We start from the raw sequence: 230686 nt of genomic DNA on the forward strand, positions 1-230686 counted from the left end.
TGGAGCGCTGCGAGAAGCGCTTTGCGGGCACCGGCGCCGAACTGGTCGTGCTGGGCGAAGCCGAAATGCGCGAGCTGGGCATGGGGGCGCTGCTGGGCGTCTCGCAGGGTTCCGAGCGCGAGCCGCGCCTGCTGGCGATCAAGTGGATGGGCGGCAAGGCGGGCGAAAAGCCCACCGTGTTCGTGGGCAAGGGCGTGACCTTCGACACCGGCGGCATTTCGCTGAAGCCGCCGGCGGGCATGGAAGACATGAAGTGGGACATGGGCGGCGCGGGCGCCGTGGCCGGGACCATGCTGGCACTGGCCGGGCGCAAGGCGAAGGCCAATGTCATCGGCATCTGCGGGCTGGTGGAAAACATGCCCGACGGCAAGGCGCAGCGGCCGGGCGATGTGGTCACCACCATGTCCGGCCAGACCGTGGAAGTCATCAACACCGATGCCGAAGGGCGGCTGGTGCTGTGCGATGCGCTCACCTGGGCGCAGCGGCAGTTCGATCCGGCGGCGATCGTCGATCTCGCCACGCTGACTGGCGCGATGATCATTGCGCTGGGCGATGAGCATGGCGGCCTGTTCTCCAATAACGATCAGCTGGCCGATGCGCTGCTGGCCGCGGGCAAGGGCAGCGGGGACAAGATGTGGCGCTTCCCGCTCTCCCCGGCCTATGACAAGTTGCTGGACAGCCCGATCGCCGACATGAAGAACGTCGGCCCGCGCGGCGCCGGATCGATCACCGCAGCGCAATATATCCAGCGCTTTGTGGAAAACGGCACGCCTTGGGCGCATTGCGACATTGCCGGCATGGTGTGGGCGGACAAGCCCGGCGCCACTTGGGACAAGGGCGCCACCGGCTTCGGCGTGCGCCTGCTCGATCGCTATGTGCGGGACAATCTCGAAGGCTGAGGTGCGAAGGCGGCTTTCATGCAGGTGGATTTTTACCAGCTCGCCGATCAGCCGGTAGAGAACCACCTGCCGCAGCTGGCGCGCAAGGTGCTGGACACCGGCGGCCGGATGGTCGTCGTCTCCGGGGACGAGGGGCAGCTGGGCCGGATCAGCGAGGCCTTGTGGGTGCGCGAGGAAGAAAGCTTCCTCGCCAACGGCCGCGCGGGCGAGGCGCATGAGACGCGCCAGCCGATCCTGCTCTCCGCCCAATGCGCCGCGCCCAATGGCGCCCGCTTCGCCGCACTGGCCGACGGGCAATGGCGCGAGGAGGCCGGTGCGTTCGACCGCGTGTTCCTGATGTTTGGCGATGATGCGCTGCAGGGCGCGCGCGCATGCTGGAAGATGCTGGGCAGCCGCACGGAAGTAGAACGGCGTTTCTGGAAGCTGGACGGGGGCCGCTGGCGCCCCGGCCCCTGACGGTCTGCCCTCTGCGCCGTTGCGGGGCGAGGCTTGCCCACGCCGCCCGGCGGCGCTAGGGGCGCGCGAACTCCAAACAACACCAACCTTACGCGAAGGACACTTCGATGGCGGTCACCCGCACATTCTCGATCATCAAGCCCGATGCCACCCGCCGCAACCTGACCGGCGCCGTCACCAAGATGCTGGAAGATGCCGGCCTGCGCGTCGTCGCGTCCAAGCGCATCCAGATGACCAAGGAACAGGCCGAAGGCTTCTATGCCGTCCACAAGGAACGCCCCTTCTTCGGTGAACTGGTGGAATTCATGACCAGCGGCCCGGTGGTGGTGCAGGTGCTCGAGGGCGAGGATGCGGTGAAGCGCAACCGCGACGTGATGGGCGCCACCAACCCCGAGAACGCCGACGAGGGCACGATCCGCAAGACCTATGCCGAGAGCATCGAGGCGAACAGCGTCCACGGTTCGGACAGCGAAGAAAACGCTGCGATCGAAATCGACTTCTTCTTCAAGCCGGAAGAGATCGTCGGCTGATCGACCGCGCAGAGCGGTTTCAGCAAGGCCCCGCCGGAGCGATCCGGCGGGGCTTTTCTTTTGACGCGGGACAAGGCAGTTTCCCCTGCGGCGGAGCAAGGGTGGGGATATAGACCGCCAAGGAGATCCGCATGCCCCATACCCCGCACGAACTGGCCGACGAATTCCCGCAGGATGCCGATGTCCTGCACCAGCTGAAGACGGGGAGCGCGCACTTTGCCACGCTGTCGGACCGCTATCACACGGTGAACAACGCCATTCACCGGGCGGAGATCGAGGTGGAGCCGGTGTCGGACGATCGGCTTGAAGAGCTGAAGAAGGAACGGCTCGCTTATCTCGACGAGCTGCGCGAGCTGATCGCGGCGCACAGGGCGGAGCAGGGCTGAGGCGCCGCGGCGGCGCTCAGAACTCCTCGGCCGCGTCCATCAGGCCGGTGAGGCGCCTGGGCGCCACTTGCCGCCAGCTGCGCTGCAGCCAGCCGGCCACGTGGTTCCAATCCACCCCCGGCCGGTTGAGGATGATCCCCACCCAGCCGCTGGCGCCATAATAGGCCGGGCGGAAATAGGTGCTGGGGTCGCGCTCCACCAGGGCGGCCAGCTCGTCCGGCCCGTCGGTCTTCACCAGCAGCGCGATATGCTCGCTGCCGTGGTGCTGGTCGTTGAAATAGGCGAAATATTTCCCGCTCTTGCCGCCGGTGCGCCAGCCGGGGGCGCCGTGGCTGTCGCGATCCTCCGCCTCGGGCAGGGCCAGTGCCAGTTCGCGCACCCGCTCCAGCAGCCAGTCGGCGCGATAGGGGCGCGACACATACTCCGCCAGCATCCGCGGATAGAGCTGGTATTCCGCCAGCAGCACGCGGCGGCCGAGCATCTCCGCCGTCTCGCCCGGCACGATGGCCACCGGCACCTGCCCCAGCAGCGGACCGCCATCGAGCTCCGCCGTCACCACATGGACCGAGCAGCCGCCGTGGCTGTCCCCCGCGGCGATGGCCCGAGCGTGGGTATCCAGCCCCTTGTACTTGGGCAGCAAGGAGGGATGCGTGTTGACCATGCGCCCCGCCCAGCCTTCCACGAAACCCGGGGTGAGGATGCGCATATAGCCGCACAGGGCGAGGTAATCCGCGCCCGACGCACGCAGCGCCGCGTCCATGGCCGCTTCGTGATCTTCGCGCTGCAGGCCGCGGTGATCGAGCGCGAAGGTGGCGATCCCTTCGGCGTCGGCGATCTTCAGGCCCGGCGCATCGGGCACATTGCTGGCCACCAGCACGAGTTCATAGGGGCAATCGGCCAGCTTTGCGGCGTAGAGCAGCGAGGACATGGTCGTGCCCGTGCCCGAAAGCAGGGCGGCGACCTTCGCCTTCTCAGGCATTGTGGACCGCTTCCCAGCTTTCGCGCGCGCTCCATGTGCCGGCGGAGCCGCGCACGGTGCAGCCCTTCGCGCCTTCCACGATCTCGCCCACGCGCATCACCTGCTCGCCCGCCGCCTCCAGCTCGGCCGCCACTTCGCGCGCCAGCTCCGGCTGCACGGCCAGCACCATGCCGACGCCGCAATTGAAGGTGCGTGCCATCTCGCCCGGCTCGATATTCCCCTGCGCCTGCAGGAAGGCCATCAGTCGCGGCTGTTCCCAGCTATCCGCGTCGATCACCGCATGGGCGCCCGCAGGCAGCACGCGCGGGATATTCTCCAGCAGGCCGCCGCCGGTGATATGCGCCAGCGCATCCACCTTGCCGGCGCGGATCAGCGGCAGCAGGCTCCGCACATAGATACGCGTCGGCTCGATCAGCGCGTCGATCAGCAGGCGTTCGGAATCGAACAGGGCGGGGCGGTCCAGCTTCCAGCCCTTGTCCGCCGCCAGCCGGCGCACGAGCGAATAGCCGTTGGAATGCACGCCCGAACTGGCCAGGCCCAGCAGCACATGGCCGGGCGCCACCTTCTCCCCGGTCAGCTGCTCGCCGCGCTCCACCGCGCCGACGCAGAAGCCCGCGAGATCGTAGTCGCCCGCCGCATACATGCCCGGCATTTCGGCCGTTTCGCCGCCGATCAGCGCGCAGCCGGCGATCTTGCAGCCTTCGGCAATGCCGGCGATTACTCGCTCCGCAATGCCGTTCTCCAGCTTGCCGGTGGCGAAATAGTCGAGGAAGAACAGCGGCTCCGCACCCTGCACGATGAGATCGTTCACGCACATGGCGACGAGGTCGATCCCTACCGAATCATGCCGGTCCCCCTCGATCGCGAGCTTCAGCTTGGTGCCTACGCCGTCATTCGCGGCCACCAGCAGCGGATCGGCATAGCCGGCCGCCTTCGGATCGAAGAAGCCGCCGAAGCCGCCGATCTCGCCATCGGCCCCGGGGCGGCGGGTGGCCTTCACCAGCGGGCCGATGGCCCTGACCAGCGCATTGCCGGCATCGATGGAAACGCCGGCATCTGCATAGGTGTAGCCGGTTTGCGGGGGATTGTTCGCAGCCATGGGCAGCCGCTTTAGTCTTTCGCGCTTGGATTTCCACTCGCCTTTGGGCAAAAGGCGCCGAATTTCCCCGATGCAGAGCTTCGCCCTTCCTTCCCCTGACACGCCGCGCCGCCTGCAGCTTTCGCTTGCCGCGGGCGGATTGCTGCTGCTGGCGGCGGGTGGTGCGCTGTGGGCGCAGGTGGCGGGGGACCGCGGAATCGCCCCGGTCGCCACCAGCACCGATATCGAAGTGCGCGGCATCCATGTGGATGTGGGCGGCAAGAATCCGGAAGACGCGCGGGAGAATGGCTGGCGCGAAGCGCAGCGCCTGGCGTGGAAGAAGCTGAACGGCCCGGCGATTCCCGATTCCCGCCTGCAATCGCTCGTCTCCGCCATCGTGGTGGAAACTGAACAGATCGGCCCGCGCCGCTATATCGCCGATCTGGCGGTGATCTTCGATCGCAGCCGCACGGGCAGCGTCCTGGGCGAAGGCGGGCGGCGCGCGCGTTCCGCCCCCATGCTCACCCTGCCGGTCACCTTCTCGGGCGGCACGCAGACCATGTACGAGACGCGCACGCCCTGGCAGCGCGCCTGGGCGGAGTTCCAGGCCGGCGGCAGCGCGATCGACTATGTTCGCCCCTCCGGCGCGGGCGGCGAATCGCTGCTGCTGACCTATGGGCAGACGCGGCGCCGCAGCCGCTCGTGGTGGAACGAGATACTCGACCAGTTCGGTGCGGCCGATGTGCTGGTGCCGATCGCGGAATTGCATCGCGAATGGCCCGGCGGGCCCGTGGTCGGCCGCTTCACCGCGCGCCATGGCCCGGATGACGAACTGCTGGGCAGCTTCGAAATGCGCGCCGAAAGCGAGCAGCAATTGCCGCAGATGCTGCAGCAGGCGGTGCGGCGCTTCGACGCACTGTTTGCCCAGGCCCTCGCCGAAGGCAAGCTGCGGCCCGATCCTACGCTGACTCTGGACGAGGTGGAGATCAGCCCCGCCGTGCGCGCGCTGATCGAAGCCTCGCGGCGGGCCGAAGCGGACGAGGCGGCGGCGCGCGCGGCCGCGGCCGAAGCCGCGCTGCCCGTGCAAGTGGTGCCGCCTACGCCCACCGGGGAAGAACCGGCGGCGGTGGCCTCCTTCACCGTGCAGGTCGCGACGCCCGATGCGGGCGCGATGGACGCGGCGCTGGCTTCCGTGCGCGGCGCGGCGGGCGTGCGCAGCGCGGCGATCAGCAGCGTCGCCGTCGGCGGAACTTCCGTGCTCCGCGTCACTTATGCCGGCGATCTCGCCGCGCTGGCCGCCGCGCTGCGGGCGCGCGGCTGGCAGGTCACGCAGGGCAGCAACGCGCTCGCCATCAGTCGCTGACCGGCGCGGGAAAGCGCGCCTGTGCCGCGGCAGATTCCCTTGCCCCTTCTTGCCGGATCGCCCGGACCGCGCAGCATCGTGCTGGGCGCGGCCAATGCCCATGTGGCCGACGCGCTGGCCGATCCGGCGCGCTGGCCCTTCCGCACTGCGGTGCTCACCGGCCCGCCGCGATCGGGCAAGTCGCTGTTCGCCCGCTGGTTCGCGCAGAGCGGGCGGGGCGAGGCGGTGGACGACGCGCCGCAGCTGGACGAAGTGGAGCTGTTCCACCGCTGGAACCGCGCGCAGGAGAGCGGCACCCCGCTGCTGCTGGTGGGCGGGGAGCCCCCGTGGAACATCGCGCTGCCCGATCTTCGGTCGCGGCTGGGGGCGGCGCTGCAACTGGAAATCGGCGCGCCGGACGATGCCATGGCGGCCGACCTCATCCTCTCGCTGGCGGAGCAGCGCGGGCTGCCGCTGGGGGCCGATGCGGCCGATTATCTGGTGCCGCGCGCGGCGCGCAGCTTCGCGGAGCTGGAAAGATTGGTGGCCGCAATCGACCGCTTGTCCCTTGAACGCAAGGCTCCGGCTACCCAATCCATATGGCGCGCCGCGCTGGAGGCGGTGCACGGCCCCGAAGAGCCTCGCTTGCTTTAGGCCGTATTTGGTGGGAAACTGATCGCGCTATGTTCGACCGGCTGATCGCTTATCTGGACTCCGTCCACGCGCGCGACCCGGCGCCCCGGTCGCGTTGGGAAATCCTGCTCTATCCCGGCATCTGGGCCCTGGGCTTCCACCGCGTGGCGCATTGGCTGTTCACGGGGGAGCTGTATTTCCTCGCCCGGGTGGTCAATCACATTGCGCGGTTCCTGACCGCGATCGACATCCATCCCGGCGCGAAGATTGGCCGCAACTTCTTCATCGACCACGGCTTCACCGTGATCGGGGAGACGGCCGAGATCGGCGACAATGTGACGATCTATCAATGCGTCACGCTGGGCGGCACGAATCCGACCAACGGCCAGCCGGGCAAGCGCCATCCCACGCTGGAAGACAATGTCATCATCGGCTCCGGCGCGCAGATCATCGGCCCGATCACCGTTGGCGCGCGGGCGCGGGTGGGGGCCAATGCGGTGGTGACGGATGACGTGCCCGAAGGGGCGACGATGATCGGCCTCAAGGCCCGTTCCACGCTGGTGCCGGCGGAAACCTGGCTGCGCGAATTCATCCCCTATGGCACGCCGTGCGACGAACCCTGCGAGCCTGCGGCCGACCGCGTGGAGACGCTGGAGCGCGAACTGGCCGAACTGCGGCGCGAAGTGGCTGCGCTGCGCGGCGCGTCAACGGCCGAGCCGCTGCGCAAGTCCGGGACCGCTGACTGATGCGGCCAGGTGCCGGCGGGGCGAATATCCTTCCATTCCCGGGTGGGCGCGCGCCACGGCAAGTGGCCTTCCAGCGGGCCGAGTTGATGCGCATCCTCGATCTCTATGGCCGCATGGTGGCGGCGGGCGAATGGCGCGATTATGCGATGGATTTCGGCCGCGATTTCGCCTCCTTCGCGGCGTTCCGCCGCACGGCCGACGTGCCGCAGATGCGGGTGGAGAAGCGGCCCGCGCTGCACGGGCGGCAGGGCATGTGGGCGCTGTTCGGCGAACAGGGGCAGGTGCTGAAGCGCGGCCATGAACTGGCCGGCGTGCTGGCGCCGATCGAGCGCCGCCTGCTCAAGCTGGTGGACGGCTGAAGGGCGTCAGAGGCCGGCGAGTGCCGGCACCAGCTCGTCATAATGGTCGATCAGCGCGTCGCAGTCGAGCGCGTCCACCGGCACGTCGTTATAGCCAAAGCTAAGCGCCACGACCGGCACGCCCGCTGCGCGCGCGGCCCGCGTGTCGTAGGAGGAATCGCCCACCATGGCGAAGCGACCTTCGCCCCCGCACCGGCGGATGGCTTCCTCGATCATGTCGGGCGCGGGCTTGGCCCGGCCGGGGCCGAGCGTGTCGCCACCGATTACGCAGCTGAAGCGGTCGGCAATGCCCAGCGCCTCCACCAGCTTCACCGCGTTCCGCTCCACCTTGTTGGTCACCACCGCCAACCGGCAACCATGCCCGGCCAGCCGGTCCAGCGCGTCCAGACAGCCGGGGAAGGGGCGGGTGTTGTCGGCGATATGCGCCTCGTAATGCTGCAGCAGTTCCTCGTGCAGCTGCTCCAGCTCGATCGTGGGGACGGGATCGCCGGTCAGCTCGATCGCCCGTTCCAGCATCCGCAGTGCGCCGCCGCCGATCAGCTTGCGCACGGCCTCCAGCGGAATGGTGGGGCGGCCGGCGCGTGACAGTGCGTGATTCACCGCCGGGGTGAGATCGAGATTGGAATCCACGAGCGTGCCATCGAGATCGAAGCCAACCATGGCGAAGGGAAAATCAGTCATCGCCGCGGCACTTGGCCCAGGCTTATGGAAACCGCAACAGAATGGTGGCATGGCGCCGGGCATGAGCGATGCCCAGCCAGAGATTGCCGCCATCGTCCTTGCCGCGGGCAAGGGCACCCGGATGAAGAGCACGCGGCACAAGGTGCTGCACCCGATCGCCGGACGGCCGATGATCGAACATCTGCTCGCCAGCCTCGGCGAACTGCAACCGGCGAAGACCGTGGTGGTGGTGGGCGACGGGCGCGAACAGCTGGAAGCGCAGCTGGGCACCCGCGCGCAGATCGCCGTGCAGGAACCGCAGCTGGGCACCGGCCATGCCGTGCAGCAGGCGGAGGCCGCGCTGGCGGGCTTCGTCGGCCCGGTGCTGGTGCTGTATGGCGATGTGCCCTTCGTCAGTGCGGACACTATGCGCGCGCTCGTCGCCCGGCTGGCGGATGACGATGCGCCGGAAGTGGTGGTGCTGGGGTTCGAGCCGGGCGATCCGCTGCACTATGGCCGCGTGATCGCCGAGGACGGGCGCATCCGGCGGATGGTCGAATACAAGGATGCGACCGAGGCAGAACGGGCCTGCACCCTGTGCAATTCGGGCCTGCTCGCGGCGCGCGGGCCGGCGCTGTTTGAACTGCTGGGCAAGGTCGGCAATGCCAATGCCCAGGGTGAGTACTACCTGCCCGACATCGTCAACATCGCCATCGCCGAAGGCCGCGACTGCGCGGTGATCGTGGCGGCGGACGCGGACGAGGTGGCGGGCATCAACTCGCGCGGCGAACTGGCGGCGGCGGAAGCGCGCTGGCAGGCGGCGCGGCGCGCTCGGGCGATGGTGGATGGGGCGACGCTCGTCGCGCCGGAAACCGTCTTCTTCAGCTTCGACACCGTGCTGGGCCGCGACGTGACGGTGGAACCCAATGTGGTGTTCGGCCCCGGCGTGACGGTGGCGGACAATGTGACGATCCACGCCTTCAGCCATCTTGAAGGCGCCGATCTGGCCGAAGGCGTGGAGATCGGCCCCTATGCGCGGCTGCGGCCCGGATCGGTGCTGAAACGCGGCGCCAAGGTGGGCAATTTCGTCGAGATGAAGAAGGCCGTGCTGGGCGAAGGCGCCAAGGCCAACCACCTCACCTATCTAGGCGATGCCGTGGTGGGCGAGGGGGCGAATATCGGCGCCGGAACGATCACCTGCAATTACGACGGCTATTTCAAGCATCTGACCGAAATCGGGCCGCGCGCCTTCATCGGCTCCAACAGCGCGCTGATCGCCCCGGTGAAGATCGGCGCCGATGCCATCGTGGCGGCGGGCAGCGCGGTCAGCCGCGACGTGGCCGATGGCGAATTGCGCATGGTGCGGGCGGAACAGCTGGTGAAGCCGGGCTGGGCGGACCGCTTCCACGATGCGATGAAGAAGAAGAAGGCCGCCGGCAAGGACTGACGGCGGACGGGCGGCGCATCCGCATCATCCATTTGACGATAAAGGCAATTCCATCATGTGCGGCATCATCGGGATCATCGGCACGGCAGAGGTTGCGGACAGGCTGGTGGATGGCCTGAAGCGGATGGAATATCGCGGCTATGACAGCGCCGGGATCTGCACGCTGCATGATGGCAAGCTCGTTCGCCGGCGGGCCGAGGGCAAGCTCGCCCATCTGGTGGCCGAACTCGCCGCCCATCCGGCGCCGGGCACCTCCGGCATCGCCCACACGCGCTGGGCCACGCATGGCGCCCCCACCACCAACAACGCCCATCCCCATGCGACGGGCGAAGTGGCGCTGGTGCACAACGGCATCATCGAGAATTTCCGCCCGCTGCGCGCCGAACTGCAGGGCCGTGGCCGTGTGTTCGAAAGCGAAACCGACACCGAAGTGGTGGCCCATCTCGTGTCCGAGCTGGTGGAAGCGGGCCGGAGCCCGGAGGAGGCCGTGCGCGAAGTGCTGCCGCGGCTGCGCGGCGCCTTCGCGCTTGCCATCGCCTTCCGCCAGCATCCGGAACTGCTGATCGGCGCCCGGCTCGGCTCCCCGCTGGTGGTTGGCTATGGCGAGGGGGAGATGTTCCTAGGCTCCGATGCGCTGGCGCTTGCGCCGCTCACCCAGCGGGTCGCCTATCTCGAAGAGGGTGACTGGGTGGTGATCACGCGCGAGGGCGCGCGAATCTTTGACCGGGACAACCAGCCGGTGGAGCGCCCCATCGTCACCTCGGGCGCATCGGCCGCAGCGATCGAGAAGGGCAATTACCGCCACTACATGCAGAAGGAGATCTTCGAGCAGCCGGTGGTGGTGGCGCAGACGCTGCGCTCCTACGTCCGCCAGCTCGAACGGCGCGTGTCGCTGCCGCAGCTGGATTTCGACCCGTCGGAGATTCGCCGCATCACCATCGTCGCCTGCGGCACCTCCTTCTATGCCGCGATGGTTGCGAAATACTGGTTCGAACAATTCGCCCGCGTGCCGGTGGACATCGATGTGGCGAGCGAGTTCCGCTATCGCGAGCCGGTGCTGGAGCCGGGCGGGCTGTCGCTGTTCATTTCCCAGTCGGGGGAGACGGCGGACACGTTGGCTGCGCTGCGCCATTGCCGCGCGCAGGGGCAGACGATCGCCGTGGTGGTGAACGTGCCGACCAGCAGCATGGCGCGCGAGGCCGACCTGCTGTTGCCGACCCATGCCGGGCCGGAAATCGGCGTCGCCTCCACCAAGGCCTTCACCTGCCAGCTGGCAGTTCTGGCGGCGCTCGCCGCCAAGTTCGCCGTCGCCAAGGGCCGGATGGACCGGGCGGAAGAGAACGCCGTGGTGGATCACCTGCTGCAAGCCCCGGCCGCGATCAATGCCGCGCTCGGGCATGACGAGAGCATCGCCGCCATGGCGCATCTGATCGCGCCGGCGCGGGATGTGCTCTACCTCGGCCGCGGGCCGGATTATGCGCTGGCGCTGGAAGGGGCGCTGAAGCTCAAGGAAATCAGCTATATCCACGCCGAAGGCTATGCCGCGGGCGAAATGAAGCACGGCCCCATCGCGCTGATCGACGAAGCGGTGCCGGTGATCGTGCTCGCCCCCTCCGGCCCGCTGTTCGAAAAGACCGTCTCCAACATGCAGGAAGTGCGTGCGCGCGGCGGCAAGATCGTGCTGATCTCCGACGCCGAGGGTTTGGCCGAAGCGGGCGAGGGCTGCATGGCGACGATCGAGATGCCGAAGGTGCATCCGCTGATTGCGCCGCTGGTTTATGCCGTGCCGGTGCAGCTGCTGGCCTACCACACGGCCTGTGCCAAGGGCACCGATGTGGACCAGCCCCGCAATCTGGCGAAATCGGTGACGGTGGAATAGCCGCTCGGCGGTCTAGACCCTGAGCAAAGGCGCTGTCGCTCGCTGGACGAGGATGGCCAGCACCACGGCTGCGGCTGTTGCGATCCACAGTGCGCCGGCGCCCGATCGCGCGAAGGACAGCGCCCCCAGGATCCCGCCAGTGACGAGTGAAAGCCACAGCAGGAGATAGGGCACCCAGCCGGCGCGCTCCCCGCCGCGCAGCGCAGCCGCCAGGCGGTGCCCCAGCCGCACGAGATTGCCGGTCATATAGGTCAGGCCGATGCTCACATCACCGTCGCGCTGGAAGATCGTGTTGGCGGCGCCCATCGCGAGGCACAACGCCGGCAGCACGGCCCATTCGCCGCCCAGTGTCTCGCCCAACGCCGCCAGTGCCAGCAGCAGGGCGACCAATCCTGCAGCCAGCGCCTTGCGGTTCTTCCGTCCCGCTGTCGCCATTACGCCCAGGACCACACCGCCAACGAACAGCGCCACCAGCCCCGCCGCTGCCAGCGCCACGGGCGCAGCCTCGGCTGCTCCGATCGCGAGCCGGGTGGAATTTCCCGTCATGAAGGACACGAACAGCCCGCCCGATTTCATGAAGCCGATCGCGTCCACGAAGCCCGCCAGCGTGGCAAAGCCGAAGGCGAGCAGGTGGAACTTCCTGTCGTAGCGGATCATGCCACCCGCATAGCACCTCGCGCGGCGCGCTGTCCGCGTTTTTGTGCCGCGGGCGTCAGGCCAGCAGCAATTTGTCCATCGTCACCGGCAGGTCGCGGATGCGCTTGCCGGTGGCGTTGTACACGGCATTGGCGATGGCCGCCGCGGTGCCGACATTGGCGAGCTCGCCGATGCCCTTCACGCCCAGCGGGTTCACCTGCTCGTCCACTTCGGGCACCATGATGATGTCCACCTCGGGCACATCGGCGTTCACCGCCACCAGATATTCGGCGATATTGTCGTTGATGTAGCGGGCCCGCAGCCGGTCCAGCTCGGTCTGTTCCAGCAGCGCCTGGCCCAACCCCCAGATCATCCCGCCCAGATACTGGCTGCGGGCGGTGCGGGGATTGACGATGTGGCCGCCGGCAAAGGCGCCCACCATGCGCGGTACGCGGATTTCGCGCGTCAGGCGGTGGATGCGCACCTCGGCGAACTCGGCGCCGAAGGCGTACATCAGCGGCTTGGGTTCTCCCTCATCGCCGCCTTCGCCGCCGCTCATCTTGCCCTTGTAGAGGGCCTTCACGGCATCGGGGCCGGAACCGGGCGGGGCCCATTCGGCATATTCCTCGATACGGTTGGAGCCGATCCGCGCGAAGGCGTCGGGCAGGTCGCGCGCGGCGGGCATGGCGCCGCCGAAGCGCTGCTTCAGCTTGTCGCACACCAGCTTCACGGCCGATCCCGCGCTCGCCGTGGTCATGGAACCGCCGGCGACGGGGCCGGGGGGATAGGCGGTGTCGCCCATCTTCACAGTGACCATCTTCGGATCGATCCCCAACTCGCGCGCGGCGATCTGCTGCATGACGGTATAGGCGCCGGTGCCCACGTCATGCGCGGCGATCTGCACCTCCAGCCGACCGTTGGAGCCGAGCAGCGCACGGGCCGCGGAAGGCATCATCGCGGTGGGATAGCAGGCGGTGGCGCAGCCATATCCCACCAACCAGTCACCCAGTTGCGTGGTGCCCGGCTCGGCTCGGCGGGCGTTCCAGCCGAAGGCCTTTGCCGCCTCATCATAGCATTTCATCAGCGATCGGCTGGTGTAGGGCGCTCCGTTGACCGGGCTCTTCATCGTGTCGTTGATGCGGCGGAACTCGACCGGGTCCATGCCCAGCGCCACCGCCATTTCGTCCATCGCCGCTTCCAGCGCGTACATATAGGGCGTTTCGGGGGGCGAGCGCATGAAGCCCGGCGTGTTGCGGTCCGCCTTCACCAACTCCACCCGGCTGGCGATGTTGGGGCAGGCATACATCTCCGTGGTGGTAGAGGTGCCGGCGACCGAATAATCATCCTGCCGCGACGTGACTTCCCACCCTTCGTGGCTCAGCGCCGTTAGTTTGCCATCGCGCGTGGCGCCCAGGCGGACACGGTGCTGCGTTTCTGCGCGATAGGTGGCGAGTGTGAAGCCCTGATCGCGCATCACCACATTCTTGATCGGGCGCCCCAGATCGCGGGCAATGCCTGCAATCAGCGCCGTGCGCTGGCTCATGATCCCTTTCGACCCGAAGGCACCCCCCACGAAGGGATCGCGCACCTCCACCAGATCGGGGTCCACCTGCAGCATCTCTGCCGTGCCGTTCTTGAGCTGCCACACGAACTGGCTCGGCTCATGCAGCGTCAGGCGATCGCCGTCCCAGGCAGCGGCCGTGGAGAACAGCTCCATCGGATTGTGGTGCATGGTGGGCGTGGAATAGCGCTGGTCGATCGTCACCGGCGCGGCGGCGAAAGCCCGATCGAAATTGCCGGCCTTCTTCTCGGAGGAGGAGAGGGAGGGCGGATGCGCCTTCCCCACGCCGGGGCTGCCGAAAGTGGCGCTGGGCGCCTGCGCGGCATAGCGCACGGCGATGTGGTGGCCTGCGTCACGCGCGGTGGCCAAATCCTCCGCCACGACGACGGCGATAATCTGGCCGTCGCTGACGATATCCGGCCCGGCCAGCGGCATGTCGGAATCGGAGACATAGCCCCCCTGGGCGAAGTGCTTCTGCGGCTGCCGCTTCGGCGCGTTGCGATAGGTGTAGATCTTCACCACGCCGGCCAGCGCCTCGGCCTCGCTGGTGTCGATGGCTGCGATGCGCCCTTTGGCGACACCGCTGGTGACGAACAGTGCCACCGCCGGGCTGCCGGGAAGGGGCAGGTCGTCCGCATAGAGCGGCTGCCCGGTCACCTTGCCGCGCGCCTCATAGCGGGCGATCGGCTGGCCCATATTGGCCTGTGCCGCCGGAACGGGGGGTGTGGTCTCCGCCATGCTCAGGCCTCCATCGCTTTCGCCTGCATCAGCGCGCGCACGATGGTCGCCTTGCCCAGCGGGATCTTGAATGCGTTGTGTTCGCGCGCCGTGGCATCGGCGAATTCCGCCTCCGCTGCGGCCGTGGCGGCCTCTTCGGTCAGCGGGCGCCCTTTCAGCAGGGCTTCTGCCTTGCGTGCGCGCCACGGCACGGTCGCCACGCCGCCGAGCGCGATGCGCACGTCCGCCGCCGCATCGCCGTCCATCCGCAGGGCCACCGCCGCGCTGGCATTGGCAAAGGCATAGGACGCGCGATCACGCACCTTAACATAGGTGGAGCGCGGCCAGGGCCCGCCCGGAACGGTGAAGCCGGTGATGAGATCGCCCGGGGCCAGAGTGGTTTCGATATGGGGGGTGGCGCCGGGGGCCCGGTGCAGTTCCGCAAAGCGGATGACGCGCGGTCCTTCGGTGCCCAGTATCTCGACATTGGCGTCCAGCGCAATCAGCGCCTGCGCCCAGTCGCCCGGATAGGTGGCGATGCAATCGCCGCTGGTGCCCAGCACCGCGTGCAGCCGGTTGAACCCGTCCATGGCGGCACAGCCGGATCCGGGGTCGCGCTTGTTGCACTGTTCGTAGGTCGTATCGCGGAAGTAGGGGCAGCGCGTGCGTTGCAGCACATTCCCGCCGAGCCGCGCCATGTTGCGCAACTGGGCGGAGGCCGCCTGCCACAGCGTATCGCGCAGCACCGGATAGTCGCGGGCGATCATGCGGTCGTCCGACAGGGCCGACATGGTCACCAGCGCGCCGATGCGCAGCATGTCGCCATCCTTCGCCACCTGCCGCAGCCGCTTGTCCTCCAGCCGGGTGATGTCCACCAGGCGGGCGGGGCGCATGACGTCCAGCTTCATCAGGTCGAGCAGCGTGGTGCCGCCGCCGACATACTGGTTCAGCGATGTGGCGTGCGATGGGGCAAAGCCTTCCGCCAGGCCGACTGCGGCGATGGCGGTGGGCGGCGTTTCGTAATCGAACGGGCGCATCGCCTTCTCCCTACATCCGGCCTTTGGCCTGTTTCACCGCCGCCACGATGTTCGGATAGGCGGAGCAGCGGCAGAGATTGCCGCTCATATATTCGCGGATTTCCTCGTCGGTGCGGGCATGGCCTTCCTTCACGCAGGCGACCGCGCTCATGATCTGGCCCGGCGTGCAATAGCCGCACTGGAAGGCATCATTGTCGATGAAGGCCTGCTGCATCGGGTGCAGGTCCTCCCCATCGGCGAGCCCTTCGATCGTCACCACCTCGCGCCCTTCCAGGCTGGCCGCCAACGTGAGGCAGGACAGCCGCCGCTCGCCATCCACATGGACGGTGCAGGCGCCGCATTGGCCGTGGTCGCAGCCCTTCTTGCTGCCCGGCAGGCCGAGCGGGCCGCGCAGCGCATCCAGCAGCGTCAGGCGCGTATCGGCATCGAGTTGCTGGCTGCGACCGTTGAGCGTGAAGGTCACGCCCTTCTTACGGGGTTTCGTCTGATCGGGCGGCGTCGCCTGCGCACTGGCTGGCTTGGCAGCGGCGACGGACAGGGTGGCGGCACTGCCACCCAGGAAGCCCCGTCGGCTGACGGGGATAAGCGGCTTGGTGCTCATGGCCCAGTCCCTCTTTGCGGGCGCATCGGCCGGAGCCGCTGCCTTCTGCAAAAGGAAAGCCATGGCTGCCCCTGCGGTTCCCCGAATTGCCTTCGGCATCGCGGAACTTGCGCGGCGGGGGTGCGCTTTGTCCGGAAAAAGGGAAGGAACAAGCCGATGCGCCACAAGAAGAAGCCGGTGGTTATGGTGACGGGCGCCTCAGCGGGGGTGGGGCGCGCGGTGGTGCGCGAATTCGCGAAAGACAAGGCCCGCATCGGCCTGATCGCCCGCGGCCACGACGGATTGGAAGGCGCAGCGCGCGAAGTGGAGGCGACAGGGGGTGAGGCGCTGATCCTGCCGCTCGACGTGTCCGATTCTCAGGCGGTGGAAGACGCCGCCGCGCGGCTGGAAGAACGCTTCGGCCCGATCGACATCTGGGTGAACGCCGCCTTTGCCGGAACGCTGATGCGGTTTCTGGATATGAGCGCGCAAGATTACGAGCGGGTGACCAGCGTCACCTATATGGGCCAGGTGAATGGCACGCGCGCCGCGCTGAAGCGCATGGTGCCGCGCGATCATGGATCCGTGGTACTGGTCGGCTCCGCACTCGCCTATCGCGGCATCCCGCTGCAGTCCGCCTATTGCGGCGCCAAGCACGCCATCCAGGGGTTCCACGATTCCATCCGCAGCGAACTGATCCATGATCGCAGCGCGGTGTCGGTCTCCATGGTGCAGTTGCCGGGCGTGAACACGCCGCAGTTCGACTGGATCAAGACGAACCTGCCCAACAAGCCCCGGCCGGCCAGCCCGCCCTATCAGCCGGAGTTGGCCGCGCGGGCTATCCACTTCATGGCCCATTCGCGCCGCAAGAGCCTCAAGCTGGCGTGGCCTACGTGGGAAGCGATCTGGGGAGACCGGCTCGCTTCACCGCTCCTCGATCGCTATCTCGCCCATACCGCCTTCGCCGGGCAGCAGGATAGCCAGCCCGTCTCTCCCGACCGGCGAGACAATCTCTACGAGCCGGTGCCTGGCGACCATGGCGCGCATGGGCGCTTCGATGCCACGGCACGCACCGTCAGCCCGCTGTTCTGGATGAGCCGCCACCGCACCGCCTTGAGCCTTGCCACGCTGGCCACGGTGGGGGCCGGCCTGGCCGCTGCGCTGCTGGGCCGTGGCGGCAAGCGCAAATGAGCGAGGGCGAGAAGCGGATCGAAGATTATGCCCTGATCGGCGACGGCGAAACCGCCGCGCTGGTCCATCGCAGCGGCTCGATCGAATGGTTGTGCATGCCGCGCTTCGATTCCGAAGCCTGCTTTGCCGCGCTGTTGGGAGATGACGAGAACGGCTGCTGGCACATGCGGCCGGAGGGTGAAGTGCGCCGCACCAGCCGCCGCTATCTGGGTGATACGCTGATCCTGGAGACGGAATTCGAGACCGCCAGCGGCCGCGTGGCGGTGATCGACTTCATGCCCATTCGCGGTGTGGCTGCCGATGTCATGCGCATTGTCGAAGGGCGGGAAGGGGAAGTTGCCATGCGCTCCGACCTCGCACCACGCTTCGACTTCGGCCAGCTGCATCCGCTGGTGCGCCCCTGTTCCGACGGGCGGGTGCTGGCAATCGCCGGGCCGGACGCGATCGCGCTGCGCTTTGCCGAGGAGGTGAGGTTCGACGACCGCTGGTTCTCCAGCCGCTTCACCATCCGCAAGGGGGAGCGGCGCAGCTTCGTGATGACCTGGTTCCCGGCGCATGAGCGCCCGCCGGAGCCAGTAGACGCGGAACAGGCGCTGGCTGACACGCGGGCCTATTGGGAAAGCTGGATCGCCCGCGCGAGCTATCGCGGCCCTTACCGCAAGGAGACGCTTCGCTCGCTCATTACGCTGAAGGCACTGATCCACCGGCCCACTGGCGGGATGGTGGCCGCGCCCACCGCTTCGCTGCCAGAAATGCCGGGCGGCGTGCGCAATTGGGACTATCGTTTCTGCTGGCTGCGCGATTCGACCTTCACCCTGCTGGCGCTGCTCCAGGCCGGGATGGGAGAAGAGGCGGAAGCGTGGCTCGGCTGGCTGCGCCGTGCCATCGCCGGTGAGCCTATCGACGTGCAGCCCTTCTACACCGTGGGCGGCGATCGTCGGATGTATGAATGGGAAGCCGATTGGCTCGCCGGCTTCAACGGCGCCCGCCCGGTACGTTTTGGCAATGCCGCCGCATCGCAATGCCAGCTCGACGTCTATGGCGAAGTGCTCGACACGCTGCTGGCCGGCGACCGGCACGGGCTCAAGCGGGAAGGCGATAGCGATGCGCTGGTGCGGATGCTGGCGGCGAAGCTGGAGGGGGAATGGCGCCACCCCGATTCGGGCATCTGGGAGAGCCGCGGCCCGCGCAAGCATTTCGTCCATTCCAAGGTGATGTGCTGGTGCGGCTTCGATCGCGCGGCCCAGTGGTTCGACGGCAGTGACCCCGACCTGCACCGGCACTATCGCGAGCTTGCGGAGGAAGCCAAGGCACTGGTGCTGGAGCGCGGTTACGATGCGGAGCGGAATACCTTTGTCGCCGCCTTCGGCGAAGAGGGGCTGGATGCCGCGACCCTTCGCCTGCCGCTGGTCGGGTTCCTGCCCGCCGACGATCCGCGTATCGCCGGAACCGTCGCAGCGATCGAGCGCGAACTGATGCGCGATGGCCTGGTGCATCGCTATTCGCCGGAAAAAAGCGATGATGGCGTGGGCGGGGATGAGGGCGCCTTCCTCGCCACCAGCTTCTGGCTGGCCGACGTCTATGTCCTGCAGGGCCGGCTCGATGAGGCGCGTAAGCTGTTCGAGCGGCTGTGCGGCCTTGCCAACGATATCGGCCTGCTATCGGAGGAAGCGGGCGGCGGCCGGCTGCTGGGCAATTTCCCCCAGGCGCTCTCGCATCTCTCGCTCGTCACCACCGCGCTCAACCTCGGCCGCGGCGGCGGGCCGGCGCAGGAGCGCGGGGTCGGTGGGCGCTCCCGCCACGAAGGGGTCTCGGCCTAGCCCGCAGCCCCTTGCGCCATCCGGTTTACTGCGTGCTAACCATTTGCCTCGTAAAGGGATTTCGTGGCGGGGAATCAATCCGACTTGCCGACGCTGCCGCTGCGCCTAAGCGCGCTGGAGATCATCGGCCTTCGCGACCCGGAAGGCGGCGGGGGCGCCCGGTTGCGCGCGCTGCAATATGGCGAGATTCACCGCATGTCGCGGGGCCGGATCCTGGGTCATGGCATGGCCGTGCTGATCGTGCTCGGTCTCTACAGCCATCAGGTTCCGCTGCTGGAGCTGCTGCTGTGGGCCGCGGCGCTGGCGGCTGCGCTGTGGAACAGCATCCGCCTTGATCGCCGCTTCGCCGACGGGGCCCATCGGCCGCTCACGCGGCGCGCCTATCGCAACCAGGCGTTGGCGGTCGTCGTTTTGGCGCTGGTCTGGTCCTTCGCACTCCTCCATCTCGTCGGCCACGGCGATCCGGGGCAGCGGTTTGCGCTGTGGGCGCTGATTGCCATGCTGATCGCCGCTTCGGCAGCCAGTAATCCCGGCGCCCCACTCAACACGATTCTGTTTGCCGCGATCACGGGCGCGGCGGGACTGGCCAGCTTCCTTATTCATGGGGAGTACGGCTTCGCCACCATTGTCTGCGCCTTTCTGACGGTGGCGCTGTCGGGCACAGTCAATGCCGCGCGAACCTATCTTTCCGCGCGCATTGCCGAGGCGGGCATGGCGGAGAAGAGCGAGGTCGTCTCCCTGCTGCTGCGCGAGTTCCAGGAGAATGAGGCAGACTGGCTGTGGCGGATCGACGTCAATCGCCGGGTCCGCTCCGCCTCCCCGCGCTTCGCCTTCGCGCTCGGCAGCGACCCGGCCGACATTGAAGGCCGCGCGCTGATCGAGCTGATCGCCGGACCGGCGTGGGAACGCGGCGAGTTCCATCCGAGCCTGCACGATCTGGCCGAGCGGCTGAAGCGGCGGGAGAGCTTTTCCAACCTGCTCATGCAGGTGGAGATCGACGGCGGCCACCGCTGGTGGGAGCTTTCGGGCACGCCGATTTATGACGGAAAGGGCCACTTCACCGGCTATCGCGGCGTGGGTTCGGACGTGACCGAGCAGCGCGAAAGCGACGAGAAGATCGCCTATCTCGCCCGCTACGATACGCTGACCGGCCTTCCCAACCGCCTGATGCTGACCGAGGCGCTGGCCGAGGCGCTGCGCTATGCCGACCATTGGAAGACGCGCTGTGCCTTCCTGATGATCGATCTCGACCGCTTCAAGTCGGTGAATGATTCGCTCGGCCATCTGGTCGGCGATCGCCTGCTGGGGCAGGTTTCGCAGCGATTGCAGGCATTGGCGGCGGACAATGCGAAATGCGGCCGGCTGGGCGGCGACGAATTTGCCATCGTGATCCGCGATGCCTCCGATCTGTCCTGTGTGGACCGGATTGCGCGCAAGGTGATCCACGACCTGTCGCAGCCCTATCAGGTCGACAATCACCTGCTCTTCATCGGCGCCAGCATCGGGTCGGCCGTCGGCCTGCGCGATGGCTCCACGGTGGAGACGCTGATGCGCAATGCCGATCTCGCGCTGTATCAGGCCAAGGACCAGGGGGGCGGCACGCATTGCACCTATGAGCCGGCGCTGCATGCCCATGCGGAAGAGCGCCGCCGGCTGGAACTCTCGCTCCGCCAGGCGGAGGAGCGGAGCGAGCTGCTGCTCCATTACCAGCCGGTGGTGGACGCGGCCGACGGGCGCGTGGTCAGCTTCGAGGCACTGCTGCGGTGGAACAGCCAGGAACACGGTCTCGTCAGCCCGGGCAAGTTCATCCCTCTGGCGGAGGACACGCGGCTGATCGTGCCGATCGGCGAATGGGTGCTGCGCGAGGCCTGCCGCGAAGCCGCCGCCTGGCCGGGCGCGGTCAAGGTGGCGGTCAATGTCTCGGGCGAGCAATTGCTGGAGCCGGGCTTTTCCAGCCAGGTGGTGCGCGCGCTGGCCGATAGCGGCCTGCCTGCATCGCGGTTGGAAGTGGAAGTGACCGAAAGCATCTTCCTGCGCGATCCGCGCCTCGCGCGGGAGGCGCTGGAAGAGATCATGGCGCTGGGCTGTGCGGTGGCGCTCGACGATTTCGGCACCGGCTATTCCTCGCTTGGCTATCTGCGCGCGCTGCGCTTCTCCACCATCAAGGTGGATCGCAGCTTCGTGCAGGGCGCCGCGCAGGGCAGCCGCGAGAGCCTGGCGATCATCAACGCAGTGGTCGCCATGGCCCGCAGCCTCGACATGGCGACCACGGCCGAAGGGGCCGAGACCGAGGAAGAGGTGGCGCTGATCCGCCGCCTCGGCTGCAGCAAGATCCAGGGCTACTTCTTCGGCCGCCCCATGCCCGCCGCGGATGCCCGCGCCCTGCTGGCCCGCGGCGCCCGCGTGGCCGCGGCCTGACCGCCTCCCGGGCGGCGCGCGTCCTTCGACAGGCTCAGGACGAGCGGGTTTGGGTGCTGTCCCAACCTCGTCATTCCCGCGAAGGCGGGAATCCAGCGATGGGCGAGCCTAACGTGTCCTTCGACGGGCTCAGGACGAGCGGCTGGGGGGCGGGAGCGGCCACTCGGTTCGTCGCGCGTCAGCAACGCTTGGAACGGCGTGGAACAGGGTTCATTGGCGGAAAATAGGGCTTTCGAGCAGCGTCGGGTTTGGCGCCTGCGAGGGACGTCTTGGGCGGTGGTTCACGGTGGAAAGAGCGGGCTTGGGGTAGCGGCCTGAGGGGGTGTAGGAAATCCGCTGTGGTGGTGCGCTGATCCTGACACCGCACGCGTGGCGCGCGTCCTTCGACAGGCTCAGGACGAGCGGGGTGGGGGCGGTCTCCCCCTCTTTCGTCATTCCCGCGAAGGCGGGAATCCAGCGCGACCTCGTGTGCGTCCTTCGACGGCTCAGGACGAGCGGAGGGGGTGCGGTTGGCGCCAAGCCAGTGTTCTTACCCGCACCACCCCCGCTCAGCCTGAGCCTGTCGAAGGCCTCGCGCCGCCGCTCCGGCAAATCCCGCTTACAGCCGCGCGATTTCCGCCTTGGCATCCGCCAGCGCCTGCGCGCGCACTTCCGGCCCGAAGCCGATCTTCTCGGCGCGGATGAACACGGGGTCGGAAACGCCGATGAAGCCGAGGAAATCGCGCAGCAGCGTCTCCTGATGCTCGGCGGGGCCGTCCTGATCATATTCGCCGCCGCGCGAGGAGAGGACGACCACCTTGCGCCCGCCGGCCAGACCTTCCGGCCCCGCTTCGGAATATTTGAAGGTGACGCCGGGCACGCCGAGCCGGTCGATCCACGACTTGAGCTGGCTGGGGATAGTGAAATTGTACATCGGCGCCCCGATCAGCACGATGTCGGAAGCAAGGAATTCGTCCAGCACCGCGCGTTCGGCGGGGAAGGCGGCCTTCATCTCTTCGGTGTGCGCTTCGGCCGGCAGGCGGATGGCGCCGGTGGTGACATTGTCGAGATGCGGCAGCGGATCGGTGCCGAGATCGCGCTCCACCACCGTCGCATCAGGGTGCTTTTCCCGGAAATGGTCGAGCGCGGCCTGGGTGAGTTCACGGCTGACCGAATTGTCGCCCGTGGTCGCGCTGTCGATGCGAAGGATCTGCATGGTCTTCCAAACTCCGGTTACGATTGATAACTAGGGGCCATATGGAAACCATCGACCCCCGCGTGCAAGAAGGCACTTCCTTGTCCGATAGGCACATCAATGTGCCCGGCACCGATCCTGTTCCGTTGCGGCCGGACGACGGGCGCAGTTGCCGCGCGGTGAATCACATCCTCTCCTGCGTGGGAGACAAATGGTCGATGCAGGTGGTGATGAGCCTCTCCGATGGTTCCCAGCGCTTCAACGCGCTGCGCCGGACGATCGACGGCATATCGCAGCGCATGCTGACGCGCACCTTGCGCCGGCTGGAGCGGGACGGGCTGGTGGAGCGAACCGTCACGCCCAGCGTTCCGCCGCGCGTGGATTATGCGTTGAGCGATCTGGGGCGTTCGCTGCGCGTGCCGGTGCTTGCGCTGGGCAGCTGGGCGGTGGAACACCAGGGGGCGATCGATACGGCGCGGAGCCGGTTCGACGCCGAGAACGCGATCGAGGAATAGGGAAATGGAAGCGGCCGGGAACGCAGGGTTCCCGGCCGCAATCCTTTCAGGCGCCGGCCTCAGAGGCCGATGATGCCGCCGTCGTCCTTGGTGATGGCCACCACCGCCGAACGCGGTCGGCCGCTGGCGGTGCCGTCCTGGCTTTGCGGCCAGTTGCTGCTCGGCGCGGTGGGCGTGCCGTCTTCACCCGGATGCTGGATACCGACGAAGATCGTCCGCCCGTCCGGCGTGGTGTCGACGCCGGTCAGTTCGCACTCCTTCGGCCCCACGAGGAAGCGCTTGAGAGTGGCGCCGGTGGCCGGCGCGCCGACGATGGTCGCCTGCGTGGCCGTGGCGCCGCCCGAACCCGTGTTGGTGATCGTCCGCGCACCGCCATCGCCCACCGAGCCCGGAAGTGCGGCCAGCATCTGGTTGTTGGTGCGATCCGTCAGCGCGCCATCGTCGGTCTGAATCCACAGCAGCGGCTTGCCCTGGCCGGCGGAGTTCTGGTCGCGAGAGAACCAGAGACCATCGGGGCTGGAGAAGTCGTTGGAGGCATCCAGATTGGAGATGTTGACGTTCGTCGGATCGGCATCGGCAGCATCGGCGCCGAACAGGTAGATGTCCCAGGTGAAGCTGGTGGCAGCGGTATCGGCGCCATTCTCTTCCAGCCGGATGATATGGCCGTTGGCATTGCCATAGCTGGTGGAACTGCCCTTCACCGCGCCGTAGTGGCGTGGGTTAGCGGCATTGGTGCCGTTCAGCGGACGCGCGCTGGCGTTGCTGTTGGTGAGCGTCAGATAGACCTCGCCCGTCTGGGGATGGACCGCGGTCCATTCCGGCCGGTCCATCGGCGTGGCGCCCACGGCATCGGCGGCAAGGCGCGCGTTGACGAGGATGTCCGCCTGGTTGGCGAAGGTATAGGCGGGATCGGCGCCCACCGCCGGGCGGGCGGGGACCTGCCCGGCCACCAGCGGCAGCCACTTGCCCGAACCATCCGCGTTGAACTGCGCGACGTAGAGCGTGCCCTTGTCGAGATATTTGTCGCCCACGGCCAGACGGTCGGTGGCATTGGCGTCGGCGGCGCTCCACGCGGCGTCGGACACGAACTTGTAGAGATATTCGCCGCGCGAATCGTCGCCCATATAGACGGCGACCTTCTTGCCGGCGGTGAGATTGCTCACCCAGGCGCCTTCATGGCCCATGCGGCCCAGCGCGGTCCGCTTGCGCGGGGCCTTGGTGGGATCATAGGGGTCGATTTCGACCACCCAGCCATACTGGTTGGGCTCGTTGCGATAATCCTGCGTGGCATCCGCACCGGTGGCGCGGGCATCCCACTTGCGGAACATCGGATCGGACGAAGCGACGCTGGACCAGCTGTAATTGCCGCTGCTGCTCGTCACGCCATAGCGGCGCAGGGCGGTGAGTTCCGCCGGAGTGCGCGAGCCATCGTCGCCGCTGCGCAGGAAGTAGCCGGCCCAATTTTCCTCGCAGGTCAGGCCCGTGCCCCAGCCGGTGTGGCCATTGGCGCAATTGTTGATCGTGCCGCGGCCCTTGGTGCCGTTGGTGGAGAAGGTGGTGACCATGAAGGAGGATCCGGCAGCGGGGCCGTGCAGCTCCATCTCCGTCATCGGCGTGATGCGGCGGTTGAACGCGCTGTCCTGCACATAGGACCAATTGCGGTCCCCATTGTCGCGATATTCGGTGACCGAAACGCCATGCGCCTCGATCTCCTTGCGCGCTTCGTCGGCCGGGCGGGCGCCGCCGGGGGCGGTGGGGCCGTCGGGGTGCAGGTACTGGACGTTCAGATTCTCGTGGTTCTGCATCAGCAGGCCGCGGACGGAATTGCTTTCGTCGCGCGTGCCGCTGGCGGAGAGGCCGAAGAAATGCAGCGCATCGCCATGGTCGCCGATCCGCTGGGCAAAATTGCTGTCGGTCCCGTCGTTCGCATAGGCACTGACGCCGGCCGCCAGCGGATCGCCGAGGCGGGTCATGACGGTGACGGAATAGCCTTCGGGAACCACCACCAGGTCTTCCAGGCTGTGCGGCACGGCAGTGAAGCCCAGCACCGCCGGCTGCACCTTGACCTTGGTGGTCGCGGTGCCGGAGATGTTCTGCGCATTGGTGCCGATGAAGACGAAGGACAGCTCGGTCTCTTCGGCCACACCGGGCGCGAAGAAGGACACGGTGTCGCCGGTGCCGATCAGCTGCACCGCGGGGCCGCCATCCTGCGACCAGCGCGCGCTGGCCGCGCTGCCGGCGGTGCCCTTCAGCGTCACCATCTTGCCGGCGGTGGTGGTCACATTCTCGCCGGCGCTGACGGTCGGGCCTTCGGGCGGGGTCTTGCTGTCGTCGTCACCGCAGGCGGCCAGCATGCCGGTGCCGAGAAAGGCGAGGGCGCTTGCCCGCAGGCCGCCCAGCATGGTCGCACGGCGGGAGAAACGTTCCCGCACGATGGATTCGAGGGACCGGTTGCCGGACTGGTTCGTATCGACGTCACCATCCGTATAGAGGCTCAGCCTCGTGTGCTCATTCATGTGATTTCCCCGCCTGAGAGCTGTTGAGGCGTCGGGGACTAACCGTTGATTCTTACACGCGTGTGCGTTCTATCTGGCTGAAATAGGTCCGCTTTCTGACTGCGGGCCAACAGGGCGCCCGGTCAGGCGCTTTCGGTGCTTTCCCGGTCGCGCTCGGCCCGGCTCTTTTTCTCCGCCGCCGTGCGCAGCTGCCCGCAGGCCGCATCGATATCGCGCCCGCGCGGGGTGCGAACCGGGGCGCTGATGCCGGCTTCGAAGACGATGTCGGAGAAGCGGCGCACCCGCTCCGGCGTCGAACATTCATAGGGCGCGCCTGGCCAGGGATTGAACGGAATGAGGTTCACCTTGGCCGGCAGCCGGAACTGCTTGAGCAGCCGCACCAGCTCGCGCGCATCCTCGTCGCTGTCGTTCTTGTCCCTCAGCATCACATATTCGAAGGTGATGCGCCGGGCGTTGGAGGCGCCGGGATAGGCGGCGCAGGCCTCCAGCAGTTCCTCGATGCCGTATTTGCGGTTCAGCGGCACGATCTCGTCGCGCACTTCCTTGCTCACGGCATGGAGCGAGACGGCGAGATTGACGCCGATCTCTTCGCCGCAGCGCGCCATCATCGGCACCACGCCGCTGGTGGAAAGCGTGATCCGCCGCTTGGAGAGGGCGAGGCCATCCCCGTCCATCACCAGCTTCAACGCATCGCGCACATTGTCGAAATTATACAGCGGCTCGCCCATGCCCATCATCACGATGTTGGTGAGCAGGCGGCCGTCGGCGCTGTATTCGGCCGCCGTCTCCTCCTCGGGCATGTCCATCCGGCCCTTGGGCCATTCACCCAGCGCATCGCGCGCGAGCATGACCTGGCCCACGATCTCGCCCGGCGTCAGATTGCGCACCAGCCGCATGGTTCCGGTGTGGCAGAAACGGCAATTGAGCGTGCAGCCCACCTGACTCGAAACGCACAGCGTGCCGCGATCCGCATCGGGGATGAACACCGTTTCGAAATCGTGGCCGTCCGCCGTGCGCAGCAGCCATTTGCGCGTTCCGTCGGTGGAATGCTGCGCTTCCACAACCTCGGGCCGGCCGATCACGAAGCGTTCCGCCAGCCAGGGGCGCATGGTCTTGGCGATGTCGGTCATCGCCTCGAAATCCGTCACGCCCCGATGATAGAGCCAGTGGAACACCTGCTTGGCGCGCAGCCGCGCCTGCTTCGCATCGAGCCCGGCTTCTGCCAGCAGTTCGGCGATGCGTGGGCGGGGCAGGCCCATCAGATCGACACGGCCATCGGCCCGCGGAGTGATCTCACGCGGGGCGGGAACCGGATCAACCTGTCCGGGGATGCTCATCAATGCGGTATCGGCCATGGCGGGCATATAGGGCCTGCGGCCCGCGCGCGCCAGATGAGCGCGCGCAACACACGCCAGCACCCGCGATCCCGCGCGAATGCTGCACTGCCGCAATATGTTCCCGCATCCTATCGCATTGCAGCAACAGTTCGTCGCCAAATGTGTTGCAGAAAAACATCACGTTTTTCGTTGTGTTACGTTCATGAAACTTTCGACCAATCGTCACCATTTGAGGGGTCCGCGGCGCATGGCCGCGAACTTAGAAGTGAATGGAGTACAACGATGAAAAAGGGTCTCGCACTGATCGCCGCCGGTTCCATGGCGGCAGTCGCTACGCCGGCTTTCGCTCAGGATTCCGATTTCTCCGGTCCCTGGGTTGCAGGCATCGCAGGCTATGACATCAACAAGGCCGGCAGCACGCAGGACGACGATTTCAACGTGGATCGCGACGAGAGCGTCGAAGGCCTGACCTATGGCGGCGCCATTGGTTACGACATGGATTTCGGCAACTTCGTCCTCGGTGCGGAAGCGGAACTGACCGATTCCACCGCCGATTCCGACTATGACAACGATTTCGAGACCTTCGGGCTCGGCCGCGTTGACGCTGGCCGCGACATCTATGTGGGCGCACGCGCCGGCTTCAAGCTGGCCCCGCAGACCATGCTTTACACCAAGGCTGGCTACACCAACGCGCGCTTCAACTATGTCGGCACCGATGGTGACACGGACTATCGCACCCACCTCGACGCGGACGGCTTCCGTCTGGGCGCCGGTGTGGAACAGAAGTTCGGTTCCAACGCCTTCGGTCGCCTGGAATATCGCTATTCCAACTACAGCAAGGGTGAACTCGACTTCGAAGCCGAGAACATCCCCGATAGCGACCGGTTCGACCTCGACACCGATCGTCACCAGATCGTGGCCGCGGTGGGCTGGCGCTTCTAAGCGCTTGCCAATCTGACAGGCTGAGAGCGGGCCGGGAGAGCGATCTCCCGGCCCGTTTTCGTTTCAGCCGATGCGCGCGCAGCCCACCGTGGCGGCATCCATCGCGGTCGCAGCGCCCGCCAGGCTGTAGCTGTCGGAAAAGCGCCGCCCCGCGCTGTCGCGGGCGGTGATCCACATGCGCGTTTCCGCCCGCATCGCCGCGACGATCGCCGCATCCATCCGCTGATCCTCCGCCCAGGCATCCCCCCCGCCGCCGACCAGGCGGAAGCGGCTGTTCCCGATGCGCAGCGTGATCGTGGCAGAAGGGGCGAGCGAGCGGGACAGGCGAAAATGGACCTGCCCCCGCAGCTTGCGCGCCGGCCAGGTGCCCACGCTGGCATAGGGCGCATAGTCTCGCGCGGATTCCTCCGCCGCCGCAATCGCATAGCAGCGCGGCACCCCCGGATCACGGAACGCCGCCCAATCGCTGAACACGCCAAGGCTGTCCTTCGCCGCGAGCGGAACCGACACAGCGGCAAGCAGCAGGGCGATTATCAAGCGACGCATCCCCCGCTCCATATCCCGCCCCGAGCCCAGCGCAAAGTGGGGCCGCTCAGCCCTCCAGCAGGTCGAGATAGGCGACCACGTCGTTGTCGGTGGCGAGGAAGAGGGTTTCCTGCTCTTCCTCGCTCTGCTGCGCGGCGATGCGCATGGCTTCGGCGAGGGGGCCGTAGAACAGGGTTTCGGCAGCGCCGCCTTCGCTTTGGCCGTCGAGCCGGTACAGGCGGACGGTGGCGTCCTCCGAGGTGGTGCGCATCAGTCGCGGTCCAGCCGGGCGCCGTCGAGAGTGCGGGCGATGCCATCCCGTTCGGCCTTCGCCTGCGCTGTGGCGCCCTTGCTCTGGCCGAAGCGGGCGCGGTTCTGCGCGGCTTCGGCTTCTTTCCCGGCGCGGCGGGCAGCCTTGCGGGCCATGCGCAGGTTTACGATCTCGGCCATGGTGCCAACCTCCTGACCTTGGCCTAGCCGGGCGGGGACCCGCGGCCAAGCGGTTTGCAGGGGTTCGCGTGTTGCATTGCAGCATAAGACGCATCACATTGCACGCATGGCCAGAACGACCCGCGCTGAATCGCAGCATGAGCCCGTCTATCTCGTCCTGCAGGGCGGGGGCGCGCTGGGCGCCTATCAGGCCGGCGTGTTCGAAGCGCTGGAGGAGCATGGCCATGCGCCCGAATGGGTGGCCGGCATGTCGATCGGTGCGATCAATTGCGCGATCATCGCCGGCAATCCCCCGGAGGAGCGGCTGGAGAAGCTGCGCACCTTCTGGGATCGGGTGTCGAGCCTGGTGACGTTCGAATGGCCCTCGCCCGAAGGCATCGGGCGGCGCTGGTTCAACGAGGCGTCCGCCGCCACCACGGCGCTGTCCGGTGCCCCCGGCTTCTTCACCCCGCGCTTCCCGCCGCCCTTCGCCAGCCCGCCCGGCGGGGATGAGGCGATCAGCTTCTACGACACGGCGCCGCTGCGCGAGACGCTGCTGGAACTGGTGGATTTCAAACGCCTCAACAATGATGGCGTGCGGTTCAGCGTGGGCGCGGTGAATGTCGTGACCGGCAATTTCGCCTATTTCGACAGCCGCCAGATCGAAATCCGGCCGGAGCATATCATGGCCAGCGGCGCGCTGCCGCCGGGCTTCCCGCCGGTGAAGATCGGCAGCGACTATTACTGGGATGGCGGCCTCGTCTCCAACACGCCGCTGCAATATGTGCTGGACAACAAGGTTCCCGGGGATGCCATCGCCTTCCAGGTGGATCTGTTCAGCGCCCGCGGGGCGATGCCTGAGACACTGGCCGACGTGCTGCAGCGGGAAAAGGACATCCGCTATTCCAGCCGGACCCGGATGAACACCGACATGGAACGGCAGTTGCTGGACATGCGCGCGGCGGCCGCGCGGCTGGTCGGCAAGCTGCCGCCGGAACTGCGCGACGATCCCGATGCGCGGCTGCTGGCCCAGTGCCGGCCGGAAGGGACGATCAGCGTCGTCCACCTGATCAACCGGGGCGAGATGTTCGAAACCCAGTCCAAGGATTACGAATTTTCCCGGCTCACGGTGCAGACCCATTGGGAGCATGGCCGGCACGATGCGAAGCATTCGCTGGAACATTGGGCGTGGAAGAACCGCAAGCGCAACGGCGGCGGTGTGGTGACCTATGATCTGGCGCGGGGCCGGGCGCGGGTGAACGGCAAGGTGGTCAGCCGGGATAGCTGATCGCAACCACTTCCCATTCCTTCTCCCCCGTGGGCAGGCGCACGGTGCGCAGATCGCCCATGCCGGCGCCGCGTAGGGCGCGGGCGATGGGGGCGCTCCAACCCACTTTCCCGGCAGCGGCATCCTGCTCGTCATCCCCCACCAGCGTGAGCGTCCGCTCCGCGTCATCCTCGTCCGCGATGGTGACGGTGGCGCCGAACCACACGCGGGTGCGGTCGGGCTGCTCTGCCGGATCGATGACCTTGGCCGCCTTCATGCGCCGGGCGAGATGGGCGAGTTCGCGGTCGATCTCGCGCATGCGCTTGCGGCCATAGAGGTAATCGCCGTTCTCGCTGCGGTCGCCATTGCCCGCCGCCCAGCTGACGATCTCCACGATTGCCGGCCGCTCGGTGCCGAGCAGATGGTCATAGCGCGCCTTCAGCGCGGCAATGCCGGCTGGGGTGATCGGATTGGTGGCGGGTTTCAACGCGGAATCAGCGGCTGTCAGCGGAGGAAATCATCCAGCGCCCGCGGGCGGCCGGCACTCGCCTTGTCCGGATAGAGCGCTTCATAGACCACGGCGTTTTCCAGCACGCGCTGCACGTAATTGCGCGTCTCGAAGAAGGGGATCTGCTCGATCCAGTCCAGCCACTTCACCGCGCCGGTGCGCGGATCGCCATTCTGGCTCAGCCATTTGTTCACATTGCCCGGCCCCGCATTGTAGGCCGCGATCGCCAGCGGATAGCTGCCGTAGCGGGCATAGAGCCGCTGGAAATGATTGCTGCCCAGCCGCAGATTGTAGGACGGGTCTTCCACCAGCGAGGCGGAGAGATAGGTGATCCCCGCCTTGCCCGCCTCTTCCTGCGCGGTGGCCGGCATCAGCTGCATCAGGCCGCGCGCGCCGGCATGGCTGATGGCGTTCTGGGCAAACTGGCTTTCCTGCCGGGCGATGGCGTGGACCATCGTCCAGTCCGTGCCCTGCGGCGGCACCAGCGTGGGGAAGCCGATGCGGGTGAAGCCACGATAGCCGTGGGAGGCTGCGGCATCGAGCAGGTTCACCGCCAGGTCGCGGCGGCCGATGTCGCGCGCCAGTTCGGCCACCAGCACATGCTGTTCTTCCGTCTCGGCCTGATCGGCGATCGCGCGGTAGAAGCGGATGCCCTGGCTCCACGGCGCATCGCGGGCGACTTCGGTCACAGCTGCGGTCAGCGGCTGCGCGCGGAAGGCGGCGCGCTCGGCCGCACTGGGCGTGGCGGCCGGCGCATCGGCAAAGGCGGGGAGCGGGCGGCCGAGATCCTTCAGCGCCATCAGCCCGTAAAATCGATCCGGATAGGCGGCGGCCATTTCCAGATAGCGGCGCGCGTCGCCTTCGTTGCCGGCCAGCCGGGCGGCATGGCCGGCCCAGTAGAAGCCCTTGGACCGGGTCTGCGCCGTCTGCGCGGCGGCGCCGTAGCGATAGAACAGCGGCGCGGCGCTGGCCGGGTCGTTCAGTTCCCACAGGGAACGCGTGCCGCCGAGCCACATCAGCGAGGTGTAATCGTCGCGCAAGCGATAGCTCTTGGCCGAGATATCCTCGCCCGGCGCGAATGCATCGTCCACCGAAGCGGCAATCTGCTGCGCCGAGCGCGCGCTGCCGAGCTTGGCGACATTGAGCAATTCGCCCACCCACGCCGTCTCGTCGAACGGCCGGGCGGAGAGGGTGGGGCGGGTGGCGAGGAGAGCCACCGCTTCCTGCGGCCGGCCTTCCAGCCGCAATTCGCGGCTGCGGTTGAACAGATAGCCGGCGTCGTTGCGGGCGCCGGGCGCCACGGTCGCGCCATCGCCGCCCTGCAGGATCGCGAGGCGGGCGAGGAACAGCGGTTGCCGTGCGGGCGAGGTGCGCGGCAACTGCCGCTCCGCCCCGGCGCGGTCGCGCTGCCACAGCAGCGCGTCCATCCGGGCATCGTGATCGTCGGCGGTGAAGCCTGCGCCATACATGGCGAAGATCGAGGCGGCGGCGGTGTCGCTCATCTCCCCGCCGCGCCAGGCCTGGCGGGCCACGGCGGCCGCCTCTGCCGGGCGCGCCGCCATCAGCGCCAGCGCATAATGGGCCACGCCGTAATTGGTCAGCGGCGGATAGCGGTCGAAAAAGGCCAGCGCCGATTGCGGATCGACGAATTCTTCCCGCAGCCGCCCTTCGGCATAGAGCCGCAGGCGGTTTTCATCCGGAAAGCCCGGATAGGAGAGCAGGAAGCCGGTGTAATCGTTGAAGCTGAGGTTGGAATTGGCGGTCAGCGTGCTCCAGCGCGAAACGGCCGGCGCCATGCGCCCGGGTTCGCGCGCGACCAGATTGGCGCGCGCCTCGTCCCAGTCGCTGGCTTTGTAGTCATCGCCGCTTTCGGCATAGGCAGGGGCCGACGCCGCACAGGCGGAGGCGAGGAGGGCGGTGAAGAGCGTGCTGCGAACCATGCACGACATAGTGTTGACCGGCTCCTTATCAGGGGCTTAACGGAGCGCCTTTTCCACACGGATTCTGCAGAGGCACCAGCTTCTGGTTACAGGACAAGGCGGGAGCGGTGCAAATGTTCTCTGGTTCAATTCCGGCGCTTGCCACGCCCTTTCGCCAAGGAGTTGTGGATGAGGCGGCGTTTCGCCGCTTCGTGGACTGGCAGGTGGAGAACGGATCTTCCGCGCTGGTGCCCTGCGGCACCACGGGCGAAGCCTCCACCATCGACAATGACGAGCATCACCGGGTGATCTCGCTCTGCGCGGAACAGGCGGCCGGGCGCGTGCCGGTGATCGCGGGCTGCGGCAGCAACGATACGCAGACGGCGCTGTGGCACATTCGCGAGGCGACCGATGCGGGGGCCGATGCGGCGCTGATCGTGGCGCCCTATTACAATCGACCCAGCCAGGCGGGGCTGCTGGCGCATTTTTCCTATCTGGCGGAGCGGAGCGATCTGCCGATCGTGCTCTACAATGTGCCCGGCCGCACGGTGACCGATATCTCGGCCGAGACCGTGGTGGAGCTTCACCGGCGCTTTCCGGACAAGATCGTGGCAATCAAGGATGCCAGCGGCGATCTCACCCGCATTACCGCACATCGGATGGGGGCAGGGCCGCAGTTCTGCCAGCTTTCGGGCGACGATCCGCTGGCACTGGGCGGCTATGCGTTCGGCCAGACCGGCTGCATTTCGGTGACGGCCAATGTGGCGCCGAAACTGTGCGCCACCTTCCACGCCGCCTGTGCGGACGGCAATTTCGCCCTTGCGCGCGACCTGCACGAGCGGCTGTTCCCGCTGCACCGCGCCCTGTTCGCCGATGCCAGCCCCGCGCCCACTAAATACGCCCTGTCGCGCCTGCACGACTGGTTCGATGACGAGGTGCGCCTGCCGCTGGCACCCTGCAGCCAGGCGGGGCGCGATGCGGTGGATGCGGCGCTGAAAGGGCTGGGGCTGATCTGATTTCGCGCGGCGCGGCGGGCGGGCCTTTCGTTTCGCCGCGCCCGCCCCTACATGCGGCTTCCCTATGGCGCGTCCCAAACCCTCCACCTTCGACAAGCAGAAGACCGTCGCCGAGAACCGGCGGGCGCGGTTCGACTATTTCATCGAAGAGAAATTCGAAGCGGGGATCGCGCTGTCCGGCACGGAGGTGAAGAGCCTGCGCTTTGGCGAAGGCTCCATCGCCGAAAGCTATGCCGAAGTGCGCGACGGGGAAGCCTGGCTGGTCAACGCCAATATCCCCGAATTCAGCCACGGCAATCGCTTCAATCACGAGCCGAAGCGGCCGCGCAAGCTGCTGCTGCACGGGCGCGAGATCGAGAAGCTGCTGGGCGCGGTGGAGCGCAAGGGCATGACGCTGATTCCGCTCAGCATCTATTTCAATTCCACCGGCCGCGCCAAGGTGGAGCTGGCGCTCGCCAAGGGCAAGCAGACGCATGACAAGCGCCACACGATCAAGGAACGCGACTGGCAGCGCGACAAGGCGCGCCTGATGCGCGAACGCGGCTGATCTTTTTGCGATTAGCCGCTGTTAAGCGGCGGTTTGTCCTTACTGGTTTAGGCGCCTCTTTTTCGTGGAGGCGAAAGGTGTATGGAACGCGCGATGGCTGGCGGGATCGGCAGATGGCTCAGGCGCAGGGTGCCCAAAATGCCCACGCGGGAAGAGCTTGCGGGCAATCGCTTCCTTGCGCCCATCGCGCATCGCTTCCTCAGCCCTGAACTGTGGCGCTTCACGCGCCGTTCGGTGCCGCGCGGTGTGGCTTTGGGGCTGTTTTCAGGCTTCATCGTGCCGGTGGGCCAGATCTTCCTCGCCGCTTTCCTCGCCCTGCCGGCGCGGGCCAATGTGCCGCTCGCCGCGCTGGTCACTTTCGTGACCAATCCTTTTACGCTGCCGTTCTGGCTGCTGACGGCCAACAAGGTCGGCCGTTTCGTGCTGAAGATCGATGCGGTGACGGGCGGCGTCGCGCATGGCGAGATCCAGAGCGGGCGGTGGCAGAGCTTCGGCTGGTTCCTTGAAACGGCGGGCGTCACCGCCTTCGGCTTCGTGGTGCTGTCGGTCACTTCTGCGGCGCTGGGCTATCTGGTCTCCAGCCTCGTGTGGCGCTTGATCATCGCGCGCAGATGGACGCGGCGCCCAGGGCGCTTTGCTCGCCTTCCCGCGGAATGAGTATCAAGCGACTGGGATTTACCGTCCAGCAGGGTTCAAGGCCGCTGACGGATACGCTGGCCGTGGCGGCGGCGGTGCTGGCGAGCATCGCCATGATCCAGCTCGTCACCGCCAGCGCGCTGGTGACGCTGGCCTATGCGGGCGGACTGGTGGTGCTGGGTCTGGTGGCCTTTGCTTCCGCGCGGCGCCATGCTGTGCCGCTGGATGCCGCTGCTGCCGAGATCACCGACTGGTCGGTGACCGCCTGTGCGATCGAGCAGCCCGGTTGCGCCGTTGCCATCACCGATCGCGCCAATCGGCTGGTGTGTGCCAATGCTGCCTATGAACTCTGGTTCGGCTCCGGCTACGCGCCGCCGCGCCTGCCGGTGGACGGGGCCTCCTCCGAATTGCTGAGCCGCTCCGCTCGCGCCGCCTGGCGCGACGGGGAGTGCGCCGAATTCACCATCGCCGACGAGCGGCAGACATGGACCGCCAGCGCGCAGCGGGCGGGCCGGGCCGATGAATATCTGGTGTGGCGCTTCACGCCCGTGGCGCGTTCGGAACCGCTGCAGGGCATGGGCGCGCAGATCAGCGGCATGCTGGGCGCGATGCTGAGCGCCGCCGGAATCGAAGTGGCGCTGGTTGGGGCCGATGGCGCCATCCGCACGGTCAGCCGCGGCTTTGCCCGCCGCGCCTGCGGAGACGAGACCGCCAGCCTCACCGGGCAGGAGTTCGTGTCGCTGCTGCGCGCCGATGAGCGGGACCGGATCTATTTCGCGCGCGAAGGCCGCAAGGGATCGCCGCAGATGCTGCTGCAGGTGCCGCTGGCCGATCCGGAGGCGCCGCAGCCGGCGGCGGAAGTCCCGGTGCTGATGCTGCTGCTCGACAGTGCGGCCGGCTTCGGCGGCTGGGGCACGGAAGTGTCGGGCCAGACGCCGCAGCTGGAAGGCCTGCTGGAACAATTGCCGCTTGGCCTCGCCATGACCGATCGGGACGGCCATTTCCTGTTCGCCAATCCGGCATTCCGCCGTGCCGCGGGCGTGGATGCCAAGGGGGTGCCGCCCTATCCGTCCGATCTGGTGGTGCGGCAGGACAAGACGGCCCTGTCCGATGCGGTGCGCCGTTACGCCCAGGGGCCGGCCTCCAGCGGGGACATTGCCGTGCGGCTGCGCCGCGAGCCGGACGAACCGGTTTCGCTCGGCCTTGCAGGCGTGCGCGGGCTGGGAGAGGCGGCGGTGCTGCTGAGCCTTGCCGATACCACGGAGGAAACGCGGCTGCGGCGGCAGGTGGCGCAGGCCACCAAGATGCAGGCGGTGGGCCAGCTGGCCGGGGGCGTGGCGCACGACTTCAACAATGTGCTCACCGCGATCATCGGCTATTGCGATCTCATGCTGCTGCGCCACACGCCGGGCGACAGCGATTATGACGATATCCAGCAGATCCGCGCCAATTCCAACCGCGCGGCCAGCCTGACCCGGCAGTTGCTGGCCTTTTCCCGCCAGCAGACGCTGCAGCCCGAAGTGCTGCAACTGCCCGATGTGCTGGCAGAGGTTTCGCAGCTGCTGAAGCGCCTGCTGGGCGCCAAGATCACGCTGCGGACGCATCACGACCGCAATCTGGGGCCGGTGCGCGCCGATCCGCGCCAGCTGGAGCAGGTGATCATCAACCTCGCCGTCAACGCGCGCGATGCGATCCAGGCCAAGCACGGCGAACATGCCCATGGCACGCTGAGCTTTTCCACGCGCCGGGTGGAAGCGATCGACATCCGCCGCATGGGCAGCGAGATCATTCCCGCGGGCGACTACACCGTGCTGATCGCGGAGGACACCGGCGGCGGCATCGCGCCCGAGCATCTGTCCAAGATATTCGAACCCTTCTTCACCACCAAGGAAGTGGGCAAGGGCACCGGACTGGGCCTTTCCACCGTCTATGGCATCGTCAAGCAATCGGGCGGGTTCATCTTCGCGGACAACGCCAAATTCCCCGACGGCGCGATCCGCGGGGCCCGCTTCACCATCTATCTTCCCGTCCACCACATGAGCGAGGAGGAACGGCTCAAGGTGGAGGCGGAGGAAGACGAAGAGACCCGCGAATGGTCCGGCGGCGGGCGCATCCTGCTGGTGGAGGACGAGGACATGGTGCGCGCCGTGGCCGAACGCGCGCTGGCGCGGCAGGGCTATGCGGTGGTGACCGCGAGTGACGGCGAAGAAGGGGTGGAGCTCATCCAGTCGGGCGAGGAATTCGACCTGGTGGTGAGCGATGTGGTGATGCCGAGCATGGACGGCCCGGCCATGGCGCGCGAGATCCGCAAGCTCCATCCACGGCTGCCGGTGCTGTTCATGTCCGGCTATGCCGAGGAACAACTCCGTCGCGAAATCGACATCGACGGGATGCATTTCATCGCCAAGCCGTTCAGCGTGCAACAGATCGCCCAGAAGGTGGAACAGGCGCTGCGCGCAAATCGCCGGTGAAGGCGCCGGGCGTTAAGCCGGCATAAACCGGCGGGGCGCAGCATGGCGCTCACCGTTGTCCGTGGGGGGAGAGAAGATGAGACTGCACCGCCTGGCCCTGCTGGCCGTTTCCGCCGCCGCCCTTTCCCCCGCGGCCGCGCTGGCGCAAGCCGCCTCGCCCGATGCCGCCCGCTCCGCCCAGGGCGATCTGTCGGTGACGATCTACAACAACGGCATCGCGCTGGTGCAGGATGTCCGCCAGCTGGACATTCCCGCGGGCCGCAGCACGATCGCCTTCCCCGATGTGTCCGCCCAGATCCGGCCCGAAACGCTCGGCTTCGCCGCGGATGGCACGGCGATCATCGAGCAGAACTTCGATTTCGACCTGCTGACGCCGGGCAAGATGATGGAAAAGGCCATCGGCCAGACGGTCACCCTGCTGCGCACCAATCCGGCCACCGGGGTGGAAACGCGCGAAAGGGCGAAGGTGCTGTCCACCGCCGGCGGTGTGGTGCTGCAGGTGGGCGATCACATCGAAGTGCTGCGTGACGACGGGCTGCCGGTTCGCGTGATCTTTGACGAAGTGCCCGCCAATCTGCGCGCGCGGCCGACGCTGTCAGTGACGCTGGACAGCCAGCGGGCCGGGCGCCGCCCGGCTTCCATCCGCTATCTCACCCCGGGCCTCGGCTGGGCGGCAGACTATGTCGCCCTCTATGACGAGGCACAGGGGCGGGTGAACATGCAGGGCTGGGTGACGCTGAGCAATTCCACCGGCACTACTTTCAATCAGACCAACACGTTGCTGGTGGCGGGATCGCCCATGATGCAGGCGGCGCAGCGGCCGTTCCAACCCGGCCGCACCGCACGCATGGTGCCCGGCACCGAAACCGCAGATCGGGAACAGCTGGGGGATTTCTATCTCTATCCGATCGCCGGGCGCACCACGATCGCCAACGCCCAGACGAAGCAGGTCGGCTTTCTCGATGTGGAGGGCGTGCCTGCGCGCAAGATCTATGGCCGCACGGTGGACTGGCTCGTTTCCGACGATGCGCCGGTGAACGCCACCAGCCAGATCGCCTTTTCCAGCTCACGCCAGGGCGGGCTGGGCGATGCGCTGCCGGCGGGCACGGTCCGCTTCTATCAGCGCGATGCGCAGGGCAGCCCGCAATTCATCGGCGAAAGCGCCATCGGCCACACGCCCATGGGCAGCGAACTTGCCCTCACCACGGGCGATGCCTTCGATGTCTTCGTGCAGGCCGAAGTGGAAAGCCGCGACCGCATCCCCTCCGCCGAATATGAGCGCAGCGCCCGCTATCGCGTGATCGAGAACGGGGTGGTGGCACGCGAAGTGGAGAAGGAGCGCGCGGTCGAATTCTATCGCACCACCATGCGCTACACCCTTACCAATGCGAAGCCTGCGCCGGTGGAGGTGGAATTGACCCAGGCGGGGCTCGACCACGGCTGGTGGCGGCGCGATTATCGCATCACCAGCGAGGATGTGCCGGGTGAGCAGATCAATGCCGACCAGCGCAAATACACGATCAGCGTGCCGGCGAACGGCAAGCGGATCGTGCGGGTCACCTACGAAACGCGGTATTGAGCCGATGCGCCGGGGCGCCGGTTCTCTTGCCCCCTGCAGACGCGCGGTCGCGCTGGCGCTGGGCTGCGCGGTGCTGTGGGCGCCAGCCTCCGCGCGCGAGGCGGTGGAAGCCTCCGCCCCGCAGCATCTCGCCGTTACCATCTATCGCGATCCGGACCGGAGCGAGGATGAGACGCTCGACCGGTACAACCCCCTCGGCTTTGCGGTGATCACCGAAACGCGCACCGTCACATTGCCGCCGGGCGAATCGACCATCCGCTTCACCGGCGTTGCGGAAGGCATGGTGGCGGTGAGCGCCATCGTCACCGGCCTGCCGGGCGGCACGATCGAGAAGAACCGTAACGCCGACCTGCTCAGCCCCGCCGCGCTGGTGGACGGGACGCTGGGCAATCGCGTGACCATCACGCGCACCAACCCCGCCACCGGCGGGCAGGAGAGCGAGCAGGCGGTGGTCCGCACCCGTGCCGATGGCGGGCTGGTGCTGGAAACGGAGGCGGGGTTCGAGGCAGTGCGCTGCGCCGGCCTGCCGGAGACGCTGAGCTTCGCCCATGTCCCGCCGGGACTTTCGGCGCAGCCGGTGTTCACGCTGGACACGCGCGACCCCACGGGCGGCACCTATACGGTGCAGCTCAGCTACATCGCCTGGGGCTTCGACTGGCAGGCGCATTATGTCGCCACGCTGGAGGAGGGCGGTCGCCGGAAGGCGGACACGCGCCTGCGCCTGCTCAGCTGGCTGACCTTGCTCAACGACAATGGGCAGAGCTTCCCGGATGCGGAGCTGCTGGTGGTGGCAGGGCGGCTCAATGTCGAGAGCGATTTCGCCTCGCTGGCCGAGCCCCCGCAGGCGCGGCCCCTGTCGCTCACCTGCTATCCGCTCGGCAGCACTTCCGCCGGCAGCATGCCGCCACCACCACCGCCAGCGCCCCCGCCGCCGGGGATCGCTCCGATGGCGATGGATGCGGCCATCGTGGTCACCGGCGCGCGCATCGCGCCCAAGGTGATGCAGTCGGCCGCGGGCATGGTCGCCCGGGAAGAGGATGTGGGCGATCTCAAGCTCTACCGCGTTCCCGAACCCGTGACCGTCTCCGCCAAGAGCCTCAAGCAGGTGGCTTTCCTGCAGCGCGAAGAGGTGCGCGGCCGGATGCTCTACACCGCGCGCTGCGAACCCGGCACGCTGGAGGATGCGGTGCAGCCCGCCACCCGCCTGTTCGCCACCGTGAACGACAAGCGCCACGGCCTCGGCGTGGCGCTGCCGATGGGCGGAATCAGCTTCTTCGAGCCTTCGGACAGTGGTGAGCAATTCGTCGGCGAACCGCGCCTGCGCGACCATGCCAGCGGGCAGGATGTCGAAGTCGAGCTTGGCCCGGCGTCCTCCGTCTTCACCCAGTGCCGTACGACCGACACAAGCCCTGCGGATGGCCTCGCCACGCAAATCACCATCGGCAATGCCGGTCGCAGCCCGGTTACCGTTCGCCTCACCGCCGGATCACCGCGGGAATGGAAGCTCGAAGGATTGAAGGTTTCCGTCAAGGATGGAGAGCTGGTGCAAGAGGTGACGGTGCCGGCGGGCAGCCGCCGCACGCTCCGCTGGAGCGCAATGCCTGTCCGGCCATGACGGAAAAATTTCGTTCCCCCCTTGTTCTCGTAGAACAAATGGAATACGAAGGCGCCAGTTGAAGAGTTGGCAGGCAGCTCTAGGAAACTGACGGAGGCCATGTCATGGCGGCGAGTCTGAAACTGGTAGAAGGCAAGGAAGCTAACGTGGACCGTCAGAAGGCGCTCGACGCCGCACTCGCGCAGATTGATCGGGCGTTCGGCAAGGGTTCGGCAATGAAGCTGGGCCAGAAGGAAGCCATGCAGGTGGAGGCGATCTCCACCGGCTCGCTGGGGCTGGACATTGCCCTCGGCGTGGGCGGCCTGCCCAAGGGTCGCGTGATCGAAGTGTTCGGACCGGAAAGCTCGGGCAAGACGACGCTGGCGCTGCATGTGATTGCCGAAGCGCAGCGGGCCGGCGGCACTGCGGCCTTCGTCGATGCCGAACACGCGCTGGACCCGGTCTATGCCCGCAAGCTGGGCGTCGATATCGACGAGCTCATCGTCTCGCAGCCGGATACGGGCGAACAGGCGCTGGAAATCACTGACACGCTGGTACGCTCCAACGCGATCGACGTGCTGGTGGTGGACTCGGTCGCCGCGCTGGTGCCCCGGGCCGAGATCGAAGGCGAGATGGGCGATAGCCATGTCGGCCTGCAGGCCCGACTGATGAGCCAGTCGCTGCGCAAGCTCACCGGTTCGATCAGCCGGTCCAAGTGCATGGTGATCTTCATCAACCAGCTGCGCATGAAGATCGGCGTGATGTACGGCAATCCGGAAACCACCACCGGCGGCAATGCGCTGAAGTTCTACGCCTCCGTCCGCCTCGATATCCGCCGCACCGGCCAGATCAAGGATCGGGACGATATCATCGGCAACTCCACCCGCGTGAAGGTGGTGAAGAACAAGGTCGCTCCGCCGTTCAAGCAGGTGGAATTCGACATCATGTATGGCGAAGGCATTTCCAAGATCGGCGAGATCCTCGATCTCGGCGTGAAGGCGGGCCTGGTGGAAAAGTCGGGCAGCTGGTTCAGCTATGACAGCATCCGCATCGGCCAGGGCCGGGAGAACGCCAAGACCTACCTCAAGGAAAATCGCGAGATTTGCGACAGGTTGGAAGCTGCGATCCGCAGCCGCACCGATGCCGTCGCCGAGGAGATGATGACGGGCCCGGACGCGGAACCCGACAGCTGATCCTCAAGAAGCCATCCGTCCGGTGAGGGCGGATGTGCTTGCGGAACCGGAGCCGGCGCGGAACACCCTGCGGGGCCTGCGCCGGCTTCTCCGCGTCTGGCTTCTGCCCATTTCTGTGTGCTTTCTTTCCACCGCCTGCCTGCTACTTTGCCGCTTCTGATCGAAGCGGGGAATGCGAGTGGCGCAGGTGCATGAATGGTCGGGCAAGACCGGGGAGATCTGGGCGGCCGAGTGGCGCCGGACCGACCGAAGCTTCGGCGCACTGACGGAGCAATTGCTCGGCCGCATCCATCAGGCAGGCTTCCGGCAAGCGCTGGATATTGGTTGCGGCGCCGGCGAATTGTCGCTCGCGCTGGGCCGCGCTGCCCCTGCCGCGCAGATCCTCGGCGTGGATGTCTCGCCCGCGCTTGTCGCGATCGCGCAGGAGCGCGGGGCTAATCTCGCCAATGTTTCTTTTGCCGAGGGGGATGCCGCCCGCTGGCGGCCCGCGCCGGGCTTCGCGCCCGACCTGCTCGTCTCCCGCCACGGCGTGATGTTCTTTGCCGATCCGCCGGCGGCCTTCGCCAATCTGGCCGCGCTGGCTGCGCCGGAGGCGCGGCTGCTGTTTTCCTGCTTCCGCGATCCGGCGGACAACCCCTTCTTCACCGAAGTGAACCGGCTGCTCCCGCAGGCTGAGGCCCCGCGCGATCCGCATGCTGCCGGCCCCTTCGCCTTCGCCGATCCCGCGCATGTGGAAGCGATCCTCAACGCCGGGGGCTGGCAGGACTGCCGCTTCGAACCGGTCGATTTCGGCATGGTGGTCGGCGGCGGCGAGGATCCCGTTGAGGACACGGTCGCTTATTACTCGGTCATCGGCCCGGCCGCGCGCAGCCTTGCTGAAATGCCTGCCGCGGAGAGGGAAGAGCTATTCGATTCCATTCGCGCGCTCGCGCGCCGCAATCTGCACGAAGGGCTCGTCGTTCTCCGCGCCGCGGCGTGGATCGTCAGCGCGCGCAAGGGCTGATTGCCGCTGATCAAACCCGCCGGACACTGCTACGCGCTTAATCGGCTTGTCGTGGGCGCTTGCCGGCCCTAATTCGCTAGGCACGATGAACTCAACCAACGATATTCGCCGCAGTTTCCTCGAATACTTCGCGGCCAACGAGCATGCCGTGCGTCCGTCCGCGCCGCTCGTCCCCTATAACGATCCCACGCTGATGTTCGTGAACGCGGGCATGGTGCCGTTCAAGAACGTCTTCACGGGGCTGGAAGCCGCGCCCGCACCGCGCGCCACCAGCAGCCAGAAATGCGTGCGCGCCGGCGGCAAGCACAATGATCTGGACAATGTGGGCTACACCGCGCGGCACCACACCTTCTTCGAAATGCTGGGGAATTTCTCCTTCGGCGATTACTTCAAGGAACAGGCGATCCTCCACGCCTGGACCCTGCTGGTGAAGGAATGGGGCCTGGCGAAGGACCGGCTCAGCGTCACCGTCTATCACGATGACGATGAAGCCTTCGCCCTGTGGCGCAAGATTTCCGGCCTGCCGGAAGAGCGGATCATCCGCATCGCCACCAGCGACAATTTCTGGTCCATGGGCGACACCGGCCCCTGCGGCCCGTGCAGCGAAGTGTTCTATGACCATGGGGATCACATCCCCGGCGGCCCGCCCGGATCGCCGGACGAGGATGGCGATCGCTTCATCGAGATCTGGAACCTGGTGTTCATGCAGTTCGACCAGATGGCCGACGGCATCCGCACCGAACTGCCGCGCCCCAGCATCGACACGGGCATGGGGCTGGAACGCATCGCCGCGGTGATGCAGGGCGTGCATGACAATTACGATATCGACACCTTCCGCGCGCTGATCGGGGCGTCGGAGGACCTCACCGGCGTGAAGGCCGAAGGCGCGCAGCAGGCCAGCCACCGGGTGATCGCCGATCACCTGCGCTCCACCAGCTTCCTTATCGCCGATGGCGTGCTGCCGTCCAACGAAGGGCGCGGCTATGTGCTGCGGCGGATCATGCGCCGCGCCATGCGCCATGCGCATCTGCTGGGCGCCAGCCGCCCCCTGATGCACCGCCTGGTGCCCGAACTCGTCACGGAGATGGGCCAGGCCTATCCCGAGCTGTCACGCGCGCAGGCGCTGATCCAGGAAGTGCTGGAGCGCGAGGAAACCCGCTTCCGCCAGACGCTGGAGAAAGGCCTGCGCCTGCTCGATGAGGCGACGGTGGGGCTGGGCTCGGGCGACGAATTGCCGGGCGACACGGCGTTCAAGCTCTATGACACCTATGGCTTCCCCTACGATCTCACCGTCGATGCCCTGCGTCCCCGCGGGATCGAGGTGGACCGGCCCGGCTTCGATGCCGCCATGGAACAGCAGAAGGCCGCCGCCCGCGCCGCGTGGAAGGGCTCCGGTGCGGCCGCCGATGGCGAAGTGTGGTTCGACATTGCCGAGCGCGAAGATTCCACCGAGTTCACCGGCTATGCGGCCCATGACGGCGAAGGCCGCGTGGTCGCGCTGGTGGTGGACGGGCAGGAAGTGCAGCGGGCGAATGCCGGCAGCGAAGTGGCCGTGCTCACCAACCAGACGCCGTTCTACGGCGAAAGCGGCGGCCAGGCGGGCGACAGCGGCACGATCCTGGGCGAAGACGGCCTGTCGATCGTGGTCAGCGGGACCAGCAAGCCGCTGGGCCGGCTGCATGCCATGCAGGGCCGCGTCGAAAGCGGCAGCATCGCCGTGGGCGATACGGTGCGGCTGAAGGTGGATGCCGAACGGCGCGATCGCATCCGTGCCAATCACTCCGCCACGCATCTGCTGCACGCCGCGCTGCGCAACCATCTGGGCGACCATGTGACGCAGAAGGGCTCGCTGGTTGCGGAAGACCGGCTGCGCTTCGACTTCTCCCACCCCAAGCCGCTGACGGCGGAGGAAATCGCCGCGGTCGAGGCCGAGGTGAATGGCGAGATCCGCCACAATGAGGAAGTCTCCACCCGGCTGATGAGCCCGGACGAAGCCATCGAGGCCGGCGCCATGGCGCTGTTCGGCGAGAAATATGGCGAGGAAGTCCGCGTGCTCTCCATGGGCCGGGGCGACTGGGGCGGCAAGGGCCGCAATTACTCGGTCGAATTGTGCGGCGGCACCCATGTGCGCGCCACGGGCGACATCGGCCTGTTCCGCATCATCTCCGAAAGCGCGGTATCCTCCGGCGTGCGGCGGATCGAGGCACTGACCGGCGAAGCTGCACGGCAGTGGCTGGTCGGCCGCGAGGAGGCGCTGAAGCATGTCGCCGCTACGCTCAAGGCCGCGCCGGACGAGGTGGAAGCCCGCGTCGCCGCGCTGGTGGACGAACGCCGCAAGCTGGAGCGGGAACTGGCCGAAGCGCGCAAGCAGCTCGCGCTGGGTGGGGGCGGCTCGGCCCCGGCCGCAGCGGACGAGGAAATCGCTGGCGTCAAATTCTCGGGCCAGGTGTTCGACGGGATGAATCCCAAGGAACTGCGCGGCCTGCTGGACGAAGCGAAGAAGCGCATGGGCTCCGGCATTGCCGCGATCGTGGCGGTGAACGAAGGGCGCGCAGCCTTTGCGGTCGCCGTGACGGAGGATCTCACCAGCCGCTTCGATGCAGTGGGCCTCGTGCGCGCCGGGGTTGCCGCGCTGGGCGGGCAGGGCGGCGGTGGCCGGGCGGACATGGCGCAGGGCGGCGGCCCGGATGGCGCCAAGGCCGCCGATGCGCTCGCCGCGGTCAGGGCCATCCTCGCCGGGGCGGAAGTACCCGCGGCTTAACGGAAACGGCGGCGGGGTGCCCCCCGCCGGCCGTCACCCCGCCTGGACGGCTGCTGATTCCGCCGTGGAGGTGCGCAGCTTGGGCTTGTGCTCCAGCGCGCCGCCTTCGCGAATACGCTCGCGATATTCGTCGCGCTTCTCGTGGATGGAGGCGATCACCGGCCCCATCGGCACGCCGAGATCGACCAGCACCGCTTCCGACAATTGCAGCGAGCTTTCCAGCGTTTCCGGCACGGCGGTGCTCGCCCCCGCGCGATAAAGCTCGGCCGCATGGAGGGAATCGCGCGCGCGTGCGATGATCGGCAGATGCGGATAGGCGGCGCGCAGCTTGCGCGTGATGCGCTGAGCCAGCACCGGTTCGTCCATGGTCAGGATCACCGCGGGGGCCCGGTCCACGCCCAGCTTGTCCAGCGCATCCATCCGCGCGGCATTGCCGAACACGGCGCGATATCCCTCGCGCTTGCAGGTCTCGATCATGTCGGCATCGGAATCGACTGCGATATAGGGCTTGCCGTGGCGGGTGAGCATCTGCGCCACCAGCCGGCCCACACGCCCGCAGCCGACGATGATCACCGGCGGCTCGCCACTCTCCGGCTCCTCGATCTCCGGCACCGGCTCCACCCGCCGGCCGAGATTGCGGCCCAGCATGGCCAACAGCGGCGTGATGGTGAGGCCGATCGCGGTGACGATCTGCCAGAACTGTGCCGTGCCGGGCTGGATCAGCAGCGCATCGGTGGCCGCCGCCAGCACGATCAGCGTGGTTTCCGATGGGCTCGCCATCAGGATGCCGGTTTCCGTTGCCGTGCTGCGCCGCGCGCCCATCAGGCGCAGCAGCACGCCCGTGACCACGGCCTTCAGCAGCAGCACGCCCACCACCGCGGCCGTGATCGTGCCGAGGTTGGCCCAGATCATCGTCAGGTCGATCCCCATGCCGACCGTGATCAGGAAAATGCCCAGCGCCAGCCCCTTGAAGGGCTCCATGATCCCTTCGACTTCGCTGTGGTATTCGGTTTCCGCGATCAGCAGGCCGGCGACCAGCGCACCCACGATGGGGGAAAGGCCGACCACGCCCGTGGCAAGGCTGGCCCCGATCACCACCAGCAGCGATGCCGCCAGGAACAGTTCCGGGCTCTTGGTCTGCGCCGCCTGCGCGAACAGACGGGGCAGGGCGAAGCGGCCAATCACCATCATGCCGATCACCACCACGGCACCGAGCCACAGCGTGTCGAACAGCCCGTCCAGCCCTTCTGCATCGGCATAGGGTGCCAGCGCGCCCAGTATGAAGATGATCGGCACGATGGCGATATCTTCGAACAGCAGCATCGACAGCGCGGCGCGCCCCACCGGCGTGTGCGTGCCCGCAATCGGCAGCACCAGCGCGGTGGAGGAGAGGGCGAGGGCGAGGCCCAGGCCCAGCGCCCCGGTCCAGTATTGCCCGAGCATGGAGAGGGAGGCCCCGAGGAGCGTGGATATGACCAGCAGTTCCAGCGCACCCAGGCCAAACACAAGCTTGCGCATGGTCCACAGCCGGTTGAACGAAAGTTCCAGCCCGATGGTGAACAGCAGCAGCACGATCCCGAATTCGGCGAAAGGCGCCAGCCGTTCGGGATCGGTGATGGTGACCCAGGTGAGCCACTCGTGATTATAGACCATCCGCCCCAGGCCATAGGGGCCGACCAGCAAGCCAACGAGAATGAAGCCGATCACCGGGGTGATGCGGAACCGCGCGAAAACCGGGATCACGATGCCTGCGGCACCGAGGATCACCAGAGCGTCGGACATGGTGGAGGAAATTGCTTCGCCGTGCATCCGGGCACTATGTGCGCCGGGGGCAGGCACGGCAATGCGCAATCACCCGGGCCGGAGCCGCGGCTGCGAAATGCGCTTCCTTGCTCGGCGGCAGCGGGGCCGCGCCGGCGTTAGCCGCCGCCCGGCTGCCCCTTGATCCGCGGCGGTTCGCCGTGGAGCACGCCGCCCTTGCCGCCATCGTCCCACTCGATGCGATAGAGATCGAAGCGGCGATCGGCGAGGTTCTTCACCGTGCCTTCCGCGCGGGCCCAGGCGATATCGGCCAGGTTGACGTCGCTGATCGTCAGCGTTTCCACATTCTCGCTCGCTTCGGCGGCAATGCCGTCCCGCGCGAAGGGGAAATCGCAGGGGGTGAGGATGCAGCTCTGGGCGTATTGGATGTCCATATTCGCCACATTGGGCAAATTGCCGACATTGCCGCTCATCACCACGAAGCACTGGTTCTCCACCGCGCGGGCGGCCGCGCAATAGCGCACGCGCATATAGCCCTGGCGGCTGTCGGTGCAGAAGGGCACGAAGATGATCCGCGCACCTTCGTCCACCAGCCGGCGGGCAAGCTCGGGGAACTCGGTGTCATAGCAGATCAGCACCCCGATCGGGCCGCAATCGGTCTCGATCACGTCGATCGAATCCCCGCCCTTGATGTTCCACCAATAGGCTTCGTTGGGGGTGGGGTGGATCTTCTCCTGCTCGTGCACCGATCCGTCGCGCAGGCAGACATAGGCGACATTGTGGATGTCGCCATCGCTCATGCGCGTCGGGTGCGATCCGCCGATGATGTTGATGTTGTATTTCAGGGCCATCTCCGACAGCGCCTTGCGGATCTTCGGCGTGTAGCGGCTCAGCGCCTCGATCGCCTCGATGGGGGAAAGCTCCTCCGCCTCGGCGCTCAGCAGCATCAGCGTGAACAGTTCGGGGAAGAGAATGAAGTCCGATTCGTAATCGGCCGCGACGTCCACGAAATATTCGATCTGGCCGATGAACTCGTCGAAGTCGTTCACCGCGCGTGCCTGCAACTGGCAGGTGGCCAGGCGCACGCTTTCCACCCCGCGCGGCACGCGGTGCTTGGGGCCTTCCTCCTGATCCACATAGGGATTGCGCCACACCATATGCACGGCGAAGGCGCGCGAACGCTTGTCTTCGGGCAGGTAGTTGGTGAGGATTCCGATCGGCTCGAACCCGTTGGCGAGCTGGAAGCGCAGCACCGGATCAGCCTGCTTGCCCGCGAGCACGCGGTCGAGATAATCCTGCGGCCCTTCCACCCGGCGCCACACACGGCTGAGGTTGGGCATGCGGCCGCCGAAGACGATGCCCTTCAGGTCCAGCCGCTCGGCCAGCGCGCGCCGTTCTTCGTACAGGCGGCGGCCGATGCGCGTGCCCCGGGTCTTGGGGTCGACGCACATTTCATAGCCATAGAGCCATTCGCCCTTGGGATCGTGGCGCGAACCATAGCCGTTGCCGGTGATTTCATCCCAGCTGTGGGGGGAGAGGGCGATCTCCCCCGCGATGCGCATGGAGGCGCAATAACCCACCAGCCGGCCATCCAGCACGGCGATGAAGCAGCCTTCGGGATAATTGTTGATCTGCCCGCGCAATTCGCTGCGCGTGTAAGGGGGCAGATCTTCATAAGCCCGCCGGACGAGCGCGGCGATTGCCGCCACATCGCCCGGCCGGGCCTGCCGTATTTCCAGCCGCGCCTTGCTCTTGGTCATCAGGCGGCGGCCTCCGCGTGGTGCCTCAGGCCCAGGATTCCATCTCCTTTTCCAGGCCTTGCACGATCGCTTCGAAGAACTGCTCGGTGGTCATCCAGCTCTGGCTCGGGCCGATCAGCAGGGCGAGGTCCTTCGTCATCTTCCCGCTTTCGACGCTGCTGATGCAGACCTTCTCCAGCGTTTCGGCGAACCGCACCACATCGGGCGTGTTGTCGAACTTGCCGCGATACATCAGGCCGCGGGTCCAGGCGAAGATGCTGGCAATGGGGTTGGTGCTGGTGGACTTGCCCTGCTGGTGCTGGCGATAATGGCGCGTCACCGTGCCATGCGCGGCTTCCGCTTCCACCGTCTTGCCGTCAGGCGTCATCAGCACCGAGGTCATCAGGCCGAGCGAGCCGAAGCCCTGCGCCACCACGTCGGACTGCACGTCGCCGTCGTAGTTCTTGCAGGCCCAGACGAACTTGCCGCTCCACTTGAGGGCGCTGGCCACCATGTCGTCGATCAGGCGGTGCTCATAGGTGATGCCCGCTTCGGCGAACTTTTCCTTGAAGCCTTCGGTCTCGAACACTTCCTGGAACAGGTCCTTGAAGCGCCCGTCATAGGCCTTGATGATCGTGTTCTTGGTGGAGAGATACACCGGCCAGCCGAGGTTGAGGCCGTAGTTGAAGCTCGCCCGGGCGAAATCGCGGATCGAATCGTCGAGATTGTACATCGACATGGCAACGCCGCTGGCCTGGAACTGATAGACCTCGCGGTCGATCACCTCGCCATCGTCGCCTTCGAACACCAGCCGCAGCTTGCCGGGGCCAGGAACACGGAAGTCGGTGGCCCGATACTGGTCGCCGAAAGCATGGCGGCCGACCACGATCGGATCGGTCCAGCCCGGCACCAGCCGCGGGACGTTGGAGATCACGATCGGTTCGCGGAAGATCGTGCCGCCCAGGATGTTGCGGATCGTGCCGTTGGGGCTCTTCCACATCTGCTTGAGGTGGAATTCTTCCACCCGCGCCTCGTCCGGGGTGATGGTGGCGCATTTCACGCCCACGCCATACTGCTTGATCGCATTGGCGGCATCTACGGTGATCTGGTCGTCCGTCTCGTCGCGCTTCTCGACCGAAAGATCATAATATTTCAGGTCGATATCGAGATAGGGGAGGATCAGCCGTTCGCGGATCCACTGCCAGATGATCCGCGTCATCTCGTCGCCGTCGATCTCGACGACCGGGTTTACGACCTTGATCTTCGCCATGCGGTGGAATCCTGCTGCCTGATTGCGCCAAATATGGGCGCGTCTTAGGCAGCGGCGCAGGGGGATGCAAGGCGGCGCGCCAATTTGCGGGCGGCGGATTTGCTCGCGCAGCGGAGCCGCGTGCTTTAGCCTGCCACGGGTGCAGTCGTTTCTTGAAATCTTCTGGGCCGTGGTGGTGACGCTGACGGGCGCGGTGCTGTTCGGTGCGGCAATGGCCGCCGGCGTCGCGGTGCTCTGCGGCGGGGCGGTGGCGGGCTGCCTCTATGCCTGTTCCCGGCGGCGCGGGCGCAAGGGCGGCCGGGGCGGCGGGCGGCGCTGAGGCTCGCCAGGCGGAACGCCAGCGGACATCGCGCGCTCTCCCATTGCCGGCCCGAAAAGTCTGCAACCAGCCGCGACTGCCCCCGTCCCCGTCCGGCAGATGCAGGAAGCGCAATGAGGAGACATGATTTGCCCGATCCGGTGCTGAAGGAAGCCGCATCCGCCAGCCGAATGCGGATGAAGGTGAACCCTCCGGTGTTCTTCGTTTCGGCCGGGCTGATCCTCGCCTTCGCGCTTGCCGGGGCGCTGTTTCCGGTTCGCGCGGGGGAGGCTTTCACTGCGGTGCAGGGCTTCATCGTGCAGGATTTCGGCTGGCTCTACATCGCTTCCGTGGCGGGTTTCCTGATCTTCGTGATCTACCTGATGCTGAGCCGCCATGGCGACGTGCGGCTGGGGCCGGACGATAGCGAGCCCGAATACAGCTATGTCTCGTGGTTCGCGATGCTGTTCAGCGCCGGCATGGGCATCGGCCTCGTGTTCTTCGGCGTGGCGGAGCCGATCCAGCATTATGCCAGCCCGCCCATCGGGGAGGGCGGCACGGTGGAGGCCGCGCGCCAGGCCATGGTGCTCACCTTCTTCCATTGGGGCCTGCACGCATGGGCGATCTATATCGTGGTCGGGCTCGCGCTGGCCTATTTCTCCTTCCGCCGGGGCCTGCCGCTCACTATCCGCTCCGCGCTCTACCCGCTGATCGGCCGCCGTATCTACGGGCCGATCGGCCATGCGATCGATATCTTCGCCGTGCTCGGCACCATGTTCGGCGTGGCGACTTCGCTCGGGCTCGGCGTGCTGCAGGTGAATGCCGGCTTCGCCTATCTGTTCGGCGTGCCGATCGGCACTTCGGCGCAGCTGATCCTGATCGCCTCCATCACCGCCATGGCCACGCTGTCGGTCTTCCTCGGGCTGGACAAGGGGGTGAAGCGGCTGTCGGAACTGAACATCATCCTGGCCGTGGTGCTGCTGGGCTTCGTGCTGTTCGCCGGTTCCACCGTGTTCTTGCTGCAGGCCTTCGTGCAGAACATCGGCGCCTATCTGGGGGCAGTCGTGCAGCGCACCTTCCGCATGTATGCCTATGAACCCAATCCGTGGCTGGCGGACTGGACGCTGTTCTACTGGGGCTGGTGGATCGCCTGGTCCCCCTTCGTGGGAATGTTCATCGCGCGGATTTCGCGCGGGCGGACGATCCGCGAATTCATCGGCGGCGTGCTGCTGGTGCCCGTGCTGTTCACCTTCCTGTGGATGACGGTGTTTGGCAACACGGCCATCTCGCTCGACATGTCGGGCGCGGCGCCGATCGCGCGCACGGTGGCGAACAATCTGCCCGTCGCCCTGTTCGAAACGCTGCAGCACCTGCCGCTCTCCGCGATCACCTCGCTGGTGGCGACGCTGCTGGTCATCACCTTCTTCGTGACCTCGGCGGATTCGGGCGCGCTGGTGATCGACATGATCACTTCGGGCGCGGCGGAGAATCCGCCGGTGTGGCAGCGCATCTTCTGGGCCGTCTGCGCCGGCGGCATCGCCGCGGTGCTGCTGGTGGCGGGCGGGCTGGAGGCGCTGCAGACAGCGGCCATCGCCAGCGCGCTGCCCTTCGCCGTGGTGATGATGTTCATCTGCTACGGCCTGTTCCGCGCCTTGCAGATGGAGCGGGAAGGGACATCCACCGATCTTTCGCTGGCGCAGGCCGAAACCGCCGCGCCGGAGCTGGGGTGGCAGCAGCGGCTCACCTCCATCATGCATCATTTCGACGAGGAGGATATCGCCCGCTTCCTCGCGGAGACCGCCCAGCCGGCGCTGGAGGATGTGGCGGCACAGATGCGCGAGAGCGGCTATGCTCCCGAACTCACGCAGCACGGGGACCTGCTGGAGCTGACCATCCCCCACGGCGATCGGGGCAGTTTCCGCTACACGATCCGCAACCGGCCGTTTCTGCTGCCCAGCTTCGTGTGGGCCGAACCGCGCAAGGCGCAGGATGCCGAGCCGCGCCATTACCGGGCGATGGCGCACACCTCGGAAGGCGACCAGCCGCATGATGTGACCGGCTTCACCCGCGATCAGCTGATCCACGATCTGCTCAACCGCTACGCCCGCTTCCGCCACACGCGCCGCATTGCCTGAGCGGATGGGGAAGAATGAGCGGTGATCCTGGCCCGGGCGGTCTGCGCGAGCCCGCGGTAACGCCGGCGACGCCGCCCTGTCAGCACCCGCTTGCCCAGGGCCGATAGTGTGCTGACGGAACGGCGCGCGCGATCAGCGAAAATATGGTTAAAAAAACTCTTGGCGAACGCCGCCTCGGCATGCTTTTGTCTCGTTTCGGGATACCGGGGGGAATCTCAGATGGAGCGAGTTGAGTCGTCGGGCGCCGAGTGCGTCGGTGGGGAAGTTGGTTCTGCGGGGCAGGTCATTGCCAACGGTTTACGCCGGATGGCGCAATGGATCGACGGCCTGCTTGTGCTCGTGGATTCTTGTCAGCAGCGCGAAGGGGGCGACCCGAATTGCCAGCCCGGCAATCGCTGCTCAGCCTGCCACAGAGAAGAGATTTTCTGATGAAGGCCCGGCCCGGTTCCTCATTCGGGCCGCTAGCAGCCCGGCCCCTGCGGCCTTGTTCATTCCTCGGCATGTCCCTGCTCGGCGGCCTACTCCGCAAGCGCCGGCCATGACCGGCCTGCGGCCGGTCCTCGACGCCTATCTGGCTGGCATATTGCTCGTCGCGAGTGTCGTCATCGCCCTTGGCGCAGGGAAGGGTGACGCGCTGAGCTTCGCGCTTTTCGGCCCGGTGATCGCCCTGCTCGTGCTTCTGGCCACGCCCGTGGTGTGGCTCGCACTAACGTTCGAGGAGTTGCTGGCCCGGGCGGCGGGTCACGACCGGGCATAGGGCCAGGCTGCGGATCAGACCACTCGCGCCTGCCATGGGGCACGAAAAAGCCCGCCTATCCCGTTGGGATGGCGGGCTTTTCGAATGGTGGGCGTAGGAAGGATTGAACTTCCGACCCCTGCGATGTCAACACAGTGCTCTACCACTGAGCTATACGCCCGAGCCATTCGGAGCCGGTCGGCAAGGCCGCTCGGCAGGCGGGCCAATTAGCGCCGGTGCGGGCGCTTATCAAGCCCGCATGTTGCGGGGTCAGAGAGAGGCGGTTGCCACATCCTCGAACATGCGTTCCACTTCCATCACCAGATCCTTCAGGTGGAAGGGCTTGGACAGCATCTTGGCCCGCGGCGCGTCATTGCCGCCGCGCAGGGTGACGCCGGCAAAGCCGGTGATGAACATCACCCGCGTACTCGGGCTGATTTCGGCGCAGCGCTGCGCCAGTTCGATGCCGTCCATCTCGGGCATCACGATGTCCGACAGCAGCAGGTCGAACCGCTCGGTCTCGATCAGGGGCAGGGCGGCCGTGCCGCGATCTACGGCTTCAACCGAATAGCCCGCATTCTGCAGGGCACGCGCAAGATAGGTCCGCATTGCTTCGTCATCTTCGGCAAGCAGGATGCGGATCATCTTATTCTTCCCCTTTGTGCGGTGCGACGCAGACCCAATACCCGGCGGGTGTTTATGAATCTCCAAGAGTTTCCGGAGTGGCCAGCTTTGACACAGCCGGGATAAGCGGCCAGCCTGAACGGATGGTGGACATCTCAACCGGGCCGGCCGATTCGCTGCGGCAACGCGGCGGCCGGATACCGGGAAGCGCCGGCCAGCCGGCCTGGTCGCTGACTCGTTTCGACCCCCCGCCGATCCCCGTCCTGATCGCGGCGCCGCATGGCGGGCGGACCTATCCGGCTGATCTTGCGGGGCGAATGCGCCATGCCGCCGCCGCCAGCCTGCGGCTGGAAGATCGCTTCACCGATCTGCTGGCCGAAGCCGTGGCGCGCGAAACCGGCGCCACGCTGCTGGTGGCGCACGCCCCGCGCGCGATGATCGATCTCAACCGCTCGCCCGAGGATATGGACTGGGAGATGGTGGCGGGCGGCGCGCCCGATGGCAGCGGCAGCCTGGCCGCCGGGCGGCGCGCCCGCAGCGGCCTCGGCCTCGTTCCCCGGCGGCTGCCGGGCATGGGGGAGCTGTGGAGCCGGCTCATGACGCGGGAGGATCTGGAAGCGCGCATCGCCCATGTTCATCGCAGCTATCACGCCGCGCTGGCTGCACAGCTGGAGGCGCTGCGCGACCGATGGGGCGCGGCCCTGCTGCTCGATCTCCATTCCATGCCGCCGCTCGGCCCCAAGACCGGGCGCGATGCTGCGCCGGACTTTGTAATCGGCGATCGCTTCGGCGCGGCCTGCGATTCGGCGCTGGCCGCGGTGGCCTTCGATCATTTCGCTGCCTCGCGGCGGCCCGCGGCGCACAACCGGCCCTATGCCGGCGGCTATGTGCTGGATCGCCACGCCGCGCCCGCGCGGGCCCTGCATGCCATGCAGGTGGAGGTGTGCCGCACCGCCTATCTCGATTCGCACATGCAGGATCCGGGCCCGGGCATGGTGGCAGTGGTGGAGGTGCTGGCCGGCCTCGTCCGTCGGCTCGCCGGAGAGCTGGCTGCGGGAGCGCGGGCGCAGGCCGCTGAATAGCCATAAAAAAACCGCCTCGCACATAGAGCGCGAGGCGGCCAAGGTTCAGGGAGGAGGTACGCCGGAGCGTACCTATCCAACCGGGCCATGAGGGGAGCGCCGGCCGGACCAAGTCAATCTAGGCCTTGCCGCATAATGTTCAAGGGCCGGCGATCGCTTTCGCGACCGCCGGCCCTTGAGCGTCGATCATTTGTGCCGTTCGGCAGCGATTCAGGGGCGGCCCGTGCCGCCCGCGGGCTCAGCTGTTGGCCGGCTCGATGCTGATCGGCGCGTCGGCGCTCTGCGCATTGGCGGCGCCGGGGCCCTTGCCCTGGGCGCTCTGCTTGGCGAAGATCACGCGCATCATGTCGAGCGAGAAGAGGTGGGCGAAGATCAGCGGCAGCAGGCCGATCTCGTTCCACTTGCGCAGCTGGTCGCCGCGCAGTTCGCGCAGCTTTTCCTGGTTCACCATCTGGAAGCCGCGATAGATGAAGGGCTGGTCCGGCCGGTCGTTGCGCTGGATGGACACTTCGCCTTCCATCAGCAGATCGTGCTTCTTCAGCTCGTCCATGAAGGCCTGGGTGCGCTGGCCCGCTTCCTCGAACCGCTCGCAGAACTGCAGCAGGTTCTTCGTATGCTCGGACGCTTCCTCGCCCGCGAACAGCGGCTGGCCGTCCTCGAATTCGCCCAGCAGGTCGCTGGTCGGATCGAAGCACAGCGACATATTCTCGCTGTTGGGGTTCAGCCGCGCGAGCAGGAAGGGATAGCGGCGGATATAGGCGGGGACGTAGAACTCCTCCAGCGCCTTGCCTTCATCGTCGAAGAATACGTTCACGCCTTCGTTCAGGCCCATCAGCGCCAGCGGAACCGGATTGTCGCCGGCGGAGAACACGATCGGGAAATCGCGCTGCGCCTGGGCGAATTCGTCCACCGTCACGGGAATGGCGTGCTGACTGCCGACCCAGCCGGCCCGATCCACGGAGCGCGCCTGCCACTTGGCATGGTCGCGGCTGTTGAGCGGCATCAGGTCCTTGTAGAACAGGGGCAGTGGGGATTGCGGCGCGCTGGCCATCGGCTCTCTCCGGCAAGTGTAGTCTGGATACGGGGCGCGGCCCCGGCTCAATGGGGGGCGGCTTTAGAGGCCTTGCCGGTCAGGTGCAAGGCGGCACGAGTTTCCCCGGATTGAGCAGGCCGCGCGGATCGAGCGCCTGCTTCACCGCGCGCAGCACGGCTAGCTGGACGGGATCGCCCACCCGGCCAAGCTCCTCCACCTTGAGCTGGCCGATGCCGTGTTCGGCACTGATCGAGCCCTGCCATTCGCGCACCAGATCATGCACGAAGGTGCTGATCTCCTTGCCCTGCGTGGCTTCCCAGCGGCCCCGCTCTGCCCCCGCCGGGGCGAGGACGTGGAAATGGACATTGCCATCGCCCAGATGGCCGAAGGCGATGCCCCTGGTGCCGGGGAAGCGCGCTTCCACCGCCGGCACCGCTTCCGCGACGAAATCCGCCATCCGCGCCACCGGCACGGAGATGTCGTGCTGCATCGCCGGACCCAGCGCGCGCTCCGCCGGGGCGATCTCCTCGCGCAGGGCCCAGAACTGTTCCGCCTGCGCTTCGCTGGCGGCGATGGTCGCATCCTCCACCAGCCCCGCTTCGAAGGCGCTTTCGAGCAGGGTCTGCGCCAGCGCGGGCAGGGCGTCGCGCCCGGCGCTGTCGGCCACCAGTTCGATCAGCGCATACCAGCCATGATTGCCCTGCAGGGGGGAGCGGGCCGCGGGATTGAGCTTCAGCACCGCGTCCAGGCTGTGCTGCGGCAGGATCTCGAAGCCTTCCAGCGCCTGGCCCGCCATCGTCTCCGCATGCAGCAGCAGCTTGCGGGCATCGCGCACATCCGCCAGCCCGGCCCACAGCACGGCGCGCTCCGCCACTGCCGGCTCCAGCTTCAGTGTGGCGGCGGTGACGATGCCCAGCGTGCCTTCGGACCCGATCAGCAATTGCTTGAGATCGAAGCCGCGATTGTCCTTCTTCAGCGGCACCAGCACGTCCAGCACACTGCCATCCGCCAGCACCGCCTCCAGCCCCAGCACCTGCGCGCGCATGGAGCCGTGGCGCAGCACCTGCGTGCCGCCGGCATTGGTGGAGATCAGCCCGCCCACCGTGGCCGAGCCCTTGCCGCCGAGCGAGAGGGGGAAGCGCAGCCCCTGCGCCTCTGCCGCTTCGTGCAGCACCTGCAGGATCACGCCCGCCTCGCACACCGCCTCGCGCGCGTCGGCGTCGATGGAGCGGATCGCGTTCATTCGCCGCAGCGAAAGCAGGATCGCCGTGCCGCTGGCATCGGGTGTGGCGCCGCCCGACATGCCGCTGTTGCCGCCCTGCGGCACGATGGGCACGCCATGTTCCCCGCAAAGCCGCACCAGCGCGCTCACTTCCGCCGTGGAGGCGGGGGAGGCGAGGGCGAGCGCCCGCCCGGTGAAGCGCCCGCGCCAATCGGTCAGCCAGGGGGTGAGCAGTTCGGGATCGGTGGTGAAGCCGCGCGGGCCGAGCAGGGCTTCGGCCTCGCCAAGAAAGAGCGCGTGATCTGCCATGGCGCGGCTTTGCCAGCGCGGCTGCGTGCTTGCAAAGGGCATTTAGGGGGTTAAGCCAGTATTCAATCGGATGGGTCAACAAGGGGGCATTCCGGCTGCCGATGCAGCCGCGGGGATCGAACCAGCTGCCGCATGAACAGCCCTGCCATCTTGCTTGCGCCGCTTGCGCTATTGCTGTCCGCGCCCCTGCTCGACCAGCCGGCCGCCGTGCCGCGCGCGGGGCAGGAGGCGGCGGAGAGCCCGCAGGGCGCGCTGCCGCCGATGGGCTTCCAGCGCCCGGTGGCAGAGCCGCTGCGCGTGCTGGAAAATGCCCGCCACCGCCCCGATCCGGAGCAGGTGCGCATCGAGCAGCGCGTGATCATCCGCATCCTTCCCGGCCCGCCCAGCGTGCGGGAAGAGCAATTGGCGGACCTGCCCCGGCGCCCCCTGCCGCAGCGCTATCAAGAAGAGGAGCTGAAGGGCTGCGTCCCGGTGAACGCCATCGTGGCGACCCAGCCAGCGAGCGAGGACCGGCTGCTGCTGTTCATGCGCGACCGGCGTATCCTGTCCGCCGCGCTGGAACGGGCCTGCAATGCGCATGATTTCTATTCCGGCTTCTATATCGACCAGCCGCAGATTTGCGGGGGGCGCGCAAAGATTCAGTCTCGCACCGGATCGCGCTGCAAGGTGGAGCATCTCAACCGCCTCGTTGCGGTGAGCGATTAAGGGTGCGCGGCGGAGGAAATACGGGCCTTCCCTCATCCGCGATTTCTTGACTTTCCGCCCTGCCAGTGCATAGGGCGCGGCGACTATGGCGGCGCCGATCCCGGCGTCGTGCTTGACCAGCGGATCAACCGCTCCCGATCCGGACATAACGCGCCTTATGAACTTTGCCGATCTCGGCCTGTCTGACGAATTGCTGCAAGCGGTGGAAGCCGCGGGCTATACGGAGCCGACGCCTATCCAGGCGCAGGCCATCCCCCAGGTCCTGATGATGAAGGATCTGATCGCCATCGCGCAGACGGGCACCGGCAAGACGGCCAGCTTCGTGCTGCCGATGATCGATATCCTGGCCGCCGGCCGGCGCCGGGCGCGCATGCCGCGTTCGCTGATCCTGGCCCCCACCCGCGAACTGGCGGTGCAGGTGGCCGAGAATTTCGAGAAATACGGCAAGAACCACGACCTGAAGATGGCGCTGCTGATCGGCGGCGTGCAGATGGGCGACCAGGTGAAGGCGCTGGACGAAGGGGTGGACGTGCTGATCGCCACGCCTGGCCGTCTGATGGACCTGTTCGAACGCGGCAAGATCCTGCTCACCGGCTGCGAGATGCTGGTGATCGACGAGGCGGACCGCATGCTCGACATGGGATTCATCCCCGATATCGAGACGATCTGCGAGAAGCTGCCCACCAATCGGCAGACGCTGCTGTTTTCGGCCACCATGCCGCCGCCGATCAAGAAGCTGGCGGATCGGTTCCTGACCAATCCCAAGTCGATCGAAGTGGCGCGGCCCGCCACGGCCAATATCAACATCGCCCAGCACAAGGTGCCCGTATCCGCCCGCCGCAAGCGGGAAGTGCTGCGCCACCTGCTGAAGACCGACGACGTGCAGACGGCGATCGTGTTCGCCAACCGCAAGACGACGGTGCGCGAACTGAACAAGAGCCTGCAGAGCTATGGCTTCCGTTCGGGCGAAATCCATGGCGACATGGATCAGTCCAGCCGGCTGGCCGAACTCGCCCTGTTCAAGAGCGGCGAGATCAACATTCTGGTAGCGAGCGACGTCGCCGCGCGCGGGTTGGACGTGAAGGGGGTGAGCCATGTGTTCAACTTCGACACGCCCTGGCATCCTGACGATTATATCCACCGCATCGGCCGCACCGGCCGCGCCGGCGCGAAGGGTCGTGCCTTCACGCTGGTGACCAGCGAGGACGCCGAAGCGATCGCCAATGTGGAGAAGCTGACCGGCATCGCGATCCCGGTGTTTGAAGCGGGCGAAGGCGAATCCGGCGGCGGGAGCGAAAGCCCGGCGGAGAAGCCCAAGCGCGGCCGCGGCCGGCGTAGCGAAGGCGCCGAGGAGCGTGAGGCGGAACGGCCGAAGCGCAGCAGGAGCCGGCGCAGCGAAGCGGTTGAGGAACACGAGGCGGATCAGCCCGCGGAGGATCGTGAGGACGATCGGCGTGAGGACCAGCCGAAGCGCGAAGCACGCAAGCCGCGCCGTGAGACCCGCCGGCGGGACGAGCCCGCGGCTCCGGCGGAGGAGCCGACCGCGCCCGGCGAGTGGAACGGCCCGGTCCCCGGTTTCCTCAATCTCTCGGCGGGCTGAGCCCGCCTTTCCGCGCCAGCGCCCCGGCCTGCCGCCGGCGGCTGGAGAATGAAGCCTCCAAGGCTGTCCTAAACCGCCGCTCCGTGCCATGGAGCGGGCGATGAACCTTGCGTTGTTGCTCGCCGCCACCCGCTTTTCGCCCGCGCCGGAGCCGCTTTTTGCCCGGCCCGGTTTTCTGCCGAATAACCCTGTTCCACGGCGTTCCAAGCGTGCACCAGCTGCGACGAACGGAGTGGCCGCGCATGGATAATCTCACCCACAGCCTCGTCGGCTGGGCGATCGGCCAGGCGGGCCTCAAGCGCCGCAGCCGCAAGGGGCTGGCGGCGTTGGTGCTGGGCGCAAATATGCCCGATCTGGATGTATTCTTCGGCTGGGCGCCCTGGGCACCGCTCGCCATGCATCGCGGCTTCACCCATGGCCTTGTGGGCGGGGTACTGCTGATGCCGCCCATGCTGGCGGGCTTGCTGTGGTTGCTCGATCGCTGGCAGCTGCGGCGCGGCGCGCGCTTCGCCAGCGGGCTGGAGATGCATTTCGGCTGGCTGGTGGCGCTCAGCTATATCGGCGCGATCACGCACCCGCTGCTGGACTGGCAGAACAGCTATGCGGTGCAGATGTTCTCCCCCGCCAGCAACGCGTGGTTCCATAACGACAGCCTGTTCATCATCGACGTGTGGATATGGAGCGGGCTGGCTTTCGCCATCTGGCTGTCCCGTCGGCGCGAACGGCGCGGCGCGGCGCATTGGGGGCGGCCGGCGGCGGCGGCAGTGGTCGCGCTGGTCTGCTACATCGGGTTCAATTCGGCGATCACCGCCCGGGCGAAGGCGGCGGTGCGGTCTGCCCCCTATGGCGCGCCTGAGCGTATTTTTGCCACTCCGCCGCCGGTGCTGTTCTGGCGCCGCGATCTCACCTGGCGCAGCCAGGGCGTGATCCGCTGGGGCCAGTTCGATCCGCTGGCGGGCGGCGGCCTACGTTCCGTCAGCGAGCCCGTGGCGGACAATATGGCCGATCCCCGCGTGCGCCGTGCGATCGCGATGGACGCCGGGCTGCGCGATTTCCTCGCCTGGTCCACCATGCCGATGGCGAGCGTGGAGCAAAGCCGCTGCACCGCGGCCATCCGCTTCGGCGATGCGCGCTTCGCCGATCGGCGCACGGCGTCCCAGTTCACCCGCATGGTCGCGGTGCCGACCGGGGGAACCGGCTGCCCGCCGCCGGCGTCTGAATGACCATGGCCGAACCCCGGATCGTCTGGCTGCGCCGCGACCTGCGGCTGGCTGACCAGCCTGCATTCTTCGCCGCCGCGCAGGCTGGCCCGGTGATCCCCGTCTATGTGCTGGATGACGATCGGCCCGGCGATCACCGCATGGGCGGCGCTGCGCGCTGGTGGCTGCACCATTCGCTCGACGCGCTCGGCCGTGGCCTCGGCCGCCACCATTCCAGGCTGGTGCTGCGCCGGGGCGATTGCGTGGAGCAGTTGTGCCGGCTGGCGAAGGAAACCGGCGCGGCGGCAATCCACGCCATCCGCCATTACGAGCCCTGGTGGCAGGATGCGGAGAAGGAGCTGGCCGGGCGTGTCTCGCTTTGCCCGCATGATGGCAATTACCTCGCCCCGCCGGGCGCGGCGCGAACGGGCGGCGGCGAACCCTACAAGATCTTCACCCCCTTCTACAAAGCGTTGCAGGAGCATTTGCCGCCGCGCGATCCGCTGCCCGAACCGCAGCTGAGCCGCCCTGAAAGCTGGCCGGATAGCGACACGTTGGAGGATTGGGGCCTGCTGCCGTCGCACCCGGACTGGGCCAGGGGCTTCCGCCACGCGTGGGATGTGGGGGAAGGCGCGGCTCACGCCCGGCTGGAGGAATTTCTCCAGAGCGTGGCGGATTACGAAACCGATCGGAACCTGCCTTCGGTGGATGGCTCCTCCCGCCTCTCTCCCCATCTGCATTTCGGGGAGATTTCGCCCGCGCAGCTGTGGCACGCGCTCTCCGGCCACCGGGGGGAGGGGGCGGCGAGCTTCCGCCGCGAGATCGGCTGGCGGGACTTCGCGCAGAATGTGATCTGCCAGTTCCCCGATTATCCGCGGCGCAATTACCGCCAGCAATTCGATCGCTTCCCCTGGCGCGATCCCGCCACGGACGATGCCGCCCGGCACGACCTGCGGGCGTGGCAGCGGGGGCGCACCGGCTATCCCATCGTGGATGCCGGCATGCGCCAGCTGTGGACGATGGGCTGGATGCACAACCGCGTGCGGATGATTGCCGCCAGCTTCCTCATCAAGCATCTGCTGATCGACTGGCGGCAGGGGGAGCGCTGGTTCTGGGATACGCTGGTGGATGCCGATTACGGCAACAACGGCACCAATTGGCAATGGGTCAGCGGCACGGGGGTGGACAGCCAGATGTTCGGGCGGATCATGGCGCCGCTCGGCCAGTCGGAGAAGTTCGATGCGGCAGGCTATATCCGCGAATGGGTGCCGGAGCTGGCCGATCTGCCGGATGGCGAAATCCACGACCCCGAAGGGCTCTGCCGCCCGCGCGATTATCCCGCCAAGCTGATCGGCCACCGCGAGGCGCGCGAGCGGGCGCTGGCGGCCGCTGCGCGCATTCGGGATTGAGCGGGTTGCGGGGCGTGGCGGCCGGGTTCATAGGAATCGCATGAGCGGCGAGGGCGCGCGCAGAGGCAATATGCTGCTCGAGGCGGGGCAGCGTTTCGGGGCCATGCCCGGCCTGTTCGCGCGGCTGTTCGCCCCCGGCTTCCACAAGATGCTCGACCGGCTCGACAGCGGGCTGGTGAGCGGGGAAATCCTCGCCCAATTGCCCGATGGCTCGCAGCGGCGGTTGGGCGGGCGGGCCCCCGGCTTTTCCGCAGAGGTGGCGATCACGGACTGGCGCGCCCTCCTGCGCCTCGCCACCGGCGGTTCGGCAGGCTGGTATCAGGCATGGGAAGCGGGCGAATGGTCCAGCCCCGATCCGGTGCCGCTGTTCGCCCTGTTCATGGCCAATGGGGAAAGCTTGGGGGAACTGGGCCGCGCCAAGGGGCCATGGCGGCTCGCCTCGCGCATGCTCCACTGGCTCAACCGCAACACGCGGGTGCAGGCGGAACGCAACATCCACGCCCACTACGATCTGGGCAATGATTTCTACGCCGCCTGGCTCGATCCCACGATGAGCTATTCCAGCGCCTACCATTTCGATGGCGATCTGGAGGCGGCGCAGCGGCGCAAGTGGCAGCGGCTGGCGGACCGGCTGGGGACGCCGGGCACGCTGCTGGAGATCGGCTGCGGCTGGGGCGCGCTGGCCAGCCATTTCGCCGCTCGCGGCGCGCAGGTGACGGCGATCAGCCTGTCGGACGAGCAGTTGGACTGGGCGCGGGCGCATCATCCGGGGGTGGATTTCCGCAAGCAGGACTATCGCGATGTCGCCGGCCAGTTCGATGGCGTGGTCAGCGTGGAGATGGTCGAGGCGCTGGGGCGCGAATACTGGCCTGACTATTTCGATTGCCTGGCGCGCAATCTCCGGCCGGGGGGCCGCGCGGCGATCCAGTTCATCGCCCTGCGGGAGGAATTGTTCGATGGCTATGCCCGCAATGCCGATTTCATCCAGGCCTATGTCTTCCCCGGCGGGCTGCTGATCCGCACCAGCGAATTCCGCCGCCTGGCGGAGGAGCGCGGGCTTGCCTGGCAGGACCAGGAGGATTTCGGCCTCGACTATGCCGAAACGCTGAAGGCTTGGCGCGCCCGGTTCGACAGCGCCGTGGCCGAAGGGCGCCTGCCCGCCGGCTTCGACCGCCGGTTTCAGGGCCTGTGGCGCTTCTACCTGATGTATTGCGAAGGCGGCTTCCGCGGCGGCGGCATCACCGTCAGCCAGGTCACGCTGGTGAAGCGTTGAGGGAAGGGCTCAGCCGCCGAACATGGTGTTGTTGCCGCTGTGCCGGTCGATGATCGCATCATGCACAATGGGGTTCAGCAATTGCGCAAAGGCACAGCCGCAGCGATTGTCGTCCCACCAGATCACCTCTGCCTGCAGGGCGGCGAGGCCGGGCAGCGTCAGCCAGCAGACCGAGCCGGGATGCAGGCGCGTGATGGAGGTTGCGGAAAAGCCGGAGAGCGAAAGATCGTTCACCACCGTCTGGAACGGCCGCGCGCCGGACGGGCGAAGCTGGGCGGGGATGGCGATCTTGGTACGCGGGGCGGAGCGATCTTCCTGCGCGGCAATATCGTAGCGGCCGAACGCATTCTGCAAAGTCATGGCCTTGGTCCCTCAGCGGAAGGCATGCCCATGCGCGCCTTGCCTGCCGAGGAAACAACGAATCGGGTTACTTTCGAGTTAAAATCCTCGCTTAACGGGCGTTTTCCACCCGCTCGCGATGCAGCGTCGGGAAGTCTTCCAACAGCATCTGCACGATCCGCCCGGCCACATCTTCCGGCGGCTTCACGGTCTGCGGATCCTCGCCGGGATAGGCGCGCGCGCGCATTTCCGTGCGCGTGGCACCCGGATCAAGGATCGCGACCCTGGTCTTCGAAATGTTCTGCACTTCCTGCCCATAGCAGGACAGCAGCGTGTCGAAGGCAGCCTTGCTGGCGCCATAGGCGCCCCAATAGGCGCGCGGTTCAGCCCCAACCGAGCTCGTCAGGCCGATGACGCGGCCTGCATCGCTGCGCTTCAGCAGCGGATCGAAGGCCGCCAGCAGGGCCTGCGTCGCCAGCACGTTCAGCGTCAGCGCCTGGTTGAAGCCTTTGGACTCGATCTGGGTGACCGGCATCAGCGCCGGCAGCATGGCGGCATTGATCACCAGCACGTCCAGCCGGTTCCACCGTTCCGCCACCGCAGCGGCAAGGCGAGCGATCGAATCGCTCTCGGCCAGATCCATCGGCGCGATCGTGGCGGTGCCCCCGGCTTCGTGGATCGCCTCTTCCACATCTTCAAGGTCGCGCGTCTTGCGCGCGGTGATCACCACATGCGCGCCCGCAGCGGCGAGAGCGCGCGCAGTTGCCGCGCCGATGCCGCGGCTGGAACCGGTGACGAGCGCCACGCGCCCGGCAAGCGGCTTGTCGTTCGTATCTGTCATATCAGGCAACCGGTGCGGCGTCGGCGGGGAAGGGCAGCTGCGCCTCCGTCGCGCGGCGATGGCGCAGATCCGTCAGCGGAGTGGGGTAATCCCCGGTGAAGCAGGCATCACAATATTGCGGGCAGCTGGCGTTCCGTCCTTCCAGCCCGACTGCGCGATAGAGACCGTCGATGGAAACGAAGGCCAGGCTGTCGGCCTGGATGAAGGCGCACATCGCGGCGACATCCATCCGCCCGGCCAGCAGCTTGGACCGTTCGGGCGTATCCACGCCATAATAGCAGCCATGGCCCGTCGGCGGGCTGGCGACGCGGAAATGCACTTCCTTCGCCCCCGCATCGCGCATCATCTGCACGATCTTGAGGCTGGTGGTGCCGCGCACGATCGAATCGTCGATCAGCACGATGCGCTTGCCTTCCACCAGCAGGCGGTTGGCGTTGTGCTTGCGCTTCACGCTGGCGTGGCGCGCGCCGTCGGACGGCTGGATGAAGGTGCGCCCGACATAATGCGAGCGGATGATGCCCAGCTCGAAGGGAATGCCCGATTGCTGGGAATAACCGATTGCCGCGGGCACCCCGCTGTCGGGCACCGGCACCACATAATCGGCCTCGACCGGCGATTCCTTCGCCAGTTCGATGCCGATGTGCTTGCGCGATTCGTACACCGACCGCTCGTTGAAGATCGAATCGGGCCGGCTGAAATAGACATGCTCGAAGATGCAGGGCCGGCCGGGGCCGTCACCGAAGGGGCGATGGCTGCGGATGCTGCCGTCGAAATCCACTTCCACGAATTCGCCCGGATCGATCTGGCGGATGAACTCCGCGCCCAACACGTCGAGCGCCACGGTTTCGCTGGCGAACACCGTCGCATCGCCCAGTTTGCCCATCACCAGCGGGCGAATGCCCAGCGGATCGCGGCAGGCGGCCATGCCTCGCGGCGTCATCACGATCAGCGCATAGGCGCCTTCGACCAGCCGCAGCGCATCCACCAGCTTATCCAGCATGGTGGGGTAGCGGCTCGTGGCGACCAGATGGATGATCACCTCGGTATCGGAGGTGGACTGGAAGATCGCCCCCTTCTGCACCAGTTCCTGGCGCAGGTGGCGGGCGTTGGAGATATTTCCGTTATGCGCCACCGCGAATCCGCCCGAGGCGAGATCGGCATAGAGCGGCTGCACATTGCGCAGGCCGGCACCACCGGTGGTGGAATAGCGCACGTGGCCGGCGGCCATATGGCCGGGCAGTTCGCCCACCGCTTCGCCGGTGGAGAAATTTTCCGCCACATGGCCAAGGCCCCGCCGGGTGAAGAACTCCGCCCCGTCGAAACTGGTGATGCCCACGGCCTCCTGGCCGCGGTGCTGAAGGGCATGGAGGCCGAGCGCGCATACCGCAGCGGCCTCGCTCGCACCGATGACGCCGAACACGCCGCACTCTTCGCGCAGCTTGTCGCCGTCCCGGTCTTGGAAGGGGTGGGTGAGGTTCATCGTTTCCGTTGTCGGAATGGCCAGCCGCCGCCCCAATGGCGATGTTGCGGGATGATTACAAGAGGCGCGCCCGGATTGCCGGTGGAGTTCGCCTCCAAGCCGTGCGCCGAAACCGGCGTGGGTGTTCGATGACATATATAGCGAATAAATGGTCGGGGAGAGAGGATTCGAACCCAGAATAGCTCTCAACCGCAACCGCAGATTTCCGCGGGTTTTGCGGAATTGCCTGGCTGTTGTGCAGGGCTTGTGTGCGGGTGTCCAGTGGTTGCTCGGCAATTGTCCCCGGCCGCCTTACCAGTCGGCGCTCATCCACGCTCCGATTAAACAGCGAGCAGGCTGGCAAACTCGGTTTTTCTCGCTAGGATTTGATGCACGCAGATGTCGCTAAGAGCAACGCACAAAGGTGCCTAGAACCAGCCCAGGAATAATTGCGGAATAAAATATCTTGGATTGGACAGGATTTTGTGCTAGGCGCTTACTCTCAACTACGGAGTTCGGGCATTGGCGGCAATTCGCACGGCAGAGGACGCACAAGCGGAGATCGGGCATCATTTCGCTTCTTTGGTCCAGATAGCGCAGGACGTTCACAGCGAGTTGCGCATCGATTGTCGGAAGATTGCGACTTTCATCGGTCGCGGCACGCGGGCGGGCATCTATCGCGACGCTTTCGTCCGAAAACTTCGCGACTACTGCGACCAGCCGAGCAATGGCGCGCATCTTCACAAGAAGAGCCAGCTCGTTTTGGTGGGGCTGGAAAGCAAGTATGCCTTGCGCGTCAAGCAGCTCGCCGCCGGTTTTTCCGTCGGGGTTAGCCCGACCCACGCCTCGGAACTCTATGATAGCAACGAAATGCCAGCCTACGCGAGCGATCTTTTTGCTGACGCACCGGAGGTGACGTTGCTCTATTTGGGGTGGAGTCTGCCCGAGAACGCGCCCAATCAGATCAATCTGTATTTGGTCTGCAACAATTCCAATCGCGAAGTGCTCTGGGTCATTCCGCTGGGCGACAATGATGAGGGCCGTGGCATTCAGGCTCCGCTTCCTGTCGAAAACGACAACGGCGACGACTCTGGCATCCGCGTCCGGGTGAAGCGCGACAAGAAGCGAGATCATGGATAAGCCATTCAACGGGAGCCTGTTGGCTCTTGGGCGGCAAATTCGTCGCAAGAGCCAGGCGGAGCTTGTGAAGCTGCTTGACGGTGCCCTGACGCAAGGGACGCTGTCGAAGCTTGAGCATGGACGCATCCAGCCGCAGCCGGAAATTGTCGCGAAGCTGGCGGAAGCATTGCAGCTCCGCGAGAGCTTTTTCTATCGGAGCGCATATGTCCGCGAGCCTATGGTCAGCTACCATAGGAAGCGCGCGAAGCTTGCTGCCAAAGATCAGGATGCCGTCCACGGTCTGGCAGAGGTGTTCCGTCTCAATTTGAAATCCCTGTTGGATTCAGTCGAATTAGATATGACGCTTCCGCCGCTTCCCGCTGTGGACCCTGATGAATATGGGCGAGACATTGAGGAAATTGCGCGTCTGCTACGGCAGAGATGGCAGTTGCCGAAAGGGCCGATCGAAGATCTGACCAAGCTTGCTGAACGGGCTGGTATCGTCATTATGGCTTTCGATTTCGGGAGCGAGTTAATTGACGGCTTCTGTCAACATTCCTGTGACGGGCTCCCGGCAATAATTTATATAAACTCGAACCAGCCAAAGGACCGCTATAGGTTCAGCTTGGCCCATGAAATCGGACATTTGATTTGCCACCAAACGCCGCATCCCGAACAAGAGATTGAAGCCAACCGTTTCGCGTCTGAGTTTCTCATGCCAACGCGCGAAATTCGAAACGACTTTGAACCCGTTTCGCTCTCGAAATTTATGGATCTGAAATTGTATTGGGGAACCTCTATGCAAGCCCTAATATACAAGGCCTGGCAGGTCGGATGTCTGTCAGATCGAATGAAGAAATACTATTTTATTGAAATGTCTAAGCGGGGATTCAAGAAGCGGGAACCGGTTGAGGCTACCCATTTACGGGAAGAGCCCACTACACTTCGTTCAATTATACAAGCTCACCTGACAGAGCTGGATTACTCGGTCGATGATCTTGGAGAAATATTTGGACTTTTGTCAAGTGATGTAGAGGCTCTCTATCCTGTGCCGCGCGCGAAGCCTCAACTTCGTTTAGTTAATTAAGTCTCAAACAATGTGGTTTGCTGCCTATATCGACGGCAAACCAGTCGTTGTCGTGGTAGACAAGCCGGCCAGCAGGCTAGCTGATAGAGGTTAGGGGTAGGTTGCGGATCATCTCTGATAGAGGCGGTGAGCGTGTCGCGCACTTCTGATCTATGAATATGCCGTTCGTTACGGCAACGAACCTCGACGCAATATTAGCATAGGCTTGAGCAGGATGGCGCGCTGCACAAATGCGGCGCGCCATCGTTTCTCGTTAGGAATAGGCGTGAAGGGCACTATTCCCCGCCGTCGGAGCGCGTTCGTATGGCTCTGTCTTCAGCCGTCGAAGGCGCCGATAATTCAGGACGACTTCGTATTCGTGCCGGTCCATCGTCACTGTGTAGATAGCTGCTTTCGGTATCTGAGCGGTGGCGACAACCGGCGACGGCACATCAATTTGTCTGTGCCCGCGTGCGAACTGACGGGCGATATCGAGATCGGTCGTCCATGCCAATCCGCGAACCCTGTCGGACGAGCAGCCGCGATAGACGGTGACCACGCCCGGTAGGCCGTCATAGAACTCCTTGTCCTTGCCATCCAAGAAGGGGGCTGCGGGGGAATTGTGGTCAAGAAAATCCTTCAATATCGTGCGCCATTCCCAACTGGCATCCGCCGTCGGCCAGCCTAGCTGGAAGATGCGCCAAAATTCTTCCCGATTCTGTGCGTTGACCAGCATTTGGAACATGATCGACACGGTATTCTCCGAGCCGCCGGCCTCTGGTCCCCATAAGCGCCGCCCGATTTCAGCTTTTGTCAGCATGCAGTATTCCTTGTTCAACGACATCGATGTTGTCGGCCGTCATCGTGCGGACAAAACTTTAAAAATCCCTGCTTTACCTCCACGGATTAAGTGTCTGCGCACCGAGCTCGCAATTTCGCGAGTTTGTCGGTTTATGACGCCGTTTCTCACGCGACGTGGTCGTATCCGTCAGCAATTTGTCGGTGCAGCTGGTCGGCATAAGTGCGCAATTCGTTGGCAAGCGAATGCTCCGGCCGTCGGCGCAGAAACCCCTCAATCAAGCCAATGATGGCAGGCTCTAACCGCAGGCCGTCTGTGCCTTGTGCGACCAGCCAGCCGAGTTTGGCGACCGACAGCAGCAGACAGTCGAGTTCAACGTGGTCCCGTAGGTCTTGCCATGCGTCGGCGCTCACCGGCCGCCGAACGCCCGGCTTCGCCGCGACCAAGTTGAACGGCACGCCCATCCGAAGCAGCACCTGTGACAGGTGGCTCCATGTTCTGCCCCCACCTTTCAACATCAAACCAAGGTCAAGGTGTGGACGTGGCCCGCGCCTGCCTGGCTGATCGAGCATCTGTGGCGGCAGACGCAGGCCATACGCAAGACCCGCGAGCAGCAGCACGGGAATATCTGTAGCCAGCCCTCCGAATGTGACGATCGGCTTGCCCTCGTGCGCGCGCAGATAGTCGAAGAGCTGGGCGACTACCGCCTCCTCATCGCCCCAATCGAACTCGTTCCAGCTGGCCACCTCGCCAGTCGAAATTCGGCCTTCGTCGTCGATCGAAAACTGGAACGCAGCTGCTGCCATGACCTTCTTAACCGCGACCGCTCTGCGTTTCGATTTCTGATCCATCGCACGATGGGCCTGGTGAAGGTCCTGATCCCAGTGAAATTCGCAGTCGAGCGCAATGTAGCTTTGCTTCGCCATGTATGTTTTCCTTTCCTTGGTTATTGATGCAATCACGCTTCGTCAGAAGGGAAGCGGGCGAGCATTTTCGATCGCCCGCCAGGCTTGGTAGGCTGAGCCCAACGAGGTCCGGTCGTTCTCGCGGCAGCAGGTTGAGAGAAAGGTCAGCCAGAGCACCTGTGCCTCGTCGGCGCCGCGGCGAGCCTGTGCCAAGGTTGACGAACCCGGGCCCGCGCGCTGAATCGCGTAGAACGCTGCCGTTTCGTCGAGCGCAGCTTCGCGGCACTCCAGCGGTATGATCGCGAGGTCAGTCCGTTGTCGCCGGATGAGTTGCAGGTCCGAGGGCGCGAATGGTATCCCTGCGTGCATCGCCATGCGCCATTCACGCATCTGGGAAGGCTGTGCCTTCGAAATCAAAGTAGCATTTACCGGAATGCTCCTGGCGATTCCGCCGATGATATCCGAACGCTTGGTCTCGCGATCGAAGGCGTAATGTTCGACGGCAAAACGAGCACCGTATTCGTTGCACTTGGTGACGGTGAACATCGCAATGCTGCGGATGGTTGAGCGGTAGCTCGCCGGTCGATCGCGCACGATTTCCAGTGCTGTCAGCACGCGCGGATGGTGCCTGAGAGAGAAGTTCATGTGGGGTTTCCTGTTCCTGAAAGGAAACAGGCGGCGCCTCCCGAGGAAGACGCCGCCTGCATAATCGTAGGTTTGTGTGTATCAGGCTGCGAAAGGCGCTGCGGTCCTGATATTACCAGCGCTATCGACGAAGAGGTCACCCGGGCTGGGCTCACCGGTGCAGAAGGGCGCGAGGGTTTCGGCGGTCGCGGCAATCCTCTTGGCAGCATTTCGATGCGAACGTGCTCGCCGAGCCGCAGCTTCAACTGGCACTGCAATAAGGTGGCCGCATTCGCTTACGGCGAATTGCTGCCTTCGATCCTCGGTCATCAGCACAAGCGGATCACCATCGCCGATCGCTGCCGGAATGACCTTAGTTGCAATTACGCCCTCTGCATGTGGCACCAAGGCCAAATACCAGTGCGGTGCGGCTGCCTCCTCATCTGCATAGATGGCAATCACACAGGCCCAGCCACTCTCTGCAACCCTGCATGCCGCAACATCGAGAATGCCCTTATCGATGCCGGTCACAGAGGCAAATTTGACTGCTGCCGGGGCGGCTCCCCCGATGGGGAGGCCGAGCTCCAGATGAAGGGCATAGGCATTGGCCCGGCGGGCATCGTGCCCGCCGGAGGTAGAAGTGTTCATATCAAATTCCTAGCTATTGAATGGCGGCCTTCTGGCCGGAGCTTTTCCCTTCTCAGGCGTCAGCTCATCCGCACTTCAACCAATCCGGAACGCTCACCTTCGGTGGCGTCGGCACCCAGGTTTCATTTGCTCGGTATCGTTCGCTGGCCGGGAGCGGCACGACCACGGGCCGTTTACCGATCGTCTTGTTATACCAGCGGTATTCCTGCCGGAATTCCGTCGGCCGAACATGCTTGTGCCAGAGCTTGTGGGTCCGCTCTCCTGCGAAGCGGTAGCGCCTGTCTCGGAGATCATCCTTGAAGCCGAAGGCTGCAGTGCTGGCTTCGAACCGCCATGCGGGAGCGTCCATGGCCGCCAGCACCTTCGCCATGACGCTCTCACCGTCGAAGCAGACATGATCCAGCAGCTGGATGAGTGCGAGAACATCGTCCTTCGCGCGGTGCGCAGACGGCATGAAATAACCGGCCTGATTAAGCAGGTATCCCTGCGGGCCGGGTTCGAAACCGCACTTTCGCCACGGCACGTCAGCCATGGCACAGCCCCATTTTACAGGCACGTGCCGACCGATGTGCTTTTCGACGAAGGGCCGGTCGAATTGACTGTTGAAGGCCACCGCTCCACCACAGTGTTCCAGGAGCGCAGCCAACTGTTCGCCGCAGACTGATCTGCCTGCGACATCAGCATCTTGGAGACCAGTCAATTCGGAAATCTCATGTGACAGGGGTTGGCCAGGATCGACCAACCCGGTCATTACACACTCGACCGCGACGACTCGGCCTGCTTCATTGACCGCGACAACCGCTCCGCACAGTTCGATGATCTGGTTCCGCGCCAGGTTCAGTCCGGTCGTTTCGCAATCCAGCACGCAGATCCGGCGGATTTCTTCGCCCTCCTGCGCTTGATGCGGCCAGTCGTTGCGATCGCGCACCGCTTTGAGAATTCGTTGTTGGCCGCTGGGCGCATCGTTGTCGTCGGCGATCATCGGCGTGAGATTTGAGCTGTTCATGTAATTACCTCGTGTCACGAGGTTGGCCGAAGGGCTTTTCCCTTCTCTCCACCAACCTCGCTCAGCGAAGCGAGCGAGAAAGCTTTTCCTATTGTGGATGCGTGCGAGGGCAGCCGCCCTCGGATGTTGTTACGGCCGTTTTGGGCCCCAATATCGGACGTAGGCAGTGCCTGACGAAAAGCCGCAAAGCTGACATTGCCTTGCGGCACACTCCCGAGGTTTCTGCAAAGGCTTGCGAATGGTGTTGTGGAAATCCACATGCCCTGAGCCTTTCGCCGATATGCGAAGCGACCGATCGTGCCCTACCTTCGATCGCGCTCTGTGCGCTTGCGGATTGCACAGAAGCCATCTGTTCTATACGCTCACGCAGATGTTTTCCCGCTTCGCCTTTATGCTGCTGCTGTGCGCACTGGTCGTGCCGAAGGTCGCATGGGGCGCGCATCTGGGCGGACATGAACAGCTGGCGGCGGCCGGCGCAGTCCATACCCACCATGCGCAGCACGTCCACGAAGACGATGGCAGGGCTACTGCGGACGCGGGCCCAGAGGCTGGCATTGTATCGGACAAGGCCGGTTCGCCAGGCGGCGAGAAAGGCCTCACCCACGATCACGGCCCTTCGCTTACGCTGGCCGCCGGCGTGCTTCTTCCGCAAGCGCCAGAGCTTTCGGCGTGGCACTCTGCCGATCGCCCGATCATGGGGCGCAGCCTGCCGGTCGATGCCCTGTCGCGCCCGGATTCCCTTCTGAGACCTCCCCGCGCCGCCGTCTGACGCCCGGAATCCGGCTTTTGCCGGATAGCCGAGCGATTGACTGCTTGCGCATATACGAGTGATCTCAGGAGCAATTTTTCATGAAAGCGATGACGCGTGCCGCCCTCCTGGCGGCCACGCTCCTGTCAGCGGGGTCGGCCCAGGCCGAGCCGCTGAGCCTGGAGGAAGCGATCAGCCGTTCTCTCGCCCATTCGCCGCTTGGCGCGGCGAGCACGGCGCGGGTCCAGGTGCTGGAGGCCGCGCGGGCGGTTGCCGATACCGGGCCTTCCGCCACGATCGAGGGTTCGGCAGAAAACTTCGGCACTGCCGGTTTCGGCCAGTTCCAGATCGATGCAACCTATAATCAGCGGATCGAACGTGGCGGCAAGCGCGCCGCCCGGATCGAGCTGGCACAAGGCGATATCGGAGTGGCGCAGGCCGAGGCGCTGATTCGCAGGCTCGATCTCGCGCAGGACGTGCAGGAACTCTACGTCGAGGCCCAGAGCGCCGCGCTCGCGCTGGAGCTAGCGAAGAGCCGGGTCGAGATCGCCGAGACGCTCCAGCGAGAAGTGCAGCGCCGGGTGGATGACGCGCGTGACCCGCTGTTCGCAGGCACCCGCGCGCGCACCCAGCTGGCGGAAGCGCGTGTCGATCAAGGGCTGGCCGAGCACGCACTGGAGGCGGCCATCGCCCGTCTCACGCTGCTGACCGGCGAAAGCGCCGAAGATGTGACCATCGTCACGGCAGGCTTCCTCGATGCGCAGCCGGTGCTTGCGGGCGGCTACGAGTTCGCCTCGATCGACCTTGCCCTTTATGAAGCGCGCCGGGTGCGGGCCGATGCCAATATCCGGCTGCAAGAGGCCAATGGCCGGACCGATCCCACCGTGTTCGGCGGGCCGCGCCTGTTCGGCAATGGCGATGTCGCGCTGGTCGGGGGCATTTCCATGCCGCTGCCCAACCGTGCGCTCAATCAGGCCAACCGCGACCGGGCAGAGGCCGAGCGCCGCCAGATCGAGGCCGATCTCGCGGTCGAACGGTTCCAGCGCCGCCGCGACATCGATTTCGCCATCGAGCGGGTGGAGGAAGCCCGCCACGAGGCTGAAGCCATCCGCGATGAGGTCGTCCCCGGCGCCGAGCAGGTGCTGCGCGAGGTGCGCGCCGGGTTCAACCGCGGGGGCTTCACTTTTCTCGACGTTTCGACCGCCCAGAGCGAGCTGCACGCAGCCCGCGTGCGGATGGTTGAAGCTCTTGCCGAATATCACCGTGCCAGGGTCGAGCTTGATCGCCTGACCGGCCGGTTTGCCGATCTTGTTGGGGGTAACTGACAATGCGCCTTTCCCATGTTCTTGCCGCTGCCCTGCTGGCAGCTTCGCTGGCCGCCTGTGGCAGCACCGATCAAACCGAAGCTGCTGCCGAGGGCGAACACGCGCCCGCCGCCGGCGACTATGAGCGCGGCCCGCACAACGGGCGGATGCTGCGTGAGGGCGACTTCGCCATCGAGGTGACCGTGTTCGAGGACGGCGTGCCGCCCGAATATCGCCTCTACGCCTATCGCGGAGATGAGCCGGTCGATCCTGCTGAGGTGAAGGCGCAGGTGATGATCAGCCGCCTCGATGGCGAAAAGACCACCTTCGCCTTCCGCGCCGAAGACGATTATCTGCGCGGCACCGCCGTGCTGGTCGAGCCGCACAGCTTCGACGTGGTGCTGGTTGCGCAGGAGAACGGCCAGACCCACCGCTGGGCGTTCGAATCGTATGAAGGCCGCGCCACGATCACCGATGCGGCGGCCGAGGCTGCCGGGATTACCACCGAGACGGTCGGCCCTCAGGATATCGGCGAGGCGGTCGAGATCATTGGCCGGGTCGAGCTCGATCCGGCAGGCAGCGCCGAGGTCGGCGCCAAGTATCCCGGCCCGGTCATTGCAGTCTATCGCAACGTGGGCGACCGGGTGGCCCGGGGCACGCTGCTGGCGCGGGTGGAGAGCAGCTATTCGCTGCAAACCTATGCCATCTACGCCCCGATTTCCGGTGTCATAAGCGAGCGCAGTGCCAATGTCGGCTCGATTGCCGACAGTGATCCGCTGTTCGTCATTTCCGATCCCTCGCGCACCGTGGCGACCTTCCCGATATTCCCGCGCGACATCGAGCGGGTGCGCCCCGGGCAGGAGGTGCTGATCCGCGGGCTGGAAGGCGAGCGCGGGCAAGGCTCGGTCATTCGCGACTTCCTCCCGCTGGCCGACGCGATGAGCCAGACGGTGACGGCGCGCGCGAGCCTGCCCAACCGCGACGGGTTCTGGCGCCCCGGCATGGCCGTGCGCGGGCTGATCACCGTCAACCAGCGCCGCGTGCCGCTGGCGGTGCGGACCGATGCGATCCAGCAGTTCCGCGATTTCCGCGTGGTCTTCGCCAAGATCGACGAGACCTACGAGGTGCGGATGCTCGAACTGGGCGAGGAAGGGCCGGAGTGGACCGAGGTGCTCGGCGGCATCAAGCCGGGCACCGTCTACGCTGCCGAAAACAGCTACGTCATCAAGGCCGACATCGAGAAGTCGGGTGCGAGCCATGATCACTGAGGGGCGGCCTGACAATGCTTGAGAAAATCATCGAGCTGTCGATCCGGCAGCGTTTCGCGGTGCTGGCGGCGGCGCTGCTGCTGGCCATGGTCGGCGTCTATGCCTTCGGGCGGCTCAAGATTGATGCCGTGCCCGATATCACTAACGTGCAGGTGCAGATCAACACCTCGGCCCCCGGCTTCTCGCCGCTTGAAGCCGAGCAGCGCATCACCTTCCCGGTCGAGACCGCCATCGCGGGCCTGCCGGGGCTGGAATATACCCGCTCGGTCTCGCGCTATGGTCTCAGCCAGGTGACGGTGGTGTTCGCCGACGGCACCGACATCTACTTTGCCCGCCAGCTGGTGAACGAACGGCTACAGGGCGTGCGCACCGCGCTGCCTGCCGGGGTCGAACCGGAACTGGGGCCGATTGCGACGGGTCTGGGCGAAATCTTCATGTATACGGTCGAGGCCGTGCCCGGCGCGCGCAAGGCAGATGGCACGGCTTACAACGCGCAGGATCTGCGCACGCTGCACGACTGGGTGGTGCGCCCGCAATTGCGGACCGTGCCCGGCGTTACCGAGGTCAACTCGGTGGGCGGCTACCGCAAGGAATATGTCGTCTCGCCGATCCCTTCGCGGCTGGCCGGGTTCGGGCTCGGCGTGGAGGACGTGATCTCCGCGCTGGAGGCCAACAACGCCAATGTCGGCGCGGGCTATGTCGAACGCTCGGGCTCGCAATACCTGATACGCGTGCCGGGGCAGGCGGAAAGCGAGCGGGACCTCGCCGGCATTATCGTCACCTCGCGCAGCGGCGTGCCGGTGCGGATTGCCGATGTGGCAGACGTTTCGATCGGCTCGGAAATCCGCAATGGCGCGGCCACCAAGGACGGGCAGGAGGTGGTGCTCGGCACGATCTACATGCTGGTGGGCGAAAACGCCCGCGAGGTGAGCGTGGCGGTAGCCGAACGGCTGGAAGAGGTGAACCGCTCGCTGCCCGGCGGCGTGGTGGCGAACACCGTCTATGATCGCTCGAAACTGGTCGAGGCTACGGTCGGCACGGTCGAGAAGAACCTTGCTGAAGGCGCGCTGCTGGTCGTCGTCGTCCTGTTCCTGCTGCTCGGCAATATCCGCGCGGCGCTAATCACGGCGGCGGTGATCCCGCTCTCGTTCTTGCTAACCATCACCGGTATGGTGGCGAGCGACACCTCGGGCAATCTGATGAGCCTTGGCGCGCTCGATTTCGGCCTGATCGTCGATGGCGCGGTTATCATCGTCGAGAACTGCCTGCGGCGGTTCGGGGAGGCGCAGCATTCCTTGGGGCGTCTGCTCGAACGCGAAGAGCGGTTCAGGCTGGCGGCCAAGGCTTCGGCCGAAGTCATCCGCCCGAGCCTGTTCGGCATCCTTATCATCACCATCGTCTATGTGCCGATCTTCGCGCTCGAAGGGGTGGAGGGGAAAACGTTCCACCCGATGGCGCTGACCGTGGTGATGGCGCTCACCGCCGCGCTGCTGCTCTCGCTCACCTTCGTGCCAGCGGCGGTGGCGATGTTCGTCACCGGCAAGGTGGAGGAGAAGGAAAACCGCGTGATGCGCGCGGCGAGTTCGGGCTACCGCCCAGCGCTCGACTTCGCCATCCGCCAGCGCAAGGCCGTGCTCGTTGCGGCGGCTGCGCTTGTGGTGCTGGCAGGTTTCGGCGCCACGCGGCTGGGTTCGGAGTTCATCCCCAACCTCGACGAGGGCGACGTTGCCATGCACGCGCTGCGCATCCCCGGCACCAGCCTCACGCAGGCGGTGCAGATGCAGGAGGCGCTTGAAAGCACGATCAAGGAGTTCCCCGAAGTCGCCACCGTCTTCGCCAAGATCGGCACCGCCGACGTGGCGACCGATCCGGTGCCGCCCTCCGTGGCCGATACCTTCATCATCATGAAACCGCGCAATGAGTGGCCTGATCCGCGCAAGTCCAAGGCGCAACTTGTGGCCGAACTCAACGAGGCGGTGCAGCAGGTGCCGGGATCGCGCTACGAGTTCATCCAGCCGATTCAGATGCGCTTCAACGAGCTGATCGCGGGCGTGCGTTCGGACGTGGCGATCAAGGTCTATGGCGACGATCTCGACCAGCTCGCCGCCACCGCCGCCGAGATCGAAGGCGTGGTGACCAGCATCGCCGGATCGCAGGACGCGCAGACCGAACAGGTCACTGGGCTGCCGTTCATCCAGGTGGTCCCCGATCGGGTGCGGCTGACCCAGCTTGGCCTCAACGTGGATAACGTGCAGACCGTTGTCGCCACCGCCATCGGCGGGGCCCAGGCGGGCCAGATCTTCGAGGGCGACCGGCGCTTCGATATCGTGGTGCGCTTGTCGGAAGATCTGCGGCAGGATCCGCAGGTGCTCCAGCGCCTGCCGATCCCGCTCGCGGGCGGGGGCGAGGTGCCGCTGAGCGAAGTTGCCACGATCGAGCGGGTGCAAGGTCCGAACCAGATCAGCCGCGAGGACGGTAAGCGCCGTGCGGTGGTGACGACGAACGTGCGCGGGCGTGATCTTGGCTCGTTCATCGCCGAGGCGCAGCAGCGGATCGGCACCGAAGTCGAGCTGCCCGAAGGCTACTGGATCGACTACGGCGGCACTTTCGAGCAGCTGCAATCGGCGTCCACGCGACTGCAGATCGTGGTCCCGCTGGCGCTGTTGCTGATCTTCGGCCTGCTGGTGGCGCTGTTCCGTTCGGCGCGCGATGCGCTGGTGGTGTTCTCGGGCGTGCCGCTGGCGCTCACCGGGGGCATTGCCGCGCTGCTCTTGCGGGGCATCCCGTTCTCGATCTCGGCGGGCGTGGGCTTCATCGCGCTGTCGGGTGTGGCTGTGCTCAACGGGGTGGTGATGCTCACCTTCATCCGCCAGCTGATCGACGAAGGCCGACCGCTGGAGGACGCCATCCGCGAAGGCGCCGCAGCGCGCCTGCGCCCGGTGTTGATGACCGCGCTGGTCGCCAGCCTCGGCTTCGTGCCGATGGCGCTGAACGTGGGGCTCGGCTCGGAAGTGCAGCGTCCGCTGGCAACCGTTGTGATTGGGGGCATCGTCTCGGCCACCATCCTCACGCTGCTGGTCCTTCCGGCGCTCTACCGCATGGTCCGTAAGGACCGGCGTGACCAGCCGGCACATCCTGAAATCGACACCAGGCCTGCCCCTGTAAGCTAACCATCAGGAGAACCCGAAAATGCCCTTAGCAATGCCAGACTGGCTTCGCGCCGCGCCCTTGCGCCATGCGCTGGCCGTCCTGTTCGTGCTTCTGCTCCTGCTCGGCGCAGGGGCAGAGGCCTTCGCCCACAACGTCGCCGAGGGCGACAAGGGCTATATCCAGGAGAGCAGCGGGGTGCTGATCCTGCCGTTCATATATCTGGGCGCCAAGCACATGGTGACCGGCTACGATCACCTGCTGTTCCTGTTCGGCGTGATCTTCTTCCTTTACCGGCTGAAGGACGTGGGCATCTACGTCACGCTGTTTGCGATCGGGCATTCGACCACGCTGCTGTTCGGGGTGCTCACCGGCATTTCGGCCAATGCCTATGTGATCGATGCGATCATCGGCCTGTCGGTAGTCTACAAGGCGCTCGACAATCTCGGTGCGTTCCAGCGCTGGTTCGGCGTGCAGCCCAATACCAAGGCGGCCACGCTGCTGTTCGGCTTCTTCCACGGCTTCGGCCTTGCCACCAAGATCATCGAGTTCGAGATTTCGGCCGACGGGCTGATCCCCAACCTCATCGCTTTCAACGTGGGGGTGGAAATCGGGCAATTGCTGGCGCTCGGCGCGATCCTCATCGGGATGGGATACTGGCGCAAGACCAGCAGTTTCATGCGCCACGCCTTTGCCGCCAATACCCTGCTGATGACCGCAGGCTTCGTCCTTACCGGTTACCAGATCGTCGGCTTCTTCGCCGCCTGACCCACGCGACTTTCGGAGAAAACCCCATGTTCAATTCCCCGCGTCCCTCCGCCGATGACCTGCCGACCAACGCCCAGCTCTTCAAAGCCACCGCCTTCGCGCTGGTGACGGCCAGCGTGCTGCTGGTGGCAGTTGTCGTGCCTGCCGAATATGGCAAGGATCCCACTGGCATCGGCACCATGCTCGGCTTTACCGAGATGGGCGAGATCAAGGAGCAACTGGCGCAGGAAGCTGCTGCCGATACGGCGGCCGTCGCTGTCAGCCAGGTTCGCGCGGTTGCAGGTGCCCCCGCCGCCAGCGAGACTGCCGAACCGGAAACTCCTGCCGCCGCCGAGGCGCAGATCACCGAGGTGACGCTGGCGCCGGGCGAGGCAGCTGAAGTGAAGGCTGCGATGGCGCAAGGCGATGCGCTCGAATACGACTGGGCAGTCAGCGGCGGACACGTCAATTTCGACACCCACGCCGATGCGCCGGGCATCGATTATCACGGCTATGACAAGGGCACCGCCTCCACCGGCGAGAAAGGCACGCTGGTTGCCGCTTTCACCGGCAAGCATGGCTGGTTCTGGCGCAACCGTTCCGAGGGGACGGTCACCATCACCTTGCGCACGCTCGGAGACTACTCCGAAATTACTCGCGTGATGTAACCGGGAAGGCCATCAGACCATGCTCGGCGTTCTCGCGCACCGCACCTATCGCCACTTGTTTGCGGCCCAGGTGATCGCGCTGGTCGGCACCGGCCTTGCGACCGTGGCGCTGGGCCTGCTCGCCTACGAGATCGCCGGGGCCGATGCCGGCGCGGTGTTAGGCACGGCACTGGCCATCAAGATGGTGGCCTATATCGGCATTGCCCCGGTGGTCGGCGCCTATGCCGACCGCTTGCCGCGCAAGGGCCTGCTTGTGGCGATGGACCTCGTGCGCGCCGGAGTGGCGCTGGTGCTGCCCTTCGTCGATGCGGTGTGGCAGGTCTATGCGCTGATCTTCCTGCTGCAATCGGCCTCGGCCGCCTTCACGCCCACCTTTCAGGCCACGATCCCCGAAATTTTGCCGGAGGAGGAAGACTACACCAACGCCCTGTCGCTGTCGCGGCTGGCCTATGATCTGGAAAGCTTGCTCAGCCCGATGCTGGCGGCAGCGCTTTTGAGCGTGATCAGCTTCCATTGGCTGTTTGCGGGCACATCGGTGGGGTTCGCCGCTTCGGCGCTGCTGGTGGTGACCTCGGCGCTGCCGCACCGGAAAGCGGCGGCCAAGGTCGTCGAGAGCGTCTGGCGCAAGACCACGCGCGGGGCGCGGATCTATCTGCGCACCCCGCGCCTCGTCGGGCTCTTGGCGATCACGCTGGCGGCAGCAGCAGGCAGCGCGATGGTAATCGTCAACACGGTGGTTATCGTGAAGGGCATGGGGCGCGGGCAGGAGGATGTCGCGCTGGCGCTGGCGGTCTATGGCGGCGGCTCAATGCTGGTGGCGCTGGTCTTGCCGCGCCTGCTCCGGCGCGTGGCTGACCGGACGGTGATGCTCGGCGGGGCCGCGGTGCTTGCCTTTGTGCTCGCTGCCATGGCTGCGCTGGCGCTGTCGTGGCCTGCGCTGCTTGCCGGATGGCTGGTTATGGGCATGGGCTATGCCCTATGCGTCACGCCGGGCGGCAGGCTATTGCGCCGGTCCTCGAACGAGCCTGACCGGCCCGCACTGTTCGCGGCGCAGTTCGCGCTCAGCCACGTGTGCTGGTTGCTCGCCTATCCTGTCGCTGGGCAAATAGGGGCACTTGCGGGCATGGCGACAACTTTTGCCGCCCTCGCCGTGCTGGCGCTGGCCGGCGTCGTGATCGCGCTGTGGCGCTGGCCGCGCATCGAACCCGACAAACTGGGCCATGAGCACCCAGAGCTGCCCGCCGATCACCCGCATCTGCTCGAACATGGCAGCGGGCACCACGCGCACGCCTACGTGATCGACGACTTGCACAGCCATTGGCCGGGACGCGGCTGATCAGTCCATGGCGGCGGCAAAACGTGCGTCGATCACTTCCCAGTCGAGATTGACCATGAAGGCATCGACATAGCGCGCAGCCGCAGAGCCATAGTCCATGTGGTAGGAATGCTCATACATATCGAGCGCGATCAGCGGCACGCCCGCCACCGCGCCGTGCATGTGATCCCACGCCCAGTAATTGTGCAGCGAGCGCGTGTGCGGGTTCCAGGTGAGCACGCACCAGCCCGAACCGCCCGCAAGGCTCATCGCGGTGCGGCGGAACTCGGCCTCCCAGGCATCGAAGCTGCCGTAAGCCGCAGCCAGAGCCTCGCGCACCGATCCCGCCGCTTCGCCATTGCCGCCAAGGCCATCGAAATAGAGCTCGTGCAGCACCACCGAGCCGGTCCGGTGCAGTTCCTCGCGCTTCAGCCCGGCATAGACGACGGTGGGAAAGCCCGGATCGGCCATGGCGGCGGCAAGGCGGGTCTCGATCGTATTGAGCCCGCGCACCGAGCCTTGATAGTTGTTTTCCCAGTGCGAGGTGATGAGGCGTTCCGAGAGGCCGGTTAGCTTCGCGGGATCGAACCGCAGCGGTTTGGGCGTGTGGTTGCCCGCGAAGGCGAGCGGGCGCGGCGCGTCCTGCGCCGCCGCTGGACCGCTGGCAGAGGCGGCCAAGGCTGCCCCTCCCAAACCGAGCGCCGCCGAACCAAGTGCTTCGCGCCGTGTCACATCACCCATTGCCTTACTCCTCAAACCGTCAGGCCCAGAATCAGCCCGCCGAGCGCTGCCACCGCCAGCACCTGCAGGATCGACCATTTCGCCCCGAACACCAGCGCGCAGGAAAGCGCCGCCAGCACGCCCGCGCGCCAGTCAAATGTGGCCCAGTCGGGCGTGTAGAGCCGTAGCGCCCCGACATCGGCCTCGCCCACCCGGGCGAACAGCACGTGCAGCACGAACCACACGGTCAGGTTGGCGATCACGCCCACCACGGCGGCCGTCACCGCTGCCAGCCCGCCTTTGAGCCGGGCGGCATTGCCCAGCCGGTCGATCCACGGGGCGAAGGTGAAGATCCACAGGAAGCACGGGGCAAAGGTCACCCAGGTCGTCAGCCCGGCGCCGATCAGCCCCGCCACCAGCGGCGTGAACGGCTCCGGCGCACGGAAGGCGGCGAGATAGCCGACGAACTGCGTCACCATGATCAGCGGCCCTGGCGTGCTTTCGGCAAGGCCAAGTCCGTCGGCCATTTCGCCCGGTTGCAGCCAGCCGAACCCCTGCACGGCCTCCTGCGCCATATAGGCGAGCACGGCGTAGGCACCGCCGAAGGTGACGACCGCCAGCTGCGAGAAGAACTTGCCAACGTCCCACAATACGTGATCGGTGCCCAGCGTGGCGGCCACCAGCACCATCGGCGCAGCCCAGATCACGCCCCAGATGGCGATGGCCTTGAGCGAGCCGGCCCAGGGCGCCGGGCCATGTGCCACAGTGCCCGAGGCGGGCTTGAGCGCGAGCCATTCGGGCCGCATGGCGGCAACGATCATGCCGATGGCGCCCGCTCCCAGCACGATCAGCGGGAAGGGCAGGTCGAGCAGGAACAGCCCGATGAAGGCGGCCATGGCCAGCCCCTGCTTGAACCGGCTGTTGAGCGCGCGCCCGCCGATCCGCAGCAGCGCCTGCACCACGATGGCGAGCACGGCAGCCTTGATGCCGAGGAACAGCGCTGTGAACCAGGCAAGATCGGCCGCCAGCGTGTAGAGCATCGACAGCGCAAGGATCACCAGCGCGCCGGGGATCACGAACAGGAGCCCCGCCGCCATGCCACCGAGCCAGCCGTGCAGCCGCCAACCTATCCACGTGGCCAGTTGCTGTGCTTCCGGCCCCGGCAACAGGTGGCAGAAATTGAGCGCGTGGAGATAGTCCTCCTCGCTCACCCAACCGCGCTCTTCCACCAGTTCGCGGTGCATCAGGGCAATCTGCCCGGCCGGGCCCCCGAAACTGAGCAGGCCGATGCGCAAATAGACGCGCAAAGCCTCGGAAAAGGTTGGAAATAAAGAGGGAACGCCCGTCACGATTTACCTCGCACGCAACACCCCGCCGGCAAGGGCAGGGAAACGAGGCAACGCTTGGGCGGCACTCGCCTGACCGGGAGGTTGCTTGGCCCCGGTGCTCGTAGTTTACATCGGACGTGATCGGATCAGAAGCAAAAATGTGCACCCATGGGCGGGAGCAGTTATTGTCACACGGAAGTTCGCCTTCGCCAACGATGACGGCTTCGTGAGCCGCCGGCGCAAAACCAGACAGTCTCCTGCCGGCCCAGTTTCAGCCATTCGATCAGTCCATGTAAGCCCCCAATGCGGCGTCACTGTTCGTTATTCCACGCACCGCAGTGTGGAATCGACGTCGCGTATGATCGAAAGGCGAGTTAGCATTCCGCGATGCCTTAGCCACTCATCGGCCAAAATCGATATTCGGTGGCCATGGACCATTTCCAGGAACCGGGCTCTGATCTTGCGCTTTCTGTCTAGCACTGTCCGAAGGCGCGCCCGCTTTGTGGTCAGCTTCGATATCTGGGATAGCGGCAGGAAGACTCGGCCATCCGATCGCTCTCGAAGGTATGACTAGGAATTGCCCACGCCGGACCACACTCATGTTTAACTCTGCGGCGATCTTTTTGGACAGGCGCAATTCGCCTGCAGTCAACCCGCTCGCTGCCACAACATTTGCACCTCGTATTGAGAGCAACGTCATCGCTTTGCGAATTTCTTCGTCGCCCAGCCGACCTACCAGCACGATGGATTCCCCAAAATCTACCACCCGCGCAGCTTGGGCTACGCCTCGACGCCAATAGGTTTCCCGACCCTTGGCCCGGACATAGGCAAACTCGTCATCAGCTGACAGCTTTCTTATGTTTGTAGAGATGGATTTGGGCGCCTCCAGCAGCCGCGCTCCTACGGTTGCAAACAGGACATCGCCGATTTCCGGTGGCCTTGCTCCAGCTGCCCATTCGTCGAACGTAGGAAATACGCACGATGCTCGGGCGGCGGCCAAGGCTGCTCTCTCCACACGCCCGCCCTGAAGCGCGGATCGCACGTTCCGCATCATGACGTTCAACCGCGCCTGATACTGCGATTTCGCAAGTCGATACCGAGGTATATTCAGATCATCGCCGATAGGTTTTGCCGTCCTCGGTGATACTTTAGCCTCACTACCCTCGGGGAAGGGACCATATTTCCTCTCTAACGCCTTCCACCCCCAGCCCCGGACAACGGACGCCTTCACGCTTTCCGTGCGAATCTCTCCTTGCTCGCTTCTCGTTTTCACTAGATAGGCTGCCCCACGGTGCGCTCGAGTGAGTTCTATGCCCTCTTCGGCGAGTGCAGTGACAAACGCGTCCTGGGTCTCTGTGCGTTCGAGAATGCCGGGAATGACATCCCTTATTCGGCGCTCTGCCGAAACATAGCCCGTGTGGCGCTCCGCTTTACGACCTTGGCGGGAGAGTTCGGGATGGTGGAAATATCCATCTGGCCATTGCCGCGGATCGTCGGCCGGCCCAACATCGGTTTTGCCATCGAGGATCAGGCGCCCGCCTTCGACTTTCCATCTCGCGTCAGCTTCGCGCTGCCACCCGAACCGATCTTCCATTACGGCCAACGCTTGATGGCCTCGAATGATATCAAACGATGGCAAATTGACCAGTTCGCCAGTCTCGACGTCGACCCTCAGGATCACCAAATGGAAATGGCCGTGATCAGTATCGGAATGCACCGCGCCAATCACCGGACAGTTTCCAAGACCAAGCGCTTCGACAAGAATGTCGACGGCCTCTTCGAAATTTCCGATAATATCGTCGCCTTCGCGAACGCTTACAATCAAATGCTCGATCGCTCCGTCGCCGACCCCGGCTTCCTCCATCAGTGATGCTAGCTCCGCCGACATCAAGTCTGGGGTGTCCGACAAGACATGGCGCGCCAAGGTTGCGGCGACCTCCTCGCGATGTCCATCGCGTTCGACATATCGCAGCAAGTCCCGATGGTAGCTGTTTATGTGCGTATCCATAGATGCGCGTGCGAGCGCGCTCAGGTCAGCACGCCAGACATAATGGATCAGAGCCGGAGCCTTCCCTCTCAACCGAGCGATGTCAGTTTGGCGAGAAGCTTCGTTGGACTCGGCCTTGTAGAATACAGTCACTGAGAGCCGCCCGACAGGTCATCTGGAGCCTGGTCAGTCAACACCGCTAGCGCACTAGCAATGAGGGCATCGACTCTCACCCGCTTGTCTGAGGACAAGCAATCGGCAAGCGCCAGATGGATTGCGCGGATGGTTTTGCCGATTGCGCGACGCTCGCATTCACGATCGCCGGCGTCGAGATCGAGGGCTGCTCGCCTGGCAAAATCCCCAACCGACAAAATGCCGGCCTTTGCCTTGATCACCTGGAATTCACTTTCCGAGAGCCGGAAAGACACGGTCTTGGGCCTGCTGATTGCCATCTGCACCTCCTTCGATGCGAAAAGGCGAAGCCTCCGAGCATCGGTTGCGTAAACAACTATCATCCTGCGTCTTTTTTGGATCAAGGCCGGCTTTTTTGGGATTTCAAAGTATTGCGGCGGCACTCTCTGGGAATGCTGCCGCACTTTTGTTGGAATTTGATGGAGGACTCACAGTAAGCCGTCGCAACTTCCGTGGCTACTCTCGACGCCCTACGAGCAAATTGTGAATGAATCCCCGGCTTCTCATCATCTCGGTGACAATGTGCAGGTGAAACCTAAGGCTAGAAACACTCCGATCCCCAGTCTGCGAAAGATATTCGACGAGCGGTTTCCCGCGGGTGTCGAGGTAGTCGTGCGGCAGGTTGGGAACCGCCTCGTTTTTGACGCCTTGCCAGTGGCGCAAAAGGTCGTAGCGAGGGTCGCTTTCCGTGCTCACGAGAACCCTATGCGGCAGCAGACCGGTGCGGAGACGCTCCTGTCTCTCCGAGGGTGCGTGGTTCGAACAGACGATATACGGAACCACCCATGTTCCTAGGTCGCGCCCAGCATTGATGATTGAACTGATCTTCTCGCCCGCTTCGCCCACATTGGACAAGTCAACAGGAGCATCTATGGCCAGCACACTGGCTTTCGACGCGACCCTCATTACAGCACCGCCCGGGTCTCCAGCTGGAACCTCGCCAACCATACTACCCTCGACCCTACGGAGATAACCACCGTGAGCTTCGAGGCTTCCCAGCTGGACCACGGGAGGGCCTTCGGACCAGAAATCCACTTCACCGTCGATCTCGTGCAGGCTTGCAGCTGCCTTCAGGAGCCGCAAAGACATCACGGACATCGGCTCATCGTCCAGCCGAATGTTGATCGCGATAGTGCGAATGCGCTTAGTCTCGCTCTGTTCGTTCACAGGACCAGCCCTCCTTCGTTGTCGTCCGCGATTGTCGGCTCATTGCGCACGCCGACCTGTTCCTGATCCGCCCGAGGGACGACAGATTGAGATGCTGTTACGGAATCGACACCGGACATAACCCAATCGCCAACGACCGCGCGGATCGCCTTGCGAACGGTGTCAGCCTTGTGGGCGTCACTCGATACCTCGAGGATCAGAAGAACTGCATCCTCCTGCCTGTGACCCCGGTCCCGCAATTCGGTGATGACCGTGAGGTTGTCGCGCACCAGCTGCTGCGCAGGGATGCGACGAATGTCGCGCTTGCCCAAACGCTGACGAGCCTTCCTGATGATGCTCAACGCTTCATCGTGGGACCGCGGCGGCTTGGGGGTATCGTTCCGGATTTGACCGGCATTTGTTGTGGCATCCTTCATAGAAACAGACCTTTGCGTTTTGCGTTAGAGCCCGAGACGTCGAGCTCGTCAGCGTAGTGTCAGGCAGCTCCGTCTCAGCTGCCGAGCGTCGGAAATGCGACGCAGTCATTGGGACGGCATTGTCCACGCAACGGTTATGGAACGCGGTGTGCTGTTATCACAAAATTGAAATTTTTAGGACAGATTGGCCATTTCATGTAAGCAGGCTTAGGAGACCCGCAGTGCCAAAAAAACGGAACCCGGAGGGGCGCAAGAGCAACAGAGAGCGTGCGCCAGCTATTGCGGAAGCTAGGGCTAGGCTTCGTCGGGATTTTCCGAAGATTGCTGAACTTGTTGACCGGCTTTCGGCGGGAAGCTTGACGGCTCCCGAAGCGCAATCGCTATTTCATATGGCTCTCGATGATGCGCCAGCTCATATGGATGCCGAATTCGTGTCGCGTTTCGATTCTTTGCCCGAACTACGCCTTGAAGGCATCGATACTTTCACTCGACTGTGTAAGGAGCGGGCTTCCCTAACTCATTTGCGCTCGCTTGTGGATGTTGAGCTGAGCAGGGTGGAGGAGGAGGTCGAGATTTCGCGTGAGCGTCTCTTCCAGACCGTTTTGGATGCCGACAGAGTCCCTGCCTACGTCATGCAATTCTTCACAAAATGCCAAGACGCGGGAATGACTGGTGCCCAGTATCGCGACCTGACGAAAGAGGACATTCGGACATTGATGGACCTGGTCCAGAATCGGATCGTAGGCGAAAAATAGCGAGACCTGTTACGGCGCAGCCGTATGACGAGCTAGGTCGGCGTGCGAGTTTTGCCGGCGTCAGATCTCAGTTTCCGATACCGACCACTCCCTACGCGGGAACGCATATCGATCGGCAGTAAGCGGATCGGAGCAGGGTCGAGATGAGTTGTAATTTCGGGCACATACCGATGGATAAATTCGAGGCGCTCGCGAAGCACAACCGCGAGGCCTTCGGTCTGGATTCGCTTCGAATAATGCTTGGCGTTCGTGCCGGTCCTAGCGTGCCCCATTACGTCAGCGCGCAAGATTTCATTCACGCCGTCTACTTCGTAGAATGAGGAACCGAGGGCGCGGATGGAATGGATATCCGGCCCTTTGCCCTTGTCATTCACTCTCACTTCCATCCGATCAAAAATCCACTGGACCATGAAGCGCCAAGCGCGATCGTAGAACTGGGCGCCGCCTCGCTTGCTCTCGAAAAGGTAGAGTTCCGGGAAGAGGGCAACGTGGCCCTCTGCGCGGACGGCTTCGACGTAGTCGAGGAACCCGAGGCGGATGAGCTGGCGGTGAAGGGGGATCTTGCGCCTGCGCGCCAACCTCTTTTCACCACCCTTTTCTCCGTCCTTCCCGCGGGTGAAATTATCCCGGATGTGGATGTGGGGAACCGGGTGATCGATCACCACGTCGGCAATCTCAAGGCCACATATCTCCTCACGGCAAGCGTGGGTATAATACCAGATAAGTGGTGCCCAGTAGGCGGCGTCGTGCCACACTTGCGGGCTCAGGCTGTCCGTTTTCAGCCGCTTCTTTCCAGGACCACCTCCGCAATATAGCGGTGATCGGAACAAGCACTCCAGCTGCTCCTTCTCCCAGGCGGGGCGGAGGTCGCTGGTGTCTTCCTCCGGGATGGCCATAGTCGCCGCAGCGAAGTCGAGCACGACAGCGCCGGGCACTCTGGGCTTCCACGCCGAGCGTTCCAAGTGCTTTGCCACCGTGCTCATTGTGCTCAGATCGCGGTTCACCGTTTTGAGGCTGCGCTCAAGCTCGGGCGTCAACTTCGGCAATTCCTTCTGAACCTCTTCGAAGGGCCGTGACATGTTCCCCTTCTCGAGCGTTCCGAACCTGAAACCCCGTGCCGGGATTTGGAGCAATCGCTGCACGTATGTCTCGACGTCGCGATGATCATAAGACCCGAGTTCGCGGTCGCCCGTCATCCATGCAAAGCACTGCAAGATCATTCGCTGCTGTTTATCGTCCTTCCACACCTTCTTCCGCTTTAGGGTAGCCAGAGTATCCTCGATAATCTCGCTGAACCGGCGGTTATCGTAGATCGCGAAGGGGCATTCTGTAGTTGGCGAGGGCGGAGGCAGGGTCGTGTGTGCGACGGGAGCAGTGAGACCCTCGGCCTTGGACAAGAGGGCCTTCACTTCGGCAGACAATTCACCCAGGTCCGCCATCATAGTCCGCAAAGGGTCGGCCGCGTCTAGGACGTCCTCGTCGAATAGGCGTTGCGCCCGCGTGCTGGCGGAAGCGCCCGCACGGATCATGTGGGTCCGAGCAGCAGCAATGTTGGATTCGGTAGGCGTCGCGCCAATCGCTGTCAGGGCAGCACTGACGTATTCGTCGGATAGAGCATTGCGTATCTGATCGACCAGAGGGCGTGCCCATTCAGGAGTCAGTTCCTTTACGCCTTGTGCCGAGTTGGCGGCGGCGTCGAGCCTGGCGACTTCGCAAGGGTCCATTTCGTAACGTGGGTCAGGTAGGCGGAGCTGCCTGTAGGCCTCGGCGTGGCGCGCCGCTTCCTCCGTGACCGAGGACGACCAAGGAGCGTTTTCGTAGGCGGCCGATAGCCAAGAGCCGAGTTGCTGCTCGAGCTCCCGCCGAAAGATCGCTTCGATCTCAATGCCGGTCAGGTTGCGCTGGCCTTCCAGCATCGTCTTCACATCCGCCCTTACAATTACGAAACGCGCCGAGAGTATCGCCACGCGCTCACGCGCGGCACCCGGATCGGCAGTCTGCAACGCCAAGGTTAGCGGCTTGGAGATAATATTTCGGAAATGAATCCGGCGGCGGAACGAATAGCGGCCCTCGATCCGGACGGTGAAGGGGATGCGGCTCATCGATAACGACCTTCCCGCATGTGCTCCCGCTATGTGTGTTGGTCGTGTGGCCAACACGGGGCGGAAACCCATGCTAAAAGGCGGAAATCTGCGGCTTAGCGCGCTAAAATGGTCGGGGAGAGAGGATTCGAACCTCCGGCCCCTGCCTCCCGAAGACAGTGCTCTACCAGGCTGAGCTACTCCCCGACCGGCGCTTCCGGAACTGGTCCGGGGCGAGGCAGAGGCGGCCCTTTAGCGGGGGAGGGGTGGGCTGGCAAGCGGGCAATTCGTATGGCTGCGTTGCGGGGGCGCGGTTATGAACAGGGGCGGGTCGGCCGGGCGCCATAGTGGCTTCGCGCGACTCTCCGGTGGATGTTAGGCACCACGCATGCAGTCCGCTTCCGCATCCGTTCGCCCCGCAGCCGTGCCGCAATCATCCGGCGACCATTGGGAATGGCAGTATCTGGCCCTCATGCGCCGTATATGGGCGGAGGGGGACGAGCGGGCCGACCGCACGGGCGTGGGCACGCGCTCGATCTTCGGGCCGCAATTGCGATTCGATCTGTCCGACAACCGCGTGCCCCTGCTCACCACTAAGCGCGTGTTCTGGAAGGCGGCGGCGCGCGAGATGCTGTGGTTCCTCACCGGCAACACCAATATCCGCCCGCTGCTGGAACAGGGCGTGACGATCTGGAGCGACTGGCCCTTGGCCAAGTATCGCCAGGCGACGGGCGAGGCGATCACGCAGGACGATTTCGAAGCGCGGATCGTGGCGGAGGCGGATTTCGCCGCCCGCTGGGGCGATCTCGGCCCCGTCTATGGCAAGCAGTGGGTCGACTGGCCGACCTATCGCTATCGCGCCGATGGGCTCTATGAAAGGGGGCCGGGGATCAACCAGGTGGCGCAGGTGGTGGAAAGCCTGCGCAGCAATCCCGGCAGCCGCCGCCACATCATCGAAGGTTGGAATGTGGCGGAGCTCGACCAGATGGCGCTGCCCCCCTGCCACAAGACCTATCAGTTCCACGTCGCCGGCGAAGGGGCGGAGGCGCGGCTCAACTGCCTGCTGTTCCAGCGCAGTTGCGATGTGGCACTGGGCCTGCCCTTCAACCTGTTCGGTGCGGCGCTGCTCACGCGCATGATCGCGGCGCAGGCGGGCTATCAGCCGGGGGAGCTGGTCTGGACCGGGGGCGATACGCATCTCTATCTCAACCACGCCCATCTGGTGGAGGAGCAGCTTTCGCGGGAACCGGCGGGCGAGCCGCGGCTTGAATTGCTAAGGAAGCCCGACTCTATCTTCGACTATCGCATCAAGGATTTCGCCGTCACCGATTACACGCCGCAAGGCGTGATCCGCGCCCCGGTGGCGGTCTGAGGCAAGCGTTGACGGTTTCCGATGAAAGTAATAAAATGTCTCTGACATAAAACATTCATACGGGAGCTGAAGATGGCCAAGGTGGACGCGGAGGCGGGCGGCAATCGGCCCCGTCTTTCGCTGCATGTCCCCGAACCGAGGTTTCGCCCCGGCGACACGGTGGATTTTGCGCATTTGCAAGTGCCCGAAGCGGGCGCGCAGCCGCGGCCGGACGAGGCCTGCCCCGCAGCGGAAACCAATCCGCTCTGCACCGATCTGATCCGTGTGCTCGGCAGCGACAATCAGGCCCATGGGCCGTGGAACCCCAACCTCACGCCCGACAAATTGCGGCTGATCCTGCGCCAGATGGCGCTGGTGCGCGCCTTCGATGCCCGCATGTATCGCGCGCAGCGGCAGGGGAAGACGAGCTTCTACCTCAAATGCGTGGGCGAGGAGGCGACCTCGGTCGCCGCCACCCATGGCCTCGATTTCGAGGATATGATCTTCCCCTCCTACCGCCAGCAGGGTTGCCTGATCGCGCGCGATTACCCGCTGCTGGAAATGGTGAACCAGATCTATTCCAACCGCGCGGACAAGCTGAAGGGGCGGCAATTGCCGATCCTCTATTCGGCGCGCTCGGTGAACTTCTTCACCATCTCGGGCAATCTGGCGACGCAGCTGCCGCAGGCCACCGGCTTTGCCATGGCCAGTGCAATCAAGGGCGACAGCCGCATTGCCGCCGCCTGGGTGGGCGAAGGCTCCACCGCGGAGGGGGACTTCCACTCCGCGCTCACCTTCGCTGCGGTGTATAATGCCCCGGCGATCTTCAATGTGGTCAACAACCAGTGGGCCATTTCCAGCTTCTCCGGATTTGCCGGTTCGGAGCGGACGAGCTTTGCGGCGCGGGCGATCGGCTATGGCATTGCCGGGCTGCGGGTGGACGGAAACGATCCGCTGGCCGTCTATGCGGCGGAGCGCTGGGCTGCGGATCGCGCACGGTCCAACAACGGGCCGACGCTGATCGAATTCTTCACCTACCGCGCGGAGGGCCACTCCACCTCCGACGATCCCACCGTCTATCGCAGCGCGGAGGAGCGGGAGGAATGGCCGCTGGGCGATCCCATCGCGCGCCTGCGCGACCATTTGATTGCGCTCGGCGAATGGTCGGAGGACCAGCACGCCGAGATGGACCGTGAACTGGCCGAGGAGGTGCTGCGCACCACCAAGGAGGCGGAGAAGAACGGCATCCTGGGCCACGGCCTGCATCATCCGTTCCACACCATGTTCGAGGATGTGTTCGAGGAACTGCCGTGGAACCTGCGCGAACAGAGCGAGCAGGCGATCCGCGAAAGGAAGATCAAATGGCCCGACTAGATGCCGACGAGGATCCGGTGAGCCTGTCCGAAGCGCCGGCGCGCGATCTCAACATGATCGAAGCGATCAACGAAGCGCTTGGCATCATGCTGGAGCGTGACCCCGACGTGATCCTGATGGGGGAGGACATCGGCTTTTTCGGCGGGGTGTTCCGCGCCACCGCGGGCCTGCAGCAGAAATACGGCAAGACGCGCGTGTTCGATACGCCGATCAGCGAATGCGGCATCATCGGCGTGGCGGTGGGCATGGGCGCCTATGGCCTGCGGCCGGTGCCGGAAATCCAGTTCGCGGACTATATCTATCCCGGGCTCGACCAGCTGATCAGCGAAGCGGCGCGGCTGCGCTATCGCTCCGCGGCGGAGTTCATTGCGCCGCTCACCGTGCGCAGCCCCTTCGGCGGCGGCATCTTCGGCGGGCAGACGCACAGCCAGAGCCCGGAGGCGCTGTTCACCCATGTCGCCGGGCTCAAGACCGTCGTGCCCAGCACCCCGCATGACGCCAAGGGCCTGCTGATCGCGGCGATCGAGGACAATGACCCGGTAATTTTCTTCGAGCCCAAGCGGATCTATAACGGCCCGTTCGACGGCTATTATGATCGTCCCACCAAACCGTGGAAGGGCCACCCCGGCGCCAAGGTGCCCGAAGGCTATTACACCATCCCCCTCGGCAAGGCGCGCGTGGCGCGGGAAGGGGAGGCGCTGACCATCCTCGCCTATGGCACCATGGTGCATGTGGCGGAGGGCGTGTGCCGCGAGAAGGGCGTGGATGCCGAAATCATCGACCTGCGCACACTGGTCCCGCTCGACATCGAGGCTGTGGAAAACTCTGTGCGCAAAACCGGCAGGTGCCTGATCGCGCATGAGGCGACGCGGACCTCCGGCTTTGGGGCAGAACTGTCCGCGCTGGTTACCGAACGCTGCTTCTATCACCTCGAAGCCCCGGTCGAGCGGGTGACGGGGTTCGACACACCCTATCCTCATAGCCTCGAGTGGGCCTATTTCCCTGGCCCCGTCCGCATGGGCGAGGCGATAGACAAGATCCTGGAGGCCTGACGCCATGGCCCGCTTCACATTCAACCTCCCCGATATCGGCGAAGGCATCGCCGAAGCCGAGATCGTCGCCTGGCACGTGAAGCCCGGCGATATGGTGGCCGAGGATGGCCGGCTGGCGGACCTGATGACCGACAAGGCCACGGTGGAGATGGAAAGCCCCGTCGCCGGGAAGATTCTCGAGGTCGCGGGCCAGGCGGGCGATGTGATCGCCATCGGCTCCCCGCTGGTGGTGCTGGAGGTCGAGGGCGAAATTTCCGACGAAGTGGCCCAAGAGAACGAGGCGGCTTCCGCCCCCGCGCCGGTAGAATCCCCTGCGGACGCAGGGGAGGCAGAGGGCGGCCGCCAGCTTGTCGGTGGGCCGACGCCGCAACCCTCCTTCGTCGCAGAACCGCCCGAGGAGAAGGACGAGGCGCAGCCAGCGCCGCCGCCGCGCCCGGCGGCACCTGCTCCCAGGGCGGAAGTTCGCCGGGAAAGCTCGCTGGCGCGTGTCCTCGCCAGCCCCGCGGTGCGCCGGCGCGCCAAGGATCTCGGTATCGACCTCGGTGATGTGCGCCCGGCCGAAGATGGGCGCATCCGCCATGCCGATCTCGATTCCTTCATCAGCTATGGCGAAGCGGGCGGGTATGCCCCGGCGGGCGGTGCGCGGCCGGACGAGACGATCAAGGTGGTCGGCCTGCGCCGCCGGATTGCCGAGAACATGGCCGCGGCCAAGCGCCAGATCCCGCATTTCGCCTATGTCGAGGAATGCGATGTCACCGAGCTGGAGAAGCTGCGCGGCGATCTGAACGATGGGCGGGGCGATCGCCCCAAGCTGACGATGCTGCCGCTGCTGATCGCCGCCGTGTGCCGCGCACTGCCGGATTATCCGATGCTCAACGCCCGCTATGACGACGAGGCGAATGTCATCACGCGCCATGGCGCGGTGCATATGGGCATCGCCACGATGACGGAGGCCGGCCTGATGGTGCCGGTGATCCGCGATGCGCAGGGCAAGAACCTGTGGCAGCTCGCCGCCGAGATCACCCGGCTGGCGGAGGCCGCGCGCAGCGGCAAGGCGAGGCCCGAGGAGCTTTCGGGCTCGACTTTCACGCTAACCTCGCTCGGGCCGCTGGGTGGCATCGCTTCCACGCCGGTGATCAACCGGCCCGAGGTGGCGATTCTGGCGCCCAACCGCATCGTCGAACGGCCGATGTTCGTCCCCGACGAGACCGGCGGCGAACGGGTGGCCAAGCGCAAGCTGATGAATCTCTCGATTAGCTGCGATCACCGCGTGGTGGATGGTTACGATGCGGCGGCCTTCGTGCAGGCGGTGAAGCGCCTGATCGAGAAGCCGGCTCTGCTCCTCGCCGCCTGAACGGCGAATCGCCGGCGCCTCAGGGTGCCGGTTTTTGGCGGAAACGCTGCCCCGGCGCCGGTCGATCCGGCGCGCGGCGGGCTGTGTGCAGCGCTGCCGGAGGGGCGGGGCGGGCGCTCTGTCCACGGCAGATGAAAAAGCCTGTACCAGCGAGTTGACAGCCGATTCAGCCTGCCCTAGGGGCGGCGCTCCCAAGCGGTGCGCCGCCCGATGCGCGGGTGTAGCTCAGTTGGTTAGAGCGCCGGCCTGTCACGCCGGAGGTCGCGGGTTCAAGTCCCGTCACTCGCGCCACTTGGGACCTTCTCCTGACCCTTCGATGCCCCGGCACCGTCCCTTCAGGGTTCAGCCCCAGCGGCCGGTTTCCATCCAGATCAGGAAGCGCCGCAGCGGCAGCAGCCAGACGACGCCCAGTACCAGATAGACCACGGTCTGCACCGCCACCGGCGTCTGCTCGATCCATTGCGAGGCCCACATGACGGCCAGCGCATAGGCCGCCAGCGCCACCAGCAGCGCCAATATGCCCAGCGGGATACGCAGCGTGGGTTTCTCGCGCATCAGAAGGGCCCCAGCAGGCGCGTGGGGGTGACGATGGCGGCGAGCGGCATGTCGTGCGCCTCCACCGGCAGATCCTCCACCTCCTGCACGTCCCACGCCATGCCGATGGCCAGCGTATCGGGATGCGCGGCGAGATAGCGATCGTAGAAGCCGCCGCCCTGGCCCAGCCGGTCCCCGCCCGTCGTAAAGCCGAGCAGCGGCATGAACAGCACATCGGGCACCACCACCGGGGCGCTTTCCTGCGGCTGGCGCAGGCCGAGGGGGCCGCCTACGAGGTCGCTTTCCTCATAGGGATCGGTGTGCAGGTGGAAGTGCATCGGCTCCGCCAGCGTGGTCACGCGGGGCAGAGCGATGCGGTGGCCGTTTTCGAAGAAGAAGCGGGTATAGGCGCCGGCGGGGGCCTCCCCCGGATCGGCGCGATAGAGGCCGATGGTGGCGCCATCGGGCACCATGTCGAGCACCGCGGCGGGCGGGCGGTGGAACACCAGTGCGCTTACCTGCGGCGGCAGGGCGGCGGCGTGTTCACGGCGTTTGCGGCGCAATTCCTTGCGCAGGGCGGCTTTGCAGGAAGCGATATCGGTCATGTCGCCCTCTTGCCGCCCCGGCCCGGCGAAGTCGAGCGAGTCGGCCCGCGTGGACCCACCGGGAAGGGGAAGTGGCGGAACCACCATGGGTCGTTTGCCGGGAAATCCTCTGACGCCTCAACGTCAGGTGGGCGCCGTATGCACCGGCCCTGCAGGACGAACCCGAGGGCCGGGCAGGGACAGCTCCCATGGATTGCTTATAGCCTCAGGGATATTCTCTAACGGCTCGTTCCGGGCAGTCCCGCCGCTACCTATCTAGGATGCCGCGCCCGCGCTCTCAAGCCGGTCGGCGAGATATTCCAGCCGTTCGGCCATCGCTTCCAGCTGGTTCGCACGCTCATCGTCCTGCGGCGCGGCGGCGGGCACGGCCGACCGGCGCAGCTCGGCCAGTTCGTCCGCCAGCAGCAGCGCGGCATAGAGCAGCATGCGCGGTTCGGACTGGCTGACGAGATTGGGCATCGCGGCGATCTTGCCGTCGATCGTGCGGCCGAGCATGGCGATATGCTCTTCCTCGCCCGCGCCGCAGGCCACGGCGAATTCCCGCCCGCCGATGACCAGGGTGACATTGCTCATGGCTGGAGGCTGCCGATGAGCCGGTCGAGATCGGCCAGCACCACTTCGGCTTCCCCGCGCAGGCGGGCATAGCGCTGTTCGAGCTCGGGGTCGGCCTGCACGGCCGGCTTCTGCGCCGCGGCCTCTATCCGGCCTGCCGCCGCCTCGATGCGGCTCAGCGCACGCGAGATGCGATCGTCCTCCATCGCGCGGTCATCTATCGGAAATAACGGGGCCGGGCAAAAACTTGGGCCGCGAAGCTGTGAATAAGCCTCGGCGTCTCGCGAAGGGATCGGGCGCGCCGCGCAGCTTGACGCGGGGGCGGGCCGTCGCCCAAGGAGCGCGCAGCCGAATCGCGGCCCAGAACGATCAGAGTTTTACCGACAAAGCCGGAGCTTCCTGCATGACCGACACCGCCCGTCTCGCGCCGATGGCCAATGCGATCAGGGCGTTGACGATGGATGCGGTGCAGGCGGCCAATATCGGCCACCCCGGCATGCCGATGGGCATGGCCGATGTCGCCACCGTTCTGTGGTCGGACTATCTCTCCTTCGATCCGGCCGATCCGCACTGGCCGGATCGCGATCGCTTCGTGCTTTCCGCCGGCCACGGCTCCATGCTGATCTACGCGCTGCTGCACCTCACGGGCTATGCGCATCCCACCATGGATGACATCCGCAATTTCCGGCAGCTGGGCAGCCCCTGCGCCGGACACCCGGAAAACTTCCTGCTCGATGGCGTGGAATGCACCACCGGCCCGCTGGGGCAGGGCCTGGCCATGGCCGTGGGCATGGCCATCGCGGAACGGCATCTGAATGCCAAGTTCGGCGATGACCTCGTCAACCACCGCACTTGGGTGGTCGCGGGCGACGGCTGCCTGATGGAAGGCATCAATCACGAGGCGATCGGCCTTGCCGGCCACCTCGGCCTCGGCAATCTGATCGTGCTGTGGGACGATAACCGCATCACCATCGACGGTGCGGTGAGCCTTTCCTCCAGCGAGGATATTCCCGCCCGCTACCGCGCCACTAAGTGGCATACGGTGAGCTGCGACGGGCACGATCCGGCCGACATCCGCCGCGCGATCGAAGAAGCGATGGCCGATCCGCGCCCCTCGCTGGTCGCCTGCCGCACGATCATCGGCAAGGGCTCGCCCAACAAGCAGGGCACCTCCAAGGTCCATGGTTCGCCGTTGGGCGAGGACGAAGTGGCCGCTGCCCGCGTGGAACTCGGCTGGGATGCACCGGCTTTCGAAGTGCCGAAGGAAATTCTGGCGGACTGGCGCGCACTGGGTGCAAAAGGCGCCGAAGCACATGTGGCATGGCAGGCCCGGCTCGACGCCGCGGGCGAGCGCAAGGACGCTTTCCAGCAGCATATGCAGAGCGTCGCCACGCTGGCCGCGCCGGCGATCGAGGATTACATCGTCGAACTGGCGAAGAACCCGCCCAAGGTCGCCTCGCGCAAGGCCTCTGAAATGGTGCTGGGGCCGCTAACGGAAAAGCTGCCGCAGCTGCTTGGCGGCTCGGCCGATCTCACCGGCTCCAACAACACCAAGACGGGATCGACCGGCCCGCTGACGGCGGAGGATTACTCGGGCCGCTATATCTATTACGGCATCCGCGAATTCGGCATGGCTGCCGCGATGAACGGCATGATGCTGCATGGCGGCGTGGTGCCCTATGGCGGCACCTTCCTGATCTTCAGCGACTATGCCCGCAACGCCATCCGCCTGTCCGCCCTGCAGAAGGCCGGCGTCGTCTATGTGATGACGCATGATTCGATCGGCCTGGGCGAGGATGGGCCGACCCACCAGCCGGTGGAGCAGGTGATGAGCCTGCGGCTGATCCCCAATCTCAACGTCTTCCGCCCGGCCGATGCCATCGAAACGGCAGAATGCTGGGCGCTGGCGCTGCAGACCCCGGAAACGCCCTCGGTGCTGGCCCTTTCGCGCCAGAACCTGCCGCCTGTGCGCGGCGAGGGCGACGAGGAATGGACCGGTGCCGGCAACCGCTGCGCCAAGGGCGCCTATCTGCTCAAGCCAGCGAGCGGTCCGCGCAATGTGGTGCTGGTGGCGACGGGCTCGGAAATCTCGGTCGCGCTCGATACCGCCGCCGCACTTGAAGAGCAGGGGATCGGCGCCGATGTCGTTTCCATGCCCTGCATGGAGCTGTTCGCGAAGCAGGGCGCGGCCTACCGCGACGAGCTGCTGCCGGCCGACGCGCTGATCGTTTCGATCGAGGCGGGCACCACGCTGGGCTGGCAGGCATGGACCGGGCGCAACGGCATCAACATCGGCCTCGATCGGTTCGGCGCGTCCGCCCCGGCCGAGGTCCTGTTCGAGCATTTCGGCTTCACGGCCGACAAGATCGTTCCGCAAATTCTTGAAAAATTAGGTAACTAGCAGGAGTTTTTCCTATGGCGACGAAGGTTTCGATCAACGGGTTCGGCCGCATTGGCCGCTTGGTGGCCCGGGCGATCCTGGAACGCAAAGATCACGATCTCGAGCTCGTCGCGATCAACGATCTGGCCGATGCCAAGGCCAATGCCCTGCTGTTCGCCTATGATTCCGTGCATGGCCGCTTCCCCGGCAAGGTGACGGCCGAGGACGGCAAGATCATCGTGGACGGCAAGGCGATCGCCGTCACTTCCGAGCGCGAGCCCGGCAAGCTGCCCCACGGCGAAATGGGCGTGGACATCGTGCTGGAATGCACCGGCTTCTTCCAGTCGCATGATGCGGCCAAGCCGCATCTCGATGCGGGCGCCAAGCGGGTGCTGATCTCCGCGCCGGCCACCGGCGTTTCCGCCACCATCGTCTACGGCGTGAACCACAAGACGCTGACGGCGGAAGACATCATCGTCTCCAACGCCAGCTGCACCACCAACTGCCTGGCGCCCGTCGCCAAGGTGCTGAACGAGGCCGTGGGGATCGAGCGTGGTTTCATGACCACGATCCATTCCTACACCAACGATCAGCGCATCCTTGACCAGATCCATAAGGATCTGCGCCGCGCCCGCGCCGGTGCGCTGAACATGATCCCCACCACAACCGGCGCCGCCCGCGCCGTGGGCCTGGTGCTGCCGGAGCTGAAGGGCAAGCTGGACGGATCTTCCGTCCGCGTGCCCACGCCCAATGTCAGCCTGGTCGATCTCACCTTCGTTCCGGGTCGCGATACCACGGCGGAAGAGCTGAACGCGGCGCTCAAGGCAGCCTCGGAAGGGGCGATGAAGGGCGTGCTGGACTATACCGACCAGCCGCTCGTCAGCAGCGACTTCAACCACTATCCCGCCAGTTCCACGGTCGACAGCCTGGAAACCGCGGTGCTGGAAGGCAAGCTCGCCCGCGTCGTGTCGTGGTATGACAATGAATGGGGCTTCTCCAACCGGATGATCGACACCGCCGGCGTGATGGCCAGCTTCCTCTGAGGGGGCGGCCTTGGGGGGCAAGCTCGCCGGGATAGCGCGCCATGACCGGCCGAAGGGGGCGATGGAGCGGCTCGATGCTGTATCCGTCACCTCCGCGGCCGGCGTGGCGGGCGACTATCGTGGCGCTCTCGCTTCGGGGAAGCTCATTCCCCGGCGGCAGGTCTCGCTGATCGAGGCCGAAAGCTGGGCGGCGGCGCTGGCCGATTGCGGCGGCATGCTGGATTGGTGGCACGCCCGGCGCAATTTGCTGGTGAGCGGCCTTGGTATCCCGCACAGGGTGGGAACGCGGATCGCCATCGGTAAGACGCTCGTCATCGAAGTGCTCGACGAGTGCGACCCGTGCGAGCGGATGGAGGCCCTGCATCCGGGCTTGCGCGCGGCGATGGCGCCGGATTGGCGCGGCGGCTTTCTGGGGCGGGTATTGGCGGACGGCGAAATCGCCGTCGGCGATGAAGCGAGGATCATCTAGCTTATGGCGAATTTCCGCACTCTCGACGATCTGGGCGACGTGCGCGGCAAGGTCGCGCTGGTCCGCGTCGATCTGAACATGCCGATGTCCGGCGGCCGCGTCACCGATCTCACCCGCGCGCGGGCCGTGGCGCCCACCATATTGGAACTGGCCGATGCCGGGGCCAAGGTGCTGCTGCTGGCCCATTTCGGTCGCCCAAAGGGCGAACGCAGCTCCACCATGTCGCTCAGCCTGGTGCAGGGCGCGGTGGAGGAAGTGCTCGGCCGCGAAGTGATGTTCATCCCCGAGGTTGCCGGCCCCGTGGTGCAGCAGGCGATCGGCATCCTGCGCCCGGGCGATATCGGCATCCTTGAAAACACCCGTTTCTGGCCGGGCGAGGAGAAGAACGATCCGGATTTCGCCCGCGCCATTGCGGCCAATGGCGATTTCTATGTGAACGATGCCTTCTCCGCCGCCCACCGCGCCCATGCCAGCACCGAAGGGCTGGCGCGGCTGCTGCCGGCCTATGCCGGCCGCGCGATGCAGAAGGAGCTGGAGGCGCTGGACGCTGCGCTCGGCAATCCGCAGAAACCGGTGGCGGCGGTGGTCGGCGGGGCCAAGGTTTCGACCAAGCTCGCGGTGCTGGAGCATCTCGTCGGGCAGGTGGATCATCTGATCATCGGCGGCGGCATGGCCAACACCTTTCTCGCCGCGCGCGGGGTGGATGTGGGCAAGTCGCTGTGCGAGCACGATCTGGCCTCCACGGCGGATGCGATCATGGCAGCAGCGGACAAGGCCGGCTGCACCGTGCATCTGCCCTATGACGTGGTGGTGGCGAAGGAATTTGCCGCCAATCCGCCCAGCCTGCGCAGCTGCAACGTGCATGAAGTGGCGGCGGACGAGATGATCCTCGACGTTGGGCCGCAGGCGGTGGAGGCGCTGGGCGATGTGCTCAAGACCTGCCGCACGCTGGTGTGGAACGGGCCCATGGGCGCCTTCGAGACACCGCCCTTCGATGCGGCCACGGTTGCGCTGGCGAAGGTCGCGGCAGCGCTGACCAAGGAAGGTTCGCTGGTGTCGGTGGCGGGCGGCGGCGATACGGTCGCGGCGCTGCATCATGCCGGCGTGGCGGAGGATTTCAGCTATATCTCCACCGCCGGCGGGGCCTTCCTCGAATGGATGGAAGGCCGGGAACTGCCCGGTGTGGCGGCGCTTGCGAGATAGCGCGGGGCGCATCGGACTGGGAATGGGTTGGCCCGCCGGCGTGCGGGCGCGTGTCAGCATCAGCTAGGGGTTACGGCGAATGAACGAGCAGGAAATGACCGCCAAGATGGCGAAGGGCGACGGCTTCATCGCGGCGCTGGACCAGAGCGGCGGCTCCACCCCCAAGGCGCTGCGCGCCTATGGCGTCTCCGACGACGAGTGGAGCACCGAGGACGAGATGTTCGGCAAGATCCACGAGATGCGCTGCCGCATCATCACCGCGCCCAGCTTCAGCGGCGACAAGGTGGTCGGCGCGATCCTGTTCGAAAAGACCATGGACGGCATGGTCGGCGGCAAGACGGTGCCCGCCGCGCTGATCGAGAAGGGCGTGGTGCCCTTCATCAAGATCGACAAGGGGCTGGAGGACGAGGCGGACGGCGTGCAGCTGATGAAGCCCATGCCGGGCCTCGATGCGCTGCTGGCCCGGGCGAAGGGCCTCGGCGTGTTCGGCACCAAGGAACGCTCGGTCATCAACAAGGCCTCGCCCAGCGGCATCGCGGCTATCGTGGCGCAGCAGTTCGAAGTGGGCCGGCAGGTGATCGCCGCGGGCCTCATGCCGATCCTGGAGCCGGAATATTCGATCAAGGCCGAAGATCGCGCGGAAGGCGAAGCGATCCTGCGCGACGAGATCCTGAAGGCGCTCGATGCGCTGCCCGAAGGCCAGCAGGTGATGCTGAAGCTCTCCATCCCGGCGGTGCCGAACAGCTACAAGGCGCTGGTCGATCACCCCAAGGTGCTGAAGGTGGTGGCGCTTTCAGGCGGCTACAGCCGTGACGAGGCCTGCGCCGAGCTGGCCAAGAACGACGGCATGATCGCCAGCTTCAGCCGCGCCCTGCTGGAAGAGTTGCGCGCGGGCATGAGCGATGCGGAATTCGACGCCACGCTGGGCGAGGCGATCGATGCGATCCACGCCGCCAGCACGCAGAAGGTGGCCGCCTGACCCGTCAGGCGCCTCCTTCATAGGCAAAGCGATAATCGGGGGCGGGCGTTTCGGCGCCCGCCCTTTTTTCTGGCTGGCCGGACACGAGGGTGAGCGTGGTGCCATGCGTGGCATGCGCTTCCCCCAGCGTGAGATCGGCGGTTTCGCGCCAGCCGTCCCCCGCGATGCGCGTGGTGACCACCAGCCGCCCGGCCCAGACGCAGCGGGCGTTTTCGGGGCAGCGGCTGTCTTCCGCCACCTTCACCGGCGTCACCACCAGCGAACCCGCCTGCACCGGCTGCCCCAGCGGGACGAGGCTGCCCGCCGCGGCCGGGGGCGTGGCGGCAGGCGTGGTGGCGCAGGCGCTGAGTGAAACGAGGGCGAGGGCGGGAATCGCGAGAAGCTGCTTCATGCCCGCCAGATAGGGGCGCCGCGGCTTGCCCGCCAGTGAACCGGCCGCGATGGAACCTGTTGGCGGCCGGCCTCACGCCCCGTATAGGCCCGCGCCATGTCAGACTGCCAGCTCTACCTCATTTCCCCGCTCGACGTCTCCGGCCCCTTTGCGCAGCGGCTGGAGCGGGCGCTGGACGCGGGGCCGGTGGCGGCCTTCCAGTTCCGCGTGAAGGACATGGACCAGCATCAGGCGGCGCGCCTAGCGGAACCGCTGCAGGCGATCTGCGCCGCGCGCGAAGTGGCCTTCATCGTCAATGACAGCATCGCGCTCGCCAAGCGTCTGGGGGCCGATGGCGTCCATCTGGGGCAGGGCGACGGCGAGGTGGCCGAAGCGCGCGAGGCGCTGGGCCGCGAGGCGCAGATCGGCGTCACCTGCCACGCCAGCCGCCATCTGGCGATGGAAGCCGGCGATGCAGGCGCGGACTACGTGGCCTTCGGATCCTTCTTCCCCAGCAGCACCAAGGCCAGCGAGCACCGGCCGGAGCCGGAGCTGCTGCGCTGGTGGCAGAGCCTGTTCGAGATCCCCTGCGTCGCCATCGGCGGCATCACGCCCGAAAATTGCGCCCCGCTGGTGGAAGCGGGGGCCGATTTCCTCGCGGTGAGCGGAGCGGTGTGGAACGGGGACGAGGCGGCGGCGGTACGCGCCTTCGCCCAGCGGCTCTGAGCCCCGGCGCCTAGCGCGCGCTGCGCACGCAGCGCAGCGGCCCCGGCCGGCCCTGCTCGAGTCGCCGCAGGAAGCCGGAGGACACCACCAGATAGCGTTCGCCCTTGTGGGGGCCGGTCGTCATCACCAGCACATTGCCGCGCCGCAGATAGGTGCCTTCCCCGGCTGAGGTCGCGTAGCGGGAGGCGCTGGTGATGCGGAAGCCCTGATCCTCCTGCGCGATGCCGGCGGGCCCATCCGCCCGGCCGGGCAGTTCGCACACATAGCGGCCGCGCTCCACCGTGCCGATGGGGCCGCTGTCGTTCAGCTTCGCTTGCGCGGCGGCGGGCAGCGGCGCCAGTGCGGCGGCCATCGACAGGGCAAGGGCGGCGGGGGCGGGCAGGCGGCGGATCATGCGCCGCCCATAGCGTGTAAGCGCTTGCATTGCCATGAACGCCGCCAGCCGCTAGGGCGCGCGCACAATTTCCCGAACACCGAAGGTCACCCCGATGAAGATCAGCGGCGTGGACATCCGTCCCGGCAACATCCTCGAATATGAAGGCGGCATCTGGAAGGTCGCCAAGATCCAGCACACCCAGCCCGGCAAGGGCGGCGCCTACATGCAGGTCGAAATGAAGAACCTGCAGGATGGCCGCAAGACCAACGTCCGCTTCCGCAGCGCCGACACGGTGGAGCGGGTGCGGCTGGATACCCAGGATTTCCAGTATCTCTACGCCGAAGGCGACATGCTGGTGTTCATGGACAAGGACACCTACGAGCAGATCCAGCTTCCCGCCGATCTGCTGGGCGATGCGGCCGCCTTCCTGCAGGATGGCATGGAAGTGATGCTGGAACTGTGGGACGAAAAGCCCATCAGCGTGCAGCTGCCGGAACAGGTGGAAGCCACCATCGTGGAAGCCGATGCCGTGGTGAAGGGGCAGACAGCCTCCTCCAGCTACAAGCCCGCCGTGCTGGACAACGGCGTGCGCGTGATGGTGCCGCCGCATATCGAAAGCGGGACGCGCATCATCGTGGATGTCTATGACCGGTCCTACGTCGGCAAGGCAGGCTAAGGCACCGTCATGGCAGCAATTTCAGGCCTCATCCGGGTGATGGAAAAAGCCGCGCGCAAGGCGGGCGGCAAGCTCCGGCGCGATTTCGGCGAGGTCGAGCACCTGCAGGTCAGCCGCAAGGGGCCGTCGGACTTCGTGTCCAAGGCCGATCAGCAGGCCGAACGCACGATCTGGGACGAGCTGCGCGCCGCGCGGCCGGACTGGGGATTCGTGCTGGAGGAAGGCGGCACGATCGAAGGCGATCCTACCAAGCCGCGCTGGATCGTCGATCCGCTCGACGGCACCAGCAATTTCCTCCACGGCATCCCGCATTTCGCGGTCTCCATCGCCGCGCAGGAGCCCAAGCCCGACGGCTCGGGCTGGGGCGAGGTGGTGGCCGGCGTGATCTATCAGCCGATCACCGACGAAACCTTCTGGGCGGAAAAGAGCCGCGGCTCCTGGCTGCATGACGGGCGGCTGCGCGTCTCCGGCCGGCGCCAGCTGTCGGAAGCGCTGGTGGCCACCGGCACGCCGTTCCTCGGCCATGGCGATTTCTCCGAATGGACGCGGGTCTTCGCCGCCATCGGGCCGCAGGTGGCGGGCATCCGCCGATATGGCTCGGCGGCGCTGGATCTCGCCTGGGTTGCCGCCGGCCGGTTCGACGGCTTCTGGGAAAGCGGCCTTTCGTCCTGGGATTCGGCCGCCGGCTGCCTGCTGGTGCGTGAAGCGGGCGGCTTCGTCACGGATTTCCGTGGTCGTTCCCTGCCGATCTGCGATGCGCAGCTGCTGGCCGGCAACGATCAGCTTCATTCGAAGCTGCACAAGCTGCTCGCCGGCGCGCTCAAGGACTAAGCCTTTCACATTTCCTTGTATGCGCCGCATCGCGCGGCTAACCGCTGTGTGATGACGGGAGCCCCTGTGGCGGAATCGGTAGACGCGCTCGACTCAAAATCGAGTTTCCTTGCGAAGTGCCAGTTCGAGTCTGGCCAGGGGCACCAGCTTCCGCCGCGTGTCGGCTGAAAGCATTTAAACTGTGGAAATGATCCCGCCGCCATCCTTCCACGCGATCGCCGCCATGGCGGTGACGGTGGCGATGTTCGTGGAATTCGCGCGGGCGAAGGTCTCCACCGAGATCGTCTCGCTGATGACGATCGCCGTCATCGCGGTGGGGCTGTATTTCTTCCCGCTGCCGCACACCGGGCCGACCGACGGGCTGGAACTCGCCTTCTCCGGCTTCGGCCATTACGCGCTGATCACGATCTGCTCGCTGATGATCATGGGGCGCGGGCTGGTGGTCACGGGCGCGCTGGAGCCGGGCGCGCGCTTCCTGGAACAGATGTTCAAGGTGAACTTGCAGTTCGGCCTGCTCATTTCGCTGCTGCTCGCCTTCGGCCTGTCCATGATCGTGAACGATACGCCGGTGCTGGTGCTGCTGCTGCCGATCTTCGTGGCGCTGGCGGAGCGCGGGGCCATGCCCGCATCGAAAACGCTGATCCCGCTGAATGCGGCGGTGCTGATCGGCGGCATGGCAACGACCATCGGCACCTCCACCAATCTGCTGGTCGTCTCCATCGCGCGCGATCTCGGCATGCGGCCGATGAATGTGTTCCATTTCACGCCCATCGTGCTGATGGCCGCGGTGGTGGCCTTGCCCTACCTCTGGCTGGTCATGCCGCGCCTGCTCAAGGACAACCGGCAGGAAACGACGCAGGCCCGGCGCCGCTTCGTCACCCGCCTGCGCGTGCCGGTGGGCAGCGATCTGGTCGGCCGCCATTTTGACGAGGTGGTGGAGCGGCTGCCCGCCGATTTCCGCTTCGAAGAACGGCCTTCCGGGGCTTTTGAGGCAGGGCAGCGGCTCACCGTCTCGGGCACGCATGATGCGCTGGAAGAAGCCATCCGCGTCCTGCGTGGGCAGATCGCCCCGGGTTGGGTGGTGGACAAGATCCACCGCGATGCCTCTGCGCAGAAAGACGATGTGCAGGTGGTGGAAATGGTCGTCACCGGCGATTCGCGGATCATGGGCCGCACGCTGGCGACATCGGGCATCGCCGATCTGTATGGCGTGGCCGTGCTGGGCATCCACAAGCCCGACCGGCTGATGAAGGTGGGGCCGGAAGATCCGCGTGGCGATACGCGGCTGGCCGAAGGCGATGTGCTGCTGGTGATGGGCCGCCCCGGCGCGCTGGAGGAATTCGCCAACACCGATGGCCTGCTGCAGGTGGAAGGCGCCAAGATCATGCCGCGCCGGTCGCGTGCATGGCTGGCCGCCGCAATCATGTTCGGTTCGGTCGGCTCGGCGTCGATTGGATTGCTGCCCATCGCCGTGTCCGCGCTCGCCGGCGCGATCCTGATGTTCATCACCGGTTGCGTGAAGTTTGACCGGGTGGGCCGTGCCCTGTCCGCCAAGGTGATCGTGCTGGTCGCCGCCAGCATCGCCGTCGGCCGGATCATCCTGGAAAGCGGCGCGGCGGACTGGCTGGGGCAGGGGCTGGCCTCGGGCCTGCAATATCTGCCGCCCGCGGCGGTGCTGGCCACGATCATGCTGTTCGTGACGCTGCTGACCAATTTCGCCTCCAACGCCACGGCGGCGACGGTGGGCACGCCCATCGCCTTCAGCATTGCCGAACGGCTGGGCCTCCCGCGCGAACCGCTGATCCTGGCCGTGCTGTTCGGCTGCAACCTCTGCTACGCCACCCCGATCGCCTATCAGACGAACATGCTGATCATGGCGGAAGGGCGCTACAGCTTCGGCGATTATCTGCGCACCGGCGTGCCGCTGGTGCTCATCATGGTCACCACGCTCAGCGCCTTGTTAGTCTTCACTTACGGCATGTAGCGCGACCGGCGCTTTTCCGCGATTTCGGGCGATTGCCCTGCTGTAAGGTTTACCGACATTTCACTTCTCCGGCCTAACCCCGGCCGCGCCCGCGATCTCGCGCGGGAGCGGCCGGCCGGAGCGATGATTCGTCTCTTCAAACATTATGTTCCCCACGCCGTATTGCTGCTCGGCCTGATCGACCTTGTCCTGCTGTTCCTGGCCGGTGATCTGGCCTGGACGCTGCGTGCGGGGCAGATCGGCATGGACCCGGGCCGGCTGGCTGACCGGATGGGGATGCTGGCGGGTTTCTGCGGGGTGGTGCTCGTCACCATGATCGCGGTGGGCGTTTACGGCGCCGATGCCTTGCGTTTGATGCGCTTTGCCGCCGCGCGGCTGCTGGTGGCGGTGAGCCTGGCGACCATTGTGCTGGCCTTCGTCGATTTCCTGCTCCCTGGGCAGACCTTCTGGCGCTCCACCCTGCTCTACGCGATGGGCGGGGCGATCGTGCTGCTGATGCTGAACCGGCTGATCGTGGGCGGCATCCTGGGAGGTGCAGCCTTCCGCCGCCGCGTGCTGGTGCTGGGGGCGGGCAAGCGGGCTCTGCGCCTGAAGGCGCTGCAGGAGCGGCCGGGCAGCGGCTTCATCATCGTCGGCTATATCGGCATGGGGGAAGGGGCGCCTGCCGTGCAGGAGGCGATCCAGCGCAGCGCCGTGCACGATCTTTCGCGCTTCGTCGCCAATCTTGGCGCGGCCGAAGTGGTCCTGGCGCTGGAGGAACGGCGCAACGCCCTGCCGCTCAAGGATCTGCTGCGGATCAAGACCGCCGGCGTGCATGTGAACGATTTTTCCAGCTTCCTGGAGCGGGAGACGGGGCGGGTCGATCTCGATACGCTCAATCCCAGCTGGCTGATCTTTTCCGACGGCTTCTCCTCCGGCCGGGCGGTGTCCAGCGTGGCCAAGCGGATCTTCGATATTGCCGCCAGCCTGCTGCTGCTGGTGCTGGCGCTGCCGCTGATCCTGCTGTTCGCGTTGCTGGTGAAGCTGGACAGCCGCGGGCCGGCCTTCTTCCGCCAGACCCGTGTCGGCCTCTATGGCGAGCCGTTCACCGTGCTCAAGCTGCGCTCCATGCGCACCGATGCGGAAAAGGACGGCGCCAAATGGGCGGAGAAGCGCGATCCCCGCGTCACCCGCGTGGGGCGCTTCATCCGCAAGGTGCGGATCGACGAATTGCCGCAGGTCTGGACGGTGCTCAAAGGCCATATGAGCTTCGTCGGCCCGCGCCCGGAAGTGCCGCGCTTCGTCGAGGATCTGGAGCAGGAACTGCCCTATTACGCCGAACGGCACATGGTGAAGCCCGGGATCACCGGCTGGGCGCAGATCAACTATCCCTATGGCGCATCGGTGGAGGATGCCCGCGCCAAGCTGGAATATGATCTCTACTACGCCAAGAACTACACGCCCTTCCTCGACCTGCTGATCCTGCTGCAGACCGTGCGGGTGATCCTCTGGCCCGAAGGGGCGCGATGATGGCGCCGGTGCTGCTGCTGTTCTTCCAGCTAAGCCATCTGGCGGCGGCGGTGGCGGCGTTGGCCCTCGCGGGCTGGCTGGTCGCCCGCCAGCGGGATCGCGGCACGGCGGCGCTGGCGGTGGGCGCGGCGCTGGCGCTGTCCTCCGCCTGGGCGCTCGCCGTGGTCGGCTTCGGCACGCAGGGTGCCCCCACGCTGGTGCTGTTCAGCTTCAGCTATCTGGCATGGCTGTGGTCGCTCTATCGCCTGTTCGCCTATGACAACCGCGCCCGCAGCATGGGACCCGTGCGCCCGGTGGTTGCTGCGCTGGCGCTGGTCGAGCTGCTGCAGCTGCTGCTGATCGGGGTCCGCCACTATGTGGGGGGCGACATTCTCGCTCTCGGCGAGTTCCTGCGCTTCGCCCTGTCTCTGCGGCTGCTCTTCTGCGTCGGCGCGCTGGTGCTGGTGCACAATCTCTACGCCGGCGGATCGGCGGCCTCGCGCACAGGCCTTCGCTGGCCGGCGGCGGCGCTGGCGGTGATGTGGCTGTATGATCTGAACCTGGCGACGGTGGCCTATCTGGGCGACGGCCTGCCGGGCATGCTCACACAATTGCGCGGCTGTTGCATGCTGCTTGTGGTGGCCTTGTTGGCCGGCGGCATTTTCGGCAAGGAAGGCAATCTGCGCTTCAGCCCGTCGCGCTCCTTCACCTTCCAGTCCTTCTCGCTGCTGGTGATCGGGGCCTATCTGCTGGTCATGGTGCTGGTGGCGCAGGGCCTTTCTTACATCGGTACGGAGCTGGCGCGCGTCGTCCAGCTCGCCTTCCTCGTCATGGCGAGCGCGGCGGCGCTGGCTCTCTTGCCGTCGCCCCGGCTGCGCGGCTGGCTGCGCGTTACGCTCTCCAAGCACTTGTTTCAGCACCGTTACGACTACCGTGCGGAGTGGTTGCGTTTTACCGACACGATCGGCCGGGCCGGCCCCGCCGCCGCCCCCTTGCGGGAGCGCATCGTGCAGTCGGTGGCGGACATTACCGACAGCCCCGCCGGCCTTCTGCTGACCCCGCGCGAGGGCGGCGAACTGGCGCTGGACGCACGCTGGCAATGGCCGGGGATCGAGGTGCCAGCGGAGGCAATGACCCCCGCCGGGGCGCGGTTTTTCGAGGAAAGTCAGTATATTCTCGACTTGGACGACCTCCGTTCCGGCCGTGTGCAGGGCCTGCCGGAGGCTGCCTATCCTGACTGGTTGCTGCAGGAACCCTCCGCCTGGGCGCTGGTGCCCCTGCTGCATTACGAACGGCTGCTGGGCGTGGTGGCGGTGGCGCGCCCGCCGCTCGCGAGACGGCTCGACTGGGAGGATTTCGACCTGCTGCGCGTGGTCGGCCGCCAGCTCGCGTCCTACCTTGCCGAACAGGCGAGCGAGGATGCCCTGGGCGAGGCGCAGCGCTTCGACGAGTTCAATCGCCGCATTGCATTCGTGATGCATGACATCAAGAACCTCGCCAGTCAGCTCTCGCTGCTGGCCCGCAATGCCGAAAAGCACGCGGACAAGCCCGAATTCCGCGCCGACATGCTGGTGACGCTGACCAACAGCTCCGACAAGCTGCAGGCGCTGCTGACCCGGCTGGGCCGCTACGGCGCCCATCTGGGCGAAGCGCGCGCGCCGCTGCCCTTAACCCAGGTGCTGGACGATGTGGCCACCCGGTTCGCGGACCGCAGCCGGGTGGTGCTGATCGACCGGGAGCCCTGCGTGGTGATGGCCGACCGCGAAGGGCTGGAACAGGCGCTGGTGCATCTGGTGCAGAACGCCATCGAAGCCAGTGAGGAGGGCGCTCCGGTGTTCCTCGACCTGCGCCGCGACGGGGAAGAGGCGGTGATCGAGATCGTCGATACCGGATGCGGGATGAGCCCCGAGTTCATCCGCGCGCGGCTGTTCAAGCCGTTCCATTCTTCCAAGCCGGGCGGTTTCGGCATCGGCGCTTTCGAAGCGCGCGAACTGATCCGTGCCATGGGCGGAAGGCTCGATGTCGAATCGCGTGAAGGGCTGGGCACGCGCTTCCTGCTGCGGTTGCCCTTGCTGGCAGGCCACATGCAGGGCCAACCCCGTCAGCCGCGCTGGAATGAGGTGGCATGATGTCGCACGACAAGCCCGCAAACCTGCCCAAATTGCTGGTGGTGGAGGACGACGAAGGCCTGCAGGCGCAGCTGAAATGGGCCTACGACGATTTCGAAGTCGTGCTGGCGGGCGACCGGGCAAGCGCCATCGCCGCCCTGCGCGCGGAAGAGCCGGCGGTGATTACGCTCGACCTTGGCCTGCCGCCCGATCCCGACGGCACGAGCGAGGGGTTCGCGGTGCTGGACGAGATCATGGCGCTGAAGCCCGACGCCAAGGTGATCGTGGCCAGCGGGCATGGCGCGCGGGAAAGCGCGCTGCAGGCCATCGAGCGCGGCGCTTACGATTTCTATCAGAAGCCGATCGATATCGAGCAGCTCGGCCTGATCGTGCGCCGCGCCCTCCAGCTGCACCAGATCGAGCAGGAAAACCGCGCTCTCGCCGCGCGCGCGGGGGAGGGCAATCGCGTGCTCGGCGGCATGATCACCGCTGCGCCTGAAATGGTGCGCGTGGCGCGCACGATCGAGCGGGTGGCGAACACCAATGTCTCGGTAATGCTGCTGGGCGCCAGCGGCACCGGCAAGGAATTGCTGGCGCGCGGCCTGCACGATGCCTCCGCCCAGCGGGGCGGGAGCTTTGTGGCGATCAATTGCGCCGCGATCCCTGAAACGCTGCTGGAAAGCGAGCTGTTCGGCCACGAAAAGGGTGCCTTTACCGGCGCGGTGAAAACCACCGAAGGCAAGATCGAACTGGCGCATGGCGGCACGCTGTTCCTGGACGAGGTGGGCGATATACCCTTGCCGCTGCAAGTGAAGCTGCTGCGGTTCCTGCAGGAACGCACCATCGAGCGGATCGGCGGGCGCAAGTTGATCGAGGTGGATACGCGTATCGTCTGCGCCACGCATCAGAATCTGGAGGCGATGATCGCCGAGGGGCGCTTCCGCGAAGATCTGTTCTATCGCCTGGCCGAAGTGGTTGTGAAGATCCCTGGACTGGCCGACCGGCCGGGCGACGCGGTGCTGCTGGCCAAGGTGTTCCTCAAGCGCTTCGCCAGGGAGATGAACCCGCAGGTGACCGGCTTTGCGCCGGATGCGCTGGCGGCGATCGACGGCTGGCGCTGGCCGGGCAATGTCCGGGAGCTGGAAAACCGCGTGAAGCGCGCGGTCATCATGGCCGATGGCAAGCTGGTGAGCGCCGATGATCTCGATCTCGGCCCGGGTGAGGGCGAGGATGTGCTCAACCTCAAATGTGCCCGCGAAAGGGCGGATCGCAAGGTGATCCGCCACGCGCTGGCCCGCTGCGAGGGCAATATCTCGGGCACGGCGCGGCTGCTGGGGATCAGCAGGCCGACGCTGTACGATCTGCTCAAGCAATATGATCTGCAGAGCTGACTGGCGCCTTCCTGCCCTTGCGCTGGTGGCGCTGGCGCTGATCCCGCCACTCGCTGCGGCATCGGGCGGCGATCCGCTGGACAAGGCCCGTGCCGCGATCGAGCGGGGCCATGGCATCGCGGCCGAAGTGGCCGTGGACGAAGTGCGGCGGGCCGGCGCCCCGCGTGATCGCATCGCCGCGCTGATGGGCGAGGCCGAATTGCTCCAGGGCCATCTCGACAAGGCGCGCGAATGGCTGGCGCCCGGAATTTTTGCCGCGGCGGACCGGGAGCGGGGCTTTCACGCCCTCGGGCAACTGGAAATGGCTGAGGGCGACCTTGACGCCGCGCGGCAGGCCTTCGACCGCGCGCTGGAGCAGAGCCCCGGCAGTGCGGCGCTGTGGGTCGATATCGGCCGGATGCGGTATCGTGCGGGGGAGCAGCATCAGGCTTTGGATGCGGCCGAGAAGGCGCTGGAAGCCGATCCGCGCGAGCCGCGCGCGCTGGAGTTCCGCGCCCAGCTGGAGCGGGATTCCGGCGGCCTCGTCGCAGCCTTGCCGTGGTTCGAGCGGGCGCTGGCACAGGCGCCCGACGATCTTGGCCTGCTGGCGGGATATGCCGCCACGCTGGGCGATGCCGGCCGCGCGCGTGACATGCTCAAGGTGGCGCGCAGGATGTTGGAGATCGATAGCCGCGATCCGCGTGCTTACTATCTGCAGGCGGTGCTCGCCGCGCGAGGCGGGCAGGATGCGCTTGCCCGGCGGCTGCTGTGGCGCACGGGCGATGCCTATGACGGCGTGCCTGCCACCATGCTGCTTCGCGGCGTGCTCGAACTGCGCACCGGCAATGCGGCGCTGGCGGTCGAGCAGTTCGACCAACTGGTGCGCGCGCAGCCGGATAATCTCACCGCTGCGCTGCTGTTCGGCCGCGCCTTGCTGGCGCATGGCGAAGGCAATGAGGTGGTGGCCCGCCTCGCGCCTCTGGCGCAGCGGGCGGATGCCTCTCCATATCTGCTGACGCTGGTCGGCCGCGCCTATGAGCAGCTTGGTCGCCGGGCCGAGGCGGCGCCCTATCTCGACCGCGCCGCCGCGGGCCTGCCGCGTGCGCTCTCCGTCCTGCCGCTGGCACCCGGCGGCGAACTTGCCATCTGGCAGTGGCGCGACGATCCGGACCGGCCGGAGGCGGCGGTCGCTCTGCTGCGCGAGGCGCTCGCGCAGGGGCAGGCGGTCGATGCATCGACGCGGGCGGCGCGCCTGTTGCAACGCTATCCCGGTTCGGCGGATGTGGCGGTACTGGCGGGAGACGTGGCCCTCCTCACCGGCGATCCAGTCGGCGCTGCGGCGCGCAACGCCTCCGCAGCTGCAATCCGCCGCGATCGTCCGCTGGTGCTGCGCATGGCGGCGGCAGAGGAGGCCGGGGGCGATGCCGCGGGGGCGCAGGCGGTGCTGGCGGACTATCTGGCGCAAAACCCCCAGGATGGCCCCGTCGCCGCCCGATTGGGGCGGATGGCTGCCGATCGCGGCGAATGGCAGCGGGCAGGTGCCCTGCTGGCCTATGCGGCCTCGCTCGGCTCCGGGCCGGGCGATCCCTATCTTCTTGCGGATCTGGCGGTGGCGGAAGGCCGGCTCGGCAAGTCTGCAGCGGCACTGGCCAGTGCGCGGCGCGCCTATGCCCTCCAACGGGCCAATGGCAGCATTGCCGGGATCCTCGCGCGCAGCCTGCAAGCGGCAGGGGGCAGCGAACGGGCTGTGGCCGCGCTGCGTGCGCGTGCGGCGGCGCAGGCGGGTTCATAAACCCGCAGGCGGATCAGTGCGGCAGGCCCCCCGCCGCTGCCTCCCGCCGATTGTGGCGGATCGACCAGTAGAGCGAGACACCGATCAGCACCGCACCGATCAGGCCGGTGACAGTCTCGGGGATATGGAACCGCGCGGACAGCAGCATGATCGCGCCCAGCGCGAGGATCGCCCAGAAGGCGCCGTGTTCGAGGAAGCGATATTCCGCCAGCGTGCCCTTCTTCACCAGCATGATCGTCATCGAACGCACAAACATGGCGCCGATCGAAAGGCCCAGTGCAATGACGATCATGTTGTTGGAGAGGGCGAAGGCGCCGATCACGCCATCGAAGCTGAAGCTCGCATCGAGCACATTGAGATAGAGGAAGCCGCCAAGGCCCGAGGCGACCACCGCCCCGCGGGCGCGCGCCGCCTCTTCACGCAGTTCCAGGATGGTGCTGATCGCCTCCACCGCGACGAAGGTGACGATGCCGAGCATGCCGGCGACGAGGAAGGTCAGCGCCTCTCCATCATCGAGCATCAGCGAAATGCCGAACATGGTGAGCAGCAAGAAGGCGATCTCCACCGCCGGAACGCGGGAGAAGGTGGACAGGCGCTGCTCGACCACGGCGATCCAGTGGACATCCTTGTCCGCGTCGAAGAAGAACTTCGAACCAACAAGGCACAGGAAGGCGCCGCCGAAGCCGGCGATGCCGATATGGGCGGAAGAGACGATCCGTTCATATTCCTGCGGATCGTTGAGCGAGAGGCTCACCGTCTCGATCGGGCCCAGGCCGGCCGCGATGGCGACAATGGCGAGGGGGAAGATCACCCGCATTCCGAACACGGCAAAGGCCATGCCCCAGGTCAGGAAGCGGCGCTGCCAGATATCGTCCATTTCCTTCAACACGGTGGCGTTCACCACCGCATTGTCGAAGCTTAGCGAAATCTCGAGCACGGAGAGCACGGCGACGATCCACAGCATGCTCAAAGTCGCCTGTACGCTGCCGGTGGAGCTCCAGCCATACCAGGCACCCAGCGCCAGGCAGACGAGGGTGAAGGCGATCGATCCGCGATAGAAGCTGAGCAAGCGATTGTCCTTTCCAGAGGCGAGCGTGCCGGGCATCCTGCCCGGGCGCGTCGTGCCGCCGCTGGCTTATTTGGGTTGGTAGGTCTGGTCCACTCCGGGAAAGCTGCGGTCGCGCACTTCCCGGGCATATTGCGCGGCGGCTTCGGAGATGACGCCCGCGGTATCGGCATAGCGCTTCACGAAGCGGGGCACGCGCTCGAACATGCCGAGCATGTCTTCCGTCACCAGCACCTGCCCGTCGCACCGGGCCGAGGCGCCGATGCCGATGGTGAGGCAGGACACCGCCTCCGTCACCGCCACGGCGATCGGCTCCACCACGCCTTCCACCACAATGGCGAAGGCGCCGGCGTCACACAGCGCGCGGGCATCGCCCACGATCTTCTCCGCTTCCGCTTCGCTGCGCCCGCGCGCGCCATAGCCGCCGAGCACATTCACCGCCTGCGGCGTGAGGCCGACATGGCCGATTACCGGGATGCCCCGGCCGACGAGGAAGGCGACTGTCTCCGCCATAGCTTCGCCCCCTTCCAGCTTCACCGCCGCGGCGCCGCTTTCCTTCAGCAGGAAGGCGGCGCTTTCGAACGCCTGCTGGGGGGAGGCTTCGTAACTGCCGAAGGGCATGTCCACCGCTACGACCGCGTGATAGCTGCCGCGCACCACCGCCGCCGCATGATCGGCCATCATCCGCAGCGTCACCGGCACGGTGGAGGGCAGGCCATAGATCACCTGGCCAAGCGAATCCCCCACCAGCAGCAGGTCGCAATGCGCGTCCAGCAATTGCGCCTGGCGGGCGGTGTAGGCCGTGAGCATCACCACCGGTTCTCCCGTCACCCCATCGGCCTTGCGCCCACGGAGGGCCGGCACGGTGAGGCGGCGCATCGGCTGCGGCGTCGGATTGGCGCGGCTGGTGGAGGTGTCGAGCTGAAAAGTGGTGGACATGGGGGCCTTCTAGCAAAAGCCGCTCTCGACGCGAGCGGCATTTCGTTGCATCACATACCATTCGGGAACGACATGGGGGATCGTGGCAAGTGCGGGACGGGCAGGTAAGGGCGGTTGTCGCTTTGCCGGTTCTGCACCCGTCGCCAGCGCCCGCCGCGTCGCCTGTCGCCGATTCGACGGAAGGATCACGATGATATTTGGCCGGGTGAAGCCGCTGGACGCCATTCTTGCGACGGCAGAGAAGAAATCCCTCCATCGCACACTCGGGGCCTGGCAGCTCACATTGCTCGGGGTCGGGGCCATCATCGGCACTGGCATCTTCGTGCTCACCTCGGAAGCGGCGCAGAAAGCCGGGCCGGGGATGATGTGGGCCTTTGTGATCGCCGCAGTCGTCTGCGGCGTGGCAGCCCTGTGCTATTCCGAAATCGCCTCCATGGTGCCGGTTTCGGGCTCCGCCTACACCTATACCTATGCAGTGATGGGCGAATTGCTGGCCTGGATGGTCGGGTGGGCGCTGATCCTTGAATATGCCGTGGCGGCGAGCGCGGTTTCGGTCGGCTGGTCGGGCTATTTCGTCGGTCTGCTGAACAGCTGGGGGATCGAAATGCCCCATGCGCTGGTCGTCGGTCCCTATGCGGGCGGGCTGGTGAACCTCCCGGCGCTGGTGATCGCGTTGCTCGTCACCTTGCTGTTGATGATCGGGACCACGGAAAGCGCGCGGGTGAATGCGGTGCTGGTGGCGATCAAGGTGACGGCGCTTACCGTGTTCATCATTCTCACCCTGCCGGTGATGAAGGGGCAGAACTTCGAACCCTTCATGCCCAACGGCTGGTTCGGCAACGGCCATGGCGCGGGCTTGGGCGCAGTGGGCGCCGCGGCTTCGATCTTCTTCGCCTATGTGGGCTTCGACGCGGTCTCCACCGCGGCGGAAGAAACCAAGAATCCGCAGCGCAACGTGCCGATCGGCCTGATCGGCAGCCTCGCGATCTGTACGGTGTTCTACCTGCTCGTTGCCGCAGGCGCGATCGGCGCAATCGGGGCGCAGCCCGTCTCCGGCCCCGGCGGCGCCATCCTTGCGCCCGGCACGCCCGAATTCGCCGCCCGGTGCCAGTCACTCGCGGGCATGGGGTCGGAACCGCTGGTCTGCTCGCGCGAGGCGCTGGCCCATGTGCTGCGCTCGATCGGCTGGCAGCGGGTGGGTGACCTGATCGGTGTTGCCGCCTTCCTCGCCCTGCCTTCGGTCATCCTCATCATGCTGTTCGGCCAGACGCGCATCTTCTTCGTCATGGCGCGCGACGGGCTGCTGCCCGAAAGGCTGGCGGTGATCCATCCGCGGTGGAAAACGCCGCATGTGGTGACGATGATCACCGGCGTTGCCGTGGCGTTCTTCGCCGCGTTCCTGCCGGTGGGCCAACTGGCGGACATCTCCAATTCGGGCACGCTATTCGCCTTCTTCATGGTGGCGCTGGCGGTGCTGATCCTCCGGCGCACCCAGCCGGACCGGCCGCGTCCGTTCCGCACCCCGCTGGTGTGGGTGGTGGCGCCGCTGGCGATCCTCGGCACGGTGGGGCTCTATGTGAATCTGCCCTTCGAAGCGAAGATGGTCCTGCCGGTGTGGGGCGGAGCCGGGCTCGTGGTCTATTTCCTCTACGGCTATCGCAAAAGCCATGTGGGCCGCGGCATCATCGATGTGCATGAGGATGATGCCGATGCACCCCCGATGCCGGTGCCGCCCATGCCCGATGCACACACCCCGGGCGGCAAGGACGCCTGAAATGGATAAGCAAAGGGCCGCCCTGTAAGGGCGGCCCTGCGCGTGACATGCCGTGGCGTGTCAGAGAGTGGTTTCGGTATGTTCCTCGCGCGCATCCTCGCGCGTGTCGAAGCCCAGCAGCATCTTGGTGTTGTCGATAAAGCCGAGGTCGCTGTTCCACAGCTCCGCCCGGCCCAGATCCATGCGCAGCATCAGCAGGTTGGGATCATCCTTCCCGCCGGGAAACCACGCCTCGATCACGCTGTTCCACTGCTTCTCCAGCCGTTCGCGACTGGTTTCGGTAATCAGCGTGCCCGAAAAGCGGGCGAACATCTCGTGCCCCTTGCTGGAGAAGGTAGCGGTTGCCCCTCCGCCCTGGGCAAGGGTGTTGCTCTTGCCGGTGAAGAACCAGATCGCGCTGTTGGCGTGCTTGTCCAGCTGGGCTGTCATCGGCACCGCGCTGTGCGGGTCGGAATCCAGCTGCAGGAACAGCATGGGGCTGTCGTCCAGCGCCTTCCAGAACTTCTGTTTCAATTCCTCGGTATCGGACATCTCAGGCGCTCCTGACAAAATTGAGTAGTCCCCGCTGCAACGGGACTGCGGGCGGATCGGTTCCTCCCCGGCTCTGCGGGGGACAATTGAGGAGGCCGGGGCAGGGCTCCCTTGCGAATCGGGAAAGGTTGGAACATAAAGAGAACAATAGAGTCCAAGCCGCATGGAAAAGCCCCATCTCCCTTCTGCAGCCGCATTTTCTTCCACCCTCTCCGCCCTGCGCTGGCGGCCCGGGCTGGAAGGGGCGCGGCATAGCGAGATATTCGCCGCGAGCGGCGAAGGAGGCGGCGTGGGCGCAGCTCTGGCATTGGCACGGGATGCCCTGCGAGCCCGTCCCTGCGACAGGGAGGAAGGGCGCAGCTTCCTGTGGGTGCAGGATGCCGCTTCGATCCGCCTGACCGGTCGCCCCTATTGGGCCGGCTTGCCGGAGGATCTGCGTCGCGATGTGATCCATGTCGTTGCCGCCAAGGCCGAAGATGCGCTGTTTGCGCTGGAGGAGGGGCTGCGTTGCCGGGATCTTGCCTGCGTGATCGGGGAGATTGCCGGCAATCCGCGGGCGCTGGATTTCACCGCCTCCCGGCGTCTGAGCCTGGCGGCGGAAAAGCATGGCGTGCCGCTGTTCCTCGTCCGCCACGATGCGGCGCCTGATCTGTCTTCCGCGCGGATGCGCTGGCAGGTGCGCTCGGCCCCCTCCGATCCACCCCGCTGGAATGCGGCCGCGCCCGGTACACCTGCCTGGCAGGCCGAACTGTTCCGCGCGCGCAGCCACCCTCCCGGAGAATGGCTGCTGTGGGAGGAGCAGGGGCGCCTGCAGGCTGTGCCGGCGGGGGAAGAAAGTGCCGGAGGCCTGGGCGGCAGGCGGGCGCGAGGGTGAGGGCAGCGTGCTATCCGCCGATCCTGACCGGAGCGCTCTTGCCGATCCCGCCGGCGGGCGCCGGATTCTCGCCGTCTGGCTGGCGCGGCTGGCGGTGGACCGGTGGCGGCTGGGGCAAGGCTGCGCGCCGGGGCAAGCCGCCGATAGCTTTCCCACGGCACTGATTGCCGAAACCGCGCATGGCCCGCGGATAGAAGCGGCCAATGAGGCTGGGCTCGCTGCCGGTGCGCAGGTGGGCATGATGCTGGCCGATGCGCGCACCCTGTGCCCGCAGATCAAGGTGGCGCCTGCCGATCCCGGCGGCGATCTCGCCTTTCTGGAGACGCTCGCCCTGTGGGCGCAACGCTGGGGTCCGTGGAGCGCGATCGATCCCCCCGACGGCCTGCTGGTGGATGTCAGCGCGGTGGCGCATCTCTTCGGGGGAGAGGCGGCGCTGCTGGGCGATGTCGCCCGGCACATGAGGCGGCGCGGTCTCACCGTGCGCACGGCCATCGCTCCAACGGCTGGGGCGGCATGGGCGCTCGCCCACCATGGCGTGGATCAGGCCATTCTACCCTGCAGTCAGGCCGGGCAGGGGGAGATTCCCGAGATGCTGGCCAGGCTGCCGGTCGCTGCCCTGCGGCTGGATGGGGATGTGGTGGTCACCTTGCGCAGGCTTGGCCTCAAGAAACTATCCGATCTCAATGGAATTGAACGAGATTCTGTGCAGCGGCGGTTCTTCAACAAGCGTTCGCCCGCGGCCAATCCTTTGCTGCGGATGGACCAATTGCTGGGCCTCATTCCCGAACCGCTGCTGCCGGTTGCTGCGCCATGCCCGCCGCTGGTGCAGCGCCGCCTGCTGGAACCCATTCGCCACCGTGCCTTGCTGGATCAGGTGGTGGCCGATCTTTCGGCGGACATGGCGCGCGAACTGGAAGGGCGGGGCGTCGGGGCGCGACGGCTGGAGCTTGGCCTGTGGCGCGTGGATGGCGATATTGCCCTGCGCCAGCTAGAAATGGCCGCACCCATGCGCGATCCGGCGCATATCTGCCGCCTGTTCGCACACAAGCTGGATGATGTGGAGGCGGGCTTTGGCATCGAGATGCTGCGCATGCGTGCGGCTTGGACCGAGACGCTGCATCTTTCCCAGCGCGATTTGGATGCTGCGGGGGAACGGCATGGCACCAGCCTTTCCGCCTGTATCGATCGGCTGGTGGTGCGGCTGGGAGAGAAAGCGGTCCGCCGCCCGGCTCCCAAGGTCAGCCATATTCCCGAACGGGCGCAGGCCTGGATGCCCCCGCTCATCGCTGCGGCTCCTTCGCAAGAAGAATTCACTTTCCATTCCAGGCCATTGAAACTTCTGGACAAGGCAGAACGGATCGCGGTGCTTTATGCCACGCCCGATGGCCATCCCAGGCAGTTCCGCTGGCGTGGGGCGGTGCATGAGGTGGCGCGGGTGGAAGGGCCTGAACGGCTGGCGCCCGAATGGTGGCGTGAACGGTCCACCACCCGGCTGCGCGATTACTACCGGATCGAGGATGCCTTGGGACGCCGCTACTGGATCTATCGCGCAGGGCTGATTGGCGACGGGCGCGGGGGATTGCCCGAATGGTTCCTCCACGGCCTCTGCGCATGAAAAGCGCTTGGGCGAATCGATGCTGGAACGTATAGTGAACAAATGCAGTCGCTTACCGTCATCGAAAAGCTCGAAATCCTTGCCGATGCAGCCAAATATGATGCCTCCTGCGCGTCCTCCGGCACCGCACGGCGCAACAGCAAGGGCGGCAAGGGCATCGGCTCCACCGAAGGCATGGGCATCTGCCATGCCTATGCTCCCGACGGCCGCTGCATTTCCCTGCTCAAGGTGCTGCTGACCAATCACTGCATCTTCGACTGCCATTATTGCATCAACCGCAAGAGCTCGAATGTACGGCGCGCGCGCTTCACCCCGCGCGAAGTGGCGGACCTCACGCTCAGCTTCTATCGCCGCAATTACATCGAAGGGCTGTTCCTCTCCTCGGGCATTGTGAAAAGCTCCGACCATACCATGGAACAGCTGGTGGAAACGGCTCGTATCCTGCGGGAAGAGCATGATTTTCGCGGCTATATCCACCTCAAGACCATTCCCGAGGCCGATCCCGGTCTGGCGCTGCGGGCGGGGCTTTATGCCGATCGCCTCTCGATCAATGTGGAGCTGCCCACCGATGCGGGGCTGACCCGCTTTGCGCCGGACAAGAACCCCCGGCAGATCGAGCAGGCGATGGGCGGAATGAAGGCGGCGATGGTGGAGCACAAGGATGCCGGCAAGCGGTTCCGCCATGCGCCGCGTTTCGCCCCTGCTGGCCAGTCCACCCAGATGATCGTCGGTGCGGATGGCGCCAGCGACACCCAGATCCTCGGCAAGGCAAGCGGCCTTTACCAAGGCTTCCGTCTGCGCCGCGTCTATTACTCGGCTTTCAGCCCCATTCCCGATGCCAGCGCCGTCCTGCCGCTGAAGCGCCCGCCGCTGATCCGCGAGCATCGGCTTTATCAGTCGGACTGGCTGATGCGCTTCTATGGCTACCGCCCGGCAGAAGTGATGGCCGCCGCGGGGGAGGACGGGATGCTGCCGCTGGATATCGATCCGAAGCTGGCCTGGGCGCTGAAGTTTCGTGACCAGTTCCCGGTGGATGTGAACCGCGCCCCGCGCGAGATGCTGCTGCGCGTGCCCGGCCTTGGCGTGCGCGCGGTGGAGCAGATACTGCTGGCCCGTCGGCACCGAACCCTGCGGCTGGCGGATGTGGCCAAGCTGACCGTCTCCATCGCCAAATTGCGGCCCTTCCTCGTCACCTGCGACTGGCGGCCGACAGCGCTCACCGATCGGGGGGATCTGCGCAGCCTGCTGGCGCCCCGCACCGAGCAGCTGGAGCTGTTTGCGGCATGAATGCGCTGGCTGCCGTGACGCCGCATTGCCATGCGGTCACCCTGCCGGCGCAGGATGATTTCGACGCCTGGCGCGTGGCGGCGCGGGCGCTGGTGCAATGCGGTGTGGCGCCGGACCGGGTAAGCTGGTGCGCGCCGGGCGGGGAAGGCGATCTGTTCGCGGCAGGGGGTGGCGAACTGCCCGTGCCTGCCGCGGATGCTCCGCAGGTGTGGGCGGGCAAGACCTTCGTGCAATTGGCCCGCACGGCGATCTGCCATGCCGATCCCGCGCGTTTCGCCCTGCTTTATCGGCTGCTGTGGCGCCACCAGGCCAATCGGCAGGTGCTGGAAGACCGGGCGGATGCCGATGTGCGCCGGCTGGAGGATTTCGCCCGCTCGGTGCGGCGCGACATCCACAAGATGCGCGCCTTCGTGCGGTTCCGGGCGGTGGAGGAGGACGAGGGGGGCGAACGCTTCGTCGCCTGGTTTGAGCCGGAGCATCACATCCTGCGCACCAATGCCGGCTTCTTCGTCCGCCGCTTCGCCAATATGCGCTGGTCCATCCTTACCCCTGCGGGATCGCTTCACTGGGATGGGGACGCGCTGGTGGAAGGGCCGCCAGCCCAGCGTTCCGATGCGCCCGGGGGCGATCCGGCGGAGGATCTGTGGCGCAGATATTATGCATCGATCTTCAATCCGGCGCGTTTGAAGATTGGGGCCATGCTCAAGGAAATGCCCCGCAAATACTGGAAGAACATGCCCGAGGCGGCCCTCATCCCCGAGCTGGTCGCCGGGGCGCAGCAGCGCGAGGCAGCCATGGTGAAAGCCGGAGCAAGCGAAGCGGGGGAGCGGCCGGAAACTCTGGCCGCGATCGACAAGGCGATCCATCAATGCCGCCGCTGTCCCATCGGCGATCTGGATAATGAAGCAGTGATGGGGGAGGGTCCGCAGGATGCCCCGCTGATGATCGTGGGGGAACAGCCGGGCGATCAGGAGGATCTGGCGCAGCGGCCCTTCGTCGGCCCGGCAGGCCGGGTGCTCGATGCCCATCTCGAACGCGCCGGGATAGATCGCAACGCCGCCTATCTCACCAATGCCGTGAAGCACTTCAAATTCGTGCCGCGGGGCAAGCGCCGGCTGCATCACTCGCCCACCGCCAAGGAAATCGACATCTGCCGCTGGTGGATCGAAGGAGAACGGGCGATCGTGCAGCCCCGGCTGGTGCTGGCCCTGGGTGCCAGTGCGGCGCGGTCCATGCTGGGCAAGACAGTGAGCATTTCCCGCGCACGCGGGCAGCCCCATCCGCTGGAGGATGGCAGCGAATTGTGGGTCACCGCCCATCCGTCCTATCTGCTGCGGCTCAAGGATGAAGCCAGGGACGAGCAGGAGCGGCTGTTCCAGGCCGATCTTGCCGCCGTGGCCGAACGTCTGGCCGAATTGACCGGCTAATGATCCGCAGGATTTCATCCGGATAATCGGGCGGGCGCATGCCTGATATCCCGACCACGCCCGGCAAGCGCCGGATCGAGATCGATCCCACCCTGATCGATCCGCCGCCACGCGCGCCCTTTGTCGAACTCGGGCTGATGAGCAATTTCAGCTTCCTGCGCGGCGCGTCGGATGCGGTGGACCTCGTCACCACGGCCCGCGCCCTTGGCTATGATGCGATCGGCATTGCCGATGCCAATTCCATGGCCGGCGTGGTTCGCATCCATACGGAAGCAAAAACGCTGAAGTTGAAGCCACTTATCGGCTGCCGCTTAGAACTGGTGGAAGGTTTTTCCTTCCTTGCCTATCCGGTGGATCGCGCAGCCTATGGCCGGCTGTGCCAGCTCATCTCTGCCGGCCGCATGGAGACCCTGCAAGGCGAGTGGCAGGAAAAGGGGGTCTGCGAAATATCCGTGGCCATGCTGGCGGAGCGTGCCGAGGGGCTGCAATTGATCCTCCTGCCGCCGGAGGATCTGGATCAGAGCTTCGATCTGGGCACCGCTCCGTTGGCGGGAGAGCAGGCGTTTTCATCGCCTTTGCGGCTGGTGCCGCCGCGTGGATCGCTGGCGGAGGTCTTGCCCGCGCTCGTGGAGCGACTGCCCAGCCTGCGGCATGTCGCGGCAAGCTTCCTTTATCGCGGCGATGATGTGGCGCGGATCGAACGGCTGGATGCACTGGCGCGCGCCCATGGGCTGTCGCTGCTGGCGACCAATGATGTGCATTACCATGCGGCGGAGCGGCGCCCTCTGCAGGATGTGATGACGGCGATCCGGCACAAGACGACGGTCGCCGCTGCGGGCTATCTCCTCCACGCCAATGCGGAACGGCACCTGAAATCGCCGGAGGAGATGTGCCGCCTGTTCCACCGCTGGCCCCATGCCATCGTGGCGTCACGCGAAGTGGCGGATAACTGCCGATTTTCGCTGGAGGAACTGCGCTATGAATATCCCCAGGAGGTCTATCCCGAAGGTCGCACGCCGCAGAAGCATCTGGAAGTCCTGACGCGGGAAGGGGCGGAGTGGCGCTATCCCGCAGGCGTGCCCGCCAGCGTGGCCGAGACGCTGGGCACGGAACTGGCGCTGATCGGCAAGCTCAAGCTTGCCCGCTATTTCCTGACCATCAAGGCGATCGTCGATTTTGCCCGGGGGCAGGAACCGCCAATCCTGTGCCAGGGCCGCGGCAGTGCCGCCAATTCGGCCGTATGCTATTGCCTTGGCATCACCTCGGTCGATCCGGCCCGGCACGCCCTGCTGTTCGATCGCTTCATTTCCGAAGAGCGGAACGAACCCCCGGATATCGACGTCGATTTCGAACATGAGCGACGCGAAGAGGTGATCCAGCATCTCTACAGTCGCTACGGCCGCGATCGCGCGGGCCTGTGCGCTACGGTGATCCACTACCGCCCGCGCATGGCGATCCGCGAAGTGGGCAAGGCGATGGGCCTGTCGGAAGATGTCACCAGCGCGCTCGCCCGCACGGTATGGGGCAGCTATGGGCAGGAAGTGGCCGCGCGCCATGCCGCCGAAATCGGGCTGGATCTGTCGGACCCGCATTTGCGGCGGGTTCTGAAGCTGACCGAGCAGATGATCGGCATGCCGCGTCACCTGTCGCAGCATGTCGGCGGCTTCATCCTGACCGAAAACCCGCTGACGGATACGGTGCCGATCGGCAATGGCGCCATGCCCGATCGCAGCTTCATCGAATGGGACAAGGACGATATCGACGCGCTGGGCATCCTGAAGGTGGATGTGCTGGCGCTGGGCATGCTGACCTGCATCCGAAAATGCCTCGATCTGGTGGAAGAGCATCACGGAAGGGCGTTGACCCTGGCCACGGTGCCGCGGGAGGATCCGGAAACCTACGCCATGCTGCGGCAGGGGGATTCGCTCGGTGTGTTCCAGGTGGAAAGCCGTGCGCAGATGAACATGCTGCCCCGGCTGCGCCCGCGTGAATTCTATGATTTGGTGATCCAGGTGGCGATTGTGCGGCCGGGCCCGATCCAGGGCGACATGGTGCACCCCTATCTGAAAAGACGGCGGGGGGAGGAGCGGGTGGCGATTCCCGCCCCTGCGCCCGAGCATGGGCCGCCGGACGAGCTTTCGAGCATCCTCGGGCGCACGCTGGGGGTGCCGATCTTCCAGGAACAGGCGATGAAGATCGCACTGGATGCGGCAAAGTTTAAACCGGAGGAGGCGAACCGGCTGCGCAAGGCCATGGCCACCTTCCGCAGCCGCGGCATGGTGCACGAACTGGAGGACATGATGGTCGGCCGCATGGTGGAGCGCGGCTATGACCCCGAATTCGCCGCGCGCTGCTTCAACCAGATCAAGGGCTTCGGCGAATATGGCTTTCCCGAAAGCCACGCCGCCAGCTTTGCCCAGCTGGTCTATGTCTCCAGCTGGCTGAAATGCCATTATCCGGCGGGCTTCGCCTGCGCGCTGCTCAATTCGCAGCCCATGGGGTTTTACGCCCCGGCGCAGATCGTGCGCGATCTTGCCGAGCATGGGGGCACGGTGTTGCCGGTGGATGTGAATTGCAGCGAATGGGATTGCACGCTGGAGAAGACCGAGGGCGAAGGTTCCGGCAGCACCTCGCTTGATGGGCAGATGGCCCTGCGCCTGGGGTTCCGGCAGGTGGATGGCTTTCCCGCCCACGCCGCCGCGCGGCTGCTGGCCGCGCGGGCGAAGGGCGGACGCTTCCGTGATGTGGCCGAATTGCGCGAGCGGGCCGGGCTGATCCCGGCGCATATCGAAAAGCTGGCCTCTGCCGACTGCTTCGGCTCCATCGCTCTGTCGCGTCGCCAGGCCCTGTGGGATGCCCGCAGCATCGTCGCCGCGCCCGACCTGCCGCTGTTCGTTCATGCGGAAACGCGCGCGGAAGGCGCGGAGCGGCGGCAGGCGGCGTTGCCGCATATGCCGCTGTCGGAGGAGGTGGTCACCGATTACCAGACGCTGCGCCTGAGCCTGAAGGCTCACCCCATGGCCTTCCTGCGGGCCGGGCTGGCCCAGCGCGGCTTTGCCCGGTGCAGTGAACTGACGAGCCGCAAATACCGCGCCATGGTGAAGGTTTCCGGCGTGGTGCTGATCCGCCAGCGTCCCGGCAGCGCCAAGGGCGTCTGCTTCATCACGCTGGAGGACGAGACGGGGATCGCCAATGTCATCGTATGGCCCCATGTGATGGAGCGCTATCGCCGCATCGTCATGGGGGCGCGCCTGGTGGAGATACGCGGGCGCGTGGAATATGAAGATGGCGTGCTGCATGTGATTGCCGACCACCTGCACGATGCCACCGCGCAGCTGCACCACCTGTCGGAAGATCTGCTGAAGCCGGACATGGATCGCGGCGATCACGTCAACCGGCCGCTGCAGGGCAGCCGCGCGCATGATTGGCGGCAGGGCCATCCGCGCGATGCCCGGATCGTTCCGAAGTCCCGCGACTTCCATTGAGGATGAGATTGTCCACCCGCATCGGCCGGTTCCGGTTCGACCGTGCCCTGATTGCCTTGCTAGTGCTCGGGGCGCTGGGGCTCGCCGTGCGGGGCTGGTTGCAGGACCATCCGGAGCACAATCCCTGGGCGCCGCTCGACCTCGACGATCCGCCCGGCTGGGCCACACAGCGCAAGCTGGCGGCCTTGCGGAGCGACCCTGCTGAATGCCGCGCGGTGCTGGAACGCAGCGGCGTGGCCTTCGCCGCGCTCGACCCGGTGGGCGAAGGGGAGTGCCGGCGGGACGACCGCACCGTGCTTTCCGACGCGCCGCTCAGCCCCCGTCGCCCCGCCACCAGCTGTGCCGTGGCGGCGGGGCTGGAGTTGTGGCTGCGGCGGGCAGTGGAACCGGCCGCGCGTGAGATCCTCGGCTCGCCCGTGGCGCGGATCGAGCATTTCGGCGCTTATAGCTGCCGGCGCATCTATGGGCGCGATAGCGGCGCCTGGAGCGAGCATGCGACCGGCAATGCGATCGACATCGCCGCCTTCGTGCTGGAGGACGGGCGCCGGATCAGCGTGGTGGGCGACTGGGATGGGGAGGGGGAGGACGCCGCCTTCCTGCATCGCGTGCGTGACGGCGCCTGCGACGTGTTCGGTACTGTCCTCTCGCCCGATTACAACGCGGCCCATGCCGATCACTTCCATCTCGACCAGGAAGCGCGCGGGTTCGGCGGCGTATGCCGATGACGGGTGCGGGCTAAGTTCTTGTTTATCTATCGCTGCTATCCGCAGGATAGAGGAGCGCCATCGAACCATGCCCAAGCCCCGCGAACCACGGAAGCCGGTTCGCATCCCCGCCCGCCTGAAGACCGATCTTGGCTGGGGGGATGCGGATATCCGCAATGTCTCCTCCCGCGGGATCATGGCGGTTTGTGACAAGCCGCCGCCGCGCGGGAGCTACGTGGAGCTTCGCCGCGGCAGCTATGTGGTGATTGGGCGGGTGGCGTGGAGCGCGCTGGATCGCTTCGGTCTGCAAGCGCAGGACCGGATCGAACTGGACGATCTGATGAAGCCGCCGGCATCGGGCAACAAGCGCACCGGCGATCGACGGCGCAACTCGCGGGGGCGGGAGGCCAGGGCAGTCTACCGGCCCAGCACGAAGGAGCGGCAGGAAGCGAGCATTCGCTTCGGCCGCGCCTTTCAGTTCATCGCCATCGCTGGCGTGGCGGGCATGGCTGCAGTCGGGGTCGCCTATGCGGTTGCTGGCGTGTTGTCACAGCCGATGGAAGCGGTCTCCCACGCGCTTCACGCCAAGCCGGAAGCCTGACTCAGCGCGACGCTGGCAACAGCTTCGCCGCTCAGACCGGTTCCAGCGCGTAGCCGGCGGAGCGGACGGTGCGGATGGGATCCTTGCCATGTTCGATGGTAATCGCCTTCCGCAGCCGCCGGATGTGCACGTCCACCGTGCGTTCCTCGATCTCGCTGCCGGTGCCCCACACCGCATCCAGCAGCTGACTGCGCGAGAACACCCGCCTTGGATGCTCCATGAAGAACTTGAGCAGGCGATATTCCGTCGGCCCGATCTGCAACTGGCGGCCGCGCCGCTCCACCCGGTGGGCAACAGGATCGAGCTTCATGTCCCCGGCCTCGATCGTCTCGCCGGCCAGCGCCGGGCGCACGCGGCGCAGCACGGCGGAGACGCGGGCGAGCAGTTCGCGCGGGGAGAAAGGCTTGGTGACGTAGTCATCCGCCCCGGTTTCCAGCCCGCGCACCCGGTCGTCCTCCGCCTCGCGGGCGGTCAGCATGATGATCGGCACATGAGCGGTGGCCTTGTCGCGCCGCAGGCGGCGGCACACCTCGATCCCGCTCGTCCCTTCGATCATCCAGTCGAGGATGACGAGATCGGGTGCGTCTTCCGAGGCGAAAACCAGCGCCTCGTCGCCATCGGCGGTGACACGGACATCATAGCCTTCGCTCTCGAAACGGTATTCGAGAAGTTCGGCTAGAGCGTGATCGTCTTCAACGAGCAGCAGCTTGGGTGCGGACACGGTGCTTACCCCTTTCGAGTCAGCCCATAACCACTGTCATATTACATTCTTGCGACAAGAATGGGTCAACGATCGATATCATCCGGATAAGCGCCGGTTGCGGCGAAGTGCACCATTTCGGCAACATTGGTGGCGTGATCGCCAATCCGCTCCAGATTGCGGGCAACGAAGAGATATTGCGCCGCGCTGCTGATGGTGGCCGGATTTTCCACCATGTAGCTGACGAGATTGCGAAAGATGCTGTCGTAGAAGGCATCGACCCGGTCATCGCGCTCGATCACCTCGCGCGCCACGATGGGATCGCGCGCGGCATAGGCGGTCAGCACGTCATGCACCATCTCTGCCGCGAGTTCGCCCATGGCGGGGATCAGCGTGAGCGGTTCGAAGCGGTGGCGGCCCTCGATGCGACCGACGCGCTTGGCGATGTTCTTGGCGTAATCGCCGATTCGCTCCACCACGCCGGCGATCTTGAGCGCCGCGATGATCTCGCGCAGATCATCCGCCATAGGCGCACGCAGGGCGAGCATGCGCACCGCCATGGTGTCGACTTCCATCTCCAGCGAATCGAGCTTCTTGTCGCGCTTCACGACCTCGCGACCGAGTTCCTCGTCGCCATTCATGAGCGCTTCCATCGCCTCATGAATGGCGACTTCGGCCAGGCCACCCATTTCGGCGATCAGCCCGCGCAGGCGGGTGATATCCTCGTCGAACGCCTTGACCGTGTGCTCTGCCATCAACCGTATCTGCCTGTGATGTAATCCTTGGTCCGCTCTTCGCGGGGATTCGTGAATATGTCTGACGTTTGACCGTATTCCACCATTTTGCCCAGATGGAAGAAGGCGGTCCGCTGCGAAACCCGCGCTGCCTGCTGCATTGAGTGCGTAACGATCACGATGGCATATCGGCCACGCAATTCGTCGATCAATTCCTCGATCTTCGCCGTGGCGATCGGATCGAGGGCCGAGCAGGGCTCGTCCATCAGGATGACTTCGGGTTGCACCGCGATCGCACGGGCGATGCACAGCCGTTGCTGCTGGCCCCCGGAAAGCGCTGTGCCCGAATCGTTCAGCCGATCCTTGACCTCTTCCCACAGGCCGGCGCGGCGAAGCGACTTCTCGACGATGGTGTCGAGATCCGCCTTGCCTTCGGCCAGGCCATGGATTTTCGGCCCATAGGCGATGTTGTCATAGATCGACTTGGGGAAGGGGTTTGGCTTCTGGAACACCATGCCCACACGGGCGCGCAGCTGCACCACGTCCATCCTGGAGCGGTAGATGTCCTCCCCGTCTAGTTCGATCGTGCCTTCCACCCGCGCGTTGGAGATCGTGTCGTTCATCCGGTTCAGCGTGCGCAGGAAGGTAGACTTGCCGCAGCCCGATGGGCCGATGAAGGCAGTCACATATTCGGTCATGATGTCGATCGAAACGGAATCGATCGCCTGCTTGTCACCGTAGAACACGTTGACATCGCGGGCGCACATCTTGGCGTCGGGCTGGTTGGGCGTCGCGTCTGTCACCACTTCTTCTCGAATTTGTTACGCAGGTAGATGGCAAGGCCATTCATAACCAGCAGGAATATAAGGAGCACGATGATCGCCGCGGAGGTGCGCTCCACGAAACCGCGGTCGATTTCGTCGGACCACAGGAAGATCTGCACCGGCAGGACGGTAGAAGGATCGGTGAAGCCGTCGGGCGGAGTCGCCACGAAGGCGCGCATGCCGATCATCAGCAACGGCGCCGTCTCCCCCAGCGCGCGGGCCATGCCGATGATGGTGCCGGTGAGAATGCCGGGCAGGGCAAGCGGCAGGACGTGATGGAACACCACCTGGATGGGCGAGGCGCCGAGCGCCATGGCGCCGTCGCGGATCGAAGGCGGCACGGCCTTGATCGCATTGCGGCCGGAAATCACGATCACGGGCATGGTCATCAGCGCCAGCGTCATTCCCCCGATCAGCGGGGCGGAGCGCATATGCGGGAAGATCACCAGAAACACGGCCAGACCCAGCAGGCCGAAGATGATGGACGGGACCGCGGCCAGATTGTTGATCGACACCTCGATCAGGTCGGTCCAGCGGTTCTTCGGGGCGTATTCCTCCAGATAGAGCGCTGCCAGCACGCCGATGGGGAAAGCGAGGGCGAGCGTGACGATCATCGTCAGGATCGAGCCCTTCAGTGCGCTCCAGATGCCGACCATCTGCGGATCAGTGGCGTCCGAGCGGGTAAGGAAGCCGGGGTCGAAATGCCGCTCCAGCAGGCCGCGCGCCGCAAGATCGCGCGCCAGCGGCTGCAGTTCCGCCTGCCCGTCCCCGGAGAGGGCGGAGGAGAGCGATTCGGTGGCGGGGAGCCACACCTGGCTGGTCCGGTGCAAAATGTCCGGCCGCTCAAGGATCATGTCGGCCACCACGCGCCAGGCGTCGCCATTGAGCTGTTCCGCGCCCGCTGCGCCCAGCGTCTGTTCGGCGCTGGCCTCCACGAATTGTGGCAGGCCCTGGCTTTCGAGCGAGCGGATTTGCACGCCGCGGTCACCCAGCGAAGGGTCGCTGGAGAAGGCGGCGCTGGCAAAATCGAGATCCACGCGCAGCTCCGCGCGCTGGAAACCGCCGATTCCGTTGATTGTCATGGTGCCAAGCAGGAACAGCAGCACTGCGACCGAGAACAGGATCGCGCCCAGGCCCGCACGGCGGAAGCGGCGCTCCGCCGCGTAGCGCTTCTTCAGCCGCGCTTCGAAGGCGGCGGTGCGGGTGGGGGCGCCGTTCATGTTGCCGGGCTCACTCATAGGCTTCGCGGAACCGCTTCACCACGCGCAGGGCGATGAAGTTCAGCGCGAGGGTGACGAGGAACAGCACCATGCCGAGGGCAAAGGCGCTGAGCGTGGCCGGATGGTCGAAGCTGCCTTCGCCGGTCAGCATCGCGACGATCTGGAATGTTACCGTGGTCATCGCTTCGAGTGGGTTGGCGCTGAGATTCGCCGCCGCGCCAGCCGCCATTACGACGATCATCGTCTCGCCAATCGCGCGGCTGACGGCGAGCATCACGCCCGCGACGATACCGGGCAGGGCGGCCGGCACCAGCACCTTGCGGATCGTTTCATTGGTGGTTGCCCCCATGGCCAGACTGCCGTCGCGCATGGCCTGCGGCACGGCGGCGATGGAATCGTCGGCCATGGAAGACACGAAGGGAATGATCATCACGCCCATCACCAGGCCTGCGGCCAGCGCGCTCTCGCTCGAGGCGTTGCTGATGCCGAGGGACAGCGCCAGATCGCGCACAGCGGGAGCCACGGTGAGGGCGGCGAAATAGCCGTAGACCACCGTAGGCACACCGGCGAGGATCTCCAGCGCCGGCTTCAGCCACTGGCGCCAGCGCGGATCCGCATATTGGGTGAGGTAGATCGCGCTCATCATCCCCAGCGGGATCGCCACGACCATGGCGATGATCGCGCCGATATAGATCGTGCCCCAGAACAGCGGCAGCGCGCCATAGCGCGAAGGATCGGCGGAACTGCTCATCGGGTCGGGTCCCCAATGGGTTCCGAAGAGGAAATCCAGGGGGCTGATCATGCCGAAGAAGCGGATAGTCTCGAACACCAGGCTGCCGAAGATGCCCAGCGTGGTGAGGATCGCCACCAGCGAGGCGAGCAGCAGCACGATCATGGTCGTGCGCTCCACCTTGGTGCGCGCGGCGAAATCGGGCTTCACCCGCAGGAAGGACCATGCGCCGCCGAGGAAAGCGATCACCAGCGTCGCTGCGATGCCGATGGTGTTGTAGCGCGAAAGGGCGACGCGGAAGGGTTCGACCAGCGCCTGCGCTTCGGGATTGAACACGCCCGCCGCCGCACCGCTCGCCACGGCACGGGCTTCCGCCAGGATCGTCAGCCGCTTGAGCCCGAAGGGCGGGAGCTGCGATGCGGCCGGCTGCGAGAGGACATGCTGCATGACCAGTTGCGGCGCAGCGATCGACCACAGCACCGCAAAGGCGATGACGGGCACGACGACCCACAGCGCCACATACCAACCATAATGCGCCGGCAGCGCCGCCAGCCGGACATCGGGATCGCGGCGCCGGAAGCTCCACGCCCGTGCGCGAGCCGCAAGCCACCCGGCCAGACCGAGGCCGAGTGCCAGCAGGAACAGGATTGCGGGGGACATCGGGCGGGGAGAATCGCTTCTACTTGAGTTCGTCGGCGGTCAGGGGCGTGAAGTCCATGGCCGCGGCGGCGCTCTTCGCTGCCACGTCGGCGGGGGTCGCGACAAGGCCGATCTTGGCCAGCGGGCCGTCCTTGCCCCAGGCGCCGGCCCATTCCTGCACGAAGTCGCGCAGACCCGGGATGGCGTCCAGATGGGCGTTCTTCACATAGATAAACAGCGGCCGCGCGCCCGGATAGGCGAAGCTGGAAATGTTGGCATAGGTCGGTTCGACGCCATTCATGCGCAGGCCCTGCACGCGGTCGGCGTTCTCTTCAAGGTAGGAGTAGCCGAACACGCCGACTGCCTGCGGATTGCCTTCGATCTTCTGCACGATCAGATTGTCCTGCTCGCCCTGATCGACATAGGCGCCGTCGGAACGGACTTCGGTGCAGACCTGCGCGAATCGGTCCTCGTCGCTCTCCTTCAGCTGGGCCATGGCGGGGTCGGCTTCGCAGCCCTTTTCCAGCACCAGTTCCTTCAGTGCATCACGAGTGCCCGAAGTGGAGGGCGGGCCATAGACGAGGATCGGCGTGGCGGGCAGCGAGGGATCGACGTCGCGCCAGGTTTTTGCCGTCTGCGGCTTGCCATAAGGATTGGCCGCCAGCGCGCGATAGACGATCTCCGGCGTGAGATTCATCGTGATGCCGCCCTTGGTGGAGGCGAAGGCGATGCCGTCGAGGCCTACCTGGATCTCGGTGATCTCCTTCACGCCATTGGCCTGGCAGCTCTGGAACTCGCTGAGCTTCATCCGGCGCGAGGCATCGGCGATGTCCGGGGTGTTTGCGCCCAGGCCGGCGCAGAACAAATTCATGCCGCCGCCGGTGCCGGTCGATTCGATGATCGGCGATTTGAATTCCGGGTGCGAGCGCACGAACATTTCCGCCACGGCCTTCGCAAAGGGATAGACCGTGGAGGAGCCGACCGCGCGGATCGATTCGCGTGTGCCGCCGCCATCTGCCGCCCCGCCGCAGGAGGCGAGGGCCAGCGCGCACAGCGCCACGGTCGGATAACGGAGCATCTTGATCATCGATTTCGTCCCACTGGTCGACTTCGGAGGGTTGCTAGGAATGCTGTGTTACGGTCTTGCGACAATAATCTGACAATGCATCGGAACAGGCGATTATGGGCATCTGAACGGGCGATTCTGGCCGCGCCGTTATGCGGTGCCTTTTGCCGCCCCCGGCCGACTTGTCAAAAATCGATCTGCGCGCGCACGGCGAAGCTGTCGATTCCATAGGCCGTCCGGCCGTCGACCGTTCTTTGCCGGGCGCCGCTATATTGCAGCCGCGCGAAATCGGCCATCAGCCGCGTGTGCGCGGTGGGCGTCCACACGAGCGAGGCCATATAGCCGTTCTGCTCGCCCCCCCTGATCCCGGCATCGGTGAGGTCGAGATAGTCATAGCGAAAATTGAGCTGGACCGCGCCCGGCCCGCCGGAGGTGACCGGGCGCTTCGGGCGAACCCGCCCGAAGACACCGCGCGAATAGGCGGTGCTGTCCCCCGGGGTGAGGAACAGGCCCACTTCGGCATAGCCGCCGAAGAAGGTCGGATCGGCGAAGCCGGCGCGGTCCACATGCTGCCAATAGGCTTCCGCGGTGGCGTGGAGCGGACCGGAAATGGCGGCGAATTCCAGCCCGTTGCCGCGCTCGCCCTCGCCGGAAAAACTCCCGGTGTCGATGAAGCGCCGGTCCGACAAATGGATCAGCGGGCGCTGACGATAGCGCTGCGTCGCGCCATCCTCGTACCAGGCATAATGCAGCGTGGCGCCGAAATGCAGTTGCACCCCGCCCAGCTTCGGCATGGCGACCACACGGCCGTCGACACTGCGGCCGCGATCGTCCAGCTCGCGCAGATTGTCGAGAAAAGCGCCACCCTGCAGCAGGATAATGCCCGACTGGTACTGCGCCGACAGGCCTACGCGGCGCTGGAAACCAAAGGCGTCGGTCAGCGCGCTCCGCTCGATGAAAGAGGCGGAGAGCGAGCTCGTCAGTTCCTCCAGTGTCTGGAACGTATTCTGCTGCCCCAGCGTGATCTGCAGTGGCCCGTGGCTGTAGGCCACATAGGCATCCATCACCTCGTCGACATGCTCCGAAAACTCGGTGTCGACGCGCAGGCTGAACCCTCCCGGAGCGGTCGCTTCCAGACCCAGCCGGGCGCGGCGATATTCGCTGTCGAATCCGGGCCCCGCGTCAATCGAGGAGCGCGCCTCCACTCCGCCCACATCCACCTGCAGCCGGCCGTGGGGGGTGACGCTCCATCCCTTTGGATCGCCAATCGTCGGGGCGCCTTCGTCCAGCACGGAGAGGGGCGACCAGCCGTTGCCGTCGCCTGCCTCCGCCTCTGCGCGCGCAGCGCCGGGGAAGAGCAGAACGGCCGCAACGAAGGCGGAGGAGAGGGCGATGGGGCGCATGATGACAGTTTGATTGCTGCTTTGAGTCCAGTTTGTGACCGGCGCCGCTAGGCGGCCTTCATTGCGGTTTTGTGACAAACTGCAGTTTCGTGAAGGAAAGCCATCGCGCAAGGTCCGGTGGCAGCCTTCACCGCCGGAGGCGGACTCAGGCGACCTGCGCCTCTTCCTCGGCAAGGGGGAGGCGGATGGTCACCACCGTTCCGCGCCCGAGCTTGCTGGAAATGTCGAGCGTGCCCCGGTGGCGCTCAACGATATGCTTTACGATCGCAAGGCCCAGCCCGGTCCCGCCTGCGGCGCGGCTGCGGCCGGGATCGGTGCGATAGAACCGGCGCGTCAGGTGCGGGATATGCTCGGGCGCGATGCCTTCCCCGCGATCCTCCACTGAAATGATCGCCCGCCGCCGCTGGTCCACTGTCAGGGAGACGGAGACCGGCTTTTCCTGATCGCCATATTTCAGGCCGTTATCCACCAGATTGCGCACCAGCTGTTCGAGCTGGCGATGATCGCCGCGCACCAGCATGGGTTCGCCCGGCAGCGTGAGGTCGAGGCGCTCCAGCCGATCCGGACCGGCCCCGTCGCGCGCAGCCTGGCCGACGATCGGCACCAGGTCGACCCGTTCACGCGGATGATCGTGCTTTTCCGCCTCCACGCGGGACAGCGACATGAGATCGTCCACCAGGTTCTGCAGTCGCCGCGCCTCCCGCAATACCGTCTGGTGGAAGCGGTTGGCGCGCTTCTGGTCTATCGCGCCATCTTCCTCCACCAGCGTTTCCATGTAGCCGATGATGGAGGCGAGGGGGGTGCGCAGTTCGTGGCTGGCATTGGCGACGAAATCGGTATGCGCGCGGCTGATATCCGCTTCGGCGGTGCGGTTGATGAGTTCGATCAGCGAATAGCGTTCGTCCAGAACCTGGCGCGACATCTGCCAGTTGCTGCGCGGGCCGGTGAGGCCCTGGATCGTCGCGCTGCCGCCGCCCGGCCGCGCCAGCAGGTCCACCGCCACCGGATGGCGCAGCGCCACGCGCGCGTCCTGCCCCACGACATGCGCGCCGATATTCTCGCGGGCGGCGGCATTGGCGACGATGATCCGCTCTCCATCCAGCATCATCATCGGCAGGCCCGAATGTTCGATCAGGTCGCGCATGCCGGTGCGGGTGAGCTGAAGCCCGTCCGTCCGTTCGCGTGGGGGCGGGGCGGGGGGCGCGGCGAGCAGCCAGAAGGAGCAGCACCACACCAGCACCACGCCCAGCACCAGCCAGCCATCCACGCCGGCCAGCAGCATCACCGCCCCCGTCGCGAGGGCGAGCATGATTCCGGGCAGGGGAAATCTACGACCCTCGGCCATCGCCGAAGCTGTAGCGGCCGCTTGGCGGATGAGCCAGCGTCAATGGCGGGGCTGCGAAAAGAAGACCGGTTAATGACAGCCCGGCGGCGAGCCAGCGCGAAGCAGCTGCCAAGCGCGCGACGGGATTGGCGAGGCCATGCCTGCGCCGGTTCGGTCCCTTGCAGATCGGGCCAACATCATGATCGCCGGACGCGATCCGCACTGCACGTGGCATTTGGGATAGCCGAAGCTTGGGTCTGCCCGCACTTGAAAGCTAGACCGGCTCGCGTTCCGGCAAATGCTGCCGCACGGAGCGGAGCCAGCTGAAATCCATCCACACCGCTGTGACAAGGGAACAGACGATGTGCGCCAAGCTGGCTCCCATGGCCCCATAGCGGGGTATAAGCAGCAGAGCGCAAAGGAAGAACAGCACCGTGCCGAACAACATGCTCTTGAGGACGGTGCCGGGCTGACCCATCGACAGCAAGACCGACCGCGAGGGCGCGGCATGCATGATGAAGGTCACGCTGATTAGCTGCGCCACCAACAGGGCGCCGACGTCGCCATAGTCGTTGCCCAGCGCCAGTTCGACTAGTGGCTGTCCTGCGAACAAAGCCAGGAGGACCGACGCAAGGCCCAGGCTGCTGAGGGCATATTGCACACGCAGTGTCACGCGCTGCAATTGTGCCACCCGGGCTTGGGCCCATAAACGCGCCATATCGGGGTAGAGTACGGCCTGCGTCTGGGCGCCGACTTGCTGGGCGATCTTCGCCGCGCGTTTGGCGACGTGATAGAACCCCGCCGAGCTCGGGCCCGCCAGCGCGCCGACCAGCAGCACGTCTGCCTCCTGCGTGACGGTTCGCAGCGACATGGAAACATTGGTCGTCCAGGCGAAGCTCACGAAGCCGGGAAAGTCCCGCGCCAGATGGACCCACGGTTGCTTGAGCGGATTTTTGATCCCCTGGTCGCGCAGTGCACGCCAGCCGAGCGCCGCATAGACAGCGGAGCCAGCGATCTGCGCTATCGTCCAGGCCACGACGAACCCGGTCAGCGTAGGCCATAGCAGCGCGCACATCAAAGCCAGCGGGGCCCGGATTATCGGCCCGAGCGGCTGGATATAGGCGATCAGCTTGAACCGCCCCGCCATGCGAAGCGCGGCCGTGGGCGCCCCTGAAATACTGAACAGCAGGCATGTCGCGTGGATCATCACCAAGTGAACATGTTCTGCCCCCAACCCGAACAGCTTGCCGGCGATCATGGCCAGCAACACAGCCACCCCCGCAGCGGTTAGCGCTGCGGATACGTCGAGAAGGATGCCGTAAAGGTAGAGCCGGGGTAGCTTTTCGCGGTTTTCGATTTCGAGATCGCTGGCAAACCGGATCAGCGGTTGCCAGGATTCGAAGCGGATCAGCCGGTCCACAAGCCGCACATAGGTGACGATCAGTACCAGAATACCGAACGACGTCGTCTCCAGGGTGCGGGCGGCGATACCCAGGCTAATCAGCGCAAGGACGTTGCTGAGCACATTGCCCCAGAGAAGATGGCCGATATTGGCGAGATGACCCTTCACCGGAAAAGGGGGCAGACCCGGAAAGGAGCGGAAGAAGGCGAGCAGCATGTTCATTCCGCCCGCCACACTTGGCGGATGGTCATGAAAGCCTCGGCTGCCGCGCAGAACACCATCGAACCGCGTAGATTCGCGAGCGTGCGGATCGTCTGCAGCGATCGCTCGTCCGGAAAATTCCGTGCCTGGGTTTCGAACATGGCGAAGGCCGCCAATTTCGCTTCCAGCTGGGCGGCAATGTCCACGAAGTAATCGGGCGCGAAAGTGGGGGTCAGACCCGGCGCGTACCAGTTCGTTTCCGAGAGCGTCTCATAAGCGAAAACACGGCGCGGCGCGCGGGGCGAACGTGGCCGGGCCCAGACCAAGGAGGAGGTGAAGGTGATCTGGTGATCCAGATGAATGTCGCCGATGAAAGGAACGAACAGCGTATCGGGGGCAATCTCGGCGAGGCATTCCGCCAGCCGGGCGTTGATCCGCGCGGCGGGTAGAGTGTCGAGCGCGGCCGCCGGCAAATCGAGATGGTGCGTTGCCGCGACACCGAGGCTGCGATGCGCGCGGTCGGCCTCCGCCATCACTCGATCCATATGGGCGGTGGGAAAATCCGGTTCCTGCCCCCTGGTGACGATCACTACATGCACTTCAGCGCCTTCGGAACCGAGACGGGCCATGGTGCCACCGCATCCCAGCACCTCGTCATCCGGGTGGGGGGCGACAACGGCCACCCGCCGCGCCGCGGAAAGATCGCCCATATCGCTGGTTCCTCCAGAGCCCACCCGCCCGGCATATGCCGAGCCGCCGCGCTTCCTCACTTCCCTTTCGGTGCATAGACCTTTTAGCCGCCGGTTCCGGCGCTCCAATCGGGCCAGCGGCGCTGGCAATTTCGGCTAGTATCCCTCGTTGGCATTCACTGGTCCGCGACTGTCCGCCATTCAGGCAACTGGCCTTCATGCGAAAAAGGCCGGGCCGGCGGCATCGCGAGGGCGCGGGTGGATCGGCCGGGGACCCCGATGAAAACGACCAGCGCAGATCATATGCCAACCTCGCCGTTACCCCCACGGGCGCTGCGCTCGCTGCCGCTTGGACGGGGGCCGGAAGGCAGCGACCAGATCATACCGGCCGCAGGGGTTGGACCCAGACCGCTGGAGGCTGCGCTGCTGATGGTGGGCGCGTTTCTCGTCGGGTATCAGAGGCTCCGGCTGGGGCCGATCAACCTTACCCTGTCGGACGCAGCTTTCGTGCTGGCCTTTGCTATCTGCCTAGCCCGCGGACAGATCGCGCGTGAGCCATTCGGCGGCATGACTGCGGCCTGGATTCTCGCCCTGGTGCTGATGCTGACGGGGCTGATGATCGGCACGGTGGTGCATGGAAACATGTTCCGCTGGGCGGTGATATCGCTGCAATATCTCTTCGGCTACCTGTTCCTGCCACTGATGCTGATGCGGGTGCCGCTCGCTTTCGCACATCGCCTCATCGCGATGTTTCTCATTGGCATGACGGTCATGGAAGTGATCGGCATCGCTGTCAGCCTGACGCTCGATCCACAACAGGCCACGGCGCTGCTCGCGTCGGATTTTCTCGAAGGCAATGGCCGCTTGTCGACCTTCGCGTCCGAACCGAACTGGAACGGCCAACTGATCGCCTTTACCGGCCCGTTCGCGCTGTATGCGCTGGTGAAGCGGCTCATGGCGCCGTGGGTCTTCGTCATCGTGCTGGCAGTGCTTCTGGGCGGTTTGCTGCTCAGCGCGTCCTTCACCGGCTTCGCGGCGTTTTCCATCGGAATGGTGGTCGCACTGGCATTCCTCGGCGTGCGCGCAATTCTGGGGGCAGGCCTGGCGATCAGCGTCATCGCAGCGATCTTCCTCGCCAGCGGCGCGCCTCTCCCCACTGTTTTCCAAGATCGTGTGGGCGGCGCTCTGGTCGATGGCAGCCTGGAAGAAGCCGGAACCTACAAGGGCCGCGTGAAGCTGCTGGAACAGGCGTGGGACAAGTCGGGCGACACCATCATCGTTGGTCTCGGCGTGGAAGGCTTTCGCGCGACCCATGAGATCAATCAGCCGGTCCACAATTTGTTTATGCTGATGCTGGTGGATGGTGGGCTGATGGCGTTGCTAGGCTTCACTCTGCTGGTCGCATTGCTGTTCATCATGCCGCTTCGCTATTTCCGACGTTTCCGGGTGGAAGCGGGGACCGCCGTGGCCGTGGCGTGTGTTTTCACCATCTACACCCAATCCATGCCGCATATGTTCGCGCGGCTGAACATCGTGCCGGTCCTCTTCGGGCTGATGCTGATCTTTGCGGGTTCCAGGCAGCTCTACCCCAAAGGCGTAGTCCTTACGCCATCTGCGCCCGGACGAACACCTAATCGCCGGATGGATTCTCGCGTGAGGCGGTAACCTCTCCCTGGCCGGCCCGGCTGGCCCGCAAGGATGGAGGACGAGCACTATGGGACGTTACCGATGCCTCGCGAGACATCTGGCAGTCGCCTGTCTGGCGGCGGCTTTCCTGGCGAGCTGCGCGACGACGGGGGGCGAGCGGCTGCCCCCGGTGGCGGATCAAGGCTATACTCTGGACAGCGGGGACAAGCTGCGCATTCAGGTCTACGGCCTGGATGGCTACGGGGAGACAACTTATCTCGTAGGCTCCGACGGCACACTGTCACTGCCGTTGCTGGACCGCGTGCCCGCCGCTGGAAAGACGCCCGACGAGCTGGAGCGGGATATCCGCCAATTGCTGCTAGACCGGCAAATCCTGAACCAGCCATATGTGGATGTGGAGCCCGTGGCGCTCAGGCCGTTCCACATCCTGGGTGAGGTCAACAAGCCAGGCGAGTATGAATACCGGCCGGGTATGACGGTCCTGACCGCCGTGTCTATCGCGGGCGGCTTCACCTATCGCGCGAAAGAGAGCGAGGTGATCATATCCCGCCGCGTGGACGGGCGAGCCGTCACTGGCAAGGTGACCGCGACGGATCCGGTGCGGCCTGGCGACCAGATTCAGGTGACGGAACGGTGGTTCTGAGGTCGGCGAGCGCTGCGCTGCTGTCCCTCACTCTGCTGGTATCACCGCCCTTGCTGGCGCAGCAGATCGGCCGGACGGCGCCCATACTGGACGTGCCGGACGATTATGCTGAAGGCGTCGGCATAGAGGCCGGGCCTTTCACCCTGCTGCCTTCGGCCGAACTCCGGGCGGAGTACGACAGCAATATCTATGCGAAGCAAAAGGATGCCGAGGACGACCTGATCGGCATCATAGTTCCCCGCCTGGAAGCGCGACTGAACAGGGAATCGACGCAGGTGGCGGTGCGCGCCGAGGCAACGGGGCGCAAATATCTCGACCACACCCGTGAAGACAGCGTGGCCGCGCTGGTCGGCGCCTCTCTGATGCAGGGCGCTGGCGGACCCGATCGGGTCACGGCCGATGTCAGTTGGCAGCGCGCAATAGAAGATCGCGGCGACCCCGAAGCGCGCGACGTGCAAGCGCTTGGGCCGCGCAAGTTGGACCTACTCGCATTGGAGACCGGCTGGCGGCACGAAGGGCCGCGCGTTTCTCTGGCGGTACGCGGCAGCGCGACCAAGATCGACTATGTTTCAGATATCGACAATGAGCGTGACCTGACCAATTACGCCGGCAGAGCATCGGTGGAACTGGGCGTCGGTGGGACGAGCAGCATCGTCCTTATCGGCTTTGTCACTCATCGCGATTTCCGTCTGGGCGGCGCGGTGAGTGACCGCAACCGGGATGCCACGACCTATGGCGGGCGGGCCGGGGCGAAATTCGGGGAAGGGGGGCTGTTACGCGGCGAAGCGTCCATAGGCGTCTTCCAGCTGGAGCCTGCGGATGACACGCTCCCTTCGCGAACGGGCGTGTCGGCGGAAGCATCGCTGGCCTATCTTCCGCGCCGTCGGCTGGCCATTATCCTTAACGCCTTTCGCGGAGACGTGGCGACGGTGCGCAGTGGAGCGCAGTCGCGCACCGATACGGTCGTGCAGCTGGGCGTGCAGGCCGAAGCGCGCGCCAATTTCCAGCTCGAGGGGTCGGTGTTCTATCGCCGCAGCCAGTTCATCGGGGCGGATGTCGCTGAGACAACCACCGGAATTCGGGGCGAGGCGGAATACCGGCTGACGCCCCGGCTCTCCCTAGTCGGTTCTGCAACCTATTCCCGGCGAAAAAGCAATGTTCCCAGTGACGAGTTCGACCGCCTTCGTGCGGCCATCGAAATGCGCTTGCGGATCTGAGGTGCCATGACAAGCCAATCAAGCCCTGCCATCTTGCGAAACGCGCTGCGCTCCGCTGTCGCATTCACCTTGGCGCTTGCCGCCTGTGGCGGATCGTCCCAGGCCGAACAGCCGTTGATGCAGCCGCTGCAGATGAACGAACCGCCCGCCTTCCCGGGTGCGCAGGGTTATGGCGCTGTGTCGCAGGGCGGACGGGGCGGAAGGATTATCGCCGTCGACAGTCTGGCCGATTCCGGCCCAGGCACGCTGCGCGAATGCATAGAGGCGAAGGATCCGCGTGTCTGCATCTTCCGCGTTGCGGGCACGATCCGTTTTACCACCTCGCCACCGGTCGTTTACAACCCCTATATCACGATCGCCGGCCAGACGGCGCCAGGCGGCGGGATCACGCTGGCGCATGGCGGCGGCCGACTCGGTACGACGCCATTGCTGATCAAGGGCGCGCACGATGTAATCGTGCGCCATATCCGCGTCCGGAATGATCGCATCGGCGGCAGCCGCGCGGGCGAGGATTCCATCACCATCGAGAATAGCCGCAAGGTCATTATCGACCATGTCAGCGCCAGCTGGGCGCGTGACGAGATCATCAACGGCTATGCCGACAATGACAGCATCACGATAAGCTGGTCGATCTTCGCCGAAGGCTTGCCTCCGCACGACAAATGCGCGCTCTTGGCCAGCGACCCGGTGGGCGCTCAGCGGATGAGCTTCATCAGCAATCTCTGCGCCCATAATGGTGATCGCAATCCGGACGTGAACTTCCCTCCCGGTTCTTGCGTAGAGATCGTCAACAACGTGCTTTACGACGCCCAGTCCCAGTTCGCCGAGATTTGGGAAAGCTATGGCGGCTCGCCGGTTGCGCTGGTCGCCAACACCTTTCGCGCCGGCCCCAGTACCCCGGAACATGCCGTCGGGATCGATCGTGAACGGCTGGGATCGGAAGGCGCCGCGAGCGTCTATCTCCTCGACAACCGATTCGTCGGGACGTTCCTGCATCGCGCCGAGAGCTTACAGGATGTGGTATCGACCACGCCGCCTTGCCCCCTGACGCTGAGGGCGGTCCCTGCCGACCGGGCCTATGTCGAAGTGCTTGAGACGGCGGGCGCCTTCCCGCGCGATTCGACTGACGGCCGGATCGTGCGCGAAGTGCGTGATCGGTCCGGCCATATACGCAAGGAGCCGGGCCGCATCGATGACGCCGTGTCGGGCGAGCCCTATCCCGATAGCGATGAAGACGGCATGGACGACCGCTGGGAAGCGAGTGCTGGTGCCAAAGTCGGCGAAAGCGACCCGTGGGACGATGCCGACGGCGATGGCGAACTGAACCTGGACGAATTCCTGGCCGAACTCAGCGCGGATCGGATTGCCGGGGCCGATGCTGGCAGACGGGCGGCGCAATGAGTTCGCAAATCGTGCGTTTGGGTCCGGCTGGGACGAGCGTCGGCACCGCTGGTGCAGGCCCTGCGCGCATCTGCTTTCCTTTTGCCGGCGATGTGGTGGGTGGCAGCCACATATCGGCCCTCGGCCTTATCGACCGACTCGATCGGAGCCGATTCGATCCGCTGATCGTGGTGCAATACCCGGGTGGCAAGGTGGCGCGCCTGTTCCGCGATCGCGGCCTCCCCGCGGAAAGCCCCTTCGACTGGCCGGAAATTCCGCTCAACCGGCGTGTCGGATTGAACGCCTTCGCGGCGGCGCTGCGGCGGATCGGGCCGCAAGTGGCCTTCCTGCGCCGCAATCATATCGCCATCGTCCACAGCAATGACGGGCGTACTCATGCCGTCTGGGCGCTCGCCGCACGGCTCGCCGGTGCGCGGCTGCTTTGGCATCATCGCGGCAGTCCGGACGCGCGGGGTTTGCGCTTCGCGGCGCCTTTTCTGGCCGATCGCGTGCTGGCGGTATCGGAATTTGCCATGCCTCGCCGAGGCCTGCTGTCTGCCGCCGGCAAGGCGCAAGTGGTGCATAGCCCGTTCGACACCGATCTGGCTGTGAACCGGTCGGCCGCGCGCCGAACTCTGCTCGAAGAATTGCAGGTGCGCGAAGATACCCTATTCGTGGGGTATTCGGGACTTTTCATCGACCGCAAGCGCCCCCTTCACTTCATCGAGATCGTTCGAAGAATGCATGAACTCGCGCCAGGGCGGCCGGTCTGCGGGGTGATGTTCGGCACCGCAGAGGATACCGCGATGGATCAGGCGATGCAGATGCGCATCGCGATGGCGGGCCGGGATGGAGCGGACGTGCGGATTATGGGGTGGCGGTCGCCTGGTACATTCTGGCTTGCTGCATGCGATATCCTCCTCGTGCCGGCCGTCGACGAGCCCTTCGGCCGCACGCTGATCGAGGCACAACTGGTCGGCACCCCGGTGGTTGCAACTCGCTCGGGCGGAAACATCGAAGCGTTGAGAGGGGAAACGGGTGTGCTGGTTGCGCCGGAGGACATCGACGCCATGGCAAAAGCGGCCCTGGCGCTTGACGAACCGGCGAGACAGGCACTGGCGGATCGCGCGCGAGACGATGCTCGTACCCGATTTGGCATAGAACATCATTGCCGCCAGGTCAGCGCCATTTACGAAACGCTTCTGGCCGGGCGCTAGCGGACAGCCGCGACGATTGCCTGGCGCCACATGCGCGCCACTGCATCCGGAGAGAAGCGGCGGGTCACCGCGACAGCCGCCGATCCCAGCTGCGTGCGCAGATCGCCATCGCCGGTCAGCTGCGCGAGTGCGGCGGCCATGGCGGTGATATCGTCGGGAGGAACCAGCAAGCCGGTATGCCCGCCATCAACGAGTTCCGACGGCCCGAAATCGCAGTTGGTGGCGATCACCGGAAGGCCCGCCGCCATCGCTTCACCCAATACGTTGGGAAAGCCTTCGTATCGCGATGCCAGAACGAACAGGTCGGTCTCGGCGACCCATCCCCCTGGCGTCAGGCTAAGCCCCCGGAATGCAACCCGATGAGCCATTCCCAACTCGTCCCTGAGAGCCTGCAGTGCCGTCAGGTCCGGCCCCTGGCCCCAGATGTCGAGATTCCACTCTGGCCGTTCTGCGGCGATCTTGGCGAACGCGCGGATCAGGATGTCGAAGCCCTTTTGATGCTCCAGCCTGCCGACACCCGCAATGCGAAACGCCGCGCCATTCCAGCGTGAACGCGAGGGGACGGCGGTCAACGCGACGGGATTGGGAATTACCGTCACGCGCTTGCGCCATGGCGGCGCTATGCAAATAGTGCTGGCCTGGGTCTGGCACAGGATGCCCGTGGCTCGACCGTAAAGCAGGGGCAGTGCGTACTTCCAGGCCCAATGGGCCGGCTGCAGGTGCGGATTGTTCCGCTCCGACACCAGCACCGGGATCCGCATGCCGAGCGTGGCGGCGAGGAGCAGGGCGTTGATCTTGGTCAGGAAACCGATGGCTATGTCCGGAGCCAGTTCGTGCAGAACGCCGCGCAGCGCGACGGTGCGCCGGATGGGCGCAGGCAGGCGTTTGCCGGCTGAGCCTTTGACGGGGATGTCGAGCCGGATAAACGCCATCCGATTGCCAAAATCATGAAAAATAGGGTCGGTCGGGCTATCGAAAGATACGATGGTGACGGCTGCGCCCCTATCGGTGAGGTGATTTGCCAACCAGGCGACAACCCGTTCCGCCCCGCCGGCGCCCAGGGCCGCGAGCACAATACATATTCGCAGCCCCGCCAGGCAGGCGTCGCCCTCGTGCCGAATGGTCATCTCGCTGGTGTCGGACCTGAACAATATACCCCGCCTTTCGCGCCGTGCCGGGCGCATGGGGAAATCTGCCACCGTCCCTGTGCAAGCGTAACGACGACTACGGCCTAGTCCGGAATGGCCGTTTTCTTCCGGGCCAGCGCAGGCTTTTCTGTCGGTCGTGCGAAACTGCCGCGGATAGCCGGTCGTCATGAAGATTCTCTCGATAATCACCACATTCACCACGGGCGGTGCCGAGATGCTGGTCTCGAATCTCTCGTCGATGTTCGTCGCAGCCGGCCATCGTTCGCATGTCCTGGCGCTGTGCCCTGCGGCAAGCGTGGGCAACGCCACGGCCTCGGAAGCCAGTCAGCGCGCACGTGTGGCCGCGGGTGGAGGTACCACGGGGGTGCTGCCGGTGCAGGACAGGCGCGATCTGATCGCCGGCGTCCGGGTCCTGCGAGCGGTTCTTCAGACGGAGCAGCCGGATCTGATCCACGCCCACACGGTCCGCGCCCTGCTGATGTTGCGCTTCGCAGGGGCGGGGGTGCCCATCGTGGCGACTCACCATAACAGCCGCCTCTCGTTTCCTCCGATCCTGTTCCGGCTGCTGGCGCCGCTCGTCTCCGCCTATGTGGCGATCAGCGATGATTGCCAGCAGCTGCTGGCATCCGCGGGGGCGGGGCGGATCGTGAAGATCGTCAATGCCACCGGGCCGGGGTTCCTTGCCGATGGGCCGCGCCAGACCTCGCGCCGTCCGGCCACGATTCTCGCCGTCGGCGCCCTCACCGACCAGAAGAACTATCCCATGATGATTGAGGCGGCCGCGCTGGCGCGCCTGCATTGTTCCGGAGATCTCTTCAGCCTGCATATCGCAGGGGGAGGCGCCGCACGGGCCGCCTTGCAGGCGCGCATCGACCGGCTCCACGCGAACCGCTTCGTAAAGCTGCTGGGGGCTTGCGACGATATCGACAGACGGCTGCAATCGGCGGATCTGTTCGTAAACACCAGCCATTATGAAGGCTTGCCGATCGCCATGCTGGAGGCGCTGCAATCGGGCTTGCCGGTGCTGGCCACCGACGTTGCCGGCACGCGCGAACTGATATGCCACGGCGAGAACGGCATGCTGGTCGCGCCCGGCGATGCGCGGCTGTTTGCAGAGACGCTATGCCGGATGCTTGCGCTGCGGCCCGACGCCTATGCGCGGATGTCGGCGGCAGCCCTGGACACCGGCCGCCGGTACCGGATCGAAGATTGCGCACTGGCGCATCTCGATCTGTACGAGCGATTGGTCGCGCGTCAGCCGCTGGTGGCCTGATCACCCATGCTGCCAAGCGACTGAAAAATAACACAGAAATAGGGTTAGTCACAATGCCCGGCATCCCTGCTCTCATGCCCCTTTGTCGGCACGGCGAACTCTGCGCAAACCTCGCTGGCCGAGACGTGCGCCGTAATGGGCGCGAGCAAGGGACGGGCAAGACGAGATGGCACAGCCCAATCTGGTTCTGGAGCATGGCGGCTTTTCGAGTCTGGACCCGGTGGGTGCGGAATTCGTGATGGAGGCGGCCAGCAATCGCGCGCGCGCCGGCAACGAACTTCATCACGTGATCGGCGCCCTGCGCCGCCATCGCTGGCTGATTGTTGCCATCGTCGGAGCGGCCGGATTGGCCGCTGCGCTTTCGCAACTGCTTGCGACGCCGATGTATCGAAGCGTCGCCACCGTGCAGGTGGAACTGACGGATTCCGACGGCACCAATCAGGCTGAGGCCGAGGCGCGCAACGCCATCCGGGTCGAGAATCAGGCGAAGATTTACAGCTCGCGCGCGGTGGCGGCCAAGGTGGTCGACGATCTCGATCTTGTGAACGATCCACAATTTCTAGATCGCAGTTCGGAACCGGCCAACGATCCACCCGAACGTGCGCGCGCGCGGGCTGTCACTCAGATGACCCGCATGATCCGCGTTGTGAACAGCGCCAATTCCGACCTTCTCGATATCGAGGTGGTCTCGCCCTATCCGGATCTCGCCGCCGCCATCGCCAACCAGTATCCCGTGTCCGCGCAAGAGATCCGCATTTCCCGGCGGCAACGCACACGCAGGGCCATGCTGTCCGACCTGGAACGTGAATCCAAACGGTTGGGGGCCAAGCTCGCCCGGGCGGAACAGGATGTTTCCGATTTCCGACAGCGCACCGGCATGCTCGAGGGCGCGGGCAGCGTGGAAGATTTGCAGCAGATCAACCGCCTGGCCGCGGAAACAGCCTCCGCGCGCGCAATCGACGCGGCGGCGTCCGCGCGGACCGCCGGGGTGTCACGGGCCGCTGGCGTGATCAGTTTCGCCAGCGCCGATTCACCCTTGCTGCAACAACAACGCATTCGCCGGTCCCAGCTGCAGACCGACAGGATTCACCTGTCCTCCACCTTCGGTGCCGGGCACCCGCAGATCATCGCACTGGATAAGCAGATCGCGGAGCTGGACACGGCGATCAGCCGGGAAGAGGCGGCGGTTCAGGACGCCGCCCGGCAAGACGCGGCGGCACAGGCGGAGCAACAGCGCCTTCTGGCGCGAAGTGAGAGTGCCGCTGCCGCCGCGCGCGCCGGCCAGTTGCAGGGTATTCTGGGCGGGATGGCGGCCAAGGCCTACGCCAACAATTCCAACAAGGTGCAGCTCGCCCAGTTGGAGCGTAACGCGGAGCTCGCTCGCAACGCCTACATGTCAACGGTCAAGAACGAGGAGGAGGTCCGCTCCGCGCTCGGCATCATCGGCGTGAACTCGACCCTCATTTCACCGGCTGTGGCGCAGAGCGAGCCGTTTTATCCCAAGCCCCTTCGTACCATCGTGGGGGCGATCCTGGCATCATTCATCATAGCATTGTTGATGGTGTTCCTGCGCGAACTGCTGGACGACAAGCTGCGCAGCCCTTGGCAGATTTTCCGTCTGTTCCGCATCAAGACCTTCGGCATGTTTCCCCAGATCGGCGTGGAGGCGACCCGTTCAATGGAGGACAACCCCGTGCTGAGCGAACCGGAATCGGTCTATGCGGAGGTGGCCCGTGGTGCGCATGCCGAGGTGTTGGACCTGGCCAAGCCGGGCAAGGCGCAGACCGTGTTTGTCTCGTCTCCGTTGCCCGGTGAGGGCAAGGCCACGGTGGCCATCAGCCTTTGCGCCGCGGCTGCCGCCGCCGGACGCCGTGCGGTGGTGGTCGATTTCGACCTGCGCAATCCCGGGATGTTCCAGGAAATCCAGCGCCAGATCGGCGGTGCCGACCTGGTGGAGCTGTTGCTGGATCCGACCGATCGCATCAGCCTGCCCGCGCCCGAGCGGGAGCGCAGCGGTGACGAGGCAAGAAGCTATCACCCCGTGATCGTCGCGGCGCGCGATGCCGTACGCAACCCGGCCACCATCTTCAGTCAGGATCACCTTGAGCGCCTGTTCGGGAGGCTGCACGAGCATTACGATCTGGTGATTGTCAACGGCCCGGCCGCGCTCGCGGTGCAGGATGCACGCAGCCTAACTCGCTTCGCCGACAACATCCTGCTCGTCGTCACTTGGGGCAGCACCACGGTGCCGCAATTCCAGGCAACGATGGGCAAGCTGGGCAACAGGATTGACGGCGTCATTTTCGATCGCGTGAATTATGCCGAACACGCCCGGCGCGGTTACGAGGATGAGGTCCAGTATTACATGCAGAGCGCGCCCGGCTCGTCGGCGCACGCACATCTGGGTGAGTGGATACGCGGCCAGGTCGAGGGGCTGGCGGGCAGCTTCCGCAAAGCCTGGGCCCGGGGATGAGCAAGGCGGGCAGCAATGGAGGCGACGACCGCGCTGGGCGGGACACCGCTGCGCCAACCCTTGCCTTGATCGACCCGTCGGAGTTCCGCCGTGCCTGCATTGCCGCCAGCCTGTACTCCGTCGGCTTCGGCAAGATCGCCGAATTTGCGAGCGCCTCCGCCATCACCGCCGCAGCCGGTTACGACATCGCGATCCTCCTTGCCGATACGCCGCGGGAGTCGGCGCAGGCACATGGCGAAAGGAAGTGGCTGCTGGCCTGCAGCCCGCGCTCGCGCATCGTATTGCTGGTGGACGACCCGGCCGCCTTCATCCGGCAGGGACGTGTGGGGCCCGGTGCCCTACGCGCGGTGCTGCCGGTCAGCATGGAAGCCGATCTGCTGGGCGCGCTGCTACGCGCCGTGCATCTCGGTTACGAGATTTTGCCGGCGGCGGCTGAAGATCTGCGGCAAGTCGAATGCCTTGGCGATGCGGCGGGCCAGGCAGCGGCGCTGCTCTGGGACCATCCCTCGTTGGCCCGCATGACGAAACGCCGACGCGAGGTCTTGGCGGCCCTGTTGGCAGGACGCGCGAACAGGGAGATTGCCGAGCATTTGCGCATAAGTGAAAGCACGGTGAAGACCCATGTGCGTTATCTCATGCGCATTCTCGGCGTTTCCAGCCGAACTCAGCTCGTGCTCAAGCTCGCCTTCGACGGCGGCCACTATCCCGGCATCAGAGGGGCGCAGCTATGAGGCACTTCCACGATTTCGTGCAGTCCACCGCGTCGGAGCCGGCCGCTGCCGATTACATGACCATGTCATTCCTGCGGCAGTTCGAACTGCGCCTGCTCGACATGTTCAGCAAGGGGCTGCTGGCGGGCACCACCCACACCTGCATCGGGCAGGAAGCCAATGCGATCGCCATAATGGCGGCCATCGATCGGAAGAAGGATACGGTTTGGTCGAACCACCGTTGTCATGGCCATTTCCTTGCCTATTGCGGCGATGCGTTCAGCCTGTTCGCCGAGATACTCGGCAGAAAGGACGGCGTTTGCGGCGGGCGCGGCGGAAGCCAGCACCTCGCCTGCCGCAACTTCTATTCCAGCGGCATTCAGGGTGGTCTCGTGCCGCTCGCCGTGGGCACCGCCTATGCGGAGCGAGACGCCGAGGCGATTTCCGTGGTGTTCCTGGGCGATGGGACGATGGGGGAGGGGGCGGTCTATGAGGGGCTGAATCTGGCTGCCCTGTGGAATTGCCCCGTACTATTCGTGGTGGAAGATAACGGCATCGCGCAGACGACCCCGCGTCATATGGGCGTGGCGGGCAGCATCGCCGCGCGGGCCGAGCCCTTCGGCATCCGTTCCCGCTCCATCCGTTCCACCGATCTGGCGGAACTGGCCCCGCTGGCGCGCGAGGCGGCCGAATACGTACGCGGCGAGCGCAAGCCCTTCTGGCTGCACATCGAAACCGTGCGGCTGCAGGCCCACAGCAAGAGCGACGATACGAGGCCGGAATCCGAATTGCAGGAACTGCGCAGGCGCGATTGCCTGGATCTGGCCCGGCGAGACATAGGCGCGCAGGCCGAAGTGCTGGACGATTTCGTTCGCGCCTATCTCGATCAATGCCTGGAAGCCGCGATGGCGAGCGAGGAAGCATGCGCGTGATTGATCAGATCAATGCCAGCCTGCGGGCCTTCCTCGCCGGATCCGACCGGACCTATGTGATGGGGCAGGATATTCTCGATCCTTATGGCGGCGCCTTCAAGGCGACTCGGGGGTTGTCCTCCGAATTCCCGGACCGGGTGCTGACGACCCCGATTTCCGAAGCGGTGATGGTTGGTGTCGCCACGGGCATGGCGCTGAAGCGCAAGCCGGTGTGCGTGGAGATCATGTTCGGCGATTTCCTCACCCTGTGTACCGATCAGATCGTCAATCACATGTCCAAGCTGCCCTGGGTCTATAACGGGCAGATTGGCGTGCCGGTCGTGGTGCGCGCGCCGATGGGCGGCAAGCGGGGTTACGGCGCCACTCACAGCCAGAGCCTGGAAAAGCATTTCTGCGGCGTTCCCGGCCTCACGGTGTATGCCACCAGCCAGTTTTCGGACATCGCGGGGGTCTATGCCGACGCCTTCGCCGCCGGTACGCCCCACCTGCTGATCGAAAACAAGATCACCTATGCCCGCGCGCTGGAGCCGCGCGACCTGGCGCCCCATGAGGAGGCCGATCTGGCGATCGTTACCTATGGCGGCAGCGTGGAGGCGGCCGTGCAGGCCGCCGCGCGGCTGGAAGCGGAGGAAGAACTTGCCGTAAACATCGTCGAGATCACCCGCCTTTCGCCGCTCGATCACGCCGATCTGGTCCGCCGCGTGGGGCCATGCCGAAAAGTCCTGGTGGTGGAGGAAGGCGCTCCCGGCTGGGGCTTCGCGGCAGAGGTCGCGCTCGCCCTTTCTAGCGTGGACGGGCTGCGGCTCCAGCCGCTCACCGGTCCAGATCATCCCCTCCCCAGCACCAAGGGATGGGAGCTGGCCCTGCTCCCCGAACCCGGCTCGATTGCAGCTGCGGCCCTGCGGCTGTTCCCATGATGGCGAAGGAGGAAGCCCCGATGATGCTGATGCACCGCGCGATCCTGGCCATGCCGCGGCTGAATGCGAATGAGGATGAGGCCCGCGTAGCGGTCCTTCCACTGGGCGCAGATGAAAGTTTTGCGGAAGGTGACCTGCTGTTCACGGTCGAAACCACGAAGGCCGCGAACGACGTGATCGCCCCTTGCGCCGGGCGGGTTTGCCGCCTGTTGGCCGCTGTCGACGATCTCGTGCCGGTCGGGGGGCCCATCTGCGAAGTCGAACTGGAGCAGGATGTTCCGGTTGGCGAACTCGAACTCACCTGGATTGACCGGGATGCTGACGAAGCGCTTCCCGTGAGGACGGAGCGCCACGTCTCCGCCAAGGCACGGCAGAGGGCGCAGGAGTTGGGGGTCGATATCGACGAGATCCGGACCGCCAATGGCGAAATCCGGGTACGCGATGTGGAACGGCTGGCGGCATCGCCATCGGCGCGGCGGGCCAAGACCACCCCGTCTCCGGCGATCCGGAATCGTTTCGGCCCTGCCGACGCGGTCATCCTGGGCGGCGCCGGACATGCGCGAACGATCATGGATGCGTTAGCGGGCGCGGGCTTTCGCCTGGTCGGTGCGGTGGATCAGGCCATACCGGGCGGCACGCGCGTGCTGGACGAATTGCAGGTCCTGGGTCCGGAAGCCATGCTGGCGGAACTGCGCGAAAGCGGCCTGCGCTATGCCTTCATTGGCGTCGGCGGGGCGGTATCCAATGCTTCGCGCCGCAAGGTGTTCGAAAAAGCTCGCTCGCTGGGTTTCGAACTGCCCCCCTTGGTAGCGAAATCCGCCTATCTCGGCCGTGGCAGCACGCTGGGGGCGGCGTCCTACTGTCTGCCTGGCTCCAGTGTCGGAGCTGCCGTGACAATCGGCGAGAACTGCATAGTGAACCAGAACGCCGTCATCTGTCACGACTCCCAGATCGGGGACGACGTCCATCTCGCGCCGAACGCTGTCGTGGCCGGGCACTGCCATATCGGTTCTGGCTCTACACTGGGCATGTGCGCCACGCTGATCAATGGCTGTCGAATCGGCACGGACTGCCTGGTCCACAACAATGTCTCGGTAACGACAGATGTGGCGGATGGTGCGGTCCTGACATTGGCGGACGCGCTTGCCCGGATGCCAACGCGTCTCGGCACGTGAGGAAGAGGGCGGTGGCCGCCAATGCGCAGAGCGAAGCCGCCCGGCAAGGCATCACCCGGTCTGCGGCGCAGCGGGATTTCAATGCCGCCACCCACGCCCTTCGCGGCTTCGCCTCGCTGGCCGTTTTCTGGGCACATCTGCTCGGCGGCACGGCCGAGCATATCTATGCGCATGACGAGCGATATGTCGGCCTGATCCACGCGCCCTGGTGCTTCGGGCGATGGGGCGTGGTGCTGTTCTTTGCGATCAGCGGCTTCGTCATCCTGCCAAGCATCAGGCGCTACAGCCTCGGCGAGTTCGCACTGCGGCGTTTCCTCCGCCTCTATCCGCTGTTCCTGGCGTTCTCAGTGATGTTCGTCGTGCTGAACGCGCTGACGAATGAGTATCCGGGCACCAACAGTCCCGGCGCGGTGGTGAGCGGGTTGCTGTTCCTGAACCTGTTCAGCCATACCGACCAGCTCACGCCCAATGCGTGGAGCCTGACCTACGAGGTCATGTTCTACACCCTCGCCGCGGGGGGATATTTTCTGGCGGTAACGCGGCGCAGTGCCATTGGGGGCGCGATAGCAGCGGTGCTGGGCGCGCTGTTCCTGTTGCGCTATCCCATAGCGGCATTCTTCCTGGGCGGCGTATTGGTGCGCCTGGCCTGCGACGCTGGCCTGCGCCCACCGCCCGGCGCCGTGCGGAGCGGCGAAGTCCTTTATGGACTGGCCTGCATCGCGCTGGCCAGCAGCTTCCATTTCGACTTTTCGCAGGCGGACATGGCGAATCCCTTCGCCTGGGCGCTGATGGCCGCAACGATCGGCTATTTCTATTTCGCGGTGCAGCCCGAAAGCCTGACGACCCTGGCCGCGCGCAGTCGTATTCTCATTTATCTTGGGACGGTCAGCTACTCGCTCTATCTCGTCCACCCATATGTCTATTACGTGATGCGCACGCTGTTTCAGCGCGCGGGGCTGTTCACGGCGGACTGGGCCTTTTCCATGGCGCTGTTCATTGCCGTGACGACGCCGGTCGCTCTCGCGCTGACGCATCTGGCCCACAAGGCGTTCGAGGTCGGCCCCTACGAGTGGTTCTTCCGCCAGCGCATCTACCGCAAGCAGAGGGCCGGGTGATCGCGGCCCTTCGGGACATACCCACAAAGAGACCCCCGCCGCGACCACCGCATGGCTTATCTTCGGCCGCACATCCTCGGGTGGGGAAATCCGATGAGCCTTAAGACCCTGTTGCGCGATCTGTCATTCTCCGCCGGCGAGGCGATCCTGTCGCCATCAGCCAAGACGCGGGGATGGATGGGATCGCTCCGCCGCGCGGCGAGCGATTGGGCGCGGGACGCCTATGTCCTTTCCTATCCCAAGTCCGGCCGCACGTGGCTTCGCACCATGATGGGTTACCTGGTTTGCCGCCAATATGGCCTTCAGGTCGACAATCCGATGGAAGTGCAGCATTTCTGGAAGATATCGTCCAGTGTGCCGAATATCGGCTTCACGCATGATGATTACCCCAATCTCAAGACCGGGGCGGAAGTCAGCACCGACAAATCCGCCTATGCGGGCAAACGGATCGTATTCCTGACCCGGGACCCGCGCGACGTGCTGGTGTCCTACTACTTCGATGCCCGCAATCGCATGAAGGTCATCGATTGCGACATGGAGCATTTCCTGTTCCACGAGCGAGGCAGCATCGATGCCATCGTCGCCTTCTACAATGCCTGGGCAGCTAACCGCCATGTGCCGCGCGGTTTCCACTGGATCACTTACGAGGCGATGCATGACGATGCGAAGAGCGTTCTGTCAGGGACCGCGCAATTCCTCGGCCTGCCGTCTGTGGACGATGCTCTGCTGGAGGAAGCAGTGCGTTTCGCATCCTTTGACAACATGCGCCGCACCGAATTGAAGGACGGCTTTCGCCATGAAAGGCTGCGCCCGGCGGATATGAACAACCCGGACAGCTACAAGGTCCGACGCGGCAAGATCGGCGGCTATGTCGATTACTTCAATGTAGAGATGACGACCTATATCGACGATTACATTGCTGCGAATCTGGACCCGTTCTTCGCCTGCTACAGGCGCGGGGGTTCCGCCGGGCCGGAACGGGCCCCGGACATGTTGCCTTCCACCCCGCGGCCGGGGTGTGCATGAGCTATGTCTGACGGGGGGCACCTCGGCAGCGGATTTCTCACCCGGGACTCAGGCGCGGTTCCGACAGCATTCAGGCCCTCGTTCTACGACCTGCTCGTCCGGAAGCCATTCAATGCCGACGCGCCGGCGCATCCCGAACCGGTTTCGCAATGCAGGCCGTACCGCGCAGATATTGACGGGTTGCGTGCGATCGCGGTCTGGTCGGTGGTCCTGTTCCATACCGAACTGGGCATCGTTTCCGGCGGGTTCGTGGGCGTCGATGTCTTCTTCGTCATCTCCGGCTATCTGATCACCGGAATTCTGTTGCGCGAACAGGCCGAGGGCCGCTTCTCCCTGCTGGATTTCTATGAAAGGCGCGTCAGGCGCATCTTCCCGGCCCTGTTCGCGATGCTGGCGATCTGCTCGATCGCGGCGCTCGTCCTGATGCTGCCGGCCGATCTCAGGGATTATGGCCAGAACCTTGCCGGCGCCAGCGGGTCGGTATCCAATTTCACGCTTCTGGCGCAGGTCGATTATTTTGACGGGGATGCGAAGCTGAAGCCGCTCCTGCACACTTGGTCGCTGGGCATAGAGGAGCAGTTCTACCTGTTCTGGCCGATGCTGTTGCTGCTGGTGCATCGGTCGCGCGCCCTGTTCCTGACCGCGTGTGGTGCCGTGGCCGCAATTTCCTTCGGCGGGAATCTGTGGTTCCTCGCGAAGAAGCCTGACGAGGTGTTCTATCTTCTGCCGTTTCGCGCGTGGGAACTGCTGCTGGGCGGCATGGTGGCAGCGGGCGTGCTTCCGATCCTTCGCAGCGTGCACCTGGCGGGCGTGGCCGCGGCGGCGGGACTCGCTCTGATCGTCTATGCCATTGTCGCCTTTTCGGACCGGATGGCGTTTCCCGGCGCTGCCGCGCTGGCGCCATGCGTCGGCGCCGGACTTGTTATCTGGGCAGGGCGGGATTGTAGCCGCAACGTCGTCGCGCGGCTTCTGGCCGCTCCGGCGCTCGTCTTCAGCGGCAAGATCTCCTATTCGCTCTACCTTTGGCACTGGCCCGTCTTCGCCTTCCTGCGCTATCGCATGATCGAGGAGCCGGGAGCGGTGCTGATGCTCCTTCTCCTGCCCCTCACCTTTCTGTGCGCGATGCTGTCATGGCATTATGTCGAGCGTCCATTTCGCACGAAACGGTGGCTCCCCACCCGGCGCGGGGCATTGCTGGGCGGGGCGGTGGCCGTGATCTGCGGCGTTGCCCTGGGCTCCGCTCTCCACATGTCCCGCGGCTTGCCGGGGCGCTTCCCGGCGGAGGTCAACCGCCTCGCCATGCAAGGTGAGGAAACAGACCCGTTCAAAATGTGTTCGTGGCGCAGCGATTACGGGCCGCACTGTGTGATCGGTAATCCCGCCAAGGTGGATGCCATGCTGTGGGGGGATTCCCATGCCGGCACCCTCTGGGCCGCAGTGGAGCCGGTTAGTGCCCTGGCGGGCGTACAATATGCGGCCAACTCCGCCTGCCCCCCAGGGTTGGAACTGGCGACCAGCGCGGCGTGCCTGAACATGAACCGTGCCGACCTGCGCTTTGCCCTCGATCATCCGGAGGTGAAGGTCGTGATCCTGGCCGCCCGATGGTCGCTTTATCTAAAGGGGCGGGCACTTGGCCTCGGCCCTGCGGAAACCAATGCCGGCCTGCCGCGATTGCGCTGGTCGGACGGGCGGCCGGTCGACGCGTCCACCCCAGCGGCGACGGCCGCGATGGCTCGGGATCTCGGCCGGCTCGTCGCGCAGCTGCTGGCGGCCGGCAAGACCGTCGTGATCGTCTACCCGGTTCCGGAAGTGGGCTATGACGTGCCTTTCACTCTTGCGCGGCTGGAACAGCGCGGAGAGGTGCTGGACGGGTTCGTTCGGCCCCTGGGCCTGTATCTGGGCAGGCAAAGGGAGGCGTTCCAAATGCTCGACGCCCTCGGCACGCACCCTGGGTTGCGGCGGGTCTATCCGCAGGTGGCGATATGTCCCGATAACGATCGGTGCCTGACCAATCTGGCGGGTCGTTCGCTCTATTCGGACAGCAATCACCTCAGCCCCGTGGGTGCACGGATGCTCAGTCCGCTCATTGCCGAGGCGCTGCGCTGACGGTCCGTCACACCGCGCCGAGCAACAGCGTCACATCTCCGGTTTGGGGATCAGGCGTGGCACCAGCCAGATCCTTGGGATAGGTGACGCGATGGAGAAGGGGACGGATCTGGAAATCGCGTTTGGCGAGCAGGCCGGGCATGATCGCAAGCCTGTTCAGACCAACGGGTACCTCGTGCCATGACCCTTGCGCGAGAAATTCCGTCCGCACACTCTGCCGGCAGCCGCACAGGGCCGAGAAATAGCGATTGTCGAGATGCGGCCGTTCCACCACGACGCGGTTTCCGACCGCTTCGGCCGCGATCCTGCCCGCGATGGCGCTATTGATCCCTTTCGCGATGCCGCGCAGGCCGGGCGCCGCCAACAGGACGCCGAAAGCGTCGGACACCCAGCGGCCGGAAAGGCGGTGATGCAGCGTCCCGCGATTGACATCGATACGGTAACCAAGCCGCCCCCAACGGGAGAGGCCGTTATGGGTCAGTTTCGCGAGGTTTGAGAAATCTTCGGCCGAGGGCTGATATTTCAGCCGCTGCACCACCGCGCGATGGCTCGGGCCGCGCCAGTCCTGGGGTGCCAGCGCCCGCATGATGCCTTCCACCAGTTCCCAGCAACGGACCATGGCATCGGCATCAGGCGAGACGACACTGCCATTCTGCCGGAAATGGTCGGGCTGACATCGCAACCGGCCGGCTTCGTCGAGATCCAGCTCGATCTTGCGGCCGATATAGCCATGGAGGCCGGGCTGGAAATAGACCACGTCTCCCAACGCGGTCGTAATATCGGCCCCGCCGTAATGATTGGCCGCGATATCGGCCAACGAGAGTAGCCATGGCAGGATTTCGGCGGTTTTCAGAACCATCCGGCGCCAGATGTCGGCCGCGCCTTCGTCCACATCGATCATCACGACCGCCGCACCGCCCTGGAACAGCGCCCGCAGCGATCCGGGGCGAAGCTCGGATATATGCCGCGTGGCGATCAGCTTCGCCGCCGGGGGGCGGCCGAGCTTAGGCAACGACCTCTCGGACGTGCGAGCCGATGGCCTGAATGTGCCGTTCGTCGAATAAATGGTCGACAGCCAGCATCAGGTTTGTCGGGCCAAGTGCGGTCGCGCTCGGAAGGTCGCCATCGGTTTTCACCTCGCGGCTCGCGAACGCAGCCTCCTTGCTCATGTCGGGGCACGATCCTGGCCCGCAGGTTATGCCGCGCTCCCGCAATTCAGCCACAATTTCGGCCACGCTGCTGCGTGCCTGCAGCCGGTCGACCCTTACCTGCAGATTATACTTGTACCAGGCATGGGTGATGTCCGCGCCCGGCTGGGGCACGGACATCATGGGATGATCTTGCAGCAGGCGGTTGAGCATTTCGGCATTGGCGCGGCGGCGGGCGAGCCGGTCGGGCAGTTTTGCCAACTGGATCGTGCCGATGGCGGCCTGCGCTTCCGTCAGTCTCAGATTGCTGCCGAAGCTGTCATGGATGAAACGAAAGGCGGATCCAGCCTTGCCGTCGTGTACCTTGGCGTGGCTCTTGCCGTGATCCTTGTAAGCCCAGGCGCGCAGGAACACGTCCTCGTCGGAGGTCACCACCATACCGCCCTCGCCGGCAGTGGAAATAATCTTGTCGGTGCAGAATGAGAATGCCGCCGCATGGCCGAAACTGCCTACCCGTTGGCCGCCGACTGCCGCGCCATGGGCCTGGGCGCAATCCTCCACCAGCAACAGCCTGTGCCGGTCGCACAACTCTTTCAACGCAGCGATGTCGCACGGCCATCCATTCAGATGGACGGCGATAATGGCCTTGGTGCGCGGGCCGATCATCCGCTCCACCGATTCCGGGCATATTGTCTGGGAGACCGGGTCGACATCGGCAAAGACCGGTTCAGCTCCCACCGCGACCACACAACTGGTGGTGGCGAAGAAGCTCCGCGCCGGTACGATAACCTCGTGGCCCGACCCCACGCCGAGCGCGCGCAGTGCCAGTTCCAGCGCCGCCGTACCGTTGTTGACCGCGATGGCACGGCGCGCGCCCGTGAAGCGGGCGAAACTCGTTTCGAAATTGCGCGTGTGCTCGCCATGAACCAGCGCGTTCACCCTTCCGCTCGACAGGATGTCGCGCACCGCCTCGATCTCGTCGGGATCGTAACTGGGCCAGCGCGAAGCCAATGTCGTCTCCGATTTCACAAGATAAATGGGCACATGGCGCACGGGCGGGGAGGCCGGGAAAAACACGGATTCTGGCACTGGCTCCTTCGTCGCCTGCCCCAAAGGCGCCGCCGTCACGGTGGCGAGCGCCGTCTGTGTTTCACCGCCGGACGAATGAACCGTGAAGTGCCCGCGGGCGTAATCCGCCATCAGCGAAGCGAAATCGCCGAAGGGCATGCGGGCATCGGCCTGGCCGCTGGGAATCCGCACCAGATTGTGCAGCACCCGGCGAATCTCCTCTTCGTCGCGCTCCGCTATCAGCCTTTCCATCCGGCGGATCGCCTGATTCAGCAAGGGCAGGGGGATCGGCCGCGATCGGGCCTCGAAAATGCCCGGAATGCTGGATTCAACCTGTTCCTCGCAACTGTCGAACAATTCCTCGAACAGCTTCTCTCCCGGCCTCAACCCCACGATCCGGATGTCCATGTCCACCTCCGGCTCGTAACCAGCCAGCCGGATCATCTGCTGTGCGAGGTCGAGAATCCGCACTGGCTCGCCCATGTCCAGAACGTAGATGTTGCCCCGCATCGTATCCCTTTTCAGGGCATGCGAACTGCTCTGAAGGATCAGCTGCACCGCTTCGCGCACGGTCATGAAATAGCGGGTGATGTCAGGATGGGTTACCGTCAGCGGGCCACCATGTTCGATCTGCCGGGTGAACAGCGGCACGACGGATCCGCTCGATCCCAGGACGTTGCCGAAGCGCACGGTTATGAAACGTGGTGCATCGGGATCGTCCACCCCGCACAGGTCCAGCGCCTGGGAGTAGATTTCGCCCACTCGCTTGGTCGCGCCCATCACGCCCACGGGGTTGACCGCCTTGTCGGTGGACACCTGCACCATCGCCCTGGCGCCGAATTCGCACACTGCATCCGCGATATTGCGCGTGCCCACGACATTGGTGTGAACCCCCGCGCAAGGGTTTTCTTCCACCAGCGGGACGTGCTTCAGCGCTGCTGCGTGGAACACGATCTCGGGCCTAGCCTGCTCGAAGACCGCACGCACGGCATCGCGCTCACGAATGGAGCACAGCGCCTGGCGGATCGGAAGCGTCGGGCAGGCCTGGCGCATTTGGGAATCGATTTCGTAGAGATCGTGCTCCGCGTGGTCGAGCAGGGTGATCTCGGCCGGGCCGAAGGCCGCCAATTGCCGGGACAACTCGCCGCCTATCGTGCCGCCGGCACCGGTAACGAGGATCCGCCGCCCGCGAATGCACTCATCCACGATCTGGGTGGCCATCAGGAACTCCGGCCGACCGAGCAGGCGAGCCGTCGAGAGCAGCGGTGACGCACCAGCTTCGCCGGATTTCAGCAGCTCTCCCAAGCGAGAGGAGAAACGGCATATCTCCAAATCCAGCTTTCTGGCCCGTTCGACGATCTTCGCGCGTTGTGCGGCTGTTGAACCCGCGGCGGCATCGCACAGGATCAGGCAGGCTGGCGCTCGGCCGCGTTCTTCCAGCCCCACGACGGCACTCGCCAGCATCTCGGGACCGCCGAGCACTGGCACGCCGGAAAGCCGACCGATGGCATCGCCTTCCTCCGACAACAGGGCTCCCACGACGTCCAGTCCCGCGGATGGATCGCCGCGTACCAGTTCGATGACCGACGATGCCCATTCCGGCGGGCCCAGCACGATAGCCTTGCGCGCGGCCCGGGGCGGGGCATGGACCACAGCCGTGCCACCTTGAACCCGCCGTGCCTCGCGCAATTGGCGCCGCGCGATGCGCATCCCGGTCATGACCACGATCAGCAATGCGGCATGCAGGATCGGGATCGTGACGAGCAGGGGCAGATCGGGCAGCCGCATGGGAACGGCGGCCACCGAAACCGACCAGGCGACGAAGAGAGCAATCCCAACCAGGCGCACGAGATGAATGCAATCGGCCAGGCGGGTGAAGCGCCAGCTATGGCGGTAAAGCCCGTTGAGCCAAAGGACGAGGGTGGTGACCAGGGCAAACTGGCCGACGAAACCGATCTTGTGGAGCGGCCCTCCACCCATGGCGGGGTAACCCAGCACCATCACGATCTGCAGGGTAAGCGTCACAGCCAGCAGGTCGAGCGCCGCCACCACGATCAGACGCAGCGTCCGCTTGCTTTTGAGGGTGAACGGCGCGGGCCGGGGGAGGGTGCGAGTGCGCTCCCGATCGCTGGGAAGCATTGCCGCAGGCGCGCCTTCCGAGAGGCGGTGTTCGCCAGGCAGCTGCGTTACGGGCGGGATGTCCGGCGCCGCTTCGCGTGTCGGCGATGGATCGGTGAGCTTTGCGGTATCGAGCAGGTCCAGCATGCGAGCCCCGACTGTAGAACGCACGTGACGGCCAGCACGAAGCCGCCGCCCTTTGATTGAAAGCCATTCCTAATTCACGGGCACAGCCGATAGAATTGGACAAACAGACCCTATCCCGAATGGTGCGGCCTCATCTTTCGGATTGGCTGATGTGCAAGGAACGGGGCAGGTCGTCGCGTTCTCGCTCCGATGTCGCCGGCACTATACCAAAGCATATCAGCCCTAATGCCTGCTCCAATCAGCGGAGTGCCGGGTAAGCTTATGCCTGTTCTACCAATTTCAAAGGGGGTCGGCGCGTGGCCGGCAGGAAGGGGCTGGTGCCATGAAGATCATCGTCCATTCCAGCCTGGCCTTCTCGCTGGTCAATTTTCGTGGCGCGCTGCTGGCTGCACTGGTGGCGGAGGGGCACGAGGTGACGGCAACCGCGCCGGACCGGGATGCACGGGTGGAGGAGGAGCTTGCCCGAATCGGTGTGGGCTTCATCCAGGTGCCAATGGCGCGCGCATCGCTAAGCCCCCTCACCGATCTGCGGACGCTCGCCGCCTATATCGGGCTGATGCTGCGCCAGAGGCCGGATGTCGTCATCGCCTACACCCAAAAGCCGATTATCTATGGCGGCATCGCGGCGCGGTTGGCCGGTATCGGCAGCTATTACGTGATCATGAGTGGGCTGGGCTTCGTCTTCAGCCCTGCTGGCGCGGCGCGGCCAGCGCTGCGCCGGTGCGTCAGCCTGCTGTATCGGCAAGCGATAAGCAGGGCCCGGGCCGTATTCGTCTTCAATTCCGATGACCGCGCGGAAATGTTGCGCCACAGGATCATCGGCCCCCATCACAAGGTCGTCCAGATCCCTGGATCCGGCGTGGACACGGACCACTTTATCGCGCGTCCGCTGCCAGAGCCGCCGCGTACGGTGCTGATGATCGCCCGGCTGATGCGCGACAAGGGGGTGCGGGAATTCGTCGAGAGTGCGCGGTTGGTGAAACGCCTTTTCCCGGAAGCGCGGTTTCGGATTCTCGGCCGGGTCGAAGAAGATAACCCGACAGCGATAGGCCGTGAGGAATTGGCTCGCTGGGCGGAGGAGGGGGTTGTGGAACTGCTTCCGGAAACCCGCGATGTCCGGGCTCACCTGGCGGAAGCGGCCATTTTCGCGCTGCCCTCATACTATCGGGAGGGGTTGCCGCGCACCATTCTCGAAGCGCTGGCGACTGGGCGCCCGGTCGTCACCACCGCGCTGCCCGGCTGCCGCGACGCGATCGTGGAGGGTGTCACCGGCCTGCTGGTGCCGCCATGCGACCCGGTGGCCCTTGCGGACGCGATCATGCGGCTGTTGCGCGATCCGGAACGCCTCGCAGCCATGTCGCTGGCCGCGCGGCGAGCGGCGGAGGAGAAATACGATGTGCGGCTGGTCAACCGGATGCTGATCGATGCGATGGAACTGAGCCGCCGGGATGGGGAAACGGATTCTCCGGCGGGTTCCATTACCTCTCCCGTGTCGTCAGCTATTTTCGCGTCTTCGGGCGCTGTGCTTGCCACCTCGCGGGAAGGCCGACCGGATGCCTGACCTCATCCTCATCGGGGCGGTGGAAAGCACTCGGATCGCGCTGGAAGCGGCCCACCGGGCCGAGGGGTGGCGGGTGCGGGCGCTGGTGACCTTGCCGCCCGAATCCTGCGGCCGCCATTCGGACTATTGCGATCTGGCGCCGCAGGCCTGTGGCATGGGCGTCGAGATTATCCACGCCGCCCGGATCAACGATGCGGCGGTAATCGCCCGCATCGGTGCCTTGCGACCGGACCTGCTTCTCGTTGTCGGCTGGTCGCAGATATGTGGGCCGGACTTTCTCGCTATAAGCCCCGGTCGTGTGCTCGGTTACCATCCGGCGCCTCTACCCCGTTTGCGCGGGCGGGCCGTCATTCCCTGGACCATCCTGCTGCGGGAGCCTGTGTCTGCCGGAACGCTGTTCTGGATCGATGGTGGCACCGACAGCGGCCCTATTGTGGAGCAGGAGTTCTTTCTCGTGGCGCCCGACGAGACGGCGCGATCGCTTTACGACCGGCACATGGAGGTGCTGGCGTCCTTACTGGCAAAGGCATTGCGACGCATCGGGCAGGGTGATGCCGCTGGCATTCCGCAGAAGGAGCACCTGGCTACATTCGCTGCCCGGCGCGTGAAGGCGGATGGGTTGATCGCCTGGTCGCAAGGGACAGATGCCATCGACCGCCTGATTCGGGCGGTGGGGCGGCCCTATCCGGGTGCCTTTACGCATCTCGGCATGGAGAGGGTCACGATATGGGCTGCGGTGCCGGAGCCGTGCGGCTCGTACGAAGCGGCTTTGCCTGGCCAGATCGTGGCCGCCGCGCCCTCGCACTGGCTGGTCAGAACGGGCGACGGGCTGTTGCTCGTGACCGACTGGCATCGCGCGGATGGCGGCGTTTCGCCCATCCATCAGCGTCTGGGCTGACCGGCGGAAGATGGAGGCAAACCCAGGGTTACTCGGCTCTTTAAGAGGGTGGGACTTCATCTAAAGTATGATAGGTTAACCATCATATATTTTAGCCCTTTCGGATTAGCGGTGCATCCATTCCTCATGCGAAAGTTGCGAACCTGGATATATTACGCAGTGAGAGACAGGATTGTTTCCGATAGCTTGAGCATACTCTATAGGAGACTCCGCTTTCCCCTGCCATTGTCTCATTTGATGACGCTGGATTGAAAGGGGGTGGACGGGCGGAATATAATAATCGAATCGAGTCGCTGATAATTCCTTCACGGAAGTTGGTTGCCCGGCATCAGCGATATCGGAGACCAATGCTCCGGTCAGGTTAAGCTATTCCTCGTTTAAGAAGGAGGGGGAGATTGTCCATGACGGTTGATATTCAGGTCTCGTTGCTCGGTCGAAATTCTTTGATCAGGGAGGGTCTGCGGCATATTCTTTCCGAAAGAGGGTTCGAGATACTCGACTCTACGGAGGAACCGTGCCGGCTGCGGAGTCGGCGTCCCTCCGGTTCCGTCGATCCTCTGATCGTTCTGATAGACCAGTGTGGAAGCCGATATTCGGCCGACGATCTGGCACTTGTGCGCAAGCAATGCGGCGAAGTGCGACTGGTGTTTCTGACCCAGGACCTTGATGTCGATTACATGATCGAAGCGTTCGGGCATGGCGCGCACGGCTTCATTCTCAACGATGTCGGCTGCGAAAGCTTGCTCAATTCGCTCCACCTTGTGGCGCTCGGCGAGAAGTTCCTGCCGGGAAAGCTGGTCGATTCGTTGCCGCAAATGTCCAGCGGAGGATCCCTGATGATGAAGGGAGGGGTGGGCGATTCGCCATTGTCGGATCGCGAGGCCGAAATCCTCAATTGCCTGGTGGTGGGTCTGCCCAACAAACTGATCGCTCGCCGACTCGATCTCTGCGAGGCGACGGTGAAGGTACATGTGAAGGGCATCCTGAGAAAGCTGGGCGTGCAGAACCGCACCCAGGCGGCCATTTTCGCGTTGAATAACGGACTGGACCGAACCTTCCGCGTGAGCGGAGACGAATGCGCTGTGGCGGGGGACGAGGCCGATGCCCCAACACCGCAAATGGCTTGAGACAGCTGCAAGCCGAAAGCCCGCGAACAGATCCGATCGCTGGACTCAGTTTGCAGGTCGATCGGTGGCGGCCGTTGCGCTTTTGCTGTTGCTGCCGCTCATGGCGGCAATAGGGATCGGCGTGGCCGCCACGCTGGGTCGGCCGATATTGTTCGTGCAGGAACGATCAGGTCTGGGTCAGCGGTCGTTTCATCTGATCAAGTTTCGCACGATGCGCAATGATCGCGACGCACGGGGCGACCTGCTGCCTGATGCAATGCGAACATCCCGCTTCGGCGCAATCCTTCGTCGCACCCGACTCGATGAGTTGCCGGGGCTTGTCAATGTCATGCGTGGAGACATGGCTCTTGTCGGGCCCCGGCCGCTGCTTCCGGAGACCGTGGCGGCGATGGGCCATAGCGGTCTAGCCCGGGCGGAGGTGCGGCCCGGCATGACCGGCTGGGCGCAGGTCACCGGCAACACGCTGCTGTCGAACGAACAGAAATTCGCACGCGACCTGTGGTACATCGAAAATCGCAGCTGGCGGCTCGATGCCGTGATCCTGCTGCGGACTGTAAGGGTCGTCCTGCTTGGAGAGCGGCTGCGCGGATAGCGCCGCTGCGAAAGACTATCTGTGCGGGTGCGCACACATCCGCAGAAAGAATTCGGAAGGCTAGGTGTCGCCCGAATCAAACCAGTAAAGGTGGTTGGTGACCCCTACGGGAATCGAACCCGTGTTTCAGCCGTGAGAGGGCCGCGTCCTGACCGCTAGACGAAGGGGCCAGGCGCAGGGCGCATGGCGCAATGTGCATCCGGTGGTGACCCCTACGGGAATCGAACCCGTGTTTCAGCCGTGAAAGGGCCGCGTCCTAACCGCTAGACGAAGGGGCCACGCCCGGAGGCGAGCGGCGCACTTAGTTTGGCTGCGTGGCGCGGTCAAGCCCGCGCAGCATGATCTTTTTACCTGGGCCTCAGCCGGACCATGCGGCGTCTTCCAGATGCAGCTCCGCCTTGAGCTGGCTGCCCCAGTCGTCGATCTTCGCGCGGCCTGCCAGCCACAGCCTGCGGCCCTGCGCGCCATGCAGCAGCGCCTGGCCCATTTCGCTGTCCGCCATGCGGAAGCCGATGGCCTTGAACGAGCCGCCGTCCTGCCCGCCGGCGATCAGCCGCAGGTGATCGTTGCCCACCACATCCGCCTTGATCAGATGCACCGGCCCCACGGCCACGCGCGGGCCCGGCCAGCCCACGCCGAAGGGGCCGGCGCTCTCCAGCGTTTCGACCAGCTGCGGGGTGAGGCCGCGCGGGGCGATGGAAAGGTCCAGCGTGGTGACCTGTTCGGCGGAGGCGCGGGCCACGGGGCCGGCCAGTCGCTCGTCCAGCCACTCGGCGAAGGCTTCGAGCTTGCCTTCCGCCACCGTCAGCCCCGCCGCCATGGCATGGCCGCCGCCGGCCACCAGCAGCCCGTGATCGCGCGCGCCGATGATCGCCGCGCCCAGATCGACCCCGGCGATGGATCGGCCCGAGCCCTTGCCCAGGCCGCTTTCCTCATCCAGCGCGATCACCAGCGCGGGCTTGCCCGTCCGCTCCTTGATCCGGCCGGCAACGATGCCGATCACCCCCGGATGCCAGCCGCGGCCGGAAAGTACCTGCACCGCGCGGTTGTGCTGCGCGGCCAGCTGCGCCTCGGCCGCTTCCTGCACCGCCGCTTCGATCGCCCGCCGCTCCTCGTTCAGCTGGGAGAGCTGCGCCGAGATCATTCGCGCTTCGTCGGCGTCCTGGGTCGTCAGCAGGCGCACGCCCAGCGTCGCTTCGCCCACGCGGCCGCCTGCGTTGATCCGGGGGCCAAGTGCGAAGCCGCAATCGCTGCAGCTGGGGGCGCGGTTCAGGCGGCTGGCGTCGATCAGCGCGGCGAGGCCGATATTGTCCCGCCGGGCCATCACCTTCAGCCCCTGCGCCACGAAGGCGCGGTTGAGCCCACGGATAGCCGCCACATCGGCCACGGTGCCCAGCGCCACGAGGTCCAGCAGGCTCATCAGGTCCGGCTCGCGCCGATCAGCGAAGAAGCCGCGCCGGCGCAGCGTGCGCACCACCGCCACCGCCAGCAGGAAGGCTACGCCAACTGCCGCCAGATGGCCGTGAGCCGCCGCCAGGTCGGTTTCGTCGAGCCGGTTGGGGTTCACCAGCGCGAAGGCGCGGGGCAGATCGGCGGAGCATTTGTGGTGATCGACCACGATCACGTCGATCCCCGCGTCATGCGCCATGCCCAGCGCCTCATGCGCCATGGCGCCGCAGTCCACGGTGACGACCAGGCTCGACCCTTCCTCGCCCAGCCGCACCAGCGCCTCGCCACTGGGGCCATAGCCTTCCAGCAGGCGGTCGGGGATATAGTGCCGCGCATCGTGGCCCAGCATGCGATAGAGGCGGATCAACAGCGCCGCGCTGGTCGCCCCATCCACGTCGTAATCGCCGTAGACCGTCACCGCCTCGCGCGCGATCACGGATTCGGCGATCCGCTCTGCCGCCTGATCCATGTCGCGGAAGGCGGACGGGTCCGGCAGGAAGCCGCGCAGGCTGGGGCTGCGGTGCAGCTCCAGATCCTCGCGCGGCACGCCGCGGGCGAGCAGGAGTTGGGTGACGATATCGTCCTCCAGCCCGGCTGCGCCGCCCTGAAGGGCCATGTTGCCGCCGCGCCAGCGCCAGACCTTGCCGGAAAGAGATCGTTCGACGCCGAGGACTGCGGAAAGGGAAGCCATGCCGAAGACCTATAGTGGCTGGCTTGCGGGCGCAACGCAGCGTCGGACGAAGACTGCGAATGATCGGATGCGGAGCTATCTCTCCCGCGTGGACTCGACGGGGGCATGCTTTCCGTTCAATAAGATAGCGGTGAGTGCCAGGGGGGTGGGCAATCATCGGACCCAGGTGGCCTGGCGGCGGAGGGCGCATGGCGGAATTGGCGATCCTGTTCCCACGCGGGCAGCGCCCGGCGGCCACTGACGTTGCCGCTCTGCTGGCCGGAGTGGGGGAGGCAAGCATCAGCCTCGATCCCGCGCGCGCTCCTGGTGGGGGGCGCGTGGCGGGGCGAGACTGGCTGGAACTGCTGATGGGGGGGATCACGTTCGACCTCGCTGGTCTCGCTCCGGGGAGCGCGGAGGGGCTGCCGAAAGCGGCGCATGTCTTCGCGCTTCCGCCGGGGACGCCGGAGCGCGATCTGGAGGCGATTTCGCTCCGTCCCGGGCCGCATCTGTCCATCGGCGGCGGGATCCTTCCCCTGCCGGTCCTGCGCTGCCTTGCCGCTCTGGGCGCCAGGCTCTCGCTTCTATCCGGGGCGGAGGCGGTGGCCTGGGCTCCCGCTCGCAGCTGGAGCGGGCCGGCGCATTTTCGCGATTCGGTGAATGGCTGGCTGGCGGGCGGGGTGTTCCCCGGCTTCGGCCTCGCGGCGCTCTCGCCTCAACCGGGCGGGGCGATGGTGAGCGAGGGGCTGGCGGCCTTCACGGGGCAGGAGCTGCGCATTTCGCCTGCCCTCGCTCGGGATAGGGTCGTGGGCGCGAAACTGGGCCTGCGGCTGCTGCACTGGATGGTCGAAAACGGGACGCTGCGCGCGCCGCGATTGCTGACCGGGCCGGAGGGCGAGACACTCCGGCTCGATCTGTCGCGGGGCGGGAGCGTGGTGGAGGTTTGGAAAGCCTAGGGGGAGCGGAGGGGAATCCGGGCCGGTCGGCGCCGCCACAGCGGCACCGGCCCTCGCTGTCGTTCCATTCGGTCAACCGGGCCGGGCAGGCGGGGCATGATCCGGGCCTGCAGCGGCACCATCTGCTGCCGTGCCAATTGCTTTCGCAGGCCTGTTTCGGGCCGCTGTTCGCCTCGCTTGGCTGCGCGGCGATGGGCTTCGACGATTTCCGCCGCAACGGCGTGCTGCTGCCGGCTACGGGCTCGGCGGCGATGCGGCTGGGCCTGCCGCTGCACCGCGGGCCGCACCGGCGCTATAACGCGATGGTCGCGGAGCGCATGGGGCAGATCGAGCGCGCGTGGGCGCTGCTGCGGCGGGTGGCACCCGATCGCGCGCGGCTGGATGCGCTGATGCGGATCGACCTGCTGCAGCGCGCCCTGCGGCGCCGCCTGCTCCGGCCCGCCGCATCGGCCATGCGGCTCAACAGTCGCTGCCCGCTGGGCGCCGGGCTCGATTTCTCCAGCCTCGATTCGATGGCGGAGATGCTGTGGGGCGAGACGGAGCGGCGCGGCAGTGAAGGGGCGGAGCGCGAAGCCGCATCGCTGGCCCCCGGCGTGGCGGCGGGGTAGGCTGGGGCATGGCACCGCATGTCCTCACTGTCGCCCGCAGCCCGCGACACGGCTTTGCCAAGCAGAGCTGCACGCGCATTCGCTTGCTGCCGGGGCTGGGCGTGGATGGCGATGCCCATGCCGGCGTGACGGTGCAGCATCTCTCGCGCAAGCGGCAGTTTCCGCACGCGCCCAATCTGCGGCAGGTGCATCTGCTGCAGGCGGAACTGCTGGCCGAACTGGCGGAGCAAGGCTTCGCCGTCGCGCCCGGCGCGCTGGGGGAGAATGTCACCACCCTGGGGATGGACCTGCTTTCCCTGCCGCGTGGCACACGGCTGCGGCTCGGCGCCCACGCGCTGGTGGAGCTGACCGGCCTGCGCAACCCGTGCCGCCAGATCGACGAGAACATCGGGCCGGGCGCCATGGCCGCCGTGCTTGCCCGCGCAGCCGACGGATCGCTGATCCGCAAGGCCGGGGTGATGGCGGTGGTGCTGGAAGCGGGCGAGGTGCAGGCGGGCGACCCGATCCTTGTCGCCCAACTGCCCGTCGAAGCGGAGCCGCTCCAGCCCGTGTAAGGCCGCTCAGCCCGGCTCGCGCACCGCGCCATTGGCGGCACTGAGGATGGCGCGGACGCTGGCGGTGGCCACATCCTCGTCGATCCCCACGCCCCACACGGTGCTGCCATCGGGGAGGGCGCATTCGAGATAGGTCGCCGCCCGGGCATCGGTGCCCTTGCCGAGCGCGTGCTCGGTGTAATCCACCACCTCCAGCTGCAGGCCGAAGGTCTGCCGCAAAGTGGTGAGCACGGAGGAGACGAGGCCCTTGCCGCGCCCGCTGACCTGCTGCTGCTTGCCGCCCACGCGGATCGTGCCGGCGAACAGGCGCGTGCCGTCGCTGGCGCGGGTTTCCTCATAATCGATCAGGTCGAAGGTCGCGTGATCGGCGCCGATGAAATAGGCGTGCTGGAAGCTGTCCCAGATATCCGCCGCGTCCAGTTCCCGGCCCAGCTCGTCCGCCATGTTCTGCACATGGCGGGAGAAATCGGCCTGCAGCTTCTTGGGCAGCTTCAGGCCCTGGCCCTGTTCCAGCACCCAGGCGAAGCCGCCCTTGCCGCTTTGCGAATTGACGCGGATCACCGCCTCGTAATTGCGCCCCAGATCGGCCGGGTCGATCGGCAGATAGGGCACGCGCCATTCCTCGTCATTGCGCTGGCCCTGCGCTTCGAAGCCCTTCTTGATCGCATCCTGATGGCTGCCGGAAAAGGCCGTGAACACCAGTTCGCCGCCATAGGGATGGCGCGCCGGCACGGGCAGCTGGTTGCAATATTCCACCGTCTCGATCACCCGATCGATGTCGGAGAAGTCGAGCTGCGGATTGACGCCCTGGGTGTAGAGGTTGAGCGCCACGGTCACGAGGCAGCAATTGCCCGTCCGCTCCCCATTGCCGAACAGGCACCCTTCCACCCGGTCAGCCCCGGCCATCAGGCCCAGCTCCGCCGCGGCGACGCCGGTGCCGCGGTCATTATGCGTGTGAAGGCTGATGACCGCGCTGTCGCGATTGGGCAGGTTGCGGCAGAAATATTCGATCTGGTCGGCATAGACATTGGGCGTTGCCGCTTCCACCGTCGCCGGCAGGTTGAGGATGATCGGATGCTCAGGCGTGGGCCGCAGCACCTCCATCACCGCCTCGCACACCTCCAGGCTGAAATCGAGTTCGGCGGTGGAGAAGGTTTCCGGCGAATACTGGAAATGCCATTCGGTCTCGGGGCGCTTCGCCGCCTCGTCGCGCAGCAGCTGCGCGCCCTTTACGGCGATGGCCTTCACTTCCGGCTTGCTCATGCGGAACACGATCTCGCGCCAGGCGGGGGAGACGGCGTTGTAGAGATGGACGATCGCCGCGCGTGCGCCCTCCAGGCTTTCGAAGCTCTTTTCGATCAGGTCGGCGCGCGATTGCGTGAGCACCTGCACCAGCACGTCATCCGGCACGCGGCCGCCGCGCACCAGCCCGGCGATGAAATCGAATTCGGTCTTCCCCGCGCTGGGAAAGCCCACCTCGATTTCCTTCACGCCGATTTCCACCAGCAGATCGAAGAAGCGGTTCTTCTTCACCGAATCCATCGGATCGATGATCGACTGGTTGCCATCGCGCAGATCGGTGGAAAGCCAGCGCGGCGCCGCTTCGATGACGCGCGAAGGCCACTGCCGGTCGGGCAGGTTGATCGGGGGGAAGGGTCGGTACTTGCGGCCCGGTTCTTTGAGCATGGGCATGATGAATGTGCCTTATCGCCTGTTCCGCGCACGGCAAGGGGCGCGGCTTTATTTCGACTGTGATGTGATAGCCCCTTAGGCGGGCTGCCCGGCGCGCCGAATGGGCGCACGGGCGGGTGACGCGCCTAAGGGCGCGTAAGTCGAAGCAGCGATAGAAGCTCGCGGCGGGTCATGCGCCGCTGTCTAGCGGGCGAAGGTAAAGAAATCCAGTGCCAATGCGGCGGGAAGGGGCGGGGCGGCCGCATAAGGCGCCGCCCCGCCGCCCTGCATCACTTCTCGAAAGCGGTGCTGACGTAGAGTTCCACCTCGTCGCTGATGCCGAAGGGGATGCCGAAATCGACCCCGAAATCGGACCGCTTGAGGGTGGTGGTGCCGTGGAAGCCCACCGTCTTCTTCTTGCTCATGCCATTGGTGCCCGCGCCGCTGACGCTGGCTTCGATGGTCACGGGCTTGGTCACGCCGTTGAGCGTGAGATCGCCGGTGATGGTGGCGGTGGTGTCGCCCGTCTTTTCAACCTTGGTGGACACGAAATGCGCCGGGGCGGGGCTGGGGCCGAAGAAATCCGGCTTGCCGCCATCCTTGCCCGCGCGCAGCAGGTGATCCTTCAGGCCGGCGCTGGGCACGGTAACCGAAGCGATCGGGATCATCACATCCACCTTGCTGGCGGCAGGATTGGCCGGATCCAGCGTCAGCGTGCCGCTGACATCGCCGAAAATGCCGAGGTAATCGTTGAAGCCGAGGTGGTTCACGCTCCACCCAACCATGGAGTGGCTGGGATCGGCCGTGTAGCTGCCGGCTTCGATCGTGCTGACATCCACGGCGGCGGGCGCATCGCCCTGCGCCTGCAGCGAGCCGACCGCCACGGTGGCGATCGAAGCCGCCGCGGCAAGAGGCAGGATCCATTTACGCATCAGTTTTCTCCCAGTGAACTTTGGCCAAGTGAGCAATTTGCCGCGGCAGTCTGGCGCGCGAATTTGACAAAGTCTACAACCATTCGCGGCGCGAGAGCCTCATCCCCGCTGCACAGGCAGATAGATCATGCGAAAAGGGGCGCCCGGTCAAGCCCGGACGCCCCTGTCGTCTTTCGCACCGATCCGGCGGGATCAGTTCTTTTCCTGGTCCACCAGCTTGTTCGCGCTGATCCATGGCATCATCGCGCGCAGGCGGGCGCCGGTCTGCTCGATCGGATGGGCGGCGGCGGCCTTGCGGCTGGCCTTCAGTTCCGGCTGACCGGCGCGGTTATCGAGCACGAAGTTCTTCACGAAGCGGCCGGACTGGATATCGGCCAGCACGCGCTTCATTTCCGCCTTCGTCTCGTCGGTGATGATGCGCGGGCCGGTGGTGATGTCGCCATATTCGGCCGTGTTGCTGATGGAATAGCGCATGTTGGCGATGCCGCCTTCATACAGCAGGTCCACGATCAGCTTGGTTTCGTGGAGGCATTCGAAATAGGCCATTTCGGGGGCATAGCCCGCTTCCACCAGCGTTTCGAAGCCGGCCTGGATCAGATGGGTGATGCCGCCGCACAGCACGGCCTGTTCGCCGAACAGGTCGGTTTCACACTCTTCCTTGAAATTGGTCTCGATAACGCCGCTGCGGCCGCCGCCGACGCCGCTGGCATAGGCAAGGGCAACATCATGGGCATTGCCGCTGGCATCCTGATGCACCGCGATCAGGCAGGGAACGCCGCCGCCCTTCACATATTCGCCGCGCACCGTGTGGCCGGGGCCCTTCGGCGCGATCATGATCACGTCGATATCCTCCGGCGCCTCGATCAGGCCGAAATGGATGTTGAGGCCATGGGCGAAGGCCAGCGCCGCGCCCGGCTTCATCCGGCCCTTGAGGTCGTTTTCCCAGATCGCGGCCTGATGCTCGTCCGGCGCCAGGATCATCAGCACGTCTGCCCATTCGGCGGCTTCGGAATTGCTCATCACCTTGAAGCCGGCGCCTTCGGCCTTCTTTGCCGAGGCGGAGCCGGGGCGCAGCGCGATCGCCACGTCCTTCACGCCGCTGTCGCGCAGGTTCTGCGCATGGGCGTGGCCCTGGCTGCCATAGCCCAGCACCGCAATCTTCTTGTCGGTGATCAGGTTCAGATCGGCATCGGCGTCGTAGTAAACTTTCATGTCTCTCTTCCTACTTTTCGTCATCCCCGCGAAGGCAGGGCCCCAGTAGCAGCGGAGCGCCGGGCGCGCCTCCTGTTTTGCTGGGGTCCCGCAGCGGGGACTGGCGACGTGATTGCGTTATCGCAGAACGATCAGGCCCCCTCGGCCCCGCGCATCATGCCCACGATGCCGGTGCGGCCCACTTCAACCAGCCCCAGTTCGCGCATCAGCGCCACGAAGCTGTCGATCTTTTCCGGCGCGCCGGTGATCTCGAAGATGAAGCTGGAGGTGGTGGTGTCGATCGCGGTGGCACGGAACACATCGGCAAGGCGCAGCGCCTCCACCCGGTGTTCGCCCCGGCCGGCAACCTTCACCAGCGCCAGCTCGCGCTCCACATGCGGGCCTTCGTCCGTCAGGTCCGTTACCTTGTGGACGGGCACCAGCCGTTCCAGCTGCGCCATGATCTGGTCGATCACCGGGGGCGGCCCCTTGGTGACGATGGTGATGCGGCTGACGGCGTGATCCTCGCTGATGTCGGCCACGGTCAGGCTGTCGATATTGTATCCGCGCGCGGTGAACAGGCCGGCGATCTTCGCCAGAATCCCGGCCTCGTTGTCCACGAGGATGGTGAGCACATGGCGCTCGGAATCACGATGCTGGATTTTCATCACACCAGGGCCTTCGCTTCGTCTTCCATCGTGCCGGCATGGGCATCGCCATACAGCAACATTTCGGTATGGGCGGCGCCGCTCGGGATCATGGGGAAGCAGTTCGCATCCTTCGACACCTGGCAGTCCACGATCACCGGGCCATCATGCGCCATCATCGCGGCGATGCCGGCATCCAGCTCGCTTTCCTGATGGATGCGGATGCCCTTCCATCCATAAGCCTCCGCCAGCCGCACGAAATCGGGCAGGCTGTCGGAATAGGAATTGGAATAGCGGCTTTCATAGGTCAGTTCCTGCCACTGGCGGACCATGCCCATATATTCGTTGTTGAGGATGAACACCTTCACCGGCAGGCGGAACTGGCTGGCAGTGCCCAGTTCCTGGATGTTCATCTGGATCGATGCTTCGCCGGCGATGTCGATCACCAGTGCATCGGGATTGCCCAGCTGCGCGCCGATCGCCGCCGGCAGGCCATAGCCCATGGTGCCGAGGCCGCCGCTGGTGAGCCACTTGTTGGGCCCCTGGAAGCCGAAATACTGCGCCGCCCACATCTGGTGCTGGCCGACCTCGGTGGTGATGATCGGATCGAGATGCCTCGTGGCGGCATAGAGCCGCTCCACCGCCAGTTGCGGCATGATCGAATCCGGCCGCGCCGGATAGGACAGGCTGCGCCGTTCGCGCCAGCCTTCGACCCGCTGCTTCCATTCGGCCAGATCGGCGGGCTTGCGCCCGTCCCATGCCGCGATCAGCTGTTCCAGCACGGTGGCGCAATCGCCCACGATCCCCAGGTCGACCTCCACCACCTTGTTGATGCTGGCGCGGTCGATATCGATGTGGATCTTCTTCGAATGGGGGGAGAAGGCGTCCAGCCGGCCCGTCACGCGATCGTCGAAGCGCGCGCCGATGTTCACCATCACGTCGCATTCGTTCATCGCCATATTGGCTTCATAGGTGCCGTGCATCCCCAGCATGCCCAGCCAGTCGGCATGGTCGGTGGGGAAGGCGCCCAGGCCCATCAGCGTGGAGGTGACGGGGGCGCCGGTCAGCGCCTGCAGCTGGCGCAGCAGCTCGCTGGCGCGGGGGCCGGAATTGATCACCCCGCCGCCGGTGTAGAACACCGGCCGCCTTGCGCCGGCGATCAGCTCGATGGCGTCGGCGATTTCCTCCACCGCGGCAACCATGCGCGGCTGGTAGCGCCTGGGCCGCTGGGGCGCATGCGCGCTGAGCATGGCGGTGGCGACCTGCACGTTCTTGGGGATGTCCACCACCACCGGGCCGGGGCGGCCGGTGGTCGCGATCTCGAACGCCTCGTCGATCGTGGCGGCGAGGGCGTCGGGGTCCTTCACCAGATAGTTGTGCTTGGTGCAGTGGCGGGTGAGGCCGACCGTATCCGCTTCCTGGAAGGCATCGGTGCCGATCAGATTGGTCGCCACCTGCCCGGTGATCACGACCAGCGGGATCGAATCCATGAAGGCATCGGCAATGCCGGTGATGGCATTGGTGGCGCCGGGGCCGGAGGTGACCAGCACCACGCCGGGCTTGCCGGTGGAGCGGGCATAGCCTTCCGCCGCATGCGCCGCGCCCGCTTCGTGCCGCACCAGGATGTGGCGGATGCGCTTGTCGGAAAACAGTTCGTCATAGATCGGCAGCACGGCGCCGCCGGGATAGCCGAAGACATATTCGACGCCCTGACGGACCAGGCTTTCGATCAATATCGCAGCGCCGCTGCGTTCTTCACTCACGATCACGACCCTCTTCAAAAAACGGACCCGGCGCGATTGGTTCGCGCCGGGCCGCTCCTCTCCAACTCGGTGCGGAAACACTCCGCGTCGAAGAAGCTGCTAGGAGACAGTTTATATCATGTCAACCCCAAATGTCGGAACAAAGTTTCAAAACGGAGGGGGATTGAGTTATTTTCATTTCCTGTGCGTTGCCAATCTTCCGGAGGCTGACGGCGGAACCAGGTGAATTGCCGCTTGGCGTAATTTCGTGTCGCCTGCTGGCCCCGCGCCACGGCCTCCTCGCGGCTCCACTCGCCGCGCAGCCAGCCGGCGATTTCCGGCACGCCGATCGCCCGCATCACCGGGAGCTCGGGAGAGAGGCAGCGCGCCAGCAACGCCTCCACCTCCGCCACTGCGCCGCGATCCAACATGCGGGCGAAGCGCAGGTCGCAGCGTTCATACAGCCAGTCGCGATCGGGCAGCAGGACCAGCGGGAACAGGGTGATCGCTTCGCCGATGCCGCCGGAAGCATGCCCAAACCATTGCACCATCGATGTACCGGTGGAGCGTATCACCTCCAGCGCGCGTGCAATCCGGCTGCTGTCGCCCGGATTCAGCGCGGCCGCGCGCTGCGGATCCTCGCGCTGAAGCGCGGCATAGGCCTCCGCAGTGGGCAGGGCGCGCACCTCCTCCCGGATCGTCGGATCGATCGGCGGGATGGGGGCGATGCCGTCGAGCAGGCTGCGCAGGTAAAGCCCTGTTCCGCCTACGAGAATCGGCACGTCGCCGGCGCGATGAGCCTGCTCGATCGTGCGCCGCGCCGCCTCCGACCAGTCCGCCGCGGAACAGGCGGCGGCGCCGTCCCAGGCGCCGAACAGCAGGTGCTCCACCCCCCGCATTTCCGCCTCCGTCGGCCTTGCGCTGAGCGCCGCGAGATCGGCATAGACCTGCGCACTGTCGGCATTGATCACCACGCCCCGCGAGCCCCGCCGGGCGAGTTCCAGCGCCAGCTCCACCGCGAGATCGCTCTTGCCGCTGGCGGTCGGCCCTGCGATGAGCGCCACCGCTTTTTGACCAGGAGACAGATTGTTGCTCATCGCGCGGCTGATAGCAGACCCCGCCGGACTGGAGAAACGGCTCGACGCCGCGGCCGGTGCGCTGGAACAGGCGGGCCTTCCGCTCGCCAGCGCGCAGATGCTCGACCATGCGGGCGAGGTGTTGCAGCTGATGTTGCCGGGCGACGACACCGCCGCGCTGCGGCAGGTGATCGACCAATGGTTCGCCCCTTCGGATGCGATCATCGCCCGGGACGAGTTCCGCGTGCCGGACCTGTTCGTGACCGACATGGACTCCACCATGATCGGCCAGGAATGCATTGACGAACTTGCCGATTTTGCCGGGCTGAAGCCGCAGATCGCCGCGATCACCGAACGCGCCATGCAGGGCGAGCTGGATTTCGAAAGCGCGCTGCGCGAGCGCGTCGCCTTGCTGGCGGGGCTGGAGGAGGAGGCGATCGACCGCTGCCTGGCGGAGCGGATTGTCCCCACCGACGGGGCGCGCACGCTGATCGCCACGCTGCGCGAACACGGCTGCCGCACGGTGCTGGTGACGGGCGGCTTCCACCATTTCGCCGATCCGGTGGCGGAGCGGATCGGGCTGGAGCATGTGGTCGGCAACCGCCTCGCCGTGGCCGGGGGAAGGCTGACCGGCGAACTCGTCGGCGCGATCACCGATTCTTCCGTGAAGGAGCGCGTCCTGCGCGAGGAACTGGCGAAGCTGGGCGAGGGGGCCTTGTCGATGAGCGCGGGAGACGGCGCCAACGACATCCCGATGCTGCAGGCGGCCGATTACGGCGTGTCCTTCCGCGCCAAGCCCAAGGCGCGCGCCGCCGCCAATGGCTGGGTGGACCGGGGGGACTTGACGGCGCTGCTCAAGCTGCTGGGCATTCCGCGCCACAATTGGGTGGCGGGTTAGGGAATTGGCGCGGCCTTGCGCATCGGTTCCCACCGCCAGCGCGACAGGCTGCGCCAGGCCCATTCGAAGGGGCCGTAACGAAACCGGTCGAGCCAGGGTTTCGACCACAGCAGCATGATGAGCCATACGCCCGGCACGAACAGCCACACCTCGCCGCGCGAGAGATCGCCATAGAGGCCGAAGCCGCTTTCGAAGAACAGCAGTGAAGCGATGATCGTGGCGCCGAGGTAATTGGTGAAGGCCGCGCGTCCTACCGCTGCCAGCCGCACCGCCACCGCGTTGCGGTGGGGAAAGGCGAGGATGATCAGCGCGGCATAGCCGATTGCCGCCACAGGATGCAGCGGCCCGGCATAGAACCTGTCCCACGCGAAGAAGGTGAGGGGGTCGAAATTCGACTGCAGGACGCGCACGGCGCCGGTGCCGAAATAGGCGAGGCTCGCCCCGGTACAGAGCGCCCCCACCAGCGCATATCGCCGCCGGGGCCAGGAGCCGGTCAGGAAGCCCGTCTTATATGCTGCCATGCCCAGCAACATCATGCCCAGCGTTTCCAGCCCGTAGACGAGTACCGTTCGGAACGGGCGCGTCTGCTCCTCCGCCACAGTGGCCGCGAAATGGACTGCGGGGCTGGCATGCCGGGCGCGATCCTGGGCGATTTCCTCCGGAGTGGAACGCAGATCGCGCTCCAGCGCCGCCAGTGCCTCCGCGCGCTGCGCGGGTGAAGCGCCGGGCGGCACTGTCGCTTCATAGCGGGCCAGATTCTGCGATCCGCTGGCCATGCCGGGAATGTAGAACAGCGTCAGAGCGATGATCGCGGAGGTGAGCAGCTGTTCCGGCCGCATGCGCCAGAAGAAGAAGGCGACCATGCCCACCAGCGCATAATTAGTGAGGATATCCCCCCACCACAGCAGATAGAAATGGATCAGGCCGAAAGCGAGCAGGGCGGCCATGCGTGGAAAGTGGACTTGCCAGTCTTCCTTGCCCGCAGCGATCCCGCGCTCGATCACCAGAATGGTGGACGCGCCGAACAGGATCGAGAACAGGCTGCGAAACTTGCCGTCCACCAGGATGAAGTTGATCGCCCACATCACCCGGTCGGCGGCCGAATCGAACCCGTAATCTGGGGGATAGAAATAGGCATTCTCGATCATCGCCATGCCGACGATGTTGACCGAGAATATCCCCATCACCGCAATTCCGCGGATGACGTCCAGCGACAATATCCGGTCGGCTGAAGTTGTCGCCATGGCGCCCTCCCGGCCGCGCGGAGGAGAGCGTCAGCTCTCCATCCACTCGCGGAAGAAGCGGTCACTCGCCTCGCGCAATTCGGCGATCGGCACGCCGAACAGCCGGTCGCCCGACACCGTGCCCACGCGGCGAATGCCGGAAGAGGCGGTGTCCTCGTCGCGTGTGCCCTTGGCGATCTGCTGCTGGAAGGCGTGCATGTCCGGCACCGTCACCAGATAACGGCCCTGATCCTCGCCAAACCACCATTGCGCGTCGGAATAGGATTCATGCCCGGTCACTTCCGCGCCGAAGCCGCCGGCCAGCGCCATTTCGGCCAGCGCCACCGCGAGGCCGCCATCGGACACGTCATGCACTGCGCTGACCAGGCCGGCCTCGATCAGTTCGCGGATGAACTCGCCAGAGTTCTTTTCCAGCGTAAGATCGACCTGCGGCGGAAGCCCTTCCTCGCGCCCATGGATCTCGCGCAGCCACAGCGACTGGCCGAGATGGCCGCGATTGCCATGCGCGGTGGCCCAGGCTTCGGCCCCGATCAGATAGATCGCTTCGCCTTCGGATTTGAAGGCGATGGTCGCCATCTTTGCGTAGTCGCTCAGCAAGCCGACCCCGCCGATGGCGGGCGTGGGCAGGATCGCACTACCGCCGCCGGTGGCCTTGCTCTCGTTATAGAGGCTGACATTGCCGCTCACGATCGGGAAGTTCAGGGCACGGCAGGCGTCGCCCATGCCTTCGAGGCAGCCGACGAACTGGGCCATGATCTCCGGCCGCCGTGGATTGGCGAAGTTTAGGCAATTGGTCACTGCCAAAGGGGTCGCGCCCACGGCACACAAATTGCGATAGGCCTCGGCAATCGCCTGCTTGCCGCCTTCGTAAGGGTCGGCATAGCAATAGCGCGGTGTGCAATCGGTGGTCATCGCCAGTGCTTTGCGGGTGCCATGCACCCGCACCACGCCTGCATCGCCGCCGGAAAGCTGCAGCGTGTCGCCGCCCACTTGGCTGTCATACTGTTCCCAGATCCAGCGCCGGCTGGCGAGGTCGGGGCTGCCGATCAGCTTGAGAAGATCCGCGCCGACATCAGTGGCGTCGGGCGCAGTCTCCAGCGACGTGACGCCGGCCCAGCGGCGATATTCCTCGCGCGGCATGTGCGGCCGGTCATATTCAGGCGCGTCGGCGGCGAGCGGCCCGAGGGGGATGTCGCAGACCACTTCGCCGTTGAATTCCAGCACCATGTGCTGCGTGGCGGTGACTTCGCCGATCACGGCGAAATCCAGTTCCCACTTGCGGAAGATCGCCTCTGCCATGGCTTCCTTGCCCGGCTTCAGCACCATGAGCATCCGCTCCTGGCTTTCGCTGAGCATCATTTCGTAGGGTGTCATGCCTTCTTCGCGGCAGGGCACCTTGTTCATGTCCAGGCGGATGCCGGCCTTGCCATTGGTGGCCATTTCCACGCTGGAGGAAGTGAGCCCCGCCGCGCCCATGTCCTGAATGGCCACGATCGCATCGGTTGCCATCAGTTCCAGGCAGGCTTCGATCAGCAGCTTTTCGGTGAAGGGATCGCCCACCTGCACGGTGGGGCGTTTCTCCTCCGAATCCTCGCCGAAATCGGCGCTGGCCATGGTCGCGCCATGGATGCCGTCGCGCCCGGTCTTGGAACCGACATAGACGATCGGATTGCCCACCCCCGTGGCGGCCGAATAGAAGATCTTGTCCGCATCGGCGACGCCCACGGTCATCGCGTTGACCAGGATGTTGCCATCATAGGCGGGGTGGAAATTGGTCTCGCCCGCCACGGTGGGCACGCCCACGCAATTGCCATAGCCGCCGATGCCGGCCACGACGCCCTGCACCAGATGCTTCATCTTGGGGTGTTCGGGCCGGCCGAAGCGGAGCGCATTGCAATTGGCCACCGGCCGCGCGCCCATGGTGAACACATCGCGCAGGATGCCGCCCACGCCGGTCGCGGCACCTTGATAGGGCTCTATATAGCTCGGGTGGTTATGGCTCTCCATCTTGAAGATGGCGGCCTGCTTCACGCCATTGGGCCCATCGCCGATGTCGATCACGCCGGCATTCTCGCCGGGGCCGCAGATCACCCAGGGTGCCTCGGTCGGCAGCTTCTTGAGATGCAGGCGACTGGACTTGTAGGAACAGTGCTCGCTCCACATCACCGAGAAGATGCCCAGTTCCACCAGATTGGGCTCGCGCCCCAGCGCATGCAGCACGCGCTCATATTCCTCGGGGCTGAGGCCGTGGGCCTCGACGATTTCGGGCGTAATCTCGGACATGGCAGCGCCCTTAGAGCGGCTTCCCGATCCGGTAAACTGTCCTTCAACGGTCGTCCACGCGAAAGCCGGTTGGGGCAGGCGGCGGCGCGGCGGCTTGACCGGCCCGCGGATGACGGCCATTGCTCGCGCCCATGGAGGAGCAGGGTTCTGAAATCGCCGCGATGAGCTTCGAACAGGCCCTGCGGGCGCTGGAAGACGTCGTTCGCCAGCTCGAAGGCGGTGAGGTGCCGCTGGACGAATCGATCACGCTGTACGAGCGGGGCGAGCTGCTGCGCCAGCATTGCCAGGCGCGGCTGGACGCGGCGCAGGCGCGGATCGAAAAGATCGTCTCCGGCCCGGACGGGCGACCGGCCGCGACCGAGCCCTTCGATGCCGATTGAAGCGCGGGCCTGACGGATGGGCCTCGTCCTCGCCGATGACCTCCTCGGGCGCGCGTTCCAGCGGGTTCAGCGGGAGGTGGATGCACTCTTCGATTCCCTGCTGGAGGTACCGGACGATCCGCGCGCGCGGCTGATCGCCGCGATGCGCCATGCCGCGATCGGCGGCGGGAAACGGGTGCGCCCGATGTTGCTCGTAACCGTGGCGGAAATGTATGGCGTCTCCCGCCAGTGCGCGCTGCGCGCAGGCTGCGCGGTGGAGGCGATCCATGCCTATTCGCTGGTCCATGATGACCTGCCGTGCATGGATGATGACGACATGCGCCATGGCAAGCCGACCGTCCACAAGGTGTTCGACGAGGCAACCGCCGTGCTGGCGGGCGATGCGCTGCATGCGCTGGCTTTCGAAGTTCTGGCCGATCCCCGCACCAGCAGCGATCCCTTCGTGCGAGCAGAGCTGGTCCAGGCGCTCGCCACCGCCAGCGGCCACAAGGGCATGGCCGGCGGGCAGATGATGGACATGGCGGCGGGGGAGAGCGAGTTCGATCTCCACACCATTACCCGGCTGCAGCAGCTCAAGACGGGCGCGCTGCTGGGGGCGGCGGTGGAGATGGGGGCGATCCTCGGCCGCGTACCCGCAGAGGGGAGGGCGCATCTGCGTGCCTATGCCCGCGACATTGGCCTCGCCTTCCAGATTGCCGACGATCTGCTCGACCATGAAGGCGACGAGGAAAAGGCCGGCAAGGCGCTCCGCAAGGACGCGGAGCAGGGGAAGGCCACCTTCGTTTCGCTGATGGGACCGGACGGCGCGCGGCAGCAGGCGCGGGCCCTGAGCGAGCAGGCGATCGGCCACCTCCAGGCCCATGGCGCGGAAGCGGACCTTCTGCGCGCACTGGCTCGCTTCGTCGTCGAGCGCGACCGGTGAGCAAGAACAGCAGCGGAGAGCGGGTCGGCCTCTATCCGGGCACTTTCGACCCCGTCACACTGGGGCATACGGACATCATCCGTCGCGGTGCCAAGCTGGTCGACCGCCTGATCATCGGCGTGACCACCAACCCATCCAAAGATCCGATGTTCACGCCCGAAGAGCGCATGGAGATGGTGCGCGCCGAAGTGGCGCGGCAGGGGCTGGAGAATGTGGAGGTGCGTGGCTTCAACGCGCTGCTGATGAAATTTGCGGAGGCGCAGGGGGCCAGCGTGATCGTGCGCGGCCTGCGCGCAGTCGCCGATTTCGAATACGAATATCAGATGGCGGGCATGAACCAGCAGCTGAATGCCAACATCGAAACGGTGTTCCTGATGGCCGATGTGTCGCTGCAGCCCATCGCCTCGCGGCTGGTGAAGGAGATCGCGCTGTTCGGTGGGGATATCGGTCCCTTCGTCAGCGCCGAGGTGCGCGAACAGGTGAACGCCCGGGTGGAACGGATCGGCCGGCGCGGCGAGCTGTAACCGTTCATTGAACTGTCAGCGCTTCGCCGGTAGGGCGTCACGGAAATTTCTCATCAGTTCGAGACCCCATGATCAAACGCCTTGCCATCGCGGCGCTCGCTTTCTCCGTCACGCTTGCCCCGGCTTCGGCCTTCGCGCAGGAAGCGTCTGCCGCCCCGGCCGAACAGCAGCAGCCCAGCGCCTGGGTCGATCCCGATCTGTCGCATGATCCGGACAACATCCTGCTGCTCGACCTGTCCAACGGCCAGCGCGTGGCGATCCGCCTCAAGCCGGACTGGGCGCCGCATCATGTCGAACGGGTCAAGGAGCTGACGCGGCAGGGGTTCTATGACGGGGTGATCTTCCACCGCGTGATCGATGGCTTCATGGCGCAGACCGGCGATCCCACCGGCACCGGCCGCGGCGGCTCGGAGCTTCCGGATCTCGAGCCCGAGTTCAACAAGTTCCCGCATGTGCGCGGCACCGTGTCCATGGCCCGCGCAGCGGCGGAGAACAGCGCCAACAGCCAGTTCTTCATCGTGTTCTACCCGCGGTTCGCGCTCGATCGGACCTACACGAATTTCGGCCGGGTAATTTCCGGCATGGATGCGGTGGATGCCATTCACCGCGGCGAGCCGCCGGCCGAACCGACCTATATCGTCCAGGCGTCGATTGCTTCGGACAACAAGCCGCAGAAATTCCCCGATGCGGGCGCCGGCCCCCGGCCGATCCTCTCCGGCCAGCAGCCGTCGTCGTCGCCGCAAGGCGGCTGATGTCGGCCGCGCCGATCGCGGCGGGCCTGACTTATGCGCGTTGATCTGTTCGATTTCGAGCTTCCGCCCGAGCGGATAGCCCTGCGCCCGGCGCGGCCGCGCGATTCCGCGCGCATGCTGGTGGTGCCGGCGGAGGGGCCGTTGCTCGATCGTCGGGCGAGCGACCTGCCCGCGATGCTGCGGCCGGGCGATGTGCTCGTGTTCAACGACACGCGGGTGATTCCCGCGCAGCTTGAAGGCCGGCGGGGCGAAGCGCGGATCGGGGCGACCCTGCACAAGCGGATCGATCTGCGGCGCTGGCAGGCCTTCATCCGCAACGGCAAGCGCCTGCGCCCCGGCGACGAAATTGCTTTCCCCGCCGGGGTTTCGGCCATCGCTGAAGAACGGCACGCCGACGGCAGCTGGAGGCTTGCCTTCGCGGGAGAAGAGCCGGTTGAGGTCTTGCTCGAGCGTGCGGGGCGCATGCCGCTGCCCCCCTATATCGCCGGCAAGCGCCCGACCGACGAGGCCGACCGGGAAGATTACCAGACCATTTTCGCGCGGGAGGATGGCGCGGTGGCGGCGCCCACGGCCGCGCTGCACTTCACGCCCGGCCTCCTTGCCGCGCTGGATGACGCAGGGATCGGGCGCGAAACGCTGACCCTCCACGTCGGGGCGGGCACCTTCCTGCCGGTAAAGGCCGAAGACACAGAGGACCACGCGATGCATGCCGAATGGGGCCGCATCGGCGAGGCGGCTGCCGAACGGCTGAATGCCGCGCGGCGTGCCGGCGGGCGCGTGATCGCCGTGGGCACCACCAGTCTGCGCCTGCTGGAAAGCGCCACTGGAGAGGACGGCGTGATCCGCCCCTTCGCAGGCGATACCTCCATCTTCATCACCCCCGGTTATCGCTTCCGCGCGATCGACGGACTGATGACCAATTTTCACCTGCCCAAGTCCACCCTGTTCATGCTGGTGAGTGCGCTGATGGGGTTGGAGCGGATGCAGGCCGCCTATGCCCATGCGATTGCAGCGGAATATCGTTTCTACAGCTATGGTGACGCGTCGCTGCTGCTACCGGGCTGAAATCCTCCACTTGTAAATTGCAGGCCGCCCGCCATCTTCCGGCGCGTGCCGGAACCGATTCTAGACATTCGCGGTCTGTCCAAGACCTATAAGGGGGGCACCACCGCGCTGGGCGGAGTGGACCTGCAGATCGAGAAGGGGGAGATCTTCGCTCTTCTCGGCCCGAATGGCGCGGGCAAGACCACGCTGATCGGCGCCGTCTGCGGGCTCGTGCGGCCGACCGGCGGCTCCATCCACGCCTTCGGCAAAGATATGCGGCACCATTGGCGCGAGTTGCGCCAGCGTATCGGCCTGGTGCCGCAGGAGCTCAGCTTCGACATGTTCGATACGGTGATCCGCTCCGTCGCCTATTCGCGCGGCATGTTCGGCCGCGCCCCCGATCGCGCGCGGATCGAGGAAGTGCTGCGCAGCCTCAGCCTGTGGGACAAGCGCGACGCACGCATTCGCGAACTTTCCGGCGGGATGAAGCGCCGCGTGCTGATCGCCAAGGCGCTCGCGCATGATCCTGAACTGCTGTTCCTCGACGAGCCGACCGCCGGAGTAGACGTCGAACTGCGGCGCGACATGTGGCACCAGATCGATGCGCTGCGGGCTCAGGGCACCACCATCATTCTCACCACCCACTATATCGAAGAGGCTGAGGAGATGGCCGATCGCGTGGGGGTGATCAACAAGGGCAAGATCCTGCTGGTGGACGACAAGGCCGCCATCATGGCGCATCTCGGCACCACCGAGGCGCGGATTACGCTGGCCGAGCCGCTCGCCGCTCTGCCCGCCGCCGCGGCGCACTATCCGCTCACCTTGGAGGATGGCGGCCGCAGCATCGTTTATCGCGGGGGCGACGGAACCGGGAAGGGCAAGCGCGAAGTGGCCGAACTGGTGAAGCTGCTGGCCCGGGACGGCGTGGACTTCATCGGCATCGACACGGCGGAATCGAGCCTGGAGGATATTTTCGTGAAGCTGCTGGAGACTCGTGGAACGCCGCCGGAAGCACGGCGGCAGGAGACACAAGCGGCATGACGTTGAACCTCCGCGGCGCGCTCGCGATCTTCAAGAACGAGCTGATGCGCGCCTTTCGCACGATCTTTGGCTCCATCGTTTCCCCGGTGCTGACCACCTCGCTCTATTTCATCGTTTTCGGCGCGGCGATCGGCGGGCGGATCAACGAGATCGGCGGCGTGTCCTATGGTGCGTTTATCGTGCCGGGCCTGCTCATGCTCACGCTGCTGTCGGAGAGCACCAACAACGCAAGCTTCGGCATCTATATGCCCCGCTTCACCGGGGCGATCTACGAACTGCTCTCCGCCCCCGTCGGCTTTGTGGAAACGCTGATCGGATTTGTCGGCGCCGCAGCGGCGAAATCGCTGATCCTGGCGACCATCATCCTGCTGACGGCCCGCCTCTTCGTCGATTACCAGATCGCGCATCCGGTGCTCGCCGTGGGCTATATCCTGCTGGTCTCGGCCAGCTTCTCGCTGTTCGGCTTCATCCTCGGCATATGGGCGGATGGCTGGGAAAGGCTGCAGATCGTGCCGGTGCTGTTTCTTACGCCGCTCACTTTCCTCGGCGGCACCTTCTATTCGATCGACATGCTGCCGGATCCCTGGCGCACAATCGCCTTGTTCAATCCGATCGTCTATCTCGTGAACGGGTTGCGCTGGACCTTTACTGGTTCCTCAGACTTCAACATCTGGCTCTCTTTCTCGATGACGATGGGTTTCCTCGCACTCTGCGTGGCGATCATCGCAATCATTTTCCGTACCGGCTGGCGGCTGCGCGACTGAGTCGCTAGCAAGCCTGGCATGACGAAGAGACGCCTTGCCGCCGCCGGTGCCGGAGTGGCCCTGTTGTCCGTTGCCCTGCCGCTCTCCAGCGCCCACGCCGCCGTGCCGGAGCCGGTACAGGCGATGATCGATGCGGCCCTTGCGACGGACGATGAGGCAAAGGTCAGCACCGTTATCGAACTGGCCAAGGCCACCAATCCGGATGACACGGCAGAACTGGATGCTGTGCTCAAGTCGTTCCGGGACCACAAGCGCGAGCTTGCGGAGCAGGACCGGAAGCGCAGGGAGGAGGAGATTCGTCGTGCCGGTCTCCTCGAGCGGTGGAGCGGAAAGGGCCAGGTCGGCGCCTTCCGCAATACCGGCAATAGCGACAACGTGGGCGTCTCTCTCGCGCTGGCGATCGAACGCACCGGCATCGACTGGCAACATCGGTTCAACATCACGGCCGATTACCAGCGCAGCAATGGCGTGACCTCGCGCGAGCAATACCTCGCGTCCTACGAACCGCGCTACCAGATCAACAGTCGCCTGTTCTCCTATGCGCTGGCGCAATTCGAACGCGATCGCTTCCAGGGCTTCTCCTCGCGTTATTCGCTCTCGGGTGGCCTCGGGTACAAGCTGTTCGACAGCAGGGCGCTGCAGCTTTCGGTTAAGGCAGGACCTTCCTGGCGCGGTGTCAACTATACGGAAGGCACCAGCCAGAGTGGCTTCGGCGCCCTGGCCGGGTTCGATTTCGATTGGAAGATCAACAAAAATCTGACCTTCACGCAGGATGCCAACATGGTGGCGGACAGCAGCGGCGCGGCCACGCTGATCGTCGATTCCACTTCGACCAGCGTGTTGCTGACTTCAGGCCTTGAGGCGAAGGTGAGCGATCACTTCTCCACCCGTCTTTCCTACACAGTGGATTACGACAGCAATCCGCCCGACGGGAAGCTCTCCACCGATACGCTAACGCGCTTCACGCTCGTCTACGGCTTCTGATTCCTGTGACCCGCTTCGCATTTTCGATTCACGCGCGTGACGGCAAGGCGCGCACCGGGGCTATCTCCATGCGCCGCGGCGAAATCCGCACGCCCGCCTTCATGCCGGTGGGCACGGCCGCGACGGTCAAGGCGATGAAGCCCGAGGCGGTGCGCGCCACGGGCGCCGACATCATTCTCGGCAACACCTACCACCTGATGCTGCGGCCGGGGGCGGAGCGGGTGGCGCGGCTGGGCGGGCTGCATGGCTTCATGAACTGGCCGCGGCCGATCCTCACCGACAGCGGCGGCTATCAGGTGATGAGCCTTTCCGACCTGCGCAAGCTGACGGAGGAGGGGGTGGAGTTCCGCAGCCATCTGGATGGCTCGCGCCATATGTTGACCCCGGAACGGTCGATGGAAATCCAGCGTCTGCTCGGATCGGATATCGTGATGGCCTTCGACGAATGTCCGCGGGCCGACCAGTCCCGCAATGTGATAGCCTCCTCGATGGAGCTTTCCATGCGCTGGGCACGGCGGAGCCGCGAAGCGTTCGATCGCGGCGGCGAGCATGCCGAGGGCGCTGCGCTGTTCGGCATCCAACAGGGCGCGCTGGATGAGGAGTTGCGCAAACGCTCTGCCGACGCGCTGACGGACATCGGCTTCGATGGCTATGCGATCGGCGGCCTCGCCGTGGGGGAAGGGCAGGAGGCGATGTTCGCCACTCTCGATTTCGCTCCAGGCCAGTTGCCGGATGATCGCCCCCGTTATTTGATGGGCGTGGGTAAGCCGGACGATCTGGTGGGCGCCGTGGAGCGCGGGGTGGACATGTTCGACTGCGTGCTGCCCACGCGTTCGGGTCGCAATGGCCAGGCCTTCACCTGGAACGGGCCGGTGAACCTGCGCAATGCAAAGCATGCCGAAGATACCGGCCCGCTGGACCCCCGCTGCGCCTGCCCCACTTGCGCCACCTATTCGCGGGCCTATCTCCATCATCTGCAGAAGAGCGGCGAGATACTGGGGGCGATGCTGGTGACCGAGCACAATCTCAGCTTCTATCAGCAGCTGATGCAGGCCATGCGCGATGCGATTGCGCAAGGGCGCTTCGCGGGTTTCGCCGCCGATTTTCGGCGTGATTATCTCGGTCGCTGAGCGGCTGCAGGCCGGCCTTGTCTTTCGTGCGGCGGGGCACCAAGAAGACTGCAAAATTTACTTCATCGGAGACGGAAACACATGTCCAATGCCAATCAGACCGCCGCAGATGTCGCCAGCGACATCGCGCGCATCTTCGCCGCGCAGCAGGCCCATCAATGGGATGTGAAGGCCACCACGGCTGAGCAGCGCAAGGCCAAGCTGCAGAAGCTGAAGGATGCCGTGGAGGCCCATGCTGACGAGATCGTCGCCGCGGTCCAGGAAGACACACGCAAGCCCGAGGGCGAGATCCGCGTCACTGAGGTGATGAACATCACCGCCAATATCCAGCGGAACATCGACAATCTCGACGAGTGGATGAAGCCCACTGAGATCACGCCGCAGCTCAATCCGGCCGACAAGGCGCGGATCATCTATGAAGCGCGCGGCGTGTGCCTGATCCTGGGCCCGTGGAACTTCCCGCTGGGCCTGACGCTCGGCCCGGTCGCGGCGGCGGTCGCTGCGGGCAATTGCTGCATGGTGAAGCTCACCGACCTGTGCCCGGCGACTGCGCATGTGGCGGCCAAGATCATCCGCGATGCCTTCGACGAGAAGGAAGTCGCGCTGTTCGAAGGCGATGTCAGCGTGGCGCAGGCGCTGCTCGATCTGCCGTTCAACCACATCTTCTTCACCGGCAGCACCCGCGTTGGCCGGATCGTGATGGAAGCTGCGGCGAAGCACCTCGCCACGGTGACTCTGGAGCTGGGCGGCAAGTCCCCGGTGATCATCGACGAGGGCGCGGATATCGACAAGATCGCCGCCGATCTCGCCAATGCGAAGCAGTTCAACGGCGGGCAGGCCTGTATCTCGCCCGACTATGTCTTCGTGAAGGAAGACCAGCAGGCGCGGCTGGTGGAAGGCTTCAAGGCCAATGTCTCGAAGAATCTCTACGCCGAAGACGGCAAGATCAAGAAGGAAGCCATGGCCCAGATCGTCAACAAGGCGAACTTCGACCGCGTGAAGACGCTGTTCGACGACGCCGTGGCGCAGGGGGCGACGGTGGCTGCGGGCGGCGAGCTGGAAGAGGCGGATCTCACGATCCATCCCACCATGCTGACGAATGTCACGCCGCAGATGAAGATCCTGCAGGAAGAGATCTTCGCGCCCGTCTTGCCGGTGATGACCTATGACGATCTGGACCAGGTGATCGGCTACATCGAAGCGCGGGACAAGCCGCTGGCGCTCTACATCTACAGCAAGGACGAGGGCAATGTGGAGAAGGTGCTGGCGCGCACCTCGTCAGGCGGCGTGACGGTGAACGGGGTGTTCTCGCACTACCTCGAAAACCAGCTGCCCTTCGGCGGTGTAAACCAGAGCGGCATGGGCAGCTATCACGGCTACTTCGGCTTCAAGGCCTTCTCGCACGAGCGTGGGGTCTATCTGCATCAGGCGGCCTGAACAGGGCAGGGCGGCCCGGAGACGGGCCGCCTTTAGCCACGCAGCAGGAGCACAAACAAAAAGGGCGGCCCCGCGGGGCCGCCCTTTTTGTTTGGCGTCATGCCTGATCAGCGCGAGTAGAACTCGACGACCAGGTTCGGTTCCATCGTCACCGGATAGGGCACTTCATCCAGCGCCGGAACGCGGGCGAACGTCACCTTGTCGGTGCCGTCCACCGAGACATATTCCGGAATGTCACGCTCGGGCAGGCTCTGCGCCTCGATCACCAGCGCCATTTCCTTGGCCTTGTCGCCCAGGCTGACGACATCGCCCACCAGCACGCGGCGGCTGGCGATGTTGCACTTCACGCCGTTCACGCGAATGTGGCCGTGGCTCACGATCTGCCGCGCGGCGAAGATCGTCGGCGCGAACTTGGCGCGATAGACCACCATGTCCAGGCGCTGCTCCAGCAGGCCGATCAGGTTCTGGCCGGTGTCGCCCTTCATGGCAGCGGCCTTCTTGTAGGTCGCCTTGAACTGCTTCTCGGTCACGTCGCCGTAATAGCCCTTGAGCTTCTGCTTCGCCCGCAGCTGCAGGCCGAAGTCGCTCATCTTGCCCTTGCGGCGCTGGCCGTGCTGGCCCGGGCCGTAGGACCGGCGGTTGACCGGGCTATTCGGCCGACCCCAGATGTTCTCGCCCATGCGGCGGTCGAGTTTATGCTTGGCGCTCTTGCGCTTCGACATGATGTCGTCTCCTAATTCGCTGTCGCCGCCCCGATGGCGGCGCTTCAACCCGGCATCGCACCATCCAGCCCAGTGCTGGATGCGGCCGCCGCTTCACCGGGGTGCGGGGCCAAATAGCGAACGGCGCCCATGGCCGCTTTGGCCGCGCTTGTCAATTGCCGGATCCGGCCGGATCAGCCGGTGCGGTCCGGCTTTTCCAGCGAGCTCAGGATGCCGCGCAGGGTGCGCACCTCAAGATGGTTCCAGCCCGGCTTGGTGAGCATGGAACGCAATGTGCGCCGCGTCGCGCCGGCGCGGCTGGGCGGCAGGAAGTACCCCTTGGGCTCCAGCATCCGCTCGAAATGGGCGATCAGCCCCTCCAGCTCTTCCTGCGGGGCAGGCGGAAGCAGCTCTTCCTCGGTCGGGCTCACGAGATCGCGGTGCTTCGACCATTCATAGGCACACAGGATCACCGCTTGGGCGAGGTTGAGCGAGCCGAATTGCGGATTGATCGGCACGGTGATGATTGCGCGCGCCAGCGCCACATCGTCCGTTTCCAGGCCGGACCGCTCCGGACCGAAGAGGATCGCGCTGCGCCCTTCGGCCGTGGCGATGTCCCGCGCGGCGGCATCGGGAGTGAGCACCGGCTTGGTCACGCCGCGCTTGCGCACCGTCGTGGCATAGACATGCGCGCAATCGGCCACCGCATCGGCGACGCTGCCGAAAACCTGCGCCTGTTCCAGCACCACATCGGCGCCCGCGGCGGCGGGGCCGGCGGAGGGATTGGGCCAGCCGTCGCGTGGCGTGACGAGGCGCATTTCGGTGAGGCCGAAATTCAGCATCGCCCGCGCAGCCTTGCCGATATTCTCGCCGAGCTGCGGCCGCACCAGCACGATGACGGGGAGGTTACTCGCTGCCGACATCGCGCACGGTGCTGGCGAATTCCTCGAAATCGCGGGCCTCGGAAAAGTCACGATAGACGCTGGCGAAACGGATGTAGGCCACGCTGTCCAGCTGCCGCAGCCCTTCCATCACCATTTCGCCGATGCGGGAGGAGGGGATTTCGCTTTCCCCCGCCGTCTCCACCTGCCGTTGGATGCCGGACACCAGCTGATCGATCCGTTCCTGCTCGACGCCGCGCTTGCGGCAGGCGAGGGCAACCGATTGTTCGATCTTGGCGCGGTCGAACGGCTCGCGACGGTCGCCGCTCTTCACGATCATCACTTCCCGCAACTGCACGCGCTCGAAGGTGGTGAAGCGTGCGCCGCAACTGGTGCACTGGCGGCGCCGGCGGATGGCGCTGTTGTCTTCGGTGGGGCGCGAATCCTTTACCTGGCTGTCATCATGCGCGCAGAAGGGGCAGCGCATTCAGGGTCGCAGCCTCTTATAGAGCATGAAGCCTGCCCCGGCGACCAGGCCCAGCGGCCAGGAAACTACCGGCAGGATCGCGCCCGCCGCAGCGCCCACGGCAGCGCCCACCAATACGGGCTTGGTGGAAGGATGGGCCATCCCCTCGCGCGCCATGCCCTTGATCTCCTCGGTCGCCTCACCGATCAGATCGCCGCTTTCCGGATCTCGTTGTTCGTTCATTTTGCTCACCGCCCTGGATAGACTGGGAAAGCCTCGCACATTTCGGACACGCGGCGGCGGACGCTTTCTTCCACCTGCGCGTCACCTTCTTCGCCGTTGTGGCGCATGCCTTCGAGCACCTCGGCGATCAGCGCGCCGACCTTGCGGAACTCCGCCGGGCCAAAGCCGCGCGTGGTGCCCGCCGGCGTGCCGAGCCGTACGCCCGACGTCTTTGCGGGCGGCAGCGGATCGAAGGGGATCGCGTTCTTGTTGCAAGTGAGGAAGGCGCGGTCGAGGCCCTTCTCGCCCGCCTTGCCGGTCACGTCCTTGGGCGTCAGATCCACCAGCATGAGGTGGTTGTCCGTGCCGCCGGAGATGATCCGCAGGCCATGTTCCTCAAGACTGGCGGCGAGCGCCTTGGCATTCTCCACGACGGAGGCAGCATAGGTCTTGAACTCGGGGCGCAGGGCCTCGCCAAAGGCCACGGCCTTGGCAGCGATCACATGCATCAGCGGCCCGCCCTGCATGCCGGGGAACACGGCCGAGTTGAACTTCTTCGCCAACGCCTCGTCATTGGTGAGGATGATGCCAGAGCGGGGGCCGCGCAGGCTCTTGTGCGTGGTGCTCGTCACCACATGGGCGTGAGGGAAGGGGGAAGGGTGCGCCCCGCCGGCGACGAGGCCGGAGAAATGCGACATGTCGACCAGCAGCCAGGCGCCCACCTCGTCGGCGATCTCGCGGAAGCCGGCGAAATCCCAATGGCGGGGATAGGCCGTGGCGCCAGCGATGATGAGCTTCGGCCGATGTTCGCGCGCAAGGCGGGCGATCTCGTCCATGTCCAGCAGCTGGTCTTCGCGGCGCACGCCATAAGGCACGGCGTTGAACCACTTGCCGCTCATATTCACGGGCGAGCCATGGGTGAGGTGGCCGCCGGCGGCGAGATCCAGCCCCATGAAGGTGTCGCCCGGTTGCAGCAGCGCCAGGAACACGGCCTGGTTCATTTGGCTGCCGGAATTCGGCTGCACATTGGCGAACTGGCAACCGAACAGCTTTTTCGCCCGCTCTATCGCCAGCGTCTCCACCTCGTCGGCAAAATCACAACCACCGTAATAGCGGCGGCCGGGATAGCCTTCGGCATATTTGTTGGTGAACACCGATCCGGTGGCTTCCAGCACCGCAGGGCTGGCGATGTTCTCGCTCGCGATCAGCTCGATCCGGTCACGCTGCCGGCCGAGTTCGCGGCCGATGATGGCGGCGACCGCCGGGTCGGCGTCCTCCAGGCTGTCATGCCAGAAGCGCTGCAGCGGATCGGTGGCGGCGGGATTGGTGCTCATCAACGGACGTCCTGCGGAATGGTCGAAAGTTTGGCGACGCGCGCGGTGTGGCGATCGCCGGCAAAGGGTGTGGAAAGGAAGACTTCGGCACAGGCCTTGGCCATGTCGATCCCGACGAGGCGGGCGCCCATGGCGATGGCGTTTGCATCATTGTGTTCGCGGCACAACCGCGCCGAGAGCGGCTCTGTCACCAGGGCGCAGCGCAGCGCCGGATGGCGATTGACCGCGATCGAGATGCCGATGCCGCTGCCGCACAGCGCGATCCCGCGCTCCGCATGGCCTGCCGCGACATACTGGGCGAGCTTGTAGCCGAAATCGGGATAATCGACCCGCGCGTCGCTCTCCGGTCCGAGGTCGGCCACGTCATGGCCCTGTTCACGCAGCCAGGCGGCAAGCTCGCGCTTGAGATCGAAGGCGGCGTGGTCGGAAGCGATCGCGATCTTCATGCCGGCCCCATAAGCATTCGCGCACCGTCCTGCCACAGCAAATGGGCTTTTACCCGCGCCAGCGCAGCTATCGTGGCCATGTGGCATCGGTGGGCGGTTTGCCTGCCGCCTCTGCTGCGTTACATCGGCTGTCCATGACCGAGGACGATTATCACCGCTACATCGCGGCCTTCAACGCGCGCGATTATGCCGCGCTGGAAACCTTCTTTGCCGACGATTTCGTGCTGGAAAACGCAGGCTTCCGCGTCGACGGGAAGCCCGCATTCCGTGCCTTCTACGCCTTCTTCCACGAATACTGCCGCGAAGAGGTGATCTTTCGCGGCTTCTATCCGGGGAAGGACGGCTTCGTTGCCAATGTGGTGATCCGCTTCACCGGCCTGCGCGATCTTTCGCCCGAGGTTCTCGAGGCGCGCGGCTATTCAGGCATGACCCCAGTCCCAGCCGGAGTCAGCGTGGATGTCGAGTTCCTGATCCTCTACCACCTGGATGCGAGCGGAAAGATCGACTTCATCAAGGGGGCTGTGTGGGTGCCGGCGGAGGATGGCGCGGCAGCGGGGTAACCGCTCGGGTGCCGTAGTGGGAAGCCGGCAAGCAGCCCCGATGAAAAGGCCCCGCCGAAGCGGGGCCTGATATTTACTGATCGAGGAAGCTGCGCATCTTGCGGCTGCGACTCGGATGCTTGAGCTTCCGCAGCGCCTTGGCTTCGATCTGGCGGATTCGTTCGCGCGTCACGGAAAACTGCTGCCCGACCTCTTCCAGCGTGTGATCGGTGTTCATGCCGATGCCGAAGCGCATGCGCAGCACGCGCTCCTCGCGCGGAGTGAGGCTGGCGAGAACCCGGGTTACGGTTTCCTTGAGATTTGCCTGGATGGCCGCATCCACGGGGATGACCGCATTCTTGTCCTCGATGAAGTCGCCCAGATGCGAATCCTCCTCGTCGCCGATCGGCGTTTCGAGGGAGATCGGCTCCTTGGCGATCTTCATCACCTTGCGAACCTTCTCCAGCGGCATGGAGAGGCGCTCGGCCATTTCCTCCGGCGTGGGCTCGCGGCCCTGCTCGTGCAGGAACTGGCGGCTTGTGCGCACCAGCTTGTTGATCGTTTCGATCATATGCACCGGAATACGGATGGTGCGCGCCTGATCGGCGATCGAGCGGGTGATCGCCTGGCGGATCCACCAGGTCGCATAGGTGCTGAACTTGTAGCCGCGGCGATATTCGAACTTATCGACCGCCTTCATCAGGCCGATATTGCCCTCCTGGATGAGGTCCAGGAACTGCAGGCCGCGGTTGGTGTACTTCTTGGCGATTGAGATCACGAGGCGGAGATTGGCCTCCACCATCTCCTTCTTCGCGATGCGGGCCTCGCGCTCGCCTTTCTGCACCATGTTCACGATGCGGCGGAACTCGTTGAGACTCATGCCGGTGGCGGCTGCGATGTCGGCGATTTCGGCGCGGATGCGCTCCACCGCGTCGGCTTCTTTCTCCGCGAAGGCCGCCCATTTCTTGTCCTTCTTGGACATGTTGGCGAGCCAGCCTTCATCGAGCTCGTTGCCGATATAGTGCTGGAGGAAATCGGCGCGCTTCACCTTGTGCCGTTCGGCCAGGCGCAGCATCTGCCCGCCAAGCGCCGTCAGCCGGCGATTGAAGGCGTAGAGATTGTCGACCAGATATTCGATCTTGGTCGCGTGGAACTGCACGCTTTCGACCTCGGCGGTCAGATCCTCGCGCAGCTTCTCGTACTGCTTTTCCTTCGCGGCGGGGAAGTCTTCACCGCTGCCGAGCGTGGAGACGCGATCGGCCTGGATCTTCTCGAACTTCTTGAAAAGGTCGGCGATGCGGGCAAAGCGCTCCAGCGCTTCGGGCTTCAGGGCCGCTTCCATCTGAGCGAGGCTCAGCGTGTTGTCGTCCTCGTCCTCCTCCTCGCGGCGGCGGGACGAGCCTTCGCCCTCCTCGTCGTCCTCAGAGGTCTCTTCCTCATCCTCTTCCTCGTCATCCTCGCGGATGGAGGGGCCGGCGGTCTCTTCGCTGATCTCGCCGCTGTCGTCGTCCTCGCCCTCTTCCATCTTGTCGACGGGCGGCTCTTTCGACAGCATGGCATCGAGATCGAGGATCTCGCGCAGCTGCATCTCGCCGTTGTTGAGCGCTTCGGACCACATGATGATGGCGTGGAAGGTGATCGGGCTTTCGCACAGGCCCATGATCATCGTGTCGCGACCGGCTTCGATGCGCTTGGCGATGGCGATCTCGCCTTCACGGCTGAGCAGTTCCACCGCGCCCATTTCGCGCAGATACATGCGCACCGGATCATCGGTCCGCTCGGTCGTTTCCTTCTTCTTCTTTTCCGGGACGTTCTTGGGCTCGTCGGAACTCTCGTCCTCGTCCTCTTCGGCAGCGGAAGCCTCTTCCGCATTGCCGTCTTCGTCGTCCTGCGCGTCCTCGTCGTTCTCGACGATCTGCACGCCCATTTCGGACAAAGCCGTCTGGATGTCCTCGATCTGGTCGGGGCTCATCTGGTCGGAGGGCAGCGCCTCGTTCAGCTCGTCATAGGTGACATAGCCGCGGCGCTTCGCCTTCGCGATCAGCTTCTTGATCGACGCCTCGTTGAGGTCGATCAGCGGTGCATCTTCGTTTTGAGAGGTCTTGGCTTCGGACGCCATTTAATCGTTCAACCTGTTTCCTGTTCGCCCCGATCCGCTGCATCCGGCGCGGGCGGATCATCCCTCTGCGCCACGTAAGCAGCGCGTTTCCTTGCCATTTGCCCGAGTCGCGACTCGAAAGCCAGCTTTCGTTTCCGCAGCATCTGCTGCTCTTCGAAGGCGCCTTCCGGATCGATTGCAAAACGGGCCGTGGCAGCGGCGATCGCGGCCTCCAACGCCGGCCTTTCGACCAGCAGGGAAACCGCTTCCGCCAAATCCTCGCACGCGGCCTGCGGATCGGAGCCTTCCATCAGGAAGGAGAATCGGGCGTTATCCGGCGGCGGCGCGAGGTGTTCAGGAGGGGATATGGGATGAATCCCATCCGCTTCAAGCTCTTCGGACCATTCCACTAAACGATCCACGGTTTCGTGGAATTTGGCATCGGCGGGGCGCAGCGCCAGCAGCGCTTCGGCATGGCGCGGAATCTCGCCCGGATGGCGGGCGAGGCCCGCCAGGACGGCCTGGGTCAGCGCATCACGCGCCCCCCCGGCGACCGCGCGCTTCATCTCCTCGCGCCGTTCGGGAGATAGCTGGCCGATCGTCAGCTGGCCCCAAGCCGGCTTGCCACCCTGCCTGCGCTGCGGCTGGAACGGACGCTTCTCGCGCGGGGGGAAGGCGAAGGCCGAGAAGCGATCCATCAGCTCGCGGCGATAGAGTGCGCGGATATCGGGGTGGCCGATCGCCTCGGTATGCGCGATCAGCCGCTCCTTGAGCCCGGCCTTTTCTTCCGGTGACGAGAGGGGGGCGGACTCGCGTTCCTGCAGCCACAGCATTTCGAGCAGGCTCTGCGGCTCGGCCAGCAGCCGCTCCATCGCCTGTGGTCCGTCGCGCCGGATGAGATCGTCCGGGTCGAGCCCCTCGGGCAGCCGCAGGAATTGCAGTGACCGGCCGGGCTGCAGCAGGGGCAGGGCGCGAGTGATCGCACGCATGGCCGCGCGCTGGCCGGCCGCATCCCCATCGAAGCAGAGAATCGGCTTGTCATTCACCCGCCACAGCAGTTCCAGCTGCCGTTCGGTCAGTGCGGTGCCCATGGGCGCAACCGCCTCCGCAATGCCGGCGCGGGCGAGGGCGATCACGTCCATATAGCCTTCCACCACCACCAGCCGGTTGGAGGATCGCGCGGCCGGTGCTGCGCGGTGAAGGTTGAACAGCGTCCGCCCCTTGTCGAATAGCGGCGTATCGGGCGAGTTCAGATATTTGGGCGCGTCGGTCTTCGTCTTGTCGAGGATGCGCCCGCCGAAGCCGATCACCCGGCCGCGCGCATCCTGGATCGGCAGCATCAGCCGGTCGCGAAACCGGTCATAGGGATCGCGGCCTTCCACTTCGATCCGCAGCCCGCATTCGAGGAGCATGCGCGGCTCGAATTCGCTCAGCGCCTCGCGCAGCCCCTGCCGGTCCTCTGGCGCATAGCCGAAGCCGAATCGCTCCACAGTGTGCCCGTCGAAGCCGCGCCCGGCGAGGTATTCGCGTGCCTTCGCGCCGCGCGGGCCGCGCAGACTGGCGACGAACCAGTCCTGCGCGGCCTGCATCACATCATGCAACCCGGCGCGTTGTTCCGCCGCCTGTGCCGCGCGGGGATCGGGGGCGGGCACCTCCAGCCCCGCTTCCGCCGCCAGTTCCTTCACGGCATCCATGAAGGAGAGGCCGCGCTGGTCGGTCATCCAGCGGATCACGTCGCCATGCGCCCCGCAGCCGAAGCAGTGATAGAAGCCCTTCTCGTCATTGACGGTGAAGCTGGGCGTCTTTTCGTTGTGAAACGGGCAGCAGGCCTTCCACTCGCGCCCGGCCCGCTGGAGCTTGGTCGTGCGCTGAACCACGCTCGAAAGCGTGATTCGCGCGCGCAGTTCATCCAGCCACTGTGGGCTCAGCATCGGGCGGGCCTCGGTCTTGCGGCGGCGATTGGCCGTTCCGCCAGGTAAGTTGGTGCGATCGGCGAATGTGCCCGTCCGCGGCCGCCGAGTCGAGCGCGGCCCGCCTTCAGGAAAGGCTTTCCTTCACCCATCCGCTGGCGCGGCCCATGTCCAGCACTGTGCTGTGCCGGGCCTTCAGCTCCGCCATCACGCGGCCCATGTCCTTCATCCCGTCGGCGCCCAGTTCGGCCTTGATTCCCTCGATCGCGGCGCGGGTTTTCGCCTCGCTCATCTGCTGGGGGAGGAATTCCTCGATCACCGCCAGTTCGGCCCGTTCCTGAGCGGCCAGTTCCTCGCGCCCGCCGGCCTCGTACATCTCGATCGATTCGCGGCGCTGCTTGGCCATCTTCTGGAGCGTATCGATCACCAAGGCATCATCTTCCATCGGCTTGGCCGCGGTGCGCTGTTCGATGTCGCGATCCTTGATCTTCGCGGCAATCAGGCGGAGCGCGGCGGTGCGTTCCTTCTCACCCGCCTTCATCGCGGAAATGGTCGCCTGCTTGATGGTGTCCCTGAGCATAGTCTTCCTGTGGATCATTGGTGCGCTGCCAGCGCCATAGTGTCATATTAGCGGAGTGAAAGGCGAAGCGACAGCTTGACGGGCGGGAGGGGCAGGTCTAGCCGCCACGCCTTAGCACGCATCATCGCAATCTTGTTCACGGAGCGCCCCTATGGCCGACCCCGCCTCTTCGTCTGCGCCACCCAAGGGTGCGACGGGAGTCCTCGTTCTGGCGGATGGAACCGCGATCTGGGGCAAGGGATTCGGAGCAGTCGGAAGTTCCGTGGGGGAAGTCTGCTTCAACACGGCGATGACCGGCTATCAGGAAGTGCTCACCGATCCTTCCTACGCCGCGCAGATTGTCACCTTCACCTTTCCGCATATCGGCAATGTCGGCGCCAATGCCGAGGATGTCGAATCGGCGGTGGAAGGCGCAGTCGGCTGCGTCGTGCGCGAGGAGGTGACGAAATCGTCCAGTTTCCGCTCCACGCAGGAGCTGTCGGACTGGATGGCCTCGCTCGGCAAGATCGGCCTTTCTGGCGTGGACACACGGGCGCTGACCCGGCGCATCCGCCTGCAGGGGGCGCCCAATGCGGTGATCGCCCATGCACCGGATGGCAATTTCGATATTCCCGCCCTTGTCGCCCGTGCCCGCGAATGGCCGGGGCTCGAAGGAATGGATCTGGCCCTGCGCGTTTCGCGCGAGAAGCATGAGGGCTGGGAAGGTGGCCCATGGCAGCTCGGTGCCGGCTACGGCCGCGCATCGAACGACGCCCGGCCGCATGTCGTCGCGATCGACTATGGTTCGAAGGACAATATCTTCCGCAACCTGGTGAAGGCCGGCGCGCGGGTGACAGTGGTGCCGGCGAAGACCTCGCTGGAGGAGATCCTCGCCTTGCAGCCTGACGGCGTGTTCCTGTCCAACGGGCCGGGCGATCCGGCGGCGACCGGGGAATATGCCGTGCCGGTGATCCGGGCGATCCTGGAACGCGACATTCCGTTGTTCGGCATTTGCCTCGGCCACCAGATGCTGGCGCTCGCCGCCGGTGCGCGCACGGTGAAGATGCACCAGGGCCATCGCGGCGCGAACCATCCGGTGAAGCGCAAGGATGGCGGCGTGGTGGAGATCACCAGCATGAACCACGGCTTCGCGGTGGACGGCGCCAGCCTGCCCGCAGGGGTGGAGGAGACGCATGTCTCGCTGTTCGACGGATCGAACTGCGGCATCGCGATCAGCGGCAAGAAGGCCTTCGGCGTGCAATATCACCCGGAAGCGAGCCCCGGCCCGCAGGACAGTTTCTATCTGTTCGAAAAGTTCGTGGGGATGCTGGGGTGAGGCGCAGGCTTCACCTTGCCCTTGTCCTGACGCCGCTTCCCGCCTTGCTGGCCCATTCCGCTTTCGCGCAAGACGCGGTGCAGATGCCGCTGTTCGGCGGCGCGCTGCTGTTCCGCGGCGATGTGGGGGTCACGCGGGACGAACGCAGCGCCGATCGCGTGAATATGGAGTTCTGGCGGCCGCTCACCTTCGGACCGGCCGACCGCCCCATCGGCGGGCGCATGGATTGCCAACTTGCCGGGGTAGAGCAGCCCTTCACGGCCGATTCCTTTGATCTGAAATCCCGCTACGAAGCGTCCATCCCCCAGCGCAAGCGCGCGGGCCTGAAGGATGATGCAGTCGTTTCGGACGGAGCGGGGGAGATCAATCACCTCCAGGTGTCCGGCGCCGCGAACAACCCCACCGCCACTACGTGCTCACCTATCTCGCGCTGCGCCGCGTCGACCGGCTCTACGACCTGCGCATGAATTGCGAATTCCGCCATCTGCAGGATCCCGGCGACACGGATTACGCCGCCATCATGCACGATCACCTTGATATCGCCGTGCCCGGCCTCGGCGCCCCCAACACCCAGACATCGGACGGATAATGCCCAAACGCACCGACATCTCCTGCATCCTCGTCATCGGTGCCGGGCCGATCATCATCGGCCAGGCCTGCGAATTCGACTATTCCGGTACTCAGGCCGTCAAGGCGTTGAAGGAGGAGGGCTATCGCGTCGTCCTCGTCAATTCCAACCCGGCCACGATCATGACCGATCCCGACATGGCCGATGCCACTTATGTGGAGCCGATCACGCCGGAGATCGTCGCCCGGATCATCGAGAAGGAGCGGCCTGATGCGCTGCTGCCCACCATGGGCGGGCAGACCGCGCTCAACTGCGCGCTGGCGCTGGAGCAGATGGGCGTGCTCGAGAAATACGGCGTGGAGATGATCGGCGCCAAGGCCGATGCGATCGACAAGGCGGAGAACCGCAACCGCTTCCGCGAGGCGATGGACAAGATCGGCCTCGAAAGCGCGCGCAGCGGCACTGCGCACAGCGTGGAAGAGGCCTATGCCGTGCTCGAGCACACCGGCCTGCCTTCCATCATCCGCCCCAGCTTCACGCTGGGCGGCACCGGCGGCGGCGTGGCCTACAACAAGGCCGAGTTCGAGCAGATCGTGCGCTCCGGCCTCGACGCCAGCCCCACCAATGAGGTGCTGATCGAGGAAAGCCTGCTCGGCTGGAAGGAGTTCGAGATGGAGGTGGTCCGCGACCGCGCGGACAACGCCATCATCATCTGCTCGATCGAGAATGTCGATCCTATGGGCGTGCATACGGGCGATAGCATCACCGTGGCGCCGGCACTCACCCTGACCGACAAGGAATATCAGATCATGCGCAGCGCGAGCATCGCCGTGCTGCGCGAGATCGGCGTGGAGACGGGTGGCTCCAACGTGCAGTTTGCGGTCAATCCCGAGGACGGCCGCCTGATCGTGATCGAGATGAACCCACGCGTCTCGCGCAGTTCCGCGCTGGCCTCCAAGGCCACTGGCTTTCCCATCGCCCGCGTCGCGGCGAAGCTGGCGGTCGGCTATACGCTGGACGAGATCGCCAACGAGATCACCGGCGCCACCCCGGCAAGCTTCGAGCCGACGATCGACTATGTCGTCACCAAGATCCCGCGCTTCGCCTTTGAAAAGTTCAAGGGCGCCAAGGCCGAATTGACCACGGCGATGAAATCGGTCGGCGAAGTCATGGCCATCGGCCGGAACTTCAAGGAAAGCATGCAGAAGGCGTTGCGCGGACTTGAGACCGGGCTGGACGGCTTCAACCGCGTGGTGGAACTGGAAGGTGCGAACCGGGACGAGATCACCGCCGCGCTGTCTCGCGCGACGCCCGATCGGCTGCTGAAGGTCGCGCAGGCCTTCCGCGAAGGCTTCACGGTGGAGGATGTGCAGGCGATCACGCATTACGATCCGTGGTTCCTGCGCCATATCGAGGAAATCATCGCCGAAGAGCGCCGCATCGGCGAGGAAGGCATTCCGCAGGATGCCACCGGGCTGCGCCGCCTGAAGGCGATGGGCTTTTCCGACCGGCGGCTGGCGACGCTCGCGGTGCGGTCGGTCGGCGTGGCGGGTGGCCTGGCGGAAACGCAGGCCAAGCGCTCGGGCCTGCTGCACGATACGCTGCGGGCGATGGCCGGCGCCACGTCTGAAGACGAGGTGCGTGCGCTGCGCCACAGGCTTGGCGTGCTGCCCGTGTTCAAGCGCATCGACAGCTGCGCGGCCGAGTTCGAGGCGATCACGCCCTATATGTATTCGACCTATGAGGCGCCGAGCTTCGGGCAGGCCGAGGACGAGGCATGGCCGAGCGACCGGCGCAAGATCGTGATCCTTGGCGGCGGGCCGAACCGGATCGGGCAGGGCATCGAATTCGACTATTGCTGCGTCCACGCCTGCTTCGCGCTGGCCGAAGCCGGGTTCGAGACCATCATGGTCAATTGCAATCCGGAGACGGTGTCGACCGATTACGACACTTCCGACCGGCTCTATTTCGAGCCGCTGACGGCGGAGGACGTGCTGGAGATCCTGCGCGTCGAACAGAGCAGCGGCGAGCTGGTGGGCGTGATCGTGCAGTTCGGCGGGCAGACACCACTCAAGCTGGCGCAGGCGCTGGAAGATGCGGGGATCCCGATCCTCGGCACTTCGCCCGATGCGATCGATCTCGCGGAGGACCGTGAACGCTTCGCGAAGCTGGTCGGCAAGCTGGGGCTGGAGCAGCCGCAGAACGGCATCGCCCGCAGCCGGGACGAGGCAGCCGCCGTGGCCGCGCGGATCGGCTATCCGGTGCTGCTGCGCCCCAGCTATGTGCTGGGCGGCCGGGCCATGGAGATCGTCGATTCCGAAGCCCAGCTGGACGATTACATCGCCACGGCCGTGAACGTATCAGGCGACAGTCCGGTGCTGATCGACCAGTATCTGCGCGACGCGATCGAATGCGACGTCGATGCCCTGTGCGATGGCGAGCGGGTGGTGATCGCTGGGGTGATGCAGCATATCGAGGAGGCGGGCGTCCATTCCGGCGACAGCGCCTGCACCCTGCCGCCCTACAGCCTGCCGGCCGAGATTATCGCCGAAATGGAGCGCCAGGCGGAAGCGCTGGCGACTGCGCTGGGTGTGCGCGGGCTGATGAACGTGCAGTTCGCGGTGAAGGATGGGGTCGTCTATCTGATCGAGGTGAACCCCCGCGCCAGCCGCACCGTGCCTTTCGTCGCCAAGGCGATCGGGCAGCCGGTGGCCAAATATGCCGCGCGCGTGATGGCTGGCGAGATGCTGGCCGACCTGCCGCCGATCAAACGCGAGCTGGACTATATGGCGGTGAAGGAAGCGGTGTTCCCCTTCAGCCGCTTCCCGGGCTCCGATCCGGTGCTGACCCCGGAGATGAAATCGACCGGCGAGGTGATGGGAATCGACAAGGACTTCCCCACCGCCTTCCTCAAGTCCCAGCTTGGCGCTGGATCGCGCCTGCCGGAGGGGGGCACGCTGTTCGTTTCGGTGAAGGATAGCGACAAGGCTTTCATCCTCGGGTCGGTGAAGCAGCTCATCGATCTGGGCTTCCGCATCGTCGCCACGGGGGGGACGCAGTCCTATCTCGCGGAGGCAGGGCTGCCGGTGGAACGGGTGAACAAGGTGGCCGAGGGGCGTCCGCACATCGTGGACAGCATCATCGACGGGGAGATCGCGCTGATCTTCAACACCACCGAAGGATGGCAGAGCCTGAAGGACAGCCAATCCATCCGCGCTTCGGCGCTGCAGATGAAGGTTCCCTATTACACCACGGCGGCGGCTTCGGCCGCGGCGGCGCGGGCTATCGCGACGGTGCGGGCGAGCGATCTTGAAGTGCGTTCGTTGCAGGACTATTATAGCGGAAACACACGCGCGTAATCTCCCGACAATCGAATGCTGCATGCCGCCTCTTCGGGGCGGGGCAGGGTTCCTTTAGCGGGTACGCCAGCACGACAGGGATTGCCGATGGAAAAAGTGCCGATGCTCGCGGAAGGCTATGAGAAGCTGACCGCCGATCTCAAGGCCCTGCGGCAGGAACGGCCGCGGATCGTGGACGCGATCGAGGAAGCGCGCGCGCATGGCGACCTTTCGGAAAACGCGGAATATCACGCTGCGAAGGAACGGCAGGGCCAGGTCGAGGCGCAGATCGCCGAACTGGAAGACCGTGTCAGCCGCGCGCAGATCATCGACCCGACAACGCTGAGCGGCGATCGGGTGGTGTTCGGGGCCACTGTGACCGTGCTCGACGATGCCGAGAAGCCGCAGCGCTATCAGATTGTCGGACAAGCGGAGAGCGACGCCAAGAAGGGCCGTATCTCCTATGATTCCCCGCTGGGCCGCGCCTTGATCGGCAAGCAGGTGGGCGAAGAGGTGGAAGTCACCGTGCCTTCGGGCGATCGCTTCTACCTGATCGAGAAGGTCGAATTCATCTGATTGGATCGGCCCGCCCGCGCCGGAAGCGCGGGCGGGTGCCGGTCATGCGCCCGGCAGCTCGGGTTCGAGCAGCCGGTGCAGGTGCACGATCACATATTTCATTTCGGCATCGTCCACCGTGCGCTGGGCATGGCCGCGCCATGCCTCCTCGGCGGCGGCATAGCTGGGGAACACCCCGACGATATCGATGTCGTTGAGGTCCTGGAACTCCACGCCCTGCGGATCCTTTACCCGACCGCCCATGACCAGGTGCAGGAGCTGCTTGCTCATCGATATCCCTTTCGTCGCGTGAATTGGTTTCACGCGACCCTTAATCCATTCCCCCCGCGCTGCAAGCGCTGCGCGGGGGTGCCGCTCAATTGACGCTATGGCGGATTGCGCGGGAGATGGCTTTGCGCGCCTTGCGGGTCGCGATCCGCGCGGTGTCGGCAGCTTCTGCAGCATAGAGCTCGGCTTCGCGGCGCATTCGGCGGGCGCTCTGTCCCACCATGTCCCCGGCATCCTCCAGCGTATCCGCGCTTGCTTCACGCGCGCTCTCGGTCGCAGCCATGGCCTTGGCGGCATAGGCCAGCGCCATCTCGGTTCCGAGCGTGGCCAGACCGGAAGCCTTACCACCGGCCTTCAGAGCCAGGCGGCGCGTGGGAGAGCCCTTGAACAGCGCGCTGATCAGCACGCCAGCGGCGAGGCCACCTGCGACGATCGCGATCGGATGATCCTTGGCAAAGGCGGTGACCTGGTCACGCGTGGCGGCGGCCTTCTCGCTCACGCGCTCGCCCAGCGTGGGGTCGGTGCGGGCATTCAGGCGGGCCTGTCCCGCTTCGACCTTGTGCTTGATCTGCTGGCGCTTTGCCTCGGTCATTTTGGCTCTCCGGTGTGAATTGATGGTCGTTGGCGGAACGAGCAGCCGTGGCGTCCGGTTCCGGTCGGCACCGGAAGCGGGGCCCTAAGCGGTGTGATCTTCCGCCATCCAGCGATCCATCACCTCTATGATGGGCCGTCGGGCGAGGAACAGCGCCGCTGCCGCCGCCGCCCCGACGATCGCGCTGCGATGGGCCGTCGCAAAATCCGCCGCCTCCTCCGCCATGTCGGCAGAGCCTTCGGTCAATCGATCGGCAAGGCGCCCGCCGATGCCGCGCGCGCGCGCGTCTCCGCGTACGAACTGGATATCCGTGAGAAACAACTCGCGCGCCGCGTCGCGTAGCGCTTTGTCTTCGGCCAGACGCTGCTTAATCCCGCTCACGGCTTGGTCCTCGTGCTGCTGTCCTTATCGGAAAACGCGGCCTGAATATCGGACAGGCTGTCCAGCGCCCGGCGCGCCATCAGCCAGGCGACGATCAGAAGGGCGCCGACGACCAGCGCTGTCGCACCCCACGCCGTGATCAGCGGGGTCAGCGCGATGATCAGCCCCACCGCCAGCGCGATAGCCGCGACGAACGCCACGAGCGCTGCGCCCGCCCCGAAGATGGCCACGCCCTTTGCGCGATCGGCGGTATAGGCGGCGCGGGTGACCTGATAATTGAGTTCCGCCTGGGCATAGGTCTTGCCGTCGTCGATCAGCGCCTGGACATCTTCCAGCAGCGAATGGCCGAGATAGTCTTCGGGATCGTCTTCCGGCTCCGGCGTAAAGCCGAGTTCAGGTTCGGGCATGGGGTTCACGCCGAACGCATCAACTCTGCCGGCGGTCCCGGCCACGTTCTGCTCGCGGCCGATCACGCCGGGGGTGTCCTCTCGATTGGGGGCGGGCAAAGCTTACTTGCTGCGGAAGATGCGTGCGAGCAGGAAGCCGGCTACGGCAGCAATACCCACTGCGGCTGCGGGCTTTTCACGCACGAACTGCCGGGCATCCTCGCCCAATTCCTCGAGACTCTTGTTGTCGAGCCGTTCGGCGGTGGACTGCAGGGATTGCGAGGCGCTGCGCGCATAGTCGCCGAACTTCGGCCCGAGCTTCTCGTCGATGCTATCGGCACTGTCGAACACCATCCGGCTCACGCTGCTCAGCGCGGAACTCGCGCGGGCCTTGCCTTCGTTGGCCAGTTCGCCGGCCTTGGATTTCGCCTCCACCGTCCAGTCATCACCCTTGGCGCGGGCCTGATCGCGGTAAGAGGATGCACGCTCCTTCGCGTCGGCTTTCAGTGCGCTCGCGGCCGCGCGAGCCTCGTCGACGGCGGCGTTGAAATGGCTCTTTGCTTCGGCCTTCGCATCCGTGGTGGCGGTCTTCTTGCGGGGCGTGGGCTTTGCAGCTGCGGTCTCGACCATCATTGTCACCTTTCAGGTTGCGGACGAACGGGATGATACACGCGGGATGCGGCGTATGGCACCCGCTAACTTCAGCAAATCGAACGCGGCTTGCGCCGCAAGGTTCCGCCGCATAACAGGCGGCGGCCCGTTAGAAACGGGCTGCGCGACACTATTCACATCTGCATGAAACGGAGCCCGGCATGACGGCGATCATCGATATCCACGGACGCGAAATCCTCGACAGCCGCGGCAACCCGACGGTCGAAGTGGATGTGCTGCTGGACGACGGCAGCTTCGGCCGCGCCGCAGTGCCTTCCGGCGCCTCCACCGGTGCGCACGAGGCGGTGGAACTGCGCGACGGCGATAAAGGTCGCTATCTGGGCAAGGGCGTGACTAAGGCGATCGATGCGGTGAACGGAGAAATCACCGACGCGCTGCTGGGCCTGGATGCCGAAGATCAGCGCGACGTGGATCTCACCATGATCGCTCTGGACGGCACGGAGAACAAGAGCCGCCTCGGCGCCAACGCGATCCTGGGCGTCAGCATGGCGGTTGCGAAGGCCGCCGCCAATGCGCGCGGCCTGCCGCTCTATTCCTATATCGGCGGCGTTTCCGCCCATGTTCTGCCGGTGCCGATGATGAACATCATCAATGGCGGCGAACATGCCGATAACCCGATCGATTTCCAGGAATTCATGATCATGCCGGTGGGCGCGGAAAGCATCGCCGAGGCAGTTCGCTGGGGATCGGAGATCTTCCACACGTTGAAGAAGGGGCTGGCGGAGAAGGGCCTCTCCACCTCGGTGGGCGACGAGGGCGGTTTTGCACCGGCGCTGTCCAGCACCCGCGCCGCGCTGGATTTCGTGATGGAATCGATCGCCAAGGCAGGCTTCACGCCGGGATCGGACGTGGTGCTGGCACTCGATTGCGCCTCCACCGAATTCTTCGCCGATGGCCGCTATGACATGGCCGGGGAAGGGCTGTCGCTGAGCCCGCAGGAAATGGCATCCTATCTCGCCGATCTGTGCACCACCTATCCGATTCGTTCGATCGAAGATGGCATGGCGGAAGATGACTTCGAAGGCTGGAAGGCGCTGACCGACCTCATCGGCAAGAAGGTTCAGCTGGTGGGGGACGATCTGTTTGTCACCAATCCCAGGCGGCTGAGCATGGGCATCGAGCAGGGTCTGGCCAATTCGCTGCTGGTGAAGGTCAACCAGATCGGCTCGCTCACCGAAACGCTGCAAGCGGTGCAGATCGCCCATCGCGCGGGTTACACGGCGGTGATGAGCCATCGCTCGGGCGAAACGGAAGATGCCACCATCGCCGATCTCGCCGTGGCGACCAACTGCGGGCAGATCAAGACCGGCTCGCTCGCCCGCTCGGACCGGCTCGCCAAGTACAACCAGCTCATCCGGATCGAGGAAGAGCTGGGCGATGGCGCCGTCTATGCCGGTTCCGGCTGCTTCGGCGCGCTCTCGGCCTGAGCGACCACAGGGTTCGGCCCTGTATGGGCCGAACCCATCCGCGCGGACGGCAGCTTATCCTCCCGCCGCAGTGAGCCGGGCAATTTGCGTGTCGCTCAGCTCCAGCTCCAGCGCCTCGAACTGGACATCCAGCTGCTCTGGCCGGCTGGCGCTGGCGATAGGGGCAGCGATGCCGGGCTGGCGCATGAGCCAGGCCAGCGCAATCGCCGCCATGCTGGCACCGGTTTCCTCAACGATAGCGTCCAGCACCGGCAGCGTCTTCAACCCTTGCTCGAAGAAGCGTTCCACGCTCGATCCGCGATTGTGCCGCGCCAGATCCTCACGCGTGCGATATTTGCCGGTAAGGAACCCGCCGGCTAGGCCGAACCACGGAAGCATGGCAATTCCGCGCCCCGTGCAGAGCCGTTGCAGGGTCGGCCCATAGCTGTCGCGCACCACCACATTGTATTCGTTCTGCAGCACGGTGAAGGGCGTCATCCCATTGGCATGCGCGATGGTGTGGACCGCCGCCAGCCGGCCGGCGTCGTAATTGGAGGCGCCCAGCTCGCGGACCTGCCCGGCCTTCACCAGCGCATCGAAGCCCGCGGCCACGTCTTCCAGCGGGGTCACCTGATCGTCCCGGTGCGCGTAGTAGAGATCGACATAGTCGGTCTGCAGCCGCTCCAGCGATTTCTGCAGCTCATCGCGTATTTTCGCGGGCTCAAGATCCCCGGGCCGGGCGTGCATCCCGGTCTTGGTGGCGATCCGCATGTCCGCGCGGACCCCGCGCGAAGCGAGCCATTTGCCGATCACGGTTTCGCTCTCGCCGCCTACGTGGCCGGGCACCCAGTCCGAATATCCCTGCGCCGTATCCACCATGCGCCCGCCCGCTTCGTAAAAGCGGTCGAGGATGGCAAAGCTGGTGTCCTCATCCGCGGTGAAGCCGAATACGTTGCCGCCGAGAACCAGCGGCAAGCCGGCGATGGATGGGTGATCTGTCATGCGTCTCTCTCCTAGGCTTGCGGGCGGGCTATCACAGGCAGGCGCGATCCCCAAAGGGGGCCGCCCGCTATCAGGCTGTTTCCGCGCCGCTCCTTGCGCCAGTCCTTGCACCGGCGGATGCGACACCGCATGGAGAAGGCATGACCGATGCCGCGCCCCAGCCATATGACGACCTGCTCAACTCCTATCGCAACGCCATGCGCCACGTCGCGGCTACGGTCTATGCGGTGACGACACGGCACGAAGGGGCGCGCCATGGCATTCTCGCAACCGCGGTCAGTTCGCTCAGCTTCGATCCGCCGTCGCTGCTCGCCTGCATCAACCGCTCCGCCTCGCTGCACGAGCCAATGAACTATGCGGAAGGTTTCGCGGTGAACGTCCTCGGGCTCGGCAACCGCGACGTGGCGGAGCAGTTCAACCGCGAGCGGGGGGAGGAGCGCTTCATGCTGGGCGAGTGGGAGGATTGGCACGGGCAGCCGGTGCTCGCCAATGCCCAGTCCAGCTTCGTGTGCCGCTGCGTCGACCGGCATGAGTTCGGCACGCATTCGATCTTTATCGGCGAACTGCTGGCGGCCAAGCACCGCGACGATGCGGCACCGCTGACCTATTACGATCGGCACTTCATCGACATCAGCGCGGCGCCGGAGAAGAGCGACATCTGACGCCTTTCGCGGGCGTTGCGCCCATTGCACGGCGGGTCCCTTCGCGGCCATAATGGGAGCCCGTGGCGCTGAGCCATTAACTGCAGGGGGTGTGATGCGTATTCTGGTCACCGGCGCGGCCGGCTTCATCGGCTATCATGTCACCCTGGCTCTGCTCGCGCGCGGTGACAGCGTCCTCGGCATCGACAATCTCAACGATTACTACTCCATCGCTCTCAAGCAGGCGCGGCGTGACGGGCTGGCGGCGGCGGGCGGCAACCGGTTCACCTTCCTGCCGCTGGATTTCGCCGATCAGGCGGCGCTGGCCAGTGCGCTGGAGCATGCGGAGGTGGACCGCATCGTCCATCTGGGCGCGCAGGCAGGCGTGCGTTATTCGCTCGAAAACCCGCGCGCCTATGCCCAGTCCAATCTGGTCGGCCATCTCAACATGCTGGAACTGGCGCGAGAGAGGGGGGTGGCGCATATGGTCTATGCCAGCTCCAGCTCCGTCTATGGCGGCAATGCCAAGCTGCCCTTCGCCGTGGAGGACCGGGTGGATCACCCGCTGTCACTCTATGCCGCCACGAAGAAGGCGGACGAGTTGATGAGCGAGACCTACGCCCATCTGTTCCGCCTGCCGCTCACAGGGCTGCGGTTCTTCACGGTCTATGGCCCGTGGGGGCGGCCGGACATGATGATGTGGATCTTCACCTCGAAGATCCTCGCGGGGGAGCCGATCCCGGTGTTCAACGGCGGCGACATGTATCGCGATTTCACCTATATCGACGACATCGTGGCCGGGGTGATCGCCTGCCTCGACCATCCGCCGGCCGATGACGGGGCGGAAAAGGCGGGCGGCAGCACCAAGCCGCACGCGCTCTACAACATCGGCAACCATCGCTCCGAACATGTGCTGGAGGTGATCCGCCTGCTGGAAGAGGCCTGCGGGCGTAAGGCGGAGCTGGAGATGAAGCCGATGCAGCCGGGCGACGTGCAGCGGACCTATGCCGATATCGAGGCGATTTCGCGCGACCTCGGCTATGCGCCCACCACCAGCGTGCAGGCCGGGGTGCCGCTGTTCGTTGACTGGTATCGCCAGTATCACCGGCTGTAGCCGCGCGGGTCAGCCGATCAGTTCGAGATCGATTTCCGCGAGGCTGCGGGTGCCGAGCAGCGCCATGGTGCGGCGCAGTTCCTCCGCCAGCAGGCTGAGTGCGCGGGTGACGCCCGGCTGCCCGGCGGCGGAGAGGCCATAGAGCGGGGCGCGGCCGACCAGCACCGCATCGGCGCCCTGCGCCAGCGCCTTCACCACGTCGCTGCCCCGGCGAATGCCGCTGTCGAGGAACAGGGTGAGCCGGTCGCTCACCGCGCTCCGGATGTCGGGCAGGGCCGCGAGCGGGGCGATGGCGGAATCGAGCGCGCGGCCGCCGTGGTTGGAGACCACGATCCCGTCGGCGCCGAGCCGCACCGCCTCTTCCGCATCGGCGGGGTGCAAGATACCCTTGAGCACGAGCTTACCCGGCCAGCGATCCCGCAGGGCCCGCATCTCTTCCCAGTCCAGATTGTCGAGCTTGAACAGCGCGCCGGGATGCGCGCCTTTGGTGACGCTGGCGCGCAGCCGGTCGGGCAGATTGGCTTGGCTCGGTATGCCGCCGCTCAGCGCATAGCGGCCCATCACCCCGGCCAGCCAGCGGGGATGGGTGAGCACATCCAGCGTGTTGCGCGCGTTGAGCCGGAAGGGCGTGCCGAAGCCGTTGCGGTGGATATACTCGCGGTTCGGCGGCACCGACATGTCGAGCGTGACGAACAGCGCCTCGCAACCGCTTTGCCAGGCCCGCTCCAGCACCGCGTGGGACAGCGCCCGGTCTTCCCACAGATAGAGCTGGAACCACTGCCGCCCGCCCGCGGCGGCGATCTGCTCCACATCGATCGTGCTGGCGGAGGAGATGGTGAAGGGCAGCCCCGCCTCCGCAGCAGCGCGGGCGAGGGCCAGATCGCCTTCATGCCACAGCAGCCCCGCCGCGCCAGTCGGTGCCAGCGCGAGGGGGAGGGGGCTCTCGCGCCCGAAGATCGTGGTCCGCGTGTCGATCGCGTGCACGCCGCGCAGCACGCGGGGGCGGAAGGTCACCGCATCGAAGGCCGCGCGGTTGCGGGCCATCGCCGCCTCATCCTCCACCCCGCGCTCGAGATATTCCCACACGCCGTGCGGCAGCCGCCGCTGCGCCCGCAGGCGCAGGTCGGCGATGTTGTAGCAGGCGAGATCCGCCGCCACGGACCGGGCTCAGCCGCGCCCGAGGAACGGGATCTTGTTCTGGACCACCAGCCCTTCGTAGAAATTCAGATGGTCGGGGATGTCGGCCATGTGGACGATCACCGCGGCAATATCCATCGGGTCGGCCGCAAGTCCGTCAGGCAGCTTCACAGCGCCGGGCGCGATTTCCGTCGCCACGATGCCGGGATGGAAGATGGAGGCGGCGATATTGTGCTCGCGCCCGTCGATCGCCAGCGAGCGGGTCAGCCCGTCGAGGCCCCACTTGCTCGCCGCATAGGCAGGGCTGTCCTGCCGCGGAACGCGCGCGGAGATGGAGCCGATGTTGATGATCCGGCCATGCCCCTGGCCCTTCATCACGCGGAAGGCCGCGCGGCTGCACAGGAAGGCGCTGGTAAGGTTGGTTTCGATCACCTGATGCCAGAGCGAAAGCTCCATCTCGTCCACCGGGGTGGAATCGGCGATGCCGGCATTGTTAATCAGCACATCCACCGTGCCGAAGCGCTGCACTGCGCTGTCGAACAGGTTCTGCACCGCGGCTTCGTCGGTTACGTCGGTGGCAACGGCCAGCGCTTCCCCGCCCATGCTCTCGATCTTTTCCACCAGCTGCTGCAGGCGTTCCGCGCGGCGCGCCGCCAGCACCACCTTGGCGCCCTTTTCCACCAGCACCAGCGCGCAAGCTTCCCCGATGCCCGAACTCGCACCGGTTACCACCGCCACACGACCTTTCAGAATGCTCACCTTCGATCCCCTTTCGGCATGATTTTGCCGAACCGCTTAGCGGGGCGGGGCGGGAAGCGAAACCGCCAATCCCCCCGCGCGAGGAAGAGGCGGGCGTTAGCCGATGGCGAAGTGGCGCACGATCCGTTCATCCAACGGTTCCGCAAAACGGACCGAGAACGATGTCTCGTCTTCATTTTCGGCATGGCCGGAGAAGGGCCCGAGCCCGCCGATCCAGAAATCGACTCGTCCCGCAGCGAGCCGATGACCGGGCTCGGGAACAAGCCGGCAGTCGCGTTGAGAAAGATTGAGGATCACCAGTTTGCGCGGCGAGCTCGCCTCGTCCACATACGTGCCCAGCACCTGCATTCGCCCGGCTCCTGCTATCGAGGCGGCAAAGCAGCCCCGTCCTGACCGCCCGGAAGTCGCGGATTGCGAAATCGGTTCCCGGCTTCCGCGCGCACTGGCGACGAATTGCGAAAGACTCGCGACAAACCGCCGAAAAAGGGCCTCAGAAACAATTCAGCAAAAATTGGGAACGGGCGCGCAGCTTCAGCCGTAACCTCCGCGGGAATGAGCGAATGAGGAGGGATCGACGGCGCAGCTGTTTCCACCGGCGGCCGACACCTGGCTGCGCTTCGTGGCGAGCGGGCTGGCGATCGTGCTGGTTGGCCTGATGCTGGGCGCTTTCGATTATGCCAATTCCCCCTATGTCACGGCCGTCGGCTGGGTCGGCGATCAACCGGTTCCGTTCAGTCACAAGCACCATGTTGCGGATGACGGGATCGATTGCCGCTATTGCCACACCGGGGTGGAAACCTCCCCCAATGCCGGCCTGCCGCCCACGCACACCTGCATGACCTGCCATTCGCAATTGTGGACCGACGCCGGCGTGCTGGCGCCAGTGCGCCACAGCTATGCCAGCGGGGAGCCGATCCGCTGGCAGCGCGTGGCGCAGCTGCCGGACTACGTCTATTTCGATCATTCCATCCATGTGAACCGCGGCGTCGCCTGCGTGGAATGCCATGGACGGATCGACCGGATGCCGCTGACGAGCCGGGCAGAGCCGTTCCAGATGCAGTTCTGCCTCGAATGCCACCGCGATCCTGCCGGCCGGCTGCGCCCGCCCGATCAGGTCACCCGCATGGAGCCGCTCGGCTGGACCGAGGCGGAGGCGCGTCGCTTTGGCGAAGGGGTGATCGCGGCGCATCACATCAACACCAAGACATTGGACAATTGCGGGATCTGCCACCGATGAGTGGGGAGGGCGCAAACTCTCCTGTCCAGCGCCCCTGGCGCTCGCTGGAGGAGCTGGCGGATCGGCCGGAAATCCACGCCGCGCTGGCGGAAGCTTTTCCCTCGATAACGGCCGTGCCGCGGCGCCATTTGTTCAAGCTGATGGGCGGCGCGATCGCACTGGCCGGGCTGGACGGCTGCGAGCGCCTGCCGAACGAGGAGGCGCTGCCCTATGTCGAGGCGCCGGACGGCGAGACGACCGGCAAGGCGCGGTATTACGCGACGGCTGTGGAGCATGACGGCATTTCCCATCCGATCACCGGCAAGACGCGCGATGGCCGCCCGATCAAGATTGAAGGGAGCCAGTCCCACCCGGCATCGGGCGGAGCCACGGACGCCTTCACTCAGGCCTCGCTGCTCGGCCTCTACGATCCCGCCCGATCGGGCGAGGTGCTGCATCGCGGGCGCCCCCTGGGGTGGGATGGCTGGGGTGAAGCCATAGTGCGGCTGCGCGCCCGCAATGACGAAAACGGCGGGGACGGCTTTCGTCTGCTGACGGGGCCGGTCGGCTCGCCTACCATGCGTCGCCAGATCGCTGACCTGCTTGAGCGTTGGCCGGGCGCGCGCTGGCACGAACACCGCCCGCTGGCAGATATGAGGCGCGAACGCCTGCTGCTGGAGCGGGCGCATGCCGTGGTCGCGCTGGATCATGACGTGATCGGCCCCGGCCCGCTGCAGACATTCCACGCGCGCGGCTGGGGCGCCCGGCGGCAGGCCTTTCAACGCGGGGATGGCAGCGCCCAGCTCTTCGTGGCCGAGCCGAGCCCCACGATCACCGGCGTTTCGGCAACGCAGCGCCTGCCGCTGCGCGAGGGGCGCGTTCCCGTGCTGCTGCAGGTGCTTGTGCGTTCGGTGGAGGGTGCCGGCGGTGCGGGAGATGCGGGGCTGACCACGCCAGAGCGGCAATGGGTGCGCGAAGCCGCCGCCGCCTTGCGCGCCAACCGCGGGCGCAGCCTCGTTACCGTTGGCCCGCACCATCCGGCGGCGACCCGGGCGCAGGCCCATGCGCTGAATGCCCGGCTCGGCAATAGAGGGGTGACCAGCATTGCCCTGCCGCCGCAAGACGGGCCGCAGCCGGAGGCGTTCGAGGATCTGCCGCAGGCGATGCAGGCAGGCGCGGTGGAGTGCCTGTTCGTACTGGATGCCAATCCGGCCTACGCTTCGCCCGCCGCCGCGCGCTTCGCGGAAGCCATGGGGCGAGTTCCGCTGCGCCTCCACGCCGGGCTGCATGCCGATGAGACGGCGGCGCTCTGCCACTGGCATGCACCGCTGGCGCATGATTTCGAAAGCTGGCGCGATGGCGAAGCGGCGGATGGCTCGATCATCGCCGGGCAGCCGCTGGTCCGGCCATGGCTGCCCGTGCGCTCTCGCGGAGAGCTGCTGGCCGGCCTGCTGGACGACCCGCGCGAGGAGCGGGAGCGGCTCCGCGCTCGCTGGCCGCAGTTGCAGGACGAGACCGCGTGGGAGCGCGTGCTGCTGGGCGCGCCGATTGCGCCGGCGCCCGCTGGCTCTCCGCCGCCGCCAGTTATGGTGGGCAGCGCAGCCGTTCGCGCTCGGCAGGATCACGGGGAGCTGGCGCTGTCGATCCGGCCCGATCCTTCGGTGTGGGACGGGCGCTTCGCCAGCAACCCCTGGCTGCAGGAACTGCCCAAGCCGCTCACCAAGATCGCCTGGCAGAACGCCGTCCACATCTCGCCCGCGCTGGCGCGCGAGCGGAGGCTGGAGAATGGCGATCTGGTGCGCGTTTCCGCGGGTGGTGCGGCGGTGGAAGGACCGGTGTGGATCCTGCCCGGGCAGGATCGGCACAGCATCCTGCTCCACCTCGGCGGCGGGCGGCCGCGCGGCGGGCCGGTGGCCGATGGCGCGGGCTTCAATGCCTGGCCGCTGGTGGGTGCGCGGGGAGAGGTGGTGCTCACTGCGCTCGGCGGGAACGATCCCGTCTGCACCACCCAGCACCACTTCAAGATGGAAGGCGATGAGTTCGTCCGCTTCGTCGACCAGCCGGAGGAGGCGCTGCCGCCGGAACCGCACAAGGATAGCTTCTACCCGCCGCAGGTGAGCGACCCGGCTTGGGGCATGGCGATCGACCTCGATCTGTGCATCGGCTGCAACGCCTGCGTCGTCGCCTGCGTGGCGGAGAACAACGTGCCGATGGTCGGCCGCGAGCAGGTGGCGATGGGGCGCGAGATGCACTGGCTGCGGGTTGACCGCTATTACCAGGGCGAGCCCGACAATCCCCAGCACGCCTTCCAGCCGGTGCCCTGCATGCATTGTGAGGATGCGCCCTGCGAAATGGGCTGTCCGGTCAATGCGACGGTCCACAGCCCGGACGGGCTCAACCTGCAGGTCTACAATCGCTGCATCGGTACGCGCACCTGCTCGGCCTATTGCCCCTACAAGGTTCGTCGCTTCAACTGGTTCGACCTCACGGGGGACGATCCGCCCGAACTGAAAGCGGTGCGCAATCCCGAAGTCACCGTGCGGCAGCGCGGGGTGATGGAGAAATGCACCTATTGCATCCAGCGGATCAGCACTGCGCGCATCGCCGCGAAGGAGGAAGACCGCCCGATTGCCGATGGCGAGGTGGTCACCGCCTGCCAGGCTGCCTGCCCGACCAATGCCATCGTGTTCGGTAATACCGCGCATGAGGATACGGCGGTCAGCCGCCGCAAGGCGAGCCCGCGCAATTACGATCTGCTGCCCGAAGCCAACACCCGCCCGCGCACCACCTATGCCGCACGCATCCGCGGCGGGAAGGGGGAGGCGTGAGCGCGAAGGCGGAGCGGATGGAGGATGCGGAGCGGATCCTGCGCATCCCGGCACATTTTCCCAATCGGCGCATGTGGTGGGTGCTGTTCCTTTTCGCGCTGTCGCTGCTGCTGCTGTTCTTCGTCTCGGTCGCCGTGCTGTTCGGCCACGGCCCCGGCGTGTGGGGGAACAACATCCCCGTCGGCTGGGGCTTTCCCATCGCCAATTATGTCTGGTGGCTGGGCATCGGCCATGCCGGCACGCTGATTTCGGCCCTGCTGCTGCTTGTGGGCCAGCAATGGCGCAATTCGCTGAACCGCTTCGCGGAAGCGATGACGCTGTTCGCCGTCACCTGCGCCGGGCTCTACCCGATCCTGCATCTGGGGCGGCCGTGGCGGTTCTACTGGATGGCGCCCTATTTCAACACGATGAATGTGTGGCCGCAGTTCCGCAGCCCCCTGACCTGGGATTTCTTCGCGGTCCTCACCTATCTCATCGTCTCGGTGTTGTTCTGGTATATCGGCATCATCCCCGATCTGGCCGCGGCGCGGGACCGGGCGAAGAAGCGGCGCTGGGCGCTGTTCTTCGGCCTCGGCGCGCTGGGCTGGCGCGGATCGGCGCATCATTGGGAACGGTGGAACAAGGCCTACCGCACCACCGCCGCGATCGCGGTGCCGCTGGTCGTGTCGGTCCATTCCGAAATCTCGCTGCTGTTCGCGGCGGGCCCGGTGCCCGGCTGGAACTCCACGGTCTTCCCGCCCTACTTCGTGCTGGGTGCGGCATTTTCGGGCTTCGCCGTGGTGTCGATGCTCACCATCTGGCTACGCGCCATGCTGGGGCTCGGCGGGCTGGTGAAGGACCATCACCTCAACATGCTCGGCATCCTCACCCTCGCGACCGGGATGATGACCGCCTATGGCTATGTGGCCGAAGTGTTCACCGCGGCCTGGGCCGGCGGGCGCGAGCTGGAGACGCTCTTCGACCGCTTTTCCGGACCCTATGCCTGGAGCTTCTGGGGTGCGGTGCTGTTCAATTTCGGCCCGCTCCAGCTGCTCTGGTGGCGCAGCCTGCGCACCCGTCCGCTGATCCTGTTCCTGGTCGGCCTGTCCGCCGCGATCGGCATGTGGCTGGAACGCTACATGCTGGTGGTCAGCTCGCTCTATCGCGACTGGCTGGAGAGTTCGGAGGGTCTGTTCCACGCCAGCTTCTGGGACTGGTCGCTGTTCGCCGGGACGATCGGCCTGTTCCTCACGCTGTTCCTGCTGTTCGTCCGCTTCCTTCCGGTGATCTCCGTTTTCGAGGTGGAGGAGGCGGCCGATGAGTGACCGGCCGCTCTACGCTCTGCTCGCCCAATTCGACCGGCCGGAGCGATTGCTGGAAGCAACAATTGCACTGCGCCGGCAGGGCTTTTGCAATCTCGATGCATTCAGCCCTTTCCCGGTCGAGGGACTGGCGCGCGCACTGGGGTTTTCGGAGAACAAGGTGCAGGTCGCAACGCTTGTCGGCGGGGTGCTGGGTGCCGTGGCGGGCTTTGCCATGCAGGCGGCGGTCAGCCTCGACTATCCGCTGTGGGTAGGTGGCCGGCCGTTGGTAGCAGTGCCGGCTTTCATGTTGATAACCTTCGAACTTATGGTTCTGGGCGCGGTGCTCGGCGGCATCGGCACCATGCTGGTGGCGAACCGCCTGCCGCGCCTGAACCATCCGCTGTTCGAGGCGGAGGAGTTCGGGGTGGGCGATCCCGATCGCTTCTTCCTCGCGATCATGGCTGATGAAGGCTTCGACCGCGACGAGGCGGGAAAGGCGCTGGCGGCACTGCACCCGGCGGCCATTATCGAACTGCCGGAGGGGCCGCAGTGATCCGCGCCGGCGCCGTCTGCCTGCTCCCGCTCGCGCTGGCCGCCTGTGACCAGAACATGGTCCAGCAGCCGCGCTACGATCCCTATGAAGCGGCGGAGTTGTTCCCCGACGGGCAGGCCATGCAGCCGCCGCCGGGGGGCACGATCGACCTCGGAACACCTGCCCGCCAAGCGGCCGCCGCGGCAATGCCGGCGATCGACGAGGCGCTGCTGAAGCGCGGCCGCGAACGCTACGGCATCTATTGCAGCATGTGCCATGGCGAGGACGGGCGGGGCAACGGAGTGGTGCCCAGCCGTGGCTACCCCCATCCGCCGAGCTTCCTTGCACCGCGCCTGCGCGCCGTGGCGGACCAGCACATCTTCGACGTGATTACCGAAGGTTACGGCGTGATGTATTCCTATGCCGACCGGGTGCCGCCGGCCGACCGCTGGGCGATCGTCGCGTGGATCCGGGTGCTGCAAAGGGCGCAGCAAGGGGACGGTGATGAGGCCTGAGGCACGCGCCCTCCTGCGCCGGCCGCTGTTCCTGGCGGGGCTCGCGCTTGTCGCGGCCGGGCTGCTCGCCGGCCTGTTCATCCCCGGCGCCATGCTCGGCTGGCTGGGGGCGACCGTGCTGTTCAGCGCCGTTCCGGCGGGTTCGCTCTACCTGCTGATGATGATGCGTCTCATCCCCGGCCCGTGGGGCGAGGAGCTTCGCCTGTCGGCAGAGGCGGCGACGCTGCTTACCCCGTGGGCGAGCGTGTTGTTCGTCCCGGTTCTCATCGGCTTCGGCGCGATCTACCCATGGGCCGCAGGGGCAAAGCTGACCGCCTTCCAGGCTCTTCTGCTCAACCCGTTGTTCCTCGCGGTGCTGACAATCGGCCGCTTCGGGGCGCTGTATTGGCTCGGTTCTCGCATGCGCGGCCGCCGCTCCACCCGGGCGACGAGCGCCGCGGGGCTGATCCTTCTTCCGCTGCTGGCCACGGCGGCGGCCTTCGTGTGGCTCCTCTCGCTGGACACGGAGTTTGCGTCCTCCGCTTTCGGGCTGCAGTTTATCGAGCGTGAAGTGACTGTCGCGCTCGCCGCGTTGCTGCTCCTGCGGCTGTCGATCGGTCGGCCGCTCTCCCGGCCCGGAGTCCTCGGCGGCGTGATGCTGACGCTGCTGCTGTTGTGGGCCTATCTCGAATTCCTCTCCTTCTTCATCAACTGGTCGGGCAATTTGCCTTCTGGCGCGCATTGGTATCTGCTGCGCGGCAGCGGCAGTTGGGGCGTGTTGTTGTGGGTGTGGAGCGGGCTCAGCGGTGTGCCGCTGCTCGCGCTGCTGTTTGCGGTCGCCCGCCGCAACGCAGGATGGCTGAAGGCGATCTGCTGGGCGGTGCTGCTGGGTAAGGCCTGTGAGATTGCCTGGGTCACATTCCCCGGCTTCGGTTTGGCGCCGCTGGCCGCCTTCGGTCCCGCCGTGGCCGGGCTGTCGCTGGCGACCTTCGCCGCCTTGCCGGCCGCATTGCGCCAACGCATCCGCGACCGGGCGCTTTCAGGAGTGCGGCCATGACCCGGGCCTTGCATGAAGAGACCGAAGTCCAGCGCGCGGAAAATCCGGATGTGGTGCCGGCGGAGGTGCGCGAGCGAGGATATGAACCCACTGACGCGCCGCCGGCCAAGGTGGCGGCAGGATTGGGTGGGTTCCTCGCGCTGATGCTGGCAGGGCTGGGCGCAGCGGCCACGCTCACCGCGCTGACGAGCCGCAACGGCCGGCTGGAGGAGCGCGCCGTGCCCCCGCCGGTGTTTCCCGATGCCAGCAAGCCGCCTCTGCTGGTCGATCCGGTAGCGCATCGCCGCGCGATCGAGGCGCAGGCGCGGGCGCACCTGCGCCGTGCCGACATGGAAGCGGCCACGCGCGCCGTCGAACGCGAAGGGGAGGTAAGGCCGTGAAGGCGCTGCTGGCGATCCTTCTGGCGCTGTTGTCCACTCCGGTGGCGGCACAGCAATTCGACCCGTTCAAGGAAGCCCGGATCGACAATGATCCCGGGGCAAGCATTCCGCTGGATGGCGCATTTGTCGACCAGAACGGGCGCCCAACCTCGCTGCAGAGGATCGCCGACGGGCGGCCGCTGCTGCTGGTGCCAGTGCTGCACGAATGCCCGAACTTCTGCCGCGTCACACTGTCCGGCATCACCGATGCCATTGCCGCTCTGCCTGCCGGAGAGCGGGGCCGCTTCGCGACGGTGGCCTTCGGCATCGATCCGCGCGAAGGGCCGGCTGAGGCCGCCGACGATCTGCATCGACTGGCGGAGCAAACCGGCCGCGCGCCGCCGCCCGACACCTTCGCCACCACCGGCCCGAAGAGTGCCATCCGCGATGTGACCGATGCGCTGGGCTATCACTACAAGTGGGACGAGCGGATTGGCCAATATGCCCATGCCGCCGCTTTCGCGGTGATCACGCCGCAGGGCCATCTTTCCCGCTGGTTCTACGGGTTGGACCCCGATCCGGCTGAATTGGGCAAGGCGCTTGAGGTGGCGCGGCAGGACAAGACCGGCGGCGGCTGGGCCCAGCAACTGCTGCTCGTGTGCTTTCATTACGACCCGGAGACCGGGCAATACACGCCCGCTATCACCAAGATCCTGCGCCTTGCCGGCTTTGCCACGGTGCTGGCGATCGGCCTCGGCATCCTCTTCCTCCGGCGGAGGACCCAGTGAGCGGTTTCTTCCCCTGGCAGCCCGCGGCGTCAGCCTATGGCCGGCAGATTGATCTGCTGGCCGCCGCCTTCGGGACCATGGTGTGGCTGCTCGCGATCCCGGTGTTTGTGCTGATGGCGGTCTTCGCCTGGCGCTATCGCCGCACGCGAGAGGTCAATCGCCAGAACCGCCCCAACGGCAATGTGTGGGTGGAAGCGAGCTGGTCGGTCATCCCGTTCCTGATGATCCTGGTGTTCTATGTCTGGGCCACTTCGCTCTATCTCGATCTGCGCCAGCCGCCCGAGGATGCCGTAACCATCGACGTGGTGGCCAAGCAGTGGATGTGGAAGTTCCAGCATCCCGAGGGCGCGCGCGAAATCAACGATCTGCACGTTCCCGTCGGCACTCCGATCAAGCTGGTCATGACATCGCAGGATGTGATCCACAGCCTCTACCTGCCGGCCCTTCGTATCAAGCAGGACGTGGTTCCGGGGCGTTACAGCACCTTGTGGTTCACCGCGGATCGTGCGGGCGCCTATCCGCTGCGCTGCGCCGAATTCTGCGGGGCGGACCATTCGGTGATGGGCGGCAAGCTGATCGTGATGGAAGCTGCCGATTTCGCCGCATGGCAGGCTGCCCACAACGGCAACGGCGCGCTTTCCGCCGCCGAACGGGGCGCGCGGCTGTATCGCACCAGTGGCTGCGCCGGCTGCCATGACCGGACGCAGGAAGGGCTCGCTCCGGCGCTCTCCGACATATTCGGCCGCCAGGTCGTGCTCGCTGACGGATCGCGCACCCGCGCGGACGAGCAATATCTGCGCGATGCAATCATGCTGCCCAACAAGCAGGTGGTGGCCGGCTTCCGCGGGATCATGCCCTCTTACGCGGCGAGCTTCAGCGCGGAGGAGGTGGCGGACCTCGTCGCCTTCCTCAAGTCCGCCCCCAGTGCAGACGGGAGGATCGCCCAGCCATGAATGCCGAGCCGCCGAAGGACCGCTTTCAGAGCCCGCAGGAGGATTCCGGACCGAGCTACCTGCGGGCTGGACACACGCTGCGATCCTGGCTGCTGACCACGGATCACAAGCGCATTGCCATTCTCTACCTGTTTGCGATCAGCTTCTTCTTCCTGGTCGGTGCGATCGCCGCGGCGCTGATCCGGCTGGATCTGCTGACCCCGGCGGGCGATCTGCTGACCAACGATGGCTACAACCGCGCCTTTTCCCTGCACGGGATCATCATGGTGTGGTTCTTCCTGATCCCCTCCATCCCCAACACCTTCGGCAATTTCCTCATTCCGCTGATGATCGGCGCGCGCGATCTGGCCTTCCCGCGCCTCAACCTGCTGTCATGGTATATCTATGTCGTTGCCGGGCTGGTGACGCTCTATGTGGTGCTGGGGGGCGGCGTCGATACGGGCTGGACCTTCTACACCCCGCTGTCTTCCGTCTATGCCAATGGCGCCGTGGTGGCCGCGATCCTGGCGGTGTTCATCAGCGGCTTTTCCTCGATCCTTACCGGCCTCAACTTCATCGTCACGATCCACAAGCTGCGGGCGCCGGGAATGACCTGGGGGCGTCTGCCGCTGTTCTGCTGGTCGCATTATGCCACTTCGATCATCTTCGTGCTGGCGACGCCGGTGCTGGCGATCACGCTGCTGCTGGTCGCGGCCGAGCGGCTGATCGGCATCGGGGTGTTCGACCCTGACCTGGGCGGGGATCCGCTGCTGTTCCAGCATCTGTTCTGGTTCTACAGCCACCCAGCGGTCTACATCATGGTGCTGCCCGCCCTGGGCGTTATCAGCGAACTGATTACCTGCGCCGCGCACAAGCGGATCTTCGGCTACTGGTTCGTCGCCTATGCCTCCATCGCGATCGCCGTCATCGGCTTCTTCGTGTGGGGCCATCACATGTTCGTCTCAGGCCAGTCCTTCTACGCCAGCGCCGTGTTCTCCTTCCTCTCCATTGCGGTCGCCGTGCCGAGCGCGATCAAGGTCTACAACTGGACCGCCACGCTCTACAAAGGCGATGTGGAGCTGAGCGCGCCGCTGCTCTATGCGCTGGGCTTCATCGGCCTGTTCGTGGCCGGCGGTCTCACCGGCCTGATGGTGGCGATGCTGGCGATCGACGTGCATGTCCACGACACCTATTTCGTGGTCGCGCACTTCCACTACATCATGGTGGGCGGCACGGTGACCGCCTTCTTCGGGGCGATGCACTATTGGTGGCCGAAGATCACCGGGCGCATGTACAACGAAAACCTTGCGCGCGCTTCGGCGATCATCATCCTTGTCGGCTTCAACATCACCTTCTTTCCCCTGTTCGTCATGGGGTATGAGGGGATGCCGCGGCGGTATCATGTCTATCCCGAACAGTTTCAGGTGCTGCAGGTGATCGCCTCGTCCGGCTCGGCGCTGCTCGCCCTCGGTTATCTGCTGCCGGTGTTCTACCTCGGCTGGTCGCTGTTCCGCGGCGAGCGCGCGACGGCCAACCCGTGGGGCGCGACGGGGCTGGAATGGACGACATCCTCCCCGCCACCCAAGCACAATTTCGTCGAGCAGCCGGTGGTGGTGCGCGGCCCCTACGACTATCCGCTGGCCCATCCTGCGAGCCGCGACAATGGCTGACAGCGCCGGCCTCAAGGAACCGTTCCACCAGATCGGCCGCCAGCACGAGGCGGACCGGTTCGGGATGCTCGTGTTCCTCGCCAGCGAACTCATGCTGTTCGGCGGCATCTTCGCGGCCGCCATGGCGCTGCGTATTCGTGACGGCGCGGACTATGTCGCGGCCGCCGGCCATCTGAAGCTGTGGCTGGGGACCGCCAATACGGCGATCCTGCTCACGAGCAGCCTGTTTGCGGCCCTGGCCGTGGAGGCGACCCGTGCCGGGCAGGCGCGATGGACGGGGCGCGCGCTGGTGGCTGCGGCTGTGCTCGGCCTCGCGTTCCTGGGGGTCAAGGGCTTCGAATATGCCGCCGAATACAGCGAAGGGCTGATGCCGGCCACTGCCATCGCCCATTTCGACGGCCGCATCGAACAGCTGTTCATGGATCTTTATTATCTCGCCACCGGCCTCCACGCCCTCCATGTCAGCCTCGGTATCCTCCTGCTTGCGGGGGCCGCGTGGAGCCGCAGGGCGCGAGAGGACCGGGCGGCCGTGCTCGTCGGCAATGTCGCGCTCTATTGGCACCTGGTCGATGTGGTGTGGATCTTCCTCTATCCCACGCTCTATCTGGCGGGCGTGAAATGAGGCCGGCGGTGATCCGGCTGGCGCTCGTCTGGGCCGCCTTGCTCGCGCTGCTGGCGCTCACCGTGGGCGGCGCCTTCCTGCCGCTCGGCCCGGCAAAGCCATTGGTGGCTTACCTGATCGCCGCCGCGAAAGCTGCGCTGGTGATGTGGTTCTTCATGGAGTTACGGGAAAGCGATGGGATCGCGCGCCTCGCCGCGGGAGCGGGTCTGGTGTGGATATCGATCCTCCTTGTGCTCTCATCCGCGGATTACCTCACCCGCGGCTGACCCAGCCTGAAACTTCGCGGCCCTTCGCGTGTTGGATGGGGCAGAGGTACGATCATGGCAGCAAGAGCCTATTGGCAGGGGCAGATCAGGCTGGCGCTGGTTTCGATCCCGGTGGAAATCTATTCCGCGGCGAAATCCGGCGCGAAGGTCTCGTTTCGGCAGATTCACGAGCCGAGCGGCAAGCCCGTTTCCTATGAAAAGGTGGTGCAGGGCGTCGGGCCCGTCGATCGGGACGAGATCATCAAGGGGTACGAATTGTCGAAGGGCAATTACGTGCTGCTGGAGGATGAGGAGATCGAGGACGTCCGGGTGGAGAGCAAGAAGACGCTTGAGCTCGTTCAGTTCGTCGATGCGCCCGAAATCGACCCGCTGTATTTCGAGAAGCCCTATTACGTGGCGCCCGCGGATGATCTGGCGGAGGAAGCCTATGTCGTCCTGCGCGAGGCGCTGCGCAAGGCGAACAAGGTTGCATTGGGCCAGCTGTCCGTGCGCGGGCAGGAAAAGCTAGTGGCGATCAAGCCCTGCGGCAAGGGGCTGCTGCTCGAAGTGCTGCGCTATGCCGACGAGGTGCGGGAAGGGCACCAGTTCTTCAAGGGCATCGGCGATGCGAAGCCGGATGAGGAACTGCTCGACCTCGCCACCGCTCTCATCGACAAGAAGACCGCCCCTTTCGATGCGGGGGAGTTCCACGATCGCTATTCAGCGGCGCTGAAAGCGCTGATCGACAAGAAAGCCAAGGCGAAGGGCGGCAAGGTTCTGGAAGAGGTGGAAGAGCCGGCCGAGAAGCCGGGCAACAATGTGATCGACCTGATGGCCGCGCTCAAGCAGTCGGTAAAGCAGGAAAAGCCACCTGCGAAATCCTCCTCCACCAAGTCCCGCAGCCGCAAGCGCGCCTGAGTTCCGTGCTGCTGAACGCCCCCGTATCCGCGTCGGCGCTCGATCTTGATCTGCTGGCGCGGCTTTGCACGGCGGCGCTGCTCGGGCTGGCCCTGGGTATCGACCGGGAATGGCAGGGCCATGCCGCAGGCCTGCGCACGCATGGGATCGTCTGCCTGACAAGCGCCGCAATGACGGTGGCGATAATCGCGATCTACCTGCAGCTGGATGGCGAGCGAATGGATCCCCTGCGCATCTTCGAAGCCACCGGGGCCTTCATCGGCATCGTCGGGGCGGGGCTGATCGTGTTCAGCAAGGGCGAGGTAAAGAACATCACCACCGCCGTACACCTGTGGCTTACGGCGGTGGTCGGTATCGCCTGCGGCGCTGCATTATGGCCTGTGGTAATCGTGCTCGCGGTGGTCGGGTTCCTCATGCTGACCGTGCTCGGCTTCGTAGAACGGCGCGTCCTTCAACGATCTGAGGAGAATGCGCGATGAGCATGGATCCCCTCGCCGAATACAACCGCAAGCGGGACTTCAAGAAAACGGCGGAGCCGGCAGGGAAGCGCGCCAGAGGCAAGGCGGGGCGCCGCTTCATCGTGCAGAAGCACGATGCAACGCGCCTGCACTGGGACTTTCGGCTGGAGGTGGACGGCGTGCTGAAAAGCTGGGCCGTCACAAAGGGCCCCTCTCCCGATCCGGACATCAAGCGCTTGGCCGTGCGGACGGAGGACCATCCGATGGCCTATGCCGAGTTCGAGGGTTCGATCCCGAAAGGCGAATATGGCGGCGGATCGGTGATGTTGTGGGACAGCGGCACCTGGGCGCCGGTGGAAGGCAAGAGCGCGAAGGATCTGGAAGACGGCCATCTGCACTTTACCCTCGACGGGCAGCGCATGAAGGGGGAATGGCTGCTGGTGCGCATGAAACCGCGCAAAGGCGAAAAGCGGGAGAACTGGCTGCTCCGCAAGGTGGCGGATGATTACGCTCAGGAAGGCGATCCGCTGGTGGAGCAGGGCCTCACCAGCGTGCTCACCGGCCGCTCGATGGCCGAAATCGCCGCCGATGCGGGCGGCGAACATTCGCTCAAGGGCAAGAAGGGCACGACCTTCACTCAGGAGATGGAGAAGGCCGCAAGCCACAACCGCGCTAAGGCAAAGCCGCACCGCCGCTCCAGCGGCAAACCACCGGCATTTCGCGAACCGCAGCTCGCCACGCTGGTCGACGCTGTTCCAGCCGGCAACCGCTGGATGCACGAGATCAAGTTCGATGGCTATCGCGCGTTGGTCGCCGCCGCCGGCGATCAGGTGAAGATTTACACCCGCAGTGGGAAGGACTGGACGGACAAATTCGCCCCGCTGGTCCGCAGCTTCGCCGCGCTGGACCTGCCGCCGTGCCTGATCGACGGCGAGATCGTCGCCTACGACAAATCTGGCAACCCTGACTTCTCCTCGCTTCAGCAGGTGCTGAAGCGGGGCCACGGCGAGCAGGGGGAGCAGGATGCGCTGGCCTTCCATGGTTTCGACCTGCTCGAACTGGATGGGGAGGATCTGTCTCGCCTGCCCAACATCGAACGCAAGGAGAAGCTGGAGGCACTGCTTCGCAGTGCCGAACCGCCGATCCATGTCGCCGATCACGTGATCGGCGCGGGCGAGCAGCTGTTCGAGCGGATGTGCGGCGCCGGGCAGGAAGGCATCATCTCCAAGAAAAT

Annotated in this window: 209 protein-coding genes, 6 tRNA genes and 2 pseudogenes (2 of these 217 only partly in view); 128 read left to right on the forward strand and 89 right to left on the reverse strand. The window is 65.6% G+C overall.

Annotated elements, in window-relative coordinates; genetic code table 11:
• The 4 genes from AEB_RS08530 to AEB_RS08545 form a co-directional block, all read left to right on the forward strand.
• Nucleotides 1-899, forward strand: the 3' portion of a protein-coding gene (locus tag AEB_RS08530; RefSeq protein WP_119082808.1) for a leucyl aminopeptidase. The gene continues 565 nt to the left of window position 1, outside the view; only the last 899 of its 1464 coding nucleotides appear in the window; its start codon lies beyond the left edge, outside the window; its stop codon occupies nt 897-899.
• Between the two features lie 18 nt (nt 900-917).
• Entirely contained in the window at nt 918-1355 is a 438-nt protein-coding gene (locus AEB_RS08535; protein ID WP_119082809.1) for a DNA polymerase III subunit chi, read from the forward strand.
• A gap of 107 nt (nt 1356-1462) precedes the next feature.
• Nucleotides 1463-1885 carry a nucleoside-diphosphate kinase gene (gene ndk, locus AEB_RS08540; protein ID WP_119082810.1) on the forward strand — a complete coding sequence of 141 codons (423 nt, stop codon included), beginning with the start codon at nt 1463-1465 and terminating at the stop codon, nt 1883-1885.
• A gap of 131 nt (nt 1886-2016) precedes the next feature.
• A complete protein-coding gene (locus AEB_RS08545) occupies nt 2017-2271 on the forward strand; it encodes a YdcH family protein (RefSeq protein ID WP_119082811.1) in 255 nt (84 codons plus the stop codon).
• Nucleotides 2272-2287: 16 nt separating this feature from the next.
• Here the strand turns inward: AEB_RS08545 and purN are convergent, their stop codons facing one another.
• Both purN and purM read right to left on the reverse strand, forming a co-directional pair.
• Complete coding sequence (gene purN, locus AEB_RS08550) at nt 2288-3250, reverse strand: phosphoribosylglycinamide formyltransferase (RefSeq protein ID WP_119082812.1); 963 nt, start codon at nt 3248-3250, stop codon at nt 2288-2290.
• Nucleotides 3243-4349, reverse strand: a complete 1107-nt coding sequence (gene purM, locus AEB_RS08555) for a phosphoribosylformylglycinamidine cyclo-ligase (RefSeq protein WP_119082813.1) — start codon at nt 4347-4349, stop codon at nt 3243-3245. The genes purN and purM overlap by 8 nt, the downstream gene beginning before the upstream one ends.
• A gap of 70 nt (nt 4350-4419) precedes the next feature.
• On the opposite strand from purM, the gene AEB_RS08560 reads away from it, so the two are divergent.
• Genes AEB_RS08560 through AEB_RS08575 form a run of 4 tightly spaced genes read left to right on the forward strand, consistent with a single transcriptional unit; the run spans nt 4420 to nt 7408 of the window.
• Nucleotides 4420-5691 carry a heavy-metal-associated domain-containing protein gene (locus AEB_RS08560; RefSeq protein WP_231958966.1) on the forward strand — a complete coding sequence of 424 codons (1272 nt, stop codon included), beginning with the start codon at nt 4420-4422 and terminating at the stop codon, nt 5689-5691.
• Between the two features lie 21 nt (nt 5692-5712).
• Complete coding sequence (locus AEB_RS08565; RefSeq protein ID WP_119082814.1) at nt 5713-6324, forward strand: HdaA/DnaA family protein; 612 nt, start codon at nt 5713-5715, stop codon at nt 6322-6324.
• A gap of 29 nt (nt 6325-6353) precedes the next feature.
• On the forward strand, nt 6354-7049 hold the full coding sequence (gene epsC / locus AEB_RS08570) for a serine O-acetyltransferase EpsC (protein ID WP_119082815.1): 696 nt from the start codon (nt 6354-6356) through the stop codon (nt 7047-7049).
• Entirely contained in the window at nt 7049-7408 is a 360-nt protein-coding gene (locus AEB_RS08575) for a DUF2794 domain-containing protein (RefSeq protein WP_119082816.1), read from the forward strand. Before epsC ends, AEB_RS08575 begins: the two co-directional genes overlap by 1 nt.
• A gap of 6 nt (nt 7409-7414) precedes the next feature.
• On the opposite strand, the gene AEB_RS08580 is transcribed toward AEB_RS08575, so the two are convergent.
• A complete protein-coding gene (locus AEB_RS08580; protein ID WP_119082817.1) occupies nt 7415-8089 on the reverse strand; it encodes an HAD-IA family hydrolase in 675 nt (224 codons plus the stop codon).
• Nucleotides 8090-8150: 61 nt separating this feature from the next.
• Between AEB_RS08580 and glmU the strand changes: the two genes are divergently transcribed.
• Nucleotides 8151-9515 carry a bifunctional UDP-N-acetylglucosamine diphosphorylase/glucosamine-1-phosphate N-acetyltransferase GlmU gene (gene glmU, locus AEB_RS08585; protein ID WP_119084543.1) on the forward strand — a complete coding sequence of 455 codons (1365 nt, stop codon included), beginning with the start codon at nt 8151-8153 and terminating at the stop codon, nt 9513-9515.
• A 55-nt stretch (nt 9516-9570) separates the two neighbouring features.
• Nucleotides 9571-11394, forward strand: a complete 1824-nt coding sequence (glmS, locus tag AEB_RS08590; protein WP_119082818.1) for a glutamine--fructose-6-phosphate transaminase (isomerizing) — start codon at nt 9571-9573, stop codon at nt 11392-11394.
• A 12-nt stretch (nt 11395-11406) separates the two neighbouring features.
• Here the strand turns inward: glmS and AEB_RS08595 are convergent, their stop codons facing one another.
• Genes AEB_RS08595 through AEB_RS08610 form a run of 4 tightly spaced genes read right to left on the reverse strand, consistent with a single transcriptional unit; the run spans nt 11407 to nt 15946 of the window.
• Entirely contained in the window at nt 11407-12051 is a 645-nt protein-coding gene (locus tag AEB_RS08595) for a YoaK family protein (protein WP_119082819.1), read from the reverse strand.
• Nucleotides 12052-12106: 55 nt separating this feature from the next.
• On the reverse strand, nt 12107-14329 hold the full coding sequence (locus tag AEB_RS08600; RefSeq protein ID WP_197714477.1) for a xanthine dehydrogenase family protein molybdopterin-binding subunit: 2223 nt from the start codon (nt 14327-14329) through the stop codon (nt 12107-12109).
• Nucleotides 14330-14331: 2 nt separating this feature from the next.
• Nucleotides 14332-15345 (reverse strand): FAD binding domain-containing protein, encoded by a 1014-nt coding sequence (locus tag AEB_RS08605; protein ID WP_119082820.1) that lies wholly within the window; start codon nt 15343-15345, stop codon nt 14332-14334.
• A gap of 10 nt (nt 15346-15355) precedes the next feature.
• On the reverse strand, nt 15356-15946 hold the full coding sequence (locus AEB_RS08610; RefSeq protein ID WP_119084545.1) for a (2Fe-2S)-binding protein: 591 nt from the start codon (nt 15944-15946) through the stop codon (nt 15356-15358).
• 156 nt (nt 15947-16102) lie between these two features.
• On the opposite strand from AEB_RS08610, the gene AEB_RS08615 reads away from it, so the two are divergent.
• The 3 genes from AEB_RS08615 to AEB_RS08625 all read left to right on the forward strand — a co-directional run bounded on the left by AEB_RS08615 (nt 16103) and on the right by AEB_RS08625 (nt 21354).
• On the forward strand, nt 16103-17116 hold the full coding sequence (locus AEB_RS08615) for an SDR family oxidoreductase (RefSeq protein ID WP_119082821.1): 1014 nt from the start codon (nt 16103-16105) through the stop codon (nt 17114-17116).
• The gene (locus AEB_RS08620; RefSeq protein ID WP_119082822.1) at nt 17113-18936 is read left to right on the forward strand and encodes a glycoside hydrolase family 15 protein; all 1824 of its coding nucleotides are present in this window, start codon (nt 17113-17115) and stop codon (nt 18934-18936) included. The genes AEB_RS08615 and AEB_RS08620 overlap by 4 nt, the downstream gene beginning before the upstream one ends.
• A gap of 63 nt (nt 18937-18999) precedes the next feature.
• Nucleotides 19000-21354: a putative bifunctional diguanylate cyclase/phosphodiesterase gene (locus AEB_RS08625; protein WP_231958967.1), complete on the forward strand. Its 2355-nt coding sequence runs from the start codon at nt 19000-19002 to the stop codon at nt 21352-21354.
• Between the two features lie 598 nt (nt 21355-21952).
• On the opposite strand, the gene AEB_RS08630 is transcribed toward AEB_RS08625, so the two are convergent.
• Nucleotides 21953-22549, reverse strand: coding sequence for an FMN-dependent NADH-azoreductase (locus tag AEB_RS08630; protein WP_119082823.1), 597 nt, complete (start codon nt 22547-22549; stop codon nt 21953-21955).
• Nucleotides 22550-22629: 80 nt separating this feature from the next.
• Between AEB_RS08630 and AEB_RS08635 the strand changes: the two genes are divergently transcribed.
• Nucleotides 22630-23043, forward strand: a complete 414-nt coding sequence (locus AEB_RS08635; protein WP_331851759.1) for a winged helix-turn-helix transcriptional regulator — start codon at nt 22630-22632, stop codon at nt 23041-23043.
• 59 nt (nt 23044-23102) lie between these two features.
• Here AEB_RS08635 and AEB_RS08640 read toward each other — a convergent pair whose 3' ends face one another.
• Together AEB_RS08640 and rlmN are read right to left on the reverse strand one after the other, a co-directional pair.
• Complete coding sequence (locus AEB_RS08640) at nt 23103-25559, reverse strand: PhoX family protein (RefSeq protein WP_119082825.1); 2457 nt, start codon at nt 25557-25559, stop codon at nt 23103-23105.
• 122 nt (nt 25560-25681) lie between these two features.
• Nucleotides 25682-26914, reverse strand: coding sequence for a 23S rRNA (adenine(2503)-C(2))-methyltransferase RlmN (gene rlmN / locus AEB_RS08645; RefSeq protein ID WP_119084547.1), 1233 nt, complete (start codon nt 26912-26914; stop codon nt 25682-25684).
• Between the two features lie 264 nt (nt 26915-27178).
• Here rlmN and AEB_RS08650 point away from each other — a divergent pair, with 264 nt between their 5' ends.
• Nucleotides 27179-27838: an outer membrane protein gene (locus AEB_RS08650; RefSeq protein ID WP_119082826.1), complete on the forward strand. Its 660-nt coding sequence runs from the start codon at nt 27179-27181 to the stop codon at nt 27836-27838.
• Nucleotides 27839-27901: 63 nt separating this feature from the next.
• Here the strand turns inward: AEB_RS08650 and AEB_RS08655 are convergent, their stop codons facing one another.
• Genes AEB_RS08655 through AEB_RS08665 form a run of 3 tightly spaced genes read right to left on the reverse strand, consistent with a single transcriptional unit; the run spans nt 27902 to nt 28813 of the window.
• Complete coding sequence (locus AEB_RS08655; RefSeq protein ID WP_119082827.1) at nt 27902-28384, reverse strand: invasion associated locus B family protein; 483 nt, start codon at nt 28382-28384, stop codon at nt 27902-27904.
• A gap of 46 nt (nt 28385-28430) precedes the next feature.
• Complete coding sequence (locus AEB_RS08660; protein ID WP_119082828.1) at nt 28431-28634, reverse strand: hypothetical protein; 204 nt, start codon at nt 28632-28634, stop codon at nt 28431-28433.
• Complete coding sequence (locus tag AEB_RS08665) at nt 28634-28813, reverse strand: DUF4169 family protein (protein WP_119082829.1); 180 nt, start codon at nt 28811-28813, stop codon at nt 28634-28636. Before AEB_RS08665 ends, AEB_RS08660 begins: the two co-directional genes overlap by 1 nt.
• A 106-nt stretch (nt 28814-28919) precedes the next feature.
• On the opposite strand from AEB_RS08665, the gene AEB_RS08670 reads away from it, so the two are divergent.
• A complete protein-coding gene (locus AEB_RS08670; RefSeq protein WP_119082830.1) occupies nt 28920-30080 on the forward strand; it encodes a DUF3734 domain-containing protein in 1161 nt (386 codons plus the stop codon).
• Here AEB_RS08670 and AEB_RS08675 read toward each other — a convergent pair.
• Nucleotides 30064-30546, reverse strand: a complete 483-nt coding sequence (locus AEB_RS08675; protein WP_119082831.1) for a GreA/GreB family elongation factor — start codon at nt 30544-30546, stop codon at nt 30064-30066. The two genes, AEB_RS08670 and AEB_RS08675, sit on opposite strands and share 17 nt — an antisense overlap.
• Nucleotides 30547-30563: 17 nt before the next feature.
• Nucleotides 30564-32516: a lytic transglycosylase domain-containing protein gene (locus AEB_RS08680; protein ID WP_231958968.1), complete on the reverse strand. Its 1953-nt coding sequence runs from the start codon at nt 32514-32516 to the stop codon at nt 30564-30566.
• A 104-nt stretch (nt 32517-32620) separates the two neighbouring features.
• Between AEB_RS08680 and dapA the strand changes: the two genes are divergently transcribed.
• The 9 genes from dapA (at nt 32621) to alaS (ending at nt 45286) form a co-directional block, all read left to right on the forward strand.
• Nucleotides 32621-33502: a 4-hydroxy-tetrahydrodipicolinate synthase gene (gene dapA / locus AEB_RS08685; protein WP_119082832.1), complete on the forward strand. Its 882-nt coding sequence runs from the start codon at nt 32621-32623 to the stop codon at nt 33500-33502.
• Nucleotides 33503-33566: 64 nt separating this feature from the next.
• Nucleotides 33567-34049: an SsrA-binding protein SmpB gene (smpB, locus tag AEB_RS08690; protein ID WP_119082833.1), complete on the forward strand. Its 483-nt coding sequence runs from the start codon at nt 33567-33569 to the stop codon at nt 34047-34049.
• A gap of 138 nt (nt 34050-34187) precedes the next feature.
• Nucleotides 34188-34706, forward strand: coding sequence for a DUF2062 domain-containing protein (locus tag AEB_RS08695; RefSeq protein WP_119084549.1), 519 nt, complete (start codon nt 34188-34190; stop codon nt 34704-34706).
• A complete protein-coding gene (locus AEB_RS08700; RefSeq protein WP_119082834.1) occupies nt 34703-37156 on the forward strand; it encodes a hybrid sensor histidine kinase/response regulator in 2454 nt (817 codons plus the stop codon). The genes AEB_RS08695 and AEB_RS08700 overlap by 4 nt, the downstream gene beginning before the upstream one ends.
• 76 nt (nt 37157-37232) lie before the next feature.
• Complete coding sequence (locus AEB_RS08705; protein ID WP_119082835.1) at nt 37233-38735, forward strand: DUF4139 domain-containing protein; 1503 nt, start codon at nt 37233-37235, stop codon at nt 38733-38735.
• Between the two features lie 4 nt (nt 38736-38739).
• Nucleotides 38740-40350 carry a DUF4139 domain-containing protein gene (locus AEB_RS08710; RefSeq protein ID WP_119082836.1) on the forward strand — a complete coding sequence of 537 codons (1611 nt, stop codon included), beginning with the start codon at nt 38740-38742 and terminating at the stop codon, nt 40348-40350.
• Nucleotides 40351-40454: 104 nt separating this feature from the next.
• Nucleotides 40455-41522, forward strand: coding sequence for a recombinase RecA (recA, locus tag AEB_RS08715; protein ID WP_119082837.1), 1068 nt, complete (start codon nt 40455-40457; stop codon nt 41520-41522).
• A gap of 172 nt (nt 41523-41694) precedes the next feature.
• Complete coding sequence (locus tag AEB_RS08720; RefSeq protein ID WP_119082838.1) at nt 41695-42525, forward strand: class I SAM-dependent methyltransferase; 831 nt, start codon at nt 41695-41697, stop codon at nt 42523-42525.
• Between the two features lie 85 nt (nt 42526-42610).
• On the forward strand, nt 42611-45286 hold the full coding sequence (alaS, locus tag AEB_RS08725) for an alanine--tRNA ligase (protein ID WP_119082839.1): 2676 nt from the start codon (nt 42611-42613) through the stop codon (nt 45284-45286).
• A gap of 33 nt (nt 45287-45319) precedes the next feature.
• Here alaS and AEB_RS08730 read toward each other — a convergent pair whose 3' ends face one another.
• The 3 genes from AEB_RS08730 to AEB_RS08740 form a co-directional block, all read right to left on the reverse strand.
• Nucleotides 45320-47095 (reverse strand): cation:proton antiporter domain-containing protein, encoded by a 1776-nt coding sequence (locus AEB_RS08730; RefSeq protein WP_119082840.1) that lies wholly within the window; start codon nt 47093-47095, stop codon nt 45320-45322.
• Between the two features lie 110 nt (nt 47096-47205).
• Nucleotides 47206-48807, reverse strand: coding sequence for a GNAT family N-acetyltransferase (locus AEB_RS08735; protein WP_442858056.1), 1602 nt, complete (start codon nt 48805-48807; stop codon nt 47206-47208).
• A 25-nt stretch (nt 48808-48832) separates the two neighbouring features.
• Nucleotides 48833-50056, reverse strand: a complete 1224-nt coding sequence (locus AEB_RS08740) for an NADP-dependent isocitrate dehydrogenase (protein WP_119082842.1) — start codon at nt 50054-50056, stop codon at nt 48833-48835.
• Nucleotides 50057-50195: 139 nt separating this feature from the next.
• On the opposite strand from AEB_RS08740, the gene AEB_RS08745 reads away from it, so the two are divergent.
• From AEB_RS08745 to AEB_RS08755, 3 genes are all read left to right on the forward strand, one after another.
• Nucleotides 50196-50375 (forward strand): hypothetical protein, encoded by a 180-nt coding sequence (locus AEB_RS08745; RefSeq protein ID WP_119082843.1) that lies wholly within the window; start codon nt 50196-50198, stop codon nt 50373-50375.
• Nucleotides 50376-50488: 113 nt separating this feature from the next.
• Entirely contained in the window at nt 50489-52489 is a 2001-nt protein-coding gene (locus AEB_RS08750; RefSeq protein WP_231958969.1) for a BCCT family transporter, read from the forward strand.
• A 538-nt stretch (nt 52490-53027) separates the two neighbouring features.
• Nucleotides 53028-53246 (forward strand): hypothetical protein, encoded by a 219-nt coding sequence (locus AEB_RS08755; protein WP_119082844.1) that lies wholly within the window; start codon nt 53028-53030, stop codon nt 53244-53246.
• 85 nt (nt 53247-53331) lie between these two features.
• Here the strand turns inward: AEB_RS08755 and AEB_RS08760 are convergent.
• Together AEB_RS08760 and cpdR are read right to left on the reverse strand one after the other, a co-directional pair.
• Nucleotides 53332-53406 (reverse strand) — tRNA-Val (locus AEB_RS08760).
• Nucleotides 53407-53495: 89 nt separating this feature from the next.
• A complete protein-coding gene (cpdR, locus tag AEB_RS08765) occupies nt 53496-53870 on the reverse strand; it encodes a cell cycle two-component system response regulator CpdR (protein WP_119082845.1) in 375 nt (124 codons plus the stop codon).
• 77 nt (nt 53871-53947) lie between these two features.
• Here cpdR and AEB_RS08770 point away from each other — a divergent pair, with 77 nt between their 5' ends.
• A complete protein-coding gene (locus AEB_RS08770) occupies nt 53948-54931 on the forward strand; it encodes an N-formylglutamate amidohydrolase (RefSeq protein WP_231958970.1) in 984 nt (327 codons plus the stop codon).
• A 238-nt stretch (nt 54932-55169) separates the two neighbouring features.
• On the opposite strand, the gene AEB_RS08775 is transcribed toward AEB_RS08770, so the two are convergent.
• Complete coding sequence (locus AEB_RS08775) at nt 55170-55982, reverse strand: SapC family protein (protein ID WP_119082847.1); 813 nt, start codon at nt 55980-55982, stop codon at nt 55170-55172.
• A gap of 79 nt (nt 55983-56061) precedes the next feature.
• Nucleotides 56062-57495 carry an FAD-binding oxidoreductase gene (locus AEB_RS08780; RefSeq protein ID WP_119082848.1) on the reverse strand — a complete coding sequence of 478 codons (1434 nt, stop codon included), beginning with the start codon at nt 57493-57495 and terminating at the stop codon, nt 56062-56064.
• Between the two features lie 132 nt (nt 57496-57627).
• Between AEB_RS08780 and AEB_RS08785 the strand changes: the two genes are divergently transcribed.
• The 5 genes from AEB_RS08785 to AEB_RS08805 all read left to right on the forward strand — a co-directional run bounded on the left by AEB_RS08785 (nt 57628) and on the right by AEB_RS08805 (nt 63681).
• Nucleotides 57628-58200 carry a hypothetical protein gene (locus AEB_RS08785; RefSeq protein ID WP_119082849.1) on the forward strand — a complete coding sequence of 191 codons (573 nt, stop codon included), beginning with the start codon at nt 57628-57630 and terminating at the stop codon, nt 58198-58200.
• Nucleotides 58201-58357: 157 nt separating this feature from the next.
• Nucleotides 58358-59800, forward strand: coding sequence for a DEAD/DEAH box helicase (locus AEB_RS08790; RefSeq protein WP_119082850.1), 1443 nt, complete (start codon nt 58358-58360; stop codon nt 59798-59800).
• Nucleotides 59801-60042: 242 nt separating this feature from the next.
• Nucleotides 60043-61023, forward strand: a complete 981-nt coding sequence (locus AEB_RS08795; protein WP_119082851.1) for a metal-dependent hydrolase — start codon at nt 60043-60045, stop codon at nt 61021-61023.
• Nucleotides 61024-61025: 2 nt separating this feature from the next.
• Nucleotides 61026-62408 carry a cryptochrome/photolyase family protein gene (locus tag AEB_RS08800; RefSeq protein ID WP_119082852.1) on the forward strand — a complete coding sequence of 461 codons (1383 nt, stop codon included), beginning with the start codon at nt 61026-61028 and terminating at the stop codon, nt 62406-62408.
• Nucleotides 62409-62448: 40 nt separating this feature from the next.
• The gene (locus tag AEB_RS08805; RefSeq protein ID WP_119082853.1) at nt 62449-63681 is read left to right on the forward strand and encodes an SAM-dependent methyltransferase; all 1233 of its coding nucleotides are present in this window, start codon (nt 62449-62451) and stop codon (nt 63679-63681) included.
• A 9-nt stretch (nt 63682-63690) separates the two neighbouring features.
• Here AEB_RS08805 and AEB_RS08810 read toward each other — a convergent pair whose 3' ends face one another.
• The 3 genes from AEB_RS08810 to purF form a co-directional block, all read right to left on the reverse strand.
• Nucleotides 63691-64041 (reverse strand): PilZ domain-containing protein, encoded by a 351-nt coding sequence (locus tag AEB_RS08810; RefSeq protein WP_119082854.1) that lies wholly within the window; start codon nt 64039-64041, stop codon nt 63691-63693.
• A 91-nt stretch (nt 64042-64132) separates the two neighbouring features.
• Nucleotides 64133-64861 (reverse strand): SDR family NAD(P)-dependent oxidoreductase, encoded by a 729-nt coding sequence (locus tag AEB_RS08815; protein WP_231958971.1) that lies wholly within the window; start codon nt 64859-64861, stop codon nt 64133-64135.
• A gap of 1 nt (nt 64862) precedes the next feature.
• Nucleotides 64863-66341 (reverse strand): amidophosphoribosyltransferase, encoded by a 1479-nt coding sequence (purF, locus tag AEB_RS08820; RefSeq protein WP_119084551.1) that lies wholly within the window; start codon nt 66339-66341, stop codon nt 64863-64865.
• A gap of 501 nt (nt 66342-66842) precedes the next feature.
• On the opposite strand from purF, the gene AEB_RS08825 reads away from it, so the two are divergent.
• Entirely contained in the window at nt 66843-67460 is a 618-nt protein-coding gene (locus AEB_RS08825) for a hypothetical protein (protein WP_119082856.1), read from the forward strand.
• Nucleotides 67453-68526, forward strand: a complete 1074-nt coding sequence (locus tag AEB_RS08830) for an XRE family transcriptional regulator (protein WP_119082857.1) — start codon at nt 67453-67455, stop codon at nt 68524-68526. Before AEB_RS08825 ends, AEB_RS08830 begins: the two co-directional genes overlap by 8 nt.
• Before the next feature lie 253 nt (nt 68527-68779).
• Here AEB_RS08830 and AEB_RS08835 read toward each other — a convergent pair whose 3' ends face one another.
• The 5 genes from AEB_RS08835 to AEB_RS08855 form a co-directional block, all read right to left on the reverse strand.
• On the reverse strand, nt 68780-69325 hold the full coding sequence (locus AEB_RS08835; RefSeq protein WP_145985282.1) for a hypothetical protein: 546 nt from the start codon (nt 69323-69325) through the stop codon (nt 68780-68782).
• A 146-nt stretch (nt 69326-69471) separates the two neighbouring features.
• A complete protein-coding gene (locus AEB_RS08840) occupies nt 69472-70230 on the reverse strand; it encodes a hypothetical protein (protein ID WP_119082859.1) in 759 nt (252 codons plus the stop codon).
• Nucleotides 70231-70272: 42 nt separating this feature from the next.
• Nucleotides 70273-70854 (reverse strand): hypothetical protein, encoded by a 582-nt coding sequence (locus tag AEB_RS08845; RefSeq protein ID WP_119082860.1) that lies wholly within the window; start codon nt 70852-70854, stop codon nt 70273-70275.
• An 81-nt stretch (nt 70855-70935) separates the two neighbouring features.
• The gene (locus tag AEB_RS08850; protein ID WP_119082861.1) at nt 70936-71481 is read right to left on the reverse strand and encodes a hypothetical protein; all 546 of its coding nucleotides are present in this window, start codon (nt 71479-71481) and stop codon (nt 70936-70938) included.
• Between the two features lie 64 nt (nt 71482-71545).
• On the reverse strand, nt 71546-72487 hold the full coding sequence (locus AEB_RS08855) for an exonuclease domain-containing protein (RefSeq protein WP_119082862.1): 942 nt from the start codon (nt 72485-72487) through the stop codon (nt 71546-71548).
• Nucleotides 72488-72821: 334 nt separating this feature from the next.
• On the opposite strand from AEB_RS08855, the gene AEB_RS08860 reads away from it, so the two are divergent.
• The 7 genes from AEB_RS08860 to AEB_RS08890 all read left to right on the forward strand — a co-directional run bounded on the left by AEB_RS08860 (nt 72822) and on the right by AEB_RS08890 (nt 81705).
• Nucleotides 72822-73256: a hypothetical protein gene (locus AEB_RS08860; RefSeq protein ID WP_119082863.1), complete on the forward strand. Its 435-nt coding sequence runs from the start codon at nt 72822-72824 to the stop codon at nt 73254-73256.
• Between the two features lie 80 nt (nt 73257-73336).
• A complete protein-coding gene (locus AEB_RS08865) occupies nt 73337-74560 on the forward strand; it encodes a TolC family protein (RefSeq protein ID WP_119082864.1) in 1224 nt (407 codons plus the stop codon).
• A 2-nt stretch (nt 74561-74562) separates the two neighbouring features.
• On the forward strand, nt 74563-75807 hold the full coding sequence (locus AEB_RS08870; protein ID WP_119082865.1) for an efflux RND transporter periplasmic adaptor subunit: 1245 nt from the start codon (nt 74563-74565) through the stop codon (nt 75805-75807).
• A 14-nt stretch (nt 75808-75821) separates the two neighbouring features.
• Complete coding sequence (locus tag AEB_RS08875; RefSeq protein WP_119082866.1) at nt 75822-78977, forward strand: efflux RND transporter permease subunit; 3156 nt, start codon at nt 75822-75824, stop codon at nt 78975-78977.
• Nucleotides 78978-79008: 31 nt separating this feature from the next.
• A complete protein-coding gene (locus AEB_RS08880) occupies nt 79009-79722 on the forward strand; it encodes a HupE/UreJ family protein (RefSeq protein WP_172593038.1) in 714 nt (237 codons plus the stop codon).
• 26 nt (nt 79723-79748) lie between these two features.
• Nucleotides 79749-80369 (forward strand): transmembrane anchor protein, encoded by a 621-nt coding sequence (locus tag AEB_RS08885; RefSeq protein WP_119082868.1) that lies wholly within the window; start codon nt 79749-79751, stop codon nt 80367-80369.
• A gap of 19 nt (nt 80370-80388) precedes the next feature.
• On the forward strand, nt 80389-81705 hold the full coding sequence (locus AEB_RS08890) for an MFS transporter (protein WP_119082869.1): 1317 nt from the start codon (nt 80389-80391) through the stop codon (nt 81703-81705).
• Here the strand turns inward: AEB_RS08890 and AEB_RS08895 are convergent, their stop codons facing one another.
• The 6 genes from AEB_RS08895 to AEB_RS08920 form a co-directional block, all read right to left on the reverse strand.
• Nucleotides 81706-82425 (reverse strand): superoxide dismutase, encoded by a 720-nt coding sequence (locus tag AEB_RS08895; RefSeq protein WP_119082870.1) that lies wholly within the window; start codon nt 82423-82425, stop codon nt 81706-81708.
• Nucleotides 82426-82436: 11 nt separating this feature from the next.
• Nucleotides 82437-83753, reverse strand: coding sequence for a chromate efflux transporter (chrA, locus tag AEB_RS08900; protein ID WP_119082871.1), 1317 nt, complete (start codon nt 83751-83753; stop codon nt 82437-82439).
• Nucleotides 83754-84132: 379 nt separating this feature from the next.
• Nucleotides 84133-85872 (reverse strand): relaxase/mobilization nuclease domain-containing protein, encoded by a 1740-nt coding sequence (locus AEB_RS08905; protein ID WP_145985283.1) that lies wholly within the window; start codon nt 85870-85872, stop codon nt 84133-84135.
• On the reverse strand, nt 85869-86171 hold the full coding sequence (locus tag AEB_RS08910) for a hypothetical protein (RefSeq protein WP_145985284.1): 303 nt from the start codon (nt 86169-86171) through the stop codon (nt 85869-85871). Before AEB_RS08910 ends, AEB_RS08905 begins: the two co-directional genes overlap by 4 nt.
• A 196-nt stretch (nt 86172-86367) precedes the next feature.
• On the reverse strand, nt 86368-87078 hold the full coding sequence (locus AEB_RS08915; RefSeq protein WP_119082874.1) for a hypothetical protein: 711 nt from the start codon (nt 87076-87078) through the stop codon (nt 86368-86370).
• The gene (locus AEB_RS08920; RefSeq protein ID WP_119082875.1) at nt 87075-87494 is read right to left on the reverse strand and encodes a hypothetical protein; all 420 of its coding nucleotides are present in this window, start codon (nt 87492-87494) and stop codon (nt 87075-87077) included. The genes AEB_RS08915 and AEB_RS08920 overlap by 4 nt, the downstream gene beginning before the upstream one ends.
• 221 nt (nt 87495-87715) lie before the next feature.
• Here AEB_RS08920 and AEB_RS08925 point away from each other — a divergent pair, with 221 nt between their 5' ends.
• Nucleotides 87716-88249 carry a hypothetical protein gene (locus AEB_RS08925; RefSeq protein ID WP_145985285.1) on the forward strand — a complete coding sequence of 178 codons (534 nt, stop codon included), beginning with the start codon at nt 87716-87718 and terminating at the stop codon, nt 88247-88249.
• Nucleotides 88250-88281: 32 nt separating this feature from the next.
• Here AEB_RS08925 and AEB_RS08930 read toward each other — a convergent pair whose 3' ends face one another.
• Nucleotides 88282-90351 carry a hypothetical protein gene (locus tag AEB_RS08930; protein WP_119082877.1) on the reverse strand — a complete coding sequence of 690 codons (2070 nt, stop codon included), beginning with the start codon at nt 90349-90351 and terminating at the stop codon, nt 88282-88284.
• A gap of 109 nt (nt 90352-90460) precedes the next feature.
• Nucleotides 90461-90537: transfer RNA gene (locus AEB_RS08935), tRNA-Pro, on the reverse strand.
• 181 nt (nt 90538-90718) lie between these two features.
• On the opposite strand from AEB_RS08935, the gene thyA reads away from it, so the two are divergent.
• The 5 genes from thyA to AEB_RS08960 all read left to right on the forward strand — a co-directional run bounded on the left by thyA (nt 90719) and on the right by AEB_RS08960 (nt 95752).
• Complete coding sequence (thyA, locus tag AEB_RS08940) at nt 90719-91702, forward strand: thymidylate synthase (RefSeq protein ID WP_231958972.1); 984 nt, start codon at nt 90719-90721, stop codon at nt 91700-91702.
• Nucleotides 91703-91774: 72 nt separating this feature from the next.
• Nucleotides 91775-93055, forward strand: coding sequence for a 3-methyl-2-oxobutanoate dehydrogenase (2-methylpropanoyl-transferring) subunit alpha (locus AEB_RS08945; protein ID WP_119082878.1), 1281 nt, complete (start codon nt 91775-91777; stop codon nt 93053-93055).
• Nucleotides 93043-94107, forward strand: coding sequence for an alpha-ketoacid dehydrogenase subunit beta (locus AEB_RS08950; protein WP_119082879.1), 1065 nt, complete (start codon nt 93043-93045; stop codon nt 94105-94107). The genes AEB_RS08945 and AEB_RS08950 overlap by 13 nt, the downstream gene beginning before the upstream one ends.
• A gap of 4 nt (nt 94108-94111) precedes the next feature.
• Nucleotides 94112-95461, forward strand: a complete 1350-nt coding sequence (locus tag AEB_RS08955; RefSeq protein ID WP_119082880.1) for a dihydrolipoamide acetyltransferase family protein — start codon at nt 94112-94114, stop codon at nt 95459-95461.
• A gap of 214 nt (nt 95462-95675) precedes the next feature.
• Nucleotides 95676-95752, forward strand: a tRNA-Asp gene (locus tag AEB_RS08960).
• 51 nt (nt 95753-95803) lie between these two features.
• Here the strand turns inward: AEB_RS08960 and AEB_RS08965 are convergent.
• The 4 genes from AEB_RS08965 to AEB_RS08980 all read right to left on the reverse strand — a co-directional run bounded on the left by AEB_RS08965 (nt 95804) and on the right by AEB_RS08980 (nt 97358).
• Nucleotides 95804-96016: a DUF2842 domain-containing protein gene (locus AEB_RS08965; RefSeq protein WP_119082881.1), complete on the reverse strand. Its 213-nt coding sequence runs from the start codon at nt 96014-96016 to the stop codon at nt 95804-95806.
• Complete coding sequence (locus AEB_RS08970) at nt 96016-96600, reverse strand: 5-formyltetrahydrofolate cyclo-ligase (protein WP_119084553.1); 585 nt, start codon at nt 96598-96600, stop codon at nt 96016-96018. Before AEB_RS08970 ends, AEB_RS08965 begins: the two co-directional genes overlap by 1 nt.
• A 255-nt stretch (nt 96601-96855) precedes the next feature.
• Nucleotides 96856-97173: a cell division protein ZapA gene (locus tag AEB_RS08975; RefSeq protein ID WP_119082882.1), complete on the reverse strand. Its 318-nt coding sequence runs from the start codon at nt 97171-97173 to the stop codon at nt 96856-96858.
• Nucleotides 97170-97358 (reverse strand): hypothetical protein, encoded by a 189-nt coding sequence (locus tag AEB_RS08980; protein WP_119082883.1) that lies wholly within the window; start codon nt 97356-97358, stop codon nt 97170-97172. Before AEB_RS08980 ends, AEB_RS08975 begins: the two co-directional genes overlap by 4 nt.
• A gap of 197 nt (nt 97359-97555) precedes the next feature.
• On the opposite strand from AEB_RS08980, the gene tkt reads away from it, so the two are divergent.
• From tkt to AEB_RS09005, 5 genes are all read left to right on the forward strand, one after another.
• Nucleotides 97556-99553, forward strand: coding sequence for a transketolase (gene tkt, locus AEB_RS08985; protein ID WP_119082884.1), 1998 nt, complete (start codon nt 97556-97558; stop codon nt 99551-99553).
• A 14-nt stretch (nt 99554-99567) separates the two neighbouring features.
• Nucleotides 99568-100575, forward strand: a complete 1008-nt coding sequence (gap, locus tag AEB_RS08990; protein ID WP_119082885.1) for a type I glyceraldehyde-3-phosphate dehydrogenase — start codon at nt 99568-99570, stop codon at nt 100573-100575.
• Nucleotides 100576-100585: 10 nt separating this feature from the next.
• Nucleotides 100586-101044 (forward strand): MOSC domain-containing protein, encoded by a 459-nt coding sequence (locus AEB_RS08995; RefSeq protein WP_119082886.1) that lies wholly within the window; start codon nt 100586-100588, stop codon nt 101042-101044.
• A gap of 3 nt (nt 101045-101047) precedes the next feature.
• Nucleotides 101048-102247 carry a phosphoglycerate kinase gene (locus AEB_RS09000; RefSeq protein WP_119082887.1) on the forward strand — a complete coding sequence of 400 codons (1200 nt, stop codon included), beginning with the start codon at nt 101048-101050 and terminating at the stop codon, nt 102245-102247.
• Between the two features lie 79 nt (nt 102248-102326).
• Nucleotides 102327-103226, forward strand: coding sequence for a fructose bisphosphate aldolase (locus tag AEB_RS09005; RefSeq protein WP_119082888.1), 900 nt, complete (start codon nt 102327-102329; stop codon nt 103224-103226).
• A gap of 4 nt (nt 103227-103230) precedes the next feature.
• On the opposite strand, the gene AEB_RS09010 is transcribed toward AEB_RS09005, so the two are convergent.
• Complete coding sequence (locus AEB_RS09010) at nt 103231-103617, reverse strand: hypothetical protein (protein ID WP_119082889.1); 387 nt, start codon at nt 103615-103617, stop codon at nt 103231-103233.
• Between the two features lie 96 nt (nt 103618-103713).
• On the opposite strand from AEB_RS09010, the gene thiE reads away from it, so the two are divergent.
• Nucleotides 103714-104322 carry a thiamine phosphate synthase gene (gene thiE / locus AEB_RS09015; RefSeq protein ID WP_119082890.1) on the forward strand — a complete coding sequence of 203 codons (609 nt, stop codon included), beginning with the start codon at nt 103714-103716 and terminating at the stop codon, nt 104320-104322.
• Nucleotides 104323-104332: 10 nt separating this feature from the next.
• Here thiE and AEB_RS09020 read toward each other — a convergent pair whose 3' ends face one another.
• Nucleotides 104333-104752 (reverse strand): elongation factor P, encoded by a 420-nt coding sequence (locus AEB_RS09020; RefSeq protein WP_119082891.1) that lies wholly within the window; start codon nt 104750-104752, stop codon nt 104333-104335.
• Between the two features lie 58 nt (nt 104753-104810).
• Here AEB_RS09020 and efp point away from each other — a divergent pair, with 58 nt between their 5' ends.
• From efp to AEB_RS18600, 9 genes and pseudogenes are all read left to right on the forward strand, one after another.
• Nucleotides 104811-105374, forward strand: coding sequence for an elongation factor P (gene efp, locus AEB_RS09025; protein WP_119082892.1), 564 nt, complete (start codon nt 104811-104813; stop codon nt 105372-105374).
• A 9-nt stretch (nt 105375-105383) separates the two neighbouring features.
• Entirely contained in the window at nt 105384-106205 is an 822-nt protein-coding gene (locus AEB_RS09030) for an inositol monophosphatase family protein (RefSeq protein WP_119082893.1), read from the forward strand.
• A 60-nt stretch (nt 106206-106265) separates the two neighbouring features.
• A tRNA-Leu gene (locus AEB_RS09035) sits at nt 106266-106351 on the forward strand.
• A 41-nt stretch (nt 106352-106392) separates the two neighbouring features.
• Nucleotides 106393-108189 carry an SLC13 family permease gene (locus tag AEB_RS09040; protein ID WP_119082894.1) on the forward strand — a complete coding sequence of 599 codons (1797 nt, stop codon included), beginning with the start codon at nt 106393-106395 and terminating at the stop codon, nt 108187-108189.
• A gap of 123 nt (nt 108190-108312) precedes the next feature.
• On the forward strand, nt 108313-109698 hold the full coding sequence (locus AEB_RS09045; protein ID WP_119082895.1) for a TIGR03013 family XrtA/PEP-CTERM system glycosyltransferase: 1386 nt from the start codon (nt 108313-108315) through the stop codon (nt 109696-109698).
• On the forward strand, nt 109698-111806 hold the full coding sequence (gene prsK / locus AEB_RS09050; protein WP_231958973.1) for an XrtA/PEP-CTERM system histidine kinase PrsK: 2109 nt from the start codon (nt 109698-109700) through the stop codon (nt 111804-111806). The genes AEB_RS09045 and prsK overlap by 1 nt, the downstream gene beginning before the upstream one ends.
• Nucleotides 111806-113176 carry a PEP-CTERM-box response regulator transcription factor gene (prsR, locus tag AEB_RS09055; RefSeq protein WP_119084554.1) on the forward strand — a complete coding sequence of 457 codons (1371 nt, stop codon included), beginning with the start codon at nt 111806-111808 and terminating at the stop codon, nt 113174-113176. Before prsK ends, prsR begins: the two co-directional genes overlap by 1 nt.
• 301 nt (nt 113177-113477) lie before the next feature.
• Nucleotides 113478-113690: pseudogene (locus AEB_RS18595) on the forward strand (tetratricopeptide repeat protein); the annotation flags it as partial.
• Between the two features lie 339 nt (nt 113691-114029).
• A pseudogene (locus tag AEB_RS18600) lies at nt 114030-114947 on the forward strand (hypothetical protein); the annotation flags it as partial.
• A gap of 13 nt (nt 114948-114960) precedes the next feature.
• On the opposite strand, the gene AEB_RS09065 reads toward AEB_RS18600, so the two are convergent.
• Entirely contained in the window at nt 114961-116016 is a 1056-nt protein-coding gene (locus AEB_RS09065) for a DUF475 domain-containing protein (RefSeq protein WP_231958974.1), read from the reverse strand.
• Between the two features lie 66 nt (nt 116017-116082).
• Nucleotides 116083-116952, reverse strand: a complete 870-nt coding sequence (gene panB / locus AEB_RS09070) for a 3-methyl-2-oxobutanoate hydroxymethyltransferase (RefSeq protein WP_119082899.1) — start codon at nt 116950-116952, stop codon at nt 116083-116085.
• A gap of 190 nt (nt 116953-117142) precedes the next feature.
• Between panB and AEB_RS09075 the strand changes: the two genes are divergently transcribed.
• The gene (locus AEB_RS09075; RefSeq protein ID WP_119082900.1) at nt 117143-118726 is read left to right on the forward strand and encodes an amino acid permease; all 1584 of its coding nucleotides are present in this window, start codon (nt 117143-117145) and stop codon (nt 118724-118726) included.
• A 60-nt stretch (nt 118727-118786) separates the two neighbouring features.
• Here the strand turns inward: AEB_RS09075 and AEB_RS09080 are convergent, their stop codons facing one another.
• Nucleotides 118787-119257 (reverse strand): pyridoxamine 5'-phosphate oxidase family protein, encoded by a 471-nt coding sequence (locus AEB_RS09080; RefSeq protein ID WP_119082901.1) that lies wholly within the window; start codon nt 119255-119257, stop codon nt 118787-118789.
• Nucleotides 119258-119420: 163 nt separating this feature from the next.
• Between AEB_RS09080 and AEB_RS09085 the strand changes: the two genes are divergently transcribed.
• From AEB_RS09085 to AEB_RS09115, 7 genes are all read left to right on the forward strand, one after another.
• Complete coding sequence (locus AEB_RS09085; RefSeq protein WP_119082902.1) at nt 119421-120131, forward strand: recA-like protein; 711 nt, start codon at nt 119421-119423, stop codon at nt 120129-120131.
• A 238-nt stretch (nt 120132-120369) separates the two neighbouring features.
• A complete protein-coding gene (locus AEB_RS09090) occupies nt 120370-121746 on the forward strand; it encodes a Y-family DNA polymerase (protein ID WP_231958983.1) in 1377 nt (458 codons plus the stop codon).
• Between the two features lie 42 nt (nt 121747-121788).
• Nucleotides 121789-123033: a putative DNA modification/repair radical SAM protein gene (locus tag AEB_RS09095; protein ID WP_119082904.1), complete on the forward strand. Its 1245-nt coding sequence runs from the start codon at nt 121789-121791 to the stop codon at nt 123031-123033.
• Nucleotides 123030-124460 carry a UdgX family uracil-DNA binding protein gene (locus AEB_RS09100; RefSeq protein WP_119082905.1) on the forward strand — a complete coding sequence of 477 codons (1431 nt, stop codon included), beginning with the start codon at nt 123030-123032 and terminating at the stop codon, nt 124458-124460. The genes AEB_RS09095 and AEB_RS09100 overlap by 4 nt, the downstream gene beginning before the upstream one ends.
• Before the next feature lie 38 nt (nt 124461-124498).
• Entirely contained in the window at nt 124499-127945 is a 3447-nt protein-coding gene (locus AEB_RS09105) for an error-prone DNA polymerase (RefSeq protein ID WP_119082906.1), read from the forward strand.
• Between the two features lie 2 nt (nt 127946-127947).
• Complete coding sequence (locus tag AEB_RS09110) at nt 127948-128670, forward strand: extensin-like domain-containing protein (RefSeq protein WP_119082907.1); 723 nt, start codon at nt 127948-127950, stop codon at nt 128668-128670.
• 67 nt (nt 128671-128737) lie between these two features.
• A complete protein-coding gene (locus tag AEB_RS09115) occupies nt 128738-129250 on the forward strand; it encodes a PilZ domain-containing protein (protein WP_119082908.1) in 513 nt (170 codons plus the stop codon).
• A 31-nt stretch (nt 129251-129281) separates the two neighbouring features.
• On the opposite strand, the gene phoB is transcribed toward AEB_RS09115, so the two are convergent.
• The 10 genes from phoB to AEB_RS09165 form a co-directional block, all read right to left on the reverse strand.
• Complete coding sequence (phoB, locus tag AEB_RS09120; protein ID WP_119082909.1) at nt 129282-129971, reverse strand: phosphate regulon transcriptional regulator PhoB; 690 nt, start codon at nt 129969-129971, stop codon at nt 129282-129284.
• Between the two features lie 65 nt (nt 129972-130036).
• A complete protein-coding gene (phoU, locus tag AEB_RS09125) occupies nt 130037-130705 on the reverse strand; it encodes a phosphate signaling complex protein PhoU (RefSeq protein ID WP_172593041.1) in 669 nt (222 codons plus the stop codon).
• A complete protein-coding gene (pstB, locus tag AEB_RS09130; protein ID WP_119084555.1) occupies nt 130705-131451 on the reverse strand; it encodes a phosphate ABC transporter ATP-binding protein PstB in 747 nt (248 codons plus the stop codon). The genes phoU and pstB overlap by 1 nt, the downstream gene beginning before the upstream one ends.
• Nucleotides 131452-131483: 32 nt before the next feature.
• Complete coding sequence (gene pstA, locus AEB_RS09135; protein ID WP_231958975.1) at nt 131484-132728, reverse strand: phosphate ABC transporter permease PstA; 1245 nt, start codon at nt 132726-132728, stop codon at nt 131484-131486.
• A 10-nt stretch (nt 132729-132738) separates the two neighbouring features.
• The gene (gene pstC, locus AEB_RS09140; protein ID WP_119082912.1) at nt 132739-134118 is read right to left on the reverse strand and encodes a phosphate ABC transporter permease subunit PstC; all 1380 of its coding nucleotides are present in this window, start codon (nt 134116-134118) and stop codon (nt 132739-132741) included.
• 19 nt (nt 134119-134137) lie between these two features.
• Nucleotides 134138-135184, reverse strand: coding sequence for a substrate-binding domain-containing protein (locus AEB_RS09145; protein WP_119082913.1), 1047 nt, complete (start codon nt 135182-135184; stop codon nt 134138-134140).
• 164 nt (nt 135185-135348) lie between these two features.
• Nucleotides 135349-136566, reverse strand: coding sequence for an OprO/OprP family phosphate-selective porin (locus tag AEB_RS09150; RefSeq protein WP_119082914.1), 1218 nt, complete (start codon nt 136564-136566; stop codon nt 135349-135351).
• Between the two features lie 145 nt (nt 136567-136711).
• A complete protein-coding gene (locus AEB_RS09155) occupies nt 136712-137911 on the reverse strand; it encodes a sensor histidine kinase (protein ID WP_119082915.1) in 1200 nt (399 codons plus the stop codon).
• 253 nt (nt 137912-138164) lie between these two features.
• A complete protein-coding gene (locus AEB_RS09160) occupies nt 138165-139514 on the reverse strand; it encodes a lipopolysaccharide biosynthesis protein (RefSeq protein WP_119082916.1) in 1350 nt (449 codons plus the stop codon).
• Entirely contained in the window at nt 139511-140203 is a 693-nt protein-coding gene (locus AEB_RS09165; protein WP_119082917.1) for a PIG-L deacetylase family protein, read from the reverse strand. The genes AEB_RS09160 and AEB_RS09165 overlap by 4 nt, the downstream gene beginning before the upstream one ends.
• Nucleotides 140204-140461: 258 nt before the next feature.
• On the opposite strand from AEB_RS09165, the gene AEB_RS09170 reads away from it, so the two are divergent.
• From AEB_RS09170 to AEB_RS09190, 5 genes are all read left to right on the forward strand, one after another.
• The gene (locus tag AEB_RS09170) at nt 140462-141847 is read left to right on the forward strand and encodes an O-antigen ligase family protein (RefSeq protein WP_145985286.1); all 1386 of its coding nucleotides are present in this window, start codon (nt 140462-140464) and stop codon (nt 141845-141847) included.
• Nucleotides 141848-141896: 49 nt separating this feature from the next.
• The gene (locus tag AEB_RS09175) at nt 141897-142472 is read left to right on the forward strand and encodes a polysaccharide biosynthesis/export family protein (RefSeq protein WP_119082919.1); all 576 of its coding nucleotides are present in this window, start codon (nt 141897-141899) and stop codon (nt 142470-142472) included.
• A complete protein-coding gene (locus tag AEB_RS09180) occupies nt 142463-143689 on the forward strand; it encodes an outer membrane beta-barrel protein (protein WP_172593042.1) in 1227 nt (408 codons plus the stop codon). Before AEB_RS09175 ends, AEB_RS09180 begins: the two co-directional genes overlap by 10 nt.
• Nucleotides 143690-143821: 132 nt before the next feature.
• Entirely contained in the window at nt 143822-145090 is a 1269-nt protein-coding gene (locus tag AEB_RS09185; RefSeq protein WP_231958976.1) for a pectate lyase family protein, read from the forward strand.
• Nucleotides 145087-146286, forward strand: coding sequence for a glycosyltransferase family 4 protein (locus AEB_RS09190; RefSeq protein ID WP_119082922.1), 1200 nt, complete (start codon nt 145087-145089; stop codon nt 146284-146286). The genes AEB_RS09185 and AEB_RS09190 overlap by 4 nt, the downstream gene beginning before the upstream one ends.
• On the opposite strand, the gene AEB_RS09195 is transcribed toward AEB_RS09190, so the two are convergent.
• On the reverse strand, nt 146283-147437 hold the full coding sequence (locus tag AEB_RS09195; protein WP_172593043.1) for a glycosyltransferase family 4 protein: 1155 nt from the start codon (nt 147435-147437) through the stop codon (nt 146283-146285). The two genes, AEB_RS09190 and AEB_RS09195, sit on opposite strands and share 4 nt — an antisense overlap.
• 163 nt (nt 147438-147600) lie before the next feature.
• Between AEB_RS09195 and AEB_RS09200 the strand changes: the two genes are divergently transcribed.
• The 9 genes from AEB_RS09200 to AEB_RS09240 all read left to right on the forward strand — a co-directional run bounded on the left by AEB_RS09200 (nt 147601) and on the right by AEB_RS09240 (nt 159161).
• A complete protein-coding gene (locus AEB_RS09200; protein ID WP_119082924.1) occupies nt 147601-148707 on the forward strand; it encodes a glycosyltransferase in 1107 nt (368 codons plus the stop codon).
• Nucleotides 148708-148945: 238 nt separating this feature from the next.
• Nucleotides 148946-151180: a GumC family protein gene (locus tag AEB_RS09205; RefSeq protein WP_231958638.1), complete on the forward strand. Its 2235-nt coding sequence runs from the start codon at nt 148946-148948 to the stop codon at nt 151178-151180.
• On the forward strand, nt 151177-151911 hold the full coding sequence (locus AEB_RS09210) for a response regulator transcription factor (protein ID WP_119082926.1): 735 nt from the start codon (nt 151177-151179) through the stop codon (nt 151909-151911). Before AEB_RS09205 ends, AEB_RS09210 begins: the two co-directional genes overlap by 4 nt.
• Nucleotides 151908-152822: a thiamine pyrophosphate-dependent dehydrogenase E1 component subunit alpha gene (locus AEB_RS09215; protein WP_119082927.1), complete on the forward strand. Its 915-nt coding sequence runs from the start codon at nt 151908-151910 to the stop codon at nt 152820-152822. The genes AEB_RS09210 and AEB_RS09215 overlap by 4 nt, the downstream gene beginning before the upstream one ends.
• Nucleotides 152819-153739, forward strand: coding sequence for an alpha-ketoacid dehydrogenase subunit beta (locus AEB_RS09220; protein ID WP_172593045.1), 921 nt, complete (start codon nt 152819-152821; stop codon nt 153737-153739). The genes AEB_RS09215 and AEB_RS09220 overlap by 4 nt, the downstream gene beginning before the upstream one ends.
• A 23-nt stretch (nt 153740-153762) precedes the next feature.
• The gene (locus AEB_RS09225) at nt 153763-154914 is read left to right on the forward strand and encodes a PglD-related sugar-binding protein (protein WP_231958639.1); all 1152 of its coding nucleotides are present in this window, start codon (nt 153763-153765) and stop codon (nt 154912-154914) included.
• Between the two features lie 11 nt (nt 154915-154925).
• Nucleotides 154926-156029, forward strand: a complete 1104-nt coding sequence (locus AEB_RS09230) for an acyltransferase family protein (RefSeq protein ID WP_231958640.1) — start codon at nt 154926-154928, stop codon at nt 156027-156029.
• 93 nt (nt 156030-156122) lie between these two features.
• Nucleotides 156123-157055, forward strand: coding sequence for a sulfotransferase domain-containing protein (locus AEB_RS09235; protein ID WP_172593048.1), 933 nt, complete (start codon nt 156123-156125; stop codon nt 157053-157055).
• A 180-nt stretch (nt 157056-157235) separates the two neighbouring features.
• Entirely contained in the window at nt 157236-159161 is a 1926-nt protein-coding gene (locus AEB_RS09240; RefSeq protein WP_172593049.1) for an acyltransferase family protein, read from the forward strand.
• 7 nt (nt 159162-159168) lie between these two features.
• Here AEB_RS09240 and AEB_RS09245 read toward each other — a convergent pair whose 3' ends face one another.
• Both AEB_RS09245 and AEB_RS09250 read right to left on the reverse strand, forming a co-directional pair.
• Nucleotides 159169-160173, reverse strand: coding sequence for a hypothetical protein (locus AEB_RS09245; protein ID WP_119082933.1), 1005 nt, complete (start codon nt 160171-160173; stop codon nt 159169-159171).
• Nucleotides 160166-163642 (reverse strand): polysaccharide biosynthesis protein, encoded by a 3477-nt coding sequence (locus tag AEB_RS09250; RefSeq protein WP_119082934.1) that lies wholly within the window; start codon nt 163640-163642, stop codon nt 160166-160168. The genes AEB_RS09245 and AEB_RS09250 overlap by 8 nt, the downstream gene beginning before the upstream one ends.
• A 322-nt stretch (nt 163643-163964) precedes the next feature.
• Between AEB_RS09250 and AEB_RS09255 the strand changes: the two genes are divergently transcribed.
• The 4 genes from AEB_RS09255 (at nt 163965) to AEB_RS09270 (ending at nt 167820) form a co-directional block, all read left to right on the forward strand.
• Nucleotides 163965-165203: a glycosyltransferase family 4 protein gene (locus AEB_RS09255; protein WP_119082935.1), complete on the forward strand. Its 1239-nt coding sequence runs from the start codon at nt 163965-163967 to the stop codon at nt 165201-165203.
• Nucleotides 165196-166101, forward strand: a complete 906-nt coding sequence (locus AEB_RS09260) for a methionyl-tRNA formyltransferase (RefSeq protein WP_231958641.1) — start codon at nt 165196-165198, stop codon at nt 166099-166101. Before AEB_RS09255 ends, AEB_RS09260 begins: the two co-directional genes overlap by 8 nt.
• Nucleotides 166102-166502: 401 nt before the next feature.
• The gene (locus tag AEB_RS09265) at nt 166503-167228 is read left to right on the forward strand and encodes a response regulator transcription factor (RefSeq protein ID WP_119082936.1); all 726 of its coding nucleotides are present in this window, start codon (nt 166503-166505) and stop codon (nt 167226-167228) included.
• A gap of 121 nt (nt 167229-167349) precedes the next feature.
• Nucleotides 167350-167820 (forward strand): sugar transferase, encoded by a 471-nt coding sequence (locus tag AEB_RS09270; protein ID WP_231958642.1) that lies wholly within the window; start codon nt 167350-167352, stop codon nt 167818-167820.
• 95 nt (nt 167821-167915) lie between these two features.
• Here AEB_RS09270 and AEB_RS09275 read toward each other — a convergent pair.
• The 3 genes from AEB_RS09275 to recJ all read right to left on the reverse strand — a co-directional run bounded on the left by AEB_RS09275 (nt 167916) and on the right by recJ (nt 169960).
• Nucleotides 167916-167990 (reverse strand) — tRNA-Glu (locus tag AEB_RS09275).
• Nucleotides 167991-168023: 33 nt separating this feature from the next.
• Nucleotides 168024-168098 (reverse strand) — tRNA-Glu (locus AEB_RS09280).
• Between the two features lie 80 nt (nt 168099-168178).
• Entirely contained in the window at nt 168179-169960 is a 1782-nt protein-coding gene (gene recJ, locus AEB_RS09285) for a single-stranded-DNA-specific exonuclease RecJ (protein ID WP_119082938.1), read from the reverse strand.
• Between the two features lie 188 nt (nt 169961-170148).
• Here recJ and AEB_RS09290 point away from each other — a divergent pair, with 188 nt between their 5' ends.
• From AEB_RS09290 to AEB_RS09300, 3 genes are read left to right on the forward strand one after another with little or no spacing between them, the layout of a single operon-like run.
• A complete protein-coding gene (locus AEB_RS09290; RefSeq protein ID WP_119082939.1) occupies nt 170149-170895 on the forward strand; it encodes a hypothetical protein in 747 nt (248 codons plus the stop codon).
• Nucleotides 170883-171503 carry an AHH domain-containing protein gene (locus AEB_RS09295; protein ID WP_231958643.1) on the forward strand — a complete coding sequence of 207 codons (621 nt, stop codon included), beginning with the start codon at nt 170883-170885 and terminating at the stop codon, nt 171501-171503. The genes AEB_RS09290 and AEB_RS09295 overlap by 13 nt, the downstream gene beginning before the upstream one ends.
• 8 nt (nt 171504-171511) lie before the next feature.
• Complete coding sequence (locus tag AEB_RS09300) at nt 171512-172057, forward strand: MOSC domain-containing protein (protein ID WP_119082940.1); 546 nt, start codon at nt 171512-171514, stop codon at nt 172055-172057.
• Nucleotides 172058-172063: 6 nt separating this feature from the next.
• Here the strand turns inward: AEB_RS09300 and leuA are convergent, their stop codons facing one another.
• The 6 genes from leuA to miaA form a co-directional block, all read right to left on the reverse strand.
• Nucleotides 172064-173749 carry a 2-isopropylmalate synthase gene (gene leuA / locus AEB_RS09305; protein WP_119082941.1) on the reverse strand — a complete coding sequence of 562 codons (1686 nt, stop codon included), beginning with the start codon at nt 173747-173749 and terminating at the stop codon, nt 172064-172066.
• 269 nt (nt 173750-174018) lie between these two features.
• A complete protein-coding gene (locus AEB_RS09310) occupies nt 174019-174660 on the reverse strand; it encodes a YceI family protein (protein ID WP_119082942.1) in 642 nt (213 codons plus the stop codon).
• Between the two features lie 192 nt (nt 174661-174852).
• The gene (gene ilvC, locus AEB_RS09315; protein WP_119082943.1) at nt 174853-175872 is read right to left on the reverse strand and encodes a ketol-acid reductoisomerase; all 1020 of its coding nucleotides are present in this window, start codon (nt 175870-175872) and stop codon (nt 174853-174855) included.
• 131 nt (nt 175873-176003) lie between these two features.
• Nucleotides 176004-176519, reverse strand: coding sequence for an acetolactate synthase small subunit (gene ilvN / locus AEB_RS09320; protein ID WP_119082944.1), 516 nt, complete (start codon nt 176517-176519; stop codon nt 176004-176006).
• A complete protein-coding gene (gene ilvB / locus AEB_RS09325; RefSeq protein ID WP_119084558.1) occupies nt 176519-178261 on the reverse strand; it encodes a biosynthetic-type acetolactate synthase large subunit in 1743 nt (580 codons plus the stop codon). Before ilvB ends, ilvN begins: the two co-directional genes overlap by 1 nt.
• 116 nt (nt 178262-178377) lie before the next feature.
• A complete protein-coding gene (gene miaA / locus AEB_RS09330) occupies nt 178378-179337 on the reverse strand; it encodes a tRNA (adenosine(37)-N6)-dimethylallyltransferase MiaA (RefSeq protein WP_119082945.1) in 960 nt (319 codons plus the stop codon).
• Between miaA and serB the strand changes: the two genes are divergently transcribed.
• Nucleotides 179330-180214: a phosphoserine phosphatase SerB gene (serB, locus tag AEB_RS09335; protein ID WP_119082946.1), complete on the forward strand. Its 885-nt coding sequence runs from the start codon at nt 179330-179332 to the stop codon at nt 180212-180214. The genes miaA and serB overlap by 8 nt on opposite strands.
• Here the strand turns inward: serB and AEB_RS09340 are convergent.
• Nucleotides 180211-181458, reverse strand: a complete 1248-nt coding sequence (locus tag AEB_RS09340) for a DUF418 domain-containing protein (protein ID WP_119082947.1) — start codon at nt 181456-181458, stop codon at nt 180211-180213. The two genes, serB and AEB_RS09340, sit on opposite strands and share 4 nt — an antisense overlap.
• 30 nt (nt 181459-181488) lie before the next feature.
• Nucleotides 181489-183741, reverse strand: coding sequence for a phosphoribosylformylglycinamidine synthase subunit PurL (gene purL, locus AEB_RS09345; protein WP_119084559.1), 2253 nt, complete (start codon nt 183739-183741; stop codon nt 181489-181491).
• Between the two features lie 131 nt (nt 183742-183872).
• Between purL and AEB_RS09350 the strand changes: the two genes are divergently transcribed.
• The 10 genes from AEB_RS09350 to AEB_RS09395 all read left to right on the forward strand — a co-directional run bounded on the left by AEB_RS09350 (nt 183873) and on the right by AEB_RS09395 (nt 192719).
• Nucleotides 183873-184121: an exodeoxyribonuclease VII small subunit gene (locus AEB_RS09350; protein WP_119084560.1), complete on the forward strand. Its 249-nt coding sequence runs from the start codon at nt 183873-183875 to the stop codon at nt 184119-184121.
• A gap of 16 nt (nt 184122-184137) precedes the next feature.
• Nucleotides 184138-185043: a polyprenyl synthetase family protein gene (locus tag AEB_RS09355; protein WP_119082948.1), complete on the forward strand. Its 906-nt coding sequence runs from the start codon at nt 184138-184140 to the stop codon at nt 185041-185043.
• The gene (gene coaD / locus AEB_RS09360) at nt 185040-185567 is read left to right on the forward strand and encodes a pantetheine-phosphate adenylyltransferase (RefSeq protein ID WP_119082949.1); all 528 of its coding nucleotides are present in this window, start codon (nt 185040-185042) and stop codon (nt 185565-185567) included. The genes AEB_RS09355 and coaD overlap by 4 nt, the downstream gene beginning before the upstream one ends.
• 68 nt (nt 185568-185635) lie before the next feature.
• Nucleotides 185636-186319, forward strand: coding sequence for a peptidylprolyl isomerase (locus tag AEB_RS09365; protein WP_119082950.1), 684 nt, complete (start codon nt 185636-185638; stop codon nt 186317-186319).
• Nucleotides 186320-186352: 33 nt separating this feature from the next.
• Nucleotides 186353-187384: a tRNA preQ1(34) S-adenosylmethionine ribosyltransferase-isomerase QueA gene (gene queA / locus AEB_RS09370; protein WP_119082951.1), complete on the forward strand. Its 1032-nt coding sequence runs from the start codon at nt 186353-186355 to the stop codon at nt 187382-187384.
• Nucleotides 187385-187429: 45 nt separating this feature from the next.
• Nucleotides 187430-188404, forward strand: a complete 975-nt coding sequence (locus tag AEB_RS09375) for an ABC transporter ATP-binding protein (protein ID WP_119082952.1) — start codon at nt 187430-187432, stop codon at nt 188402-188404.
• A complete protein-coding gene (locus AEB_RS09380) occupies nt 188401-189168 on the forward strand; it encodes an ABC transporter permease (protein ID WP_119082953.1) in 768 nt (255 codons plus the stop codon). Before AEB_RS09375 ends, AEB_RS09380 begins: the two co-directional genes overlap by 4 nt.
• 18 nt (nt 189169-189186) lie before the next feature.
• Nucleotides 189187-190152, forward strand: a complete 966-nt coding sequence (locus tag AEB_RS09385; RefSeq protein WP_119082954.1) for a DUF481 domain-containing protein — start codon at nt 189187-189189, stop codon at nt 190150-190152.
• Between the two features lie 5 nt (nt 190153-190157).
• On the forward strand, nt 190158-191282 hold the full coding sequence (tgt, locus tag AEB_RS09390; protein ID WP_119082955.1) for a tRNA guanosine(34) transglycosylase Tgt: 1125 nt from the start codon (nt 190158-190160) through the stop codon (nt 191280-191282).
• Between the two features lie 81 nt (nt 191283-191363).
• Nucleotides 191364-192719: an aldehyde dehydrogenase family protein gene (locus AEB_RS09395; protein WP_119082956.1), complete on the forward strand. Its 1356-nt coding sequence runs from the start codon at nt 191364-191366 to the stop codon at nt 192717-192719.
• Between the two features lie 107 nt (nt 192720-192826).
• Here AEB_RS09395 and rpsD read toward each other — a convergent pair whose 3' ends face one another.
• The 6 genes from rpsD to rpiB all read right to left on the reverse strand — a co-directional run bounded on the left by rpsD (nt 192827) and on the right by rpiB (nt 196769).
• Entirely contained in the window at nt 192827-193441 is a 615-nt protein-coding gene (gene rpsD / locus AEB_RS09400) for a 30S ribosomal protein S4 (RefSeq protein WP_119082957.1), read from the reverse strand.
• 173 nt (nt 193442-193614) lie between these two features.
• Nucleotides 193615-194343 (reverse strand): RNA methyltransferase, encoded by a 729-nt coding sequence (locus AEB_RS09405; protein ID WP_119082958.1) that lies wholly within the window; start codon nt 194341-194343, stop codon nt 193615-193617.
• A complete protein-coding gene (nrdR, locus tag AEB_RS09410; RefSeq protein WP_119082959.1) occupies nt 194327-194788 on the reverse strand; it encodes a transcriptional regulator NrdR in 462 nt (153 codons plus the stop codon). The genes AEB_RS09405 and nrdR overlap by 17 nt, the downstream gene beginning before the upstream one ends.
• Entirely contained in the window at nt 194789-195010 is a 222-nt protein-coding gene (locus AEB_RS09415) for a hypothetical protein (RefSeq protein ID WP_119082960.1), read from the reverse strand.
• A 5-nt stretch (nt 195011-195015) separates the two neighbouring features.
• Nucleotides 195016-196323, reverse strand: a complete 1308-nt coding sequence (gene glyA / locus AEB_RS09420) for a serine hydroxymethyltransferase (protein ID WP_119082961.1) — start codon at nt 196321-196323, stop codon at nt 195016-195018.
• Nucleotides 196323-196769 (reverse strand): ribose 5-phosphate isomerase B, encoded by a 447-nt coding sequence (gene rpiB, locus AEB_RS09425; protein WP_119082962.1) that lies wholly within the window; start codon nt 196767-196769, stop codon nt 196323-196325. The genes glyA and rpiB overlap by 1 nt, the downstream gene beginning before the upstream one ends.
• A gap of 41 nt (nt 196770-196810) precedes the next feature.
• Between rpiB and AEB_RS09430 the strand changes: the two genes are divergently transcribed.
• On the forward strand, nt 196811-197329 hold the full coding sequence (locus tag AEB_RS09430; RefSeq protein WP_231958644.1) for a nuclear transport factor 2 family protein: 519 nt from the start codon (nt 196811-196813) through the stop codon (nt 197327-197329).
• A gap of 73 nt (nt 197330-197402) precedes the next feature.
• On the opposite strand, the gene rpoD is transcribed toward AEB_RS09430, so the two are convergent.
• From rpoD to AEB_RS09445, 3 genes are all read right to left on the reverse strand, one after another.
• The gene (rpoD, locus tag AEB_RS09435; RefSeq protein ID WP_119082963.1) at nt 197403-199427 is read right to left on the reverse strand and encodes an RNA polymerase sigma factor RpoD; all 2025 of its coding nucleotides are present in this window, start codon (nt 199425-199427) and stop codon (nt 197403-197405) included.
• Nucleotides 199428-199435: 8 nt separating this feature from the next.
• Nucleotides 199436-201337 (reverse strand): DNA primase, encoded by a 1902-nt coding sequence (dnaG, locus tag AEB_RS09440; RefSeq protein ID WP_119082964.1) that lies wholly within the window; start codon nt 201335-201337, stop codon nt 199436-199438.
• A gap of 106 nt (nt 201338-201443) precedes the next feature.
• Nucleotides 201444-201896, reverse strand: a complete 453-nt coding sequence (locus AEB_RS09445) for a GatB/YqeY domain-containing protein (RefSeq protein ID WP_119082965.1) — start codon at nt 201894-201896, stop codon at nt 201444-201446.
• A gap of 151 nt (nt 201897-202047) precedes the next feature.
• On the opposite strand from AEB_RS09445, the gene carA reads away from it, so the two are divergent.
• From carA to greA, 5 genes are all read left to right on the forward strand, one after another.
• The gene (carA, locus tag AEB_RS09450; protein WP_119082966.1) at nt 202048-203211 is read left to right on the forward strand and encodes a glutamine-hydrolyzing carbamoyl-phosphate synthase small subunit; all 1164 of its coding nucleotides are present in this window, start codon (nt 202048-202050) and stop codon (nt 203209-203211) included.
• On the forward strand, nt 203208-203678 hold the full coding sequence (locus AEB_RS09455; RefSeq protein ID WP_145985287.1) for a hypothetical protein: 471 nt from the start codon (nt 203208-203210) through the stop codon (nt 203676-203678). The genes carA and AEB_RS09455 overlap by 4 nt, the downstream gene beginning before the upstream one ends.
• Nucleotides 203675-203800 (forward strand): hypothetical protein, encoded by a 126-nt coding sequence (locus tag AEB_RS18535; protein ID WP_269461542.1) that lies wholly within the window; start codon nt 203675-203677, stop codon nt 203798-203800. The genes AEB_RS09455 and AEB_RS18535 overlap by 4 nt, the downstream gene beginning before the upstream one ends.
• The gene (carB, locus tag AEB_RS09460; RefSeq protein WP_119082968.1) at nt 203800-207138 is read left to right on the forward strand and encodes a carbamoyl-phosphate synthase large subunit; all 3339 of its coding nucleotides are present in this window, start codon (nt 203800-203802) and stop codon (nt 207136-207138) included. Before AEB_RS18535 ends, carB begins: the two co-directional genes overlap by 1 nt.
• A gap of 87 nt (nt 207139-207225) precedes the next feature.
• The gene (greA, locus tag AEB_RS09465) at nt 207226-207693 is read left to right on the forward strand and encodes a transcription elongation factor GreA (RefSeq protein ID WP_119082969.1); all 468 of its coding nucleotides are present in this window, start codon (nt 207226-207228) and stop codon (nt 207691-207693) included.
• A gap of 42 nt (nt 207694-207735) precedes the next feature.
• Here the strand turns inward: greA and AEB_RS09470 are convergent, their stop codons facing one another.
• The 5 genes from AEB_RS09470 to AEB_RS09490 all read right to left on the reverse strand — a co-directional run bounded on the left by AEB_RS09470 (nt 207736) and on the right by AEB_RS09490 (nt 209949).
• Nucleotides 207736-207963 carry a DUF4170 domain-containing protein gene (locus AEB_RS09470; protein WP_119082970.1) on the reverse strand — a complete coding sequence of 76 codons (228 nt, stop codon included), beginning with the start codon at nt 207961-207963 and terminating at the stop codon, nt 207736-207738.
• Between the two features lie 85 nt (nt 207964-208048).
• The gene (locus AEB_RS09475) at nt 208049-208552 is read right to left on the reverse strand and encodes a hypothetical protein (protein WP_119082971.1); all 504 of its coding nucleotides are present in this window, start codon (nt 208550-208552) and stop codon (nt 208049-208051) included.
• 84 nt (nt 208553-208636) lie between these two features.
• Nucleotides 208637-208933 carry a hypothetical protein gene (locus tag AEB_RS09480; protein WP_119082972.1) on the reverse strand — a complete coding sequence of 99 codons (297 nt, stop codon included), beginning with the start codon at nt 208931-208933 and terminating at the stop codon, nt 208637-208639.
• The gene (locus AEB_RS09485; protein WP_119082973.1) at nt 208930-209439 is read right to left on the reverse strand and encodes a phage holin family protein; all 510 of its coding nucleotides are present in this window, start codon (nt 209437-209439) and stop codon (nt 208930-208932) included. Before AEB_RS09485 ends, AEB_RS09480 begins: the two co-directional genes overlap by 4 nt.
• A 3-nt stretch (nt 209440-209442) precedes the next feature.
• Nucleotides 209443-209949, reverse strand: coding sequence for a hypothetical protein (locus AEB_RS09490; RefSeq protein ID WP_119084562.1), 507 nt, complete (start codon nt 209947-209949; stop codon nt 209443-209445).
• Nucleotides 209950-210131: 182 nt separating this feature from the next.
• On the opposite strand from AEB_RS09490, the gene eno reads away from it, so the two are divergent.
• The gene (gene eno, locus AEB_RS09495; RefSeq protein WP_119082974.1) at nt 210132-211418 is read left to right on the forward strand and encodes a phosphopyruvate hydratase; all 1287 of its coding nucleotides are present in this window, start codon (nt 210132-210134) and stop codon (nt 211416-211418) included.
• A 54-nt stretch (nt 211419-211472) separates the two neighbouring features.
• Here eno and AEB_RS09500 read toward each other — a convergent pair whose 3' ends face one another.
• Complete coding sequence (locus AEB_RS09500) at nt 211473-212399, reverse strand: aldo/keto reductase (protein ID WP_119082975.1); 927 nt, start codon at nt 212397-212399, stop codon at nt 211473-211475.
• Nucleotides 212400-212539: 140 nt separating this feature from the next.
• On the opposite strand from AEB_RS09500, the gene AEB_RS09505 reads away from it, so the two are divergent.
• Nucleotides 212540-213061 (forward strand): flavin reductase family protein, encoded by a 522-nt coding sequence (locus tag AEB_RS09505; protein WP_172593050.1) that lies wholly within the window; start codon nt 212540-212542, stop codon nt 213059-213061.
• A gap of 94 nt (nt 213062-213155) precedes the next feature.
• Entirely contained in the window at nt 213156-214154 is a 999-nt protein-coding gene (locus tag AEB_RS09510; RefSeq protein ID WP_119082976.1) for a GDP-mannose 4,6-dehydratase, read from the forward strand.
• Between the two features lie 9 nt (nt 214155-214163).
• On the opposite strand, the gene AEB_RS09515 is transcribed toward AEB_RS09510, so the two are convergent.
• The 3 genes from AEB_RS09515 to AEB_RS09525 form a co-directional block, all read right to left on the reverse strand.
• Entirely contained in the window at nt 214164-215312 is a 1149-nt protein-coding gene (locus AEB_RS09515) for an alpha-hydroxy acid oxidase (RefSeq protein WP_119082977.1), read from the reverse strand.
• Nucleotides 215313-215321: 9 nt separating this feature from the next.
• Nucleotides 215322-216050, reverse strand: coding sequence for an SDR family oxidoreductase (locus tag AEB_RS09520; protein ID WP_119082978.1), 729 nt, complete (start codon nt 216048-216050; stop codon nt 215322-215324).
• Between the two features lie 96 nt (nt 216051-216146).
• Nucleotides 216147-216398 carry a hypothetical protein gene (locus AEB_RS09525; RefSeq protein WP_119082979.1) on the reverse strand — a complete coding sequence of 84 codons (252 nt, stop codon included), beginning with the start codon at nt 216396-216398 and terminating at the stop codon, nt 216147-216149.
• Nucleotides 216399-216669: 271 nt separating this feature from the next.
• Between AEB_RS09525 and AEB_RS09530 the strand changes: the two genes are divergently transcribed.
• The 15 genes in view from AEB_RS09530 to ligD are tightly spaced (at most 54 nt apart) and all read left to right on the forward strand, a layout consistent with a single transcriptional unit that may run on beyond the window.
• The gene (locus tag AEB_RS09530; RefSeq protein WP_231958645.1) at nt 216670-217287 is read left to right on the forward strand and encodes a cytochrome c3 family protein; all 618 of its coding nucleotides are present in this window, start codon (nt 216670-216672) and stop codon (nt 217285-217287) included.
• Nucleotides 217284-220094 carry a TAT-variant-translocated molybdopterin oxidoreductase gene (locus tag AEB_RS09535; protein WP_119082980.1) on the forward strand — a complete coding sequence of 937 codons (2811 nt, stop codon included), beginning with the start codon at nt 217284-217286 and terminating at the stop codon, nt 220092-220094. Before AEB_RS09530 ends, AEB_RS09535 begins: the two co-directional genes overlap by 4 nt.
• The gene (gene nrfD / locus AEB_RS09540; protein WP_197714416.1) at nt 220091-221398 is read left to right on the forward strand and encodes an NrfD/PsrC family molybdoenzyme membrane anchor subunit; all 1308 of its coding nucleotides are present in this window, start codon (nt 220091-220093) and stop codon (nt 221396-221398) included. Before AEB_RS09535 ends, nrfD begins: the two co-directional genes overlap by 4 nt.
• Nucleotides 221391-221930, forward strand: coding sequence for a DUF3341 domain-containing protein (locus AEB_RS09545; protein ID WP_119082981.1), 540 nt, complete (start codon nt 221391-221393; stop codon nt 221928-221930). Before nrfD ends, AEB_RS09545 begins: the two co-directional genes overlap by 8 nt.
• Nucleotides 221927-222424 (forward strand): c-type cytochrome, encoded by a 498-nt coding sequence (locus tag AEB_RS09550; RefSeq protein WP_231958646.1) that lies wholly within the window; start codon nt 221927-221929, stop codon nt 222422-222424. The genes AEB_RS09545 and AEB_RS09550 overlap by 4 nt, the downstream gene beginning before the upstream one ends.
• Nucleotides 222414-223460 (forward strand): hypothetical protein, encoded by a 1047-nt coding sequence (locus AEB_RS09555; protein ID WP_119082982.1) that lies wholly within the window; start codon nt 222414-222416, stop codon nt 223458-223460. Before AEB_RS09550 ends, AEB_RS09555 begins: the two co-directional genes overlap by 11 nt.
• Entirely contained in the window at nt 223457-223840 is a 384-nt protein-coding gene (locus tag AEB_RS09560) for a hypothetical protein (RefSeq protein WP_119082983.1), read from the forward strand. The genes AEB_RS09555 and AEB_RS09560 overlap by 4 nt, the downstream gene beginning before the upstream one ends.
• The gene (locus AEB_RS09565) at nt 223837-224607 is read left to right on the forward strand and encodes an SCO family protein (RefSeq protein WP_119082984.1); all 771 of its coding nucleotides are present in this window, start codon (nt 223837-223839) and stop codon (nt 224605-224607) included. Before AEB_RS09560 ends, AEB_RS09565 begins: the two co-directional genes overlap by 4 nt.
• A complete protein-coding gene (coxB, locus tag AEB_RS09570) occupies nt 224604-225560 on the forward strand; it encodes a cytochrome c oxidase subunit II (protein ID WP_119082985.1) in 957 nt (318 codons plus the stop codon). The genes AEB_RS09565 and coxB overlap by 4 nt, the downstream gene beginning before the upstream one ends.
• The gene (gene ctaD / locus AEB_RS09575; protein ID WP_119082986.1) at nt 225557-227209 is read left to right on the forward strand and encodes a cytochrome c oxidase subunit I; all 1653 of its coding nucleotides are present in this window, start codon (nt 225557-225559) and stop codon (nt 227207-227209) included. Before coxB ends, ctaD begins: the two co-directional genes overlap by 4 nt.
• Complete coding sequence (locus tag AEB_RS09580) at nt 227202-227831, forward strand: cytochrome c oxidase subunit 3 (protein ID WP_119082987.1); 630 nt, start codon at nt 227202-227204, stop codon at nt 227829-227831. Before ctaD ends, AEB_RS09580 begins: the two co-directional genes overlap by 8 nt.
• 8 nt (nt 227832-227839) lie before the next feature.
• A complete protein-coding gene (locus tag AEB_RS09585; protein WP_197714417.1) occupies nt 227840-228097 on the forward strand; it encodes a cytochrome C oxidase subunit IV family protein in 258 nt (85 codons plus the stop codon).
• 54 nt (nt 228098-228151) lie between these two features.
• Entirely contained in the window at nt 228152-228994 is an 843-nt protein-coding gene (ku, locus tag AEB_RS09590; RefSeq protein ID WP_119082989.1) for a non-homologous end joining protein Ku, read from the forward strand.
• A 5-nt stretch (nt 228995-228999) separates the two neighbouring features.
• Nucleotides 229000-229473, forward strand: a complete 474-nt coding sequence (locus tag AEB_RS09595) for an MgtC/SapB family protein (protein ID WP_119082990.1) — start codon at nt 229000-229002, stop codon at nt 229471-229473.
• On the forward strand, nt 229470-230686 hold the beginning of the coding sequence (gene ligD / locus AEB_RS09600; protein WP_119082991.1) for a DNA ligase D. The gene runs 1297 nt beyond the window's last position; 1217 of the gene's 2514 nt are visible here — the first part of the coding sequence; the start codon lies at nt 229470-229472; its stop codon lies beyond the right edge, outside the window. Before AEB_RS09595 ends, ligD begins: the two co-directional genes overlap by 4 nt.

This window comes from Altererythrobacter sp. B11 (assembly GCF_003569745.1).
Classification (GTDB): domain Bacteria; phylum Pseudomonadota; class Alphaproteobacteria; order Sphingomonadales; family Sphingomonadaceae; genus Croceibacterium_C.

Bases quoted from the DNA above. Each gene is read 5' to 3' on its own strand.
- AEB_RS08595 (WP_119082819.1), bottom strand. From the start codon at position 12,051: ATGATCCGCTACGACAGGAAGTTCCACCTGCTCGCCTTCGGCTTTGCC.
- AEB_RS08815 (WP_231958971.1), bottom strand. From the start codon at position 64,861: ATGACAGATACGAACGACAAGCCGCTTGCCGGGCGCGTGGCGCTCGTC.
- AEB_RS08800 (WP_119082852.1), top strand. From the start codon at position 61,026: ATGGCCGAACCCCGGATCGTCTGGCTGCGCCGCGACCTGCGGCTGGCT.
- AEB_RS09085 (WP_119082902.1), top strand. From the start codon at position 119,421: ATGGAAAAGCCCCATCTCCCTTCTGCAGCCGCATTTTCTTCCACCCTC.
- AEB_RS09365 (WP_119082950.1), top strand. From the start codon at position 185,636: ATGATCAAACGCCTTGCCATCGCGGCGCTCGCTTTCTCCGTCACGCTT.
- AEB_RS08640 (WP_119082825.1), bottom strand. From the start codon at position 25,559: ATGAATGAGCACACGAGGCTGAGCCTCTATACGGATGGTGACGTCGAT.
- AEB_RS09185 (WP_231958976.1), top strand. From the start codon at position 143,822: ATGAACGAACCGCCCGCCTTCCCGGGTGCGCAGGGTTATGGCGCTGTG.
- AEB_RS08845 (WP_119082860.1), bottom strand. From the start codon at position 70,854: ATGAACTTCTCTCTCAGGCACCATCCGCGCGTGCTGACAGCACTGGAA.
- purL (WP_119084559.1), bottom strand. From the start codon at position 183,741: ATGTCCGAGATTACGCCCGAAATCGTCGAGGCCCACGGCCTCAGCCCC.
- glyA (WP_119082961.1), bottom strand. From the start codon at position 196,323: ATGAGCACCAATCCCGCCGCCACCGATCCGCTGCAGCGCTTCTGGCAT.
- AEB_RS08535 (WP_119082809.1), top strand. From the start codon at position 918: ATGCAGGTGGATTTTTACCAGCTCGCCGATCAGCCGGTAGAGAACCAC.
- prsR (WP_119084554.1), top strand. From the start codon at position 111,806: ATGTCGCACGACAAGCCCGCAAACCTGCCCAAATTGCTGGTGGTGGAG.
- rpoD (WP_119082963.1), bottom strand. From the start codon at position 199,427: ATGGCGTCCGAAGCCAAGACCTCTCAAAACGAAGATGCACCGCTGATC.
- AEB_RS09380 (WP_119082953.1), top strand. From the start codon at position 188,401: ATGACGTTGAACCTCCGCGGCGCGCTCGCGATCTTCAAGAACGAGCTG.
- miaA (WP_119082945.1), bottom strand. From the start codon at position 179,337: ATGAGCAACAATCTGTCTCCTGGTCAAAAAGCGGTGGCGCTCATCGCA.
- smpB (WP_119082833.1), top strand. From the start codon at position 33,567: ATGGCGCGTCCCAAACCCTCCACCTTCGACAAGCAGAAGACCGTCGCC.
- AEB_RS08750 (WP_231958969.1), top strand. From the start codon at position 50,489: ATGAGGAGACATGATTTGCCCGATCCGGTGCTGAAGGAAGCCGCATCC.
- ilvC (WP_119082943.1), bottom strand. From the start codon at position 175,872: ATGAAAGTTTACTACGACGCCGATGCCGATCTGAACCTGATCACCGAC.
- AEB_RS08650 (WP_119082826.1), top strand. From the start codon at position 27,179: ATGAAAAAGGGTCTCGCACTGATCGCCGCCGGTTCCATGGCGGCAGTC.
- panB (WP_119082899.1), bottom strand. From the start codon at position 116,952: ATGTCCACCACTTTTCAGCTCGACACCTCCACCAGCCGCGCCAATCCG.
- AEB_RS09190 (WP_119082922.1), top strand. From the start codon at position 145,087: ATGAGTTCGCAAATCGTGCGTTTGGGTCCGGCTGGGACGAGCGTCGGC.
- AEB_RS09260 (WP_231958641.1), top strand. From the start codon at position 165,196: ATGCCTGACCTCATCCTCATCGGGGCGGTGGAAAGCACTCGGATCGCG.
- AEB_RS08710 (WP_119082836.1), top strand. From the start codon at position 38,740: ATGCGCCGGGGCGCCGGTTCTCTTGCCCCCTGCAGACGCGCGGTCGCG.
- AEB_RS09095 (WP_119082904.1), top strand. From the start codon at position 121,789: ATGCAGTCGCTTACCGTCATCGAAAAGCTCGAAATCCTTGCCGATGCA.
- AEB_RS09535 (WP_119082980.1), top strand. From the start codon at position 217,284: ATGAGTGGGGAGGGCGCAAACTCTCCTGTCCAGCGCCCCTGGCGCTCG.
- AEB_RS09030 (WP_119082893.1), top strand. From the start codon at position 105,384: ATGGCAGCAATTTCAGGCCTCATCCGGGTGATGGAAAAAGCCGCGCGC.
- efp (WP_119082892.1), top strand. From the start codon at position 104,811: ATGAAGATCAGCGGCGTGGACATCCGTCCCGGCAACATCCTCGAATAT.
- rpsD (WP_119082957.1), bottom strand. From the start codon at position 193,441: ATGTCGAAGCGCAAGAGCGCCAAGCATAAACTCGACCGCCGCATGGGC.
- AEB_RS09235 (WP_172593048.1), top strand. From the start codon at position 156,123: ATGAGCCTTAAGACCCTGTTGCGCGATCTGTCATTCTCCGCCGGCGAG.
- pstC (WP_119082912.1), bottom strand. From the start codon at position 134,118: ATGTCCCCCGCAATCCTGTTCCTGCTGGCACTCGGCCTCGGTCTGGCC.
- AEB_RS09475 (WP_119082971.1), bottom strand. From the start codon at position 208,552: ATGACCGAGGCAAAGCGCCAGCAGATCAAGCACAAGGTCGAAGCGGGA.
- AEB_RS09000 (WP_119082887.1), top strand. From the start codon at position 101,048: ATGGCGAATTTCCGCACTCTCGACGATCTGGGCGACGTGCGCGGCAAG.
- purF (WP_119084551.1), bottom strand. From the start codon at position 66,341: ATGAACCTCACCCACCCCTTCCAAGACCGGGACGGCGACAAGCTGCGC.
- AEB_RS09165 (WP_119082917.1), bottom strand. From the start codon at position 140,203: ATGGGCGATCTTTCCGCGGCGCGGCGGGTGGCCGTTGTCGCCCCCCAC.
- AEB_RS09105 (WP_119082906.1), top strand. From the start codon at position 124,499: ATGCCTGATATCCCGACCACGCCCGGCAAGCGCCGGATCGAGATCGAT.
- purN (WP_119082812.1), bottom strand. From the start codon at position 3,250: ATGCCTGAGAAGGCGAAGGTCGCCGCCCTGCTTTCGGGCACGGGCACG.
- AEB_RS08700 (WP_119082834.1), top strand. From the start codon at position 34,703: ATGAGTATCAAGCGACTGGGATTTACCGTCCAGCAGGGTTCAAGGCCG.
- AEB_RS08665 (WP_119082829.1), bottom strand. From the start codon at position 28,813: ATGGCCGAGATCGTAAACCTGCGCATGGCCCGCAAGGCTGCCCGCCGC.
- rlmN (WP_119084547.1), bottom strand. From the start codon at position 26,914: ATGGCCGATACCGCATTGATGAGCATCCCCGGACAGGTTGATCCGGTT.
- AEB_RS08875 (WP_119082866.1), top strand. From the start codon at position 75,822: ATGCTTGAGAAAATCATCGAGCTGTCGATCCGGCAGCGTTTCGCGGTG.
- AEB_RS09200 (WP_119082924.1), top strand. From the start codon at position 147,601: ATGAAGATTCTCTCGATAATCACCACATTCACCACGGGCGGTGCCGAG.
- AEB_RS08730 (WP_119082840.1), bottom strand. From the start codon at position 47,095: ATGCACGGCGAAGCAATTTCCTCCACCATGTCCGACGCTCTGGTGATC.
- AEB_RS08855 (WP_119082862.1), bottom strand. From the start codon at position 72,487: ATGAACAGCTCAAATCTCACGCCGATGATCGCCGACGACAACGATGCG.
- AEB_RS09100 (WP_119082905.1), top strand. From the start codon at position 123,030: ATGAATGCGCTGGCTGCCGTGACGCCGCATTGCCATGCGGTCACCCTG.
- AEB_RS08680 (WP_231958968.1), bottom strand. From the start codon at position 32,516: ATGTCGTGCATGGTTCGCAGCACGCTCTTCACCGCCCTCCTCGCCTCC.
- AEB_RS08870 (WP_119082865.1), top strand. From the start codon at position 74,563: ATGCGCCTTTCCCATGTTCTTGCCGCTGCCCTGCTGGCAGCTTCGCTG.
- AEB_RS09300 (WP_119082940.1), top strand. From the start codon at position 171,512: ATGGCACCGCATGTCCTCACTGTCGCCCGCAGCCCGCGACACGGCTTT.
- AEB_RS09145 (WP_119082913.1), bottom strand. From the start codon at position 135,184: ATGATCAAGATGCTCCGTTATCCGACCGTGGCGCTGTGCGCGCTGGCC.
- AEB_RS08785 (WP_119082849.1), top strand. From the start codon at position 57,628: ATGAACAGCCCTGCCATCTTGCTTGCGCCGCTTGCGCTATTGCTGTCC.
- AEB_RS08880 (WP_172593038.1), top strand. From the start codon at position 79,009: ATGCCAGACTGGCTTCGCGCCGCGCCCTTGCGCCATGCGCTGGCCGTC.
- purM (WP_119082813.1), bottom strand. From the start codon at position 4,349: ATGGCTGCGAACAATCCCCCGCAAACCGGCTACACCTATGCAGATGCC.
- AEB_RS08575 (WP_119082816.1), top strand. From the start codon at position 7,049: ATGCGGCCAGGTGCCGGCGGGGCGAATATCCTTCCATTCCCGGGTGGG.
- AEB_RS08755 (WP_119082844.1), top strand. From the start codon at position 53,028: ATGACCGGCCTGCGGCCGGTCCTCGACGCCTATCTGGCTGGCATATTG.
- AEB_RS09075 (WP_119082900.1), top strand. From the start codon at position 117,143: ATGATATTTGGCCGGGTGAAGCCGCTGGACGCCATTCTTGCGACGGCA.
- AEB_RS09405 (WP_119082958.1), bottom strand. From the start codon at position 194,343: ATGTCGGCAGCGAGTAACCTCCCCGTCATCGTGCTGGTGCGGCCGCAG.
- AEB_RS08600 (WP_197714477.1), bottom strand. From the start codon at position 14,329: ATGGCGGAGACCACACCCCCCGTTCCGGCGGCACAGGCCAATATGGGC.
- AEB_RS09225 (WP_231958639.1), top strand. From the start codon at position 153,763: ATGCTGATGCACCGCGCGATCCTGGCCATGCCGCGGCTGAATGCGAAT.
- AEB_RS08965 (WP_119082881.1), bottom strand. From the start codon at position 96,016: ATGCGCGAGAAACCCACGCTGCGTATCCCGCTGGGCATATTGGCGCTG.
- gap (WP_119082885.1), top strand. From the start codon at position 99,568: ATGGCGACGAAGGTTTCGATCAACGGGTTCGGCCGCATTGGCCGCTTG.
- AEB_RS09040 (WP_119082894.1), top strand. From the start codon at position 106,393: ATGATCCCGCCGCCATCCTTCCACGCGATCGCCGCCATGGCGGTGACG.
- dnaG (WP_119082964.1), bottom strand. From the start codon at position 201,337: ATGCTGAGCCCACAGTGGCTGGATGAACTGCGCGCGCGAATCACGCTT.
- AEB_RS09580 (WP_119082987.1), top strand. From the start codon at position 227,202: ATGGCTGACAGCGCCGGCCTCAAGGAACCGTTCCACCAGATCGGCCGC.
- rpiB (WP_119082962.1), bottom strand. From the start codon at position 196,769: ATGAAGATCGCGATCGCTTCCGACCACGCCGCCTTCGATCTCAAGCGC.
- AEB_RS08775 (WP_119082847.1), bottom strand. From the start codon at position 55,982: ATGGCCAGCGCGCCGCAATCCCCACTGCCCCTGTTCTACAAGGACCTG.
- AEB_RS08840 (WP_119082859.1), bottom strand. From the start codon at position 70,230: ATGGCGAAGCAAAGCTACATTGCGCTCGACTGCGAATTTCACTGGGAT.
- AEB_RS08835 (WP_145985282.1), bottom strand. From the start codon at position 69,325: ATGCTGACAAAAGCTGAAATCGGGCGGCGCTTATGGGGACCAGAGGCC.
- thiE (WP_119082890.1), top strand. From the start codon at position 103,714: ATGTCAGACTGCCAGCTCTACCTCATTTCCCCGCTCGACGTCTCCGGC.
- epsC (WP_119082815.1), top strand. From the start codon at position 6,354: ATGTTCGACCGGCTGATCGCTTATCTGGACTCCGTCCACGCGCGCGAC.
- AEB_RS09205 (WP_231958638.1), top strand. From the start codon at position 148,946: ATGGAGGCGGCCAGCAATCGCGCGCGCGCCGGCAACGAACTTCATCAC.
- AEB_RS08930 (WP_119082877.1), bottom strand. From the start codon at position 90,351: ATGAGCCGCATCCCCTTCACCGTCCGGATCGAGGGCCGCTATTCGTTC.
- AEB_RS09150 (WP_119082914.1), bottom strand. From the start codon at position 136,566: ATGCGCCCCATCGCCCTCTCCTCCGCCTTCGTTGCGGCCGTTCTGCTC.
- AEB_RS08630 (WP_119082823.1), bottom strand. From the start codon at position 22,549: ATGCAGATCCTTCGCATCGACAGCGCGACCACGGGCGACAATTCGGTC.
- AEB_RS08910 (WP_145985284.1), bottom strand. From the start codon at position 86,171: ATGGCAATCAGCAGGCCCAAGACCGTGTCTTTCCGGCTCTCGGAAAGT.
- AEB_RS08740 (WP_119082842.1), bottom strand. From the start codon at position 50,056: ATGGCGAAGATCAAGGTCGTAAACCCGGTCGTCGAGATCGACGGCGAC.
- AEB_RS08735 (WP_442858056.1), bottom strand. From the start codon at position 48,807: ATGACCAAGAGCAAGGCGCGGCTGGAAATACGGCAGGCCCGGCCGGGC.
- AEB_RS09350 (WP_119084560.1), top strand. From the start codon at position 183,873: ATGGAGGAGCAGGGTTCTGAAATCGCCGCGATGAGCTTCGAACAGGCC.
- greA (WP_119082969.1), top strand. From the start codon at position 207,226: ATGGAAAAAGTGCCGATGCTCGCGGAAGGCTATGAGAAGCTGACCGCC.
- AEB_RS09045 (WP_119082895.1), top strand. From the start codon at position 108,313: ATGATTCGTCTCTTCAAACATTATGTTCCCCACGCCGTATTGCTGCTC.
- carA (WP_119082966.1), top strand. From the start codon at position 202,048: ATGGCCGACCCCGCCTCTTCGTCTGCGCCACCCAAGGGTGCGACGGGA.
- pstB (WP_119084555.1), bottom strand. From the start codon at position 131,451: ATGTGCGCCCGCGATGTCAACGTGTTCTACGGTGACAAGCAGGCGATC.
- AEB_RS09155 (WP_119082915.1), bottom strand. From the start codon at position 137,911: ATGGCCGAGGGTCGTAGATTTCCCCTGCCCGGAATCATGCTCGCCCTC.
- AEB_RS08805 (WP_119082853.1), top strand. From the start codon at position 62,449: ATGAGCGGCGAGGGCGCGCGCAGAGGCAATATGCTGCTCGAGGCGGGG.
- thyA (WP_231958972.1), top strand. From the start codon at position 90,719: ATGCAGTCCGCTTCCGCATCCGTTCGCCCCGCAGCCGTGCCGCAATCA.
- AEB_RS09500 (WP_119082975.1), bottom strand. From the start codon at position 212,399: ATGACAGATCACCCATCCATCGCCGGCTTGCCGCTGGTTCTCGGCGGC.
- AEB_RS09430 (WP_231958644.1), top strand. From the start codon at position 196,811: ATGGGCTTTTACCCGCGCCAGCGCAGCTATCGTGGCCATGTGGCATCG.
- AEB_RS09090 (WP_231958983.1), top strand. From the start codon at position 120,370: ATGATGCTGGCCGATGCGCGCACCCTGTGCCCGCAGATCAAGGTGGCG.
- glmS (WP_119082818.1), top strand. From the start codon at position 9,571: ATGTGCGGCATCATCGGGATCATCGGCACGGCAGAGGTTGCGGACAGG.
- AEB_RS08620 (WP_119082822.1), top strand. From the start codon at position 17,113: ATGAGCGAGGGCGAGAAGCGGATCGAAGATTATGCCCTGATCGGCGAC.
- AEB_RS09385 (WP_119082954.1), top strand. From the start codon at position 189,187: ATGACGAAGAGACGCCTTGCCGCCGCCGGTGCCGGAGTGGCCCTGTTG.
- AEB_RS09355 (WP_119082948.1), top strand. From the start codon at position 184,138: ATGGGCCTCGTCCTCGCCGATGACCTCCTCGGGCGCGCGTTCCAGCGG.
- AEB_RS08545 (WP_119082811.1), top strand. From the start codon at position 2,017: ATGCCCCATACCCCGCACGAACTGGCCGACGAATTCCCGCAGGATGCC.
- AEB_RS08795 (WP_119082851.1), top strand. From the start codon at position 60,043: ATGGATAATCTCACCCACAGCCTCGTCGGCTGGGCGATCGGCCAGGCG.
- AEB_RS09395 (WP_119082956.1), top strand. From the start codon at position 191,364: ATGTCCAATGCCAATCAGACCGCCGCAGATGTCGCCAGCGACATCGCG.
- AEB_RS09170 (WP_145985286.1), top strand. From the start codon at position 140,462: ATGAAAACGACCAGCGCAGATCATATGCCAACCTCGCCGTTACCCCCA.
- nrdR (WP_119082959.1), bottom strand. From the start codon at position 194,788: ATGCGCTGCCCCTTCTGCGCGCATGATGACAGCCAGGTAAAGGATTCG.
- AEB_RS08920 (WP_119082875.1), bottom strand. From the start codon at position 87,494: ATGAAGGATGCCACAACAAATGCCGGTCAAATCCGGAACGATACCCCC.
- AEB_RS09445 (WP_119082965.1), bottom strand. From the start codon at position 201,896: ATGCTCAGGGACACCATCAAGCAGGCGACCATTTCCGCGATGAAGGCG.
- cpdR (WP_119082845.1), bottom strand. From the start codon at position 53,870: ATGATCCGCATCCTGCTTGCCGAAGATGACGAAGCAATGCGGACCTAT.
- AEB_RS08610 (WP_119084545.1), bottom strand. From the start codon at position 15,946: ATGAGCACCAAGCCGCTTATCCCCGTCAGCCGACGGGGCTTCCTGGGT.
- carB (WP_119082968.1), top strand. From the start codon at position 203,800: ATGCCCAAACGCACCGACATCTCCTGCATCCTCGTCATCGGTGCCGGG.
- ilvN (WP_119082944.1), bottom strand. From the start codon at position 176,519: ATGAAAATCCAGCATCGTGATTCCGAGCGCCATGTGCTCACCATCCTC.
- pstA (WP_231958975.1), bottom strand. From the start codon at position 132,728: ATGAACGGCGCCCCCACCCGCACCGCCGCCTTCGAAGCGCGGCTGAAG.
- AEB_RS08660 (WP_119082828.1), bottom strand. From the start codon at position 28,634: ATGCGCACCACCTCGGAGGACGCCACCGTCCGCCTGTACCGGCTCGAC.
- queA (WP_119082951.1), top strand. From the start codon at position 186,353: ATGCGCGTTGATCTGTTCGATTTCGAGCTTCCGCCCGAGCGGATAGCC.
- AEB_RS09115 (WP_119082908.1), top strand. From the start codon at position 128,738: ATGCCCAAGCCCCGCGAACCACGGAAGCCGGTTCGCATCCCCGCCCGC.
- AEB_RS09005 (WP_119082888.1), top strand. From the start codon at position 102,327: ATGAACGAGCAGGAAATGACCGCCAAGATGGCGAAGGGCGACGGCTTC.
- dapA (WP_119082832.1), top strand. From the start codon at position 32,621: ATGTTCTCTGGTTCAATTCCGGCGCTTGCCACGCCCTTTCGCCAAGGA.
- AEB_RS09525 (WP_119082979.1), bottom strand. From the start codon at position 216,398: ATGCAGGTGCTGGGCACGTATGTGGACGAGGCGAGCTCGCCGCGCAAA.
- AEB_RS09290 (WP_119082939.1), top strand. From the start codon at position 170,149: ATGGCGGAATTGGCGATCCTGTTCCCACGCGGGCAGCGCCCGGCGGCC.
- AEB_RS08895 (WP_119082870.1), bottom strand. From the start codon at position 82,425: ATGGGTGATGTGACACGGCGCGAAGCACTTGGTTCGGCGGCGCTCGGT.
- AEB_RS09560 (WP_119082983.1), top strand. From the start codon at position 223,457: ATGACCCGGGCCTTGCATGAAGAGACCGAAGTCCAGCGCGCGGAAAAT.
- AEB_RS09010 (WP_119082889.1), bottom strand. From the start codon at position 103,617: ATGAAGCAGCTTCTCGCGATTCCCGCCCTCGCCCTCGTTTCACTCAGC.
- AEB_RS08790 (WP_119082850.1), top strand. From the start codon at position 58,358: ATGAACTTTGCCGATCTCGGCCTGTCTGACGAATTGCTGCAAGCGGTG.
- AEB_RS08810 (WP_119082854.1), bottom strand. From the start codon at position 64,041: ATGACTTTGCAGAATGCGTTCGGCCGCTACGATATTGCCGCGCAGGAA.
- AEB_RS08655 (WP_119082827.1), bottom strand. From the start codon at position 28,384: ATGCGTCGCTTGATAATCGCCCTGCTGCTTGCCGCTGTGTCGGTTCCG.
- AEB_RS09255 (WP_119082935.1), top strand. From the start codon at position 163,965: ATGAAGATCATCGTCCATTCCAGCCTGGCCTTCTCGCTGGTCAATTTT.
- AEB_RS08950 (WP_119082879.1), top strand. From the start codon at position 93,043: ATGGCCCGACTAGATGCCGACGAGGATCCGGTGAGCCTGTCCGAAGCG.
- AEB_RS08955 (WP_119082880.1), top strand. From the start codon at position 94,112: ATGGCCCGCTTCACATTCAACCTCCCCGATATCGGCGAAGGCATCGCC.
- glmU (WP_119084543.1), top strand. From the start codon at position 8,151: ATGAGCGATGCCCAGCCAGAGATTGCCGCCATCGTCCTTGCCGCGGGC.
- AEB_RS08615 (WP_119082821.1), top strand. From the start codon at position 16,103: ATGCGCCACAAGAAGAAGCCGGTGGTTATGGTGACGGGCGCCTCAGCG.
- AEB_RS09545 (WP_119082981.1), top strand. From the start codon at position 221,391: ATGAGTGACCGGCCGCTCTACGCTCTGCTCGCCCAATTCGACCGGCCG.
- AEB_RS08975 (WP_119082882.1), bottom strand. From the start codon at position 97,173: ATGAGCAATGTCACCCTGGTCATCGGCGGGCGGGAATTCGCCGTGGCC.
- AEB_RS08980 (WP_119082883.1), bottom strand. From the start codon at position 97,358: ATGGAGGACGATCGCATCTCGCGTGCGCTGAGCCGCATCGAGGCGGCG.
- AEB_RS08720 (WP_119082838.1), top strand. From the start codon at position 41,695: ATGCGAGTGGCGCAGGTGCATGAATGGTCGGGCAAGACCGGGGAGATC.
- AEB_RS08945 (WP_119082878.1), top strand. From the start codon at position 91,775: ATGGCCAAGGTGGACGCGGAGGCGGGCGGCAATCGGCCCCGTCTTTCG.
- AEB_RS08670 (WP_119082830.1), top strand. From the start codon at position 28,920: ATGGCCAGAACGACCCGCGCTGAATCGCAGCATGAGCCCGTCTATCTC.
- AEB_RS08780 (WP_119082848.1), bottom strand. From the start codon at position 57,495: ATGGCAGATCACGCGCTCTTTCTTGGCGAGGCCGAAGCCCTGCTCGGC.
- AEB_RS09510 (WP_119082976.1), top strand. From the start codon at position 213,156: ATGCGTATTCTGGTCACCGGCGCGGCCGGCTTCATCGGCTATCATGTC.
- AEB_RS09470 (WP_119082970.1), bottom strand. From the start codon at position 207,963: ATGAGCAAGCAGCTCCTGCACCTGGTCATGGGCGGTCGGGTAAAGGAT.
- AEB_RS08580 (WP_119082817.1), bottom strand. From the start codon at position 8,089: ATGACTGATTTTCCCTTCGCCATGGTTGGCTTCGATCTCGATGGCACG.
- AEB_RS08695 (WP_119084549.1), top strand. From the start codon at position 34,188: ATGCCCACGCGGGAAGAGCTTGCGGGCAATCGCTTCCTTGCGCCCATC.
- AEB_RS08705 (WP_119082835.1), top strand. From the start codon at position 37,233: ATGAGACTGCACCGCCTGGCCCTGCTGGCCGTTTCCGCCGCCGCCCTT.
- AEB_RS09265 (WP_119082936.1), top strand. From the start codon at position 166,503: ATGACGGTTGATATTCAGGTCTCGTTGCTCGGTCGAAATTCTTTGATC.
- ndk (WP_119082810.1), top strand. From the start codon at position 1,463: ATGGCGGTCACCCGCACATTCTCGATCATCAAGCCCGATGCCACCCGC.
- AEB_RS09110 (WP_119082907.1), top strand. From the start codon at position 127,948: ATGAGATTGTCCACCCGCATCGGCCGGTTCCGGTTCGACCGTGCCCTG.
- recA (WP_119082837.1), top strand. From the start codon at position 40,455: ATGGCGGCGAGTCTGAAACTGGTAGAAGGCAAGGAAGCTAACGTGGAC.
- AEB_RS09080 (WP_119082901.1), bottom strand. From the start codon at position 119,257: ATGTCCGATACCGAGGAATTGAAACAGAAGTTCTGGAAGGCGCTGGAC.
- ctaD (WP_119082986.1), top strand. From the start codon at position 225,557: ATGAATGCCGAGCCGCCGAAGGACCGCTTTCAGAGCCCGCAGGAGGAT.
- ku (WP_119082989.1), top strand. From the start codon at position 228,152: ATGGCAGCAAGAGCCTATTGGCAGGGGCAGATCAGGCTGGCGCTGGTT.
- prsK (WP_231958973.1), top strand. From the start codon at position 109,698: ATGGCGCCGGTGCTGCTGCTGTTCTTCCAGCTAAGCCATCTGGCGGCG.
- AEB_RS08850 (WP_119082861.1), bottom strand. From the start codon at position 71,481: ATGAACACTTCTACCTCCGGCGGGCACGATGCCCGCCGGGCCAATGCC.
- AEB_RS09490 (WP_119084562.1), bottom strand. From the start codon at position 209,949: ATGGTCGAGACCGCAGCTGCAAAGCCCACGCCCCGCAAGAAGACCGCC.
- leuA (WP_119082941.1), bottom strand. From the start codon at position 173,749: ATGCCCATGCTCAAAGAACCGGGCCGCAAGTACCGACCCTTCCCCCCG.
- tkt (WP_119082884.1), top strand. From the start codon at position 97,556: ATGACCGACACCGCCCGTCTCGCGCCGATGGCCAATGCGATCAGGGCG.
- AEB_RS18535 (WP_269461542.1), top strand. From the start codon at position 203,675: ATGAATTGCGAATTCCGCCATCTGCAGGATCCCGGCGACACGGATTAC.
- AEB_RS08605 (WP_119082820.1), bottom strand. From the start codon at position 15,345: ATGCGCCCGTTCGATTACGAAACGCCGCCCACCGCCATCGCCGCAGTC.
- AEB_RS08890 (WP_119082869.1), top strand. From the start codon at position 80,389: ATGCTCGGCGTTCTCGCGCACCGCACCTATCGCCACTTGTTTGCGGCC.
- AEB_RS09175 (WP_119082919.1), top strand. From the start codon at position 141,897: ATGGGACGTTACCGATGCCTCGCGAGACATCTGGCAGTCGCCTGTCTG.
- AEB_RS08830 (WP_119082857.1), top strand. From the start codon at position 67,453: ATGGATAAGCCATTCAACGGGAGCCTGTTGGCTCTTGGGCGGCAAATT.
- AEB_RS08560 (WP_231958966.1), top strand. From the start codon at position 4,420: ATGCAGAGCTTCGCCCTTCCTTCCCCTGACACGCCGCGCCGCCTGCAG.
- eno (WP_119082974.1), top strand. From the start codon at position 210,132: ATGACGGCGATCATCGATATCCACGGACGCGAAATCCTCGACAGCCGC.
- AEB_RS08885 (WP_119082868.1), top strand. From the start codon at position 79,749: ATGTTCAATTCCCCGCGTCCCTCCGCCGATGACCTGCCGACCAACGCC.
- AEB_RS09415 (WP_119082960.1), bottom strand. From the start codon at position 195,010: ATGAACGAACAACGAGATCCGGAAAGCGGCGATCTGATCGGTGAGGCG.
- AEB_RS09250 (WP_119082934.1), bottom strand. From the start codon at position 163,642: ATGCTGGACCTGCTCGATACCGCAAAGCTCACCGATCCATCGCCGACA.
- AEB_RS09340 (WP_119082947.1), bottom strand. From the start codon at position 181,458: ATGGCGACAACTTCAGCCGACCGGATATTGTCGCTGGACGTCATCCGC.
- AEB_RS09210 (WP_119082926.1), top strand. From the start codon at position 151,177: ATGAGCAAGGCGGGCAGCAATGGAGGCGACGACCGCGCTGGGCGGGAC.
- AEB_RS09505 (WP_172593050.1), top strand. From the start codon at position 212,540: ATGACCGATGCCGCGCCCCAGCCATATGACGACCTGCTCAACTCCTAT.
- AEB_RS09555 (WP_119082982.1), top strand. From the start codon at position 222,414: ATGAGGCCTGAGGCACGCGCCCTCCTGCGCCGGCCGCTGTTCCTGGCG.
- AEB_RS09160 (WP_119082916.1), bottom strand. From the start codon at position 139,514: ATGAACATGCTGCTCGCCTTCTTCCGCTCCTTTCCGGGTCTGCCCCCT.
- AEB_RS09310 (WP_119082942.1), bottom strand. From the start codon at position 174,660: ATGCGTAAATGGATCCTGCCTCTTGCCGCGGCGGCTTCGATCGCCACC.
- AEB_RS09020 (WP_119082891.1), bottom strand. From the start codon at position 104,752: ATGGCAATGCAAGCGCTTACACGCTATGGGCGGCGCATGATCCGCCGC.
- phoU (WP_172593041.1), bottom strand. From the start codon at position 130,705: ATGGCAGAGCACACGGTCAAGGCGTTCGACGAGGATATCACCCGCCTG.
- AEB_RS08970 (WP_119084553.1), bottom strand. From the start codon at position 96,600: ATGACCGATATCGCTTCCTGCAAAGCCGCCCTGCGCAAGGAATTGCGC.
- alaS (WP_119082839.1), top strand. From the start codon at position 42,611: ATGAACTCAACCAACGATATTCGCCGCAGTTTCCTCGAATACTTCGCG.
- recJ (WP_119082938.1), bottom strand. From the start codon at position 169,960: ATGGCTTCCCTTTCCGCAGTCCTCGGCGTCGAACGATCTCTTTCCGGC.
- AEB_RS09215 (WP_119082927.1), top strand. From the start codon at position 151,908: ATGAGGCACTTCCACGATTTCGTGCAGTCCACCGCGTCGGAGCCGGCC.
- AEB_RS08865 (WP_119082864.1), top strand. From the start codon at position 73,337: ATGAAAGCGATGACGCGTGCCGCCCTCCTGGCGGCCACGCTCCTGTCA.